Genomic DNA, 227,720 nt, shown 5'->3' on the forward strand with positions numbered 1-227,720 from the left:
TAGCCCTCGTACCCCGGCCAGTCGGCCGGCTGCTGGGCGCCCTGACCGTGGCCGCCGTTGCCGCCCGGCCCGCCGTTACCGCCATCGCCGCCGTAAGGATGCGCGCTCTGGTCGTAGCCGCCGTAAGGAGCCTCGTACGACCCGTACGGGGGATACGGCTGCTGGTACGGCTGCTGCTGGTTCTGCTGGTTCTGCTGGTGGAGGTCGTGAGGCTCGTGGGGCTCGTTGGGCTGGTGCGGCTGGTTGCTCATGAGCTCGGGGTTCACCCTCCTGCGAACGGCGGGAGCACCTCGACCGTGCCGCCCTCGGCGAGTTGGATCGTCTTGTGGTCGCGGGTGCCGACCGGGGTTCCGTCGACCAGGAACGAGCAGCGCAGCAGGACCCGCGCGAACTCCGGCCGAGCGGTGTGCCGCTCCCGGGCCACCTCGAGCGCTTCCGCCAGTGTCCGCGCGGTGTACGGCTCCTCCGCGGTACCGGCCGCGGCGCGGGCCGCGGCCCAGTACCGGATGGTCCCGGCGGGCGTGTTCTTCATCGCCATCGCGATCCCTTTCCCGTCATCTGCCGCCTCCATGATGACGGGTGCGGGCCCGCGCCATGGACCACGCGCGGTTCGTCGAAAATACGGCCGGTTCGGGGCGTGCGTCACTTAAGGTTTCGGTGTGCTGGTACGACTGATACGGGCGTATCTGAGGCCCTATACCCGAACGATCACGCTGATCGTTTTATTGCAGCTGGTGCAGACCCTGGCCACCCTCTACCTCCCCGCGCTGAACGCGGACATCATCGACGGCGGAGTGGTGAAGGGCGACACCGGCTACATCGTCCGTGTCGGCGGGCTGATGATCGCCGTCACGTTTGTTCAGATCGTGTGCGCCGCGGGAGCCGTCTACTTCAGCGCCCGTACGTCCATGGCGCTCGGCCGCGATGTGCGCGCCGCCGTCTTCGACCGGGTGCAGTCCTTCTCCGCCCGTGAGATGGGCCACTTCGGGGCGCCGTCCCTGATCACCCGCACCACCAACGACGTCCAGCAGGTGCAGATGCTGTGCCTGATGGCGTTCACGCTGATGGTCTCCGCGCCGATCATGTGCGTCGGCGGTGTGGTCATGGCGCTCAACCAGGACGTTCCGCTGTCGGGGCTGCTCCTGCTCATCGTTCCGACTCTGGGCGTGGTCGTCACCTTCATCGTCCGCCGGATGCGGCCGCTGTTCCGCCATGTCCAGGAGCGCATCGACACGGTCAACCGGGTGCTGCGCGAGCAGATCACCGGTATCCGGGTCATCCGTGCCTTCGTCCGTGACACCCATGAGCGCGACCGCTTCACCGCCGCCAACACCGGGCTGATGGACGTCTCGCTGCGGGCCGGGCGGCTGATGTCGCTGATGTTCCCCACCGTGATGCTGGTGGTGAACGTCTCCAGCGTGGCCGTCGTCTGGTTCGGCGGGCACCGGATCGACAGCGGCGGGATGCAGATCGGCGCGCTGACCGCGTTCCTCAGCTATCTGGCGCAGATTCTGTCGTCGGTGATGATGGCCACCTTCATGTTCATGATGGTGCCGAGGGCCGAGGTGTGCGCCGAGCGCGTACAGGAGGTGCTGGGCACCCAGACCAGTGTCGTACCGCCGCTCGTGCCCGTCGCGGCCGCGCCCGCCGACGCCGGAGGGGGGCTGCTGGAGCTGCGGAACGTGGAATTCCGCTTCCCCGGCGCCGACGAACCCGTGCTGCGCGACATCTCGCTGATCGCCCGGCCCGGCCGGACCACCGCCGTCATCGGCTCCACCGGCAGCGGCAAGTCCACCCTGCTCGGGCTGGTGCCGCGGCTGTTCGACGCGACCGACGGCAGCGTCCACATCGACGGGGTGGATGTGCGCGACCTCGACCCGGAGGTGATGACCCGGACCATCGGGCTCGTCCCGCAGAAGCCGTATCTCTTCGCCGGAACCGTCGCCTCAAACCTGCGGTACGGCAATCCCGATGCCACCGACGAGGAGCTGTGGCGGGCCCTGGAGACCGCCCAGGCACGGGAGTTCGTGGAGTCCATGGAGGCCGGGCTCGACGCCCCGATCGCCCAGGGCGGGGCCAATGTCTCCGGCGGGCAGCGGCAGCGGCTGGCGATTGCCCGGGCCCTGGTCCGCAAGCCGTCCGTCTATCTCTTCGACGACTCCTTCTCCGCGCTCGACTACGCGACCGACGCCCGGCTGAGGGCGGCGCTCGTGGACGAGACGGAGAACGCGACGGTCGTCATCGTCGCCCAGCGGGTGTCCACCATCCGGGGCGCCGATCTGATCGTGGTGCTCGACGCGGGGCGGATCGTCGGCGCCGGTACCCACGGCGAGCTGATGGCGGGCAACGAGACCTACCGCGAGATCGTGCTCTCCCAGCTCACCGAAAAGGAAGCCGCATGAGCGACGGACACGCGGCCGCTGAGCCGCGGAAGACGACGAAAGTCGCACCTCCGCGCCGCGTGGGCGACAGTCACATCGGCTGCTGGCGCAGCGGGGCGAATGTAAGGGACACGGTATGAGCGGCACCTCGGCACCCCGCAGGGGCCCGGCGCCCGCCGCCGGACCCGGCCGCTTCATGGGCGGGCAGCCGACCGAGCGGTCCCTGGACTTCCGCGGCTCCGGACGCCGGCTGCTGGCCCGGCTCCGCCCCGAGCGCGGTATCGCGCTGCTGGTGCTCGCGCTGGGCACGTGCAGCGTCGCGCTCGCGGTGGCGGGTCCGAAGATCCTCGGCGAGGCGACCGACCTGATCTTCGCGGGTCTCATCGGACGGCAGCTGCCCGACGGGGCCGACAAGGAGCAGGCCGTCCAGTGGCTGCGCGACAGGGACCAGGGCACGGTCGCCGACATGGTGGCCTCGATGGACGTCACCCCCGGCCAGGGCATCGACTTCCACGCGGTCGGCGTCGTGCTGCTGTGGGCCACGGCGCTGTATGTCGTCGCCGCGCTCCTGGGTCTGGTACAGGCGCGGGTGGCCACGGCCATCGTCCAGCGCGCCGTCTTCCGGCTGCGCGAGGACGTGGAGCAGAAGCTGGCGCGGCTGCCGCTGTCGTACTTCGACAAGCAGTCGCGCGGTGAGGCGCTCTCACGCGCCACCAACGACATCGACAACATCCAGCAGACGCTGCAGCAGACCCTCAGCCAGATCCTGGCCTCGCTGCTGACGATCGTGGGCGTGCTGGCGATGATGTTCTGGATCTCGCCGCTGCTGGCGCTGGTGGCGCTGATCACCGTCCCGGTCTCGGTGTGGGTGACGACACGTATCGGCAAGCGCGCCCAGCCGCAGTTCGTCGCCCAGTGGAAGACCACGGGCAAGCTCAACGCCCATATCGAGGAGATGTACACCGGCCACTCGCTGGTGAAGGTCTTCGGGCGGGAGAAGGAGTCCGCGGAGCTGTTCCGGGAGCAGAACGACAAGCTCTACGCGGCGGGCTTCCGGGCCCAGTCCATCTCCGGGCTGATCCAGCCCTCGATGATGTTCATCGGGAACCTCAACTATGTGCTGGTGGCCGTGGTCGGCGGGCTCCGGGTGGCCTCCGGCGCACTGTCGATCGGCGATGTCCAGGCGTTCGTCCAGTACTCCCGGCAGTTCAGCCAGCCGCTCACCCAGGTGGCCTCGATGGCCAACATGGTGCAGTCGGGCGTGGCCTCCGCCGAGCGGGTCTTCGAGCTGCTGGACGCGCCGGAGCAGAGCGCGGAGCCGGTGGACGCGCGGCGGCCGGAGGCGGTGCGGGGGCAGGTCGCGTTCGAGGACGTCTCCTTCCGCTACCAGCCGGACACGCCGCTCATCGACGGTCTGTCGCTGTCGGTGCGGCCCGGGCAGACCGTGGCCATCGTCGGCCCGACCGGCGCCGGAAAGACCACGCTGGTCAATCTGCTGATGCGGTTCTACGAGGTCAGCGGCGGGCGGATCACGCTGGACGGGGTGGACATCGCCGAGATGTCGCGGGAGGAGCTGCGCTCCCATATCGGGATGGTGCTGCAGGACACCTGGCTGTTCGGCGGGACGATCGCCGAGAACATCGCGTACGGCGCGCAGGGGGCGAGCTTCGAGAAGATCGTCGAGGCGGCGAAGGCCACCTATGTGGACCGCTTCGTACGGACCCTGCCGGACGGCTACGACTCGGTGATCGACGAGGAGGGTTCCAATGTCAGCGCGGGGGAGAAGCAGCTGATCACGATCGCCCGGGCGTTCCTCTCCGAGCCGTCGATCCTGGTGCTGGACGAGGCCACCAGCTCGGTCGACACCCGTACCGAGGTCCTGATCCAGCGGGCGATGGCCTCGCTGCGCAGCGGCCGCACCAGCTTCGTGATCGCGCACCGGCTGTCGACCATCCGGGACGCGGACGTGATCCTGGTGATGGAGTCGGGGCGGATCGTGGAGCAGGGCTCGCATGACGCGCTGCTCGCGGCGGGCGGTGCGTACGCCCGGCTGTACGCGTCCCAGTTCGCCGAGCCGGTGGCGGAGGCCGAATAGCTGGGGCCGCCCCTCAGGCGTGGGCCGCCGCCCAGTCGGCGATGCGCGTCAGCAGAGCGGGGGAGGCGGCGGTCTCGGCGTGGCCGAAGCCCGGTTCGATCCACAGCTCCGAGACGGACGGGTCCGCCGCCGACGCCAGCATCCGCGGATGGTCCAGCGGGAAGTACGGATCCCGGTCACCGTGCACGATCAGCAGCGGCGTCGGCGCGATCAGCGGCGCCGCGGCCACCGGGGACAGCGGGTCGACGTCCCAGCCGCGCGGGTCGATCCGGGTGCGCAGCCCGTAGCGGGAGACCAGGCGGCCCGCGGGCCGGGTGACCGCCCAGTGGACCCGCCGCATGGGCGCGGTGCCCCGGTAGTACCAGCGGGCGGGTGCGCTTACCGCGATCACCGCATCGGGCGCGGCACCGTCGGCCGCCTCGCCGGGCGCGCCCGGCGCCCGCCCGTCCGGCGCCCCGGCCGCTGGGGCCGTGCGCCCCGGCGAGCGCCCTGTGCGCTCCCCATCGTGTGCGACATGCACCGGTTGGATTCCATGGTTTTTCCCGTACAGCGCGGCCTGCCGGATCACCACCGACCCGCCCATCGAGAAGCCGACCGTGGCGACCCGCCGATGCCCGAGGCGACGTGCCCAGCGCACCGCGGCGGCCAGATCCAGCACCTCGCGGTCGCCGACCGTGGACCGTCCGCCGGACCGGCCATGCCCCCGGAACGAGAACGTGATCACGGCCGTACGCTGGCGAAACACCGATGCCACCCGCCGCAGCGCGGGGCGCTCCAGGGCGCCGGTGAACCCGTGCCCGACCACCAGCACGAGATGGTCGGAGGGTTCGGCGCCGGATGCCGGGGAAAGCTCGTACAGCGCCTCGATGGAGACGGCGTCATCGGTCAGCAGCGTGGCCCGCAGCTCCCTCGTGATGACCTTGGAAGGACAACGGGGAGCAGATTGAGCCTCTCGGGCACATGTCATGTGGGTTATTCTGCTGTGAAGAGGATCCGGGCAACGTAGCCCCCGGGTCCTTTTGTGCTTTCGGGGCGTGATGCGCGTTTGAGCGCACCGTCGCTCCAAGGGTGCGGAGCGTGACCGTACGAAGTAGTAGCCGCAGACTCCCCCGGGCGCTGCCCGGGAGGTGCCCCTCTCGCAAGGGACCGAGGAGGAACCGACGTAATGGGCGAGCGAAGCGTGCACAACCTCGAGAACATGGCCGGGGCAGGTGGTGGACGATGAGTTCCCTCCTGCTGCTGACCAACGCACTTCAGCCCTCGACGGAGGTGCTCCCCGCCCTCGGCCTCCTGCTGCACAGCGTGCGGGTGGCTCCCGCCGAAGGTCCGGCCCTGGTGGACACACCGGGCGCCGATGCCATTCTGATCGACGGCCGCCGCGATCTGCCGCAGGTGCGCAGCCTGTGCCAGCTGCTGCGGTCCACCGGCCCCGGCTGCCCGCTGATCCTGGTGGTGACCGAGGGCGGGCTGGCCGCCGTCACCGCCGACTGGGGCATCGACGACGTCCTGCTGGACACCGCGGGCCCGGCGGAGGTCGAGGCCCGGCTGCGGCTGGCCATGGGCCGCCAGCAGATCACCACCGACGACAGCCCGATGGAGATCCGCAACGGCGATCTGTCGGTCGACGAGGCCACCTACAGCGCCAAGCTCAAGGGCCGTGTGCTCGATCTCACATTCAAGGAGTTCGAGCTGCTGAAGTATCTCGCCCAGCACCCCGGCCGGGTCTTCACCCGGGCGCAGCTGCTGCAGGAGGTCTGGGGCTACGACTACTTCGGCGGCACCCGCACCGTGGACGTCCATGTCCGGCGGCTGCGCGCCAAACTGGGCCCGGAGCACGAGTCCTTGATCGGCACCGTGCGGAACGTGGGCTACCGCTTCGTCGCGCCGGAGAAGGTCGAGCGCGCCGCCGAGGAGGCCCGCGCGAAGGCCGCGGGGCGGGGCTCCGCGGCGGGCGACACGGCGCGCGGCGAGCGCCCCGGCGGGGCGTCCGGCTCCGCGGCGAAGGCCGCTGCCGCACGACCGGCCAACAGCTAGCTGGACCCGCGTAGACTTCGCGCGTGGCCAAGGTGACGCGGGATGATGTGGCAAGGCTTGCGGGGACGTCGACCGCGGTCGTCAGTTACGTCATCAATAACGGACCCCGGCCGGTCGCCCCGGCCACGCGCGAGCGGGTGCTTGCCGCGATCAAGGAGCTCGGCTACCGGCCGGACCGGGTCGCGCAGGCGATGGCGAGCCGCCGGACCGATCTCATAGGGCTGATCGTTCCGGATGCCCGGCAGCCGTTCTTCGCGGAGATGGCACACGCCGTCGAGCAGGCGGCCGCCGAGCGCGGAAAGATGGTGCTGGTCGGCAACTCCGACTACCTCGACGAGCGCGAAGTGCACTATCTGCGCGCCTTTTTGGGGATGCGGGTGTCCGGGCTGATCCTCATCAGCCAGGGCCCGAGCGAGAACGCGGCGGCCGAGATCGAGGCGTGGGACGCCCGGGTGGTGCTGCTGCACGAGCGGCCCGAGGCGATCGACGACGTGGCGGTGGTGCTGGACGACGTCGGCGGCGCGCAGCTCGCGGTGCGGCATCTGCTGGAGCACGGCCATGACTACGTGGCGTGCCTCGGCGGCACCGAGATAACCCCGACCGTCGGCGACCCCGTCACCGACCACGTCGAGGGCTGGCGCCGCGCGATGCACGAGGCGGGCCGCTCCACGGAGGGGCGGCTCTTCCAGGCCCCGTACAACCGGTACGACGCCTACAAGGTCGCCCTCGACCTGCTGGCCGGCCCCGACCGGCCCCCGGCCATCTTCTGCGCCACCGACGACCAGGCGTTCGGGGTCCTGCGGGCCGCGCGTGAGCTGCGGATCGAGGTCCCCGGAGAGCTGGCGGTGGCCGGCTTCGACGATGTGAAGGAAGCCCACCTCACCGACCCCCCGCTGACCACGGTCGGCTCCGACCGCCCCGCGATGGCGCGCGCCGCGGTCGATCTGGTGCTGGACGACGGCGTCCGCCTGGCCAGCTCGCGCCGCGAGCGGGTCAAGCAGTTCCCGTCGGCACTGGTGGTCCGCCACTCCTGCGGCTGCGCGTAGCGCGGAGCGCTTCTGCCCGGGTCGGGGCCCTGGGGCCCCGACAGCTCCCTGTCGTTCTCGCGGTCCGGCGGGATGGGCCCTGCGGGCCGGTTGTGGTGTGCGGGAGGTGCCTGCCTGGTCTGGGGCCGCCCGGCGGGAGGCGTCCGCGCGTTGCGGGGCCCTGCGGCCCCGCGAACGGATGCCATGCGCGGCGCGTGCCCGCCCGGTGGCCTCCCGGGCGGGGAGATTCCGCGCCTGGCGAGGCTTGTGATCCGGGCGTTCCGTGGCTGGGCCCCGATGCTCGCGGAGGCGTCGTGTCCTGCGGGTGGTGTGCTGCCCTCCGGGGTGCAGCGTCCGCCTTACGGCGGTGTGCCGGCGGGGCGCGACGCCCACGTTCCGCGGTGGGACTTCGCTGACCTGCGGGGCGACCGAGGGGGTTCGGGGGCGGCGGGGGCCGAGGCTACGGCGGCTCTCGGCGTCCGGCGGACGCGCCCCGGCTCGCCGCCTTATGTCGGGCATACCGACTTCTGGTGGGGTTCTCAGCGGGCACTCAGGGGACTCTCATACTTCGGCCGCACAGTCATAGACATGACGGACAGCACACGCCGTAGCGGCGCAGACGAGCCCTATCCCTTCTCGTACGGCGGTGGTGCGGGGTATCCCGATCCGCCCGCGTATGAGCCTCAGCAGGCGGTCACCACGCCGTCCGGGGTCACCGTGTGGCCGAGCGGTGGCAGCGGTGGTGGGGGCGGGGTCGGGGAGGAGGGCGGCGCGGGTGAGGGGGCGCATGGTGGTGGAGGGCGGCGCAGGGCGCGGGCGCCGCGTCCGGTCGCGCTGATCGCGGCCGTGGCGGCGGTCGCGGCGCTCGTGGGCGGCGGGGCGGCCGCGCTGGTCACCAACGCCACCCAGAAGTCCGACACCACGGTCTCCACCCCCGTGGTCAACGCCAAGTCCACCAGCAACAGCGGGGTTTCGGCCGTCGCGGCGGCCGTCAGCCCCAGCATCGTGGAGGTCAGCGCGAGTGGCACCAGCGGTCAGTCCACCGGCTCCGGCGTGGTCATCACCAGCGGCGGCGAGGTCATCACCAACAACCATGTGGTTTCCGGCGCCGACTCGATCAAGGTGACCTTCAGCGACGGCAGTAAGAAGACCGCGACCGTCGTCGGCACCGACAGCAAGAAGGACCTCGCGCTGATCAAGGTGGAGGGCGCGAGCGGGCTCAAGGCCGCGGCCCTCGGCGACTCCAGCAAGGTCACGGTGGGCGATCAGGTCGTGGCCATCGGCTCGCCGGAGGGCCTTACCGGCACCGTCACCAGTGGCATCGTCTCCGCGCTCGACCGTGAGGTCACCGTCTCCACGGACCAGAGCCAGGGCCAGGGCGGTCAGGGGCAGGGCGGCGGCGGTCAGTGGCCCTTCGAGTTCGGCGGCGGCCGGTACAACGGCGACGTCGGCGAGTCGACCACCACCTACAAGGCCCTCCAGACCGACGCCTCGCTCAACCCCGGTAACTCCGGCGGCGCGCTGATCAACATGAGCGGCCAGGTCATCGGCATCAACTCCGCGATGTACTCCGCGGCCTCGGGCCAGAGCGCCGGCAGCGCGGGCAGCGTCGGCCTCGGCTTCTCGATCCCGATCAACACGGTCACGTCCGATCTCGCCTCCCTGCGCTCGGGCGGCAGCGACGGCAACGTCTGACCGACCCACGTGCGAGGCTGGCAGCAGCGCGGCGGAGCAGCGACGGAGCCATTCCCGCGGAGCGGCTCGCTCGGCAGCGCGGCCACCTCCCCGCCCACCGTCATCGTGATCGTGAAGGAAACCGACCCATGAGCCCCGCCGACCACGGCGATCAGCCCGCCCGCATCCTGATCGTCGACGACGAGCCGGCCGTCCGGGAAGCCCTGCAGCGCAGCCTCGCCTTCGAGGGCTACGCGACCGAGACCGCCGTGGACGGACTGGACGCGCTGGACAAGGTCGGCTCCTGCGACCCCGAGCTGATCGTGCTCGATGTGCTGATGCCCCGGATGGACGGGCTGACCGCGGCGCGGCGGCTGCGCGCCACCGGGGTGACGCTGCCCATCCTCATGCTCACCGCGCGGGACACGGTCGGCGACCGGGTCACCGGGCTCGACGCGGGCGCCGACGACTACCTCGTCAAACCCTTCGAACTGGACGAACTGCTGGCCCGCATCCGCGCCCTGCTGCGCCGCAGCTCCTACGCGGGGCAGCAGGGCGCGGCGCTCCCCGAAGGCGACGTGATGGCCTTCGGCGATCTGCGGATGGACCTGGTCACCCGCGATGTCACCCGGGGCGGGCGCCGCGTCGAGCTGACGCGTACCGAGTTCACCCTGCTGGAGATGTTCCTGGCGCATCCCCGTCAGGTGCTCACCCGTGAGCAGATCCTCAAGGCGGTGTGGGGCTTCGACTTCGAGCCGTCGTCCAACTCGCTGGATGTGTACGTGATGTATCTGCGCCGTAAGACCGAGGCGGGCGGCGAACCGCGGCTCGTGCACACCGTGCGCGGGGTGGGCTATGTGCTGCGGCCCGCGGAGGGCGATCCCTCATGAGGTTCCACCGACTGCCGCTGCGCTCGCGGCTGGCCCTGCTGACCGCGGTGGCCGTCGCGGTCGCGGTGGCGGTGTCCGCGTTCGCGTGCTGGCTGATCGTCCGGGAGCAGCTCAGCGCCCAACTCGACTCGTCCCTGCGGAACGTCAAGGTGGACGAGCGCAATGTGCTGAGCATCCTGGAGGCGTGCCAGAGCCCGGGGGGCGCCGACGGCCACACCCCGCGCGCCCTCGGCTCGTACTCCGTACAGATCGTGCTCGCCGACGGAAGCCGTTGCACCCAACCAGGGGCCACCCAGCTGCCGGTGACCACCGCCGATGTGGAGGTGGCCGTCGGGCAGCGGCCGAACGCGCTGCATGACGCGACGGGCGCGGGCGGCGGGGACATGCGGGTGTACACCTACCGGCCGACCGAGGGCCCCGGCAGCCCGCTGCCGCGGGGGATCGCCGTCTCCATGGCCCGCCCGCTGAGCGAGGTCGAGCATCCGCTGGGCACGCTCACCCTCGTCCTCGCCGTCGTCGCCGGGGTCGGCGTCGTCGGCGCGGGCGCCGCGGGCCTGTGGATCGCCAGGACCGGGCTCAAGCCCGTGGACCGGCTGACCGAGGCGGTCGAGCATGTGGCCCGCACCGAGGATCTGGCCGTGCGCATCCCGGCGGACGGCGATGACGAGATCGCCCGGCTGTCCCGGTCGTTCAACTCCATGACGGCGGCCCTCGCCTCCTCCCGTGACCGTCAGCAGCAGCTCATCGCGGACGCCGGACATGAGCTGCGCACCCCGCTCACCTCGCTCCGGACCAATATCGAACTGCTCGCCCGCAGCGAGGAGACCGGCCGCGCGCTGCCGCCCGCCGACCGTAAGGCGCTCATGGGGAGCGTCAAGGCGCAGATGACCGAGCTGGCCGCGCTGATCGGCGATCTGCAGGAGCTGTCCCGGCCCGACGCCCTGCCCGGCAGCGGCCCCCCGCAGGTGATCGCCCTGCACGAGGTGGCGCGGACGGCCCTGGAGCGGGCCCGGCTGCGTGGTGCGCATCTCACGATCAACGCCTCGATCGAGCCCTGGTACGTCCGCGGCGAGGCGGCCACGCTGGAACGGTCGCTGGTCAACCTCCTCGACAACGCCGTGAAGTTCAGCCCTTCGGGTGGTGTGATCGACGTCGTCCTCAGAAGCGGAGAGGTAAGGGTGCGGGACCACGGCCCCGGCATCCCCGCCGAGGAACTCCCGCATGTCTTCGAGCGCTTCTGGCGCTCCCCGTCCGCTCGCAGCATGCCCGGTTCGGGCCTCGGCCTGTCGATCGTGGCCCGTACGGTCCAGCAGGCGGGCGGCCAGGTGGGGCTGGAGGCGGCCCCGGGCGGCGGCACCGTCGCCTGGATCAAGCTCCCGGGCGCGCCGACGGCTCCGCCGGGGATCGACGTCGACTGAGCGCGGCACCAGCCCGCCCCCCGTCAGAGCGGCCGAGCCGGAGCGTCGGCTGAGGCCAGGTGACGACGCGGTGACGCGACGACGCGACGACGCGACGACGCGGTGGCGCCGGGACCGGCCGCGGTCCCGCGTCCGCGACCAGGTGCCAGCGGGTCTTCTCTAGCGGGTCTTCCCGAATGACAGCCCAGCGCCGGTCAGATCGGCCCGAATCCCCTCCGGGGAGACGCCGATGTTCGCCAGCTTGATCCCCTTGGCCTTTTGGGGGAGCTGGAAGGAGAGCTCCAGCTTGTCCGTCAGCTCCGGCACCTTCATCCGTGTCAGCGCCGCGGCCACCGTCGGATCGATACCGAGCTTCCTGGCGAGCTGGGGATGGTCGTTGGCCGCCTGGACGAGGTTGACCGCGAGCAGCGCCGGGACGAAGCGCGGCGAACCCGTGATCCGGTCCAGCGTCTGGTCGTCGTTCCGCGCCTGCCCCGCCTCCGCCGGCGGCACCCCGAGTTTCTCCGCCACCGAGGGGATCGACAGCAGCGCCCGCGCCTTCTCGGAGTCCTCGCTGATCTGCCGCGCCGCCTTCTTGTGCAGATACAGCCCGGCGCGCGGCTCGGGGCCGGGCCGGTAGGTGGCGATCCCGGGGATGTCCAGCCGCATATCGGTGACGCTGGTGGAGATCCCACGGTCTCCCTGGCGCTGGATATGTGCCTGGGCGTGCAGCGACACCTGCTGGCCGGCGACCGGAAGCTTCCCGTCCGCGCGCACCGAGCTGGGCCCCAGCGCCTTGAACCGCACCTGGGAGGCGCCCAGTTCACGGCTGAGGTCCTCGAAGGACAGCAGCACATCGCCCTTCATCCGGCCCACCGTCGCGCCCCTGAAGGAGCTGGGCAGATCCCCCACGATCCGGATGTCCTGGGCCTGGGCGCGCACCTCGGCGAGCGAGACCCGGTCGGCCGCCACATCGGGGACGGCGATGTCGACCTGCTGCAGCTCCTTGCCGAGCACCTGGGTGAGGAACGGGAAGCCGTGGATCGTCACATTCGGCGCGGTGGCCAGATCCAGCTTCTTCTGCAGCTCCTGCTCGGCCTTGCGCTCGCTGTACATCACCGCACAGCGGTCGCCCAGCACCAGCAGCAGGCCCAGCACGAGCAGCCCGATCAGCGCCTTCGCGGTGAGCGGTATCCCCCGGAAGCGCCCGCGCCGACGCCGGGACGAACGGCGGTGGTTGGGCGGTGACCATGTCGCGCCGTCGCCGTCGCCTTCGGATCCGGAGCCCGAACCCGAGCCGACCGGCTCACCCCTGTGCCCGCCGCCATCGGCGTCGTCGTCATCCGACGCCAGGCCGAGGCCCAGGGGGTCGTCCGGATCGTACGGATCGGCGAGCTCGGCGAGTTCCTCATAGGGGTTGCTGTAATGAACAGGAGGTGAACCGCTGTGAGGATGCGAGGGCTGGGGTGAAGATATGCGTGCGGGGGATCGCATTGATCCATATCACCACGCCGCACTGCTCCACCCGCAAGTCCTAGCGGTGATACGTGGCGAACCGCACGTTCCGATTTCGCCCTCCGTACACGTGCCGTTTCTCAGCGCGTGCCGCGTGAGACCGCCCTCGCCTCGGTGACGGTGACCGCCCTGCCGTCCATCTCCGTGCCGTCGAGCTGGGTCATCGCCTTCTCCGCGGCCATCTCGTCCATCTCCACGAACCCGAATCCCCGCGAGCGGCCGCTCTCCCGGTCGGTGATCACGGTGGCGTCCAGCACCTCGCCGAACTGCCCGAACAGGGTCGCCAGGTCCCTTGTCGTCGTCTGGTAGCTCAAGTTGCCCACATGCAGTCGTTTGGACATGACCGGCTCTCCTTGTTCTCCGTGGTCCCCAGTGCAGCGAACCGTGTCAATCCTCTCAGCGAGGTACGAAACGGGCCATCCGCATGGGCTGAACCGGTCATCCCGGACGGCTCAGCGCAGCGTGCCGAGCTGCTCCACGGAGTACGGCACGAGCGCGTCCGCGCGTCCGGTCAGCACCTTCTCGGCCCACTCGGGGTCGGCGAGCAGGGCCCGCGGGCCGGCCCGCTGCCGGTCCCCGGCACGAACGTCGGCAGGAAGTCCTGGTTCAGACCGACCGAGCCGACCGTGATCGTCGCCTTCCCGGTGAGCTTCTTCGTCCAGCCCGCGAGGTTCAGGTCCGAGCCCTCGAACTCCGGCGTCCAGTAACGCCGGGTGGACGAGTGGAAGACATCCACCCCCGCCTCCGCGAGCGGGGTGAGCAGCGCCTCCAGCTCCTGCGGGGTCTCGGCCATCCGCACGTCGTAGTGGTCCTGCTTCCACTGGGAGGTACGGAAGATGATCGGGAACTCGGCCGAGACGGCCTTACGGCAGGCGGCCACCAGCTCGGCCGCGAAGCGGACCCGCGAGGCCGGGTCCCCGCCATAGGCATCGACGCGCCGGTTGGTCGCGCTCCACAGGAACTGGTCGATCAAATACCCATGCGCGCCATGCAGTTCGACCCCGTCGAAGCCGATCCGCTCCGCGTTGGCCGCCGCGTCCGCGAAGGCCGCGATCACCGCGTCCACGTCGTCCTGCGTCATCGCCCGCCCGGTCGGCTCACCGTTCAGTCCGATCCCCGATGGGCTCAGCACGGGCGCCTCCGGGCGCGGCGGCGCGCCCTCCTCCCGCGACACCCCCACATGCCAGATCTGCGGCGCGATCCGCCCACCCGCGCGATGCACCTGCCGCACGACCTCGGCCCACCCCGCGAGGGCGTCCTCCCCGTAGAAGCGCGGCACGCTGTCGCTCAGCCCCGCCGAGGGGTGATCGACATAGGTCCCCTCGGTAATGACCAGCCCCACCCCGGCGGCGGCGCGACGCGCGTAGTACGCCACCACATCGGCATTGGGCACCCCGCCCGGCGAGAACATGCGGGTCATCGGCGCCATGGCGATCCGGTTGGGCACGGTCAGCCCGCCCACGGTGAACGGCCGGGACAGAACCTGGGCCGCGCGCTCGGCACTACTGCTTATGGACACGTGAATACTCCTTGACCGGACGTCACCACCGCGCGGAATCGCGCGACCCGGCCAAGCTAAAACCTGACGTCAACGTGAGGGTCAAATACCGGAGGCCGCCTCCGGCCAGCCCTTGCCGAGGAGCAGGCGCACTGCGGCGCCGTCTGCGCCCGGAGGGGTGCCTGCGCGCCCTACCGTCAGCCGGGCGGGCAGGCCCACACTGGCCGCCTGACCAATGATGCGAAGGGGCCCGGAATGGGAACGCACGGCAAGCCGCCCACACCGAATCCGCAGCCGAAGCAGCCGAACCCACGGGACTCGGACGGACAGCATCCGGATGTCTCCAGGCCGGGCGGCGGAACGCACCGCAAGTGACCGACCTGGCAGAGCTGCACACGGGGGCGGCCGAGGCGCTCGACATCGCCGAGCCGTGGGTACGGCGGGCGTTCGAGGCCGTCCCGCGGCATGAGTTCGTCCCCGGCACCGTATGGGTGGTGGACGACGGCGTATACCGGCCGCTCCGCCGAGAGGACGACCCGGACCGGTGGGCCCGCATGGTGTACGACCCCGCGCAGGCCATGACCACCCAGGTGGACGACGGGGCCCCGGCCCCTGTCGGCGGCGATGTGCCCACCAGCTCCATCTCCGCGCCGACCGCCGTCGTGACCATGCTCGCCGAGCTGGACCTGCGGCCCGGGCATCGGGTGCTGGAGATCGGGGCGGGTACCGGGTACAACGCGGCGCTGTTGGCCGAGCGGGCAGGCGCCGAGCGGGTGACCACGCTGGACATCGACCCGGACGTGGCCGACGGCGCCCGGGCCGCGCTGCACCGGGCCGGGTACGGCGGAGTGACGGTACTCGAAGCGGACGGCGAGCAGGGCTGGCGTAGGGGCGCGCCCTACGACCGTCTGGTGGCCACGGCCTCGGTGACGTCGATCCCGTGGGCGTGGGTGGAGCAGGTGCGGCCCGACGGGCTGATCCTGGCCCCGTTCCGCACCGCGTTCTGCTCGCACGGGCTCGCCCGGTTGACCGTCTCGGACGGCCGCGCCGAGGGCCGGTTCGCGGGCGCTGTGACGTTCATGGCGGTGCGGGGCCAGCGGGCGCGCCCGCGCATCGATAAGCTCTTCTCCACGGAGGCGTGGGAGGAGAGCCGCGAGAGCAAGGCCCACCTGGACGTCGCGGTTCTCGCCGACCCGCACGCCGAGTTCGCGGTGGGGCTGAAGCTCGCGGACGTGGCGCACTGGCCGCAGGACGGCGGGCACTGGTGGTGCAGCCGGGACTCGTGGGCGTACGCGGCGGATGGCGCGGTGCACCAGTGGGGCCCGCGTGACCTGGCCGACGAGACCGCCGAAGCCCTCGCCTGGTGGGAGGGCACAGGGCGGCCTGCGCTCTTCGACTTCGGCCTGACGGCCACGGCCGACGGCCACCACCGGGTATGGCTCGGCGATCCCTCGGCGGCCTGGCCCCTGCTCGCCGCGTAGCCGGAGCGCCGTCCTGCCGGCCGGGGGGCCGTCCCGCTCACCCGGACAGGCCGCCTCCCCCGGGGGTGCCGCATCGCTCGGGTGCGGCGCCGTCTCGCGCGCTTCGCGCGATTGAGCAGCGGGGCAGGGGGTGGGGGCGCGGGGCGCGTTGCCGACCGCCGGACGGTGGGAGTGACCGCCGGTGGCGGCATCCGTGTACAGGGGGCGAGGCCCGTCGCCGGACAGCCGGACTCCGCATCCACTGCGACGCTGGACCACCCATCAGTGCGTGCCCGGACGGTCCACCGTCGCACTCGACGCCGCAGGGGGTACCCCCTCCGAAAACTCTTGACAAGGTAGTTGCTTCAGATCAAGCGCTTTTTTGGGGGGTACCCGGAGGGGCCGCCCCACCGGGCCGCGCTCCGGATCGGCATCGGCCCCCAGGCACGATGGCCGCCACGGCACGGGCCCCCACCGGCCCGCCGGCCGGCAACGCGCCCTGCGCCCCCCACCCCCTGCCCCGCTGCTCAATCGCGCGAAGCGCGCGAGACGATGCCCGTACCTGACATCCGGCCTGCGCTCAGAGGGTGTGATCGAGGCGGCCGACCTTCACGGCACGTATGAGGGCGCCGAGCGCGGCTGGGCTGGTCCGGAGCACCGCATTGGGCTCGTCGCTCTCACGTATGCGGATGCCGCTGGGGGCGGCGGCGAGTTCCACGCAGTTGGCCGCAGCAGCTTCACTGAAGGATGACTTCTGCCAGGTGAGGTCGGACATGATGCCTTCCCTAGAGGGTGTACAGGATGTGTTGGAGGAGGCCCCACGAGTCGCGCTGTTCATGGAGCTCCGGAGCCGCATCCGCGACTACCGGTGGCAGTGCGCTCTGGCTCAGATCGCTGAATGCGGATTCGTAGCGTGCGATGGACTCGGCATCGCCGAGCCGCAGGTTCGCGGACGGGTGATCCGCGACCACGGTCTCGAGGCCCGGAACTCCGACTCCCAGGATGAGGAACGGTGTGCTGTGCCAAAAGCGCGCGCCGACTTTGAAGGGCAAGACCTGGATGGTCGCGCGCGGGTTCATCGACACCCGGATGAGCTGTATCAACTGCTCCCTCATGACCTGCGGACCGCCCACCTCCATGCGGAGCGCAGCCTCGTGAATGACCGCTTGGAACGTGACGGGCTGGTCAGGTCCCAGGATCGCCTGGCGGCTTCTTCGGAAGTGGACGAGTTGCTCGATCTCCTCGGGCGAGGCGTCAGGAAGCCCGCTGTGCAACAGGGCTCGCATGTACGACTCGGTCTGCAACAGGCCGGGGATCAGGAGGGTTTCGTACGTCAGGACCCTTGTGGCCCGGGATTCCAACTCGGCGAGGTCGAGCGTGGACTGCGGGAAGGACTTCCGAGATGCGGACCACCAACCCTTGCCGTCGCTCTCGGCCATGCTGATCAGCTCGTCAACATAGGGCTCATTCTTGCACCCATATGCGTCAACGAGTTCGCGCAGGCGGTCGGTTGGGATGGCTGTTCGCCCCGCCTCGATGTGGCTCAGGTGCGGGGCGCCCATGCCGATCTGCTTGCCGCCCTCGGCGATCGACAACCCTGCCTGAAGTCTTAACTTCTTGAGCTCTGCGCCGAGTCGGCGTTGCCGTTCGGTGATGAGCGTTCGCAGCGCCACGGCCGGTCCTCCAGGGGATTCGGTGACAGTGTGCCCCGCACGGGTGGGGCAGTCCAATCATCTTCGCGGATCGGTTGCAATATTGCTGAGTCCTGCCATACCTTGGGTGTTGCCTTGCTCACACAGGGTATTGAGCTACGAGCGCCACGGAGGCGTCGCATGGGAGCACACGCACACCCGGAACACCCGCACCGCTACACCCTCTCCGCCCCCGCTCTCCCCACCTCACCCCGCTTGTGCCGCGACTTCGTGCGCGGCGTCTTCGCGACCTGCGGCCTGAACGAACTCGCCGAGGCGGCAGCTCTCTGCACATCGGAGTTAGTCACCAATGTGCACCGGCACGGCAAGGGCGACGTACGGATGGCCGCCACCGTCCAACACGACCGCGTCCGGGTGACCGTCCACGACGACAGCCCCGAACTGCCCTCGCCCCGCCGCGCCGCGAACGATGAGACCAACGGGCGCGGCCTCTTCCTGGTCACGGCCCTCTCTGACATCTGCGGCATGACCCTCGACGAATCCACCGAAGGCACCGGCAAAGCGGTCTGGTTCGAGTTCAACGTCCCGCCCACGCACACGAAAAGCCACGCATGAGCCCCACCCCCGCCGAGCGGGTCGCCGCGATCCTCCGCGACGAGTTCGCCGCCCACGGCGTACGGCTCCCCGACGTACGGGCCAACCTCACCGACCCCCGCCAACCGCAACTGGAACTCGGCACCGTCCCCCTCGGCACCGGCTTCGCGCTGCTGCGCGTGCTCACGGACTACCAGCGCCTGCTGAAGGCAGAGCGGCGGAGGGGAAAGCCGTTACCGTGACGCCGTGCAGCGATGCGGCACCGCTGATCTCCGCGCCGACGACGGTGGCCGTCTCCAGGCCGCGGAGGGCTGCGAGCGGGGATAGGTCGATGGGGTGCTTGGCGCCGCGGGCAAACGTGATTTTCAGATGACGAAGTCGGGGGAATGCCGAGGGCATCCAGGGGGTTCTCAGGTACTCCCCCGCGACATGCAGATCCAGCCAGGTGATGCCGGGTGGGAAGTAGCGGGGGTGGATCCCTGACTCCCCGCTGGTGATCTTCAGCCGCTCCAGCGCCACAAGCCTCTCCAGGCCCCAGGGGAGGGCGGGCCTGTTCCACCCGCCTGGCGGCTCGAAGAACAAGGTGCGGAGGGGGAGGTCGGGCAGGGTAGTGAGGTCGAGGGCCTGGTGACAGCCGGTCAGGTAGAGCGTCTCAAGGTTCGCCAGGTGGCCGAACGCGGCGCCGAGATCGCTGACCAAGTCGTTTCTGGACAGCCGCAGTCGGGTCACGTCCTCCCCATCTAGGCTGTCCCTGATCTGGAACTCCGTGAAATTTCCGCGCAGGATCAGCCAAGGACGCGGACCCGTGTCCAGGAGCAGCCGCAGATGCTGCATGGACTCGGCCACGAAGTACAGGTCGTCCCGGTCCAGGCGCAGGATCACCTCATGGAAGTACCGCTCGGTGTCGAACCGCCCCCAGCTCGAAGCCAGTTGCGCACGTACCCCGACCGCCGGGTGGCCGGCGAACCTCGCCAGATACGGGATCGCCGCGTCCACCGGTATGCGTGAGGCCGTCACCACGCAGCACTCCGCCACCTCGTTCGTCAGCCCCTCCGGCCCCGGAAGCAGCTCCAGCACCAGGGGGCCCACCGTGGCCAGCTCCCGGGCTCGCGGGATGGTCATGGGCGGGACGAACTCCATCGCGTTCCGCGTGACCTCGTCCCGTATCGCCGGGTCGAGGTCGGGCGCGTGCTCCAGGCAGGCCATGGCCAGCAGGAAGAGACGAAGCGCCGACTCGGCGCCGTTCTCGTGGCGTGCCACGTCCAGCAGCTTGCGCAGCAACTCCGCCCGCTCGCGCGGCCGCCCATGCGCGACCGCCATGCGGATGACGTCCTCCCACTGCGCGTCATGCGCGTTGCGGATCAGCAGGCCCACATCCCACGCCTCCACCGCCGCCTTCGCGCCCAGATAGTCCTGGAAGGTGCGGTGGACGAAGTCCACCGTGCTCACGGAGGGCTCGCGCAAGAGCCCACTCCTCAGGAGCAGATGGCGCAGGATGGCCGGGGCGTCGCCCAGCGCCTGGGCGGCGGGGACCGAGGGGAGGGCCTCCTCGATGAGGTGCTCCGCGCGGTCGCGGTCCAGCTCGGCCTCGCCGTTGCGGATCAGGTAGTAGGCGAGCCGCTGGAGGAGCTGGAGCTGGGGCTCCTCGTCGAGCTGGACGTCGCCCGGCGCGTAGACGTGGCGCTCGGTGTCGCGCCGGGTCAGCAGCATCGACAGCGCCGCGTCGTACAGCGCCTTGCGGCCCGGTGGCAGATAGCCGCGCCGGGCGCGGTGCAGGGCGCAGATCAGCCCGCACATCAGCGGGTTCGTGGCGAGGCGGCTGAGATCTTGCTTGGTGCGGACGGCGGTGTGCAGGGCCGACTGGTACGCGCCCAGCGTCGCCCGCTCCTCCTCCGTACGGCAGGTCTGGCGGGCCGCCTCGTGCCAGCGGTCGATGAACGCGGCCATGTCCTCGCGGCTCATCGGGGACAGCGTGAACTCGGCGAAGCCCTGAGCCCCCAGCCAGTCGTCGGCCACGGCCGAGGGGCGGGAGGTGACCACCCACAGGTTGTCCGGATAGGCGATGAGGAGGTCGGACAGCCAGGCCCGGGTGCGCTCGCGGTCGCGCTCGGGGATCTCGTCGATGCCGTCGATCAGCAGCAGCCCGCGCCCGGCGGTCAGGACGCGGTCGGCCCAGCCGGGCGGCTGGGCGCCGTCCAGCGGGTTGTGGACAGAGGTCAGGAACGAGGCCGGGGAGGGCAGCGACTCCCGGCGGGCGATCGTGCGCAGAGGGAGCACGAAGGGGACGCGGCCGATCAGCTGCTCCAGGCCGCGCAGCGACTCCTGCCGGGCGGTGGACACGGCGAGCCACTGCACGAGCGTGGTCTTGCCGGAGCCCGCGACGCCGCGCAGCAGCACCCGCTGATGGCCGGAGAGCGCCCGGTCGGCGGGCAGGGCGGTGTGCTGCGGGGCGGCGGGGGGCTCTTCCCCGCCCAGCCCGAACGCGCTCAGCGGACGCTCCTCGCCGGAGGACACCGCCTCCAGGCTGAGATACGCCGCGTCCAGCGGCCAGGTGGCCTCCGCGTGGCTGAGGTCGATCCCCACGATGGTCAGCGTGGAGTGCTTGCCGGTCATGTACTCCGCGTACCGGCGCTCAAAGCCCGCGTCCTGCGCGGTCTGGGACGGAATCCGCTCGATCAGGATGTCGATCTTGGTGATCAGCTCGCTGAGCCGGCCGCTCTGCTCGACGAGCGTGCGAGGGACGAACGCCGAGCGCTGGGTGAAGAAGTGCAGGATGTGCAGGCAGGCGGTGTCCAGCAGGCGCTCGTAGAGCAGCGTGCCGCCCTGGCTGAGGCGCAGCGTGGTCCTGCCCCGCGTGCGGGTGGCGTGGGCCAGCTCGTAGGCCAGTCCCTGGTGGCCGAGCCGCACCGCCTGGACGTCGTTCATATCGAGGTCGCCGAGCGCGTACAGCGTGGTGGCCAGTTGCTCGGCGACCAGCTCGTCCTCGTCGGCGGGGCACGGCCGCTCGCCGGGTCCGGCGTTGCGGATGGCCCGCGCGACCAGCTCGGCGGCGAGCTTGCTGAGGTCCTTCTCGGTGAGCGTGCGCTTCTCGCCCCGGAACGAGAGGAGGGAGGAAATACGGACCGGCTCGTCGACCAGCCCGGCGCCCGGCCCCTCCTTGACGAACAGCTTCTTGATGAGCGGTGTGACGACGCTCGACGCCAGGCGCGCGCCGATGACTGCGGGATCCACGTCCATTCCCCCCGGTAGTTGTGTGTCCCTGACCGGACAGCGTACAGCGGGGTAAGGACGTTGGTCCCGAATCGGACATCCGAAAGTCCCGGCGAAGGTGACTTCTCGCACAGGCCCTTCGGCGCCTACTACGGTAAATAGGGGATCTCGCAGGTCAGAGGTGTGACGGGGGTTTCCGGGAATTTCGCGCGGGAAACGCATCACATCATCAATTCGCTACGTAGCCACTTAGTAGAAGAACACCTTGGCCTATTCACCGGAACGGGATAACAAGAGGCGTCCAAAGACGCTTCTGGAGGTACTTCCCATGGCCCCGCGCGCCACAAACCGCCGTTTCTCGCTTACGTCCGTATCCAAGGGGCGCGCCGCTGTGGTCGCCGTCGGCCTGGGCGCCTCGCTCGCGCTGGGCGCCGGAACGGCGTTCGCCGTGGGGGCGGGCGAGGCCCCCGCCGCCCCGTCCGTCAAGGTCGCCGCGAAGGCCCCTGCCAAGAAGGCTCCGGCCAAGAAGGCCCCCAAGGACTGGCAGACCCCGGTCGACAAGTTCTCGATAGGCGCCGCCTTCGGCCTGGCGGGCAACCTGTGGTCGCACAACCACAGCGGTCAGGACTTCGTCGTGCCGACCGGCACCCCGGTGCACGCGGCCCACGAAGGTGTCGTCGTCAAGGCGGGCCCGAACGGCGGCGGTGACGGCCCCGCGTACGGCAACGCGATCGTGATCAAGCACGACAACGCGACGTACTCGCAGTACGCCCACCTCTCCCGCATCGATGTGCGGATCGGCCAGACCGTGACCGAGGGCCAGCAGATCGGCCTGTCCGGCAGCACCGGCAACTCGACCGGCCCGCATCTGCACTTCGAGATCCGTACGACGCCGAACTACGGCACCGCGGTCGAGCCGCTCAAGTTCCTCCGCGACCACGGCGTCAAGGTCTGACGCGACCACGGCGTCAAGGTCTGACGCCATTCATGCGCTTGATGCGCATGTCAGCCATGCGTCGATGACGCATGCGCCTGCTTCACCAGATCGAGGGCGACCTCGAGGACGGCCTTGCGCTTGTCCTCGGCGTCGCCCTCGATCGCCTGCAGCGCGAACATCCGCGCATGCATGCTGAACAGGGCGGTGACGCTCCGGACCTGGTCGACCATCGGCGCCTCGGGGTCCCGGATCAGCGCGGACATGGCGAGCATCCGGTTCTTGAAGATCTGGCCGATGCTCAGCTCGCGCACCGTCGCCTGGTTCTCCTGCATGAAGCGCATCAGCGGCTCGCCGAGGTCCAGGGCCGCGCTGTAGCGGCGCAGCAGCTCCTGCTTGGTCTCCAGCGTGCGCGGCTGCTGCTCGCCCCAGGTGATCAGCTCGTCGAGCGGCCGGCCCAGGTCCTGGAAGAGGCTGAGGACGATGTCTTCCTTGGTCTTGAAGTGGTAGTAGAGCGCTGCCTTGGTGACCTCAAGATGCTCGGCGATCTCGCGCAGTGACGTTTTCTCGTAACCCCGCTCCGCGAAGAGTTCCAGGGCCACGTCCTGGATGCGCTGACGGGTGTCTCCCCGCCGCGGTGTGCTGCCCATGGTGCTCTCCTGTGCTGGTGGTCTGGCTGCCCTCGGCAGGCCGAACGTAACTTACTTGACGCCCGGCTAGTTGGCGCCTTACCGTCTCCACTGTACTGAACTAGCCGGGCGGCAAGTAAGTGGGCGTCAGTGGCTCTCATCACCCAGGGGGAGACGGAGAACATGTTCCGAAAACCATCACAAGACGAAGCGTCATCCGCTTCGACATCGGCTCAGGCCGCCCAGGAGGCCCAGATGCCCAAGGAGCCCAAGGGCAAGGCCGAGCCGAAGCAGCGCAGCACCAGCGTGGTGATCTTCGCGCTGATGATCGCGATGCTGCTCGCGATGCTCGACAACATGATCGTGGGCACCGCGATGCCGACCATCGTCGGCGAGCTGGGGGGACTCGACCACCTCTCCTGGGTGGTGACCGCGTACACCTTGGCCACCGCCGCCTCGACCCCCATCTGGGGCAAGCTCGGCGACATGTACGGCCGTAAGGGCATCTTCCTCACCTCCATCGCGGTCTTCCTCGGTGGCTCGGCGCTGTCCGGTATGGCACAGAGCATGGGGGAGCTGATCGGCTTCCGGGCCATCCAGGGCCTGGGCGCGGGCGGCCTGATGGTCGGCGTGATGGCGATCATCGGTGACCTGGTGCCGCCCCGGGAGCGTGGCCGCTACCAGGGCATCATGGCCGGTGTGATGGCCGTGGCCATGATCGGTGGCCCGCTGGTCGGCGGTACCCTCACCGACCACCTCGGCTGGCGCTGGATCTTCTACATCAACCTTCCGCTCGGCGCCGTCGCCCTCGCGGCGATCACCGCCGTGCTGCACCTGCCGAAGAAGCGGTCCCAGGGGCGGATCGACTACACCGGTGCGGCCCTGCTGACCGTGGGCATCACCGCGCTCGTGCTGATCACCACCTGGGGCGGCAACGAGTACGCCTGGGGCTCGGCCCGGATCGTCGGGCTCGGGGTGCTCGGTGTCCTCGCGCTCGTCGCGTTCGTCTTCGTCGAGCAGCGGGTCGCCGAGCCCGTGCTGCCGCTGCACATCTTCCGTAACGCCAACTTCACGCTGGTCACCGCCATCGGCTTCCTCGTCGGCTTCGTGATGTTCGGCTCGACCACCTTCCTGCCGCTCTACCAGCAGACCGTCCAGGGCGCCACGGCCACCAACTCCGGGCTGCTGCTGCTCCCGATGCTGCTGGGCATGCTGGTCGTCTCGCTGGTCGCGGGCCGGGTCACCACTCAGACCGGCAAGTACAAGATCTTCCCGATCATCGGCGGTCTCCTGATCACCGTCGGGATGTTCCTGCTGTCCACCATGGACACCGAGACCACCCGCTTCAGCTCCGGTCTCTACATGGCGGTGCTGGGCATGGGCATGGGCTGCCTCATGCAGACGACCATGCTCGTGGCGCAGAACAGCGTCGAGATGAAGGACATGGGCGTCGGCAGCTCCTCCGCCACCCTCTTCCGCACCCTGGGCGGTTCCTTCGGTGTCGCCATCCTCGGCGCCCTGTTCACCAGCCAGGTGCGGGACACCATGGCCGAGCGGGCCGGTGGGAAGGCGGCGGCCGTCACCTCCGGAAGCGCCCAGCTCGACCCGGCCAGCCTCAAGAAGCTGCCCCCGGGAATCCGGGACGCGTACACCCACGCGGTGGCCAGCGGTGCCCACCAGGTGTTCCTGTGGGGCGCGCTGATCAGCATCGTCGGCTTCCTCGCGGCCTGGTTCGTCAAGGAGGTCCCGCTGCGCGGGGGGCCCGGCAAGGCCGCCGACGGCGGCGACGAGGCCCCGGCCGACGCGGCGCCGGTCGCCGAGACCGTCTGACCAACGGCCTCTGGGGGACCCTGAGGAACCACCTGCCTGTCAGTGGGGCATGACAGCATCGGCCCCATGGTGACCTCGCCGGACGAGGCGCGGCTGGCGCATCTGCGCCGGCTGCGCCTCGCGAAGGACGTGATGGACCGCGACTGGGCCGAGCCGCTCGACCTGGACGCGGTCGCCGCGCATGCCGGCTATTCGCGCTATCACTTCATCCGCGCCTTCAAGGGCGCCTACGGATCCACGCCCGGTCAGTATCTGACCCGGCGCCGCATCGAGCGGGCCGAGGAGCTGCTCCGCTCGGCCAATCTCTCGGTCACCGAGATCTGCTCGCTCGTCGGCTTCAGCAGCCTCGGCACGTTCTCGACGAGCTTTAAGAAGCAGACCGGGCTCACCCCCAGCGCCTACCGGGACCAGTACGTCGGCCGGGCCGCGGGGGTCATACCGGGGTGTTACGCCATGTTGTGGTACGGCGGGCGCGACGCACCTGCCCACATCGGCGGCGCCGAGGACAGCAATTCTTGAGAAGCGGGCCGGACCTGCTGCTGCCTACGGTGGCGATGTCGCGACGACGCGCGATCCATCCCGATACCTCCGGAGGCAGCAATGATCAAGGGGATGTCCATCGTCACCGTCTGGGTCCTCGACCAGGACCGGGCCAAGGCGTTCTACACCGAGAAGCTGGGCCTCGAGGTCCGCACCGACATGAGCATCGGCGGGGACGGCGAGGGCGGCGGTATGCGCTGGCTGACGGTCGGCGCCAAGGACCAGCCGGATGTGCAGCTCACCCTGATGGTGCCCAGCTCGCCGGGGCTCGACCCGGAGTCCGCCGAGGCCCTGAGGACGCTGGTCGCCAAGGGGGTGCTCGGCGCCGGGGTGTTCACCACCGATGACATCCACCGGGACTACGAGGCGCTCAAGGCCAAGGGCGTGGAGTTCGTCCAGGAGCCCCAGGAGCGTCCGTACGGCACCGAGGCCCTCTTCCGCGACGACTCCGGCAACTGGTTCTCGTTCACCCAGCTCCGCGAGGAGATGGACTTCAGCAAGCCCTGGGAGGGCTGCGTCTCGGACTGAGCGCTCAGTCCGGCACCTCGATGATCGGGAAGCTGCCGGTGTTGGTGGGCGCGGACTCCGGCAGCCAGAGCACGGCGACCGCGCCCCGGCACTCGCCGTCCGTGCCATCCGATCTGTCGGTCCCGTCGAGCACCGGATCGGCGTTGCGGAACGTCAGCCGGGCGCCCAGCACCCGCGCCTGGCCCGCGGCTATCGTCAGCCCCAGGCCGTGCCCGGTGCCCGCGCGGTCCTTGCTGCCGGTGCGGAACCGGCTCGGCCCGTCCTTCAGCAGCTCCTCCGGGAAGCCGGGGCCGTGGTCGCGCACGCGCAGCACCCGTCCCTCGACCGTGACCTCGAAGGGCGGCTTGCCGTGCCGGGCGGCGTTGGCGAGCAGATTGCCCATGATCCGCTCCAGCCGCCGGGGGTCGGTGGAGACATGGGCGTCACGCGCCACGTTGATCACTGCGTCGGGGGCCACCGCCCGGACCCGGCGGGCGATGAACTCGGCCACGGCTATCTCCTGGAGCTCCGCGCGCTCCGCGAAGCCGTCCAGCCGCGCGACCTCCAGCACGTCCTCGACCAGGGTGCGCATCGCCTGCGCCCGGTCCCGTACCAGCTCGGTGGGGCGGCCCGGCGGCAGCAGTTCGGCCGCCGTGAGCAGCCCGGTGACCGGGGTGCGCAGCTCATGCGCGATATCGGCGGTGACCCGGCGCTCCGCCTCCAGCCGCTGCTGCAGCGCCTCGGCCATGCCGTCCACCGCGCGCGCCAGATCGTCGGTCTCATCGCGCACCCGGCCGCCGATCGCCTCGCGCACCCGGACCTCGGAGTCGCCCTCGGCCAGCTTGCGGGCGGCGGTGGCCGCCTTGCGCAGCCGCCGGGAGAGCTGATCGCCGATGAGCACGCCGAGTGCGATACCGCCCATCACCACCGCCACCGAGCCGATGAGCAGCACCCGGTCGAGGTCGTTGAGGACGGCGAAGCGGTCCTGGAACTTGGTGTGGACGGACAGCACCTTGCCGTTCCGCAGCGGCACCGAGGCCCACACCTCGGGGGTGCCGGTGCCGGAGTCCTCCAGATAGGTGGCGCGCTGGCCGCGCCACGCCTCCTTCTTGAGCTGCTCGGGAAGCCTGGGGTCGTCCAGCTTGGCGCCGAAGCCCAGCACCCGGGACTGCTCGTACCACCGCTGGGCGACCTTCACCCGCTCGTCCATCACGGTGCGGCTGTTGTCGAGCATCGAGACCCGGGCCGCGTTGTGGACGACCAGGCTCAGCACGACCGCGACGAGCGTGCTCACCGCCGCGATGGCGAGACTGACCTTCCACCGCAGGCCGGTGCGCAGCGCGAATCGCCCCAACGCCGGTCAGCCCTTGAGCTTGTAGCCGAAGCCGCGGACCGTCTCGATCCGGTCCTGGCCTATCTTGCCGCGCAGCCGCTGCACATGGACGTCCACGACCCGGGTGTCCCCGCCCCAGCCGTACTCCCAGACCCGCTCCAGCAGCCGGTCACGGGAGAGCACGGTGCCGGGCGCGGCCGAGAACTCCAGCAGCAGCCGCATCTCGGTCGGGGTGAGCGCGACCCGCCGGCCGCCCTTGCGGACCTCCATGCCCTCGGGGTCGACCTCCAGATCGCCGAAGCACAGCACCCCGCCGTCGGGCTCCTCGGGGACGGGCTCCGCGCCCCGCCCGCCGGGGCCGCTGGCATGGCCGAAGCGGCGCAGCACGGCCCGGATGCGGGCGACCAGCACGGCGCCGTCGAAGGGCTTGGTCACATAGTCGTCGGCGCCGGCTTCGAGGCCGAGCACCACATCGATGGAGTCGGCGCGTGCGGAGAGCATGATCACGGGCACGGTGGACTCATCGCGGATCCGGCGGCACAGGCTGACCCCGTCCAGGCCCGGAACCATCACATCGAGCAGCGCGATATCGGGGCGGTCGGCGCGGAAGCGCTCGAGACCGGTCAACCCGTCGGGTGCGGCCGTCACGAGAAAGCCATCGCGCTCCAGGGCGAGCTGCGTGGCTTCACGGATCACATCGTCGTCCTCGACGAAGAGCACATGGGTCTCGGCCACAGCCTCGGTTCAGCCTTCCGTTCCGTCGTCGGCGCTCACGGACGGCGCCGGGGTCGCCTCTTCCGTGGGCACATTCTTGCTGTAGTCGGTGCGCTTGCGGGACAGCACGTCGAACGTCTTGTCCGCCTCGGCCCAGCGGTAGGTGATCACGGCCTCGCTCGAAGGGCAGCAGACGGAGTCACCGGAGGTGTAGGCGAGCTTGGTCACCCGCAGCTCGTCCTTGGCGATGTCGGCGTAGACGGGCGGCTGCTCGTCGCTGAACACGTTCTCGTACCGGTCGCCCGCCTTGCGGTACACATACGAGCCGATGCCGAAGCCATCGCCGCAGCTCATCACGTTGATCACCAGGTCGGAGGCGCTGGAGCCGGTCAGCTTGCCGTACGCCACGTCCACCGGGTAGCCCTCGATCTGCTGCTTGCCCTCGGGCGCCTTGCCCTTGGGGCAGGGCTTGAGGCTCGCCTTCAGATCGCCGCTGACGTTCGGATCCGTCTTGACCAGCTTGATCGCGTCGACCTTCTGCCCGGCCGGTGACGGCCGGCCCGAGGCGTGGCCACTCGCGTACGCGCCGGAGTCCGCGGCGGCCGAGGCCCACTCGGTGCGCGCCGGTCCCTCCTTGCGGACACCCTCGCTCGCGGCGCCGCATCCGGCCAGCATCAAGCCGCCGGCGGCCGCGAGGCCCACGACCGCACCGCCGGTGATCATGGCTGTCCTGCTGGGGGAGGCCCTGGTCAGGCCGCGCACCGGCCCTGCCCCCGCTCCTGGCGGCCGCGCCGGACCCGACCCGTGTGCTGCCGGACGTTCCCGGCCCGCTTGCCTTCCTCGTCCCGACGGCCGAGCGCGCGGGCGTCCAGATCGCGGCTCTCCAGCTCCTGCCGCAGCCGGGCCAGCGCCCGGTGCAGCGTGCTCTTGACCGTTCCGGTCGACATTCCGAGCGCCTCCGCGGTCTCTTCCGTCGTCATCTGCTCCCAGTGTCGCAGCACCACGACACTGCGCTGCTTGGGAGCCAGCACCGAGAGGATGTCCATCAGCAGGGCGCGGTCCGCGTGCTGCTCGGTGCTGTCCTCGACACTCGCCTCGGGAAGCTGCTCGGTGGGCACCTCGTCCAGCTTGCGGGCGCGCCACCACTCGGTACGGGTGTTGATCATCACGCGCCGGAGATAGGCATCGGCGAGTGATTTGTCGGCTATGCCGTCCCAGCGACCGTAGGTGCGCACCAAGGCGGTCTGGAGCAGATCCTGTGCCTCGACCGGGTCCGGAATCAGCCGACGGGCGCTGCGCAGCAGCGCGTCCTGCCGATTCCGCACGTACTCCTCAAAGTCCAGAACATTGCTGCCCATGATGCAGCCTCCATCCCGCTGGTTCCCCGCCGTTGATGTGCCGCCCTGTCGGTCGGCGCGAGAAGGACGCTACGGAGGCGCTGTTGCGGCGCGATGCGCATCCGGGCCTCGGCGAACGCACAGCTATCCATAGGTTGTGTAACAACGGAACCCGGTTCGACCGAGTGTCAGAACCGGGTCCTGGGCGTGTCACAGGTCTGTCACAGACAGGGCCGTGACGAGGGATTTCCTCAGGTCGGCGGCAGGCGCTTCTCAGGTCAGCGGAAGTCGGTAGAGGCCGCCCGAGAGCGGTTCCACCAGCCCGTCGGAGACCAGTCCGTCGAGCGCGCGGGCCCGCTGCACCGGCTCGTCCCACACCTGGTCCAGCGTCGCCTGCGGTACGGGTGTCACCGTCCCCCGCAACACCGCGAGCAGCTTGCCGCGCACCTGACGGTCCGTACCGGCGTAGGTCTGGCCGCGCCGCGGCGGTCCGTCGTGCTCCGGGTGACCGGCCTGGCGCCAGGCGCAGAGCGCGGCGATCGGGCAGCGGGCGCAGTCGGGGGTGCGGGCGGTGCAGACCAGCGCGCCCAGCTCCATCGTGGCGGCCGCCCAGCGCGCCGCGGTCGGCTCGTCGTCGGGGAGCAGGGTGCGGGCCAGCTTGCGCTCGGCGGCGGTGGTGGCGTTCGGCGGGTACTGCGCACCGCCGACCGCGCGCGCGAACACCCGGCGGACGTTGGTGTCCAGGACCGGATGGCGCTGGCCGTACGCGAACGAGGCCACGGCCGCCGCCGTGTACTCACCCACCCCCGGCAGCGCCAGCAACTGGGCGTGGTCGCGCGGTACGTCACCGCCGTGCCGCTCCCTTATGGCGGCCGCGGCACCGTGCAACCGTAGCGCCCGGCGCGGATAGCCGAGCCGGCCCCAGGCGCGGACCGCCTCACCGGGCGGTTCCGCGGCCAGGTCGGCCGGGCGCGGCCAGCGGGCGAGCCACTGCTCGTACACCGGCAGCACCCGGTTCACCGGGGTCTGCTGGAGCATGAACTCGCTCACCATCACGCCCCAGGCACCGGCCTCGGGGCGACGCCAGGGGAGGTCGCGCGCGTGCGCGTCGAACCAGTCGATGACGGGCCGGTGCAGAACGGCTCCGTCGGGGTCGGGGGATGCGGCGGCCGGGGCGGCGGAAGCGGAAATGGCAGTCATCGTTCTCGATCCTGGCACGACGGGACGGTTCGCGGGCGCGCTGGGCGCGGGCGTTCGGGTCGAGCCGCGCCAGTCGTTGCCAAATCGTGCGATACGGGCGTCCGTGCGGGAACGGATGGCCGCTTACCGCGCCCGGGTGCGGTATCCCTGCCCCCTCAGGGTGGCCGCAGGGCGACTCGGGTGCCTCCGGGGTGCGTCTTGGGTGCGTCTTGGGGCGACTCGTGGCGGCCTGGTGGCGGACTTATGGCGGTCTCATGTGCGGGATCCGGTCGGATCATGAGAAAAGAAGGGAACGGGGCGGGGGGTATTGGCCGGTAGAGCTCCCGATCTCTCGTAGAGTTTCCGCGTGGGATCTCTGCGCAATCCGATCGGGCCGCTTCCCTCCTCCATTTACTGGCGGCGGAGGATCGTTGCGCTGGCCCTGCTCGTCGTCATCGTGCTCCTGGTCATCTGGGCCTTCGGCTGGGGTGGTTCGGGCGGTGGCGGAAGTGACGAGGGCAAGGGAGGGGGTGGCGGGGGACCCGCGAGCACGATCACTCCAGGGCCCTCCTCATCCGGGCCGGTGAACAGCGAACGGCCGGGCGGGCGCGACGAGTCGGACAACGGCGGCTCGGGCTCAGGCGACTCCGGCGGCAGCGGTGGCGGTTCGGACGACGGCGGGACCGGCGCGAGCGGCGGTGGCGCGGGCGGCGGCAGCGGCTCCGGCGGCTCCTCGGGTGGTGGCGCGGGTGGCGGTGGCATCGGCACCGGGACCGGACCGGGTCTGCCCGCCGGGTCGAGCCTGCGGGACTGCCGCCCCGGCGACGCGGAGTTGACGGTGCGCAGCGTCAAGGACTCCAAGGTCAAGAACACCTGGGCGCCGGGAGAGAAGCCCACCTTCGAGATCGTCGTGAAGAACACCAAGTCGAGCTCCTGCAAGGTCGACTTCGGTCGCGCGGCGGCCTCGCTGACCATCACGGACGCCAAGAACGCCCACGTCTGGGCCTCCGGCGACTGCCCGGAGGGCAGCGCCAGCGCGCTGGTCGAGGTGAAGGGCTCCGGCGAGATCAAGCGCACCGTGGAGTGGGACCGCAAGCGCAGCGCCGAGCACTGCGCCACCCCGTCGGGCAGCGCGTCGGCCAAGCCCGGCACGTATCTGGTCGAGGTGAAGGTGGACGGCCTCGGCACGGCCAAGGTGTCGTTCGTCCTCGAGAAGGACTGACCAGGGCAAGGGCGGGCCGGCGGCTTTCGGTGGCGCCGTTACGCGGACGGCGCCCCGCCCACATCCAGCCCACTCCGGCGTTTGAGGAGCGGGGTCCGGGGCGGGGGCCCGGGGCCGGACCCGGTTTCGGGAAGGAGCGGGGAGCGGCCCGCCGCAGGCGCCAACGCCGAAACGACAGACCCTAGACGTACCGCTCCAGGATGGACGACTCGGCCAGCCGTGACAGGCCCTCGCGGACCGAGCGCGCCCGGGCCTCGCCCACGCCGTCGACCATCTGCAGATCGTCCACGCTCGCCGCCAACAGCTTCTGCAGGCCCCCGAAATGCTCCACCAGCCGCTCGATGACGGCGCCCGGAAGCCGCGGCACCTTCGCCAGCAGCCGGAAACCGCGCGGCGAGACCGCCGAGTCGAGGGTCTCAGGCGAGCCGGTGTACCCCAGCGCCCGGGCCACGATGGGCAGTTCGAGCAGCTCGGTGTGGGTCAGCCGGTCCAGCTCGGCGAGCGCGTCGGCCACCGTACGGGTGCGCTTGGCGGTCGGCTCGGGGACGTAGTCACGCACCACCAGCTCACGCTCGGGCTCCACGCCCGCGATCAGCTCGTCCAGCTGGAGGGAGAGCAGCCGGCCGTCGGTGCCCAGCTCGACCACGTACTCCGCGATCTCGGTGGCGATGCGCCGGACCATCTCCAGCCGCTGTGCGACCGCGCTCACATCCCGGACGGTGACCAGGTCCTCGATCTCCAGGGCCGAGAGCGTGCCCGCGACCTCGTCGAGGCGGAGCTTGTACCGCTCCAGGGTGGCCAGCGCCTGGTTGGCGCGGGAGAGGATCGCCGCCGAGTCCTCCAGGACCCGCCGCTGGCCGTCCACATACAGCGCGATCAGCCGCATCGACTGGCTGACGGAGACCACCGGGAACCCGGTCTGGATGGAGACCCGCTGCGCGGTGCGGTGCCGGGTGCCGGTCTCCTCGGTGGCAATCGCCGCGTCCGGAACCAGCTGCACCCCCGCCCGCACGATCTTGGTGATGTCCTTGTCGAGGACCAGCGCGCCGTCCAGCTTGCACAGCTCGCGCAGCCGGGTCGCGGTGAACTCGACGTCGATCACGAAGCCGCCGGTACACAGCGACTCGACGGTCTTGTCGGTGCCGAGCACGATCAGCCCGCCGGTGTTTCCCCGGAGGACGCGCTCGAGGCCGTCGCGCAACGCCGTGCCGGGCGCGACCGCGCTCAGGGAGGCACGCATCAGACCATCGGCCTTGCCGGGTGCCGTTGCCCGGTCGCCTGCTGCCACTGCACTCCTCCGTCGCAAGGTCTGTCGGTGCCGCCAGTCGCCCTGCCATGCCGGTGTGCGAGGCCACGTATGGGCGAGACCAGGGCAAAGTCTACCGGCGGCCACCGGCCTCCCGTGGGGTCTCCCGGCGTACGCCCGCAGGTGCGAAGCAGAGTGCCGCTCCCCCTGTGCCGCGCACCACCCGGCTCACGGCCCCCTTGCGTACGCCCTCACCAGCACACACCGCGCCCACGGCCTGTCACCTCAGCCGCGGTCCTCCGCGTCTCAGCCGCGGTCCTCCGCGTCTCAGCCGCGGTCCTCCGCGTCCGCCCGCGCCGTTTCGCCCCGCTCCCGGCGCCGCGGCAGCACCCGCAGCGCGTCCCCGATGTCCGCCACCTCCAGCACCCGCATGCCGTCCGGGATCCGGCCCGGGTCGGTCGGCACCAGGGCGTGGGTGAAGCCGAGCCGGGCCGCCTCGGCCAGCCGCCGCTGCACTCCGGTGACCCGCCGGACCTCGCCCGCGAGACCCACCTCGCCGATCGCCACCAGGTTCTTGGGCAGCGGGGTGTCACTGGCGGCGCTGGCCAGCGCGAGCGCCACGGCGAGGTCGGCGGCCGGCTCGGACAGCTTCACCCCGCCCACCGTGGCGCTGTAGATATCCCGCTTGCCCAGCGCGCTGATCCGGCCGCGCTGCTCCAGAACGGCCAGCATCATCGAGACCCGGGAGGTCTCCAGACCGGAGGTGGTGCGGCGCGGGGAGGGGATCTGGGAGTCGACGGTGAGCGCCTGCACCTCGGCCACCAGCGGCCGGCGGCCCTCCAGGGTGACCGTCAGACACGTGCCCGGCACCGGCTCGGCGCGGCGGGTGAGGAACAGCCCGGAGGGGTCGGCGAGCCCGGTGATGCCCTCGTCGTGCAGCTCGAAGCAGCCGACCTCGTCCGTCGCCCCGTAGCGGTTCTTCACCCCGCGGACCAGCCGCAGCCGGGCGTGCCGGTCGCCCTCGAACTGCAGGACGACATCGACCAGATGCTCCAGCAGCCGGGGGCCCGCGATGGCGCCGTCCTTGGTGACATGGCCCACCAGCAGCGTGGACATACCGCGCTCCTTGGACGCGCGGATGAGCGCCCCGGCCACCTCGCGCACCTGCGCCATCCCGCCCGGCGCGCCGTCGATCTCGGGCGAGGCGACGGTCTGCACCGAGTCCAGGACGAGCAGCGAGGGCTTGACCGAGTCGAGATGGCCGAGGACCGCGGAGAGGTCGGTCTCGGCGGCGAGATAGAGATGCTCGCTCAGCGCGCCGATGCGGTCGGCGCGCAGCCGCACCTGACTCGCCGACTCCTCACCGGTGATGTAGAGCGTGCGGTGCTCCTCGGAGGCGGCCTTGGCCGCCACGTCCAGCAGCAGCGTGGACTTGCCGACCCCGGGCTCCCCGGCGAGCAGCACGACCGCGCCCGGGACCAGCCCGCCGCCGAGCACCCGGTCCAGCTCGTCCACGCCCGTGCCCCGCGCGGTGGCCTGACGGCCGTCGACCTGGCCGATGGGCAGGGCGGCCGAGGTGACCCGGCCGGGCGCGGTGGTGCGCACCGCGGGCGTGCCGTACTCCTCGACCGTGCCCCATGCCTGGCACTCGGGGCAGCGGCCGAGCCACTTGGCGGTGGTCCAGCCGCACTCCGTACAGCGGTAGGAGGGGCGGTCCTTGGCGGATGAGCGGGAGGAGCTACGGGCAGCCATGCCGTAACGCTAGCGTCGGCCACCGACAGAGCCGAACGGCGGCCGTGAAGGGCCCTTCACGGGCCCCCTTATCGGCCCTTCCCGGGCCCTCGCACCGGCCCTTTTCCGGCCTCGCACCGGCCCCTTGTCGGCCTTGCCGGAGGGCGCCGGGCGCATAGCAGGTTACGGCCACCGGAGGGGGACACCTGTCCCCTTATGAGGGAGATGGTCACCCGTAAGGGTTAAAACAGTGCAAGTGGCGCGAGGAAGTCTGCATCATCCGCCTACCGTCGCCGGGTGATGAGCAGCAGGTCCGAGCACTCGACACAGACCACCGGCGCACAGCGGGTGCGGCGCCGTGCGCCCCGCTCCACGACCACCCGCCCCCAGCGCCCGCCCGAACGCTATGAGCCGTATCTCGACGGACTGTTCACCTACTGCCTGTCGGCGCTGTGCGAGCACGACGCGGCCGCCGTCGCGGTGGGCGATGTGCTGGCGGTGGCCGAGCGCCGCCCCGGCCGGGGGCGGGGCCGGGTCACCGTGGAGGGCGAGCTGTCCCGCCCCTGGCTCTACGCGGTCGCCCGCTGGGCCTGTCTGCGCAAGCTGGCCGAGCGCCGCGGCCGTACGGGGACGGACACCCCGGGCGACGGCGCCGGGGCCGAGCTGCCCGAGCCCATCGCCGCCCAGCGCCGTCGCGAACTGGCCGCGCTGGCCTGGCCGGAGGCCGCCGGGACCACCGCCGAGCAGCGCGAGGCGCTCGAGCTCGCGGTGCGCCATCGGCTGGGCCCCTCCGAGGTGGCGGCCGTGCTCGGCAAGGACCAGGAGGAGACCCGCGTCCTGCTCTCCAGCGCCGCCTGCGAGGTGGAGCGCACGCGTGCCGCCCTCGCCGTCGTCGAGCTGGGCCACTGCCCGGTCGTCGCGCGGCTCGCGGGCGACACCCAAGTGCTGCTCTCCGCGGCCCTCCGCCGCGAGCTGGTGCGCCATGTGGACGACTGCCGCGAGTGCCGCCGGATGGCCGAGCGCGCCACGGCCGACGGACCCTGGCCCGGTACGGCGGCCGCGCCCGCCGCGCTGCCGGTGGTGGAGGCCCCCCGTGCCGCCGTGCACGCCGCGCTGCTGAGCGCGCTCAGCGGACGCCCTTCCCGCGCGGGCGCCGGGCCGCGGTTCGACCGGCGCGGCTTCCCGCTGGAGCCCCAGGACCGGGCCGCCCGCCGCAGCCGGATGCGCAGCCGCGCGCTGACGACGACGGTGGTAGCGGCGGTCGTCGCGGCCCCGGTGCTGGCGCTGTGGGCCGCCTACCGGGGTGCCCCGCTCGCCGGTGACGAGCGCGATACGGAGTCGGTGGCCGCCGCCGAGGCGGACGGCACGGACCAGGCCCCGGCCGGTCAGGACCGGCCCGCCCGTCGCTCGTACGAGCGCGGCGGCAGCGCGCAGGACCGTTCCGGCACCCAGATCGGCTCCGGACCGCGGAGCGCCAAGGCGGGCCGCGGGGCGTCGGATGTGTCGGTCGAGGTCATCGGCGTGGACGGCGCGGTGGAGCGGCCGGGGCACAAGGGCGGCGAGGCGTCCCGCCCGGACGGCTCTCCGACCGGCGGCGGCCGCCCCGGCGACGGCTCAGGACCGTCCCGACCGGTCCCCGGCCCGGGGCGGCTCACGGTCACGGCACACCCCGAGGGCGAGGTGACGGTCATCACCCTCACCGCCTCCGGCGGCTCACCGGTGCACTGGTCGGCCTCCGCCGGGGCGTCCTGGCTCCAGCTGAACCACACGGGCGGGGTGCTGCGGCCCGACGACTCCACGACCATCACGGTCTCGGTGGACCACGGCCGGGAGCCGGCCGGTCACTGGAGCGCACGGGTCTCGGTGGACCCGGCGGGCGCGGTGGTGCTGATCGAGGGCCGCGGCGCCTCCCCCGAGCCCACGCCCGCCCCCGCGGACTCCTCCGGCAACCCGACCCCCACCGACCCGCCGCCCACCCCGTCCGGCCCGGCCGCCGCGAGGCGCTGACGCGAGGCCCGCACACCTCGGCTGACGGCGGTCCCGGAGGCGTCGACCGGCGGGGGCCCAATCCAGCCCCTCCGGCGTTTGAGGAGCGGGGTCTGGGGCGGACTCCGGCGGGGTCCTGGGGCCTGGCCCCGGATTCGGGAAGGGGCGGGGAGGGGTAAAGATCCGCCGGGCACCCGGTAAATCGCCCGTGTCAGTCCGCCGGGGTTGCCGGATCCGCCGGATGCGGAGCCACCAGCGGCAGCGACGACGCCAGGCGCTGCTCGCACAGCTCGGCCAGCCGGTCGTATCCGGACTTGCCCATCAGCTCCGTGAGCTCCGGTCGGTACGACCGGAACACCGGCTCCCCGGCCCCGTGCGCCGACGTGGCCGACGTGCACCACCAGTGCAGATCGTGGCCGCCCGGACCCCAGCCGCGCCGGTCGTACTCGGCGATGGTGACCCGCAGCACCCGGGTGTCGTCCGGCCGGTCGATCCAGTCGTAGGACCGGCGCACCGGCAGCTGCCAGCACACGTCCGGCTTGGTCTCCAGCGGTTCGCGCCCCTCCCGCAGCGCCAGGATGTGCAGGGCGCAGCCCGCGCCGCCCGCGAAGCCCGGCCGGTTCTGGAAGATGCACGAGCCCTTGTGGCGCCGGGTCTGCCGCTCGCCGTCGTCGTCCTCCTGCACCCACCCCGAGGCGTGCCCCACATCGTGGAACTGCCAGATCTCGGGGGTCAGCCGGGCCATATGGCGGCCGACCCGCTCCTCGTCCTCCTCGTCGGAGAAGTGCGCGCCCAGCGTGCAGCAGCCATCGCTGGCCCGCCCCGCCTGGATGCCCTGGCAGCCCTGGCCGAAGATGCAGGTCCACCGGGAGGTCAGCCAGGTCAGATCGCATCGGAAGAACTGCTCGTCGTCGGCCGGATCGGGGAATTCGACCCATGCGCGGGCGAAGTCCAGACCGACTTCGTCCTCGGCGGCCCCGGCGGCCCCGGCATCCTCGGCCCCGGACGGCATCGGCTCCTCGGCCGCCCACTTCGGGTCGGTCTTCCGGCCTTTGTCCTGCTTCGCCTTTTTCGTCTTTGCCACGGTGCAAGGGTAGGCCCCTCGGCCAAAAGCCGGAGGTGGGGACCGCACACGGCCCGGCGGCCCGGCGCGGGCCCGGGATCGGCCGCCGATCTGCCGCCCGGCCGCGCGATCGCATGCGATCGGTGGGGGACCTGTGCATGACACCGAGGGGGGAGCAGTAGCGTTCACGCTATGAGACTCGGTGTCCTCGACGTGGGTTCGAATACGGTTCATCTGCTGGTGATGGACGCCCATCCCGGCGCGCGCCCGCTGCCCGCGCATTCGCACAAGGCCGAGCTGCGGCTGACCGAACTCCTCGACGGCGCCGGGGCCATCGGCCCCGAAGGCGTCGACCGCCTGATCGCGGTGGTCAAGGAGGCGCTGGAGGCTGCCGAGGACAAGGGCGTCGAGGACGTCCTGCCGTTCGCGACCTCCGCCGTCCGCGAGGCGTCCAACGCCGATGAGGTCCTGGCCCGGGTCACCGAGGCGACCGGCGTGCGGCTCCAGGTGCTCAGCGGCGCGGACGAGGCGCGGCTCACCTTTCTGGCCGCCCGCCGCTGGTTCGGCTGGTCCGCGGGGAAGCTGCTGGTCCTGGACATCGGCGGCGGTTCGCTGGAGATCGCGTACGGCATGGACGAGGAGCCCGACGCGGCGGTCTCGCTGCCGCTGGGGGCCGGCCGGCTGACCGGTTCCTGGCTGCTCGGCGACCCGCCCGACCCGGCGGAGATACGGGCCCTGCGGCGCCATGTGCGGGCCGAGATCGCCCGGAGCGTCGGCGATTTCAGCCGTCATGGGGCGCCGGACCATGTGGTGGCCACCTCCAAGACCTTCAAGCAGCTGGCCAGGATCACCGGCGCCGCGCGCTCCGCCGAGGGGCCGTACGTGGAGCGCCGTCTCACCCGCCGGGCGCTGGTGGAGTGGGTGCCGAAACTGGCCGCCATGACCACCGAGGAACGGGCCGATCTGCCCGGCGTCTCCGAGGGCCGGGCCGGACAGCTTCCGGCCGGGGCGCTGGTGGCGGAGGCCGCGCTGGATCTGTTCGGCGTGGAACAGCTGGAGATCTGCCCGTGGGCGCTGCGCGAGGGCGTCATCCTGCGCCGCCTGGACCACCTGCCCACGTGACCACGCAGCGTCACCGGGGCGGGGAGTGACGGTGGCCCGGTCGGAAAGCGGCGGCGGCCGGGTTGGAAAGCCCCCCGGCGGTCGGGCTGGTAGGCCCCGGCGGCCGGGCCGGAAAGCGGCGGCGGCCGGGCCGGAAAGCTCCGGTGACCGAGCCGGGAAGCGGCGGCGGCCGAGCCGGAAAGTCCTGGTGGCCGGGCCGGGGAGCGGAGGTGGCCGGGCCGGAAAGCGGCGGTGGTTCAGTCGCAAGCGCCGCCGCGGTTCGGCTGCGGAGAGCAGCCGCCGTACGCTGTCCTTCGTGACAGAGCCAGTGGTGCGCATCCCGGATGCGAAGGTCGCGCTGTCCACAGCCTCGGTCTATCCGGAGTCGACGGCGACGGCCTTCGAGATCGCGGCACGCCTGGGCTACGACGGCGTCGAGGTCATGGTGTGGACCGATCCGGTCAGCCAGGACATCGAGGCGCTGCGTCGGCTCTCGGACTACCACCAGGTGCCGATCCTCGCCGTGCATGCTCCCTGTCTGCTGATCACCCAGCGGGTCTGGTCGACCGACCCCTGGGTCAAGCTGCAGCGGGCGAGAGCGGCCGCCGAGAAGCTCGACGCGTCCACCGTCGTGGTCCACCCGCCGTTTCGATGGCAGCGGTCCTACGCCCGCGAGTTCGTCAGCGGAATCTGGCGGATGGCCGATGAGACCGATGTGCGGTTCGCGGTCGAGAACATGTACCCGTGGCGCTATCGCGATCGCGAGATGCTCGCGTACGCCCCGGACTGGGACGTCACCCAGCACGACTACCGCCACTTCACGATCGATCTGTCGCACACCGCCACCGCCCGTACGGACGCGATGGAGATGGCGGACCGCATGGGCGACCGGCTGGCCCATCTCCATCTCGCCGACGGCCAGGGCTCCAACAAGGACGAGCACCTGGTGCCGGGGCGCGGCACCCAGCCCTGTGCCGAACTGCTGGAACGGCTCGCGACCACCGGTTTCGACGGCAATGTGGTCGTCGAGGTCAACACCCGGCGGGCCATGTCCACCGCCGAGCGCGAGGCCGACCTGGCGGAGGCCCTGGCCTTCACCAGGCTGCATCTCGCCTCGCCGACCTCGGCCAATCCGCCTAGCAGGGTGGTGCCCGGGTCGTGACCCCCGCCTCATCCGGGCCCGCCACGGGCCCGCGCAAGCGTGGCCGCCCGGCCCGTACGAGCGCCTCCGACGGCCCCGGCGCCCGCGACCGGATCCTGGCCGCGGCGCGCAACGAGTTCGCCGAGCGCGGCTACGACAAGACCTCGATCCGCGGCATCGCCAAGGCCGCGGAGGTGGACCCGGCGCTGGTCCACCACTACTTCGGCACCAAGGAGCAGGTCTTCGAGGCGGCCATCGAGCTGATCTTCGCGCCCGCCATGGCCGCCCCGGACGCGGTGCACGGCAGCCGGGAGGGCGCGGGCGAGCGGATGGCCCGCTTTATGTTCGGCATCTGGGAGAACCCGGTCAGCCGGCTGCCGCTGCTCGCCGTGATGCGCTCGGCGCTGACCAACGAGGCCGCCGCCGCGGTGCTGCGCGGCATGATCGAGCGCCGGGTGCTGCTGCGGATGGCGGGTGAGCTGGACGTCCCGAACCCCGAGTTCCGGGCCCAGCTCGCGGCCGGGCACCTGATCGGGATCGCGATGCTGCGCTATGTGATCCGGATGGAGCCGATGGCCTCGGCGGAGGTCGATGACATCGTGGCCATGGTGGGGCCCACCCTGCGGCGCTATCTGACCGAGAGCTGATCGCGGACGGGCCGGCCCTGACCGTCCGGCGCTGACCGACAGTTGACCGGGTCCTTCCACACAGTGACCCCACCGTCTCTGGATCCGGACGGACCATCCGGATCCATGGACACAGGCGTAGGCTCAGAAGACTCCGATCCGCATTGCCGGGCGTCCCATTCGCCGGACGCCCGTATCACGAGGGAGCCGAGCACCGTGCCTGAGCTGAGGTCTCGCACCGTCACCCATGGCCGCAACATGGCGGGCGCCCGCGCCCTTATGCAGGCGTCCGGCGTAGCGCGCGAGGACTTCGGCAAGCCGATCATCGCCGTGGCCAACAGCTTCACCGAGTTCGTGCCCGGTCACACCCACCTCCAGCCGGTCGGCCGGATCGTCAGTGAGGCGGTCCATGCGGCGGGTGGCATTCCGCGCGAGTTCAACACGATCGCGGTGGACGACGGCATCGCCATGGGCCATGGCGGGATGCTCTACAGCCTCCCCTCCCGCGACCTGATCGCCGACTCCGTGGAGTACATGGTCGAGGCGCACTGCGCCGACGCGCTGATCTGCATCTCCAACTGCGACAAGATCACGCCCGGGATGCTGATGGCCGCGATGCGGCTCAACATCCCGACCGTCTTCGTCTCCGGCGGCCCCATGGAGGCGGGCCGGGCCACGCTCGTCGACGGCACCGTCCGCAAGCTGGACCTGATCAACGCGATCTCGGACGCGGTCAACGAGAACGTCTCGGACGAGGACATCCTCCGTATCGAGAACAACGCCTGCCCGACCTGCGGCTCCTGTTCCGGCATGTTCACCGCCAACTCGATGAACTGCCTGACCGAGGCGATCGGCCTCTCCCTGCCGGGCAACGGCTCGGTGCTGGCCACCCACACCGCCCGCCGGGCGCTCTACGAGACCGCCGGCCGTACGGTCGTGGACATCACCAAGCGCCACTACGAGCAGGACGACGAGACCGTTCTGCCGCGCTCCATCGGCACCCGCGCCGCCTTCGACAACGCCATGGCGCTCGACATCGCCATGGGCGGCTCGACCAACACGATCCTGCATCTGCTGGCCGCCGCCCAGGAGGCCGGTCTCGACTACGACCTCAACGACATCAACGAGGTCTCGCGCCGAGTGCCCTGCCTGGCCAAGGTCGCCCCGAACGTGGCCCCCGGCGGCACGTACTACATGGAGGACGTGCACCGCGCGGGCGGAATCCCGGCGATCCTCGGCGAGCTGTTCCGCGCCGGGCTGCTGAACGAGGACGTCCACTCCGTGCACAGCTCCTCGCTCGCCGACTGGCTCAAGACCTGGGACGTGCGCGGCGGTTCACCGTCCGCCGAGGCCGTCGAGCTGTGGCACGCGGCCCCCGGCTGCAAGCGCTCCGCCACCGCCTTCTCGCAGTCCGAGCGCTGGGACACGCTGGACACGGACGCCGCCGGCGGCTGCATCCGCGACCTGGAGCACGCCTACTCCAAGGACGGCGGACTGGCCGTCCTCAAGGGCAATCTGGCCGTCGACGGCTGCGTGGTGAAGACCGCGGGCGTGGACGAGTCGATCTGGACCTTCGAGGGCCCCGCCGTGGTCTGCGAATCCCAGGAGGAGGCCGTCGAGCGGATCCTGGGCAAGCAGGTCAAGGAGGGCGACGTGGTCGTCATCCGCTACGAGGGCCCCAAGGGCGGCCCCGGTATGCAGGAGATGCTCTACCCCACCTCCTTCCTCAAGGGCCGGGGCCTGGGCAAGTCCTGCGCGCTGGTCACCGACGGCCGCTTCTCCGGCGGCACCTCGGGCCTGTCCATCGGCCACGCCTCGCCCGAGGCGGCGTCCGGCGGCACCATCGCCCTGGTCCAGGACGGCGACCGGATCCGCATCGACATCCCCGGCCGCACCATTGAACTCCTGGTGAGCGAGGAGGAGTTGGCGGCCCGGCGCGAGGCGCTCGGCGGCGTCTACGCCCCGAAGAACCGCGAGCGCAAGGTGTCCACCGCCCTGCGCGCCTACGCGGCGATGGCCACCAGCGCCGACAAGGGCGCGGTCCGCGACATCAGCCGGCTCGGCTGACGCGGCTGATGTCGGTCCCGGCCGCCTCCACGGTGTCGTATCCATAGACCGTGGTGAGGGCGTCACCGCTGAGCGTCAGCTCGGCGGGGACGCCACCGGGGTCCGTACGCGCCTTGCCCCGCCACGGCACCCGGCCGTCCTCGCGGTCCAGCGCGACCACCCGGCCCGCGGCGGTGGCCAGATACAGGGCGTTCCGGCGCCCGGACACGACCGGTGAGCCCAGCCACTCCACCCCCGTCGCCTCGCTCCACAGCCGCTTTCCGGCCGTGGTGACGGCGGTGACCTCGCCGTTCTGCCGGACGAAGTAGAGCGTGTCGCCCACCAGAGTGGGCCTGGTCTGCTGGGCGGACAGCCCCTCGGGCAGCTTCACCCGGCGCGCCGGTCGGCCGTCCGGGGAGAGGAAGAGCAGATCGGTGTAGTCGAAGCTGTCGTGGTCGCCCTGCTCCAGATGGAGAAGGTCGCCCGAGCGCTCGGCCAGGGACACGCCCGCATCCGGCGTGCATCTGCCGGGGCGCCCCCGTGGTGGGGGACAGGGCGTAGAGCCGGCTCGGAGTGTCCGGATCGGCGCGATCCTCCATCGGGCTGCAGTCGGCGAGGGGGCGTCCGGCCACCACATCGGGGGAGCAGGTCAGCCCGCGGCCGGCCGCGATCTCCTGCCGGAACCGCACCCGGAACTCGTCGTCATCGGCGAACTGCTGATGCACCACCTTCAGCGCCAGCTGCCGCCCCGACTGGGACTGGGCCAGGCAGACGGTGCCCATCCCGCCGCGGCCGAGTCGCCGTTCGAGTGCGTAGCCTCCGATGGACTCCGGGTCCCCGGCGCGCAGTGCCATTCCTGTTCTTCCCCCCCAACGAGCCACGATCCGGCGGTCAACGCGATCCAGCCCCTCCGGCGCTCGAGGAGCGGGGCCCAGGGGCGGAGCCCTTGGCAACGTATCCAGCCCCTCCGGCGTTTGAGGAGCGGGGCCCAGGGTCGGAGCCCTTGGCAACGTATCCAGCCCCTCCGGCGCTCGAGGAGCGGGGCCCAGGGGCGGGGCCCAGGGGCGGAGCCCTTGGCAACGTATCCAGCCCCTCCGGCGTTTGAGGAGCCGGGTCCAGGGTCGGAGCCCTTGGCACGGGAAGGGGCGGGTAGGGGAAAGCATCGATATGCGGCCCCGCCGCTGGTCAGCCGGACGCCCGTAGCCCCGGATCGCGCCGGTGCCCCTGTCGTGGCTCACCAGCCGGCCGGATCCCGCCCGTCCACCGCGAACACCGTGCCGTCCGAGGCAGTCGCGAACACCTTGCCCCCCGCCACCACCGGCGCAGGCATCAGATCCAGAAAGCCACGCCCGGCCGCGCCCCCGCGCGAGCGCCGCGTCTCGCCGATCACCTCGCCCCGCTCGGCGTCCACGGCCAGCAACCGTCCGTCCGCCGCCGAGAAGTACAGCCGTCCGTCCGCCGCCACCAGCGGCGACGCGTTGGCCACCGAGGTCTCCAGACGCCAGAGCCGCGCCTGTGCCGAGCCCTCGCGCCCGGTGTCGACGGCCACCAACCCGCCGTCCGCACCGAGCACATACACCCGGTCGCCGCTGCTGACGGCACTGGTCGCGGACACCGGCGCGGACAGCGCGACCCGCCGCGCCGTACGCCGCTTTGGGTCGTAGCGGACGACGGCGGTGGTCCGGGTCCGGGCGTCCGTCTCGGTCAGCAGCAGCACTCCGCCGGGGCCACTCCCGGCCGGGGCCAGGTTGCCGCTGAGCGAGGCGCGCCAGCGCGTATCGCCACGCACCGTGTCCACCGCCGTGACCAGCGTGTGCGCGCCATCGTCCGCGGTGGTCACGGCGTACGCCGTGCGGCCGTCGCCGTACGAGAAGAAGGCGGGCCGGGCGTGGCCGGGCAGCCGGTGGCTCCAACGCTCCTTGTTCGTCGTGCCGTTCACCGCCGTGATCGTGCCGTCCGGTGCGGCCAGCAGCACGGTGTCGCCCGAGGCGTAGACCCCGCCGTCGTAACGGGACACCTCGCGGCTCCAGCGGACGTCATGGGTCGTGGGGTCGAGCGCCCGCAGCCGCTTACCGTCCGGGGAGACCGTCTGCACCAGACCGCCGGAGAACACGGGAGGGGAGATCGCCTCGCCGTCGCCCGGGCTCCCCGCCGCGGACGGCCGGGACCAGACCACCCGGCCGTCGTCCGGATCGACCCGGGCGGCCTCGATACCGCGCCGAGCGCAGTACAGCGCGCCCGCTCCGTACGAGCAGAACGCGGGCCGCGCCCCCGAGCCCGCGGGCTTTCCGACGTCCAGCCCCGTGGTCCAGGGGCGCCACGCCTCCGCGGTCGCCGCGCTGTTCCGCGGCTGCCGCCCGCCGGACGCGTCCGCCTCGCCGAACGGGCGCAGCGCGGCGACCGTGCCCGCGCCCAGCAGCACGAGGGCCGCGAGCCCGGACAGGGCCCACCGCCGAATCCCCCGGCGCCGCACCACCGGCCGGTCGGCCATGGACTCGCCCGCCACGGGTCTGTCCGCCACCGGTCCATCGGTCACCGGTCCATTCGCCACGGACCCATCCGCCACGAGCCCGCTCGTCACCGACTCGGGCTCGTCCGCCACCGGTTCCGGCTCGGCCTTCGTGTCCTTCATGAGCCGGGGCGCGGGCTCGGAGCCCGCCTTCACCTGCGTATTCGTGGCGCCGCCGACCTGCTCCCCGCGACCGCCCGGCAGGGAGTGCGGCTCCGGCGTCCGCTGCTGCGGCACCAGCGGGACGGGGCCGCGCGGCGCCGGCGGATGGGGGCCGCGGACGGCGCGCAGGACCGTCATCAGGGCGTCGGGCGTGGGGCGGTCCTCGGGGTTCTTGGCCAGACACCGCTGGATCAGCGGCAGCAGCTCATCCGGCACCCCCGCCAGATCCGCCTCGTCGTGCACCACCTGGTACGCCAGGATGTACGGGCTCTCGGACTCGAACGGCCCCCGCCCGGTGGACGCGTGCACCAGCAGCGAGCCCAGCGCGAACACATCCGCCGCCGGCCCCACCGTACGCGGCCGCTGGAACTGCTCCGGCGCCATGAACGGCGGAGTGCCGATCAACTGCCCTGTCTCGGTGCGCAGTTCGCTGTCGGACGGCCGCGAGATGCCGAAGTCGATGACCTTCGGGCCGTCCGCCGCGAGCAGCACATTGCTCGGCTTGAGATCGCGGTGCACCACGCCCACCCGATGGATGTCCCGCAGCGCCTCCGCGAGCCCCGCGGCCAGCCGCACCGTCTCGTCCGGCGGCAACGGCCCGCTCCGCTTGACGTGTTCGGCGATGGTCGGGCCGGGGATGTAGAGGGTGGCCATCCAGGGCCTCGGCCCCTCCGGGTCGGCGTCCACCACGGGCGCCGTGAACGCGCCGCTGACCCGCCGGGCGGCCGCCACCTCCTGCCGGAACCGCGCCCGGAACTCGGGGTCTTCGGCGTACTCGGCATGGACGACCTTCACCGCGAGGCGCCGTCCCGAGGGCGAGCGGGCCAGATGGACCACGCCCATGCCACCCGCTCCGAGGCGTGCCTCGAGCCGGTACTGCCCGGCGTATTCCGGATCCTCCGCTTCCGCGCCCCTCCCGGCTCTGTGCACCGGCGGCATGCCCCACCCCCGTGAATTCGGCCGCATTCGCGACTCGGCGAGCCTAGTCGATGGCACGTGCGAGCCTTGTTAGCCTCCGCATGTCGTGTCACTTCACACGACATGTGCACAACTTCGGAAAGAAGTTCAACGGGGGAGGGGCCGTCATGGCCATGGAAGAGACCGCCGAAACCGTCGCCACCACCGACGCCGCAAGCGCCACCGAAGCCGCCGACGTCGAGACCACCGCCGGAGCGATCACCTATCCGACCGCGCCCGGCTACCAGGTGAACGTCCGCAGCGGGCCCGGCACCAACCACAGAGTCGTCAAGGTGCTGCCGTACAACACCCGGGTCCCCATCCGCTGCCAGCGGCACGGCGAGAAGGTGTCCGGACCGTATGGCACCACGGACATCTGGGACAGCATCGCGCCGGGCCAGTATGTGTCCGACGCGTATGTACGGACCGGCAGCGACGGCTTCGTCACCGTGCCCTGCGGCTGACCCACGGGGCCGGAGCGCGACTGACCCCCGGAGCCGCGAGGGCGGCGCCGGGGGCCAGTTGACGGAAGGGGGCGTGTCCCCCGAGCGGGCCGTTACGCCGGGACCCGCTCCTCGACGGCGGTGTCCCGCTTGACCACCGCGTTGTGCCGCTCGGTCCAGGTGGCCAGCGCCATCTCGCAGGCGTGGTCCACATGGCGCAGCCCGGTCAGGTCGAGCTCGACCTCCCGCTCACGGGGCAGCCCCTCCAGCTCGTCCAGCAGCTTGGGCAGCCGCAGGAAGGTCGCGTGACCGCGCACCCGGACGTGCAGGGGCTGGTCGCCGTCGTCGCCGTCCTCGAGCCCGCTGACCTCGACATGCACATGCGAGGTCTCCCAGGCCGTCTTGGCCACGGCCATCAGCAGACCGATGATCACGCCCTCGAACATATTGGTGATCACGATCGCGCCGGCGGTGACGATCAGGATGATCGCCTCACCGCGGTGGGTCCGCCACAGCGGCACCAGGTCCTTGGTCGGGATCAGCTTCCAGCCGGAGTACACCAGCACACCGGCGAGCGTCGCGACCGGGATGATGCCCAGGGCCGACGGGAAGAGCACCGCGAAGATCAGCAGCCACACACCGTGCAGCACCCGTGACGCCTTCGTCTTGGCGCCGGCGTGCACATTGGCCGCGCTCCGCACGATCACCGCGGTCATCGGCAGGGCCCCGAGGACACCGCACACCGCGTTGCCCGCGCCCTGCGCCATGAGCTCCTTGTCGTAGTTGGTGCGCGGACCGTCGTGCAGCCGGTCCACGGCCGCGGCGCTGAACAGGCTCTCGGCCGAGGCGATCAGCGTGAAGGCGAGCACGGTGCCGATGACCCCCACCTCGGCGAGCGCCTGGAACTCACCGCCGCCGGGCGGCTGGATGGCGTCCAGCAGACCCTTGACCTCGACCCGCGCGATCGGCAGGTCGAAGATCACGGTCGAGGCCGTGGCGAGCGCGACGGCCGCCAGCGGCGCGGGCAGCACCTTGGCGCCCTTGCGGAAACGCGGCCACAGCACCAGGACGGCGATGGTGCCGACGCCCACGGCGACCGCCTTCAGGGCGTCGCCGGAACCGGCCACGTCCCCGATGAGCTCCGGAATGCCGAAGATCTTGTCGAGCCCGCTGGTCGGCGCCTTGGCATCGGCGAGCGCATAGAGCTGCCCGGCGATCAACACCAGGCCGATGCCCGCGAGCATGCCCTGCACCACGGCGACGGAGATCGCCCGGAACCAGCGGCCGAGGCCGAACGCGCCCATGGCCAGCTGCAGCAGCCCGGAGACCAGGACGAGAACGCCGAGTGCGGCGACGCCGTATTGCTCCACGGCCTCGTACACCAACACGGTCAGACCGGCGGCCGGGCCGGAGACCTGCAGGCTGCTGCCCGGCAGGAAACCGGTGACCAGCCCGCCGACAATGCCGGTGATCAGGCCGAGTTCGGCCGGAACACCCGAGGCCACCGCCACCCCCACGCACAGGGGCACGGCGACGAGGAAGACGACGAGAGAAGCGGTGAAGTCGGCGCGGAATGTTCCGGCGCCGGATGAGCCTGGGGTGCCTCCGGCACCACGGAAACGGTCAAGGAGAGAGTTTCGCATGAGGGCTGCCTCCAGTGCGCCCCGTCACCGGCTCATGGGCAGGCGGGGGCACGGCATAGCGCTACGTCAGTGGGATCGATGGAATCGGTCGCTGGCGGTTGAGATCGCTTGCGTGAGAAGCGTGAAAAGCGCGGAAATGGTGCGAGACGAACCGCCGGGCAACGGCGGTGTGGCTCTCAGCAGCGGAAGATCTGGAGGATGACGGGCAGCTCGCCCGATCTCGACACCGGAACGGCTTGCCGTTCGGTGACCGATGTGGAGATGGCGGTACGCGGCACCGGAACACCAGTGTCGCAACCGCACACACATCCGTATTTGCCGCTCGGTGTGGGAGCGGTCAGCGGGGCTCGTCCGCGAAGCCCCTTGCAGTCTTCTGTTCCGTTGTCGCCGTGCGCGGAGACCCATGATTTGGTGGCCTGCCGCAGATCGGCCGAAGCGGTGACGCTGCTCGTTTCGGGATGGATGACCTGCGCGGACGCGCAATCAGCCGCGATGAAGAGGGCAAGCAACACGGCTACCGCCGTTACCAGTGCGTGAGCGGTATGCCGAATGCTCCTCACCATCGCCCCCCTCCCGTACGTATAGACACCGGCCCCCATTGTGTCCATGAGACTGTGACCATTTGCAAGTCGATATGTAACCAACTTGTGAACTCGGAGTCATCGAACAGGACTGCTTGGTTCCGGGCGCCCCTATAGGCGCGGGCGCAAAGCGGCCTCCCGGGCACGCCGGATGGCGCGAAAGTTTTAATTCATCGAACGACGAATAAGTAATTCATAAAAGCCGTAGGAAATAGGCCACCCGTGGGAAGATGGCGGAGAACACACATGCAGCACAGCACGACCCGCTCAGGTATGAGGAGAGCCGCACTATGACGGAGAAGGTCGCCGTGCTCGGCACGGGAAAGATTGGTGAGGCACTTCTCAGCGGAATGATCCGAGGTGGCTGGTCGCCGTCCGACCTCCTGGTGACGGCCCGCCGCCCCGAGCGCGCCGAGGAGCTCCGCTCGCGCCACGGCGTCGAGGCCGTCTCCAACGCCGAGGCCGCCAAGTCCGCCGACACCCTCATCCTCACCGTCAAACCGCAGGACATGGGCGCCCTGCTCGATCAGCTCGCCCCGCACGTCCCCGCCGACCGGCTGGTGATCTCCGGCGCCGCCGGCATCCCCACCTCCTTCTTCGAGGCGCGCCTGGCCGCCGGCACCCCGGTCGTCCGTGTGATGACCAACACCCCCGCACTGGTCGACGAGGCCATGTCCGTCATCTCGGCGGGCAGCCACGCCACCGAGGAGCACCTCGCCCACACCGAGGCGATCTTCGGCGGCGTCGGCAAGACCCTGCGCGTCCCCGAGTCCCAGCAGGACGCCGCGACCGCCCTCTCCGGCTCCGGCCCGGCCTACTTCTACTTCCTCGTCGAGGCCATGACCGACGCGGGCATCCTGCTGGGCCTGCCCCGCGACAAGGCCCATGACCTGATCGTCCAGGCGGCCATCGGCGCCGCGGTGATGCTGCGCGACAGCGATCAGCACCCGGTCAAGCTCCGGGAGGCGGTGACCTCCCCGGCGGGCACCACGATCAACGCCATCCGCGAGCTCGAGAGCCACGGTGTGCGCGCCGCGCTGATCGCCGCGCTGGAGGCGGCCCGCGACCGCAGCCGCGAACTCGCCTCCGGTAACGGCTGAGACCGGCCGGCCGGGCGCCCATCGCTCTGGTCAGGCGCCCGGCGCCAGGTCGCTTCGGTCAGGTGTCCGGCGCCCGGCCGCTCTGGTCAGGCAGGCGGCAGCAGCCCGACCGCCGCATACGCCTCGTCCACCCGGGGCCGGGCCAGCCCGCGCGCCCGCTCGGCCCCGGCCCGCAGCACCCCGTCCATATAAGAGGGGTCGGCGCACAGCTCCGCGTGCCGGGCCTGAAGCGGCCGCAGCACCTCCAGCACCGCCTCCGCCGTGGCACCCTTCAGCGCCCCGTACGAGCTGAACTCCTCGGCCAGCACCTCCGGCTTTCCATCGGTGCACGACGCGAGCACATCCAGCAGATTGGCCACCCCCGGCTGCTCCGTCCGGTCGTACCGCACCTCGGTTCCGCTGTCCGTGACGGCCCGCATGATCTTCTTCCGCACCACATCCGGCTCATCGAGCAGATAGACGATGCCCGCCGTCTCCGCATGCGACTTCCCCATCTTCGAGGTGGGGTCCTGCAGATCCATCACCCGCGCCGAGACCCGTGGCTGAGTGGCCCGGGGCACGGTGAAGACCGGTCCGTACCGCTGGTTGAACCGCTGCGCCAGATCCCGGGCGAGCTCGACATGTTGCGTCTGGTCCTCGCCGACGGGCACCTCATGCGTGCCATAGGCGAGGATGTCGGCCGCCATCAGCGCCGGATAGGTGAGCAGCGACAGTCGTACGCTCCGCCCTCTCGCCTGCTCCCGCACGGCCTTCTCCTTGTACTGGATCATCCGCCGCATCTCGCCGTCGGTGGCCGTGCACTCCATGAGATAGGACAGCCGCGCGTGCTCATCCACCTGGCTCTGGACGAACAGCGTGCACTGCTCGGGGTCGAGCCCCGAGGCCAGCAGCAGCGTGGCGGCCTGGCGGGTGAGCCGCCGCACCCGCGCCGGGTCGTGTTCGACCGTGAGCGCGTGCAGATCGACGACGCAGAACAGCGCGTCGGCACGGTGCTGGTCCTCCTGAACCCACCGGCGTACGGCCCCGAGGTAGTTGCCGAGGGTCAGATGCCCACTCGGTTTGATCCCACTGAAGATCCGGCGCCGTGCCGTCTTCGTCTCCGTCATCTCTCTGCCATCTCCCGCTGTGTCGGGACCGCCGACCCGGCCGGCCGGGCTTCGCGGGGAGGAGATACGCGAACGGCCGCCGGAGCGGCGGCCGTGGTTGCGCATGTGTTGATAGAGGCGGCCGCCGTCAGGCGGCCCACCACCGTGGGTGTACACATGCGCTCGTCATGCCCTAGACGGTACGCCCTGACGGGGCGTCCGGCCATGAGTTTGATGGTCCTCGGGGCGTCGTGTACTGTTCACCGAGTTGCCACGGAGCCCTGCGGGGAAACGCGGCAGCCACTCGAGCCGCACCGGCGGCAAACCACTTCTGCACGGCCCCTCATTGGGATGGATTTCGGCATGCCGGAATTCGGATCGGGAAGCTCGATTATGAGCATCCGGGGGAATCCGCTAAAGTAGTGATCACGCCGGAAGGTGCGAAAGACCCCGCTCCAGCAGGGGGCCGGAAACGGAATTCGGACCGGAAACGGAACGGAAAACGGATCTGGTAAGGTTGGAAACACCGAAGGGAAGCGCCCGGAGAAACCGGTGAAACGGTTACGAAGGAAGCGTCCGTTCCTTGAGAACTCAACAGCGTGCCAAAAGTCAACGCCAGATATGTTGATACCCCGTCCATCTCGGACGAGGTTCCTTTGGAAAAATACACAGCGAGGACGCTGTGAGCGGACTGGATTATTCCTCCGGTCTGCTCCGCTCTCGTGATGTGTTGCCGGGATATCCCGGAAGCATTCACGGAGAGTTTGATCCTGGCTCAGGACGAACGCTGGCGGCGTGCTTAACACATGCAAGTCGAACGATGAACCGGTTTCGGCCGGGGATTAGTGGCGAACGGGTGAGTAACACGTGGGCAATCTGCCCTGCACTCTGGGACAAGCCCTGGAAACGGGGTCTAATACCGGATATGACACGCTCCCGCATGGGATGCGTGTGGAAAGCTCCGGCGGTGCAGGATGAGCCCGCGGCCTATCAGCTTGTTGGTGGGGTGATGGCCTACCAAGGCGACGACGGGTAGCCGGCCTGAGAGGGCGACCGGCCACACTGGGACTGAGACACGGCCCAGACTCCTACGGGAGGCAGCAGTGGGGAATATTGCACAATGGGCGAAAGCCTGATGCAGCGACGCCGCGTGAGGGATGACGGCCTTCGGGTTGTAAACCTCTTTCAGCAGGGAAGAAGCGAGAGTGACGGTACCTGCAGAAGAAGCGCCGGCTAACTACGTGCCAGCAGCCGCGGTAATACGTAGGGCGCAAGCGTTGTCCGGAATTATTGGGCGTAAAGAGCTCGTAGGCGGCTTGTCGCGTCGGATGTGAAAGCCCGGGGCTTAACCCCGGGTCTGCATTCGATACGGGCAGGCTAGAGTTCGGTAGGGGAGATCGGAATTCCTGGTGTAGCGGTGAAATGCGCAGATATCAGGAGGAACACCGGTGGCGAAGGCGGATCTCTGGGCCGATACTGACGCTGAGGAGCGAAAGCGTGGGGAGCGAACAGGATTAGATACCCTGGTAGTCCACGCCGTAAACGTTGGGAACTAGGTGTGGGCGACATTCCACGTCGTCCGCGCCGCAGCTAACGCATTAAGTTCCCCGCCTGGGGAGTACGGCCGCAAGGCTAAAACTCAAAGGAATTGACGGGGGCCCGCACAAGCGGCGGAGCATGTGGCTTAATTCGACGCAACGCGAAGAACCTTACCAAGGCTTGACATACACCGGAAACCTCTGGAGACAGGGGCCCCCTTGTGGTCGGTGTACAGGTGGTGCATGGCTGTCGTCAGCTCGTGTCGTGAGATGTTGGGTTAAGTCCCGCAACGAGCGCAACCCTTGTTCTGTGTTGCCAGCATGCCTTTCGGGGTGATGGGGACTCACAGGAGACTGCCGGGGTCAACTCGGAGGAAGGTGGGGACGACGTCAAGTCATCATGCCCCTTATGTCTTGGGCTGCACACGTGCTACAATGGCCGGTACAATGAGCTGCGAAGCCGTGAGGTGGAGCGAATCTCAAAAAGCCGGTCTCAGTTCGGATTGGGGTCTGCAACTCGACCCCATGAAGTCGGAGTCGCTAGTAATCGCAGATCAGCATTGCTGCGGTGAATACGTTCCCGGGCCTTGTACACACCGCCCGTCACGTCACGAAAGTCGGTAACACCCGAAGCCGGTGGCCCAACCCTTGTGGGGGGAGCCGTCGAAGGTGGGACTGGCGATTGGGACGAAGTCGTAACAAGGTAGCCGTACCGGAAGGTGCGGCTGGATCACCTCCTTTCTAAGGAGCGCATAGCCGACTGCGAGCGCATGTCTCGCACGGTTTGCTCATGGGTGGAACGTTGACTATTCGGCATCGTCTGGATGCTCTTCTCTGTCAGTACTGCTTCGGCGTGGAACACAGAGCGAGTGGAGAGATGACGTCGGGCACGCTGTTGGGTGTCTGAGGGTACGGGCTGGAAAGTTGCCTGTTCCTTCGGCCGGTCCCGGTGAACCATGCGGAAGTGTGGGTGACGGGGTACGGGTCGTTGTTTGAGAACTGCACAGTGGACGCGAGCATCTGTGGCCAAGTTTTTAAGGGCGCACGGTGGATGCCTTGGCACCAGGAACCGATGAAGGACGTGGGAGGCCGCGATAGGCCCCGGGGAGCTGTCAACCGAGCTTTGATCCGGGGGTGTCCGAATGGGGAAACCCGGCAGTCGTCATGGGCTGTCACCCATACCTGAACACATAGGGTATGTGGAGGGAACGCGGGGAAGTGAAACATCTCAGTACCCGCAGGAAGAGAAAACAACCGTGATTCCGGGAGTAGTGGCGAGCGAAACTGGATGAGGCTAAACCGTATGTGTGTGATACCCGGCAGGGGTTGCGCGTACGGGGTTGTGGGAGTGCTCTTGATCGGTCTGCCGGCCGGTCGGTGAGTCAGAAATTGTTGATGTAGGCGAAGGGCATGCGAAAGGCCCGGCGTAGAGGGTAAGACCCCCGTAGCTGAAATGTCGGCAACTTGCTTGAGTATTTCCCAAGTAGCACGGGGCCCGAGAAATCCCGTGTGAATCTGGCGGGACCACCCGCTAAGCCTAAATATTCCCTGGTGACCGATAGCGGATAGTACCGTGAGGGAATGGTGAAAAGTACCGCGGGAGCGGAGTGAAATAGTACCTGAAACCGTGTGCCTACAAGCCGTGGGAGCGTCGGACATCAGCTTGCTGGTGTCTCGTGACTGCGTGCCTTTTGAAGAATGAGCCTGCGAGTTTGCGGTGTGTTGCGAGGTTAACCCGTGTGGGGAAGCCGTAGCGAAAGCGAGTCCGAATAGGGCGGTTTAGTAGCGCGCTCAAGACCCGAAGCGGAGTGATCTAGCCATGGGCAGGTTGAAGCGGAGGTAAGACTTCGTGGAGGACCGAACCCACCAGGGTTGAAAACCTGGGGGATGACCTGTGGTTAGGGGTGAAAGGCCAATCAAACTCCGTGATAGCTGGTTCTCCCCGAAATGCATTTAGGTGCAGCGTCGTGTGTTTCTTGCCGGAGGTAGAGCACTGGATAGGCGATGGGCCCTACCGGGTTACTGACCTTAGCCAAACTCCGAATGCCGGTAAGTGAGAGCGCGGCAGTGAGACTGTGGGGGATAAGCTCCATGGTCGAGAGGGAAACAGCCCAGAGCATCGACTAAGGCCCCTAAGCGTACGCTAAGTGGGAAAGGATGTGGAGTCGCAGAGACAACCAGGAGGTTGGCTTAGAAGCAGCCATCCTTGAAAGAGTGCGTAATAGCTCACTGGTCAAGTGATTCCGCGCCGACAATGTAGCGGGGCTCAAGCGTACCGCCGAAGTCGTGTCATTGCAGCATGTGGTCTAACGATCGCTGTGATGGGTAGGGGAGCGTCGTGTGCCGGGTGAAGCAGCCGTGTAAGCGAGTTGTGGATGGTTCACGAGTGAGAATGCAGGCATGAGTAGCGATACACACGTGGGAAACGTGTGCGCCGATTGACTAAGGGTTCCTGGGTCAAGCTGATCTGCCCAGGGTAAGTCGGGACCTAAGGCGAGGCCGACAGGCGTAGTCGATGGACAACCGGTTGATATTCCGGTACCCGCTTTGAAGCGCCAACGTCGAACCAGGCGATGCTAAGTCCGTGAAGCCGCCCTGATCTCTTCGGAGTTGAGGGGAGTGGTGGAGCCGACGGTCCAGACCTGTAGTAGGTGAGTGATGGGGTGACGCAGGAAGGTAGTCCAGCCCGGGCGGTGGTTGTCCCGGGGTAAGGGTGTAGCCCGAGGAGTAGGTAAATCCGTTCCTTGTTGTGGGTGAGACCTGATGCCGAGCCGATTGTGGTGAAGTGGATGATCCTATGCTGTCGAGAAAAGCCTCTAGCGAGTTTCATGGCGGCCCGTACCCTAAACCGACTCAGGTGGTCAGGTAGAGAATACCGAGGCGTTCGGGTGAACTATGGTTAAGGAACTCGGCAAAATGCCCCCGTAACTTCGGGAGAAGGGGGGCCATTGTTGGTGATCCGATTTACTCGGTGAGCTGGTGGTGGCCGCAGAGACCAGCGAGAAGCGACTGTTTACTAAAAACACAGGTCCGTGCGAAGCCGTAAGGCGATGTATACGGACTGACGCCTGCCCGGTGCTGGAACGTTAAGGGGACCGGTTAGTCACATTTCGGTGTGGCGAAGCTGAGAACTTAAGCGCCAGTAAACGGCGGTGGTAACTATAACCATCCTAAGGTAGCGAAATTCCTTGTCGGGTAAGTTCCGACCTGCACGAATGGCGTAACGACTTCTCGACTGTCTCAACCATAGGCCCGGTGAAATTGCACTACGAGTAAAGATGCTCGTTTCGCGCAGCAGGACGGAAAGACCCCGGGACCTTTACTATAGCTTGATATTGGTGTTCGGTTCGGCTTGTGTAGGATAGGTGGGAGACTGTGAAGCATTAACGCCAGTTAGTGTGGAGTCATTGTTGAAATACCACTCTGGTCGTGCTGGATGTCTAACCTGGGTCCGTGATCCGGATCAGGGACAGTGTCTGGTGGGTAGTTTAACTGGGGCGGTTGCCTCCTAAAGGGTAACGGAGGCGCCCAAAGGTTCCCTCAGCCTGGTTGGCAATCAGGTGTTGAGTGTAAGTGCACAAGGGAGCTTGACTGTGAGACCGACGGGTCGAGCAGGGACGAAAGTCGGGACTAGTGATCCGGCGGTGGCTTGTGGAAGCGCCGTCGCTCAACGGATAAAAGGTACCCCGGGGATAACAGGCTGATCTTCCCCAAGAGTCCATATCGACGGGATGGTTTGGCACCTCGATGTCGGCTCGTCGCATCCTGGGGCTGGAGTCGGTCCCAAGGGTTGGGCTGTTCGCCCATTAAAGCGGTACGCGAGCTGGGTTTAGAACGTCGTGAGACAGTTCGGTCCCTATCCGCTGTGCGCGTAGGAGTCTTGAGAAGGGCTGTCCCTAGTACGAGAGGACCGGGACGGACGAACCTCTGGTGTGCCAGTTGTTCTGCCAAGGGCATGGCTGGTTGGCTACGTTCGGGAGGGATAACCGCTGAAAGCATCTAAGCGGGAAGCCTGCTTCGAGATGAGGACTCCCACCCACTTGATGGGTTAAGGCTCCCAGTAGACGACTGGGTTGATAGGCCAGATATGGAAGCCGGGTAACTGGTGGAGTTGACTGGTACTAATAGGCCGAGGGCTTGTCCTCAGGTGCTCGCGTCCACTGTGTTGGTTCTGAAGCAATGAACCGTATTGAACCCCCCTCTTGTTTGGGGTGTGGTTCCGGTGTCTGTTTCATAGTGTTTCGGTGGTCATAGCGTTAGGGAAACGCCCGGTTACATTTCGAACCCGGAAGCTAAGCCTTTCAGCGCCGATGGTACTGCAGGGGGGACCCTGTGGGAGAGTAGGACACCGCCGAACAATTTTTAAGAAAAGCCCGGTCGGGAGCTTCGGCTCCCGACCGGGCTTTTCTCATTTCAGTTTGTAGGCTGGCCGCATGCGCTATGACCTGGTGATCTTCGACAACGATGGAGTGCTCGTCGACAGCGAGCCCATCTCCAATCGGCATCTCGCCGCTTACCTGACCGAGTTGGGGCACCCCACCAGCTACGAGGACTCCATACGCGACTACATGGGCTCCGCCATGCATCGCATCCACGAACTGGTCCTCGAGCGCTCGGGCCGGCGGCTGCCGCCGGACTTCGACACCACCTTCCACGACCGGGTCTTCGACGCCTTCCGCCAGGAGCTGCAGCCGGTGGCCGGGGTGTCCGAGGTGCTGGAGAAGCTGCGGGCCGACGGCGTTCCGTACTGCGTCGCCTCCTCCGGAAGCCATGAGCGCATCCGCGTCGCCCTCCGTACGACCGGGCTGTACGACCTCTTCGGTGAGGACCACATCTTCAGCTCCGAGGATGTGGGCCGGGGCAAGCCCGCCCCGGATCTGTTTCTGCACGCGGCCGAGCGGATGGGGGTGGCGCCCGAGCGCTGTGCCGTCGTCGAGGACAGCCCGCTCGGGGTCCAGGCCGCCGTGGCCGCCGGGATGGATGTGTACGGCTACACGGCCATGACACCCGCCGCCAAGCTCGCCGCGGCCCGTGACCGTTTCGTCCACATGGCCGAACTGCGAGGGTTGCTCACCTCTACCCACAAGTAGTCCGGGGCCGTACGCTCCACGGCCATGACGGATTCGCGTCCGAGCCGCCGGCTTCGGCAGGGCCGGGCCTCATTGGCCATCAGTTTCTTCGTCCAGGGCGCGATCTTCGCTCTGCTGGTGACGCGCATACCCGCGCTGCAGGATCGGTACGGGATATCCGATGGGCTGCTGCCCCTCTTCCTGGCCGCCGTGCCGATCCTCGCCGGCGTGGGCAGCGTCGGCACCGAGCATCTCGTCAAGCGGATGCGCCCGGGGCTGGTCCTCCGCGCGGTCCAGCCCGTCGTCTCCGTCGCCCTGCTGGCCGCCGGATCGGGTACGACGGTGTGGCAGCTCGCGGCGGCCCTCGCGGTGTTCGGGCTGACCGTCGGAGCGCTCGACGCGTCGATGAACATGCTCGGGGTGAGCCTGCAGCGCGCGTACGGCCGCAGCATCATGCTCGGCTTCCACGGCGCGTACAGCCTGGGCGGGATCGCCGGGGCCTCCCTCGCCTGGGTGGGCGCGCACTGGGACCTGCCGCTGCCCACGCTCTACGCGCCGCTGGTGGCCACCCTGGTGCCCGTCGCGCTCATCGCCGGCCGCTGGTACGTGGACCGCCAAGGCGATCACCCAGCCGATAACCAAGCCGATCACCAAGCCGACGACCACGGCGCCGCCGTGAGCATGCGGGCGCTGCTGCCGCTCTGTCTCGTCATGGCCTTCGCCTATATCGGGGACTCCACCGTCTCCAACTGGAGCGCCAAGTATCTGGAGGACGTGCTGCACAGCTCCGAGCAGCTGGCCACGGTCCCGTACAACGTCTATATGGTCACCACGCTCCTCGGCCGCTCTTTCGGCGACTTCGGGGTGCGGCGCTTCGGCGCGGTCGCCGTGGTCCGGGCCGGGGCGCTGCTCGCCGGCGCCGGTTTCGCGGTGGTCGCGGCGGCGCCCGGCCCATGGGTGGGGATGGGCGGGTTCACGCTGCTGGGGCTGGGGTTGTGCGTGCTGGTGCCGCAGACCTTCGCGGCCGCGGGGCGGCTCTTCCCCGGGGCGTCCGATGCCGCGGTCGCACGCCTCAATATCTTCAACTACGTGGGCTTCCTCATCGGCTCACCGCTCGTCGGCGCACTGGGCGGTGCGTGGAACTATCGGGCGGCGATGCTGGTGCCGATGGCGCTCGTGCTGGTGACGATCCGGTACGCGAGGTCGTTCACCCCTGTACCAGCCGGATACGGTGACGGGCATGAGCGGCCGCGCACAGTTGATGTGGGATGAGGAAGTAACCGGATACGACTTCGGCGCCGGGCACCCGATGGACCCGGTGCGGCTGGCACTGACCATGCGGTTGGTGCAGGCGTACGGGCTGGATCGGGCGGTCCACGTGGTGGCCGCCAAGCCGGCCGGGGAGTCGACGCTGCGCCTGGTCCACGGGCAGGAGTACATCGAGGCGGTACGGCGCGCCTCGGCCGCCCCGGAATCGGCGGATGGTTCGTACGGCCTGGGGACGATCGACGATCCGGCCTTCGCGGGGATGCACGAGGCGTCCGCGCTGATCGCCGGGCAGTCGGTCGGCGCGGCCGAGGACGTCTGGCGCGGAGAGGCGCTGCACGCGGTGAACTTCGCGGGCGGGCTGCACCATGCGATGCCCCGGGGCGCCTCCGGGTTCTGCATCTACAACGACGCGGCGCTGGCGGTCGCGCGGCTCTTGGAGCTGGGCGCGGAGCGGGTCGCGTATGTGGATGTGGATGTCCATCACGGGGACGGGGTCCAGGCGGCGTTCTGGGACGATCCGCGGGTGCTGACGATCTCGCTGCACGAGCACCCCCGGACCCTGTTCCCGCAGACCGGCTGGCCGGAGGAGGTGGGCGGGGAGGGCGCCGAGGGCTCGGCGGTCAATGTGGCGCTGCCGGCCGGGACCTCGGACGAGGGATGGCTGCGGGCCTTTCACGCGGTGGTGCCGGAGCTGCTGGCGGCGTTCCGTCCGCAGGTGCTGGTGACCCAGCATGGCGCGGACACTCATGTCGAGGACCCGCTGGCCCACTTGGCGGTGACGGTCGACGCACAGCGGGCGGTCGCCGAGAGCTGTCACCGGCTGGCGCATGAGCACGCGGACGGGCGCTGGGTCGCGCTCGGGGGCGGCGGCTATGCGGTGGTGGACGTGGTGCCGCGGTCCTGGACGCATCTGGTCGCGATCGCGGCGGGACGGCCGGTCGAGGCCACCACGCCGGTGCCGGAGGAGTGGCGGCAGGAGGTGTACCGGCGGACCCGGATGGACGCGCCGCGGCGGATGACGGACGGGCGGGTGCCGAGCTGGCGGGAGTTCGCCGAGTCCGGCTACGACCCGGCGGACCGGCTGGACCAGGCGATCCTGGCGACGCGCCGGGCGGTCTTCCCGCACCACGGGCTGCTTCCGTGAATCGCCCCGCGAAAAGCCTCTCCGCGCTGATCGGGAACGCCCGGACGGGGGGCTGACCAAACGGGCGTTACGCCAACCGTGGGGTCTGGCGGCATAACCGGGCGGCCGGCCGGGTGCGTCCGTCAGCATCGGTGACGTGCTGAGTACTGCCGCGCTGCGCGCGCATCTGCTGGCGGCGCGGCTCGCCGGACCCGTGGCGACGAGCCGGGAGGAGAGCCTGCGCCGCTATCGGCTCTTCGCCGCCCGGGACCCCCGGGTGCTGCTCGGTCTGGAGCCCGAATACGACTGGTCCTTTACGGAATTGCTCAGCCTGATGGGCGCCAAATGTGGGGTTTCGGTCGACCCGGCCAATGTTTCGGGGCCGGATGTGATCGATCCAGAGCTGACGATCGCCGCGCTGCATGCCTTCGCGGACCGGCTGCGCGCCGCCGCCCAGGCCCGGCTCCCCGTGCTCCTCGGCACCGGCCACCCCCACCGTCTCCTCGGTTTCTACGCCGCGTTGGCGTCGGCACTCTCGGCGGCGGGCTGCCGTGTCCTCACTCCCGCGCACGGTAGATGTATCGACATAACGACGCGGTTCGGCGTACGTACCCACCGGCTCGCCTACGTACGAGGTATTGCGATGGTGCAGGCGCCCGGCGCTCGCCCGACCTTGAGTGAGCCGGGCGCCCACAGCCATTCGCCGCTCCCGGTTCGAGTCGCGCTGGGCTCTGCCGCGGAGTCCGGCGGTCCGCTGCCGGGACTGGTCATCGGGGACCACGGATGGGTCTGCGGTGCAGGTCAGCTCGGCTTTGAGGCCATCGGGCTAGGGGATACGGACGACCCCGCGCTGTTCGTCGGGGAGGCCGAGGGGCGGGTGTCCGTCGCCGTTCCGCTTGATGACGCTGTGCGGTCTGGTTACTACCGGCCGCTTACTCGCTATGTACTCAATCGAGCGTGTCTGTCACAGTAGGCGTCCGATCGCTACTCCTCTTCCCCACTTGCATCACCCGCCCCTAACCTGGGGTGGAGCGCGCATGCGACAAGGAGTCACCGGAGGGGAAGCCGGTGCCCGACATGTGCGGAAGGTTCAGGTGTTGTGTCATGGCTGCTGGCGAACGGCCTCTGAACGAGGTTCAGTTTCTGACCGTGGCGGAAGTCGCCTCGGTGATGCGAGTGTCCAAGATGACCGTGTACCGCCTGGTGCACAGCGGTCATCTGCCGGCGATCCGGGTGGGCAGGTCTTTCCGGGTCCCAGAGCAAGCGGTTCATGAATACCTCCGCGAATCGTATGTGGGGGTGGAGTCCGCCTAGGCGCTTTCCGGGCCCGGGGAGGACCCTCGGATTACGTGGTTCGCTCGGCGGCGGGTAGGCTGGCCCGATGTAGGTCGTGTGGGCTCGGACGCCCCGCACCGAGTGAATCGAAGTGAGCGAGGGTAGTCGTGGGCTCTGTTATCAAGAAGCGGCGCAAGCGGATGGCGAAGAAGAAGCACCGCAAGCTGCTCAAGCGCACGCGCGTCCAGCGTCGCAACAAGAAGTAAGCAAGCGACGCTGTGTTCGTCCCGCAGCCCTTCCACCACCGGTGGAAGGGCTGCGGTGCGTGTGTGGCACGGGTCTGCGCCACGGCGGCCCCTGCGGCCCCGGCGTAAAACGCGCATCGCGCGGCGAGTGGTCATCACAGCGCAACACCGAGCGGTTACGGTGTTCGGCACAGCCCAGCTCGGACGAGGGTGGGAAGGAAGGCGCTGATCTTGGGAAAGGTCGTGCTCGTCACCGGGGTCGCTCGCCGGCTGGGAGGCCGTTTCGTCCGGCGCATACAGCGCGAACCCGATGTGGAGCGGGTGATCGGCGTGGACGCCGTACCGCCCGAACACCACCTCGGCGGCGCCGACTTCGTCCGGGCCGATATCCGTCATCCCACGATCGGGAAACTGCTCGCCGAATACGGCGTCCACACGGTCGTCCACATGGATATCAACGGGACTCCGCTGGGGGCGCGCGGCAATCGCGCCTCGATCAAGGAGACCAATGTCATCGGCACCATGCAGCTCCTCGGCGCCTGCCAGAAGGCCCCGTCGGTGCAGCGGCTGGTGGTGAAGTCCAGCACCAACGTGTACGGCTCCGCGCCCCGCGACCCCGCCGTCTTCAGCGAGACCACCCCGCCCAAATCCCTGCCGAGCGGCGGCTTCGCCAAGGACACCGTCGAGGTCGAGGGATATGTCCGCGGTTTCGCCCGGCGCCGCCCCGATGTCGCGGTGTGCGTGCTGCGCTTCGCCAACATCCTGGGGCCCTGCGCGGACTCACCGCTCGCCGAGTACTTCGCGCTGCCCGTGCTGCCCACCGTCATCGGCTATGACCCGCGGCTGCAGTTCGTCCATGAGAAGGACGCCATCGAGGTGCTGCGGATCGGGGCCTCCGAGCCGCGCCGGTCCACGCTCAACAGCGGCACGTTCAATATCGCCGGAGACGGGGTGCTGCTGCTCTCCCAGGCCGCCCGGCGACTCGGCCGCCCGACCCTGCCGCTGCTGCTGCCCACCTTGCGATGGGCCCGTACCGCGCTGCGGTCCCTCGGCATCACCGACTTCTCGCCCGAGCAGATCCGGCTGCTCACCCACGGCCGGGTCGTGGCCACCAACCAGATGCGCGAGACCCTGGGATTCGAACCCGAGCACACCACCGCCGGTGCCCTCGCGGACTATGCGCACAGCCGTGGTCCCGGGCTGCTCCCGCCCGAGACCCTCGCCCGTACCATCGATCGGCTCGCCGCGCTGCTGCCCGCCGGCGCCCAGACGTGAGGAGCGCAACCACCATGGCGGACGCCAAGGTCATTCCGTTCGGTGAGGAGCCCCGGTCTTCTCGGAGGAAGGTCCCTCGGCTGGGGCGCGGCGGTCGCTCCCAGGGCTCGCTCAAGCCCGTACCGCAGCAGCGCGACGAGGCGCTCGAACAGCGCCCCCAGACGGCGGCCGCGGCCGTGCCGCCCCTGCCGCCCGGCCCGCCCAAGCAGGCCCCGGGCAGCGGCGACTGGGAGCGCAAGCTGGCCCATGGGCTGAGTTTTCTGCGCCGTCGGATCACCGGGGACTACGAGGTCGACGACTTCGGCTACGACCACGATCTGACCGAGCAGGTCCTGATGTCCCTGCTCCGTCCGCTGTACGAGAAGTACTTCCGGGTCGAGGTGAAGGGGATCGAGAACATCCCCGACAGCGGCGGTGCGCTCGTCGTCGCCAACCACTCCGGGGTGCTGCCGCTCGACGGGCTGATGCTCCAGGTCGCGGTGCACGACAACCACCCGGCCAAGCGCCATCTGCGGCTGCTCGCGGCCGACCTCGTCTTCGTGCTGCCGGTCGTCAACGAGCTGGCGCGCAAGGCGGGTCACACCCTCGCCTGCTCCGAGGACGCCCAGCTGCTGCTGGAGCGCGGCGAGGTGGTGGGAGTGATGCCGGAGGGCTTCAAGGGGATCGGCAAGCCGTTCTCGGAGCGGTACAAGCTGCAGCGCTTCGGGCGGGGCGGCTTCGTCTCGACCGCGCTGCGCGCGGGGGCGCCGATCGTGCCGTGCTCGATCGTGGGCGCGGAGGAGATCTACCCGATGGTGGGGAACGCGAAGACCCTGGCCCGGCTGCTCGGCCTGCCGTACTTCCCGGTCACACCGACCTTCCCGCTGCTGGGGCCGCTGGGCGCGGTGCCGCTGCCGACGAAGTGGACGATCCAGTTCGGCGAGCCCATCCCCACCGACGGGCATCCGCCGGAGGCGGCGGACGACCCGATGCTGATGTTCAACCTGACCGATCAGGTACGAGAAACGATCCAGCACACGCTCTACAAGCTGCTGGTGCAGCGGCGGTCGGTGTTCTTCTGAGCCCGGTCTTCTGACCGGAGGCCCCGGGGGTGGGTGGTGTGCGCCGCACACCACCCACCCCCGGCCTATTTCACCGTGTGTCGTCGCCGTCGATGCTCAGGCCCGGCAGCAGGTCCGGCAGCAGCGGGGGGATGGTGATGTCCGGCTGGGACGACGTCTTGCCGCCCGGGTCGCCCTTGCCCGTGGACGGGCTGGGGGTCGCGCCGCCGAGCGGCGGGTCCAGCAGGTCCCCGGCGCCGCCCACCAGCCCGCCGCTCTGGTCGTGAGCGCTTGACGAGGACGACGGGTGCGGGTGGGTGGTGGTCTCGCCGGTGCGGCTGCCGCTCGGGGTGGCCGAGGTGGACGCCGGACGGTCGCCCGGGGTCACCCCATCGGCGCGCTGGGGCGCGTGGCCGGTCTGGCCCTGCTGCTCCTTCTTCGTGGGCAGCAACGCCCGCAGCGGGCCGACCTCTTGGTCTATGGCGTCGAAGACCGAGTTCACCTCGTCGCCGACATCCATGAGCTGGACCGGGAGCTGCTCGCGCAGGCGGCTCCAGCCGCCGCGATGGGCCTGGGAGAAGGACGACAGTTGTTGGATCGGGCCGAGCGAGCCGTCCCGCTCGTAGACCTGGTGCAGCAGCCGGTGGCCCTCGGAGGCGTCATGGCGCATCCCGGCCAGGGCCCGGCGGATCTCGCCCAGCGAGTCATGGTCCAGATCACCGGTGCGGGTGCGCTCCATCAGCCGGCGCGCCTCGCTCATCCGCGTCGACGCCTGGTCCAGATAGATCCGGCCCCGGTCGGTGTCGCCGTCCGCCATCTCCAGCTTGAGGTCCTCCATGCCGCGCTTGAACCCGTAGAGGGTGTCGCCCGGCAGCGCGTCCGAGCTGGCCGCGGCGACGCCGCCGAAGGCACCCGCCGCGACTCCGACGGTGAGCCCCCCGGCCGCAAGCCCCTTGGACCAGCGGGAACGGGGGCGCAGTCTTGCCACCGGGGGTTTGGCGCGGTGGGCGCCGCCGGTGCGGCGGCGCTGCTCGGGCACGCGTGGCGCGCCCTCGGCGAAGGCCGCCTCCATGGCGGCGAGCAACTGCGCCCGCTGGGTTACGCGGACCTCCGGGTCCAGTGTCGGTGCCGGCAGCTCGCCCAGCCCGCTCGCCAGGGCCAGCAGCCGTCTCCGCTCGGCGCTCTCCGCCGATGGGGAACCTGGCTGTTGCTGCGGCGTCTTGTCCTGGGCGGCCTGGTGGTTGCTCTCCAGGGCCTCCAGGGCCTCCAGGGCCTTGGCGAAGGCGTTCGCCCGCCGGTGTGCCGATACGTTCGCGATCACAGGCGGCACCTCCTCTCGTCGTGACGGTCGACTCCCCAGGACACCCGAGGGTTCCGTGCCATGCGCGCGTCCACCCGATCGAGTGAGTGGACTACGGGCAGGGTACGACCACGAGGCGCCTGCATCCCCCACAACGAGCGGCGCAGCACCCGGGTTACGCCCTGCCCAGAGGCGGACGGTCCGTGGCCGGACGGCTACGGGTGGTCAACGGGCGTCGTCCGGAAGCAGCCGGGCCAGGGTGCGCACGGCCCGGTACTGAAGGGTTTTGATCGCGCCCTCGTTCTTCCCCATGACCCGGGCGGTCTCGGCGACCGAGAGGCCCTGGAGGAAGCGGAGCGTCACGCACTCCTGCTGCTGCGGGTTGAGTTTTCGCACCGCCTGCAGCAGGGCCGCGTTGGACAGCGATTCGAGGACGGAGTCCTCGGGGCTGCGCTCGACCTCGTTGGCGTCGAGCATCTCGCCGGTGGTGACCTCCAGCCGGAAGCGGCTGGACTTGAAGTGGTCGGCGACGAGGTTGCGCGCGATGGTCACCAGCCAGGCGCCGAAGTCGCGGCCCTGCCAGGTGAAGGTGCCGATGCGGCGCAGGGCGCGCAGGAACGTCTCGCTGGTGAGGTCCTCGGCCGTGGCCTTGCCGCCCACGCGGTAATAGATATAGCGGTAGACCGTGTCGGCGTACTGGTCGTAGAGCCTGCCGAACGCCTCGGCCTCTCCGGACTGGGCGCGCTCGACGAGGTCCATCATGCGACGGCTGTCACTGTCGGCGCCGGGGCGCCGGGCGGTGGGGGTGGTGGAGCCGCGGGAGCGTCTGCTGACCGCGGCGCCGCCGTCCGCCAGTGCGTAGCACGGACCGGCCTGGCCGGGGCGATTGACCGTGCCGACGGCTGGGCTGACGGGCAGGGGGGTGGCGAGTGCGGGGACGGCATACGCGGTGGGGACGTAGCCGCGCAGACAGTCAAGGACCGTTGCGCGCAGCGTAGCCAGGCCCGAGGCGTCAACCCCGACGTGTGGGTACACGAGACTCCCAGAGGCAGAGCTTCCATCACGAGCAGTACGGGACCGTCACCCGCCGTAGGGACGTGTGGGTACCGGTTTGCGTCTAAGGAGAATAACGCTTCGTACAGGCGGCACTACACCCAGTTGTTCAAATCATCGTTTCCGTTCGCTCTGTTATGCATTGACGACTCATCAAGTATCGAACGTGCACCGCTAATTGATCGGAATCGTTCGTGGGTTGTGCGATTGCGTGGCGTGTTGTGACAAAGCGGCGGTAAGGGGACTGGCGGGAGCGCTGTGGGGTAAGACGCGCGGAATGACCGAAACTGGGCGGGCGCGTTCGGTTGGTGACGCTGCGTATCGATGGGCGCATGGTCACGGAGCGCGATCGGCGGTCAGTCTTGACCGTCCTCGGTCACGGTCGTGCGCGAGCGGTCAGCGGGGCCCGAGGGAAGCGCGCCGGAAAGGGTTCAGCGGGAGGTCAGAGGGGTGGAGGGGGCGGTCGGCCGCTTGAGGTCGGCGGCACCGGTGGCCCCGGTCGTGCCCGCGGTCAGCGGCGCCGGCGGTGCAGGGCCACGGCGGCCGCCGTGCCGCCCGCCACCGCGCCCACCCCGGCCGCCGCCGGAATGCCGATCTTGGCCGCCTTGCGGCCGGTGCGGTAGTCGCGCAGCCGCCAGCTGTGCTCACGGGCGTGCTTGCGCAGCCGGGTGTCCGGGTTCACCGCGTACGGATGGCCCACGATCGACAGCATCGGGATGTCGTTCGCGGAGTCGCTGTAGGCCGCGCAGCGGGAGAGATCCAGGCCCTCGGCCGTCGCCAGCGCCCGCACGGCCTCGGCCTTGGCCGGGCCGTGCAGCGGCTCGCCGACCAGCCGGCCGGTGTAGACGCCGCCCACCGACTCGGCCACCGTGCCCAGTGCCCCGGTCAGGCCGAGCCGCCGGGCGATGATCGTCGCGGTCTCGACCGGCGCGGCGGTCACCAGCCAGACCCGCTGTCCGGCGTCCAGATGGGCCTGGGCGAGAGCGCGGGTGCCGGGCCAGATGCGGTCGGCCATGTACTCGTCGTAGATCTCCTCGCCGATCGACATCAGCTCGGAGACCCGGTGGCCCTTGACGATGGACAGGGCGCTGCTGCGCACGTCCTCCATATGCGCCGGATCCTCGACGCCGGCCACCCGGAACCAGGTCTGCTGCCACGCGAAGCGGGCGAGTTCGCGCTTGCGGAAGAAGTGCCGCTTGTAGAGGCCGCGGCCGAAGTGGAAGATCGCGGCGCCCTGCATGACCGTGTTGTCCAGGTCGAAGAAGGCGGCGGCCCGCTCGTCGCCGACGACGGGGAACTCCGGCTCGGCGGGGGGCTGCGGTGCGGGGGTCTCGGCCGACGACTTGCGCGCCGCCTCGGCCGATGCCTCTCCGGCGAGGACACTCCGCTCGGTGGCGGGTCGTCGACGTCGGGTGAACCATCCCAGTGCGGCCATGGAGCGAGCATAGCCAGCGCTCCGGCGCATCCCGTTACGCCCGGGTGTCGGGCCGATTCAGGTTACGCGAAAGGGAGGCCGCGGAGGGGCTGAAATCAGCCGCCTCGCGGGGGCTGGATCAGCCGCCGAGCGCGGTGCGCAGCCGCTGGGGATTCACCCGCCAGAAGTCATGCTGTTCGCCGTCGATGAGTACCACCGGGATCTGCTCCCAGTAGGCGCGGTACAGCTCCTCGTCCTGGGTGATGTCCTTCTTCTCCCAGGGGGTGCCCAGCGCGCCGCAGACGTCTTCGATCACGGCCTCGGCGTCCTCGCACAGATGGCAGTCGGGCTTGCCGATCAGCGTGACCGTGCGCTCGGAGGGCTTCTTCCGCGGAGTGCGGCGCAGCAACGGACTCATGCCCTTCATTCTGCCCGCCCTTTTTGGGGGCTCGGTGCGCCTCCGGGGCGCTCCAGCCTCCCCCGGCTACCGCTGGGAGGTGCCCCCGGCCGGAAGAACCCAGCGCCCCGACCCGCGATGGTGCCCCTTCCGCGAGTTCGGAAGTGGGCTCTCGGTCGATTACGATCGTGGGCGTTTTGTTGCTGTCCGGGGGTAAAAAGGTGAGGAGTGAGGGCCTGTGCTCCGGTCGGCGGCCCGGCGGTGCGAGTGTGCCTGCCGGGAACGGTGTGACGCAGGTGGTGGTTCCGCGGCTGGCGGGAAAAGGCGCGTGACACCGGTCACTTTGCTCGGACAAAGCGGACATCATCTTTGTGCACGCGTTCACAAAGACATAGCCTGCTGTCGATGGGGCGGTCATGAAACACCCGGCCGCCCACAGCCTCGCTCTACCCGCAGGAGCACCGTGGCAACTGGCCGAACTCACCGACCGGCGACCCGCAGCCGAGGGATCCCCGAGGCCACCGTCGCCCGGCTACCGCTGTATCTGCGTGCGCTGACCGCTCTTTCGGAGCGCTCGGTGCCCACAGTGTCCTCGGAGGAGCTGGCCACCGCGGCCGGCGTCAATTCGGCCAAGCTGCGCAAGGACTTCTCCTATCTCGGTTCGTACGGCACCCGCGGTGTCGGCTATGACGTCGAGTACCTCGTCTACCAGATCTCGCGGGAGCTCGGGCTCACCCAGGACTGGCCGGTTGTGATCGTCGGTATCGGTAATCTCGGCGCCGCGCTCGCCAACTACGGCGGCTTCGCCTCCCGTGGATTCCGGGTCGCCGCGCTGATCGACGCCGACCCCACCATGGCCGGGAAGCCGGTCGCGGGCATCCCGGTGCAGCACACCGACGAGCTCGAGAAGATCATCACGGACAACGGCGTCTCGATCGGCGTCATCGCCACCCCGGCGGGCGCGGCCCAGCAGGTCTGCGACCGGCTCGTCGCCGCCGGGATCACCTCGATCCTCAACTTCGCGCCCACCGTGCTGACCGTTCCGGACGGGGTGGATGTGCGCAAGGTCGATCTCTCCATCGAGCTGCAGATCCTCGCCTTCCACGAGCAGCGCAAGGCGGGTGAGGAGGTCGCCGCGCCCGAGGAGGCGGCGGGAGCCGTTCCACCGCCGCCCGTGGCGCATCGCGCGCCCTCCGGCGGCCCCGCAGCGGACAGCGGCCGGCAAGGACCTGACGGGGACGTGCCCGCCGTGATGCCGGCATGAGTCTCCTCGTCGTCGGACTGAGCCACCGCAGCGCGCCCGTGAGCGTGCTGGAGCGCGCCGCCCTGGTGGGGGACGAGCAGGCGAAGCTGGTGCAGGACACCCTCGCCGCCGAGCCCGCCACCGAGGCCGCGGTGCTGGCCACCTGCAACCGCATCGAGCTCTACGCCGACGTGGACAAGTTCCACGCCGGGGTCGCCGAGCTGTCCACGCTGCTCGCCCAGCACACCGGCGTCGGACTGGACGAGCTCACCCCGTATCTCTACGTCCACTACGAGGACCGGGCCGTCCACCACCTCTTCTCGGTGGCCTGCGGGCTGGACTCGATGGTCGTCGGCGAGGGCCAGATCCTCGGCCAGATCAAGGACGCGCTCGCGCTGGGGCAGGAGCTGCACACCGCCGGGCGGCTGCTGAACGATCTCTTCCAGCAGGCGCTGCGGGTCGGCAAGCGGGCCCACAGCGAGACCGGTATCGACCGGGCGGGCCAGTCGCTGGTCACCTTCGGCCTGGAGCAGCTCGCCCAGGGCGCGCCGGTGGCGGAGTGGGCCCGGGGCAAGCGGGCCCTGGTGATCGGCGCCGGCTCGATGTCCTCGCTGGCCGCGGCGACGCTCGCGCGCGCCGGTGTGGCAGAACTGGTGATCGCCAACAGGACGTTGGAGCGGGCGCTGCGCCTCGCCGAGTCCCTGGTCCAGCAGCACGCGGCCACCCCGGCCGCGATCCCCGCCGAGGGTGATGAAACGTTGCGCGAGCCGCTGGTGGCCCGCGCCGTGCCGCGGGACCGGGTGTCCGCCGAGCTGCCGCACGCCGACATCGTCGTCTCCTGTACGGGCGCGACCGGGCTGGTCCTGGCCGCCGCGGAGCTGCGCACCGCGCTCGCCCAGCGCGCGGCCTGCCCACCCGAGGCCCACCGCGTGGGGTCGGACGTCTCGCTGCTCGATCTGGCGATGCCGCGCGACATCGACGCGGCGGCGCACCGGATCGAGGGGCTGCACCTGGTCGACATCGAGTCCCTCGCCGAGGCGGCCGCCGAGCCGTCCGGGGCGCCGGGCTCGTCCGCCGGGGCGATGGCCGCCGATGTGGACAAGGTACGGACCATCGTCTCCGCCGAGGTGGCCGCCTTCGGGGCGGCCCAGCGCGCCGCGCACATCACCCCGACGGTGGTCGCGCTGCGTACCATGGCGGCGGACGTCGTCGCGAGTGAGATCGCCCGGCTCGACGGGCGCCTTCCGGATCTGGACGACAAGCAGCGGTCCGAGATCACACAGACCGTGCGCAGGGTCGTCGACAAGCTGCTGCACGCGCCGACCGTGCGGGTCAAGCAGCTCGCGAGCACTCCGGGAGGCGCCGGTTACGCGGACGCGCTGCGCGAGCTCTTCGACCTCGATCCGCAGGCGGTCGCCGCCGTCAGCCGTGCCGACGGCTCGGCCCGCGCGGCCGAACAGAACGACCCGAAGGGAGGCCGGCCATGAACGCCACCCCCTCACCCGCCGCCTCCGGCGCCGCCGCGCCGCTGCGTCTGGGCACCCGCCGCAGCGCGCTCGCCATGGCCCAGTCCGGCCTGGTCGCGGACCTGGTGCGGGAGGCCACCGGGCGCCCCGTCGAACTGGTCGAGATCACCACGTACGGCGACACCTCGCGGGAGCACCTCGCGCAGATCGGTGGCACCGGCGTCTTCGTCTCGGCGCTGCGCGAGGCGCTGCTGAGCGGTGAGATCGACCTGGCCGTGCACTCGCTGAAGGACCTTCCCACGGCGGAGCCGGAGGGGCTGCGGCTGGCCGCGATACCGCGCCGCGAGGACCCGCGCGACGCGCTGATCGCCCGGGACGGGCTCACCTTCGCCGAGCTTCCCGCGGGGTCCCGGATAGGCACCGGATCCCCGCGCCGCGCGGCCCAGCTCAACGCGTGGGCCCGCTCCTTCGGCCTCGACATCGAGACCGTGCCGATACGCGGCAACGTCGACACCCGCATCGGCTACGTCCGGTCGGGACGGCTGGACGCCGTGGTGCTCGCCGCCGCCGGCCTGATCCGTCTGGGGCGGATCGGCGAGGCGTCCGAGCTGCTCGATGTCGGCCATGTTTTGCCCGCCCCCGGCCAGGGGGCCCTGGCAGTGGAGTGTGCCGCGTCCAACGTGGCGCTCACTGCCCGGCTCGCCGAGATCGACGACCCGTATACGCGGGTCGCCGTGACCGCCGAGCGATCCCTGCTCGCCGCCCTGGAGGCCGGCTGCAGCGCACCCGTGGGGGCGCTGGCCGACCTGCTGGCCGACGGTCAGGTTGTCACCGAAATGCGCCTGCGCGGCGTCGTCGGCTCCCTCGACGGCACGACGCTGGTGCAGCTGTCCACCACCGGTCCCGTACCCGCGTCGCCCAGTGAGGCCGGGGACCTCGGTCGCGAACTCGCGGCCGAGATGCTCGCCAAGGGTGCGGCCGGTCTTATGGGGGAGCGAGCACTTTGAACCCCACCGTCCCGAATCACCCCGGCTGCGGACACGTCACCTTCCTCGGTGCGGGCCCCGGAGATCCGGGCCTGCTGACCTTGCGCGCCGTGGAGGCTCTGGCCACCGCGGACGTACTGATCGCCGACCCGCAAGTGCTCGACGTGGTGCGGGGGCACGTCAGGCCGGGCGTGGCCGCGGACGCTCAGGGCGTGCCGCGACAGGCGGACGCTGATGGGTCGTCGGCCACCGCCACCGTCCCGGTACTCCGGGACACCGCCAATCTTGTCATGACGGCCGCGCGCGGCGGCAAGCGGGTCGTCCGCGCGGTCGCGGGCGACCCCGGCCTCGACGGATACGCCGCCGACGAGATGCTCGCCTGCGCCGCCGAGGGCATCCTCTTCGAGGTGGTGCCGGGTGTGGCCGCCGCGGTGGGCGTGCCCGCCTATGCGGGGGTGCCGCTGCGGGACGCCCACAGCGCGGATGTGCGCTTCGTGGACGCCCTGGCCGCCGATGAGCGCTGCTGGAACGAGGTCGGCTCGTCCGACGCGACCGCCGTGGTCTCCGCGACCCTGGAGACGGTGGCCGTCGCCGCGGGTGAGCTGGTGGCCGCGGGCCGCAAGCCGGACACCCCGCTCACCGTCACCGTGGGCGGCACCACCACCCGCCAGCGGACCTGGACCGCGACGCTGGGGACCATCGCCCAGGTGCTGAAGGCGGCGAAGGTGCTGCCGTCGCCGCAGGGGGCACAGCCGGTGATAGCCGTGGTCGGCGAGCAGAGCGCGGCCGGCCGGCGTGATCAGCTCTCCTGGTTCGAGTCCAAGCCGCTGTTCGGCTGGCAGGTCCTGGTGCCGCGCACCAAGGAGCAGGCCGCCTCGCTCTCGGACCAGCTGCGCAGCTACGGCGCGGTGCCCAGCGAGGTGCCGACGATCGCCGTGGAGCCGCCGCGCACCCCGCAGCAGATGGAGCGCGCGGTCAAGGGCCTGGTCACCGGGCGCTATGAGTGGATCGCCTTCACCTCGGTCAACGCGGTCAAGGCGGTGCGGGAGAAGTTCGAGGAGTACGGGCTCGACGCCCGCGCGTTCGCCGGGATCAAGGTCGCGGCGGTGGGCGAGCAGACCGCGAAGTCGCTGATCGACTTCGGGGTGAAGCCGGATCTGGTGCCCAGCGGCGAGCAGTCCGCGGCCGGGCTGCTGGAGGACTGGCCGCCGTATGACCCGGTCTTCGACCCGATCGACCGCGTCTTCCTGCCGCGGGCCGACATCGCCACCGAGACCCTGGTCGCCGGGCTGATCGAGCTGGGCTGGGAGGTCGACGACGTGACCGCGTACCGCACCGTGCGCGCCTCGCCGCCGCCGGCCGAGACCCGGGAGGCCATCAAGGGCGGCGGGTTCGACGCGGTGCTCTTCACCTCGTCGTCCACCGTGCGGAACCTCGTCGGCATCGCGGGCAAGCCGCACAATGTCACCGTCATCGCCTGTATCGGCCCGGCCACCGCGAAGACCGCGGAGGAGCACGGGCTGCGGGTGGACGTGCTGTCGCCCGAGCCCTCGGTGCTCAAGCTCGCCGAGGCGCTCGCGGACTTCGGGGCGGCGCGGCGGCAGGCCGCGATCGAGGCCGGGGAGCCGGTCACCCGCCCGAGCGAGCGACGGCCGGGATCACGGAGGAGGGCACGCTCTTGAGTACCAGGTACGGCAGCTTCCCCGGCGCGCGACCGCGCCGGCTCCGGGTGAACCCGGCCATGCGCCGCATGGTCGCGGAGACCCGGCTGCATCCGGCCGAGCTGATCCTGCCCGCGTTCGTCCGCGAGGACCTGACCGAGCCGCTGCCGCTTCAGGCGATGCCGGGCGTCCTCCAGCACACCCGGGACTCCCTGCGGAAGGCGGCGGCCGACGCGGTCGCCGCGGGCATCGGCGGGATCATGCTCTTCGGGGTGCCGGAGGAGTCCAAGAAGGACGCCGTCGGCACGCCCGGCACCGACCCGGACGGGATCCTCCAGGTGGCCATCCGCGATGTGCGCGCCGAGGTCGGCGACGACCTGGTGATCATGTCCGATCTCTGCCTGGACGAGCACACCGATCACGGCCACTGCGGGGTCCTGGACGCCGAGGGCCGGATCGACAACGACGCCACGCTGGAGCGGTACGCGGAGATGGCCCGCGCCCAGGCCGACGCGGGCGTCCACACGGTGGGCCCCAGCGGCATGATGGACGGGCAGGTCGGGGTGGTCCGCGAGGCGCTGGACGGCGCCGGGCACCAGGACGTCTCGATCCTCGCCTACACCGCGAAGTACGCCTCCGCCTTCTACGGTCCGTTCCGCGAGGCGGTGGGCTCCTCGCTGAAGGGCGACCGCAAGACGTATCAGCAGGACCCGGCCAACGCCCGGGAGGCGATGCGCGAGCTGGAGCTGGACCTGGCCGAGGGCGCGGACATGGTCATGGTGAAGCCGGCCCTGCCGTATCTGGACATCCTGCGGCAGATCGCCGACGCCGTGGATGTGCCGGTGGCCGCGTACCAGATCTCCGGTGAGTACGCGATGGTCGAGGCGGCGGCGGCCAACGGCTGGATCGACCGCGACCGCGCGATCATGGAGACGCTGACGTCGGTACGGCGCGCGGGCGCGGGGATGATCCTCACGTACTGGGCGGTCGAGGTCGCCCAGCGGCTGAACCGCGGGGAGTAGTCCCCCTGGGCTCTGTACGGGCCGGATGCGCACCGGGCGTGTCCGGCCCGGCTGCGTGTCGTGGAGCCGCTATGGCTTCTCGCCCAGCGCCGCACGAAGCCAGTCGAGAGACCCCTGGTTCAGGAGTTCGTCAGCGAGGCGCTTGCCGGTTTCCGTCACCAACCGGCCGCGGCTGTTGTCCACCCACCGCTGAGCGTTCGCGTACCCCTGAGCCAGGTACTCGATCCCCTGAAGCAGACATTCGAGCTTGTCCGCCTCCCGGGCACATACCGCCTCGGGCGATTCCTTCGCTTCGTACTCGCCCACCCAAGCCCGCACGACGGAAGCGAGACCTTCCGGCATACCAGCGGTCTGATCTGCCGTCACCGCCTGTGGGTCGGCGCTGGGCGCGTACTTCTTGCCGAGGTGGTTCACGTCCCCGGTGCGCGTCTCCTGAGAGTCGTGCCAGACGGCCAGGAGAGCGGCTCGCGCAGGGTCGGCACCTTCCAACTGGGCGATGACCGAGGCGATCAGCGACGTGCGCCACGCATGCTCCGCGACGCTTTCCGGATCCCGCACGCCTGCCATCCACCAGCCGGTCCTGCGGTTCTGCTTCAGCGTCCCGGCCTCGAAAAGGAAGCGTGCCACCGCATGCAGATCATCAGCCACCGTCCAACTCCTCTCACGCCTCAGCGAGACGGATCGCGTACCGGATGCCCTCGAGCTCGCGACGAGCCGTTGCGGAAATCTCCCGGCTATCCAACATCACCTGCAGCCGTGCCCGGAGGGTGATGGCGGCATTTCCCGCACGGAGCAGCTGGGGTCTGGCGACGAGCAATGCCCACAGGGTGTGAATGTTCAGGTCGACGTATCCGTGATGTGGTGCAAGCCCCCGGGCCAAGTGCTCCAGCAGCCGCACGCCCGACCAGCGGTCAAGCTGACGCGAGGCGATGAACTGATCGGATAGCTCGATGCGCTGGGTCTCGCCGATCCAATACGCCCAGTAGTTGAGGTTTGCCGTCTCGCTGGCGTCGTCATCGTTCAGCGTGTTGCTGACGAAGTGCTGCATGTGTTCCCGATCGCCCTGGCGAGCCGCTACGGCTGCGACAGATCGCTCATTGAGCCAACTGGTCAGCCAGTCCGAAGGGCGCTCGCTGCGTTGTTGTTGCGCAAGCCAGTCACCGTTGTTGGCTCGGTCGTCGTATCCGGACAGGTAGAGGGCTTGGCGCCGGAGCAGGAAGTTTCCTCCGCTGCGGGCTTCTTCGGCCATACGCCGTAAGTGAGCGAAGAAGCGCTTGCAGTCTTCGGCGGGCAATTCCGGGGCTGGGGGTACGGGGCCTCTCCGCTGTCGCGGAGGGTAGGACAGTCCTCGGACCGGGGTCGGTGGCTCTCCGGTAATTGGCCAGGTCAGCACTTCGACAAGGTCGCGTTGCATCACCCAGGCACCGAGCGGGCTGTCCTGAGTAGACGCCTCGTCGTCGAGGGCGCTGGCCAGCAGGACATCCGCTTCCATGGCGCGTTCGAGGGCCAGCAGCAGCGTCGGTGAGGCGCCCAGGTGCATCAGCCGGTGACGATGGACGAGCATCTGCCCGGCGGGTACGGCGGTAAGTGGTCGGCGCCCCGACTCCCAGCCCGCGATGGTGTCGAGCGAGACTCGGAAGCGTTCGGCAAGGGTCTCTTGGGTGAGGCCCAACTGTTCCCTTATGAGCCGCAAGACGTACCCCGACACGATGCCCCTGCGGGTGCGATTGGCCTTTCCCTGACCACGGGTCAGGGATGAAGGCTGGCTCTGCGTCATTGGCCCCCTACCTGGTCGTAGCAGTCGCCATCATCCCGTACCTGCGGTCCCTTCATACCCAATGCGCCGATTCATGACGTCATGAGCAGGGAGAACCCTCTCCGACCAGGCCGAGTGAATGAGGGGCGCAACGATGGACAACGCCATCCGTTCCATGCCGGAGGCGATCCGATGACGACCAGAGACCTGCCATGGACACCGCCGAACACCGAGGACGTCGAACCGTTACCGGTTGGCCGCTGGTGGGACGCCGTGTCCGCGCCCGCCGCTGTCGGAGACCGCGCACTGGAACTGCTCGGCCGGGAGTCGGGTGCCGTCATCCAGGACGACCTCTACGGCAAGCTGTACTGGCTGATCGGAGTCGACACCGCACGGAGCTGGTGCCTGCGCCGGGTACGCGTCCTCGCCGCGCTGGCCGACGAGACCACGCTCCTCGGTGTGCCCCCCGCTGCCTGGACGGCTGACCACCACAGCTACTGGCGGGTGCCCCTCGGCCCCGGCCGGTACCTGACCGACATCCGGCCGCTGCACGAGGCCCTGGCTCAGGCGGTCTCCGAAGTCCTGGGCCCCGCGCCCGAGATCCGCCAGCTCTGCTATCGCTGCCAGTTGCCCACCGACGAACCGACCCCGGTCGCGATGGAACACAGCGGCAGTGTCGGTGGCGTGACGATCTACGCCTGCCCCAAGCACGCCGCCCATTACCCGGGACCCCTCCGCCCGCACACCCTCACGTCAGCGAGTCGGACCAGGCAGGAGGGACGGCCCGGATGACCGCTTCTGCCCGCCATCTGGAGCCAGAATGCCGCCTTGCCGTCGCGCGCCCCAAGTACGCGGTCCTGCACGGGGAATGCCGTGGCCCCCATGAAGTACGACTGCCGCCCCGGCCGGGCCAGGAGCGCGGCGACCTCATCATGACGGTCCGCTGCGACTGCGACTGTCACCAGGAGGCCCGCCGACGCGTAGGACCGCTCTCTACGCCTTCCGAGTCGCCCGCGTCGGCCCAAGCCGCGCCGGAGCGCACGGGCTAGCGGCCCACCCCAGGACCCCCGTTCGGCTGGCTGCGTAACGGGCGGCAGCCGGACGGGTTGGCACATGCGGGAACACCAATGGAGAGGAATGCGATGCGGCATATTCTGAGCGAGTGTGATCACGATTGGGTCGGTTGGAGCGGCAAGGTCCGCTGCCGTAAGTGCGGCGCCACGCAGTAGACCGCCGAAGCCGGAAGGGGTGCCGGGAGACCGGCACCCCGACCGCGTATCCAAGGGAGAAATGACGTGATCGAGCGCGTCACATGGGATGACCTCCCGGTCGAACTGCGCAGTGCCGTGGAGACGCGCACGGGAGAGGTGAGCGCGACAGCGGAAGTCCAGGACGGTCTCAATTGTTCTGTCGCGCTGATCCTGGACACGGCGTACGACGGTCGCCTGTTCTTCAAGGGCGTTCGTGAGACGGACGAGCCCGGGACGGCGGCTCTGCGATGCGAGGAGCGGATCAACCGGGCGGTCGGAGGCATCAGCCCCACCGTCCGCTACCGATTCGACGCGGGCGGCTGGTCGGCTCTGGCGTTCGTCTACGTCGACGGTCGGCACGCGGACCTTGGGCCGGGCTCGAATGACCTGGATGCCGTGGCGTTCATCATGAAGCGTATGCAGGACCTGAAGATCCCGGATTTTCCGATTCCGCAATTCGCCGACAGGTTGCGGAAGTTCTTGGAGCCTGACGAGGCGGAAGCTCTCGCGGGGAATCATCTGCTGCACACGGACACCAATCCCCACAACCTGCTGATCGGCAACACCGGCGGTGAGGCTTACGTTGTGGACTGGGCCATGCCCGCGATCGGCCCAGCCTGGGTGGATCCGGCCAACACCGCCGTACGGCTTATGGAATGCGGGCAGCCGCCCGGGGACGCACTGGCGTGGCTGCGAGGATTCGCGAGCTGGCGGCGGGCAAGTGAGCACGCTGTTGGAGCGTTCGTGTCCGCCACGTGTCGGCACTGGGCCGCGACGGTTGGGGCGCGGAGTGCGGAACCGAGCAACGAGCGATTCCGGCACCTGCTCGGTTGAGATCGTCGCCGCCCCATGAACGGGGGCGGCGACGCGTATGACGAGTCGGGATGTGGCCGGGGCCACCGGGGACTTCCACCACGGCTGGCGCACCCTCGCCTCATGAACGTCCGGCGAGTCGGGGCCAAGGCCGAGGGCGCCGGTCGTCACCGGCCCCTGACCACGAAGTCGGCGGCCGCCCGCCCGGGGGCGACCAGCCGGGCGTTGGCCTCGTCGGAGGTGAGGACGAAGCGCTCGGCCACCGCGCGCGGCTTGCCGAACCGCTCATGGCGGTCGATCAGCCGGCGCACCCGCTCCTCGGTGTCCAGGTCGACCCACCAGGTCTCGTCCAGCAGCTCGCGGACCGGGAGCCAGGGGGCCTCGTCCAGCAGCAGATAGTTCCCCTCGGTGATCACCAGCGGGATCTCCGGCGGCACCGGGATGGTGCCCGCGACGGGTTGTTCCAGCTCGCGGTCGAACCCCGGCGCGTAGACGACCTCCTCGGCGCGCGGCGCCCGCAGCCGTCGCAGCAGCGCGGTGTAGCCGTACGGGTCGAAGGTCTCCGGTGCGCCCTTGCGGCCGATCAGGCCGAGCCGGCGCAGCTCGGCGTCGGCGAGGTGGAAGCCGTCCATCGGCACCAGGACGGCCCGGTCGGCGCCGAGGGCGTTGACCAGGTACTCGGCGAGGGTGGTCTTGCCGGCCCCGGGCGGCCCGGCGATGCCGAGCAGGCGGCGGCCGCCCGCGTCGGCCAGGCGCTGGACGCGGTCGAGGAGTTGCTGGGAGGTCATGGCGGGCGCTTTCGGTGGCTTTCGGGAATCGGCACGATCCACTGTCAGCTTTCGGGAATCGGCACGATCCACTATCCGGCCTGCGGCCCGGCCCCGCGGCTGCCGGTGACGGGGCGGCAGGCGGGCAGCCGGGGGAATTTCCAGAAATCTCGGCTGAGGGGCACATCCCTTGACCCGTTTCACGCGTCACATGAGAGAGCGGCCCTGCGATGCGGCCGCACGCATGGGGCATTGGGAGATATTCACGTTGAAAACCGGCATGAAGGGTCTACGTCGCGTATCCGCGGTCGCGATCACCGCTGGAGCCGTGCTGACGGCGGGGGCGTTCACCGCCTCCGCGCAGGCCGCGACGACCGCTACTCCCACGATCGCCGCCAAGGGCGGGTTCGTGATGAACAACGGCACGGGAAAGAGCCTGTTCACCAAGGCCGCGGACACCCGTCGGTCCACCGGCTCCACCACCAAGATCATGACTGCCCGGGTGGTGCTCGCACAGCCGAATCTCAACCTGGACGCCAAGGTCACGGTCCAGAAGGCGTACAGCGACTACATCGTCGACAACAACTGGGCCTCCTCGGCCAAGCTGATCGTCGGCGACAAGGTCACCGTCCGCCAGCTGCTGTACGGGCTGATGCTGCCGTCCGGCTGTGACGCGGCGTACGCGCTGGCGGACAAGTTCGGCACCGGTTCCACCCGGGCCGCGCGGGTGAAGTCGTTCATCGGCAAGATGAACACCACGGCCAAGTCCCTCGGGCTGACGAACACCCACTTCGACTCGTTCGACGGCATCGGGCACGGCGCCAACTACTCGACGCCGCGCGATCTGACCAAGCTGGCCAGCAGCGCGATGAAGTACTCCACGTTCCGCACGGTCGTGAAGACGAAGTCGACCAAGCAGAAGGTGACCACGAAGAGCGGCGGCTACCGCTACATGTCGTGGACCAACACCAACAATCTGCTGGGCAGCTATTCGGGCACCATCGGCGTCAAGACCGGCTCGGGTCCGGAGGCCAAGTACTGCCTGGTCTTCGCCGCCACCCGGAACGGGAAGACGATGATCGGCACCGTCCTCGCCTCCTCCTCGGTGGACAACCGCACGGCGGACGCGAAGAAGATCATGGACTACGGCTTCAAGCAGTAGGCCGAGTCCGAGGCGGACAAGGGCCTGCCCCACGACCGTCCGGCCGTGGGGCAGGCCCTTCGCCGTCTCCCTCAGCGCACCGCGTTCCAGGAGTGCGCCACATCCACCACGACCCGCCCGTCCGTCTGGAAGACGCGGAACGGCAGCCGTGCGCGCACGCCCAGGCCGACCTGGGTCTCGCCCTCGAAGCTGGCGCCGAAGCGGGTGTCCCGGAAGGTCTGGTACCCGGCGACGTTCACCCCCGGCAGCGGCTTGCGCGCCCGCCCCGGATACGACTCCCCGCCGGTCCCCGGGTCGTAGCTCGGCGCGGCCACATGGATGTCCAGGATCGCCCCGCCGCCGACCGGGATCTCCTCGCCCGAGCCGTCCTGGTACAGGGTGTCCACGTAGGCCACGCGGTAGCCGATGCGATCGGCGGCCGTGGCGCCCTTCACGTCGAACACCATGCGGTCGTAGCAGGCGTGCCGGCCGGTCCTGATGCTCCCCAGCGGTGTGTGGCCCGCGGGCTGGGCCGTCTTCTCGCCGCTGCCCCAGCCGGTCTCACAGGCCGCCGCCTCGGCCGCGGCCGGAGTGACGGCCCCCGCCGCTCCCGCCGTCGCCGCCAGCGCGCCGCCCGCGAGTACCATCGCCGCGAGTGCGGTCCCCCACCGTCGCATGGTCAAGCCCCCAATGGTCTGTTGATGACAGGTGATTCACGGGGTTGGACGGGCCGGGGTGGCGAGAGGTTGTCCGGGTCCGGGAAATGTGTCGCGAATGCTACGTGCGCGACGGTACGCCTGACGTTCCGTCGGGGGTTATCCCCCGGACAGGTCGGCCGGTTGCCCGGATGGGAGGCAGAAGCCGGTTCGACAAGGCTTGTGCACATGAGACCGACGACCGGCAGAACCGCCGCGCTGGCCCTCGCCACCGCCGCCACCGCATCCCTCCTCGGCAGCGCGTCCGCGGACGCGACCCCGGGACCGCTGGCCGATCCGACCGCCACCGCGCTCAGCTGGGGGGCCTGCGAGGGCACCGGGCTCGACCCCCGGCAGGAATGCGCCACGCTCACGGTGCCGCTGGACCACCGCGACCCCGGCGGCAAGCGGATCTCCCTCGCCGTATCCCGTATCCCCAGTGAGCGGCCACAGGCCCGCCGGGGCACCCTGCTGCTGATCCCGGGCGGCCCCGGATCCACGGGGCTGGAGCGGCCCACCACGCTCGGCAAGCGGCTGCCGCGGTCGGTGCGGGACGCCTATGACATCGTCAGCTTCGACCCGCGCGGCATGGGGCGGTCCACGCACACCGGATGCGGCCTGGACACCGGCGATCTGTCGCTGCTCGCCTCCCGCCCCTGGCCTGCCCCCGGCGGGGACATCACGCAGAACGTCACCACCGGCCGCCGCATCGCCGACACCTGCGCCCGCAATGGCGGTGAGCTGCTGCGCACCATCAGCACCGTCAACGAGGCCCGGGACATCGACAGCATCCGCCGGGCGCTCGGCGAGCGGAAGCTGTCCGCATGGGGCGTCTCCTACGGGACGTATGTGGGCTCCGTCTACGCGCAGATGTTCCCCGAGCACACCGACCGCTGGGTGCTGGACAGCAATGACGACCCCGACCCGGAGCGGGTGGAGCGCCGCTGGCTGGCGAACTACGCCGTCGGCGTCGAGGACACCTTCCCGGACTTCGCCGCCTGGGCCTCCGCCCCGGACAGCCCCGTCCGGCTCGCCCGGACCCCCGACGGGGTGCGCAGCCGGGTGCTGGACCTCGCCGCCCGGCTGGACGCGAAGCCGCTGCCGTGGCCCGGCGCCAACCCGCCCGAGCTGAACGGCAACGCACTGCGCCAGAGCATGCTGAACGCCCTCTACTCCCGGGACCACTTCGAGGACCTGGCCAAGCTGATCGTGGACGCGGACGCCGGTAAGGCGCCCGGCGCGGCACCGGCCGACCCGCCCCAGGACGCCGCGGCCGTGTCCCTCGCGACCATCTGCAACGACGTGGAGTGGCCCACATCCCTGCCGGACTACGCGCGGGATGTGGCCGCCAGCCGTAAGAGCCACCCGCTCACCGCGGGCATGCCGGTGAACGTCACGCCCTGCTCGTTCTGGCATGACGCGCCGCGCGACAAGCCGGTGCGGATCACCGACCAGGGGCCGTCGAACGTGCTGCTGGTGCAGAACAAGCGCGATGTGGCCACCCCGTACAGCGGGGCGCTGAACCTGCGGCGCGCCTACGGCGACCGGGCCCGGATGGTCAGCGTGGACGCGATGGGGCATGGCGCGGCCTATCTGGTGAACAACGGCAGCGCCTGCGCGGACCGGAGGGTCACGGACTTCCTGCTGAAGGGGGAGCGGCCGAAGCACGATGTGCTCTGCCGGTGAGGAACGCGCGGTTGAGAAACGCGCGGTTGAGAAACGCGCGGTTGAGGAGCGCGCGGTTGAGGAGCGCGCGGTTGAGGAGCGCGCGGTTGAGGAACTGCGATACGCCCCTGATGAATGTGCGGCGCCCCGCTCCCTGTCGCAGGGGCGGGGCGCTTCACGGTCAGCCGGCTCAGAGGCGCTCGGGGGTGCGGATGCCCAGCAGGGTCATGCCCTGCCGCAGCGTCCGCGCCGTGATGTCGCACAGGAAGAGGCGGTTCTCCACCTGGGACGGGCCGCCCTCGGCCTTCAGAACCGGGCACTGGTCGTAGAAGGTCGTGTAGAGCGAGGCCAGCTGGTAGAGATACCCGGCCAGCTTGTGCGGCTCGAACCCGGCGGCCACCTCGCCCAGCGTCTCCCCGAACTGGTCGAGGTGCAGGCCCAGCGCCCGCTCGGCCTTGGTCAGCGGCAGCTCGGGGTGGGCCAGCGGCCGCTGGCCCTCCTGGGCGAGGCGCAGGATCGACTGGATCCGGGCGTACGCGTACTGCAGATAGACCGAGGTGTCGCCGTTGAGCGAGACCATCTGGTCGAGGTCGAACTTGTAGTCACGCGACGCGGAGGTGGACAGATCCGCGTACTTCACCGCGCCGACGCCGACCTGGGCGCCGCGCTCGAGGATCTCCTCCTCCGTGAGGCTGAGCTTCTTCTCGCTCTTCTCCCGGACCACGGCGGCGGCCCGCTCGGTCGCCTCGTTCAGCAGGTCCTCCAGCCGCACCGTCTCGCCCGCGCGGGTCTTGAAGGGCTTCCCGTCCTTGCCCAGGACGGTGCCGAAGGCGAGCTGGACGGCGTGCACCTGGTCATTGAGCCAGCCGATCCGGCGGGCGGTCTCGAAGACCATCTTGAAGTGCAGCGACTGGCGGGCGTCCACCACATACAGCAGGGTGTCGGCCTTCAGATGCTGCACCCGGTCGCGGATCGCGGAGAGGTCGGTGGCCGCATAGCCGAAGCCGCCGTCGGACTTCTGGACGATCAGCGGCACCGGATTGCCCTCGGGGCCCTTGATGTCGTCGAAGAAGACGCACAGCGCACCCTCGGAGCGAACGGCGACGCCGGACTCCTCCAGCAGTCGGCAGGTCTCGGCCAGCATGTCGTTGTAACCCGACTCGCCGACCACATCGGGGTCGTGGATCTCGATGTCCAGCTTGTCGAAGACCGAGTAGAAGTAGATCTTCGACTCGTCCACGAACTTCCGCCACAGGGCGATGGTCTCCTCGTCGCCCGCCTGGAGATCCACCACCCGCCGCCGGGACCGCTCCTTGAACTCCGGGTCGGCGTCGAAGAGCGCTCGCGCGGCCTTGTACAGCCGGTTCAGATTGGACATGGCCTCCTCGCCGGAGGAGGCGTCCTTGTGGTCCAGCTCATGCGGGTGCTCGATCAGATACTGGATGAGCATGCCGAACTGGGTGCCCCAGTCGCCGATGTGGTGGCGGCGGACCACCTTCTCGCCCGCGAACTCCAGGATCCGCACCACCGCGTCGCCGATCACCGCCGAGCGCAGATGGCCGACGTGCATCTCCTTGGCCACATTGGGCTGGGCGTAGTCGATCACGGTGGTGCCGGGCGTCTGCGCGAACGGCACGCCGAGGCGGTCGTCGGCGGCGCGGGCGGCCAGGGTCGCGGTGATCGCGGAGTCGGCGATCGTGATGTTGAGGAAGCCGGGGCCGGAGACCTCGATGTCGGCGATCACCGGATCGGGGTCGGCCGAGGTGGCGGCGACCGGAAGGTGCGCCACAACCTTGGAGGCCAGCTCACGAGGGTTTCCCTGGAGCTTCTTGGCCAGCGCCAGCATCCCGTTGGCCTGGAAATCGGCCCGGTCGCTTCGTCGCAGCAGCGGGTCCGCGGAGCCGGCCTCCGGCAGGGCGGCCGAGAGGGCGTCCGCGACGCGCTGATGGACGGTGGCGGCGAGGGAAGGGACCGATGCCATAGATGAGGTGCCATTCCGATAGTGGTGGTATGGGCAACCCAGTATTTCACGGCGGGTCCAACGATTTCCCCGGCCTGTGGATAACCCGGGCCCGCCCGGCAGGCCCTGTGGGCAACGCCAGAGGGGTCCGTTCCGTCTGGGACAATGGGCGGTGCCATGACCGCTAGGAAGGAAGTGCCGACCGTGGCTCAGAGCACCGAGACCGACTGGGTCTCCCGATTCGCCGACGAGGTCATTGCCGAGGCGGAGCGCCGCGCCCCGGGCAAACCTGTCGTCTGCGCCTCGGGCCTCAGCCCGTCCGGCCCGATCCACCTCGGCAATCTGCGCGAGGTCATGACCCCGCACCTGGTCGCCGACGAGATCCGGCGCCGGGGCTATGAATGCGTTCACATCCTGTCCTGGGACGACTACGACCGGTACCGCAAGGTCCCGGCCGGGATCGACCCGTCCTGGTCCGAGCACATCGGCAAGCCGCTCACCTCGGTCCCGGCTCCGCCCGGATCGCCGTATGCGAACTGGGCGGAGCACTTCAAGGTGCCGATGGCCGAGGCGCTGCGGGAGATGGGCATCGAGTTCCACCCGATCAGCCAGACCGAGATGTACACCTCGGGGGCGTACCGCGAGCAGATCCTGCACGCGATGCGCCATCGCCGGGAGATCGACGCCGTCCTGGACCGGTACCGCACCAAGGACAAGGCGGCCGCGAAGAAGCCGGCCAAGCAGCAGCAGAAGCCGGTCGACGAGGCCGAGCTGGCCGCCGCCGAGGGGTCGGGCGCGGCCGCCGAGGACGACGGCAGCGCCGGCGGCGCGGGCTACTTCCCGTACAAGCCTTACTGCTCGGTCTGCGACCGCGATCTGACCACGGTGACCTCGTACGACGACGAGACCACCGAGCTGGCCTACACCTGCGCGTGCGGCCACGGCGAGACCGTCCTGCTCACCGAGCACAACCAGGGCAAGCTGGTCTGGAAGGTCGACTGGCCGATGCGCTGGGCGTATGAGGGCGTGGTCTTCGAGCCCTCCGGTGTCGACCACTCCTCGCCCGGCTCGTCCTATGTGGTCGGCGGCCAGATCGTCCGCGAGGTCTTCGGCGGGGAGCAGCCCATCGGCCCGATGTACGCCTTCGTGGGCATCAGCGGCATGGCCAAGATGTCCTCCTCCAAGGGCGGTGTGCCCACTCCGGCCGACGCCCTGGAGATCATGGAGGCGCCGCTGCTGCGCTGGCTGTACGCCCGCCGCCGGCCCAACCAGTCCTTCAAGATCGCCTTCGACCAGGAGATCCAGCGGACCTACGACGAGTGGGACGCGCTGGAGCGCAAGATCAGCGAGGGCACGGCCCAGCCCGCCGACGTGGCCGCCTACGGCCGCGCGACCCGCACCTCCACGGGCGAGCTGCCGAGCACCCCGCGCCCGCTGCCGTACCGCACGCTGGCCTCGGTGGTGGACGTCACCACCGGCCATGACGAGCAGACGCTGCGCATCCTCAGCGACCTCGACCCGGGCAACCCGGTCACGTCCCTGGAGGAGACCCGGCCCCGGCTCGACAAGGCCGAGCGCTGGATCACCACCCAGGTCCCGGCCGACCAGCGCACCCGGGTCCGGGACGAGCCGGACACCGAGCGGCTGGCCGCGCTGGGCGACACCGAGCGGGAGTCGCTGCGACTGCTGCTCGACGGCCTGGACGACCACTGGTCGCTGGACGGTCTCACCACGCTGGTCTACGGAGTGCCCAAGATCCAGGCGGGGCTGTCGCCGGACGCCAAGCCGACGCCGGAGCTGAAGGTCGCCCAGCGGTCGTTCTTCGCGCTGCTCTACACCCTGCTGGTCGGGCGGGACACCGGCCCGAGGCTGCCCACGCTGCTGCTGGCGGTGGGGGCGGACCGGGTGCGCAAGCTGCTCGCGGCCTGACCTCCGCGCTCCCGGGCGCCGGGCGGGCGGCCTTACGGCTGCCGCCCGGCGCCTTCGGCTTTACGGGATGGCTTCCCGCTCCAGGCGGACGCGCTCCTTGAAGTCCTCGACATACGCGGACAGCTCGCCGTTGCTGAGGTCGCTCACGCCGTACGTCTCGCGCAGCCGCTGCCCGAACTGGTACGCGGAGGGGTACCGGCTGTGGTCGGCGAGGAACTGGCGGAAGGTCGCGTAGTAGACCTCCTCGCGCGGGACGTCGTCCGGGAGCTGGTTCACCGGCTGCCCCGGCTGCTCCTCGTACGCGTACCGCTCGGGCTCGCGCTGCTCCGGTACGTACACGCCCTGGTGGCTGCCCACGCCCTCACCGCCGAGCGGGCGCACCCGGCCGCCGGGCCCGACCGGCACGGTCAGCTGGGGCTGCTGCGGCTGTTGCTGCTCGGGCTGCTGCCCGAACTGCGCCGCCTGGCCCAGGACCTGCTGGTACTGCGGCTGGGGGGCCTGCTCGTACTGCGGCTGCTGGGGCTGCTGCGGCTGTTGCTCGACCGGCGTGGGGTGGGCGGCGGCGGCCGGGTCGAACGGCACGGCGTTGCGGCCGTCGTGGCCCTGCCCGGCGGGCTGCTGGTAGACCGGCAGGGGCAGCGAGAGCGGCAGCTCCTGCGCCTGGGGCGTCTGGGGGTGCTGCTGCGGGGCGTCGGCGGCGCCGGTGCCGCCCGCACCCTCCAGGGCCCCGGGCGGGCCGTACAGGCCCGGCTGGGCCCCCGGGGAGGCGGTCCTGGCCCCCGCCCCGTCCACCGCGTCGGTCCGGCCCCGCGGAAGCGCCGTCGGCGACACCGCGGACGGCTCCAGCCCGGCCGCCGCGAGCCCCGCGGGGGCGGTGTCCGACAGCGGCACCCCGTACCGCGCCAGCCGCAGCGGCATCAGCGACTCCACGGGCGCCTTACGGCGCCAGGCGCGCCCATAACGGGCCCGCAGCCGGGCCTGGTAGACCAGCCGGTCCTGCTCCAGCCTGATGACCTCGTCGTAACTGCGCAGCTCCCACAGCTTCATCCGGCGCCAGAGCCGGAAGGTGGGCACCGGCGCGAGCAGCCAGCGGGTGATGCGGACCGACTCCATGTGCCGGTCGGCGGTGATGTCGGCGATCCGGCCGACCGCGTGCCGGGCGGCCTCCACGGAGACGACGAAGAGGATCGGGATCACGGCGTGCATGCCGACGCCGACCGGGTCCGGCCAGGCGGCCGCGCCGTTGAAGGCGATGGTGGCCGCGGTCAGCAGCCAGGCCGTCTGGCGCAGCAGCGGGAAGGGGATGCGGATCCAGGTGAGCAGCAGATCCAGTGCGAGCAGGACCACGATCCCCGCGTCGATGCCGATCGGAAAGACGTTGGAGAACGTGCCGAAGCCCTTGTCGAGGGCGAGATCGCGCACCGCGGAGTAGGAACCGGCGAAGCCGATCCCCGCGATCACCACCGCCCCGGTGACGACCACCCCGGCCAGTATTCGGTGCATCCGTGTCAGTTGCATCGCGGCCACCCGCGACCCCTCCCCGTCTTCAACAACAGCGGCCTCAGCGTCGCATACACGTCAAGGTCCGTGGGCGGGAAGGGGCCGTGTCGGGGGATCAGGTGCCGCTCTGGGAGTCCTTCGCGATGGCGCCGACGGCCTCCTTGGCGGCGGACTTGGCGTCCTTGAGCAGCGCGGCCGCGTCCGGGGTCTTCTCCTTCTCGTAGCCCGCGCCGTCGTACTGGACGGTGATGACGACATTGGCGGTGCGGGTCACCACCGTCTGGTTGCGGAACTCGTCGCCGTCCTTCTTCTCCTTGGAGCTGACCGAGGTCGCCTCGTCGCCGATGCCCGCGACCTTCTCGGTCTTGGGGTCGGTCACCTTGCCGGTGGCGGCACGGCTCGCCTGCTGGGTGGCGTACTCCCCGGCGCGCCGGTCGCCGGAGCCGAGCCCCGGGTCGGAGTGGAACAGCTTGAGGGAGACGGTCAGCGAGCGGTACTTGAAGCCGTCGAGTCCGCTCCACAGGCAGCTGGCGGACGTGTTGGTGTCGGCCGAGGGAAGGGCCTTGCCCTTCTTGTTCTGCGCCTTGGGGACGAGCTTGTCGACGGTCTTCCCGGAAAGGGCGGTGCACACGTCGGGCAGCTTGCTGAACTTCGCGGCCGCGACGGTGGGGGAAGCGCTGGGCGAGCCGGGTCTCGCCGAGCCACCGGCGTTCTTTTCGTCCTTGTCGTCCGAGCCGGAGGAGCAGCCGGCGACGAGCACCATCGGTACGGTCGCGCAGGCGAGTATTCGGGCGAGTCGCGGGGCTGAACGGTGCATGGGTCCTTCGCTCATTCTCTGTCGATGGGCGGACGTACCGCCCGCGTCATTAGTCGGCACGGTACGCGGCCGACGTGCGGGCGTCCCAATTTCCGAGGTTTGAGCGGGGGCTCGCGGAGGGTGGCCGGAACCCGCTATTCGTTGAGGCGACCGGTCAGCTCATCGGCCAAGTCCTGGGCGTTTTCCTGCAGTCCCTGGCTGTTGGGAATGTGCTTCTTGTCGGTCGTCCACTGGTCGTACTCAATGGTGGCAATCACATTCGAGGACCGGAACACCAGCGTGATATCGCGGTGTAGACCCGAGTCCTTGGTGATCAGCTCGTCGTTGAGGAAGGCGTCGTCACCGAGGTCGTCCAGCCGGCGCGGGGCGGTGTCGTCCGAGGCGGTGTCACTTTCGTCACTTTCGCCGCTCGCCTCGCCCCCCGCGGAGGGGGTATCGGTGCCTTTGCCTGTCTTGTCGGAGTTGTTGGCCTCATCGCCCATGGCGCCCTTACCGCTCTTGCCGGGCTCGTCGGAGCTTGTGCCGGGGGAGGCGGAGGAGCTGCTGCCGCCGCTCGCGCCGCCCTCGCTCCGCGAGCTGGAGGAGGGGGTCGAGGGGGCGCTCGGGGCGTCCGGGATGTGGGCGGCGACGGCCTTCTTCTCGTAGGTCTCCTGCGCCCGGTCGTCATCGCTGACCGAGGGGTCGTACGAGACGACGCGCTGGAAGTCGATCGTGAGATAGCGCGTGCCGCTCGCGGTCTCCACCTTCCAGCGGCAGCCGTCCCGCCGGTCGATGTCATACGTCACGGCGGCCTGGCCGTCGTACACCTTGTCGTCCTGCTCGGCGCCCGGCAGCAGGGTCTGCAGGGTCTTGCGGCTGACCGCGCCGCATGCCTCGGGCAGGGTGCGGTAACGGCCGGGCTCGGCGGAGACATTCGTCCCGGAGTCGCCGGAGGCGCCGTCGTCCGGGCCGGACGATGAATCGGAGCCGGTGCATCCGCCGAGCCCCGCGGCGGCGAGCACGGTGATGAGCACGGCGACGGCCGGGGTGGCCCGCCGTCCGTACGCCCTTCGCTGCGCTGGCTGCACTGTCGGTGTCCCTTCGAGCGACGGAAAACTCCTTGCCGCCCGCGGGCGGTGGCTGGAGACAATGTCTACCGCACGCACTGCGGTGCCTGCCGGTCACCTGCCCCCTATGGGGTCTTGGTCCGGCTTTTGCGTTTTCTGTCTTTTACGGGGGAATGAGTACATCATGTCGTATGTCGAGGTGCCCGGCGCCCAGGTGCCGATCCGGATGTGGACCGACCCTTCGACGGTCGAGGGCGTGGCCATGCAGCAGCTCCGGAATGTCGCCACGCTGCCCTGGATCAAGGGCCTCGCCGTGATGCCGGACGTGCATTACGGGAAGGGTGCCACGGTCGGCTCGGTGATCGCGATGGCGGGCGCGGTGTGCCCGGCGGCCGTCGGCGTGGACATCGGCTGCGGGATGTCGGCGGTCAGGACATCGCTGACTGCCGACGACCTTCCGGGGGATCTCTCGCGGCTGCGGTCCCGGATCGAGCAGACGATCCCGGTGGGGCGCGGAATGCACGACGACCCGGTGGACCCGGGGCGGCTGCACGCGTTTCCGACGGCGGGCTGGGACGACTTCTGGAGCCGGTTCGGGGGAGTGGCCGACGCGGTCAAGTTCCGTGAGGAGCGGGCCGTCAAGCAGATGGGTTCGCTCGGGTCCGGTAACCACTTCATCGAGTTCTGCCTCGATGACGAGGGCTCGGTCTGGCTGATGCTGCACTCCGGCTCCCGCAACATCGGTAAGGAGCTCGCCGAGTACCACATCGGCGAGGCCCGGAAGCTGCCGCACAACCAGGATCTGGTCGACCGCGACCTGGCCGTCTTCATCGCGGACACCCCGCAGATGGCGGCGTACCGGCACGATCTCTTCTGGGCGCAGGAGTACGCGAAGTACAACCGCGCGATCATGATGGCGCTCTTCCAGGACGTGGTGCGCAAGGAGTTCAGGAAGGCCCGCCCGGTCTTCGAGCCGCTGATCAGCTGCCACCACAACTACGTCGCCGAGGAGCGCTACGAGCACATGGACCTTCTCGTGACCCGTAAGGGCGCCATCCGCGCCGGGAGCGGGGACTACGGGATCATCCCGGGCTCGATGGGCACCGGTTCGTACATCGTGCGCGGTCTGGGGAACGAGGCGTCGTTCAACTCGGCCTCGCACGGAGCGGGCCGGAAGATGAGCCGTAACGCGGCGAAGAAGCGCTTCTCGACCCGGGACCTGGAGGAGCAGACGCGGGGCGTGGAGTGCCGTAAGGACTCCGGCGTCGTGGACGAGATCCCGGGGGCGTACAAGCCGATCGAGAAGGTCATCGACCAGCAGCGGGATCTGGTCGAGGTGGTGGCGAGGCTCAAGCAGGTCGTGTGCGTGAAGGGCTGAGGCCCGGAACCTCGCGACCGCGCATCATCAATGGCCCCCGGACCGGTGGAGGTTCGGGGGCCCCGCCTTGTCCATGGGCGATGCCCGGCGCTATCGGCTGAGGCCGTCGAAGGCGATGGGCAGATGCCGGGGGCCTCTCAGGACGGCGTTGTGGCGGTAAGGGGGCGGGTCCTCGACCAGACGGGGGTTGTCGAGCCGGCGGACGAGTTCGGCCAGGGCGGTCTGCGCCTCGAGGCGCGCCAGGGGCGAGCCGATGCAGTTGTGGATGCCGGTGCCGAAGCCGAAGTGCTGGTTGTCCGGGCGGTCGGGGAGGAAGCGGTCCGGCTCGGGGAAGCGCTGGGGGTCCCGGTTCCCGGAAGCCGGGACGAGCCACAGGGAGGCGCCCTGGGGAATGGTGGTACCGGCGATCTCGATGTCGTCGAGCGTGGTGCGCTCGGGCAGTAGCTGCACGGGCGGTTCGAACCGCAGCAGCTCTTCCACCAGCGGGATGACCAGGTCGGGGTCCGCGCGAAGCTGCTTGAGGGTGTCGGGGTGGCGCAGCAGGGTGAGCATCCCGTTGGTGATGAGGTTGACGGTGGTCTCATGCCCGGCGATCAGCAGCAGCGTCAGGTTGCTGAGCATCTCGGGCAGGGACATCGGGCTCTCGTCGGCTCCGCGGTCGGTGGCCAGGGCGGAGATCATGTCCTCCCGGGGCGCGCGGCGGCGCTGCTCGATGAGGCCCGAGAGGTAGTCGGCGAGCTGGTGATGGGCCTCGCGGATGGCCTGCCAGTGGGCCTCCTGTTCCTCGGGCGTGCCGACGGGCGGCTCGATGGCGGTGGCGACGGTGTCGGCCCAGCCGTGGAAGCGCTGCTCGTCCTCCTGCGGGACGCCGAGCAGACGGCAGATCACGGTGACGGGGAAGGGGTAGGAGAAGTCGTCGACGAGGTCGATCCGCTCCCGCCCCCGGAACCGGTCGATGAGGCCGGAGACGATTCCGGAGATCTCTCCGTGCAGACCGTAGACGCGCCGAGGGGAGTGCGGCGGGCCGTACGTCCGCATGATCAGCCGGCGCAGGCGGTCGTGGTCGGGAGGGTCGAGTCTGATGAAGCTCGGCGGCAGGTCGGGGTCATCGGTCCTGGGGCCGGTCTTCGCCTCGGGGGCGAGATTGCGGATGTCGGAGCTGACCCTGGGGTCGTGCAGCAGGCTGCGGATCTCCCAGTAGGTGCTGACCAGGTAGGGGCCGGATTCGTCCCGCACCACGGGGGTCCTGCGGAGTTCGGCATACAGCGGGTACGGGTCGGCGCGGTTGGCGAAGTCGAGGATCTGGCCCAGGAGTGCGACCGACGTCATGGTGATTTTCCTTCCGGGTGCCGATGGTGTCCGCGTGGGGTGGTGGTGCCCAACTCGGGCGGTGGGGCCCGCGTCGGGCGTTGCGGCGTCGGGCGGTGGGGCCCGCGTCAGGCGTCGGGGTCCGCTCGGGCGTCGGGGTCCGCGTCAGGCGGGGGTGAACGTGACGCGCTGGTCGGTCGGGGAGTGGCCGCTCACGGTGACCTGCGGGCCGTGGGTGGGCACCGAGGGGTCGGGGAATCCGGCCGGCACCGGACGCATGCCTTCGGCCCGCCGGTCGACGGTGGTGAACGGCGGGGGGAAGGGCGCGGCCTGTTCGATCTGCCGCTGGTAGAACTCCAGCCATTTCGCCTGGTCGAAGGTGACGGCGGCGATGACGCGGCCTTGGTAGCCATAGGCCGCGGTGAAGCGGTGTTCGCCCAGCGACCCCTGGCTGACGATGATCTGGTCGGCCATGTTCGGGACCCCGACGGACTTGATGTTGACGCCGAACTGGGCCGACCAGAAATACGGCGTCCACAGGTGCGGGCGGCGCTCCTCACCAGGGCAGATCATGTTGTGGGCGGCGACCTCGGCCTGCGCGACCGCGTTGCCCCAGTGCTCCAGGGACAGGAACTGGTAGCCGAACAGCGGATGCGGGGAGCGGGCGACGTCTCCCGCGACGAAGACATCGTCGGCGACGATGCCCCGTACGTCGAAGGCCCGGCAGCCCGCGTCGCAGGCGATCCCGCGCGGCCCCGCGGCCAGCCCGGATCCCGCGAGCCATTCGGTGTTGCGCGTCGCGCCCAGGGCGACGACGGCCACCTCCGCGTCCACCGTGCCGCCGTCGGAGAAGTGGGCTCGCCGCAGCCGTCCCGCCCCGTCGCCTTCGAGCCCGGTGACCATCACACCGCAGCGCAGGTCGACGCCGTGCTGGTGGTGCAACTGGGCGGCCACATCGCCGATCACGTTGCCCAGGGCGCCCGACAGGGGGGTCGGTCCGCGTTCGGCAACGGTGACGGGCAGGTCCCGCTCGCGGCAGACGGAGGCGATCTCCGAGCCGGTGAATCCGGCACCGATCACCAGCACCCGGCTGGGCCCGGCCTTCAGCCGGTGCCTCAACCGGGTGGCGTCGTCCATGGTCCGCAGCACGAAGACGCCGTCCAGGCCGGCCTCCAGCTCGTTCGGCCAGGGGCGGGAGCGGACCCCGGTGGCGATCAGCAGCCGGTCGTACTCCACCGAGGTGCCATCGGCGAGGGCCACCCGCTTGGCCGTCGGATCCAGGCCGGTCGCGGCGACACCCAGCCGCCATTGCGCCTCGATCGCGCGGCGCCGGGGAAGGGCCGTATGGTCGGCCGGCACCCTGCCGAGCAAGACCTGCTTGGACAGCGGCGGGCGGTCGTACGGCTCGTACGGCTCGTCACCGATCATGGTGAGGGTGCCGGTGAAGCCCTCCTCCCGGAGCGTCTCGGCGGCCCGCAGCCCCGCCAGGGAGGCACCCACGACGGCGATGCGGCCCTCGCGCCTGAGCCGCTCCACGGAACCGTCAACCGCCATCGGAGACACCCGCCCCCTCCGCGGCCCAGGTGGCGCCCGCGCCCTCCACGGCGATGGCCTTGACCGGACAGGCCGCCTCCGCCCGCAGGACGTCCAGGCGTCGCGTGTCGTCGGGCTGCCCGTCGTACAGCAGCGCCTCCTCACCGTGCATCGCGAACACATCCGGCGCGAGGAAGGCGCACTGTGCGTAGCCCTGGCACCGGTTGAGATCTACGACAATTCTCATGACGCCTCCGCTTCACCGCGAGGTGACGGTCTCTCCCAGCATCGGAGAGACCTCGGGACGCCGCACATGCACCGGGTCGGATGGGCGGACGGCCAGGGCGGACGGCTACAGGGCGCCCATTCACGGGCTCAGCGCCCGCGAACGGGCTCAGCAGCCGTCAGTGGCGGCGAAAGCGCTCAGCGGCGAAAGCGCTCAGCAGCGAATGCCCTCAGCAGCGAATGCGCTCAGCAGCTGCGAAACGCGCTCAGCGCTCGCGGTGGACCTTGTGCTGGGCGGCCTGGGCGCGTGGGCGGATGACCATCATGTCGATGTTCACATGCGAGGGGCGGGTGACCGCCCACTCGACCGTGTCGGCCACGTCGTCGGCGGTCAGCGGTTCGGCCACGCCGTCGTAGACGGCCGCGGCCTTGGCCTCGTCGCCGCGGTAGCGGTTCACCGCGAACTCGTCCGTCCTGACCATGCCCGGGGCGATCTCGATCACCCGCACCGGCTCACCGCACAGCTCCAGGCGCAGGGTGGCCGCGATGGCGTGGGCGCCGTGCTTGGCCGCCACGTACCCGCCGCCGCCCTCGTACGCCACATGGCCCGCCGTGGAGGACAGCACCACGATCGTGCCGTCGCCGGAGGCGGTGAGGGCGGGCAGCAGCGCCTGGGTCACCTGAAGCACGCCCACCACATTGACCTCGTACATCGCCCGCCAGTCGGCCGGGTCGGCCGTGGCGACGGGCTCGGCGCCGATCGCGCCGCCCGCGTTGTTCACCAGGACGTCGCAGCGGTCCACAGCGGCGGCGAAGGACTCCACGGCGGCACGGTCGGTGACATCCAGGACATACGCCTCGGCCTCGTGCCCCGCCTCGGTCAGTTCGGCGGCGAGCGCGTCGACGCGCTCCTTACGGCGGGCGGCGAGGATGACGCGGAATCCGGCGGCGGCCAGGCGGCGCGCGGTCGCGGCGCCGATCCCGCTGCTCGCGCCGGTGATGACTGCGGTACGGGTGGTCATCGGCCCTCCTGTGGCGACGTGGCGCAAACGGTGGTGCCTGCGCATGATCCATACGCAGGATATGACGGACTGATCTACCTCCAACCGGGGGACTGAAGATCGGAATCCGCTAGCGGGACCTGGGCTCGGGGAAGGGTGCAATGCGTCCGGCGCGGCGCCGGTAATGGAGCACCCATGCCCAAGGAGTGAATTCAGGTAATGACGCAGCAGAGCAGATTCCTTCAGCGGTCTCGTCGTTCTTTCCGGCGCTGGGGCGTGGCCTCAGCGGGTGCCATCGCGGCGGCGGCCCTGGTCACAGGTGCTCCGGGAACCGCATGGGCCACGGGCAGCACCCCCGAGCCGCACTCGTCGCCGAGCAACAAGTGCCACCAGGACAGGGCGCACGGCGACAGCAAGGGGCACCACGAGAACGGGCACCAGGACCCGAACGGCCGCCACGACGAGAATGGTCATCAGGACCCGAACGGCCGTCACGATCACGTCCGGGACAACGAGGACAGCCGCCACGACGAGGACAGCCGCCACGACGAGGACAGCCGTCACGACGAGGACAGCCGCCACGACGAGGACAGCCGCCACGACGAGGACAGCCGTCACGACGAGGACAGCCGTCACGACGAGGACAGCCGTCACGACGACGGTGGGCGGTACGAGGAGAGCGGCCAGCGTGAGGACAGCGGCCGTGACGACCACGGGCGCCAGGAGAACAACGGCGGCCAGGAGAACAAGGAGAACAAGGAGAACAACGGCAGCCGGGAGAACAGCGGCGGCCAGGAGAACAAGGAGAACAACGGCGGCCAGGAGGACAACGTCCAGCGCGAGGACCAGGGGCGTCCGAACCTGAGCCAGTACTTCCCCGGGAAGTATTGGCACGGCCCCCAGGGCCGCAGCATGGCGCGCCCCGAGCAGGCCGCGCAGCCGCAGCAGGCCGCGCAGCCCGAGCAGGTGGTGGCCCAGCCCGAGCAGGCCGCCCAGCCCGCTGAGGAGGCCCAGGACCGCGGCGCCGTGCGCCCCGTCACCGTTCCCGCCCACGAGGACGACCAGGCGCGCCACGGCGAGGAGAACAAGCAGAACAAGCAGAACAACGACAACAAGGAGCACCAGGACGCGAAGAAGAGCGACCCGGTGACGATCGCCGAGGCGATCGAGATCGCCGAGTGCGAGGTCGGCGGCCGGGCCGTCACCGCCGAGCTGGTGGACTGCCCCGAGGACGACCCGCACCACAAGGGCAACCACCAGGACGAGCGCAAGGACGAGCGCAAGGACCCGCAGCACCACGACGGTCAGCGCAAGGACAAGCAGCGCAAGGACGAGCACAAGGACCCCCACCAGAAGGAGGGCAAGAAGGTGTGGGTCGTGGAGGTCGAGTGCGACCACACCCTCACGACCGTCTTCATCGACCCGGAGACCGGCTGCGTCCTCGGTACGGAGCAGGAGCAGGACGACCACCACGGTGACCACGGCAAGCAGGGTGACCACGGTGACCACGAGGGCAAGGGCGGCCACGGCCGGCCGATGGTTACCGCCTAGGCACGTACATGATCACAGCGACTCCGGCCAGGCAGATCAGCGCTCCGATGACATCGAAGCGGTCGGGCCGGTAGCCGTCGGCGACCATGCCCCAGGCGAGCGATCCGGCGACGAAAACGCCGCCGTACGCCGCGAGGATGCGGCCGAACTCCGCGTCCGGCTGGAGCGTGGCCACGAACCCGTAGGCGCCCAGGGAGATGATCCCTGCGCCGATCCACGCCCACCCCCTGTGCTCACGTACGCCCTGCCAGACGAGCCAGGCGCCCCCGATCTCCAGGAGCGCGGCCACGGCGAACAGAGCGATGGAACGTGAGGTGAGCATGGGGGGAAGGGTACGGCCCGATCATGAAGCCGGAACGAACCGCCCATGGGCCCGCCTGAGCCCCGGGCGTCGGCCGAAATTCCCTTTGCGCGCAACCGCCCGTGTGCCAGGGTCGGGCCGATGACGACGTCGACGACATCCCGATGTGCCTTGCTGTGCTGGCAGTTCGACCTGACCTGGTCGCTCTTCGAGTACCACCTGGAGCGGTTGGATGCCGGGGACTTCCTGTGGGAGCCCGCGGCCCACTGCTGGACGGTGCGGCGGGGCGCCGACGGGGCGTGGGTGCCGGACTGGGCGGAGACCGAGCCCGATCCCGTGCCCGTCCCCACCATCGGATGGCTGAGCTGGCATATCGGCTGGTGGTGGAGTGTGACCATCGATCACGCGGAGGGACGGAGGCCACGGGAGCGGACCGAGGTCAGCCCGCCCGGCGACGGTAAGGCGGCCATCGAGTGGCTGCGGGGTCTGCGGACGGCGTGGACGGCCGTGCTGGAAAGGCTCACCGAGGAGGACCTGGACGCCATCGCGCCGTTCCCCTGGGGCCGGGACCCGGAGCACACCGTGGCCCACATGGCGGCCTGGGTGAACGCCGAGCTGATGAAGAACGCCACCGAGATCGGCCAACTCCGCCTGCTGCGCGCCGCGTCCGCGACGTAGGGGCCAGGCATCAGGGCCCCGGCCTCAGAGCACGGCCCGGATTCAAGGCCCGGGTCTCAGAACCCCGTCCTCAGGGCCACACCAGGCAGTACGCCTGGTGCCCCGCCTCGTGCAGCCGGTGGCTGAAGTCCTGCCATTCGTGGAGCAGCTGATAGACCGTGAAGGCGTCCCGAGGGCCGCCGCGGTCGGGGACCGTGGACCAGATGAAGGCCGCGGCGCCCACGGACTCCTCGCCCACGCCGCGCAGCGGGTCGACGACGGTCATCGGGAGCTTGACGACGGCGTAATCCGGGTGGAGGACGACCAGTTCGAGCGGGGGGACCCTGTGCAGCGGGACGCCCTCGATGCCGGTGAGGACCATCGCCGCGACCGTCTCCGGCTTGATCTTCGTGAACATGCCTTGGCCGAGCTCATCGCCGCCGAGCTCCTCGGGGCGCATGGAGATGGGGACCCTGGCCGCGGTGGCGCCATCGGGCGCACCGAAGTACTTGTAGGTCACCCCCATGCGGCCCCCGCTTCTGCCTGCCCTGCCCGCCTCGTCCCGCCGATGGCGTCCGGGCCGGGCACGCTCGGGGCCGCCTCGGTCGTCGGTCCCTTCACCCAGTTCGCCACCGCGATGCATATCTCCACCCGACCACTCGCGGCCACTACCGCGCAACCCGATCTCTGTCACAGCAACCTCCCCCACGCTCGGGCCGTGAAACGCCCGGCCGCGGGACTCTGTCCGGCTCTGACAACATGGCTTGCGTGAGCTATCCGTACGCAGCCCACCTTCATGCAGTTAGGGTACTTTGGTGATGTGAACCCAGCTACACAGGTGGGGGCCCCGGAGCGCGTCGCTACCGTGCTCCGGGTGGCAGCAGGTTATACCCGCCAGTCCAAAGCCAAAGCAGACAAATCGGAAGCCAGCCCGCAGGCGCAGGACGACGCGACGGAGCGGAAAGCGCGAGAGCGCGGATGCTCATTCAAAGGCCATTACAGGGACATTGGCGTCTTCGGGTACGACCCGAACGCCAAACGCAAGGCATTCGAGCGTCTACTGGACGACTGCCGTGCGGGGTTGGTGCACGAAATCATCGTCTTCAACGTAACTCGGTTTTCCCGACGAGAACCAAGGGATGCAATCCCTGTCGTCCTAGAGCTGTTCGACCTCGGCGTTACCATCACATCGGTATCAGAGGGCTCTTTCGCTCCTGGTCATGACAACACGATGGAACTCATCATGTTGATCATGCGCCTTGACGCGGCTTATCAGGACAGCCGGAACAAGAGTCAGGCAATCGCCGGGACGAAGCAGAAGGCGAAGGAATTCGGGGGCTGGACCGGAGGGGCGCTGCCCTACGGTATGGAGTCTTACGCCGAGTCGGTCACGCGTGAGATAAATGGCAAACCCGTTACGGTCACCATTCGTCGACTGCGTCCCGCGTCTGTGCGCGAGGACGGCACGGATCAGGCGGGCGAAGTCGTGAAGATGTTTGACCGAATCTTCGAGTTCAAAGACAAGCCTTGGACGGGAAAGAAGAACGCCCATCCGGCATCGGTGGGTGCCATCGTGGCATGGCTCAACTCCAGGAAGGTTCTCACGCAGAAAGGCGGGCCGTGGAGAGAGCGCACGGTTAAGCGGCTCCTCACGGATCCTCGGCTGGCTGGGATGGCTGCCGAGCCTGTGTACTCCCGTGACAAGGGCGGCAACCAGACCCGCAACGTCACTGGGTACCGCATCCTTCGTGATGAGAACGAAGAGCCCCTCGTGATCGGTGAAGCCTTGATCCCGCAGCGCCGATTCTTCGAGGCTCAGGAATGGCTGGCTGGCAGGGGTCGGGGCAACCGAGGCGGTACCCCCAGTAAGTACCTTCTGACGGCCATGGAACGGTTCTACTGCGAATGTGGACGCCCCAAGACTGGCTCGGGTGACGTCTACAAGTGCAGTCGGCCGGCGGGCGTTTCCGAGGAAGGTACGCACGAAGGCGGGAGCACGATCCAACGAGCGGACGTCGACTATTACGTTGCTTCCCGCATCATGGCCGTCATCACGAACGCCGACGCGGACGACCCGGAGACCTTGGATATCCTCGCTGAAGCGACTGTCCGTCTGGCACGTCGCAATGAGAGCCCGGAGATTCGGAGCGAACGCGCCGCGCTACTCGGGGAGCGGTCGGATATCGTCCGGTCGATTGAGCAGCTTTACAGCGACCTTCGGATGGGGATCTACGACGGCCAAATCGGACGTCAGCAATTCCTGGCCGACAAGTCGTCGCTTGAAACGCGCCTGAGAGCGGTCGACGCCAGGATTGTTGTCGTCGGGGATTCCGATCTGCCTCCCCTTCCCATCGAAGAGTGGACAGACTCCGAAGATGGCAACCCCCTCGGCCCTAACTCGTGGTGGGCGCGTGCCGACATCGAAGACCGCCGCATGTTGGTTGAGCTGTTCGTCGACCGCATCACTGTCGCGAAGGCCAAGGAGCGTGGCGGCACTGACCGCACATGCCGTGTGGAGGACCGCGTGACGGTGGTCATGGCCTCGTCTTCAGCGGACGCAGACGAGGGGCACGAAGCCGCCTGAGGCGTCACGTAGAAGAGCCCCCGTCGCGCTCGACGGGGGCTCTTCCTATGTCTGTGGAGGCTTGCTCCACGGTCCCGCTGGCGGGCGCTCAGGCATCTCCGAATCCGGGCGCCTGACGAACCACTCCATCCGACGAAAGGAACTCACGCCCCTCACCGCTCCCCTGCCAGAGGGCTGGAAGTACTTCCGCTCTCAGGCGAAGCCTGTGGCGGGGGCTCAACTGCCCATGTGGTACGCCACGGCGCCGTACCACATTCCGCGGCTCCCGGATGTGGAGGGCAGGAGGAAGCTCGACCAGACCGTCAGTGCACCCACATGGCGTGAGCTTCACCGCCTCGTCGATGAGCAGGTGCAGCGATACCGCGCGCTGACGCTATGACCGCCGACCCGTTCGCAGAGACCGCGTACGAGAGGTCGCGGGTGAGCTGGTGGACGAGGTACGGCGGGGCTGAAGATCCCGTCTCTGGCGTCGTCTACATCCCGGCGGGGGCCGACCTCCCGCCGTGCCCGTACCCGTGCGCTCACTGCCGTCGGAGGGGGCTCCAGCCACAGACAGGGGAGGTCATGGGGAAGCCACAGGTAGAACGACCGACTGACGACCCGGGCGACCGCGAGTGGTTCCCCGGGGACGATCCGGGACGACGTGCTGACCGTCCATTGGATGCGCGTCCGCCCGGATGAGACCCGATGCGGGATAGACATCCAGCAGGACGCCGGGAAGCGAGAGGTGTACCGGTGGCAACGGCTGGTGAACTGCATCGCCTGCCTGGCTGCCGCTGACTGACCACCGCGCGGCCACCAGGCCGAAGCGGAACACGCCCCGTCCGCGCGCTCCCCCGTGGCGCCGGGCGGGGCTTCCGCGTGCCTAGGGGCGCTGTCCTACGCTGAGGACGTTCACTGTCCGCCCCGACGTAGAGACAGCAGGTCATGACCGAACTGCCCTATAGCCATGAAGCCCCAGTTTCGCAGACGCTTTTCGATCGCGCGGCCGCCGTGACCCCCGGCGGCGTGAACTCTCCGGTGCGGGCGTTCCGCGCCGTGGGAGGAACGCCCCGGTTCATGGTGTCCGGTGACGGTCCGTACCTCACCGATGCCGACGGACGCGAGTATGTGGATCTCGTGTGCTCGTGGGGACCGATGATCCTCGGCCATTCCCACCCCGAGGTCATCGCGGCCGTGCAGGCCGCCGTGGCTCGCGGCACGTCGTTCGGCACACCCGGTGAGGGTGAGGTCCAGCTCGCCGAGGAGATCGTGGCGCGGGTCGCCCCCGTCGAGCAGGTGCGCCTGGTGTCGTCCGGCACCGAGGCGACGATGTCGGCGATCCGCCTGGCCCGCGGGTTCACCGGGCGGTCGAAGGTGATCAAGTTCGCCGGTTGCTACCACGGGCATGTGGACGCCCTGCTGGCCGCGGCCGGGTCCGGGGTGGCGACCTTCGGGCTGCCGGACACTCCGGGGGTGACGGGAGCGCAGGCGGGGGAGACCGTGGTGCTGCCGTACAACGATCTGGAGGGGGTCCGGGCGGCCTTTGCCGCGCACCCCGGGGAGATCGCCTGTGTGATCACCGAGGCGTCGCCGGGCAATATGGGCGTGGTCCCGCCGCTGCCCGGGTTCAACGCGGGCCTCAAGCAGCTCTGCGCCGACCATGGCGCGCTCTACATCTCCGACGAGGTCATGACCGGCTTCCGGGTCTCCCGGGCCGGGTGGTTCGGGCTGGACGGCGTGGAGCCGGACCTGATGACCTTCGGCAAGGTCATGGGCGGCGGCTTCCCGGCCGCGGCCTTCGGCGGGCGCGCCGATGTCATGGAGCGCCTCGCCCCGGCCGGCCCGGTCTACCAGGCGGGCACGCTGTCCGGGAACCCGATCGCCACGGCCGCGGGCGTCGCGCAGCTGCGGCTGCTGGACGACGCGGCGTACGGACAGGTCGACGCGGCCTCCGAGCGGCTGCGGTCGATGGTGACCGAGGCGCTCTCCAAGGCGGGCGTGGCCCACCGGGTGCAGGTCGCGGGCAACATGTTCTCGGTCTTCTTCACCGACGACGAGGTCACCGACTACGAGCAGGCCAAGGCGCAGGAGTCGTTCCGCTTCACCGCCTTCTTCCACTCGATGCTGTCCCAGGGCGTCTATCTCCCGCCGTCCGCCTTCGAGTCCTGGTTCGTCTCCACGGCGCATGACGAGCGGGCGCTGGAGCGGGTGGCAGCGGCTCTGCCGGGGGCGGCGCGGGCCGCCGCCGAGGCCACTGAATGATGGGTGACATGACACAGAGCGAGAACGACATCACCGTCGTCCATGTGATGCGCCACGGCGAGGTCCACAACCCGGAGGGCGTGCTCTACGGCAGGCTGCCCGGCTACCACCTCTCGGACCTGGGGCGGCAGATGGCCGACCGGGTCGCCGAGCACCTCGCCGACCGTGACATCACCCATGTCGTCGCCTCCCCGCTGGAGCGGGCGCAGGAGACGGCGGGGCCGATCGCCAAGGCGCACGGCCTGGACGTGGCCTCGGACGAGCGGCTGATCGAGGCGGCGAACGTCTTCCAGGGCAAGACCTTCGGCGTCGGCGACGGCGCACTGCGCAAACCGGCCAACTGGCGCCATCTCACCAACCCCTTCCGCCCGTCCTGGGGCGAGCCCTATGTCGACCAGGTGGTGCGGATGATGGCGGCGCTGGGCCGGGCGCGGGACGCCGCGCGCGGGCACGAGGCGGTGTGCGTCAGCCATCAGCTGCCCATCTGGATCGTGCGCAGCTTCGTGGAGCGGCGGCGGCTGTGGCACGACCCGCGCAAGCGGCAGTGCACCCTGGCCAGCCTCACCAGCTTCACCTACCGCGGCGACAGGATCGTCGCGGTGGGCTACAGCGAACCGGCCCGTGATCTCGTCCCGGCCCATCTGCGTGCGGGCGCCAAGCCGGTGAAGGGGGCCTCCAAGGGCTTCGGCGCCTGAGCGACAGGGCCTGCGGCGCCTGCGGCGCGGGCTGCGGTGCGCGGTGACCGGCACATGGCCGCTCGGTGGCCGGCGCGCCACGGGGTGCGTTCCCGAATGGAGACATTGTGTCCACCGTGTAATTGACCGCGTTCCCTCGGAACCTCGCTATTCGCTTCGCCATCTCCAGGGTTGTCCGGACACCCCGGGCAATCGGAACGGCGAGTGCGAATAGAGGACGTTATGCGTGAGGTCAGCCGGAGGGGGATCTTCGGTCTGGGTATGGGAGCGGCGGCATCGCTGGCCGTCGCCGGCTGTTCCTCGGGATCGGGGACGCCGAAGCCCGCGAAGAAGACCACTCAGGCGAAGCCGATCGGTGACGGCTCCACTTCGAAGGGTGAGCAGCGGCCGGCGGACCCGAAGCCCGAGCGGCTGGCACCGGGGCAGAAGCCGCCGCAGTTCGTGGTCTTCTCATGGGACGGCGCGGGAGAGGTCGGCAACGGTCTCTTCCCGCGGTTCCGCAAGCTCGCCAAGGACCACGGCGCGACCATGACCTTCTTCCTCTCCGGTATCTACTGCCTTCCGGAGTCGAAGAAGTCTCTGTACCGGCCGCCGAACAACCCGGTGGGCGCCTCCGACATCGGCTATCTCACCGATGAGCACATCAAGGAGACGTTGCGTAACGTGCGTGCGGCGTGGCTCGAGGGCCATGAGATCGGCACCCACTTCAACGGCCACTTCTGCTCCGGAAGCGGGTCGGTGGAGAACTGGACGTCCGCGCAGTGGAAGTCCGAGATCGACCAGGCCATGTCCTTCGTCACTGAGTGGCGGACGAATACGCGCTTCACCGATGTGGAACCGCTGCCGTTCGACTACGCCAAGGAACTCATCGGCGGTCGCACGCCCTGTCTGAAGGGTCAGACCAATTTGCTGCCGACCGCCCGGGAACTCGGCTGGCGCTATGACGCCAGTTCGCCCGGCGGACTCCAGGTATGGCCGTCGAAGAAGCAGGGCGTGTGGGACTTCCCGCTGCAGCAGATTCCCTTTCCGGGGCACACCTTCGAGGTGCTCTCGATGGACTACAACATCCTGGCGAACCAGTCGAAGAATTCCACCAATGCCCCGCCCGCGAACTACCCGGGCTGGCGCAAGCAGGCCACCGAGGCATACATAGCCGGCTTCAAGCGGGCCTATGAGACCAACCGTGCCCCGCTTTTCATCGGCAACCACTTCGAGCAGTGGAACGGCGGTATCTACATGGACGCCGTCGAAGAGGCGCTGAAGCATATGGCCGACGAGAAGCGGAAGGACGTCCGGCTGGTCTCCTTCAAGCAGTTCACCGACTGGATGGACGCACAGGACCCCGCGGTCCTGGCCGATCTGCGCGGGCTCGGCGTGGGCCAGGCGTGGAGCGCGAGCGGTCACTGACCGCGTCGGCGGGCCTTAAAGGCCCGCGGAGGCCCTCCGGACTCTCTGGCGGGGGTGCCCGGAGGGGGGTGGCGAAGATCCGCAAAAGGGCCATGCGAAACTTTTCACATGAGCGCCTGCCGTGCCCCTCGGGGCCTCGCGAACCGTCGTCGCGCAACCGTGCTGGCCGTCGGGGCCACGGTTGCCGCGCTGTCCCTGACCGCCTGCGGCGGGGGCGGCACCTCGGGCGGCTCCGCCGACACCAAGTTCGTCCAGGGCAAGGGCGGCGTGGACACCGTCGCCAAGGAGAACCGTAAGGACGCACCCCAGCTCTCGGGGAAGACCCTGGAGGACAAGCCGCTGGACGTGGCGGACTACAAGGGCAAGGTCGTGGTCCTGAACGTCTGGGGATCGTGGTGCACCCCCTGCCGGGCCGAGGCGCCGAACCTCGTCAAGGTCGCCAAGGACACCAAGGCCAAGGGGGTGCAGTTCATCGGGATCAACACCCGTGACTCCAACCGTGCCCCCGCGCTCAGTTTCGAGAAGGAATACGGAGTCGGCTACCCGAGTCTGTACGACCCGATGGGGAAGCTCATGCTGCGCTTCCCCAAGGGCAGCCTCAACCCGCAGACCATCCCCTCGACGATCGTGCTGGATCGGGAGGGCAGGATCGCGGCCCGCGCTCTGACGCCGCTCAGCGAGGAGCGCCTGCGCTCGATGATCACTCCGCTGATCGCGGAGAAGTGACCTTTCGTGAACATGCTGGCCGCCGCCACTGATCCCAACGAGACCGTCCTGAGCGGGGCGCTGCTGCTGGCGCTTCCGGTCGCCCTGCTCGGCGGGCTGGTCTCCTTCTTCTCCCCCTGTGTACTGCCGCTGGTGCCCGGCTATATGTCGTATGTCACCGGGGTCACGGGGACGGATCTGGCCGAGGCCAAGCGCGGCCGGATGGTCGCGGGCGCCTCGCTCTTCGTGCTCGGCTTCACCGCGGTCTTCGTCTCCGGGGGCGCGCTCTTCGGAAACTTCGGCTGGACGCTCCAGGAGCACAAGGAGACCATCTCCAAGATCCTCGGGGTCGTCACGATCCTGATGGGCCTCGCCTTCATGGGGGTGCTGGGGGGCTTCGGACAGCGGGAGTTCCGCTTTCACATCAAGCCCACGCTGGGGCTCGCGGGGGCGCCGGTGCTGGGCGCCCTGTTCGGCGTCGGCTGGACGCCGTGCCTGGGGCCGACGCTCACCGCCGTCAACGCCCTGGCCATCAATGAGGCGAGCGCGGGGCGCGGGGCCCTGCTCACCGCCGCGTACTGCGTGGGGCTCGGGCTGCCGTTCGTGGTGGTCGCCGTGGCCTACCGCCGGGCCCTGGGTGCCTTCGGCTGGGTCAAGCGGCACTACGTCTGGGTGATGCGGGCCGGGGGCGGCATGCTCGTCGTCCTGGGGGTGCTGCTGCTCACAGGTATCTGGGACACCATGATGGGCTCCATGCAGACCTGGGCTCAGGGCTTCAACGTTGGGATCTGACTGATGTCCACCACCGATACCGACACCGCGGCCGGCCGGGAGGCGCCGCCCGAGGGCGGCGCGACCGCCGAGGAGCGCGAGCTCGGCGCCGCGGAGTCGCAGCTCTCCACCGCCCCGGCCGAGGAGATCAACGTCCCCTCGCTGGGGCCGCTCGGCTGGGCCCGGTGGTTCTGGCGGCAACTGACCTCGATGCGGGTCGCGCTGCTGCTGCTCCTGCTGCTCTCCCTCGGCACGATCCCCGGCTCGCTGGTCCCGCAGACCAGCATCGACCAGCTCAAGGTGCAGGACTTCCAGGAGCGGCACCCGACGCTCACGCCGATCTACGAGAAGCTCCAGCTCTTCCACGTCTACAGCTCGGTGTGGTTCTCGGCGATCTACCTCCTGCTGTTCATCTCCCTCATCGGCTGCATCGTGCCGCGCACCTGGCAGTTCATCGGCCAGTTGCGCGGCCGCCCGCCGGCCGCGCCCCGCCGGCTGACCCGGCTTCCCGCGTACACCACCTGGCGCAGTGAGGCCGAGCCGGAGCAGGTGCTCGATGCCGCTCGGAAGATCATGAAGCGGCGCCGCTTCCGCATCCACGGCTCGGGTGACGCGGTGGCCGCGGAGAAGGGCTATCTGCGCGAGGTGGGCAATCTGCTCTTCCATATCGCGCTGATCGTGCTGCTGGTCTCCTTCGCCGCCGGGCAGTTGTGGAAGACCGAGGGCAGCAGCCTGATCACCGAGGGCGGCGGCTTCTCCAACAGCATCACCCAGTACGACGACATCAAGACGGGGCAGTTGTTCAACAGCGACGATCTCCCCCCCTTCGGCTTCCAGCTCGATCGCTTCACCGCGACCTATGAACGCAGCGGTCCGCAGATGCGCACCCCGCGCACCTTCCGCGCCGATGTGTCCTACTGGGACGGCGCGGACGGCGCCACCCGCAAGACCTCCATCAAGGTGAACGAGCCGCTGGAGATCTCGGGCTACAAGGTCTTCCTGCTGAACCACGGCTACTCGCCGGTCGTCACCATCCGGGACGGCAAGGGCAATGTGGTGCACCAGGGCCCGGTGGTCGGGCTGCCGATCGACGGGGCCAACCTCACCGAGAGCATGGTCATCAAGGTCCCGGACTACCGGGACAAGAACGGCAAGAAGGACCAGATCGGCTTCCAGGGGCAGTTCCTGCCGACCTGGGTGCGCAGCCAGGGCATGTTCTCCGTCTTCCCGGCGCTGGACAACCCGACGCTGGTCCTGACCGCCTACCACGGCAGCCTCGGCGTGGACGGCGGCACTCCGCAGAGCGTGTACCAGTTGGACAAGTCGCGGATGAAGCAGTTCATGGAGCCCGACGGCAAGACCAAGTTCGCCCGGGCGCTCAAGGTCGGCGACACCATGAAGCTGCCGGGCGGCGGCGGAACGCTGTCGTTCGACGGCGTCAAGGAATGGGCCAGCTTCCAGATCTCGCACAAGCCGGGTGACCAGGGTGCCCTCATCGGCGCCGTAGCCGCCCTGGTGGGCCTGGCCGGCTCCCTGTTTATCCAGCGCCGCCGGGTGTGGGTGCGCGCGGTGCGGGGCGACGACGGCACCACCGTGGTCGAGATGGCGGGGCTCGGCCGCAGTGAGTACGCCAAGCTCCCCGAAGAACTCGCCGATCTGGCCGTCCGTCTCCAGACGGACGCACCTCCGGCCCCGGAAGCGGAACCCGATCCGGAGCCCGGCCGGGACTCCGCCAAGGAGCCCGGTAAGGACTCCACCAAGGACGCCGGTAAGGACTCCGCCAAGGAGCCCACCAAGGACTCCGGCAAGGAATCCACCAAGGACTCCGCCTCGGAATCCGCATCCGACACCGCAGATCCCGCAGATCCTGCCGAAGGAGCGCGCGCGTGAACCTCGCCGCCGAAGTCAACGAGAACCTGGCTCATTACAGCAACGTGCTGATCTACTCGGCGATGGCGGTCTACACGCTCGCCTTCCTCGCGCATATCGCCGAGTGGGTGTTCGGCAGCCGCAGCGCCGTCGGCCGCACCGCCGCCGCGATCACCTCCGACACCGCGGCCACCCAGCGCGCCAAGGTGACCGTGCGGGTCGGCGGGCAGAGCGGCGGCACCGCCGTGCTGGAGCGCCCGAAGATCGTCACCCGTTCCGCGGCGGGCAGCCGCGACGTGCCGGACGGGCCGGGCGCCGCGGGCGGCACCGAACAGGGCGATGTGTACGGCCGGATCGCGGTGGGCCTGACCGTACTGGCCTTGCTCTTTCATGCCGTGGGCGTCCTCTTCCGCGCGCTGTCGGTGCGGCGGGCGCCGTGGGGCAACATGTACGAGTTCTCCACGACCTTCGCCATGGTCGCGGTCGGCACATACCTCGTGCTGCTCGCGCTGAAGAAGAATGTGCGCTGGATCGGGCTGCCCCTCGTCACCACGGTCCTCCTCGACCTCGGTCTCGCCGTCTCTGTCTTGTACACCGACAGCGACCAGTTGGTTCCGGCCCTGCACTCGTACTGGCTGTGGATCCACGTCAGCTGCGCGATCATCTCCGGCGCCTCGCTCTACATCGGGGCCGTCGCCACGCTGCTCTACCTCTTCCGCGACCGCTACGAGGCCCAGCTGGAGAACCCGGAGGGCAAGCAGTACGGCCGGTTCGCCACGTCCGTTCTGGAGCGGGTGCCCTCGGCGGCGTCGCTGGACAAGTTCGCGTACCGCATCAACGCCACGATCTTCCCGCTGTGGACCTTCACGATCATCGCGGGCGCGATCTGGGCCGAGGCCGCCTGGGGCCGCTACTGGGGCTGGGACCCCAAGGAGGTCTGGTCCTTCATCACCTGGGTCGCCTACGCCGGGTATCTGCACGCCCGCGCCACCGCCGGCTGGAAGGGCCGCAAGGCCGCCTACCTCGCGCTGATCGCCTTCGGCTGCTACCTGTTCAACTACTACGGCGTCAACATCTTCATCACCGGCAAGCACTCCTACGCCGGGGTCTGACACCGGAACACGCCAACGGCCGGTGCCCGTGACCTGGGTCACGGGCACCGGCCGTGGTGCGTGCGGACAGCTCCGGCCGCCGCGTCAGGCCCTCCGACCCCTCCTCAGGACGCGGCCGGCGGCGGTGAGTCGTCGGAACCGGAGCCGGAGCCGGAACCGGGCCCCTCGCCCTTGCGGCGCAACTCCTCCTCGCGGCGGCGGAGGTCGGCCTCCCAGTCCTTCAGCCGCTCCTCGTCGCTCTCCTGGTCGCCGGGCGGGTCGGCCTGCGCCTCCCCGTCGTCCTTACGGCTCTTGTCGTTCAGGGACTTGAGGAACTCGGGATTGTCGTCCGGCGCGACCCACCCGCCCTGGCCGCCCGCGCTGCGGGCAGCGCCCCGGCCGCCGCCTCCGGCGACGGCGCGCTTACGGCCCGCGATCAGCCAGGAGATGGAGCCCACGACGGGGAACAGCAGAACGAGGATCGCCCAGATGGGCTTGGGGATATAGCGGATGTCCTGTTCGTCGGTGGTGATGCAGTCGATGAACGCGTAGATGCTCAGTGCCAGCGGCACCAGGATCATCAGCACCCGTAGCATGAGGCGATTCCCCCTGCGTGTGGTGTTCGGGGCGGTGGCTCGGGCCCCCAGTTACGGGACCAGGGTAGTGCGTACCGGATACTGGGACGCATGGCTTATGACGATCTTCGTTCCTTTCTGCGGGTGCTCGACAAGGAAGGCGACCTCAAGAGGGTCAAGGCCGAAGTCGATCCGTATCTGGAGGTCGGGGAGATCGTCGACCGGGTCAACAAGGCGGGCGGTCCCGCGCTGCTCTTCGAGAACGTCAAGGGCTCGGCGATGCCGCTGGCCATGAATGTCTTCGGCACCGACCGCCGCCTCCTCAAGGCCCTCGGGCTCCGCTCGTACGACGAGATCAGCGAGAAGATCGGCGGGCTGGTCAAACCCGAGCTGCCGCAGGGATTCGGCGGTATGCGCGAGGCGTTCGGGAAGCTGGGCTCGATGGCCCATGTGCCGCCGAAGAAGGTGAAGGAGGCGCCCGTCCAGGAGGTGGTCCTCACCGGCGAGGACGTCGATCTGGACCAGCTTCCGGCGCTGTTCACCTGGCCCGAGGACGGCGGGTCGTTCTTCAACCTCGGCCTCACCCACACCAAGCACCCCGAGACCGGGGTGCGCAACCTCGGCCTCTACCGCCTCCAGCGTCATGACCGCCGCACCATCGGCATGCACTGGCAGATCCACAAGGACAGCCGCAACCACTACCAAGTGGCCGCCCGGCGCGGGGAGAAGCTCCCGGTGGCGATCGCCTTCGGCGCGCCGCCCGCCGTGACCTACGCCTCGACCGCGCCGCTGCCCGGCGACATCGACGAGTACCTCTTCGCGGGGTTCGTCCAGGGCCGGCGGGTCGAGATGGTCGACTGCAAGACGGTGCCGCTCCAGGTCCCGGCGGCCGCCGAGGTCGTCATCGAGGGCTGGCTGGAGCCCGGAAAGATGCTGCCGGAGGGCCCGTTCGGCGACCACACGGGCTTCTACACGCCCCAGGAGCCGTTCCCGGCCCTGACCATCGACTGTGTGACGATGCGGCGGCGGCCGCTGCTCCAGTCGATCGTGGTGGGCCGTCCGCCGACCGAGGACGGACCGCTGGGGCGGGCGACCGAGCGGTTCTTCCTCCCGCTGCTCAAGATCATCGTCCCGGACATCGTGGACTACCACCTCCCCGAGTCCGGCGGATTCCACAACTGCGCGATCGTCTCGATCGACAAGAAGTACCCCAAGCACGCGCAGAAGGTGATGCACGCCATCTGGGGCGCCCACATGATGTCGCTCACCAAGCTGATCGTCGTAGTCGACGCCGACTGCGATGTACACGATGTGCACGAGGTCTCCTGGCGCGCCCTCGGGAACACCGACTACGGCCGCGATCTGACCGTGGTCGATGGCCCCGTCGACCACCTCGACCACGCCTCGTACCAGCAGTTCTGGGGCGGCAAGGCGGGCATCGACGCCACCGCGAAATGGCCCGAGGAGGGCTATACGCGCGACGGCGGATGGCCCCGCATGGTCATGTCCGACCCGGAGATCGCCGATCGGGTGACAAAGCGATGGAAGGAGTACGGGCTGTGAGCGCCGATTCCGCAACCTCCGATCTCTTCGGCCCCGAACCGGCGCCGCCCGGGAGGATCCGCGCCTTTCTGCGGCTGGTGATGATCGAGCACTCGGTCTTCGCGCTGCCCTTCGCCTACACGGCCGCGCTGACCGCGATGCATCTGTGGGACGGCACCGTCCACTGGACGCGGCTGCTGCTGATCACGGTCGCCATGGTGGGCATGCGCACCTTCGCGATGGCCTGCAACCGGATCATCGACCGCGAGATCGACGCCCGTAATCCGCGCACCGCAGGGCGTGAGCTGGTCACCGGCGCCGTGTCGGTGCGCACCGCCTGGACCGGCGCGCTCATCGCGCTCGCCGTCTTCCTGGGCTCGGCGGCGCTCCTGGGCCCGCTCTGCCTGGCGCTGGCGCCGTTCGCGGTGGTGCCGATGGTGGTCTATCCGTACGGCAAGCGGTTCACCGACTTTCCGCACGCCATCCTGGGGCTGGCCCAGGCCATCGGCCCGGTGGGCGCCTGGATCGGGGTCACCGGCGAGTGGTCGTGGGACGCGGTGATCCTCGGGCTCGCGATCGGCATCTGGATCGGCGGCTTCGACCTGATCTACGCCTGCCAGGACGTGGCGGCCGACCGGGCGCACGGGGTGCGGTCGGTGCCGGCCCGTTTCGGCATCGCGGGCGCCCTGTACGGGGCGCGCGTCTGCCATGTGGTCACCACGGCCCTGCTGGTCTGGTACGCGCTGGCCACGGACGCCGGGGCGTTCTTCTGGGTGGGGCTGGTGATCGTCGCGGTAGCGTTCGGGTACGAGCACACGATCGTGCGGCCCGGTGATCTGTCCCGGCTGAACCGCGCCTTCTTCACGGTCAACGGCTTCATCGGGATCGCCCTCTTCGCCTGCGCGCTCCTGGACCTCATGGTGCGGGGCCTCGGCCTGTGAGACCCGCCGGATAGGCTCGGTGACGTGGAGACGCCGCACGAGCCGTACGGACCGCACGAGCCGTACGGGCCGCACGAAGAAGTGAGCCGGCGCCGTCCCTGGGTGGTCGGCGTGTCCGGCGCGTCCGGGACGCCGTACGCCGCCTCGGTGCTGCGCGCGCTGCTGGCGGCGGGGGAGGCCGTCGACCTCGTGGTCAGCAGGGCGTCACGGCTGACGCTGCTGGACGAGACGGGGATCGGATTCCGGGACGCCCACTGGCGTGAGGATCTGCGCCGCTGGCTTTCGCGGGGCGCGGACGGCAGGCCCGACGCCTTCGAGGTGCCCGCCGAGGTCGCGGACGTGGCCCACTGGGCGGCCGGGGACCTGGCGGCCGGGCCGTCCTCCGGCTCGTACCCGACCAAGGGGATGCTGATCGTCCCGGCGAGCACCGCGTGTGTGGCCGGGGTGGCGCTCGGGCTGTCCAAGGATCTGCTCCAGCGGGCCGCGAGCGTGACGCTCAAGGAACGGCGCAAGCTCGTGGTGGCGGTGCGCGAGACGCCGCTGAACGGGCAGACCCTCAAGGCTCTGGTGTCGCTGGACGAGGCGGGCGCGGTGGTGCTGCCCGCCTCGCCGGCGTTCTACGCGGGGGCGACGCATATCCAGGATCTGGTGGACTTCGTCGCGGGGCGGGTGCTGGACGCGGCGGGGGTGCCGCACAAGCTGTACCGCCGGTGGGAGGGGGAACTCGGTGGGGACCGGGACCGGGGAACGGCCTAGGGGCACTCGCCCTAGCGGGTCCAGCGCCTCCTGGTGCGCGCGGACCGGGCCGCGACGACGGCCGCGCGGCGGGCCGCACGGGAGACGGGCCGGTCGGTGGCATGGGCTGCACGCGAGCGGTTGGCCAGGTCCCGCAGCTCGAGCATGCGGGCCTCAAGACCTTCGATCGTGTACACGGTGAGTCTCATCTCCTGAGGACAGGTTGATCGCCTGAAAGATTTACAGGGCTTGTGGCTCTGATGCCTTAGATTCTACATGTAATCTCGCTCAATCTCTGAATAATGGAAGGCGTACGTGCTTATGGACGCGGTGGACAGGCAGCTCATCCAGGCCCTGCGGGAGAACGGCCGGGCCTCGTACGCGGAGCTGGGCAGGCTGGTCGGCCTCTCCGGGCCCAGCGTCACGGACCGGATCAATCGCCTGGAGGCCGCCGGGGTGATCACCGGTTATCGCGCGACCGTCGACGCCGCCTCCCTCGGACTGGGCGTCACCGCCCTGATCGGCATCCAGCTCTCGGACGCCACCGACCACGAGGAGGTGGCCCACCGGATGCGCGATCTCGCCGAGATCGAGGACTGCTGGTTCATCGCGGGCGACGACTCCTACATGCTCAAGGTGCGCGCCTCCGACGTGGACGGCCTGGAGCGGACCATCCGCCGGCTCTCCGGCACCAAGGGCGTCTCCCGTACCCGCACCACGATCGTGCTCTCCACCAAGTGGGAGAACCGGGTCGGCGAGCTTCCCGAGGACATCGAGGCGTAGTCTCGGCGAAGGCTGACATCAGCAGACGTACTGGGAGGCGACCGGGGTGACGGGGACCACACACGACGCGGGTTTCAAGCGGGAGTTGGAAGACAAGGTCCGCGCGGGCGAGCGGCTCTCGCGGGAGGACGGCATCGCCCTCTACGCGTCCGACGACCTGGCGTGGCTGGGCGGTCTCGCCCATGAGGTGCGCACCCGTAAGAACGGCGACGTCGTGCACTTCAACGTCAATCGCCACCTCAACATGACGAACGTGTGCACCGCGTCCTGCGCGTACTGCTCCTTCCAGCGCAAGCCCGGCGAGAAGGACGCCTACACGATGCGCATCGAGGAGGCCGTCCGCCTCGCCAAGGCGATGGAGAACGAGAACCTCACCGAGCTCCACATCGTCAACGGCCTGCACCCGACCCTTCCCTGGCGCTACTACCCGCGCTCGCTCAAGGCGCTCAAGGAAGCCCTGCCGCAGGTCTCGCTGAAGGCGTTCACCGCGACCGAGATCCACCACTTCGAGAAGATCTCCGGCATGCCGGCCTCGGAGATCCTCGACGAGCTGATCGACGCCGGACTGGAGTCGCTGACCGGCGGCGGCGCCGAGATCTTCGACTGGGAGATCCGGCAGCACATCGTCGACCACGAAACCCACTGGGAGGACTGGTCGCGCATCCACCGGCTCGCCCACGAGAAGGGGCTCAAGACCCCCTGCACCATGCTCTACGGGCATGTCGAGGAGCCCCGCCACCGGGTGGACCACGTGCTGCGCCTGCGTGAGCTCCAGGACGAGACCGGCGGCTTCCAGGTCTTCATCCCGCTGCGCTACCAGCACGACTTCGTGGACATGAAGGACGGCAAGATCCGCAACCGCCTTCAGGCCCGCACCACCATGGCGACCGGCGCCGAGGCGCTGAAGACCTTCGCGGTCTCCCGGCTGCTGTTCGACAACGTGCCGCACGTCAAGGTCTTCTGGGTGATGCACGGCGTGCGGACCGCACAGCTCGCGCTCAACCACGGCGCGGACGACATGGACGGCTCGGTCGTCGAGTACAAGATCACGCACGACGCCGACTCCTACGGGACGCCCAACAAGCTCACCCGTGACGACCTGCTCGAGCTGATCCGGGACGCCGGCTTCCGGCCGGTGGAGCGGAACACCCGCTACGAGATCATCCGCGAGTTCGAGGGCCCGGACGCGGCCCGCCGCGAGTCCCCGCAGCCGATGCGGGTGTGACCCGTCCTGCCCACCGCCCGGCGGCCACTGTCTGACGGCCGCCGAGCGGGGCACACGGGGGCCATGGCCGGTACGAACAGCCCCGAGGACGCGTACACCGCCGCCCCCTTCGTCCCGGACGGCGCCGACCTGGGCGCGCTCCGGGAGGCGGCGGCCGGATGCCGCGGCTGCCCGCTGCACCGTGAGACCACGCAGACGGTCTTCGGCGTCGGCGACCCGGCCGCCCGGGCCATGCTCGTGGGCGAGCAGCCGGGCGACCAGGAGGACCGGCAGGGCAAGCCCTTCGTGGGCCCGGCCGGCAAGGTCCTCGACCGGGCCCTGGCCGAGGCCGGGATCGACCCGGACGAGACGTACATCACCAACGCCGTCAAGCACTTCAAGTTCACCCATGTCCCCGAGCGCGGCAAGCGGCGCATCCACAAGCCGCCGAGTCTGCGCGAGCTCTCGGCCTGCGGGCCCTGGCTGGAGGCCGAGGTGGAGCTGATCGGGCCCGAGGTGATCGTGGCGCTCGGCGCCACGGCCGGGAAGGCGCTGCTCGGCTCGTCGTTCCGGGTGACCAAGGAGCGCGGGACGCGGCTGGAGGGCGACGCGTCGGGACCGGCGCGCGGCGCCCTGATCGTCCCCACGATCCACCCCTCCGCGGTGCTGCGGGCCGATGACCGGGAGGCGGTGTACGAGGGGCTGGTGGCGGATCTGAGGGTCGCGGCGGAGGTGCTCGGCTGAGCGAGCGGCCGGGGCCGGGGCGTGCGGAAGCCCTGGGAGGTCCGCCGTCGTGTAAGGGGCCCGAGGCGCGGGTGGCACTGACAGTCCCGGTGGGTATCGTCGGCCGCATGCCCCTGCGTTTTGAACTCGATCCCGAGGCCACCCCCGAGCTGCTCGACTCCGTCTGCGCCCTATGGGCCGACGTATCGAACGCGGGCGGCGCCGTCGGCTTCGTACCGCCCGTGGCCAAGGACGACATACGCCCCGAGCTGCTCAAGCACCTCGCCGCGATGACGGAGGGCCGGACCCGCCTGCTCATCGGCCGCGACGAGGACGGCGCCGTGGCCGCCACCGCGTTCTTCACCTTCAACGTCCACCGGCTGATGCGCCACTGGTGCTGGCTCTACACCGTGATGGTGCACCCCTCCCACCAGGGCAAGGGATATGGCCGCGCCCTTATGGCCGCCGCCGGGGACGCCGCGCGCGATATGGACGGCATCCGGGGGATACGGCTCACCTGCCGCGGCGGCACCGGGGCGGACCGCTTCTACGAGGCGTGCGGCTACAAGGAGGTCGGGCGGGTGCCCGGCGCGATCAAGGTCGCGGACGACGACTTCCGGGACGACGTCACCATGTGGCTGCCGCTGAATTGAGGAGAGCCCGGCCGTGGTTCACTGGGAGGACAGTTTCTCCCGGTACAAGCTCCGGCAGAACGCCCAGCAGAACTCCCAGGAGAGAGGACGAGTCGTGTCCTTCACGCCGAGTGCCATGTTCCGCTACACCCTCATGCGCTTGGGAATCTTCGTCGGCTCGTTCCTGGCCATCTGGGGCCTGGTCTACGTGCGGGTGCTGCCCTCCGGCCTCGGCAGCTCCAACCTCTTCTGGGTGGCGCTGCTCGCGCTGGTCGTCTCCGCGCCGCTGAGCTGGGTGCTGCTGCGCAGGCAGCGGGACGCCGTGGCCGTCCAGGTCGCCGAGAAGGTGGACCGCGCCAAGGAGCGGCTGGCGGCGAACCAGAGCCAGGAGGACGGCGTCTGACCCGCGCCGGGCTGTAACCCTCCTCACACCACCCCACACACTCCACCGACGCCCCCTGCGCCAGCTTCCGCTGGCACAGGGGGCGTTGATGTCTTTCGGCCCCTCAGGAGCCGTCAGGAGCCCTCAGAAGCCGCCGGAAGTCAAAGATTTCCTTTGGGTGCCCCAAAGCGACGGTGTTAATGTACTTGTCATGAAGACAGCAGCCGCGCCCCTCATCTCCGCGAGCGTTCCGCTCGTGGCGCGCCTGCACATCGATCTTTGCCGCTGCCTGTCCGCGGCCTGTCGTCGCCGCTGATCGACCTCACGCACAGCGGCCGGAGATCCCGTACGGACTCCTGGCTTTCTCCCGCCCTCTTACCTCCACCGGAGTGTGTCCGTTGTCGTCCGCCCTCAAGGCGTCCCCCCAGGGGTCGCCGTCCTTCCGCCTGCCCAAGGTGCCCTTCTGGGCACAGATCCTGCTGGGCCTCGTCCTCGGTGTGGTGCTGGGCTGGATCGCCCGCAGCGGTGATGTCGGCTGGCTGGTCACCACGCTCGACAAGATCGGCTCGATCTTCGTCCAGCTGCTGAAGCTGGCCGTCGCCCCGCTGGTGTTCTTCGCGATCCTGATCTCGATCACCAATCTGCGGAACGTCAACAACGCCGCCCGGCTGGCGACCCGCACCCTGCTGTGGTTCATGGCCACCTCGCTCATAGCCGTCGCCATCGGCCTCGCGATCGGCCTGATCACCAACCCGGGCGCCGGCACCGATCTGACTCCCAAGGACGGCGCCAAGCCCGACCACGCGGGCTCCTGGCTGGACTTCCTCACCGGGATCGTGCCGACCGACGTCATCACCCCGTTCACCGAGCTGAACGTCCTGCAGATCGTCTTCATCGCCGCCGTCGCGGGCGTCGCGGCCCTCCAGCTCGGCGAGAAGGCCCAGCCGATCCTCACCCTGAGCCAGTCGGTGCTGGGACTGCTCCAGAAGGCCCTGTGGTGGGTCATCCGCCTCGCCCCGCTGGGCACCCTCGGCCTCATCGGCACCGCCATCGCCGACTACGGCTGGAACCTGATCGGCAAGTACGCGACCTTCACCGCCGACATCTACATCGGCTGCGCGCTGGTGATGTTCGGCGTCTACCCGCTGCTGCTCGCTACGGTCGCCAAGGTCAACCCCCTGAGCTTCTTCAAGGGCGCCTGGCCCGCCATCCAGCTCGCCTTCGTCTCCCGCTCCTCGGTCGGCACCATGCCGCTGACCCAGAAGGTCACCGAGCGGCTGGGCGTCCCCAAGGAGTACGCCTCCTTCGCGGTGCCCTTCGGCTCGACGACGAAGATGGACGGCTGCGCCTCGATCTACCCGTCGATCGCCGCGATCTTCATCGCCCAGATCTTCGACGTCCACCTCGGCATCGGCGACTACCTCCTGATCGCCTTCGTCTCGGTCATCGGCTCCGCCGCCACCGCCGGCCTTACCGGCGCCACGGTCATGCTGACCCTGACCCTCTCCACCCTGGGCCTGCCCCTGGAGGGCGTCGGCCTGCTGATGGCCATCGACCCGGTGCTGGACATGATGCGGACCGCCACGAACGTGGCCGGCCAGTCGCTGATCCCGGTGATCGTCTCGGCCCGCGAGAAGATCCTCGACCACGAGGCGTACGCCCACGCCAGCGCGTCCCCGCTGGACGACTACGACGAGCCGGAGCGGCAGCTCGCCGCCGCGTAACCGCTGACCGGTGAACCCCTGACCGGCGACAAAAGGGTGCCCCCGGACCTCCGCGAGGTCCGGGGGCACCGCACTGTTCACTCGCCCGCCGTGGCCTCCAGTCCGACGATGGCCACCACCAGCAGGAGCAGGAAGAAGATCCGGGCCGGGGTGACCGGTTCATGGAAGAGGATCATGCCCAGCAGCGCGGTGCCGACCGCGCCGATGCCGACCCAGACGCCGTAGGCCGTGCCGATGGGCAGGCTCTTCACCGCCACGCTCAGCAGCCCCATGCTCACGATCAGACCGGCGACGGTGAACACGCTGGGCCACAGCCGGGTGAAGCCGTCGCTCAGCTTCATGCCGATCGACCAGCAGATTTCGAACAGTCCGGCGATGAGCAGCAGGACCCATGCCATGACGGCACCTCCGTGAAGTCTCTCGTTACGGGGTGCGTCGTCTTTGCGGGGCCCGGTACGGCGCGTCTCGTCGGGTTGTTTCCGACCGTAGCAAACCCCGGCGTCAGGCGATCGGGGCGGTGAGGAGGGGCAGGGCGCGGGTGAGTTCGCGCTCCCAGTAGGGCCAGGTGTGGGTGCCGGGGCCGTAGAGATGGGCGGTGACGGCCAGACCGTGGGCGCGGGCGCGGCGCACATAGCGCTGGGCCATCTCCCCGAGGCCGCGCTCCAGGGTGTCCTCGGGGCGGTCCGGAGGGTCGAGGGGGCCGGGGGTGCCGTTGCCGCAGGCCAGGTAGAGCGGATAGCCGCGGGGGAGCCGGGGGATGAGGGCGTAGGGATTGTGGGCGTCCCAGAGCGCGGACTGGGCGGCGGGGTCTCCCCACAGGGCCGTCGGGTCGGCGCCCTGGCCCGTAAGGATGCCTTGGACGCCGGCGGGGTCCAGGGTGGTGTGGATGACACCGCTGAAGGACGCCGCCGCGCGGAACAGGCGGGGGTGGCGGGCGGCGTAGGACAGGGCGCCGAAGCCGCCCATGGACAGCCCGGCGACCGCCCGGCGGCCGTTGGCCCGAAGGGCGCGCTCCAGGAGGGGGCGCAGCTCGGCCAGATGGAAGGTCTCCCAGGCGGGCGGGCCGTAGTGGCCGCCGTTCCACCAGTTGGAGTAGAAGCCGACCGGGCCGCCCTCGGGTGAGACGATCAGGGCCGGGGTGCCGGCGGTAATGGCCTCGACATCGGTGTTGAGGGTCCACGCCTCCCAGCCGGGGCCGGGGTCGCAGCACCCGTGGAGCAGATAGAGCACCGGCCAGCGGTGGTGGGGGCGGCGGTCGTAGCCGGTGGGGAGGAGGACGCGGGCATGGCCCTGGCGGCCCAGTGCGGGGGAGTCGATCGTCAGGTCGAGGACGCGCTCGCTGACGCGGTCCGCGGCGATGAGGCGTGCGCGGGCGGGCGTCCGGCGTCCGGCAAGGGCTTCCGCGGGACGGGCCTTCGAGGGGCCGGGCTCCGGGGAGCGGGCTTCGGCCGTGGTCGTCAGGAGCGGTGTGGCGGCCAGCGCGGTGAGTGCGGCGACGGCTCTGCGGCGGTTCGGCATCGTTCGTTCTCCTTCGCGGCGCTGCGTACGGAGCTGAACGGGGCACGGTGCGTGGTCAGTTGAAACTTTGATGTCGACGGGCGGCTGTGGCAAGAGCGCCGACAGCGGTCCCCCGTAGGCTTACTCGCGATATGTGTGCGGGGGCACGATCGAAGGGGGCGGCCTGCGTGGGCGGGGAGACGGGGAGCAAGCGCGTACCACGGGCGGTGCGGGAGCAGCAGATGCTGGACGCGGGGGTGCGGGCCTTCGCGCGCAGCGGCTATCAGAACGCCTCGATGGACGACATCGCCGAGCTGGCCGGGGTTTCCAAGCCGCTGGTCTATCTCTATCTCAACTCCAAGGAAGAGCTGTTCACGGCGTGCATACGACGGGAGGCCGCGGCGCTGGTGACCGCGGTGCGCGCCGCCGTGGAGCGGGACGCGCCCGCCGACCGGCAGTTGTGGAGCGGGCTGAGCGGCTTCTTCGCCCATGCGGCCGAACATCCCGAGGGCTGGACGCTGTTGCATGTGCAGGCCCGTACGCATGGCCAGCCCTACGCGCGCGAAGTGGCCGCGATGCGGGCGGAGATCGTGGAGTTCGTGACGCAGCTGATCGGGGCGGCGGCGCGGGAGCACGCCCGCGGCACGGCGCGCGCCCGGACCCTCGCGGGCACCGAGGTGTCCGGGCTCGCGCACGCGCTGGTGGGTGCGGCCGAGTCGCTCGCGGACTGGGCGGGCGACGGAAGAGCGGGCGGGCACTCGGCCAAGGAGGCCGCGGCCACCCTGATGAACTTCGCCTGGGCCGGGTTGGGGAATCTGCTCCAGGGGACGGGATGGTCGCCCGATCGGGTCGGGTGAGGCGTGGATTCAGCTGAGGCGTGGGTCGGCGTGGTGTCGGGCGGGCGTCAGGCGGTGCAGTTGCCCCGTGCCGGCGCGTCCGCCAGCCGTCCGGCCATCCAGTCCAGGGCCGCCGGGATCCCGGTCAGCGCCGTGGTGACATGGTCGAGCGGATAGTCCCGCCACTCCACCGGCACGCCCTGGGCGCACCAGCGGGTGCGCAGCGCCTCGCCGACCCGGTACGGGATCAGCTCGTCCACCAGGCCCTGGTAGAGGTAGACGGGGCGGTCCGGGGAGCGGGTGCCCAAGTACGAGGACCGCAAGGCGAGTTGCCAGGCCGGGGCGGCCAGCGGGTCCCTTACGGTCACCTCGGACATGTGCTGGAAGAGCCCCGCGATGGTGCTGAGGGCCACGCAGTTCCGCTTCATGAAGTCCACATAGCCGCGGCCCCGGTCGTTGAGGTACGCGTCGAGCCGCAGTGCGGGGAAGGCCGAGTCCTGTCCGGTGAGCGCCATAAGGGCGAGCCCGGCACCGGCTCCGCCGTCGTTGTAGTCGAGCGTCGTGGGGAGATCGGCGGGCACGCCTCCGGCGGCCGTGCCCTTCAGCCGCAGCTCGGGGGCGTACGAGGCGTGCAGTTCGGCGGCCCAGCCGGCCGCCTGGCCGCCCTGGGAGTAGCCCATGATGCCGACGGGAGCGTCCGGTGAGAGTCCGGCCGCCGGAAGGCGCTGGGCGGCGCGCGCCGCGTCCAGGACGGCATGGCCCTCGGACCGGCCGGCCGTATAGGTGTGGTCGCCCGGGGCCCCCAGCCCCTCGTAGTCGGTGACGGCGACGACCCAGCCACGGCGGAGCGCCAAGTCGATCAGCTGGGCCTCGATCGAGGTGCCCTGCGGGAACCGGCCGGAGACCGCGCAGTCGTCGGAGAGGCCGACGGCGCCGATGCCCCAGGTGAGGAGCGGCCGGGGGCCCTGTTTGCCGTCGTCGGGGACGACGACCGTGCCGGAGACGACGTCGGGGCGGCCGGTGGCGGTGGTCGAGCGGTAGGTGATGTGCCATGCCCTGGTCGCCGTCGGCACCCCGGGCAGCGTCCGGAAGGCGGTGGGGGCGGAGGTGACGATGTCGCCGGGTCTGCCGGTGCCGGCGGCCGGGGCGCCCGATACGGCCGCGGCGGCGGGCGGCGCCGAGGCCAGGGCCAGTGCGGCGAGGGCGGCGAGCACGGTGGTGCGGATGCGCATACGGCTCTCCCAACGGTGCGGGCGGTGCGCTCTGGTGGTGCCGAGTCGCTGTGGGAGGACCGTAAGGACGGGCGGAATGTCTGTGGCTGACCGCGGCGCTCAGATTTGCTGACTCCATGTCTCATGTCGGTATGCGCCCGGAGTTGACCCGGTCCAGCGCCGGAACGCCCGGTGGAACGCCGTGTCCTCGGAGAAGCCGAGCCGTGCGGCCAGGTCGGCGATGGGTTCGGCCCCCTCGGCCAGGCTGCTGACCGCCTCGTCGCGCCGGACGGTGTCCTTGAGCTCCTGGAAGGACGTGCCCTCCTCGCGCAGCCGCCGCCGCAGCGTCGCCGGGCTGACCGCCAGCCGGGCGGCCACCTCGGGAAGCTCCGGGAGCCGCGCGGTGCGCCGGCCGCGTGGGCTCATCGCCGGGCCGCCGCGTGCCCGCAGTGCCCCGGTGAGCGCGTGCCGCACCTGCTCGGCCACGGTCGTCGCGTAGCCGCGGCGGCTGAGCAGTCCGGCGGGCGCGTGCCGCAGCAGCGTCCGGAGCGTGGACTCGTCCTGGACGACGGGGGCGGTCAGCCAGCGGCGGTCGAAACCGGCCGCGGTGCGCGGTGCGCCGAAGCGGGGCGGGCAGCCGAAGAGCGGCTCGTAGTCGTCGGCGTACGGGGGCGGGGGGTAGGCGAACTGGGCCCACAGCAGCGGGATTCGGCGGCCGATCAGCCAGCCGGCGAGCCGGTGCCAGATGAGCATGAGCCATTCGGCCACGATGTGGTGCTCGGCCGCCGTAAGGCCGTCCGCATGCGGGCCCAGCCCGCCGCGCAGGGCGAACACCGCCTCCCCGCCGCGGTCCGCGCCGCGCTCCAGGGCCAGATTGGGCCCGCCGGGGAAGAGCCGGTAGAAGCGGGCCCCGCGCTCCACCGCCGTGCCGAGGTCGGGGCAGCCCAGCGAGGCGTAGCACATCATCGCGAAGGTGCCGGGGCGGCTGCGGATGGTCCCCAGCCCCAGGAACTCGTCCCCGGTGGCCCGGTGCAGGGCGCGCACCAGCCGGGCGAACTGCTCGGGGGAGACGCGGGCGCGGTCGTCGGTGAGCAGCAGCGGGGGTATCCGGGCCCGTTGCAGCAGGGGGACGGTGTCGAGGCCGAGCCGCTGCGCACCGCGCAGCGCGGCCCGCACATGGTGCACCGTCACCGTCCGCCGCCCGCGCCCCATGGTCAAAACCGTAGCCCGATCGGGGCGTTGCGTCAGCGGTGCGTCGCTGGACCTCTACACGGCGTGAGCACCTTAAGGGCGGCACGAACCCCCCATTCCGGGTGAGTGCCTTGAGCCGAGGAGGGCGTGAGCGCCTTACGGGCTATTCTCGACGGCCCGTGACGAACCTGTGAGAGCGGTGAGGGACATGACCACGACCCGGCGGCCCGCGACAGCCGAATGGCTCGGTCTCGAGCCCCATCCGGAGGGCGGCTGGTACCGGGAGACCTGGCGCAGCGATGTCACGGTGCGGCCGCCGGGGTACGAGGGCGAGCGCGCGTCGGCCACGGCGATCTATTTCCTGCTGACTGCCGGTGAGGAGTCCCGCTGGCATGTGGTGCGCTCGGCCGAGCTGTGGCTGTGGCACAGCGGCGGCCCGTTGCGGCTCCGGCTGGGCGGTACGGGCGACGGCCCGGACGCGGCCCCCACCGAGCTGGTCCTGGGCCCCGATATCGCCGCCGGCCAGCGGCCCCAGGTCGTCGTCCCGCCGGGCACCTGGCAGTCGGCCCGTCCGGGGTCGGACGAGGAGGTCCTGGTGAGCTGTGTGGTCTCCCCGGGCTTCGACTTCGCCGACTTCCGGTTGCTGGAGGACTGACCGCCTCCGCGAGGCTCCGGGAAAGGCAGAAAGCCGGAAAGGGCGGAGAAGAGGCGGAAAAGGCAGGAGCCCCGCTTCCCGCCAGGCGGGGAGCAGGGCTCCTTAGGTGGTGCTGAAGGATCAGACGGGGCTGACGTTCTCCGCCTGGGGGCCCTTCGGGCCCTGAGTGACGTCGAAGGTCACGGCCTGGTTCTCCTCAAGAGAACGGAAGCCGGTCGCGTTGATCGCGGAGTAGTGAACGAAGACATCGGGGCCGCCGCCGTCCTGGGCGATGAAGCCGAAGCCCTTCTCGGCGTTGAACCACTTGACGGTTCCGGTAGCCATAAGCCCTCCTTGGGCCAAAGGGTTGCCCTGCTCCAGAACCTGCAAGAAGTCTGAAAACTACAAAAGCCTGCGGTTACATGCTCCGCAGGCTCTGTACTGCAAGGAAACCAAACTGCAACTTGCGGCGAGCCTAGCACGCTCCGTGTGCACGAGGAAAGAGCCGAAGATCACGAAAACGAGGGGTTTCCCTGGCTTCCAGGATGGATAAGATCGCAGGTCGAGCGCTTACCGGTCAGTCAGCGCGCGGCCGGCCGAGCACCCCGCCGCCATTCCCGAGGGCGAGCGGGGCTAGCCTCCGAGACGTGGACTATTCACCGAGTTCCCCCTCGCGGAGTACCCAGGACGCCTCCGAAAGCATCGGATCCCCTGTCGGTCATCGGCTCAGCCGGCCAAAAGTGGGGCACATCCAGTACCTCAATTGCATGCCGTTGTACTGGGGCCTCGCCAGGACCGGATCCCTCCTGGATTTCGAGCTCACCAAGGCATCTCCCGACGCACTCAACGACCTGCTGGTCCGTGGTGATCTCGACATCGGCCCGATCAGCCTGGTGGAGTATCTGCGCAATGCGGACGATCTCGTCGCGCTCCCCGACATCGCGGTGGGCTGCGACGGACCCGTGATGTCCTGCGTGATCGTCTCGCAGGTGCCGCTGGAGCAGCTGAACGGGGCGCGCATCGCACTCGGTTCCGCCTCGCGCACCTCCGTACGCCTGGCTCAGCTGCTGCTCGCCGAGCGGTACGGGCTCACACCCGACTACTACACCTGCCCGCCCGACCTCAGCCTGATGATGCAGGAGGCCGACGCGGCGGTGCTGATCGGCGACGCCGCGCTGCGGGCCAATCTCCACGACGCGCCCCGGCTGGGCCTCCAGGTCCACGACCTGGGGCAGATGTGGAAGGAGTGGACCGGGCTCCCCTTTGTCTTCGCGGTGTGGGCGGCCCGCCGCGAGTACCTGGAGCGGGAGCCGGAGATCGTCCGGGGCGTGCACCAGGCGTTCCTGGAGTCGCGGAACGTCTCCCTGGAGGAGGTCGGCAAGGTCGCCGAGCAGGCGGCGCGCTGGGAGCACCTCGAGGCGTCGGTGCTGGAGCGCTACTTCACCACCCTCGACTTCAGCCTCGGTGCGGAGCAGCTCCGGGGCATCACGGAGTTCGCCCGCCTTACGGGTCCGACGACGGGATACCCGGCGGACGTCCGGGTCGATCTGCTGACCTGACCTGACCTGACCGACCCGACCTGACCTGACCTTCCGGACCGCACCGACCTGCGTGGATGGCGGGAACACCCCCTAAGCTGGATCGGCGCACGGAGGGGGAGGCAACGCGATGGATCCGCTGGGAGCGGACGATCCGCAGGTCATCGGCGCGTACCGGCTGCTCGGACGGCTCGGTTCGGGCGGGATGGGCCGGGTCTTTGTGGGACGCAGCGCGGGCGGGCGCACGGTAGCGGTGAAGGTTGTGCACGCCCATTTCGCGATGGACGAGGAGTTCCGCGCCCGCTTCCGGCGCGAGGTCGACGCCGCGCGCCGGGTCGGCGGCGCCTTCACCGCGCCGGTCCTGGACGCCGACCCGGAGGCACGCATTCCGTGGGTGGCCACCGGCTATGTGGCGGGCCCTCCGCTCAACCAGGCCGTGTCCGACGAGGGGCCGTTGCCCGCATCGGCGGTGCGGGCCCTGGGCGCGGGACTCGCCGAGGCCCTGGCCGCGGTGCACGCCCTCGGCCTGGTCCACCGCGACGTCAAGCCGTCCAATGTGCTGCTCGCGCTCGACGGTCCGCGGCTGATCGACTTCGGCATCGCGCGGGCCACCGAGGGCACGGTGTCGCTGACCTCGACCGGCGCCTCCATCGGCTCGCCCGGCTATATGGCGCCCGAGCAGATCCTGGGCGAGGGCGTCGAGGGCGCGGCCGATGTCTTCTCGCTGGGCGCGGTGCTGGCGTACGCGGCGACCGGCAAGCCGCCGTTCCCGGGCGACACTTCGGCCGCGCTGCTCTACAAGGTGGTGCACGACGAGCCCAAGCTCGGCCCCGAACTGACCGGGGAGCTGCGCGATCTGGTCGCCGCGTGCCTCGCCAAGAACCCGGCCGACCGCCCCACCCCCGAGCGGATCGTGCGGCGCCTCGCCCCCGAGGACGGCGCCTCGGGGCTCGCGCGGCCGGGCTGGCTGCCGGGGGCGCTGGTCGAGCGGGTGAGCCGGCAGGTGGTGGAGCTGCTCGACCTGGAGGCGGAGGCCGTGGCCCTGCCGCCGGCGGCCGAGCGGCCCGCCATAGGGTCGTCCACCAGAGTGCCCGCCATAGGGCCGTCCCCGGCCGGGCCGTCGGCCGTGGAGCCACCCGCCGCCGGGCCCTCGACCACCCAGCCGCCCGCCGAGGACTCCCCGACCCCGCCGCCCACCCCGGCCCCGGGCTCACCCCTGCTGGGTGCCTTCGGCCCGCCCGACCCGTCGTACGCCAACGGGCTGCCCCCGGGGCCCGGCCGGCCGGGCCCCCGCTTCCCTCCCCGCCGTCCCCACCGTCCCCGCCGTCGGCGAAACCGGGCGGCCGCAGTGTCGCGCTCTCCGCCGCCGTCGGCGGTAAGAAGCGACCCAAGGCGCTGAGCTGCACGCTGGTGCTGTCCGTCGCGGGCGCGCTGGCCGTGGCGACGACCGCCGCCGTGCTCTTCAGGGTGCTGCCCGGCGGCTCCGCCGACAACAACGACCAGGGCGCCGCGGACCCCCACGCCTCCGCCACCGAGCGGAACCCGGGAGGTCCTGATGGCTCCGGGAAGGGCGCCGTGCCCAAGGCGTTCCTCGGCACCTGGAAGGGCGATCTGACCTCCGACTCGGGTATCCCGGTGGGCACCTTGACCATCACCTTCCGGCAGGGGCGGACCGGACAGGACGTCGCCAGCGGCCGGGTCAAGCTGTCGGTGCTGCGCTGCGACAGCACCTGGAAGCTGGTCTCGGCGGCCCCGAAACAACTCCACCTCGACGCGCGCCTGAAGGGCTCCGAGCCCCAGCAGGGGTGCAGCGACGCCTCGACGGACGAGCAGTTCACCCTCACCTCCGACGGCGCGCTCAGCTACAGGGCGAAGGACGAGCAGGCGGGTGACCCCACGGGCACGCTGCGCAAGCTCGAATGAGCGGGGCGGGCCGCACTGATGTGCCCGCCCCGTACTCGTACAGGCGTACAGGCGCTGGCGTACGCTGGGTCGGTCCACCCATAAACCTCCGAAAGGTACGCCCCGGTGACCGCAAACGCAGAGGTGCAGGTAGTCCTCGACCGCGCCGCCGACGGGGGGCGGATCACCCCACAAGAGGCGCTCGACCTTTACCGCTCGGCTCCGCTGCACGCGCTGGGGGCTGCCGCCGACGCGGTCCGGCGGCGGCGCTACGCCGGCACCGAGCACATCGCGACGTACATCATCGAACGGAACATCAACTACACCAACGTCTGCGTGACGGCGTGCAAGTTCTGCGCCTTCTACGCCGCGCCGAAGGACACCGCGAAGGGCTGGAGCCGCGATCTCGACGACATCCTGCGGCGCTGCGCGGAGACCGTCGAGCTGGGCGGCACGCAGATCATGTTCCAGGGCGGCCACCACCCGGACTACGGCGTGGAGTACTACGAGAAGCACTTCTCGGCCATCAAGAAGGCGTTCCCGCAACTGGTGATCCATTCGCTGGGGGCGTCCGAGGTCGAGCACATGGCGCGGATCTCGGGCGTCTCGGCCGAGGAGGCCATCCGCCGTATCCACGCGGCCGGCCTCGACTCCTTCGCGGGCGCGGGCGCCGAGCTGCTGCCCGAGCGGCCGCGCAAGGCCATCGCACCGCTGAAGGAGTCCGGCGAGCGCTGGCTGGAGATCATGGAGATCGCCCATAACCTGGGCGTGGAGTCCACCTCCACCATGCTGATGGGCACCGGCGAGACCAACGCCGAGCGGATCGAGCACATCCGCATGATCCGCGATGTGCAGGACCGTACGGGCGGCTTCCGCGCCTTCATCCCGTACACCTACCAGCCCGAGAACAACCACCTGAAGGGCCAGACGCAGGCGACCGTCTTCGAGTACCTGCGGATGATCGCCATCGCCCGGCTCTTCCTCGACAACGTGGCCCATATCCAGGGTTCCTGGCTGACCGTCGGCAAGGAGGCCGGCCAGCTGGCCCTGCACTACGGGGCGGACGACCTCGGCTCGGTGATGCTGGAGGAGAACGTGGTCTCCTCGGCCGGCGCCCGCCACCGCTCCAACCGGATGGAGCTGCTCCACCTCATCCGCGCGGCCGGCCGGGTCCCCGCGCAGCGCGCGACGACGTACGAGCACCTGGTGGTGCACGACGACCCGGCGAACGACCCGGTCGACGACCACGTCGTCTCGCATCTGTCCTCGACGGCGATCGAGGGTGGCACGGCCCACCCCGAGCTGACGGTGATCCAGGCGTCCTGATGCTGACGCTCCACGCGGCGCCCGTCGTCCGGCACACCCCTGACGACGCGGCGCCGCTGCACGACGCCGCCGTCGCGGTCGACGGCGACCGCATCGCGGCCATCGGCCCCCTGGAGGAGCTGCGGCGGAGCTATCCGCGGGCCCGGGTGCGGGAGTGGCCCGGGGAGCTCGGCCCGGCCCTCGTCCACGAGGGCCCCGTGCCGGACGCGCCCAGCCCGCGGGAGCGGATCCACGCCCTGCTGCGGCGGGGCGCGACCGCCGTTCTCGCACACCACCTCGGGGACGCCGAGCTGCGCGCGGCCGCCCACCGGGGCGGTATCACCGTCCTGGACCGGCCCCGGCCGCCCGTCCTGGCCCCGGCGGGCCGCGCGGACCTGGCCGTCTTCGACGCGGACGGCGCGTGCCTGGCCACGGTGGTGGCGGGGCGGCTGGTGCACCGGCGCCGCTGAGGCACGCCGGGCCCCGGGCGGGGGCGCGGGGCGCGGGAGGTGAACAATGGGGGCGTGAGCCGAGCATCCCTGGACAAGCAGCCGCACGAAGTCGCCGCCATGTTCGACGGCGTGGCGGCCAAATACGACCTCACCAACGATGTGCTGTCGCTCGGGCAGGCCCGGCTGTGGCGCAAGGCGGTCGCCCGGGCCGTGGACGCGCGCGCCGGTGAGCGGGTGCTCGACCTCGCCGCCGGTACGGGGACGTCCTCGCTGCCCTTCCAGGCGGCGGGCGCGTACGTGGTGCCGTGCGACTTCTCGCTCGGGATGCTCCGGGAGGGCAAGAAGCGCCATCCGCGGCTGCCGCTGACGGCGGGCGACGCGACCCGGCTGCCCTTCGCGGACGGGGTCTTCGACGCCGTCACGATCTCCTTCGGGCTGCGCAACATCCAGGACACGCAGGGGGCGCTGCGCGAGATGCTGCGGGTGACCCGGCCCGGCGGACGGGTCGTCATCTGCGAGTTCAGCCACCCCACATGGGAGCCGTTCCGCACGGTCTACAGCGAGTATCTGATGCGCGCGCTGCCGCCGATCGCGACGTCGGTCAGCAGTAACCCGGACGCGTATGTCTACCTCGCCGAGTCCATCCGCGCCTGGCCGGACCAGCCCCGTCTCGCCGCCCGGCTGCGGTCGGCGGGCTGGGGGCGGCCGGCCTGGCGCAACCTGACCGGCGGCGTGGTGGCTCTCCACCGGGCGTACAAGCCGTAAGGCGGCTAAGGCGGCCACGGACGCGGCAACGTGCCGTAAGGCGGCCGTACGTGCCGTAAGGCGGCCACGGGCGGTCCCCGGCCGGACCGTGGGACGGCACCTTGCTGCCCTTCGCGCCCCTTCGCGAGTGCCGGAGTTTCGCCCCACATAGACTGCAGCTGTCCAGTGCCCGGCGTGACCGGCACGCCGTTACCGAGGCTTGGGGAGACCCCGCGTGAGCGAGACCGCACCCACCGAGAGCGCGTCCGTTGGGATCTCGGAGCGCAGCGCCGATGTGATCGTCGTCGGCGCCGGACCGGCCGGCTCCACCACTGCGTACCACCTCGCCAAGGCGGGGCTGGATGTGCTGCTACTGGAGAAGACGGCCTTTCCGCGCGAGAAGGTGTGCGGTGACGGGCTGACCCCGCGCGCCACCAAGCAGCTCGTGGCCATGGGCATCGACATCTCCGAGGAGGCGGGCTGGCTGCGCAACCGGGGCCTGCGGATCATCGCGGGCGGGGTGCGGCTGCAGCTCGACTGGCCGGAGCTGGCCGCGTACCCCAACTACGGCCTGGTCCGTAAGCGCGACGACTTCGACGAGCAGCTGGCGCGGCAGGCGCAGAAGGCCGGGGCCCGGCTGTACGAGCGCTGCAATGTGGGCGCCCCGATCACCGACGACCGTACCGGCCGGATCACCGGGGTCCACGCGAAGCTGGGCGAGGAGAAGACGCCCGTCACCTTCCACGCGCCCCTGGTGGTCGCCGCCGACGGCAACTCCACCCGGCTCTCGCTCGCCATGGGGCTGCACCGGCGCGAGGACCGTCCGATGGGCGTGGCCGTGCGGACGTACTTCACCTCGCCCCGCCATGACGACGACTACCTGGAGTCCTGGCTGGAGTTGTGGGACCGGCGCGGTGCGCAGGACCGGCTGCTGCCCGGCTACGGCTGGATCTTCGGCATGGGCGACGGCACGAGCAATGTGGGCCTGGGCGTCCTCAACACCTCGTCCTCCTTCAAGGAGCTCGACTGGCGCGAGGTCCTCAAGGCGTGGTGCGCCTCGATGCCGGAGGACTGGGGCTACACCCCGGAGAACATGACCGGCCCGATCCGCGGCGCCGCGCTCCCGATGGCCTTCAACCGGCAGCCGCACTACACCCGCGGGCTGCTGCTCGTCGGTGACGCGGGCGGCATGGTCAACCCGTTCAACGGCGAGGGCATCGCCTATGCGATGGAATCCGGGCAGATCGCCGCGGACGTGATCGTCCAGGCCCAGGCCCGCGCCACCGCCCCCCAGCGCGAACTGGCCCTCCAGCGCTACCCGAAGGTCCTGAAGGACACCTACGGCGGCTATTACACGCTGGGCCGGGCGTTCGTGAAGCTGATCGGCAATCCGAAGGTCATGAAGCTGGCGGCGCAGCGCGGGCTGACGCATCCGATGCTGATGCGGTTCACCCTGAAGCTGCTGGCGAATCTGACGGATCCGACGGGCGGCGACGCGATGGACCGCATCATCAACGGCCTCACCAAGGTGACCCCGCGAGCCTGACGGCCCGTCCGGACGCCGCCGCGTGCCCGTGTCCGGACGCCCCTGCCGCGGGTACGTCCGGCGGTCCGGCCGCTAGGCCCCCGGGCCGCCGCTCGCGATGACGCCGAACGGCGCCCGGACCACATCCGCCAGCCAGGCCATCCGGCCGATCCCCTCGGCCGACATGGCCGGCATCAGCACCGAACCGCCCAGGTCCTGTCCCTTGGCCACCACCGCGTCGCAGTCCGCCACCTCGAAGTACGGCAGCCACTGCGGCGGTGTCGAATGCCCCTCCTGGAGCTGGGCGACGCCGCCGAAGGAGCCCTCCCGGCCGGCGCCGGTGGTCATCAGCACCGTGTACGACCCGCCGGGGAAGGACATCTCCTCGGCGTCCCAGCCGAAGACCTTGCGGTAGAAGGCCAGGTCCCTGGGGGGATCGGGGGAGTGGAGCTCGGTCCAGCACAGGGTGCCGGGGTCGTTGACCGCGTCCAGCCCCGCCGTCCCGCCAGGCTGCCAGATGGCGAAACGGGCCCCGCCGGGGTCGGTGAACTGGGCCATCCGCCCCTCCTCGAAGACGTCGAACGGAGCGAGCCGCACCGTGCCGCCCGACTGCTCGACGGTCCGCGCGGTCGCCTCGGCGTCACGGGTGTGGAAATACGGCGTCCAGGCGGACCGTTGGCCCTCCTCGGTGAGCGGACCGACGGCGGCGACGGTCTCGCGGCCCAGGGTGAAGAAGCCGTACCCGCCCGCTTCGGGGCCGGCCGACTCGAAGCGCCAGCCCATCAGGGAGCCGTAGAAGGCCACGGCCGCTTCGGTGTCGGGGGCGCCCAGATCGAGCCAGTTAGGGGCGCCGGGGACGTAATCGGTGGTGAGCATGGGCGCTCCTTCGACGGTCGAGCGCGAAGAGGCGGGAAGTTCTGCCGGCCATTGCCTCGTTCTGTCCGGGATTGCCTCGTTACTCAGTCTGGCACCGGGCACCGACGGCCGCCGCCGGGCTCGACATGACGTCGCCGTGGAGCGGTGGTGACAATGAAGGCAGGGGGCGCCGTGCGCGCGAGCCGCGGTGACACCGGATCGATGGGGCTCACAGGGCCGGATCCACCGCCGGTGGGCCTGGCAGGAGGTACACCATGACGAAGGCAGCGGACATCATGCACCCGGGCGCGCAGTGGCTTCCGGAGAACGAGACGGTGCTGCGCGCCGCCCAGCTCATGCGGGAGCTCGGCGTGGGGGCCCTGCCGGTCAGCGACAGCAATGAGCGGCTGTGCGGCATCGTGACCGACCGCGACATCGTCGTCGACTGCATCGCGGAGAACGCCGACCCGTCCGGGACTCCCGTCGGGGCGCTCACCAAGGGCACTCCGCGCTGGATTTCCGCGGACGCCGATGTCACCGACGTCCTGCGGGAGATGGAGGAGCACAAGATCCGCAGGCTGCCGGTGATCGACCAGAACAAGCGGCTGGTCGGAATGATCTCCGAGGCGGACCTGGCGCACCACCTCAGTGACGACCTCCTCGGCGAGTTCCTGGAGAAGGTCTACGCGCAGTAGGCGCGCGATGGGGGCGTGAGGCCGCCGTCCGAGGTCGGAACGGCGGCCCCAGGCCCCTGGATCGGGAGGTGCGCCTTACAGGACGCGCACGGCCCCGGTGGGCATGTCGTAGTCCAGCGGGCGCTCGACGATTCCGGTGCTCGGGTTCTGGGCGCCGATGAAGTTGCCGTCGCCGACGTAGACGCCGACGTGGTACGCGCTGCCGGCGCTGCCCCAGTAGAGCAGGTCGCCCGGCTGGAGGGAGTCCAGCGAGACCGGGGTGCCGGTGGTGGACTGGTCCTGGGAGACGCGCGGCAGGCTCACGCCGACCTGCTTGAAGGCGGCCTGGGTCAGCCCGGAGCAGTCGTAGGAGGACGGACCGCTGGAGCCGAGCACATACGCCTTGCCCAGCTGCGCCTTCAGGAAGCTGATCAGCGTGGCGGCGTTGCCGGTGGCGTTGCTGACGCTGGTGGTGGACAGCGTGGTGCGCTCGGCGGAGCGCGACGCCTTCGCCGCCTGGGCCTTGGCCTCGGCCGCGCGCTTGGCGGCCGCCTTACGGGCCGCCTCCCGGGCTTCCTTCGCCTTACGGTCGGCCTCCGCCTTGGCCTTCTTGGCGGCGATCTTCGCGTGGGCGGCCGCCTGCTCCTGCTGTGCCTGGAGCTCGTAGTCGGATGCGGCCTGCTGCGTGGCGTCCGCGGTCTGGGCGGCCGTGCTCGCCAGCGTGGCGCTGACGGTCGGCATTTCCAGGGTGGACTCGGCCGGGGCGGCGTTGGACTCCGCGGCGGAGGCGGGCACGGCGGCACCGGCCACCGCGAGGGTGAGGAAGCCACCGGTCATCCCTGCGCGGAGTGCACGCGTGGACGCGGCACGGCGGGGCTTCCGGTGGCTGGGTATGTGTGCGACTGGGGACATAGGTCCTTGGCTACCAGGGCCCTAAGGCCCAGATCAACAAAAGTGGGGTGCGCCACATTTGACGTGCACACGCTTAGAAATCGGACCAAATGATCTTCGTGGCCTCGTCGGCGGCCATGCCCGAATTTCTCGATCATGTCTCTACGCACGGCATTTGGCGGCCATGCGGTGTCTGCGGACGATCTACCACTGATGTGGCCCGCAGACAAAGGGTTCCCGGGAAATCTAGATCCACAACCGGTCCGGGCGTGGGATACCTCACTCGCTCCGAGCCGCTCGTGAACGCGTGCGCGAACCGGTGATCAATCGGTGATCGACCCATGATCGATCGACGCCCGGGGTGAGCGTCTCTGGTGGGGATGGCGGACGCTTACCAGCTGACAAAGTCCACTGCAAATTTGCATGTATGTACCATGTCTTGGTAGGAGCGCAACGCGCTCACCTGTGGTGACGTCTCCGAATGTCACTTCTCGTGGTCGTTCGGATGCTTCACGTACAAGATCACCGCTCATCCGACTTCATGATCCTTCGTCAGGTGGTGGAGATCACAAAGGCGTTGTCGTACCCCGTGTCGCAGATCACAGACCGACGGGCATAGGATGCAGGCGAAACGGGCTTGTGAACTGCCTCACATGTGCGCGATCTTCGTGGGGTGACCGGCATGTCCGTGCGGTCCGCCAAGCAGTCATCGTCGACTGAAGGGAGCGAGGACGGTGAACGCATACGCGCCCATCCTCGTACTGGGAGCCCTCGGGGCAGGTTTTGCGATCTTCTCGGTGCTCATGGCCGCGATCATCGGCCCCAAGCGCTACAACCGGGCCAAGCTCGAGGCCTATGAGTGCGGCATCGAACCGACTCCGCATCCGTCCGGCGGTGGGCGCTTCCCCATCAAGTACTACCTGACGGCGATGCTCTTCATCGTCTTCGACATCGAGATCGTCTTCCTCTACCCCTGGGCCGTCACCTTCGACGCCCTCGGCCTGTTCGGGCTCGTGGAGATGCTCCTCTTCGTGCTCACCGTCTTCGTGGCCTACGCCTACGTATGGCGGCGCGGCGGCCTGGAGTGGGACTAAAGGGGCTCTAGAGGAGATAGGGGAAACATCGCATGGGTATCGAAGAGAAGCTCCCGAGTGGGTTCCTGCTCACCACCGTGGAGCAGGCCGCCGGGCTGGCCCGTAAGTCCTCCGTCTTCCCGGCCACCTTCGGGCTGGCCTGTTGTGCCATCGAAATGATGACCACGGGTGCCGGGCGCTACGACCTCGCGCGCTTCGGCATGGAGGTCTTCCGCGGCTCACCCCGCCAGGCCGACCTGATGATCGTCGCCGGGCGGGTCAGCCAGAAGATGGCCCCGGTATTGCGCCAGGTTTACGACCAGATGCCGAACCCGAAGTGGGTCATCTCCATGGGCGTCTGCGCCTCCTCCGGAGGGATGTTCAACAACTACGCGATCGTGCAGGGCGTCGATCACATCGTTCCGGTCGACATCTATCTGCCCGGCTGTCCGCCGCGCCCCGAGATGCTCATGGACTCGATCCTCAAGCTGCACCAGAAGATCCGCGAGGAGAAGCTCGGCGTCAATCGCGAGCGTGCGGCCCGTGAGGCGGAGGAGGCGGCGCTCAAGGCGTTGCCGTTGATCGAGATGAAGGGGCTTCTTCGGTGAGCGACGCACACGAGGCCACCGGGCCGCAGACGGCGACGAAGGCCGCACTTCTGCGCCTCGTGGGCGGAGAAGCGAACGGAAGGGAAAGGCGTTGACCGAGGCCAACGGGTCCAACGGGGTCAACCCGGACAAGGACCTCAACGCTGAGAACCTCCCCGGCCGCCGTGGCGACCAGGGCGAGCCCATCCGCGTCCAGCGCGGGATGTTCGGCGCCAACAACGGCGGCGACACCACCGGCTACGGCGGGCTGGTGCGCCCCGTACGGCTGCCCGGCCAGGCCACCCGGCCGTACGGGGGCTGGTTCGACGAGGTCGCCGACGAACTCGAGGGCGCGCTCGAGGAGCAGTCGCTGCTCCCGGAGAACGCGATCGAGAAGACCGTCGTGGACCGCGGTGAGCTGACCTTCCACATCGCCCGCGAGCACCTGCCGCAGGTCGCCCGGACCCTGCGCGACGACCCGGCACTCCGCTTCGAGTTGTGCACCGGCGTCAGCGGGGTGCACTTCCCCGGCGACAAGGGCCGTGAGCTGCACGCCGTCTACCATCTGCGGTCGCTCACTCATGGGCGGGTGGTCCGGCTGGAGGTGAGCGCCCCCGACAGCGATCCGCACATCCCGTCGATCGTCGATGTCTATCCGACCAACGACTGGCATGAGCGCGAGACCTACGACTTCTTCGGCCTGATCTTCGACGGTCATCCCGCGCTGACGCGGATCATGATGCCCGACGACTGGCAGGGCTTCCCGCAACGCAAGGACTACCCGCTCGGCGGCATCCCCGTCGAGTACAAGGGCGCCCAGATCCCTGCTCCGGACCAGCGGAGGTCGTACAGCTGATGACTGCCCCCCATGCAACGCCCTCGGCCTCCGCGCGCGAGACCACCGAAGGCACCGTCTACACCGTCACCGGCGGCGACTGGGACGAGGTCGTGGCCGCCGCGGCGAAGGCCGACGACGAGCGGATCATCGTCAACATGGGTCCGCAGCACCCCTCCACCCATGGGGTGCTCCGGCTGATCCTGGAGATCGACGGCGAGACGGTCACCGAGGCCCGCTGCGGAATCGGTTATCTGCACACCGGGATCGAGAAGAACCTCGAGTTCCGGAACTGGACGCAGGGCACCACCTTCGTGACGCGCATGGACTATCTGACGCCCTTCTACAACGAGGCGGCGTACTGCCTGGGCGTCGAGAAGCTGCTCGGCATCGAGGACCAGATCCCGGACCGTGCCTCGGTGATCCGGGTGCTCCTGATGGAGCTCAACCGGCTCTCCTCGCATCTGGTGGCCATCGCCACCGGCGGCATGGAACTCGGCGCGACCACCATCATGATCTACGGTTTCCGCGACCGCGAGCTGATCCTGGACATCTTCGAGCTGGTCACCGGCCTGCGGATGAACCACGCGTACATCCGGCCCGGCGGGCTCGCCCAGGACCTGCCGCCGGGTGCGGTCGACCAGATCCGGGTCCTGCTGAAGACGATGCGCAAGAACCTGCCCGAGTACGACAAGCTCGCCACCGGGAACCCGATCTTCAAGGCCCGGCTGCAGGACGTGGGCTACCTCGATCTCGCCGGCTGCATGGCGCTCGGCGTGACCGGCCCGATACTGCGTGCCACCGGGCTGCCGCACGATCTGCGCAAGTCCGATCCGTACTGCGGCTATGAGACCTATGACTTCGAGGTGCCGACCGCCGACACCTGCGATGCCTACGGCCGCTTTCTGATCCGGCTGGAGGAGATGCGCCAGTCGCTGCGGATCGTCGAGCAGTGCCTGGAGCGGCTGGAGCCGGGTCCGGTGATGGTCGAGGACAAGAAGATCGCCTGGCCCGCGCAGCTCGCGCTCGGCCCGGACGGCCTCGGCAACTCCCTGGACCACATCAAGAACATCATGGGCACCTCGATGGAGGCCCTGATCCACCACTTCAAGCTGGTGACCGAGGGATTCCGGGTGCCGCCCGGACAGACCTACGCGGCGATCGAGTCGCCCAAGGGGGAACTGGGCGCCCATATGGTCAGCGACGGCGGCACCCGCCCGTTCCGCGTCCACTTCCGCGACCCGTCCTTCACCAATCTGCAGGCAGTGGCGGCGATGTGCGAGGGCGGCCAGGTCGCCGATGTGATCGTGGCCGTCGCGTCCATCGACCCCGTGATGGGAGGAGTGGACCGGTGACCGACGCACGCGTGAATGGTGCCTGCGCGCAGCGCAGCCGCTTGAGGGCGGTGGCGGGAGACGGGCGGGACGCCGGGCCGCAGATGACGACGATGGCCGCACCCCTGCGCCGCGCGGGCGGAGAAGGGAACGATGAGGCACAGTGAGTGATGTTCAGCTGGGGATGCCGGAGCTGCCGGCGCCCGACTACCCCGCCGAGGTACGTGCCCGGCTCGAGGCGGACGCCCGGGAGGTGATCGCCCGCTACCCGGACAGCCGCAGCGCGCTGCTGCCGCTGCTGCATCTGGTGCAGTCCGAGGAGGGCCATGTCACCCGCACCGGCATGCGGTTCTGCGCCGAGGTGCTGGGGCTGACCACCGCAGAGGTCACCGCCGTCGCCACCTTCTACACGATGTACCGGCGCAAGCCCTCCGGCGACTACCAGGTGGGGGTGTGCACCAACACCCTGTGCGCGGTGATGGGCGGCGACGCGATCTTCGAGGAGTTGCAGAGTCACCTCGGCGTGGGCAACGGGGAGACCACCGAGGACGGCAAGGTCACCCTGGAGCACATCGAGTGCAACGCGGCCTGCGACTACGCCCCCGTGGTGATGGTCAACTGGGAGTTCTTCGACAACCAGACCGTCGAGTCGGCCAAGGGGCTGGTCGACGATCTGCGGGCGGGCCGGACCGTCGAGCCGACCCGGGGCGCGCCGCTGTGCACTTACAAGGAGACCGCCCGCATCCTGGCCGGCTTCCCCGACGCCCGTCCGGGCGCCGTCGAGGCCGGCGGCTCCGCGGGGCCCGCCTCGCTGGTCGGGCTGCGGTTGGCCAAGGGGGAGGCCGCGCCCGGCCGGGTCGTCTCGCCGAGGTCCGCGGACGCCCCGCAGGACGAGGCGCCGCCGACGCATCCCAGCTCGCATGACGCGCCGCAGCGGACCTCCGCCTCCGATCCGCACCACCCCGCAGGTCCGGTCGCCGAGGAGGGGGAGTGATGACCGTGACAACCGAGATCAATGGGCACAGCCCCGAGAAGCTGCTGGCACCCGTGCTCTCCGCCTTCTGGGACCAGCCGAACTCCTGGGCCCTGCGCACCTATCTGCGGCACGAGGGTTATGAGGGCATGCGCAAAGCCCTCGCCATGGACCCCGACGCGGTGATCGCGCTGGTGAAGGACGCGGGTCTGCGCGGACGCGGCGGCGCCGGCTTCCCCACCGGAATGAAGTGGCAGTTCATTCCGCAGGGCGACGGCAAGCCCCACTATCTCGTCGTCAACGCCGATGAGTCGGAACCGGGCACCTGCAAGGACATCCCCCTTCTCTACGCCAATCCGCACTCGCTCATCGAGGGCATGGTCATCGCCTGTCATGCCATCCGCTCCGAGCACGCCTTCATCTATCTGCGCGGCGAGACCGTCCCCGTGCTGCGACGGCTGCACGAGGCCGTCCGCGAGGCGTACGAGGCGGGCTACCTCGGCACGGCGGAACGGCGGCGGGACAAGCTCGGGGTGGACGGACTTCCCGGTCTCGACATCACCGTGCACGCGGGCGCCGGCGCGTACATCTGTGGTGAGGAGACCGCGCTGCTGGACTCGTTGGAGGGACGCCGTGGCCAGCCCCGGCTGCGGCCCCCCTTCCCCGCGGTCGCCGGTCTGTACGCGTGCCCCACTGTGGTGAACAACGTCGAATCCATCGCCTCTGTTCCCGCGATCCTCAACAAGGGCAAGGAATGGTTCCGTTCGATGGGCAGCGAGAAGTCCCCGGGCTTCACGCTCTACTCGCTGTCCGGCCATGTGGCCAACCCCGGACAGTTCGAGGGCCCGCTCGGGATCACCCTGCGCCAGCTGCTCGACATGAGCGGCGGGATGCGCCCCGGCCACCGGCTGAAGTTCTGGACCCCGGGCGGCTCGTCCACCCCGCTGCTCACCGAGGAGCACCTGGACGTCCCGCTGGACTACGAGGGCGTGGGCGCGGCCGGGTCGATGCTGGGCACCAAGGCGCTCCAGTGCTTCGACGAGACCACCTGCGTGGTGCGGGCCGTGACCCGCTGGACCGAGTTCTACGCACATGAGTCCTGCGGCAAGTGCACACCCTGCCGCGAGGGCACGTACTGGCTGGTGCAGCTGTTGCGCGATCTGGAGGCCGGCAAGGGGCGGATGGACGACCTCGACAAGCTGGCCGACATCGCCGACAACATCAACGGCAAGTCCTTCTGCGCCCTCGGCGACGGCGCGGCCAGCCCCATCTTCTCCTCGCTGAAGTACTTCCGCGAGGAGTACGAGCAGCACATCACCGGCGGGGGCTGTCCGTTCGACCCGGCCAAGTCGACCGTCTGGGCCGACGAGCCGCGCTCCACTCACCTGGGGGTGAACGCATGACCGTGACCACCAACGCACCCTCGTCGGGCGGGGAGGCGGCGGTGCCGCGAGAGGATCTGGTCTCCGTCACCATCGACGGGATCGAGATCTCCGTTCCCAAGGGGACGCTGGTCATCCGTGCCGCCGAACTGCTCGGCATCGAGATCCCGCGGTTCTGCGACCATCCGCTCCTCGATCCGGCCGGCGCCTGCCGCCAGTGCATCGTCGAGGTGGAGGGCCAGCGCAAGCCGATGGCCTCCTGCACCATCACCTGCACCGACGGGATGGTCGTCAAGACGCAGCTCACCTCGCCGGTGGCCGAGAAGGCACAGCGCGGGGTGATGGAGCTGCTGCTGATCAACCACCCGCTGGACTGCCCGGTCTGCGACAAGGGCGGTGAATGCCCGCTGCAGAACCAGGCGATGAGCGCCGGACAGGCCGACAGCCGCTTCGAGGGCCGGAAGCGCACCTTCGCCAAGCCGGTCCCGATCTCGGCCCAGGTGCTGCTGGACCGCGAGCGCTGTGTGCTGTGCGCGCGCTGCACCCGCTTCTCCAACCAGGTCGCGGGCGACCCGATGATCGAGCTGCTGGAGCGGGGTGCGCTGCAGCAGGTGGGCACCGGCGAGGGCGACCCGTTCGAGTCGTACTTCTCCGGCAACACCATTCAGATCTGCCCGGTGGGCGCCCTGACCTCGGCGGCGTACCGCTTCCGCTCCCGCCCCTTCGACCTGGTCTCCTCGCCCAGCGTGTGCGAGCACTGCGCGGGCGGCTGCGCGACCCGCACCGACCACCGGCGCGGCAAGGTCATGCGGCGGCTGGCGGCGGACGACCCCGAGGTCAACGAGGAGTGGATCTGCGACAAGGGCCGCTTCGGCTTCCGCTACGCGCAGTTGCCCGAGCGGCTCACCACCCCGCTGGTGCGCGACCGCGAGACGGGGAAGCTGGAGCCGGCGAGCTGGCCCGAGGCGCTGGACGCGGCGGCCGAGGGGCTGGGGATGGCGCGCGGCCGCACCGGCGTGCTCACCGGCGGCCGGCTGACCGTCGAGGACGCGTACGCCTACGCGAAGTTCGCGCGGCTCGCCCTGGACACCAACGACATCGACTTCCGGGCCCGTACGCACAGCGATGAGGAGGCCGACTTCCTGGCCACCCATATCGCGGGCCGGGGGCGTGACCTGGACGGCGGCGGGCTCACCTACACCACGCTGGAGAAGGCCCCGGCCGTGCTGCTGGTGGGCTTCGAGTCCGAGGAGGAGTCGCCCGGCGTCTTCCTGCGGCTGCGCAAGGCGCACCGCAAGCACGGACAGCGCACCTTCTCGCTGGCCACCCACGCGACCCGGGGCCTGGAGAAGGCGGGCGGCGTGCTGCTGCCGGCCGCCCCCGGCACCGAGCCGGAGTGGCTGGACGCCATCGCGGGCCGCACCGGTCTGGACGAGAGCGGGGAGCGGGCCGCCGAGGCGCTGCGCGAAGAGGGCGCGGTGATCATCGTGGGCGAGCGGCTGGCGTCCGTGGCCGGCGGGCTGACCGCCGCCGTACGGGCCGCCGCCGCCACCGGGGCCACACTCGCCTGGATTCCGCGGCGCGCGGGGGAGCGGGGCGCGATCGAGGCGGGCGCCCTTCCCGGGCTGCTGCCCGGCGGCCGCCCGGCCCACGACCCGCGGGCGCGTGAGGAGGTCTGCGCCGTCTGGGGCACCCATGACCTTCCGCACCAGGTGGGCCGGGACACCGGCCAGATCATCGAGGCCGCGGCGGTCGGCGGGCTCGGCGCGCTGCTGGTCGCGGGCGTCGAGGTCGCCGATCTGCCCGATCCGGCCCGGGCGCTGGAGGCCCTGGACGCGGTGGACTTCGTGGTCAGCCTGGAGCAGCGGCCCTCGGAGGTCACCGAGCTGGCCGATGTGGTGCTGCCGGTCGCGGCGGTCGTCGAGAAGTCCGGCACCTTCCTCAACTGGGAGGGGCGGGCCCGGCCGTTCGAGGCGGCGGTCAAGCCCGACCAGATGACCCGCCGTCATACGCTGCCGGACGCCCGGGTGCTGCACATGCTGGCCGACGCGCTGGACGCGCCCCTCGGCCTGCCCGACGTCGAGGCCGTACGCACCGAGATGACCCGGCTCGGCACCTGGCAGGGCCCGCGCCCCGCCGCCTCGCTGGAGACGGGCGGCCCGCTGCCCCGGCCGGCCGAGGGCGAGGCGGTGCTCGCCGGCCATCGGCTGCTGCTCGACCAGGGCCGGCTGCAGGACGGCGATCCGGCGCTGGCCGGGACCCGCCACGCGGCCGTGGCCCGGCTGTCGGCCGCCACGGCGGGCGAGGCGGGGGTCGAGGACGGCCAGATCCTGCGCGTCAGCGGACCGGCCGGCTCGGTCCAACTGCCGTTGAGCATCACCCCGATGCCCGACCGGGTGGTCTGGCTGCCGCTGGCCTCCGTCGGCGGCGGTGTCCACCGCGATCTAGGAGCCCGCCCCGGTGACGTCGTCACGATCACTGCCCCCGCGACGGAGGTGACCCAGTGAGGTATCTCGCCGCAGAGGACCTGTCGATGTTCGGCACCGACCCGTGGTGGCTGGTCCTGATCAAGGCCGTCTTCTGCTTCGCGTTCCTGATGGTGACGGTGCTGATCTCCATCGTCATGGAGCGCAAGGTGGTCGGCTGGATGCAGCTGCGCATCGGGCCCAACCGCCACGGCCCCTGGGGCATGCTGCAGTCCCTCGCGGACGGCGTGAAGCTGATGCTCAAGGAGGACGTGGTCGTCAAGGGCGCGGACAAGGTGGTCTACGTCCTGGCGCCGATCGTCGCGGCCATCCCCGCCTTCATGGCGGTCGCGGTGATGCCGTTCGGCCCCTCGGGCGGCGAGGTCTCGATCTTCGGCCATCGCACCACGATGCAGCTGACGGATCTGCCGATCGCCGTCCTCTACATCCTCGCCACCGCCTCGGTCGGCATCTACGGCATCGTGCTCGCGGGCTGGTCCTCCGGATCGACGTATCCGCTCCTGGGCGGCCTGCGCTCCTGCGCCCAGATGATCAGCTACGAGATCGCGATGGGGCTCTCCTTCGCCGCGGTCTTCCTCTACTCCGGGTCGATGTCGACCTCGCAGATCGTCGAAGGGCAGCACGACCGCTGGTACGCGGTGCTGCTGCCGGTCTCGTTCCTCATCTACATCGTCTCGATGATCGGTGAGACCAACCGGGCGCCGTTCGACATGCCGGAGTCCGAGGGCGACCTGGTCGGCGGCTTCAACACCGAGTACTCGTCGATCAAGTTCGCGATGTTCATGCTCGCCGAGTACATCAACATGGTCACCGTCTCGATGGTCGCCGTCACGCTCTTCCTCGGCGGCTGGCGGGCGCCCTGGCCGATCAGCACCTTCTGGGAAGGCGCCAACCACGGCTGGTGGCCGATGCTGTGGTTCGTCGGCAAGGTCGTCACCTCGCTGTTCGTCTTCATCTGGGTGCGCGGCACGCTCCCGCGCGTGCGCTACGACCAGTTCATGAAGCTGGGCTGGAAGGTGCTCATCCCGATCTCGATGGTCTGGCTGATGCTGGTCGCCACCGTCCGGGCGCTGCGCAACGAGAACTACGACTACCAGGACATCGTGCTGTACGTGGGCAGCGCGGTGATCGCGCTGCTGCTGCTGTCCTTCGTGGTCGACTTCTTCCGCGACCGTTCGGCCACCCAGGCCGAGGCCGGCGCGGAACAGGGACCGGAGCCCGCCTTCGATCCGATGGCGGGAGGTTTCCCGGTGCCGCCGCTGCCCGGCCAGACCTTGCCGCCCGTCCCCCGCCGACGTCCGCGCACCGAGCGCGAGTTGATTGTCAGTGGTGGCCCCGACACTGCCAGTGACGGAAAGGAGGCCGACGGTGTCTGATTTCCAGAATCCGGTGGCCGGCTTCGGCGTGACCTTCAAGGCCATGTTCAAGAAGCGGCTCACCGAGCAGTACCCAGAGGAGAAGAAGCCCACCGCGCCCCGCTTCCACGGACGCCACCAGCTCAACCGGCATCCGGATGGGCTGGAGAAGTGCATCGGCTGCGAGCTGTGCGCCTGGGCCTGTCCCGCCGACGCGATCTATGTGGAGGGCGCGGACAACACCGACGAGGAGCGCTACTCCCCGGGTGAGCGCTACGGCCGCGTCTACCAGATCAACTATCTGCGCTGCATCCTGTGCGGCCTGTGCGTCGAGGCGTGCCCCACCCGGGCGCTGACCATGACCAATGAGTACGAGCTCGCCGACCGCAGCCGCGCCTCCCTCATCTACACCAAGGAAGAGCTGCTCGCGGGCCTCGAGGACGGGATGGTCGACTCCCCGCACGCCATCTACCCCGGCACCGACGAGCAGGACTACTACCGGGGTCTGGTGACCGAGGCGGCGCCCGGCACCTCCCGGCAGGTCGCGGTCAGCAAGGGCGAGACCCTGTCCGACCAGGCCGCGGGGAACGAGGAGTCGCAGGACCCGGGGCAGGGGGTGCAGGCATGAGCGGCGCTCTGGCCGCTGCGGCCTCCACCACCTCCACGGGTGAGGCCCTCCAGTTCTGGGTGCTCGGCACCGTCGCCGTGATCGGCGCGCTGTGCACGATCCTGATGCGCAAGGCCGTGCACAGCGCCCTGTGCCTGGCGGGCACCATGATCGTCCTGGCGGTCTTCTACCTCGCCAACGGTGCGTACTTCCTGGGCGTCGTCCAGATCGTCGTCTACACCGGCGCGATCATGATGCTCTTCCTCTTCGTGGTGATGCTGGTCGGTGTCACCGCGGCCGACTCCCTCAAGGAGACCCTGAAGGGGCAGCGCTGGCTCGCCGCCCTGTGCGGGATCGGCTTCGGCATCCTGCTGTGCGCCGGGATCGGCAATGCCTCGCTGAAGACGTGGAACGGCCTGGGCCAGGCCAACTCCGGCGGCAATGTGGAGGGCCTGGCGGCGCTGATCTTCACCAAGTACGTCTTCGCCTTCGAGATCACCGGCGCGCTGCTGATCACCGCGGCGGTCGGCGCGATGGTGCTGACCCACCGCGAGCGCACCGAGCGGGCCCGCACCCAGCGTGAGCAGGCCGAGGCGCGCGTGCGCACCGGGCGGAACGTGCCGCCGCTGCCCGCCCCCGGCGTGTACGCGCGGCACAACGCGGTGGACATCCCCGGTCTGCTGCCCGACGGCACCCCGTCCGAGCTCACGGTCAACGCGACGCTGCGCGGCCGCGGTCAGATCCGGGACGTCTCCAGCGAGGCGCTGGCCGAGTTGGCGGCGCTGGAGCGGCGCTCGCAGCGCTGGCTGGGCCGTAACGCCAAGGACACCGGCAAGAAGGCCGAGGACGCCGCCGAGCCGGAGCGCGGCGAGAACGGCGCAAACGGCGAGAACGGCGAGAACGCGGCCGGCGCGAACTCGAGGGGAGTCGCCAAGTGAATCCGGTCAACTACCTCTACCTGGCCGCCCTGTTGTTCACCATTGGTGCGGCCGGCGTCGTGATCAGGCGGAACGCGATCGTCCTCTTCATGTGCGTCGAGCTGATGCTGAACGCGTGCAACCTGGCGTTCGTCACCTTCTCCCGGCTGCACGGCAATCTCGACGGCCAGATCATCGCCTTCTTCACGATGGTCGTGGCCGCGGCGGAAGTCGTGGTCGGTCTCGCGATCATCGTGTCCGTCTTCCGCTCCCGCCACTCGGCCTCGGTCGACGACGCCAGCCTGATGAAGCTCTAGAAGGGGTCGCGTTCAAGTGGAGAACCTCATCGGATTGCTTGTCGCGGCGCCGCTTCTCGGCGCTGCCCTGCTGCTGTGCGGGGGGCGGCGGCTGGACGGCAAGGGCCACTACATCGGCACGGTGCTCGCCGCCGCCTCCTTTGTGATCGGCGCCGTGCTCTTCGCCGAGATGCTCGGCCGCGGCGAGCACGACCGGGCCCTGCACAGCAAGGTCTTCAGCTGGATCCCGGTGGGCGGCTTCCGGGCGGACGTCGCCTTCCAGCTCGACCAGCTGTCCATGACCTTCGTCCTGCTGATCACCGGTGTGGGCACGCTGATCCACATCTATTCGATCGGCTATATGGAGCACGACGAGCGCCGCCGCCGCTTCTTCGGCTATCTCAACCTCTTCCTCGCGGCCATGCTGCTGCTCGTCCTCGCCGACAACTACCTGCTGCTGTACGTCGGCTGGGAGGGCGTCGGTCTCGCCTCGTACCTGCTCATCGGCTTCTGGCAGCACAAGCCCAGCGCGGCGACGGCGGCGAAGAAGGCGTTCATCGTCAACCGCGTCGGCGATGTGGGCCTGTCGATCGCGATCATGCTGATGTTCACGACCTTCGGGACCTTCACCTTCGCCCCGGTGCTGACCAACGCGGACCACGCGAGCGAGGGCAAGCTCACCGCGATCGGGCTGATGCTGCTGCTCGCCGCCTGCGGTAAGTCGGCCCAGGTGCCGCTCCAGTCCTGGCTCGGGGACGCGATGGAGGGCCCGACCCCGGTCTCGGCCCTGATCCACGCGGCCACCATGGTGACCGCGGGCGTGTATCTGATCACCCGCTCCGGCGCGATCTTCGATAACGCCCCGGACGCCCAGACCGCGGTGGTCACCGTCGGCGCGGTCACGCTCCTCTTCGGTGCGATCGTCGGTTGCGCCAAGGACGACATCAAGAAGGCCCTGGCCGGGTCCACCATGTCGCAGATCGGCTACATGATCCTGGCCGCCGGGCTCGGCCCGATCGGCTATGTCTTCGCGATCATGCACCTGGTGACCCACGGCTTCTTCAAGGCGGGGCTCTTCCTCGGGGCCGGATCGGTCATGCACGCCATGAACGACGAGGTCGACATGCGCAAGTACGGCGGCCTGCGCACATACATGCCGATCACCTTCGTCACCTTCGGGCTCGGCTATCTCGCGATCATCGGCTTCCCGGGGCTGTCCGGCTTCTGGTCCAAGGACAAGATCATCGAGGCGGCCTTCGCCAAGGGCGGCACCGAGGGCTGGATCCTCGGCGGCGCGGCCCTGCTGGGCGCGGCCATCACCGCGTACTACATGACGCGGGTGATGCTGCTGACCTTCTTCGGCGAGAAGCGGTGGGTGCCCGATGAGGCCGGCCATGAGCCGCATCCACACGAGTCGCCCTCGTCCATGACCATCCCCATGATGGTCCTGGCCGTGGGATCGGTCTTCGCGGGTGGGCTGTTCAGCCTCAACGACTCGTTCCTGAAGTGGCTGGAGCCGGTCACCGGCCACAGCCACGGCGACTCCCCGCTCAGCGCCGCGGCGGTCACCGGCGGGACGATGGTGGTGCTGCTGATCGGGGTCGCGCTCGCCTGGGCGCAGTACGGACGCCGGCCGGTGCCGCGCACCGCCCCCCGCGGCTCCCTGCTCACCCGCGCCGCCCGGCGCGATCTGCTGCAGGACGACTTCAACCATGTCGCGCTCGTCAAACCCGGCCAGTACCTGACCCGCGGGCTGGTCTATGTCGACCACAAGCTGGTCGACGGGGTGGTCAACGGCACCGCGGCCGGAGTCGGCGGACTTTCCGGCCGGCTGCGGAAGCTGCAGAACGGCTACGCCCGTACGTACGCGGTCTCGATGTTCGGCGGTACGGCGGTGCTCATCGCCGCGACCCTGCTGATGAGGGCGGTCTGAGTCATGTCATTTCCCCTGCTGACGGCCACGGCCGTGGCGCCCGCGCTCGGCGCGGTCGTCACCGCCGCCGTGCCCGCCGCCCAGCGCGCCGCCGCCAAGTGGGTGGCGCTGGGCTTCTCCCTGCTCACGCTCGCCCTCGCCGCGGTCGTGCTGGTCCGCTTCGACCCCGGCGGCGCCCGCTTCCAGCTCACCGAATCCCACGCCTGGATCAAGGACTTCGGCGTCCGCTACGAACTGGGCGTGGACGGGATCGCGGTCGCGCTGATCGCGCTCACCGCGGTGCTCATCCCCTTCATCATCCTGGCGGGCTGGCATGACGCCGATCCGCTGGAAGGCGCCCGGCCCAACAGCCGCTGGCGGCCGACCCAGGGCTTCTTCGCGCTGATCCTGATGGTCGAGGCGATGGTGGTGATCTCCTTCGAGGCCACCGACGTCTTCCTCTTCTACATCTTCTTCGAGGCCATGCTGATCCCGATGTACTTCCTCATCGGGGGCTTCGGGGACCGGGCCGGGGGCCGCTCCGAGGAGGAGACGGCCACTCAGCGCTCCTACGCCGCGGTGAAGTTCCTGCTCTACAACCTGGCGGGCGGGCTGATCATGCTGGCCGCGGTGGTCGGTCTGTACGCGGTCACCGCCGATCAGCTCGGCACCGGCACCTTCTCGCTGCAGGAGATCGTCCAGGCGCGGGCGGGCGGCCATCTGGACATGGCGTCCAGCACCGAGCGGCTGCTGTTCCTCGGCTTCTTCTTCGCCTTCGCGGTGAAGGCGCCGCTGTGGCCGCTGCACACCTGGCTGCCCAACGCGATGGGGGAGTCCACCGCCCCGGTCGCCGTGCTGATCACCGCGGTCGTCGACAAGGTCGGCACCTTCGCGATGCTCCGCTTCTGCCTCCAGCTCTTCCCGGAGGCCAGCAAGTGGGCCACCCCTGCGATCATGATTCTGGCGCTCATCAGCATCCTCTACGGGGCGCTGCTGGCGATCGGCCAGCGGGACATCAAGCGGCTGATCGCCTATGCCTCGATCTCCCACTTCGGCTTCATCATCCTGGGCATCTTCGCGATGACCACCCAGGGCCAGGGCGGCGCCACGCTCTACATGGTCAACCACGGAGTCTCCACGGCCGCGCTGATGCTGGTGGCCGGGTTCCTGATCACCCGGCGCGGTTCGCGGCTCATCGAGGACTACGGCGGTGTGCAGAAGGTCGCCCCGGTGCTCGCCGGCACCTTCCTGATCGGCGGGCTCGCCACCCTCTCGCTGCCCGGACTCGCGCCGTTCATCAGCGAATTCCTGGTCCTGGTGGGCACGTTCAGCCGCTACCCGGTGTTCGGCGTGATCGCGACCGTCGGAATAGTGCTGGCGGCGCTGTACGTCCTGATCCTCTACCAACGCACCATGACCGGTCCGGTGAAGGCCGAGGTGCGCTCCATGCCCGATCTGCGGGTGCGTGAGCTGGTCGTCGTGGCCCCGCTCATCGCGCTGCTGATCTTCCTCGGCGTCTACCCGAAGCCGCTGGCCGACATCGTCAACCCGGCGGTCGACCACACGATGTCCGTGGTGGACAAGAAGGATCCCAGGCCCGAGCACCCCGTCACCGACGCGGGCTGGTTCCACTACAGCCCGAAGTCCGAGGGTGCTTCCCACGACGGTGCTTCCGGAGGTGCCAAGTGACCCACGCGGCCACTGTCCACAGCCTGTGGACAACAGCGGCGGCGGCGCCCGACAAGATCCCGTCGCCCGATATCGAGTACGGCCAGCTGTCGCCCACGCTGATCGTGCTCGGCGCCGCGATCGTCGGCGTCCTGATCGAGGCGCTCCTGCCGCGCCGCCAGCGGTACGTCGCGCAGGTGTTCGTCTCCGTGGTCGCCCTGGCCGCGGCCTTCGCCGCCGTCATCGGCCTCGCCGCCGGGGACTACGGCACCAGTAAGGCCCACGTCGCGGCCATGGGCGCGATCGCGGTCGACGGACCTGCGCTCTTCCTCCAGGGGACCATTCTCCTGGTGGCGCTCGTGGCGGTGTTCACCTTCGCCGAGCGGCGGCTGGACCCGCTGGTGCACGGCAACCGCGTCGACTCCTTCGCGGCGCAGGCCGCCGCCGTGCCCGGCGGCGACGCGGAGAAGGCCGCCGTCAAGGCGGGCTTCACCACCACCGAGGTCTTTCCGCTGGTCCTCTTCGCGGTCGGCGGCATGCTGGTCTTCCCGTCCGCCAACGATCTGCTGACGCTCTTCGTGGCGCTGGAGGTCTTCTCCCTGCCGCTGTACGTGCTGTGCGCGCTCGCCCGGCGCCATCGCGCGCTGTCGCAGGAGGCCGCCGTCAAGTACTTCCTGCTGGGCGCCTTCTCCTCGGCGTTCCTGCTCTTCGGCATCGCCCTGCTGTACGGCTACGCGGGCACGGTCACCTACTCCGGGATCGCCGACGTCGTCGACGGCCAGGTCAGGAACGTCTCCCCGGCGCTCGCCGGGACCATGGGCAATGACGCGCTGCTGCTGATCGGCGGGGCGATGGTGCTGATGGGGCTGCTGTTCAAGATCGGCGCCGTGCCGTTCCACATGTGGACGCCCGACGTCTACCAGGGTGCCCCCACCCCCGTCACCGGCTTCATGGCTGCGGCCACCAAGGTCGCGGCCTTCGGCGCGCTGCTGCGGCTGCTGTATGTCGTACTGCCGGGGCTGCGCTGGGACTGGCGGCCGGTGATGTGGGGCGTCGCCATCGTCACCATGCTGGGCGGCGCGATCGTGGCCGTCACCCAGACCGATGTGAAGCGGCTGCTCGCGTACTCGTCGATCGCCCACGCCGGGTTCATCCTGGCCGGTGTCATCGCCACCACGCCCGACGGCGTCTCCTCCGTCCTCTTCTACCTCGCCGCGTACTCCTTCGTGACCCTCGGCGCCTTCGCGGTGGTCACCCTGGTGCGGGACGCGGGCGGCGAGGCCACTCACCTGTCCAAGTGGGCCGGGCTCGGCCGCCGTTCGCCCCTGGTGGCGGCCGTCTTCGCGGTCTTCCTGCTGGCCTTCGCCGGTATCCCGCTGACCAGCGGCTTCGCCGGGAAGTTCGCGGTCTTCAAGGCGGCGGCCGACGGCGGGGCGGGCGCGCTGGTCGTGATCGGTGTGATCTCCTCGGCGATCGCCGCGTTCTTCTACATCCGGGTGATCGTGCTGATGTTCTTCAGCGAGCCGCGCACGGACGGCCCGTCCGTGGCCGTGCCGTCCCCACTGACCTCGTCGGCCATCGCGATCGGCGTGGCGGTCACGCTGGTCCTGGGCGTCGCCCCGCAGTACTTCCTGGACCTGGCGAGCCAGGCGGGAGTCTTCGTCCGCTAGCCCACCCCTACCCCGACCCCCGGCCGGGCACGGACACCGCGACGGTGCCCGCGCCCGGCCGGAGCGTTTCCAGCGCCTCCGGTGTTTGCGGAGCGGGGTCCGGGACGGGGCAATTCCAGCCCCTCCGGCGATTGCGGAGCGGAGTCCGGGACGGAGCCCCGGCGGGGGCTGGGGGCGCAGCCCCCTGATGCCGGAAGGGGCGGCGGGCATGCGCCTTTTCGAGGAGGAGGACGGAGGAGCCGTGCTCGGCGGCGGTGAGCGCCCCCATGGTGCCCGGCCGTGCCGCCGCCGATGACGAGGACCTCGCAGGACAGCTCCTCGGCCGCGTCGAGGGCGGGGAACTCCATGGGTGCGGCGGTCTCCCTGTGCTCCCTGTGCTCCCTTGTGCGCACGGAGCTGGGCCTTTCGCATCCCGAGGAATTCGGGTCACATGCCGAGGGATTCGAGGACCTGACGGCGCGACGCGACGGTCGCCGCCGTGTCATGGGCGGCGCGCTGGCGCGGATGCGGTATGTCCAGCACCCGGCCGCCGCCCTCCGTGCCGCCCAGCAGCGCCACCCGGTCGCCGAGGAACAGCGCCTCGTCCACGTCGTGGGCGACGAGGACGACGGTGGCGCGGGTGCCCTCCAGAACCTCGACCAGCAGCCGCCGCATCCCGGCGCGGGTCTGTGCGGCGCCGATGTCCATCGGGAGGTAGGTGAGGTCGAGGGAGAGCGGGAGTCCACCGAGCCGGTGCAGCCGCTCGACGTAGAGGACATCGGTACGGGCGGGGACGCACGGCCGGTCGGCGACGCAGACGGGCGCGGGGACGGGGCCGACGGTCTCGCACCTCATGGGTCACCCGGCCGTGTTCGTGAAGGGTCTCGGCCGGGCCCATCAGCGGGTCGAGGCCGTGCGGGTACTTCTCCGCGACGACGACCGTGCCCACCCCGGGTTGCCGCTCCACCGGGCGCTCGGCGCGCAGGAGGTCGAGCGCCCGGCGCACGGTGTTGCGGGAGGCGCCGCAGTCCTGGCCGAGCGCGTCCTCCAGGGGGAGTACGCCGCCGGGGAAGCCGCCGGTGAGGAAATGGCGGCGGAGCGGATCGGCGAGTTGCCGCGCCCGGTCGGCGCGCAGCCGGCGGCGGCGACCGGCGCGGCGTGCTCGCGGGGGCGTTCGGCCGGCTCCGGGGTTTGCTGGTCGGCGGGGTCGTACGGGGGCCATACCGACGGGGCCGGGCCGATGGTGTTGCCGAAGTGGTGCGCCACCTGGCGGCGGCCTTCGTACCGCCGCTGCCTGCGGTTTCGCCGTCGCGGAGGCAATATCTGCCACTGCGCGCGGCGGGCCCCGGCGCGGTGGTGCGCCGGGGGCCCGGGGCGCCGGACGGGGCCGGCGCGGTGGTTCAGCCGGTCGGGAGGCCGCTCGGGATGCCGCTCGGCAGATCGGTCGGGAGGCCGGAGGGGAGCGACGTCGGCAGGCCCGAGGGAAGGTCGCTGGGCGAGGTCGCCTTGACGAAGGTGTCGTTCTTGGCGAGCGCGTCCCAGTCGACCGTGAGGGTCTTGCCGTCCGCGCCCAGGGTGACCTTGCCCGCGCTGCGCTCGGTGTTGCCGTCGGAGCACTTGAGCATGAGCATCTTCCCGCCCATGTCGGCGTACTCGCCGTTGCAGATGTGCTTGCCGGCCATCAGGACGGCCTGCTTGCCGCTGATGGACAGGATGACGGCCTCGTCGCCGGACTTCGCCACATAGGTGCCGGAGACCTTCGCGTCCGCGCCCCCCTCCGCCGGGGCGCTCGACGCGGAGGAGGGGCCGTTGGAGGTGTCCTTCTTGTCGTCGTCTCCGTCACTGCCACATGCGGTCAGTAGCAGGGCGGCCGCCGCCACCGTGCCGGCGATGCCCACTGCCTTGTTCACGTGTCTCTCCTCGATCGTCAGGGCGGGAGCACGACAAATTAGCAGTCGGGTCAGGGCGTGGCCGGGACGACCTGGCCGGTCACCTCGCCCAGCCCGATGCGGACCCCCTGCGGGCCCGGCGCCCAGGCCGTGATGGTCACTTCGTCACCGTCCTCCAGGAACGTCCGGGTGGAGTCGGGGAGCCGCAGGGGTTGGCGGCCTCCCCAGGTGAGTTCGAGGAGACAGCCGAGCTCGTCCGGGCGTGCACCGCTGACCGTGCCGGAGGCGAAGACGTCGCCGGTGCGCAGCGAGGCACCGTTGACCGTCAGATGCGCGAGCTGCTGGGCCGCGGTCCAGTACATGGCGGAGAAGGGCGGGCGGGAGACCGTGTGGCCGTTGAGGGCGACCTCGAGACGCAGATCGAGGCCGCCGGGCTCCGCCGCGCTGTCGTCCAGGTAGGGGAGGAGCGGGACGTCGCGTGCGGGCGGGCTGGTACGGGCCGCGGTGAGGGCCTCCAGCGGGGTGACCCATGCGGCGAGGGAGGTGGCGAAGGACTTGCCGAGGAACGGGCCGAGCGGGCGGTACTCCCATGCCTGGACGTCGCGTGCGGACCAGTCGTTGAGCAGACAGACACCGAAGACGTGGTCGTGGAACCCGGAGAGGCCCACCGGTGTATTCACAGTAGAAGGGGCGCCGACGACGAAGGCCACCTCCGCCTCGAAGTCGAGGCGCAGGGAGGGGCCGAAGACCGGAGTGGGGGAGGAAGCGTGTGGTGGTGCGGAGGTATCGGCCGGGGGCAGGTGCTGGCCCTGTGGGCGGACGATGGGCGTGCCCGAGACGAGGAGGGTGCCGGCCCGGCCGTGGTAGCCGATCGGCATGTGCTTCCAGTTGGGGCTGAGCGCTTCGCCGTCGGGGCGGAAGATCCTGCCCGCGTTGGTGGCGTGGTGCTCGCTCGCATAGAAGTCGGCGTAGTCGGCCACCTCGAAGGGGAGATGGAGCGCGACGGTGGGGAGGGGATGCATCAGCGGCTCGATGGTCGACCGGTGCGCGGGATCGGTGAGCCAGCCGAGCACCTCGGCGCGGACGGCCTGCCAGACCGGGCGGCCCGCGGCCATCAGCGGGTTGAGGGTGTCGGCGCCCAGCTGTTCGGCGTGCGGAGAGGCGGCGGCGGCCGCGGCGGCGCCGGCGTCCAGCACATGGTTTCCGTAGCGCACCCCGATTTTCCGCAGATGCGGAGCGTGCGGCGTGGTGAAGACGCCATAGGGGAGGTTGTGCGGGCCGAAGGGGTCGCCTTCGGGCAGGTCCAGCGGGGATCGCTGCGGCATCGGGGCTGCCTCGCCTTCTCCTGGTCACTGCTGGGGGTGCAGCACACCCTAAGGCGAGGGGAGAGCGGGGAGGAAAGGAAGGTGGCACCGTGTCGACTACCCCCTGAAAAGATGGCAATGTCCGGAAAATCCTTGCTGGAGGCGGCGATTCCGAAGTGGCGTCCTTGCTCGGGGTCACGCACAGTGGAGGGCCACTGCGCTGCGGTGACCAAGGGGGCTCGTGGCGAGCAGTGCCGTGCCATTCGCGGTGGACCGTTCCGTACCCACTCCGGTCGTGAAGATCGGCCACTATCCGCCGCATCATGGTGGCGTCGGGGCCATCCGGTCCCTGGGGCCTCTCGGCATCCCCATGTACGCGGTCACGAGGACCGTTGGACCCCGGCGGCGCTCTCACGCTCTCCGGCGAGGGCCTTCGTCTGGGCGACCACCGGCAGCGAGCGGCCGGAGCGGCTGGTGGAGGGGCTGCTGCGGATAGGGCGGGCGGATCGGCCGGCAGACGGTTCTGCTGCCGACGGACGAAGAGGCGGCGGTGCTGATCGCCGAGCACGCGGATCGGCTCGCCGGGGAGGGCGGCTTCCTCTTCCCGCGCGCCGAGCCGGAGTTGCCCAGGCGGCTGGCGAGCAAGCAGGGGCTGCACGAGCTGTGCGCCAAACACGGGGTGCCCACGCCCGAGGGCGCCTTCCCGGATACCTACGCCGACGTCAAGGCGTTCGCGGCGAGCACGCGGTTCCCGGTGGTCGCCAAGAACCGGGAGGCGTTCGAGCGGCGGAAGAAGCCCGCGGTGGGCGGCACCTCCCGGACCGAGGGCCCCAGGGAGCTGAAGGAGCTGGGTCCGTGTCTTCGGGGATCCGATGGTGAGCTGGCGCGAGCGGATGCCCGCGGGCATGCTGCTCAAGTCCACACCGGTCGCCTCGAACATCGACGCACCGCAGCCCGGGCACACCCTGCTGGACTTCTGCCATGCGATGGGCGGCCCGCGCCATGAGTCGGACTGGGACCTGATCCCCGTCGAGACCTTCTCGGCCTACGGACTGTGGTTCCAGGAGCGGCTGGTGCCGGCACGGAGTACGCGTCGCCACGGCTGGCGGAGGCGGTGGCCGCCGCGCACGGATGAGCGGCCGCCGAGCCCGCGGCCATCGGCCCGCCCTGGCCGATGGCCCGCCCCGGCCCCTGGCCTTCCCTGGTCTCTGGCCTTCCCTGGTCTCGGGCCTTCCCCGGCCGACGGCCGTCCTCGGTGCGGCCCGTGCCCGGGCCCGTTGACCGGTCAACAGGCCGGGCCCGTTGACCGGTCAACAGGGCCGGGCCGGTTGACCCGTCAGCGGGCCAGGTTGGCCGACTTGTCGGGGGCCGGGTTGGCCGACTTGTCGGGGGCCGGAGGATGAATGATCTGCTGCGATCGCGGTACTGCGATGGGAAGTAACCGGTTCGGGAGAGAACGGTGAGAGGCGCACAAGGCGGGAAGGCGCCCACAGTGATCGATACCCGACCGGATACGCTGCCTGTTGGTGGAGGCAGCGACACGTCGACATTCGCGTCATTCGTAGGCAGACAGGAGTACCCCGTGAGCTTCGTCGGGCCCTTGGGGCTGAGCGTGCGGGACCGGACTCTGGAAGCCGACACCCAGGCCGGGCTGACGGCGGTCGAAGAGGGCCTGCTGGAGGCCACCAAGAGCGATGTGCCCTTCATCACCGAGGCCGCCCAGCATCTGGTGCGGGCCGGTGGGAAGCGGTTCCGGCCCCTGCTGGCGCTGCTGGCCGCACAGTTCGGCGATCCTCACGCACCCGGAGTGGTGCCCTCGGCCGTGGTCGTCGAGCTCACCCATCTGGCGACGCTCTACCACGACGATGTGATGGACGAGGCAGAGGTGCGGCGCGGCGTCTCCAGTGCCAACGTCCGCTGGGGCAACTCGGTGGCGGTCCTCACCGGCGACTTCCTCTTCGCCCGGGCCTCGCACATCCTGGCCGACCTGGGCCCCGAGGCGGTGCGGATCCAGGCCGAGGCGTTCGAGCGGCTGGTCACCGGCCAGATCCTGGAGACGGCGGGCCCCCGCGACGGCCGTGACCCGGTCGAGCACTATCTGGATGTGCTGGCCGGCAAGACGGGCTCGCTGATCGCCGTCTCCGGCCGGTTCGGCGCGATGATGTCGGGCGCCGACGAGTCCATCGTCAGCATCCTCACCCAGTACGGCGAGCGGCTCGGCATGGCCTTCCAGCTCGCCGACGATGTGCTGGACATCGCCAGCGACAGCCATGAGTCCGGCAAGACCCCCGGCACCGATCTGCGCGAGGGCGTGGCCACCCTGCCCGTGCTCTATGTGCGGGAGCGGGCCGAGGCGACCGGTTCGGCCGAGGACCGCGAGCTGTGCGAGCTGCTCGCGGGCGATCTCAGCGATGACACGCGCCTCGCCGAGGTGCTGCGGCGGCTGCGCGCCCATCCGGCGTTGGAGCAGGCCCGCCGGGTCACGGTCCGTTACGCGGCGGAGGCCCGTTCGATGCTGGCGCCGCTGCCCGAGGGCCCGGCGAAGGCGGCCCTCGAGGGGCTGTGCGACGCGGTGGTCCACCGGGCCGGCTGACGCCCGGCCTCCCGCCCATCGGGCCGGTTGACGCTTCCGCCCGGCCTCCCGCCCACCGGTCGGCTGACGCCCGGCTTCCCGTCCATCGGTCCGGTTGACGCCTCCGCCCGGCCTCCCGCACTGGTCGGTTGACGCTTCCGCCCGGCCCCCCGCCCACCGGTCGGCTGACGCCCCCGCCCAGCCCCCGCCCATCGGGCCGGCTGACGCCCCGCCCAGCCCCCGCTCCGCCCCGACCGGCACCGGCTCCGGGGAGCCGACCCTGACTCCCGGGGGAGCGGTGTCATCCCCGAGCAGTACACCTAGGTGATCCTGCGGGCTGACGCGCCACGTCACACGATTTGGTGGGATGAAAAGACCACCACATGGCGGGATCGGGTGACAATGGCCCGAGAGGGTGGACGAGTGCAAGCTGACGAACCGCCGCCGACGACGGAGGTAGAGCACACATGGCACGGATCCGACCGACACAGGTCGCCGACGACGGCTTCTGGGATGACGAGCGGCCATCCCGGGGGAAGAAGGTCGCCCGGTACGCCGCCCCGGTCGCGGTCGCGGGCATCGCGGCGGCGACCATAGGGCTGGTCCCGGCGCTGGCCAGCACCGGTGACCCCGACCTGCCGAAGATCTCGGCACAAGAGCTGATCAGCAAGATGGCGGCATCGGACGCCCAGCAGATGTCCGGTTCGGTGAAGATCACCACCGATCTGGGCATCCCCTCGCTCCCCGGCGGCGGCTCCCTCGCCGACCTCGGCGGGGCGCAGGGCGGCGAGGAGTCCGCCTCGCCCGAATCCCGGCTGATGGAGCTGGTCTCCGGCTCCCACACCCTGCGGGTGGCCACCGACGGCCCCGGCAAGCAGCGGGTGTCGATCGTCGAGAACGCCGCCGAATACAGCATGATCCACAACGGCGACGAGATCTGGGCGTACGACAGCGGGAGCAACTCCGCCTACCACGCCACCGCCCCCGAGGAGGCGAAGGCCAAGGGCGACCACCGGCAGGAGCTGCCCAAGGACCTGCGGGGCGCCACGCCCCAGGAGATCGCCAAGACCGTGCTCGCCTCCGTGGACGACACCACGGATGTGACGGTCGACGGCACCTCCCGGGTCGCCGGACGGGACGCGTACGACCTGCTGATCAAGCCCAAGGCGGACAGCGACTCCACGATCGGATCCGTCCGTATCGCGGTGGACGCGGACAACGGCGTCCCGCTGAAGTTCACGCTCTCCCCGAAGAGCGGCGGCAAGGCGGCCATCGACGTGGGCTACACCAAGGTCGACTTCGGCAAGCCCAAGGCCGGCACCTTCGACTTCACCCCGCCCAAGGGCGCCAAGGTCACCGAGGAGCGCAAGGCCGACCGGCCCGAGGCCAAGGACTTCGGCACCAAGGACTTCAAGGACGCCCAGGGCGCCCTGTCCGGGCTGAAGGTCGTCGGTGAGGGCTGGGACTCGGTCGCCCGGCTCGACACCCCCGGCGGCGCGGCATCCACGACCCCCGGCGGCGACAGCGGCCCGGGTGCGGCGTCCGGACTCCTCGGCGGCTTCGGCAAGGAGGTCAAGGGCGACTTCGGCTCCGGCACCGTGGTCAGCACCCGTCTGGTCAACGCGCTGCTCACCGACGACGGCAAGGTGTTCGTCGGTGCGGTCGACAAGGCCGCCCTGGTCAAGGCCGCCAACGCGGCCAAGTGAGGCGCTGGGCGCGCAGCACGGCGTAGCACACGACGCATAACGAAGGGGAGCCCGTGGAGCAGCGGTCCACCGAGGGGAACGACACCGCGGTGGAGACCCGCGGGCTCACCAAGCGCTACCGGGGCGGACAGCTCGCGGTCGACGCACTCGACCTGTCCGTGCCGCGTGGCAGCGTCTTCGGCTTCCTCGGGCCCAACGGCTCGGGGAAGACGACGACGATTCGCATGCTCATGGGCCTGATCGAGCCCACCTCGGGCAGAGCAAGGCTGCTCGGCGAGCCGATGCCGCGCGCCGCCCGGAGCGTGTTGCCCAGGGTGGGCGCCCTCATCGAGGGCCCCGCCCTCTACCCCTTTCTGACCGGCCGCGACAATCTGCTGCGCTACGACGCCGCCGACCCCACGGCCGACCCCCGCACCCGCGTCCCCCGCGTCGAGGCCGCCCTGGACCGGGTCGGGCTGGCCGCCGCGGCGGGGAAGAAGGCCCGTGCCTACTCGCTCGGCATGAAGCAGCGCCTGGGCCTGGCCGCCGCGCTGCTCCAGCCGCGTGAGCTGCTGGTCCTGGACGAGCCGACCAACGGCCTCGATCCGCAGGGCATGCGCGAGATCCGTTCCCTGGTGCGCGAACTGGCCGAGGAGGGCACCACCGTCTTCCTCTCCTCGCATCTCCTCGACGAGATCGAACAGGTGTGCACTCACGCCGCCGTGATGGCCCAGGGCCGTCTGATCGCCCAGGGCACGGTGGCCGAGCTGGCGGCGGGCAGCCGCGGCAGGCTGGTCGTCACCACCCCGGACCCGGCGGACGCGGTCCGGATCCTGAAGGAGTACGGCGTGACGGATCTGGTGATCCTGGATGAGCGCGTCTCCGGCGAACTGCCGGTGCCCGGCCCCGGCGCGGACGACGCACCGCTGGAGCTGGCCGATCTCAACGCCGCCCTCGTCCGCGCCGGGGTGCGGGTCCGGGCCTTCGGGGCCGAACGGGCCTCGCTCGAGGACGCCTTTGTGGCACTGACCGGGGAGGGCTTCGATGTCGCGGGCTGAGGAACTGGGGCCGCGGGCCGAGAGCGCAGGAACGGTTGACCTCGGCGCACCGGCCACCCGTACGGGGGAGAGAGCCCCGAACGCGCCCCGCCCGAACCCCCTGTGGGCCCTGGCGCTCTTCCGCTCCGAGCTGACCACCACCCTCCGCCGCTGGCGGACCCTGGCCCTGCTCGGGGTGCTCGCGCTGATCCCGATCCTCATCGGCGTCGCCGTGAAGATCGAGACGAGCGACGGCGACGGCCTCGGCGGCGGCCGTGGCGGAGACGGGCAGGGCCCCGCCTTCTTCTCCCAGATCACCAACAACGGGATCTTCCTGGTCTTCGCGTCACTGGCGGCGACGCTGCCCGTCTTCCTGCCGATGGTGATCGGCGTGATCACCGGTGACGCCATCGCCGGTGAGGCGGGCGCCGGAACGCTGCGCTATCTGCTGGTCGCCCCCGCCGGGCGGACTCGTCTCCTGCTGGCCAAATTCACCACGTCCATGGCCTTCTGCCTGATCGCGACCCTGATCGTGGCGCTCTCGGGCCTGGTGACGGGGGCGCTGCTGTTCCCGCTCGGCGATGTCACGCTGATCTCGGGCATCACCGTCTCGTTCGAGGAAGCCCTGCTCCGGGCGCTCGGTGTGGCGGCCCTGGTGGCCCTGTCGCTGGTGGGGATCGCGACGGTGGGGCTGTTCATCTCCACCCTCACCAACAGCGGGATCGCGGCCATGGCCACGACCGTGGGGCTGGTCGTCACCGCGCAGATCCTCGACAGCATCCCGCAGCTCCACGCGATCCACCCGTATCTCTTCCCGCACTACTGGCTCAGCTTCGCCGATCTCCTGCGCGAGCCGGTCTACTGGGACGAGCTGGTCAAGAATCTGGGGCTGCAGGGGCTGTACGTCGCCGTGTTCGGCTCGGCGGCCTGGGCCCGGTTCACCGCGAAGGACATCACGGCCTGAGCCGGTTGGGGCCGAGCACCGAGCCGAGCACCGAGCCGAACACGGCACGTCAGCCGGGATCAGGCGCCGCCGAGCGTCCAGACCGCGTACGCGATGGCGTCGCTGTTGCGGTCCAGGGCGGTGTCGTTGATGTTGCTGGTGGTGTCGCAGGAGCGGTGGTAGCAGCTGTCGAACGCCCGGCCGGAGGTGCCGCCCCACTTCTGGGCCTGGGCGGCAGTCTTGATGTAGTCGGCGCCGCTGAAGAGACCGCCCACCGGGATGCCCACGTTCTTGAACGGCGCGTGGTCGGAGCGGCCGTCGCCCTCGGTCTCGATCTCGGTGGGAACGCCCTTGGCGGAGAAGAACGCCTTGAACACCGACTCGATCCCGGGGTCGTCGTCATAGACGAAGTAGCCGGGGTTGGGCGAGCCGATCATGTCGAAGTTGAGATAGCCGTCGATCTTCGCCCGCTCGGCTGACGGCAGGTTGTTGACGTAGGAGCGGGAGCCGACCATCCCCAGCTCCTCGGCGCCCCACCAGGCGAACCGCAGATGCTTGGTGGGCTTCGCCCCCTGGCGGGCGACAGTGAGCGCGGTCTCCAGGATTCCGGCGGAGCCCGAGCCGTTGTCGTTGATCCCGGGGCCCGCGGTGACCGAGTCCAGATGGGCGCCGGAGAACACCACGTTGTTGGTGTCGCCGCCGGGCCAGTCGGCGATGAGGTTGTAGCCGGTGGAACCGCTGGAGGTGAACTGCTGCACGGTGGTGGTGTATCCGGCGGCATCCAGCTTGCCCTTGATGTAGTCGAGCGACGCCTTGTAGCCGGGGCGGCCATGGGCGCGGTTGCCGCCGTTGGCGGTGGCGATCGACTGCAGTTGGGTCAGATGGGCCTTCACATTGGCCACGGAGATGTCCGGCGCCGCGAGGGCGGTACGGGAGTCCGCCGCGGGCCGGGCCGATGCGGCGGCGGAGGTGGCGGGGGCGGCCGACACCAGGGCGGCGACGGCCGTACCGGCGGCGGCCATGGCGGCCGTCCGGCGGATCAGGGATCTTCGGGGGCGGCGCTCAGCGCATGACGACATGGGGGGCTCCAGTTCCGAACGAGGACAGGACGGAATGACGTGACGCTGTGTGGTGCACGTGCCCGTGGGGGCGATGGAGCGGCGAACCCGAGGTTCGCTGAAGAGCGGTGATGACGCGAGGCTGATGCTCCGGGTGTGGCTGACTCCGCGTCAAGGGCGGGAACCGGACATCACCCGCCGGATATCGATCCCGGCCGGGCATCGGGCGCGGCGGCATCCGATACGGCGACATCCGATACGGCGACATCCGCTATGACAGTCTCCGGAACGAGACCGGCTTCGGGAACGAGACCGGCCTCCGGAACGACACCGGCCTCCACTGTCGCCGACAGCGCGGCCGCCCGCGCGGCGGCGTCGGCCAGCTCCCGCCGTGCCCGCCGGGCGGTGCGCAGCGCGTCCCAGGTGAGCAGCGCGAGGGCGAGCCAGACGAGGGCGAAGCCTGCCCACCGTTCGGGTGGCATCGTCTCGTGGAAGACGGTGATGCCGAGGGCGAACTGGAAGGTCGGCGCCACGTACTGCAGCATCCCGATCGTCGACAGCGGCAGCCGCACCGCCGAGGCCCCGAAGCAGATGAGCGGCAGCGCCGTGACGAAGCCACAGCTCGCCAGCAGCGCCGCATGTCCGGCGCCCGCACTCGCGAACGTGCTGTCGCCGCGTGCCCCGAGCCAGATCAGGAAGCCCAGCGCGGGCAGGAACTGTACGGCGGTCTCGGCGGCCAGCGACTCCAGCCCGTCCAGCCCGACCCGCTTCTTGGCCAGGCTGTACGTCGCGAAGCTGAAGGCGAGGGTGAGCGCGATCCACGGCAGCTTGCCGTAACCCACCGCCAGCACGGCCACGGCCACCGCCCCGACGCCGACCGCCGCCCACTGCGCGGGCCGCAGCCGCTCCCGCAGCAGCAGCACCCCGAAGGCGATGCTGACCAGCGGGTTGATGAAGTATCCGAGTGCGGCCTCCACCACGTGGCCGCTGTTGACGCCCCAGATGTACAGGCCCCAGTTGATCGAGATCACGGTCGCGGCGAGCGCGATCATGCCCAGCCGCCGGGGCTCCCGCAGCAGCGGCCGTATCCAGCTCCAGCGGCGCAGCGCCAGCAGTACCAGACCGACGGCCGCCAGCGACCACACCATCCGGTGGGCGAGGATCTCCACCGCGCCGGCGGGCTCCAGCAGCGGCCAGAAGAGCGGCACCAGCCCCCAGAAGGCGTATGCCGCGAAGCCGTAGAGGAGACCGGAGCGATCGGCGCGGTCCTGCTGGTTCTGCGGCGTCACGGCACCCTCCCCGACGGCATGGCGAGCCCAGGGCGGGCCCGTTCCGAGGGTCCGAAGGTAGCGCTGGTGAGACCCGCCTGTCATTCGCGTATCGGGATACGGTCATGACAGGCGGGCCGTGGTGGGTACGGGGCCGGTCAGCCCTTCAGCGCGACCGCGACCGAGTCCGCGATGGGCGTGGTCGGGCGGCCGATGAGCCGGGACAGATCGCCCGGGGTGGCGGCCAGCCGGCCGCGCTCGATGGCCCCCTCGACGTCGGAGAGGACCACGGCGAGCGGCTCGGGGACGCCCGCGCCGGTGAGGATGGTCTGGTACTCCGCCGGGGAGACGGCGCCGTAGACGATCTCCTTGCCGGTCTGCTCCGCGATCACGGCGGCGTACTCGGCGAAGCTCCAGGCGGTGTCGCCGGACAGCTCGTACGCCTTGCCCTCGTGGCCCTCACCGGTCAGGACGGCGACGGCGGCCGCGGCGTAGTCGGCGCGCGAGGCGGAGGCGACCCGGCCCTCGCCCGCGGCGCCCACGACGGCGCCGTGCTCCAGGACCGGGGCGAGGTTCTCGGTGTAGTTCTCGTGGTACCAGCCGTTGCGCAGCAGGACGTACGGCAGGCCGGACTCGGTGACCGCCTTCTCGGTGACATGGTGCTCGTCGGCCAGGGTGAAGTCGGCGGCCGGGCCGCCCAGAATGCTGGTGTAGGCGAGCAGCGCGACACCGGCCTCCTTGGCGGCGTCAATGACCGCCTGGTGCTGCGGACCGCGCTGCCCGACCTCGCTGCCGGAGATCAGCAGCACCTTGTCGCCCGCGGCGAAGGCGCCGGCGAGGGTCTCGGGCCGGTTGTAGTCGGCCTCATGCAGCCGTACACCGCGGTCGGCGAAGTCGGCGGCCTTCGCGGTGTCGCGCACGACCGCCGTGATCTGGTCGGCGGGAACCTTCTCCAGCAGCCCCTCGACGACGAGTCGGCCGAGGTGGCCGGTGGCTCCGGTGACGACAATGCTCATGGGTGTGACTCTCCTGTTCAGGATCGGTACACCCACCTTAAGGGAAGCGCTAACCGAAAGAAAGGTACTTCCGGTTAAGTAAGTATGTTCATCGGGGGCCGGTCCGGGCCGAGTCCGGGCCGGGGGCCGGGTCCGCGGCGGAATCGGCGGGGGTTCGCGTCACTCCGGGACCTCGCTCTCCCGTGCCGCGAGGCTGACCGCGAACGGCAGGATCGTCACCGCGACACCCGGCAGGTGGTCCAGCGCCTTCGCCAGCGACTCCGCCGTGCCCCGGTGCAGCAGCTTGCCCAGCGGGGAGGCATAGGTGCGGCGCGGCACCAGCAGGGTCAGCGCGGTCTGCCCGTCCTCGGTGGTACGGGCCGCCAGCTCCATCACCGCATGGCGCAGCCGCCGGTCCGGGCACGCCACGACCTCCAGCGCCACCGTCACCCCCGCCGTGGCCTCCCACCGCGCCATCAGCCGGCGGGCATGGCTCTCGTCCACCATGAAGTGCACCGCGCGGACCTCGTCGGGCCGCAGCTCATGGGCGTAGCGCAGCGCCTTGACCGTCGCGAGGTCGATGCTGTCCGCCAGGACGAAGACGACATGGCGCCGCCAGCGCGGGACGTCGTCCCCCGGATGCGGCACCGCCTCCAGGGCGGCCGCCTCCGCGCGGTACTCGCGGTTGATCCGGATCAGCGCCCAGACTCCCAGCGGGAAGACCACCACGACCAGCCAGGCGCCCTCGGTGAACTTGGTGATCCCGAAGATCAGCACCACGGCGGCGGAGACGGCCGCGGTGGTGAGGTTGACCGCGATCTTCCAGCCCCGGCCCGGCTCCCGCCGCCGCAGGTGATAGGCGGTCAGCCCGGCCCCGGCCATGGTGAAGGCGGTGAAGACCCCGATCGCGTACAGCGCCACCAGCCGGTCCACACTGGCCCCGGTGACCACCAGCAGCGCCAGCGCCACCACGGCCAGCGCGATGATCCCGTTGGAGAAGGCCAGCCGGTGGCCGCGCCGGGTGAGCTGCCGGGGCAGAAAGCGGTCCTCGGCCACGAAGCTGGCCAGGAAGGGGAAGCCGGTGAACGGCGTGTTGGCGCCCGTGTAGAGGATGAGCGCGGTCGCCAGCTGGACGAACGCCAGCCCCAGGGCGCCCACCGCCCCGTCGCCGAAGACCAGATGGGCCTCCTGCGCGAGGACGGTCGGGGTGCCGTCCCGGTACGGGATGGCGTGGGTGAAGTGGGCGAGGGCGGAGACCCCGAGGACCAGCGTGCCCAGGATGCAGCTCATCGTGATCAGCGTGCGGCGGGCGTTGGGGCCCTTGGGATCGCGGAAGACCGAGACGCTGTTGGAGATCGCCTCCAGACCGGTCAGCGAGGAGCCGCCGTTGGCGAACGAGCGCAGCACGATGAAGAGCGAGGCGCCGTAGAGCCAGCCGCTGCCCGAGGTGCCGAGGGGCACGGCGCCCGCGGCGTGCACATCGGCGTGCGGAAGCCGTCCGGTGAGCCCGCGTACCACGCCCACCACCAGCATCAGGCCGACGGCGACGATGAACAGATAGGCGGGCACCATGAAGACCCGCCCGGCCTCGCGCAGTCCGCGCAGATTGCCATAGGCGAGGATCAGGATCACCAGGGCGCTGAGGGGCAGTTGGAGATGGTCGATACCGGTCCAGCTGCCGCCGACGAGATGGGCGAACGAGATGATCGCGTTGGTGCCCGCCGAGACCTGGACCGCGACGGTGACGATGTAGTCCACCAGCAGCGCCACGGAGGCGATCTGGGCGATGTCCGGGCCGAAGTTCTCCCGCGCCACCACATACGAGCCGCCCGCCCGGGTGTAGATCATCACCACATCGCTGTAGCAGAGCGTGACCAGCAGCAGCACCAGCAGAATCGCCCCGGTCACCGGGAGGATCAGGGAGAACGCCGCGAGCCCGATGACCGGCACCAGCACCCGCAGCATCTCCTCGCTGCCGTACGCCGTCGAGGAGATGCAGTCGGAGGCCAGCACGCCCAGCGCGGCCGGGTTGCTCAGCTTCTCGCGCCGGATCCGCTCGGTGACCAGGGGCGGGCCGAGCAGCAGCCGCTTGAGGCGGTAGGCGGGGCGGTCGGGCGGCTGGATCGGGGCGGCGGGGTCGGCCATGCGGATAGCAGAGCGGGTGCCCGGCCGCAGCGTGGTCAGACGCTCCGGCCGGGCACCCGCCTGTGCCCATATGTACGAACGTGCCCGCCGACGGTACGAAGGTGCCTGTCGGCGAGGCGGGCCCGCTGAGGTCAGCCCACGACGGTCCAGGTGTCGCCGCCGGCGAGCAGCGCACCGAGGTCGCCCTTGCCCTTCAGCTCCACGGCGTTGTCGAGCTGGTGGGACATCTGGGTGTCGTAGACCGGGCGGTCCACATCGCGCAGCACCCCGATGGGGGTGTGGTGGAGCGTGTCGGCGTCGGCGAGCCGGGTCAGCGCGAACGCCGTGGTGGGCGAGGCGGCGTGGGCGTCGTGCACCAGCACCTGGTGCTCGTTCCCGGCAGTGACGGTGACCACCTCGAGGTCGCCGGTGCGCTGGTCGCGGATGACGCCCTTGGACCGGTCGGCGCCGAAGCGGATCGGCTGCCCGTGCTCCAGCCGGATCACGGCCTCCTGGGCCTGGTCCTTGTCCTTCAGGGCCTCGAAGGCGCCGTCGTTGAAGATGTTGCAGTTCTGGTAGATCTCCACCAGCGCGGTGCCCGGATGGGCCGCCGCCTGCCGCAGCACCTCGGTGAGGTGCTTGCGGTCGGAGTCGACGGTGCGGGCCACGAAGCCCGCCTCGGCGCCGAGCGCCAGCGACAGCGGGTTGAACGGCGCATCCAGGGAACCCATCGGGGTCGACTTGGTGATCTTGCCGACCTCGGAGGTGGGGCTGTACTGACCCTTGGTCAGGCCGTAGATGCGGTTGTTGAAGAGCAGGATCTTCAGGTTCACATTGCGGCGCAGCGCGTGGATCAGGTGGTTGCCGCCGATCGACAGCGCGTCGCCGTCACCGGTGACCACCCACACCGACAGATCCTGCCGCGAGGCGGCCAGACCGGTGGCGATGGCCGGGGCGCGGCCGTGGATGGAGTGCATCCCGTAGGTGTTCATGTAGTACGGGAAGCGCGAGGAGCAGCCGATGCCGGAGACGAAGACGATGTTCTCCTTCGCCAGGCCCAGTTCGGGCATGAAGCCCTGGACGGCGGCGAGGATCGCGTAGTCACCGCAGCCGGGGCACCAGCGGACCTCCTGGTCGGACTTGAAGTCCTTCATCGTCTGCTTGGTGTCGCTCTTGGGCACCAGGGAGAGCGCGCTTCGAGCCGATGCCGCGCCCTCGGCGAGGGTGTCAGTCATCGATGGCCTCCTTGAGGGCGGTGGCGAGCTGTTCGGCCTTGAAGGGCAGCCCGCGGACCTGGGTGAAGGAGCGGGCGTCGACCAGATAGCGGGCGCGCAGCAGTGTCGCCAGCTGACCCAGGTTCATCTCCGGCACCACCACCTTCTCGTAACCCTCCAGCACCGTGCCGAGGTTGGCGGGGAAGGGGTTGAGATGGCGCAGATGGGCCTGGGCGATCCGGTCGCCCGCGGTGCGGACGCGGCGCACCGCGGCGGTGATCGGGCCGTACGTCGATCCCCACCCCAGGACCAGGGTGCGGGCGTCGCCGGTCGGGTCGTCCACCTCGATGTCCGGCACGGTGATGCCGTCCACCTTGGCCTGGCGGATGCGGACCATGTGCTCGTGGTTGGCCGGGTCGTAGGAGATGTTCCCCGAGCCGTCCTGCTTCTCGATGCCGCCGATCCGGTGCTCCAGACCGGGCGTTCCCGGCACGGCCCAGGGGCGGGCCAGGGTCTTGGGGTCGCGCTTGTACGGCCAGAAGACCTCGGTGCCGTCGGCCAGCACATGGTTGGTCCCGGTCGCGAACTGGACGCGGAGGTCGGGCAGCTCGTCGACGTCCGGCACCCGCCAGGGCTCCGAGCCGTTGGCCAGATAGCCGTCCGACAGCAGGAAGACCGGGGTGCGGTAGGTCAGGGCGATCCGGGCGGCGTCGAGCGCGGCGTCGAAGCAGTCGGCCGGGGTCTTCGGGGCCACGATCGGCACCGGGGCCTCGCCGTTGCGCCCGTACATGGCCTGCAGCAGATCGGCCTGCTCGGTCTTGGTGGGCAGCCCGGTGGAGGGGCCGCCGCGCTGGATGTCGATCACCAGCAGCGGCAGCTCCAGCGACACCGCGAGCCCGATGGTCTCCGACTTGAGCGCCACGCCCGGGCCGGAGGTGGTGGTCACGGCGAGAGAGCCGCCGAAGGCCGCGCCCAGTGCCGCGCCGATCCCGGCGATCTCGTCCTCGGCCTGGAAGCTGCGCACACCGAAGTTCTTGTGCTTGGACAGCTCATGCAGGATGTCCGAGGCCGGGGTGATCGGATACGACCCCAGGAACAGCGGCAGATCCGCCTGGCGGGAGGCCGCGATCAGCCCGTACGACAGCGCCAGGTTTCCGGAGATGTTCCGGTAGGTGCCGGTGGGGAAGGCCCTGGTGGCCGGGGCGACCTCGTAGGAGACCGCGAAGTCCTCGGTGGTCTCGCCGAAGTTCCAGCCCGCCCGGAAGGCCGCCACGTTCGCCTCGGCGATCTGTGGCTTCTTCGCGAACTTCTGCCGCAGGAACTTCTCGGTGCCCTCGGTCGGCCGGTGGTACATCCACGACAGCAGCCCGAGCGCGAACATGTTCTTGCTGCGCTCGGCCTCCTTGCGGGACAGGCCGAATTCCTTCAGCGCCTCGATGGTCAGCGTGGTGAGCGGCACCGGGTGGACGTGATAGCCGTCCAGCGAGCCGTCCTCCAAGGGGCTTTGGTCATAGCCGACCTTGGCCATCGGGCGCTTGGTGAACTCGTCGGTGTTGACGATGATTTCCGCCCCGCGCGGCACATCGGGGAGGTTGGCCTTCAGCGCGGCCGGGTTCATCGCCACCAGTACGTTCGGCGCGTCACCTGGTGTGAGGATGTCGTGATCGGCGAAGTGGAGCTGGAAGCTCGACACTCCGGGCAGGGTGCCTGCGGGGGCACGGATCTCCGCCGGGAAATTCGGCAGGGTCGACAGGTCGTTTCCGAATGACGCCGTCTCCGAGGTGAACCGGTCACCCGTGAGCTGCATACCGTCACCCGAGTCACCCGCGAACCGGATGATCACCCGGTCCAGACGGCGGACTTCTTTACCGCCCTCTGCCGCTGGCTGCCCCCCGGCGGGCATCTGCCCGCCCTGCTGATCGGCTGGTTCGGCCTGTTCGGCCGGGCTGCTGACCTGGCTGGTCACTGCTTCGGACCTCCCTTGAGGCGGCGCTCCTGGACAGTCGGTGCCGACCGGTTGTTGTCCCATGACCATCGTACGTCGGTAAGGGTGGCCTTCCTTGGCGGGATCACATGGTGGACGCCCAAAGAAGAACCATATATGTCATGGTTTGGCATAGCCTGTCCCATCCCCCGTGCTGCCATTTCTGGTGATCCCCCGTTCAGCCTTTGGCCCCGCTTTGGCCCGTGGAAGTCTGCTTTCAGGAATTGAGATACGTGAGGACGGCGAGCACCCGACGGTGATCCCCGTCACTCGGCGACAGGCCCAGCTTCAAGAAGATGTTGCTCACGTGCTTCTCGACCGCGCCATCGCTCACCACGAGCTGCCGGGCGACGGCCGAATTGGTCCGCCCCTCGGCCATCAGCCCCAGGACCTCCCGCTCCCTCGGGGTGAGCCCGGCCAGCACATCCTGCTTGCGGCTGCGGCCCAGCAGCTGGGCGACCACCTCCGGGTCGAGCGCCGTACCGCCCTCGGCGACCCGCACCACCGCGTCCACGAACTCGCGCACCTCGGCCACCCGGTCCTTGAGCAGATAGCCGATGCCCCGGCTGTTCCCGGCCAGCAGCTCCGTGGCGTACTGCTCCTCCACGTACTGCGACAGGACCAGCACCCCCAGGCCCGGATGGTCGCGGCGGAGCCGGATGGCCGCCCGCACCCCCTCGTCGGTGTGCGTGGGCGGCATCCGTACGTCGGCCACCACCACATCCGGCGGCACGCCCTCGTCGGCCAGCTCCCGCACCGATTTGATCAGCGCTTCCGCGTCCCCGACGCCCGCGACCACCTCATGGCCCCGGTCGGTCAGCAGCCGGGTCAGCCCCTCCCGGAGCAGCACCGAATCCTCGGCGATGACCACCCGTACTCTGTCCGGCACGATGCTCGGCCCCCGTTTCACTCGGCCCCCGTTTCACTTGTTCCGTGGGGACCAGCATCCCAGGGTTGGGCCGCCCGCGTCGCGCGGAACCGGACGGGTACGACAGGTGGGGTCGTGTCGCGCCCTCAGCGTCGGCCGTTCGGGCCGTGCGCCCTCAGCGCCAGGGGAGCTCGGCGGTCACGGTGGTCGGCCCACCGGGCGGGGAGTTGACGACGAGGATCCCGTCCACCGCGTCGATCCGCTCGGCCAGCCCGGCCAGCCCCGAACCGGCGGAGGTGCCGGCCCCGCCCCGCCCGTCGTCCGTGATCTGCAGCAGCAGCCGGTCCTCGGTGCGCCAGACATCGACTTCGGCGGTGCGGGCGCCGCTGTGCTTGCTGATGTTCTGGAGCAGTTCGGAGACGGTGAAGTAGGCGATTCCCTCGATCGCGGGTGCGGGCCGTTGGGGAAGGTCGACGCTTACCGTGACGGGGACGGTGCAGCGGGCTGAGAGGGCGGAGAGGGCGGGGCCGAGGCCGCGGTCGGTGAGGATCGCGGGATGGATGCCGCGGGCGAGGTCGCGTAGTTCCTGGAGGGCGAGTTTCACCTCGCCGTGGGCCTCGTCGACCATCTTGGCGGCGGCTTCCGGGTCCTCCTCCAGCTTCTCCTTCGCCAGACCGAGCCCCATGGCGAGGGCGACCAGCCGGGCCTGGGCGCCGTCGTGAAGGTCCCGCTCGATCCGGCGCAGGTCCGCGGCGGCGGTGTCGACCACCGTGCCCCGGTCCGACTCCAGCTCCCAGACCCGGCTCGCCAGCCGGGACGGACCGAGCAGCCCGGCCACCATGATCCGGTCGACCGAGGTCAGCGCCCGCATCACCCACGGGGTCAGCAGCAGGACCAGCACACCCGCGACACAGGTCGCGGCGACCTCGAACGGGGTGTCCAGATAGAACGCACGCCCGTGGTCGTCCCCGAAGATCTGCAGGCCCGGCTCGTCCATGTACCGGGGGAAGACCCAGCGCCACAGCGGATAGGTCGCGAAGCCCCAGCCGTAGCTGGTGAAGACGATCGCGAAGGTGAAGGAGAAGAGCGCCCACGGCAGATGGATCAGTGCGTAGATCACATGACGCCAGGAGGTGCCGCTCCTGAGCAGCGCGCCCACCCAGGCGACCGGCCCGCGCTTGCCCCCGCGGCCGCCCTTCCGGCCGAGGACGGGCTCGGGCTCGGCCACCTCCAGCCGCAGCAGGGCACGGGCGCGGGCCCGCTCGACGACGCCGAGCGCCCGGCAGCCCGCGAGGGCGGCGCCGAGCACCGGGACGCCGAGGAAGGTGATCAGCAGTCCGGCGCCGAGCGCGAGCATCGTGATCGTGTAGACGAAGGTGAGGACGGCCATCGGCAGGCTGATCACGAGATAGAGGAACTCACGCCAGACCCGGGCCTGGAACGGCGCCTTCAGCGCCGCGGGCACCAGATGGCCACGGGGCTCGGTCCCCGGCTCGTAGGGTCGATATGCGGTGGCCATCGTCTCGTCCATCCTCCGGGGGCCTGGTGGGTCACGCGATCCGGGTCAGCAGGGTGGGTCGCGTTCTGTGCGTACACCCAGAATCCCGGAGCGAGGTCGGCCCGACCATCGGGCGGATCGGCCTCTTCACCGGGGGGTTAGCCCTACCTTCCGGGGGTGTGCGGGGGCTGTGCGGGGGCTGGCTCTTCGCCCCCGGGGGTCGGCTGCCCTCCGGGGGCTGGTTCTGCACTCCGGAGGGGCTGGCTCTGCACTCCGGCGTCAGGCGCCTGACCGGGAATGCGCCACCGCCGTGCCCGCCGCCGACCCCGTCCGGTGGCGCCAGGGCAGCTCGGCGGTCACGGAGGTCGGCCCACCGGGCGGGGAGTCCACCGCGAAGAGCCCGTCGACCGAGCTCAGCCGCTCCGTCAGCCCCGCGAGCCCCGTGCCCCCGTCGGTGGTCGCCCCGCCGTGTCCGTCGTCCCGTACCTGGATCAGCAGCCGGTCCTCGGTGCGCCAGACATCGACTTCGGCGGTGCGGGCGCCGCTGTGCTTGCTGATGTTCTGGAGCAGTTCGGAGACGGTGAAGTAGGCGATTCCCTCGATCGCGGGTGCGGGCCGTTGGGGAAGGTCGACGCTTACCGTGACGGGGACGGTGCAGCGGGCTGAGAGGGCGGAGAGGGCGGGGCCGAGGCCGCGGTCGGTGAGGATCGCGGGATGGATGCCGCGGGCGAGGTCGCGTAGTTCCTGGAGGGCGAGTTTCACCTCGCCGTGGGCCTCGTCGACCATCTTGGCGGCGGCTTCCGGGTCCTCCTCCAGCTTCTCCTTCGCCAGACCGAGCCCCATGGCGAGCGCGACCAGCCGGGCCTGGGCGCCGTCGTGAAGGTCCCGCTCGATCCGGCGCAGGTCCGCGGCGGCGGTGTCGACCACCGTGCCCCGGTCCGACTCCAGCTCGGCGATCCGCCGCTCCAGCTCATCGGAGGGGAACAGCAGCCCGCGCACCATCGCCCGATCCGCATGCGTCAGCCCCCGAGCGATCCACGGCAGCACCGGCCAGGCGACGAACAGCGAGGTCAGGGTGAGCGCGAAGGTGACCACCGCCCACGGCAGCCGGATCAGGGCGTACAGCGTGGCGCGCCAGCCCACCGGGTCCCGCAGACTCGTCCACAGTCGGCTGAGGAAGCCACTGCCCGGCCGGTACGGCAGCGGGCTGGGCTCATCGATGCGCACCGAGAGCAGCGCCCTGGCGCGGTTCCGCTCGAACCGGCCGAGGAGTCGGCTGAAGCGCAGCCCCAGGGCCAGCAGCGGCAGCCCCACCACCGTGACGGACAGCCCCAGCCCCACAGCCAGCCAGACCAGGGTGAGGATGAAGCAGACGATGCCCACCGGCAGGTTGCCCAGGAGATAGGCGATCTCCTTCCAGGTCTGCGCGGGAAAGGCGAACGCGGGCGGCCGCGGCAGCCGCTCGTCGCCGCGGCCACGGCCGCCGCCGTCGGGGCCGTGGACGGGGGAACTGGAGGTCATGGCAGCAAGACTGCCCGGCCCGGCGGGGGGACCGCCATGGGGCTAGCCCTACCGCATGGCGGACGGGCCGCCCGGGCGGGCGGCGGCAGGGCCTAGACTTCCCGTCCGTACGGATCGTCGAACACGCGGGGTCGACGAGGAGCAGGCAGGGACCGGAGACCAGGGAGCGAGGGGCGGACGTGCCGGAGGCGACGACCGTACACACCACGAGTGGCGCCGGCGTCCAGCTCGCGGACGGCTACTTCCAGGGCTATGCGGTGGTCGGACTGCTGGCGGCGATCGGCGTGATCTTCGTCGCCGTGGCCTTCGGGGCCGGGCGACTGCTGCGGCCGGTCGTGCCGACGCCCGAGAAGCTGCTGACCTACGAGTGCGGAGTGGACCCGGTGGGCGAGGGCTGGGCCCACACCCAGGTCCGTTACTACGTCTACGCTTTTCTGTATGTGATTTTCGCGGTGGACTCGATCTTCTTGTTCCCGTGGGCGACGGTCTTCGCGGCACCCGGCTTCGGGGCCGCCACGCTGGTGGAGATGTTCATCTTCCTCGGGTTCCTCGCCGTAGGTCTGCTGTACGCATGGAAGAAGGGCGTCCTGGAGTGGACGTGACACCGAACCCCACGCCGACACCGGCACCGTCCGCCGCGCCGGTCCCCGCCGCCGCTCCGGTGGACCTGCCGGAGCCGCGCCGTCTCGGCACGCTGGCCCGGCTGGCTCCCGAGCCGATGAAGGTCGTCCTGAACTGGGGCCGCCGCTACAGCCTGTGGGTCTTCAACTTCGGGCTCGCCTGCTGCGCGATCGAATTCATCGCCGCGTCGATGGCCCGCCACGACTTCATCCGGCTCGGCGTGATCCCCTTCGCGCCGGGGCCGCGCCAGGCCGACCTGATGGTCGTCTCCGGCACGGTCACGGACAAGATGGCGCCCGCGGTCAAGCGGCTGTACGAGCAGATGCCGGAGCCGAAGTACGTGATCTCCTTCGGGGCCTGCTCGAACTGCGGCGGCCCCTACTGGGACTCGTACGCCGTGACGAAGGGCGTCGACCAGATCATCCCCGTCGACGTCTATGTCCCCGGCTGCCCGCCCCGGCCTGAGGCGCTGCTGCAGGGCATCCTCAAGCTCCAGGAGAAGATCGCGCGCGAGTCGCTGAGCGAGCGCTATGCCGATTCCGGGCAGGGGCGCGGAGGCGCCGCGGCCACGGCGGCGGGCCGCCCGTCGGCGGCCGCGCTGCGCAGCGGGCTGGTCACGCCGCCGGGGCGGGAAGACACGACATGACCGAGCCGAACGAGCCGAACGAGACGCCGGAGCGGACCGGGGCGGCAGAGGCCGCAGAGGCCGAGCCCGCGGAGCTGGCGGAGCCCGCAGAGGTGGAGCCCGCTGCGGTGGCCGCGCCGCCTGTGGGCTGGCTGCCGCGTTCCGCCACCGAGCTGTTCGGCGAGGGCGCCACGGCGGAGGAGGCGTACGACCTGCTCACCGTCGACGTCCCCGCCGACTCCTGGATCGCGTCGCTGGACACGGCCCGCGACACCCTCGGCTGCACCTACTTCGACTGGCTGAGCGCGGTCGACGAGCCGGGCACCGGCTTCCGGGTAGCCGCGTACGTCGTCGCCCTCGGTGGGAGCGAGGGTGCGGGTGCGGCGGGGCGCGCGGTGCGCTGTCTGCTGGTGCGCACCACCGTGCCGCACGAGGCTGCCGCGCTGCCGACCGCGACCGGCGTCTACGCCGGGGCGGCCTGGCATGAGCGCGAGACCCACGAGATGTTCGGCATCGGCTTCACCGGCCACCCCGGTCTCGCGCCGCTGCTGCTCCCCGATGGCTTCGAGGGGCATCCGCTGCGCAAGGACTTCGTGCTGGCGGCCCGGGTCGTCAAGGCGTGGCCGGGCGCGAAGGAACCGGGGGAGTCGGGCACCGGCCACGGCCCCAAGCGCCGGCAGATGCTGCCGCCGGGCGTCCCCGACCCCAACGAATGGGGTCCTCTCAAGGGGCAGCTGCCCCCTGCCCCGGCCCGCCCGGCCCGCGGCGCCCGCGCGGCAGGCGCCGCCGCGGGCGACCGCCCCGCCCGCCGCACCCGCACCGCGACGGCCGGCTCCGCGAGCCAGCGCCCGGCGGGTGCGGAGCCGACGGCGGACGCCCCGAGTCCGGCGGCCGAGCGCCCGGCACGGCGCTCGCGCAGCGTGAGCGAGGGTTCGGCGAGCCAGCGCCCGGCGGGTGCGGAGCCGACGGCGGAGGCTCGGCCTCCGGCGGCCGAACGCCCTGCAGGCGCGGAGGCGGTGGGGGAGACTCCCGCTCCTGCGGCCGAGCGTCCGGTGGGTGCGGAGGCTCCGCGTCCGGTGGCGGAACGTCCGGCGCGGCGGTCCCGTAGCGTCGGCGAGGGTTCGGCGAGCCAGCGCCCGGCGGGTGCGGAGCCGACGGCGGAAGCCTCGGCCCCGGACGCCGCCGGTCGGCGGGCCGCGGCCGATGAGCCCTCGGCCGCCGCCGAGCCACCGGCGCCCGAAGCCCCCGCGGCCGATGACGCCCCCGCGACCGATGACGCCCCCGCGGCCGATGACGCCCCCGCGGCCGATGACGCCCCCGCGGCCGATGACGCCCCCGCGGCCGATGACGCCCCCGCGGCCGATGACGCCGCCGGGGCCGAGTCGCCCGCAGCCGTGTCCCCGGCGCACCCGCGCCGCCCCGCGCCGCGGACCCGCTCGTCCGATGCCCCCTGGCATCATGCGCGCCCCGCGCGGGACGAGGATGCCGAGTCTCCGCGCGAGCCGGAGGCGCCGAAAGCAGCGGAGGCCGAGGCGGACGGAGACGGACGCGGGGGCGAGACACCCGGTCCCGCCTCCGAGGCGCCCGACACCCCTGACGCCCCCGACTCCAACTCCGACGACCAGCCAGGAGGCACCGCGTGAACGACGTCCTCGACGTCGCGCTGCGACTGCTCGCCCTCCTGCTCGCCTTTCTCGTGCTGCCCCTGCTCGTGGGGCAGACCGAGCACAAGGTCATGGCCCATATGCAGGGCCGCCTCGGGCCGATGTACGCGGGCGGGTTCCACGGGTGGGCCCAGCTGGTCGCGGACGGGGTGAAGTTCGCGCAGAAGGAAGACGTCGTACCCACCGGCGCCGACCGGCGGATCTTCCAGCTCGCGCCCGCCGTCGCCCTGCTGCCGTATCTCCTCGTCCTCGTCGCGATCCCGGTCGGCCCCGCCGAGGGCGCCGTCGGCCAGGTCGTGGACGCGGGCATCTTCTTCGTGCTCGCCGTGATGGGCGTCGGGGTGCTGGGTTCGCTGATGGCGGGCTGGGCCTCGGCGAACAAGTTCTCCCTCCTCGGGGGCCTGCGTACGGCCGCCCAGCTCATGGCGTACGAGCTGCCGATGCTGCTCACCGCCGCCTCCGTGGCGATGGCGGCGGGCACGGTCTCGCTGCCCGGCATCCTCGAGGCGTTCGAGTGGTGGTGGGTGCCGTGGCAGGTCGTCGGCGGGGTGGTGTTCTTCACCGCCGGTCTCGCCGAGCTGCAGCGCCCGCCGTTCGACGCGCCGGTCGCCGACTCCGAGATCATCTTCGGTGCCTACACCGAGTACACCGGGCTGCGGTTCGCGCTCTTCCTGCTCGCCGAGTACGCGGGCATCGTCATCCTGTGCGGGCTGACCACCGTCCTGTTCCTCGGTGGCTGGCACGGTCCGTTCTCCGATGGCCTCGGCTGGCTGTGGACGCTGCTGAAGACGGCCGTCCTCGCCTTCGTCGTGATCTGGCTGCGGGTCAGCTATCCGCGGTTGCGCGAGGACCAGTTGCAGCGGTTCGCCTGGACCTGCCTCATTCCGCTCTCACTGGCCCAGATCGCCCTCACCGGCGTTGTCAAGGTGGTGATCTCCTGATGGGCATCCCCGGATCCGGCCTGGCCAAGGGCCTGGCCGTCACCCTCCGCACGATGACGCGGAAGTCGCACACCGCGCAGTATCCGGACGCGCAGCCCGAGCTGCCGCCCCGCACCCGCGGGGTGATCGGGCTGTTCGAGGAGAACTGCACGGTCTGCATGCTGTGCGCCCGCGAATGCCCGGACTGGTGCATCTATATCGACTCGCACAAGGAGACCGTCCCCCCGGCCGCCCCGGGCGGGCGCGAGCGCAGCCGCAATGTGCTGGACCGGTTCGCGATCGACTTCGCCCTGTGCATGTACTGCGGTATCTGCATCGAGGTGTGTCCTTTCGACGCGCTCTTCTGGTCGCCGGAGTTCGAGTACGCGGAGGAGGACATCCGCGATCTCACTCATGAGCGGGACAAGCTCCGCGAGTGGATGTGGACGGTGCCCGCGCCGCCCGCGCTGGACCCGCGTGCGGAGGAGCCCAAGGAGATCGGCGCCGCCCGTAAGGCCGCCGATAAGCTCGCCGCCGCGGAAGCCGCGGCCGCCGCCGAGGCGGAACGCGCCTCCGGCACGAGGGACGGGACCGACGGACCTCACGCGACCAACGGGCCCAACGGGAACAACGCGACCGACGAGCCCAACGCGAGCGGCGGCACCCACACCACCGACGGATCCGACGGAAACGGAGCCGCCACGTGAGTCCCGCGGTCCATCTGGCCGCCACCGGCCACGGGTTCCTGTCGCCGACCGGCGTCGAGATCGCCTTCCTGCTGGTGGGCATCGCGACCCTCGGCGCGGCCGTCCTCACCGTCACCACCAAGCAACTGGTGCACGCCGCCCTGTGGCTGGTGGTGGCGCTCGGCGGCATCGCCGTGGAGTACCTCCTGCTCACGGCGGAGTTCATCGCCTGGGTGCAGGTGCTGATCTATGTCGGCTCCGTCGTCGTCCTCCTCCTCTTCGGGCTGATGCTCACCAAGGCGCCCATCGGCCCCTCCCCGGACGCCGATTCGGGCAACCGACCGGCCGCGCTCGCGGTGGCCCTGGCCGCCGCGAGCGTCCTGGTGTGGGTGGTCGTGGACGCCTTCCGGACCACCTGGATCGAGCTCGACAAGGGCGTCCAGGGCTCCACCGCCGTCTCCGGTGAGAGCCTCTTCCGCCACTGGGTGCTGCCGTTCGAGGCGCTGTCCGTGCTTCTCCTCGCCGCGCTCGTGGGCGCGATCGTCCTGTCCCGTAAGACCGCCGAACCGCGGGACGCCCTGAGCGGCAAGGAGAAGCGCTGATGCATCTCGCCTACCCCGCCGTGCTCGCCGTCCTCCTCTTCTGCACCGGCCTGTACGGCGTCCTCGCCCGCCGCAACGCGATCCTGGTGCTGATGTCGGTCGAGCTGATGCTCAACGCCGTCAACCTCAACCTCGTCGCCTTCGACGTCTGGCTCCGCGACACCCTGCACGCGGGCCAGGCACTGACCCTCTTCACCATCGCCATCGCCGCCGCCGAGATCGGCATCGGCCTCGCCATCGTCCTCCTCGTCCACCGCAACCGCGGCACCGCCGACGTCGACAAGCTCCGGGACCTGGCCGACCCCCCGTCGGACGGCCAGGACCCGATGGACGACAGCATGGCAGCCCCCACTGACAACGACGCCGACCAGGCACGACGCGCCCGGAGGCAGACCGCGTGACGACCACGACCGCCGCCGTTCTCGTCCCCCTCCTGCCCTTCCTCGGCGCCGCCGCCGGGCTTCTGCTGGGCCGCCGCGCCCCCGGTTTCGTCCGCCCCCTCGCGGTGCTGCCGACCCTCGCCGCGGCCGGTCTCGCCGTGCTTGTCGCCGTACGGCAGGGCGGGGGAGCGGGTGGCGGTACGGCCCCGCTCACCGCCGCGACCCGGCTCGCCGACACCGGCTCGGTCCCCATTGACCTCGCCCTGCAGGTCGACGGGTTCGCCGCCCTGGTCGCGGTCCTCGTCGCCGTCGTCGCCTGCTGTGTGCAGATCTACTCGACCGGCTATCTGCGGGACGATCCCCGCTACCCCTCCTACGCCGCGCTCGTCTCCCTTTTCACCGCCGCGATGCTCCTGGTCGTCTACGCCGACGACCTGATCGTGTTGCTCATCGGCTGGGAGATCATGGGCATCTGCTCGTACTTCCTGGTGGGCCACTACTGGGAGACCGCGGCCGCGCGCTCGGCGTCCCTGAAGGCGTTCCTGGTCACCAAGCTCGGCGACGTCCCGTTCCTGATCGGCATCTTCGCGCTCGCGGGCGACACCGGCACGTTCCGCATCAGCGAGATCCACACCCGGCTGACCTCCGAGACCGCCGGGGTGCCACTGGACCACCCCACCCTGATCGCGCTGCTGCTGCTGGCCGGGGTCGCGGGCAAGTCCGCGCAGTTCCCGCTGCACACCTGGCTGCCGGACGCGATGGCCGGCCCCACACCGGTCTCCGCGCTGATCCACGCGGCCACCATGGTCGCCGCCGGTGTCTTTGTGGTGGCCCGGCTGCTGCCCGTCTTCGCCTCCTCCGCCGCCGCGCTCGCCGTACTGGCCGCCATGGCGGCCGTGACGATGGTCGGCTCGGCGCTCGCCGCGCTCGCCCAGGACGACATCAAGCGCGTCCTCGCCTACTCGACCGTCGGTCAACTCGGCTATATGACGGGCGCGCTGGCCGTCGACGACCGCGGCGCAGCCGTCTTCCACCTCATCACCCACGGCGCGTTCAAGGCGCTGCTCTTCCTCGGCGCGGGCGTGGTGATCCACGCCGCGGGCAGCAACTCCCTCGCCGCCATGTCCCGGATGAGCGGCCTCTCCCAGCGCATCCCCGACGCCTTCTGGACGATGACGGTCGCGCTGCTCGCGCTCGCCGCCATCCCGCCCTTCGCGGGCTTCTTCTCCAAGGAGGCCGTCCTCGGCACGGCCGAGCACGCCGCGACCGGGCATACCCCCGGCGTCCCGACGGGCGTCGGCTGGACCGTCCTCCTCGCCGGTCTCCTTACCGCGCTCCTCACCGCGGGATACGCGGCCCGGCTGTGGCTGCTCGCCTTCCGCGGCCGGGGCGAGCCCGTCCCCGACCACGGCAAGCAGCCGGTGGCCATGAACGTCGTCCTGTGGGTGCTGTTCATCCCCACGGCCGCACTCGGCCTCGCCTACGGCACGCTGCCCGACTGGTTCGACGGCGAGACGCTCACCCCGACCCTCGCCACCTCCGTCCTCGGCACCGGGTCGGCCCTGGTCGGCGTCCTCGTCATGTACGGCGCCTGGCGGCACCGCTCGGCCCGGGCCGCCCGCGTCCCGCTCGGCGCGGTGGCCGCCCACCCCGAGGCCGCCGACGCCGTCTCCGAGGCCGAGGCCATCGCCACCCACGAGGCGGCCTACGGCTCCATCGCGGGCGCCAGCGACCCCGCCGACCCCGGGCGGCTGCTCCTGGGCCCGCTGCACCGCCACGCGGCCGTCGGCTTCCACCTCGACGCCGTCTACAGCGCCCTGTTCGTCCGGCCCGTGCGGGCCGCCGCCCGACTCGTCCGCTTCCTCGACCGCGAGGTCGTCGAGACGTACGTACGCGGCGCGGGCGGTGCGCCCCGCCTGCTCGGCGCGGCCGTCCGCCGCGCCCAGACCGGCAATGTGCAGACCTACCTCGGCGCGCTGCTCGCGGGCTCCCTCGTCCTGGCCGTGGCCGCCGTCCTCGTCGCAGCGGGAGCCTGACCCGTGAACCACACCGTCCAGCAACTCCTCCTCGCCGCCCTGGTCGTGCTCCCCCTGCTCGGCAGCGCCGCCGCCCTGCTCCCGGCCCCGCCCGGGCTGCGCGGCCGCGGGCCGGACCAGGCCGTGCTGCGCCACGGCGTGACCGTCACCGGAGTGGTGCTCGCCGCCGCCATCGCCCTGGCCGCCGGTTTCGACCACGACCACCCGGCCAGGATGCAGGCCCAGACGGACATCGGCTGGATCCCGGCGCTGGACATCCGCATCCACCTGGGCGTGGACGGCGTCTCGCTGCCGCTGCTCGTGCTGACCGCGCTGCTGACCTTCCTCAGCGCCCTCTACGCCTACTTCAACCGGCCCTCCGGGCCGTCCCCCAAGGCCTTCGTCGCGCTGCTGCTGCTCCTCGAATCCGGCACCCTGGCCAGCTTCGCGGTGCTGGACCTGATGCTGTTCTTCCTGGCGTTCGAGATGGTCCTCATCCCGATGTACTTCCTCATCAACCGGTGGGGCAGCGGCGAACGCGAGCGCGCCGCCTGGCGGTTCATCCTCTACACGCTGCTCGGCTCCGTCGTCATGCTGCTCGGCCTCCTTCTCGTCGGACTGGGGGGCGGCACCTTCGACATGGTGGCACTCGCCACCACTGCATCCGACAGCGCCTCCGGCGCGGGGGGCTCCGAGCTCAGCCACACCACCCAGCTGATCGCGGCCCTCGCCATCATCGTCGGACTCGCCGTCAAGGCCCCCATGTGGCCGCTGCACAGCTGGCTGCCCGACGCCCATACCGCCGCCCCCACCGTCGGCTCGGTGCTGCTGGCGGGCGTGCTGCTCAAGATGGGCACGTACGGGCTGGTCCGCATCGTGCTGCCGATGACCCCCGGGGCGGCCCACACCTACGCGCCCTACCTCGCCGCGTTCGCCGTGGTCGGCATCATCTACGGATCGCTCGCCTGCCTCGCCCTGGCCCGCACCGGCGCCAAGGGCGACCTCAAGCGCCTGATCGCCTACTCCTCCGTCGGCCATATGGGCTTCGTGCTGCTGGGTATCGCGACCCTCACCCCCACCGGGGTGAACGGCGCGCTCTTCGCCAACATCGCCCACGGCCTGATCACCGGCCTGCTCTTCTTCCTCGTCGGCGCCCTCAAGGACCGCTCCGGCACCACCGACCTCGACCAGCTCGCGGGCACCAGCGGCGCCGCCCTGTACGGCAGGGCGCCGCGCCTGGGCGGACTGCTCGCCTTCGGCGCCGTGGCCTCCCTGGGCCTGCCCGGACTCGCCGGGTTCTGGGGCGAGATGCTCGCCATGTTCGGCGCCTTCGACCCCGCGGACGGGCTCAGCCGCCCGGCGTATCTCACCTATATGGCGCTCGCCGGCCTCGGCACCCTGCTCACCGCCGCCTACATGCTCATCGTCGTACGGCGCGTCTGCATGGGCGACCATCCGATCGAGCCCCGCATCGGCACCGAGCCCGAGCGGCCCGCCCTCGCCGACGTCCACGGCCATGAACTCGCCGCCTGGAGCCCCTTGGTGGCCCTCACCGTCCTCGCCGGACTGTGGCCCGCGGCCCTCCTCGGCCTCACCGACCCGGCCGTGCAGCAGCTCCTCGCGGGAGGCAACCGATGACTGCGAACGCCACGAGCCTGGCCACCAGCCTCGTCCAGTCCGTCGACTGGCTCGCCGTCGCACCGCCCACCATCGCGGCCCTGGCCGGCCTCGCCGTCCTCGTCGCGGACCTCTTCCTGCCCGAGCGCAGGAAGCATCTGCTGGGCTGGGGAGCGATAGCGGGACTGGCCCTGGCCGTACTCGCCCTGCTGCCGCTGCTGGACGGCGACCGCTCCACCTTCTGCCTGACCAGCGGCGCCCACGCCTGCAGCTACACGGCCGACACCTTCGCCCTCGTCATCCAGTTCCTCGTGCTCGGCGGGGCGCTGCTCACCGGGCTGCTGTCCTTCAGCTCTCTCGACGACCTCAAACTTCCCGCGGGCGAATTCTGGTTCCTGCTGCTGTCCTCGGCCGCCGGGGCGGCCCTGCTGCCCGCCTCCCGCGATCTGGCGACCCTGGTCATCGCCCTCGAAGTGGCCTCGCTCCCGGCCTTCGCCCTGGTGGGCCTGCGCCGCGGCGACCGCCTGTCCTCCGAGGCCGCGCTGAAGTTCTTCCTCTCCTCGGTCACCGCGACCGCCGTGATGCTGCTCGGCGTCAGCTTCGTCTACGCCGCCACCGGCAGCCTCCATCTGTCCCGGATCGCGGATGCCCTCACCCATGTCGACCCACGGCTCGACACGCTCGCCCAGGCGGGGGTCGTGCTCACCCTGGTGGGCTTCGCGTTCAAGACCGCCGCCGTGCCCTTCCACTTCTGGGTGCCCGACACCTACGTCGGCGCCCCCGTGCCCGTCGCGGCGTATCTGTCCGTCGTCGGTAAGGCGGTCGGCTTCTCCGGCCTCATCCTGGTGACCGTCCTCGCCTTCCCCTCCTACGCCGATGTGTGGGGCCCGGCCGTCGCCGTCCTGGCCGCCCTCACCATGACCGCGGGGAACGCCGCGGCGCTGCGCCAGCGCCCGGAGCGCGCCTTCAGCGCCGTACGCCTGCTCGCCTGGTCCTCCGTCGCCCAAGCGGGCTATCTGCTGGTCCCGATCGCCGCGGCCGGCTACGCCGACTCCGGCAAGGACGCCTCCCGCGCCATCGGCTCCACCGTCGCGTACGCCCTGATGTACGCGGCCGTGAACCTCGGCGCGTTCGCCGTGGCCGCCCTGGTGGCCCGTACGAGCCCGGCCAACCGCCTCACCGACTACCGCGGGCTGTACGCGGCCCGCCCGGCCGCCGCCCTGGCCCTGGCCTTCTTCCTGCTGTGCCTGGCCGGGCTGCCCCCGGGCGTCATCGGGCTCTTCGCGAAGGTGACCGTCTTCTCGGCGGCCGTGGACGCGGGGCTGGGCTGGCTCGCGGTGGTGATGGCGCTCAACGTGGTCGTAGCGCTCTACTACTACCTCCAGTGGACGGCGGTGCTCTTCCGCGCCCCCGAGCCCGCCGCCGGGGCGGAGCCCGCACCCGCGGCCGGGGCGGCCGTCGCCCGCCCGCGCGCCGTTCCCCTTACGGCCGCCATCGGCCTCACCGCGGTCATCGGCATCGCCCTCTCCGGCGCCCCGCAGCTCGTCCTGCGGTTCGCCTCGGAGAGCCTGCTGTAACCGCTCCCGCGATGCTGTAACCGCTCCCGTCCCCGCGTCCGCTCCCGCCTCACGGCTGCCATGGGCCTCAACGCGGGCCGCGCGGCCGCACCCGTGTGCACAAGGGAACTGGTGCCCTTCGCCTGGCGTTGACTTTTTCAGGAGGGTCCACTGGAAGGTGGAGACACCAGGCAAAGCGTTCCCCTGCGGCACAACGGGAGGGCACACAGTGCACCGCCGGCACAACGGGCTGAAGACCGCCGTACTCCTCGGTGGTCTGTCCGCGATCATCATCCTCATCGGCAGTCTCTTCGGCCGTACCGGGCTGATCATCGCGGTCGTCGTCGCACTCGGGACCAACGCGTACGCCTACTGGAACAGTGACAAGCTGGCCCTGCGCGCGATGCGCGCCCGCCCCGTCAGCGAGTTCGAGGCACCGGGGCTGTACCGGATGGTGCGCGAGCTCTCCACGGCCGCGCGCCAGCCGATGCCCCGGCTCTACATCTCGCCGACCGAGGCCCCCAACGCCTTCGCGACCGGCCGCAACCCCCGTAACGCGGCGGTCTGCTGCACGGACGGCATTCTGCGGCTGCTGGACGAGCGCGAGCTGCGCGGGGTCCTCGGCCATGAGCTCAGCCATGTCTACAACCGCGACATCCTGATCTCCTCGATCGCGGGCGCGCTCGCCAGCGTCGTCATGTTCCTGGTGAACTTCGCCTGGCTGATCCCGATGGGCCGGTCCGACGACGACGAGGGCCCCGGCTTCGTCGGCTTGCTGCTGATCATGCTTCTCGGCCCGCTCGCGGCCTCCATCATCCAGCTCGCCGTGAGCCGCTCCCGCGAATACGAGGCCGACGCCTCCGGCGCCCAGCTCACCGGCGACCCCCTGGCCCTCGCCAGCGCCCTGCGCAAGCTCGAAGCCGGTACGAAGCAGCTTCCGCTGCCGCCCGAGCCCCGTCTGGAGACCGCCAGTCACCTGATGATCGCCAACCCGTTCCGGGCCGGTGAGGGCATGGCCAAGCTCTTCTCGACCCACCCGCCCATGCGGGAGCGCATCGCCCGACTCGAGCAGATGGCAGGACACCAGCCGTGAAAACTCTCCTGAACCTCATCTGGCTGCTCTTCGCCGGCCTCTGGATGACGATCCTCTACGTCTTCGCCGGGGTGCTCCTCTTCCTGACGATCATCGGCATCCCCCTCGCGTTCGCCTCCTGGCGCATCGCCGGCTTCGCCCTGTGGCCCTTCGGCCGCACCGCCGTCCCCCGCCCCGGCGCCGGAGCCCCCTCCTGCGTCGGCAACGTCCTGTGGCTCATCCTCGCGGGCTGGTGGCTGGCGCTCGGCCACCTGCTCACCGGCGTCGCCCTCTGCATCACGATCATCGGCATCCCGCTGGGCCTGGCCAACTTCAAGCTCATCCCGATCTCCCTGGCCCCCCTCGGCGTCGACATCGTTTCCACCGATCAGCCCTTCGGCCACCGCTGACCTGCGCCCGCCGACAACGCCAGGGGCGGCACGGCCACGCCGCACCGCCCCTGCCGCACCGGTCCGAGTGCTGCCTACCGGTAGTTCACGAACTGCACCGCGAAGTCCAGGTCCTTGCCCTTGAGCAGGGCGATCACGGCCTGCAGGTCATCCCGGCTCTTGGAGGTCACCCGCAGCTCCTCGCCCTGCACCTGCGCCTTGACGCCCTTGGGCCCCTCATCGCGGATGATCTTGGCGACCTTCTTCGCGTTCTCCTGGGAGATCCCCTCCTGCAGCGAGGCGAAGATCTTGTACTCCTTGCCCGACGCCTGCGGCTCGCCCGCGTCCAGGGCCTTCAGCGAGATCCCGCGCTTGACCAGCTTGGACTGGAAGACGTCGAGGATCGCCTTGACCCGCTCCTCGGAGTTGGCTCGCATCTCGATCCGCTCGCCCGACCACTCGATCGAGGCGCCGACGTTTTTGAAGTCGTAGCGCTGGGAGATCTCGCGGCTCGCCTGGTTCAGAGCGTTGTCGACCTCCTGCCGCTCGACCTTCGAGACGATGTCGAAACTGGAGTCGGCCATCTTGAGTTGGCTCCTCGTACGTAGATCCGTCAGTGGCACGGCCCAGCGGACCGCTCCAGCCAGCCTAGCGATCTCGGCCATGATCCAGAGGCGATCAACCGGGTGGCGAAGCACCCCCGCGCATCAGGTATTGTTTACGTCGTTGCCAGGGAGCAGCACCGCGAGAGCGGGGCACCTGGCCACATCCCAGGCGGTGTGCCCGAGTGGCCAATGGGAGCGGACTGTAAATCCGTCGGCTTAGCCTACCCAGGTTCGAATCCTGGCGCCGCCACACGAGGGAAACGGCCCCCGAGCTGCGACAACGCAGCCGGGGGCCGTTCTCGTCGGCGATTGGGGGATCACGCCCGGAATGGGCGGTCCATCCCACTGTGTCTCACTCAAGCTCGCGTGCTGACCACTGCGTGTGGGACATGTGCGGGGCAGGCCCAGGCCTCGTCCCCATCGCGATCCGGCGCATGCGTGGACCGTGGCCGAACTGGCATGTGCCGCCGCGGTGTCCCGGCCCACCCTGGCCGCCCGCTTCAAGGCCACGGTCGGCCGGGGGCCGCTGGAGTACCTCACGCGCTGGCGCATCGAGCTAGCGGCCCGGCAGCTGCGGGAGGGCGGCGGAAAACTCGCCGCCACCGCCCATACGGTGGGATACGGATCAGAAAGTGCCCTCAGCATCGCCTTCAAGAGGGTCGTGGGCGTGTCTCCCGGTGACTACCGCAAGCGTCCGATCTCCGGTGAGGACGGAACCCCGGACGGTCACGGGGACGGTTGACCGCCGCCCATCGCGCTCGTCCCGCTGGGGAGATGGCGCCTGTGCCCGCGCCGCTGGGCGGTGCGGTGCGGGCGGCCCGCTGTCACGCAGGTGCGCCAGTGCCGCTTCCAGGACCTGGCGGATGTCCTCGGGGAGCCGGCCGGAGTGCGGCCACCGGACGATCTGTTCGGCGATCAGGCGCACCTTGATGTTCGTGGTCTGGGACACGGTCCTGAGTACGCCCCAGCCCTGGTCCGGAAGCAGGCTCCCGTGCGTGATGGCCACACCGATGGCCTGGTCGATGACGGCGCGGGAGACCATCGCCTAGCGCAGCTGCGCGACTTCCTCCTCCAGGCCGACGATCCTCTTGAGCAGGTCATCCCTCTCGATCGCCACGTACTGCCTTTCGATCGGGAAGCGGGGGCGGCATCGGGGGACGGTGCCGCAGCCATCCACTCTCCAGAAGCGGGCCGGTCCGGGCCATCCCGCAAGCGCACACTCGGGCGGCGAGCGGGACAGAAAGCGAAGGCGCGGCGGCCGGGGGGTCAGCCGCGCAGTGTGGCGCTCGGGGACCTGCCGTAGGTCTCGCGGTACTGCTGACGTGCGCGGCGGCCGCGATGTCGGCCACGGTGAGGGGCTGGTCGGCGTGGTCGTCGATGTGGCTGAGCGCGCGCTGGAGCGTGCCGGGGTGGGCGTCGTTGCGGTCGGGGGCGGTGGGGTCGATGAGCGCGGTATTGGGGAAGGCCGCCAGTACGCTGCCGGCCAGGAGCTGGCTGACGGTGGCCCGGACCAGCGGCTGTTCGGCGATGGCGGGATCGGACAGGGCGTGGGTGCGCACAAAGCCGATGGTGTGCCGCAGATGCCCGGCGGCGGCCGCGGAGTGCGGTCGGTGCCCGGTCAGCCGGACCGGCTGTGGGGTGGCGCGCTGGTCGGTGGTGGCGGCGACCTCGTCCTCCGGTGCCCAAGCGATATCGTCACGAAGCACAAGATTACGGTCTGCCGACGGCCGGTCTCCTCCCTGCCGCCGTACGGGCGGCCGTCCGTCGTGGCACACCGCGGGCTCCGTACGGCCGCTCCTAGGGTGGTGACTCCCCCGTATCGGGACAGAGAGGGCGGATCGTGTTCAGGGGCTTCAAGAACTTCCTCATGCGTGGCGATGTCATCGTTGTCGCCGTCGGCCTGGTCACAGCACTGGCGTTCTCGACGCTGATCAAGGCGTTCACCGACTCCGTGATCAACCCGATCATCGCCCGGCTCCAGGGCGGCAAGGCGGTCGGGCTCGGCTGGCAGCTCGGCCAGGAGGGGAACAACGCGACCTACATCAACATCGGGTCGTTCATCGGCGCCCTGATCTACTTCATCATCTTCATGGCCGTCATCTACTTCCTGATCGTCATGCCGTACAAGTACACCCAGGCCCGCCGGGGTGCCGAGGTCTTCGGGGAGCCGGGCCCGGTCAAGACCTGCCCGGAGTGCCTCGCCGAGGACCTCCCGGAGGCGGCGCGCAAGTGCCGTTACTGCGGCTCGGACCAGCCACGCGTGGAGTAGCCGCCGGGCCGATCAGCCGCCGGGCCGCCCGCCCCGCCTACCGCGCCCCGTCGAGGTCCAGCTCCAGCATGCGGATCGCGTTGCCGCGGAGGATCTTGTACGTGGTCTCGGGGGAGAGCCCGGCCACGTGCTCGGCGGCGATGCGGCGGGTGTGCGGCCAGGTGGAGTCGACGTGGGGGTAGTCGGTCTCGAAGGTGGCGTTGTCCACGCCGATCGTGTCCAGCGAGGCGACCCCGTGCTTGTCGCGGAAGAAGCAGCAGTAGATCTGCCGGTAGTAGTACGTGGACGGCGGCTCGGGGATGAGGTCGCGGACGCCGCCCCAGGCGCGGTGCTCCTCCCAGACGTCGTCGGCGCGCTCCAGGGCGTAGGGGATCCAGCCCATCTGACCCTCGGCGTAGGCCAGCTTGAGGCGCGGGAAGGAGACCAGGACGCCGCTGAAGAGGAAGTCCATCATCGAGGCCATGGCGTTGTTGAAGCTCAGGGCCGCCTGGACGGCCGGCGGGGCGTCGGGGGAGGCGGCGGGCATCTGGGAGGAGGAGCCGATGTGCATGCACACGACCGTCCCCGTGGCCTCGCACTCGGCGAAGAAGGGGTCCCAGTAGCCGCTGTGGATGCTGGGGAGCCCGAGGTAGGTGGGGATCTCGCTGAAGGTCACCGCGCGGACGCCGCGGGCCGCGTTACGGCGGATCTCCTGGACGGCGAGGCCGACGTCCCACAGGGGGATCAGGCAGAGCGGGATGAGGCGGCCGCCGCTGTCGCCGCACCACTCCTCGACCATCCAGTCGTTGTACGCCCGGACGCAGGCCAGCCCGACCTCCTTGTCGTTCGCTTCGGCGAAGGTCTGGCCGCAGAAGCGGGGGAAGGTCGGGAAGCACAGTGACGCCTCGACATGGTTGAGGTCCATGTCGGCGAGGCGGTCCTTGGGGTCCCAGCAGCCGCGGCGCATCTGCTCGCGGGTGATGCCGTCGAGGGTCATCTCGTCGCGGGAGAAGCCGACGGCGGCGATGATCCGCTTGTAGGGGAAGAGATCGCCCTCGTAACTCCACCAGTCGGTGAGCTGGCCGTCCGGGTCGGTGGTGAACTTGTACTTGCCGCCGACGTAGGCGAGTTCGCCGATCCCGGCCGTCAGCGGCTTGGGGCCGCGGTCCCGGTACTTGGCGGGGAGCCAGGTCTCGAAGAGGTGCGCGGGCTCGATCACATGGTCATCGACGCTGATGACCCGAGGCAGCTCGGTCGTGCCGTTCGTCTCGTCGGTCATCTCGCCATCTCCCCGGTCTTCTCGTGGTGATCCTGTGACTCCATGAGATCTGACGGTTCGTCAGATTCTGGCGGCAGAGTAGGACGGATCGCTTCAACCAACAAGAGAAAGTCCCGTTTCCGCACCTACGTCCAGGGCACACGATGTGCGACAACCGGGAGGAAACGGTGAACGCATCGTCGATCGCACGCGGACTGGGTTCGGCAACGGGCACACGTACCCCACGCGAGGCGGGTAGCCGGGCCATCGAGGCGGCGGCCCGCTGGGGGCTGGCCACCCGGGGGGTGCTCTATCTGCTCATCGGCCTCCTGGCGCTGCGCATCGCCCTGGGCGACCACGGCGAGCAGGCCGACCGGGGCGGGGCCCTCCAGGTCCTCGCCCAGCAGCCGTTCGGCGCGGCGCTGGTCTGGGCGGTCGGCATCGGGCTGGTCTGCATGGCGCTGTGGCGGCTGTCCGAGGCGGTCTTCGGGGCCGCGGGGCCGGACGGGGGCGCGGCACGCAAGCGGCTGGCGGGGGCGGCCCGCGCGGTCTTCTACGGCGTCGTCGCGTACTCCGTGCTCTCCTTCGCCACCGGCGAGCGGGGCAGCGGCTCCAGCGACCGGCAGTCCCAGGACGTGACCGCCCGCGCGCTCGACCTGACGTACGGCCGGTGGCTGGTCGCCGCCGCCGGGGCCGCGGTGGCCGCGGCCGGGGTGTGGATCGCCGTACGGGCGCTGCGGCGCGGCTTCCGCAAGTACCTCAAGCTGGGCGCGATGTCCCGGCGGACGCGGCGGGCCGTGGAGGCGCTGGGGGTCTGCGGCGGGGTGGCCCGCGGGGCCGTCTTCGCGGTGGCGGGCGGCTTCGCGCTCTCGGCCGCCGTGCGCTACGACCCGGACAAGGCGAAGGGCATCGACGACACGCTGCGGACCTTCGCCGGGACGGCGGCGGGGCCCTGGCTGCTGATGGCGGTGGCGCTGGGGCTGGCGCTCTTCGGGGTGTTCTCGTTCGCGATGGCCCGGTGGCGCAGGGTCTGAGCGCGATTCTTGGTCATGTGTCCCTTGGTCTGGGCCCGGCCCCCGCGTCTCGCACGCCTCGCACGGATGTGCCCCGTAAGGCGGTCTTCCCCGGGGTTCCGGGCGCCGGGACCATCGGACGATGCCGACCGTGAAGCCCAACGTGCCGACCATGAAACCGCGCGCCCGTATAGCCGCCTTCGGGGCGGCCTTCGCCCTCGCCGCCACCCCCGTCGCCGCGTACGCCGCGCTGGACGACCCGCCCGCCGCCGCGGCCTCCGCCGCCGTGGACCGCGGTAAGCCCTACGTCGAGACCCGGCTCTTCTTCGGCACCGAGCGCCCCGACGGCGGGCCGCCCGTCACCGAGAAGCAGTTTCTGGCCTTCGTGGACCGGCAGATCACTCCGCGCTTCCCCGCCGGGCTGACGGTCCAGGACGGCCGGGGGCAGTGGCGGGACCAGAACGGGACGATCGAGCGGGAGCGCTCGTACGAGGTGATCCTGCTCTACCCGACGTCCGAGGCCCCGACGCAGGACCCGCGGATCGAACGGATCCGGGCGGCGTACGAGCGGCAGTACGCCCAGGAGTCCGTGGCCCGGGCCGATGCCCCGGCCCGGGTGGACTTCTGAGCCATCGGGCCGGAACCGGCTGACCGGCTGACCGGCCGCCCCCGGCCGTTCCCGCGCCTCAGCCCCGCTCGGCGGCGACCGCCGCCACCGCGTCCGCCACCGGCGTGCCGCCGTTGATCAGCTCCAGCGTGCGGCCCGCCGTACGGGGCTCGTCCAGCAGGGCGGTCAGGACCGCCGCCACATCGTCGCGGGTGATCTCGGCCCGGCCCGTGCGTTCGGCCAGCTTCACCCGGCCCGTGCCCGGGTCGTTCGTCAGCCGGCCCGGGCGCAGCACGGTCCAGTCGAGGCCGTCCCGGGCGCGGATGTCGTCGTCGGCCGCGGCCTTGGCGCGCAGATAGGCGGCGAAGACCGGGTCGGTTTCCGGCGGCGGCTGGTGGGACGCGCCCATCGAGGAGATGATCAGGAACCGCCGGGCCCCGGCCCGCTCGGCCGCGTCCGCGAAGAGCACCGCGGACCGGTGGTCGACGGTCTCCTTACGGGCGGCACCGCTGCCGGGGCCCGCGCCGGCCGCGAAGACGGCCGCGTCCGCGTTCTCCAGATGCTTGACCACGTCCTCCAGCGAGGCCGACTCGAGGTCGCAGACGACGGGCTCGGTGCCCGACGTCAGCAGGTCGCCCGCCTGTTCCGGCTTGCGGATGATGCCCGCCACTTCGTCTCCGCGCGCGGTGAGCAACTGCTCCAGCCGCAGTGCGATCTGTCCATGTCCACCAGCGATGACAATGCGCATGATCCCGACCGTACGCCGTGCGGCCTACTGTTGCTCGCCGCCGCTCTGCGACCGCGCCTGCCGGGGCAGATCCAGCGCCACCGCGGCCGCCGAGTCGCAGTACTCCCGCACCGCGCTGGTACGGGCCACCACCCGGCCCCGGTGCACCACGACCCTGCTGTACGCGAGCGAGAGCACCCCCGCGAGCCCGTCCCCGCGCACCGCGAGCAGCTCCGCCGGGAAACCGGCCTCCACCCGCACCTCGGCGAGCCCCATCGCGGCCCGCGCCCGCCCGCACACCGACTCGTACGCCTCCTCCGGCCGCAGCCCGCCCCGGGACGCCAGCAGAAAGGCGGCCTCCAGGGGATCGCCCCGGCCCACCGGATTGACCGCGTCCCGCAGCGCCCCGCTGCCCGCGGCCACCCGGACGCCCGCGGCGCGCAGCAGCCGCACCGGCGCGCAGGCGCAGGTGCCCGCTCCCCGCCTGCCCTGGTGCTCCAGCCCGGCGCAGTCGCCCTGGGGGAGGCAGACGACGGTCACCCCGGCCGCCGCCAGCCGCTCGGCGATCCTCCCCGCGCTCTCCAGGGGCAGCCGGGACAGCCCGCCGCAGGGGCCGATGGTGACGCCCGGCCGCAGGCCCCCGGCCATCGCCGCGAGCCGGGCGAGGCGGGCCGGGTCGTCACCGTCCGTGTGCAGATCGACCGCGCAGCCATGGCGGGCGGCGAGGTCGAGGACGGCCTCGGCGTGGCCGGTCGGATCCGGGTCGAGGTCGGGGCAGCCGCCGATGACCGACGCGCCCATCCCCACCGCATCCCGCAGCATCGCCAGACCGTCCGCCCCGGCGGCGCCGGTCAGCACCCGGGGCACCGCCACCGCGCTCAGCTCCGTGAGCCCGCGCAGGGTCCGGCCGGCCTCCAGGACGGCCTCCAGGGAGCGCAGCCCGTGCACCCCGCCGACGCGGACATGGGTGCGCAGCGCGGTCGCCCCGTGGCCCAGCTGGAGCAGCGCGGCCTCGACGGTGCGGCGCTGGATGTCCCCGGGGGCGTACGGGACCGGGCCCGCCATGTCGGCCGTAAGGGCGGTGTCGCAGTGGGCGTGCGGTTCGGCGGGGGCGGGCAGCAGCAGATAGCCGCCGAGGTCCAGCCGGGTGCCGGGGACGAGGCTGCCCGCCGTGCCCACGGCCTCGATCCGCCCGCCGCTGAGCCGGACGTCCACGGTGCGCCCGTCGGCGAGCCGGACGCCGCCGAGCACCAGAGCGGTGGGCTCGGGGGCCGCGCCGCCGTTCCTGGGCGGCTGCTGCGGCTGCTGCTGGCTCTCGGGCATCGCACTCCTGGGATTCGCAGGGCGTACGCGGGGCGCACAGGGGCGCGCGACGGTTGCGTGACGAGGTGCGGTGGCGGTGACGCCAGGGCGCCACGGGTACGCGCCGGGCACGCGAGGGGTAAGGCGACGAGCAACGCGCCGGGCATGCGTCGGATGCGTGCGCAGCCAAGATCACGCGGGTGCGATCCGAAGCCTAGGACGCGGTGGGGGCGGCTTCGCGGAGGAGCCGAATAGTCGTACCGGTGTGGTGCCTGAGCCCAGGGTGACGGGGGGCGATACGGATTTCACCTTCGGCGGCCGACCGTGTAATGTCTTCATCGCTCGCCCCAATAGCTCAGTCGGCAGAGCGTCTCCATGGTAAGGAGAAGGTCTACGGTTCGATTCCGTATTGGGGCTCTGATGTGTGAGGTTTCCCGTTCGGCTACGCTGAGTCGAGCGGGGAGTCACTCGCATCACAGCGGTGTAGCTCAGTCGGTAGAGCAAGCGGCTCATAATCGCTGTGTCACCGGTTCAAGTCCGGTCACCGCTACTGACAGTAGCCGATTGTGGGGTCGGTCCTTCGATCGGCTACTCTTTCTGCGTTAATCCTTTATCCGTTCGTCAAGGAGCACTCACGTGGCTGCCACCGACGTCCGCCCGAAGATCACGCTGGCCTGCGTGGAGTGCAAGGAGCGGAACTACATCACCAAGAAGAACCGGCGCAACGACCCGGATCGCCTTGAGATCAAGAAGCACTGCCCGCGTTGCAACGCGCACACCGCGCACCGTGAGACGCGATAGCAATAAGCTCTCATTCGAGGCCGCCCCCACTCGCGGGGGCGGCCTCGTTTCGTTGGTAATTCAATCGCAGGAGGTGTGCGCCGATGGCGCTCGACCAGTCCTTCGTGGGGCGGACCTACCCGCCCACCGCGGCGTACGAGGTCGGCCGGGAGAAGATCCGGGAATTCGCCGAGTCCCTGGGTGACACCAATCCGGCCTACACCGACCCCGAGGCGGCCAGGGCCCTCGGCTACCCCGACGTGATCGCCCCGCCGACGTTCATTTTCACGATCACCTTCAAGGCGGCCGGGAAGCAGGTTGTCGAGGACCCGCAACTGGGGCTGGACTACAGCCGGGTGGTCCACGGCGACCAGCAGTTCGAGTACACCCGCCCGGTCCGCGCGGGGGACCACCTCTCGGTCACCTCGATCATCGACTCGATCAAGTCGCTGGCCGGCAACGACATCCTGTCCGTCCGCGGCGAGGTCCACGACAAGGCGGGTGATCATGTAGCGACGTCGTTCACGACGCTGGTGGCCCGCGCCGCCGACGCAGAGGTGGAGGAGAGCAGATGACGACGGCCAAGATCTCGTACGACACCGTGGAGGTCGGCACCGAGGTGCCGATGCGCGAGTTCCGGGTGAACCGCGCCGACCTCGTGCGGTACGCGGGCGCGTCGGGCGACTTCAATCCGATCCACTGGAACGAGAAGTTCGCCAGGGAGGTCGGCCTCCCCGACGTCATCGCGCACGGCGCCTACACCATGGCCCAGGCGGCCCGGGTGGTGACCGAGTGGGCCGGCGACCCCGGCGCCCTCGTCGAGTACGGCGTCCGCTTCACCAGGCCGGTCGTGGTCCCCAACGACGACAAGGGCGCGCTCATCGAGATCGGCGCCAAGGTCGCCGCCAAGCTGGACGACGAGGCCCGCACGGTGCGCCTCGACATCATGGCGACCAGCGCCGGCCAGAAGGTGCTGGGCCGGGCCCGCGCCGTGGTACGGCTCGCCTGAGCCCTCGACCGCGCCCGAGCGGCCCCCAGGCGGATGAGAGCACGCCACCGCGTGTGAAGCCCGTCTGAGCGCTTTACGGGCCACACGCCCGTCGGCCCCCGGACTCCCCACACCGGGGGCGGCCACCCCAGGGCCCCCAGGGGGCGCCCCCGTACTCTTGAGCGCGTGCAGGAACTCCACGACGCCCCTCTCGCGCCCCTCACCACCTTCCGCCTCGGCGGACCGGCCAACCGGCTGATCACGGCCACGACCGACGATGAGGTCATCGCCGCGGTGCGGGCGGCCGACGCGGCCGGGATCCCGCTGCTGGTGATCGGCGGCGGCAGCAATCTGGTCATCGCCGACAAGGGCTTCGACGGCACCGCCCTGCAGATCGCGACCAGCGGCTTCACGCTCGACGGCACCCGCCTGGAGCTCGCCGCGGGCGAGAACTGGTCCGACGCCGTGGCCCGTACGGTCCGGGCGGGGCTCGCGGGCGTCGAATGCCTCGCCGGAATCCCCGGCTCCGCGGGGGCCACGCCGATACAGAACGTCGGCGCCTACGGCCAGGAGGTCTCCGCCACGATCACCGAGGTGATCGCCTACGACCGCCGCGCCGACGAGGTCGTCACGATCCCGAACGCCGACTGCGCCTTCTCCTACCGCCACAGCCGCTTCAAGGCCGACCCCGACCGCCATGTGGTGCTCCGGGTCCGCTTCGAGCTGGAGGACGCGGGCGGCCTCTCCGCGCCCGTGCGGTACGCCGAGACCGCGCGGGTGCTCGGCGTCGAGGTGGGGGACCGGGTGCCGGCCGCCGTGGCCCGCGAGACCGTCCTGGGACTGCGCGCGGGCAAGGGCATGGTGCTCGACCCCGAGGACCACGACACCTGGTCCGCTGGGTCGTTCTTCACCAACCCGGTGCTCACCGAGGACGCCTACGCCGCCTTCCTGGCCCGCGTCGCCGACCGCCTGGGCCCGGACACCGCGGTGCCCGCCTTCCCGGCGGGCGACGGCCTGATCAAGACCTCCGCGGCCTGGCTGATCGACAAGGCGGGCTTCACCAAGGGCTACGGCACCGGCCCGGCCCGGATCTCCACCAAGCACACGCTCGCCCTCACCAACCGGGGCGAGGCCACGACCGAGGATCTGCTGGCGCTGGCCCGCGAGGTGGTGGCCGGGGTCGAGGAGGCGTTCGGGATCCGGCTGGTCAACGAGCCGGTGACGGTGGGCGTGAGTCTCTGAGCCCGACTACTCACGTGAGTGGTCGGGGCCCGCCAGCCAGTCGTCGATCCCCGCCAGCATCCGCCGCCGGACCTCCTCCGGCGCGGCCGACCCGCGCACCGACTGACGCGCCAGCTCGGCCAGTTCGGCGTCCGTGAAGCCGTGGTGCTCGCGCACCAGCTCGTACTGCGCCGCCAGCCGTGAGCCGAAGAGCAGCGGGTCGTCCGCCCCGAGCGCCATCGGCACCCCCGCGTCGTACAGCGTCCGCAGCGGGACGTCCTCCGGCTTCTCGTAGACGCCGAGCGCCACGTTCGACGACGGGCACACCTCGCAGGTCACCTGGCGCTCGGCGAGCTTGGCGAGCAGCCGTGGGTCCTCCGCCGCGCGCACCCCGTGGCCGACCCGGGCCGCGCCGAGGTCGTCCAGGCAGTCCCGCACGCTGCCGGCGCCCGACAGCTCGCCGCCGTGCGGCGCCGCCAGCAGCCCGCCCTCCCGGGCGATGGCGAAGGCCCGGTCGAAGTCGCGGGCGAAGCCGCGCCGCTCGTCGTTGGAGAGGCCGAAGCCGACCACGCCGCGGTCCGCGTAGCGCACCGCGAGCCGGGCCAGGGTGCGCGCCTCCAGCGGATGCTTCATGCGGTTGGCGGCGACCAGCACCCTGATCCCAAGACCGGTGTCCGCGGAGGCGCTCTCGACCGCGTCCAGGATGACCTCCATCGCCGGGATCAGCCCGCCCAGGCGCGGGGCGTACGAGGTGGGGTCGACCTGGATCTCCAGCCACTGGGCCCCGTCCCGCACGTCCTCCTGGGCCGCCTCGCGGACCAGCCGCCGGATGTCGTCGGCGTCCCGCAGGCAGGATCGTGCGATGTCGTACAGCCGCTGGAAGCGGAACCAGCCGCGTTCATCGGTGGCCCGCAACTTCGGCGGCTCACCGCCGCTCAGTGCCTCGGGCAGGTGGACGCCGTACTTGTCGGCGAGTTCCAGGAGGGTCGCGCTGCGCATGGAGCCGGTGAAGTGAAGATGCAGATGCGCTTTGGGGAGCAGGTGTACATCGCGTGCCATCTGCAGATACTGCCGTACGACCGGACCCGCCGGTACCGCTTTCCCCGAACGGGGAGGTGCACACATGAGGAAGGGCCGGATCCGCTCCCGCGGATTCCGGCCCGTTCCCTACGTGCGTGCGACCCGTGCGCCTTACGCGCTCGCCTCGCCCAGCAGCTTCTGCAGCCGGGAGACGCCCTCGACGAGGTCCTCGTCGCCCAGCGCGTACGACAGCCGCAGATAGCCCGGGGTGCCGAACGCCTCACCCGGCACCACCGCGACCTCGGCCTCCTCCAGGATCAGCTCCGCCAGCTCGACGCTGGTCCGCGGCCGCTTGCCGCGGATCTCCTTGCCGAGCAGCCCCTTGACCGAGGGATAGGCGTAGAAGGCGCCCTCCGGCTCCGGGCACTCGACGCCGTCGATCTCGTTCAGCATCCGCACGATGGTGCGGCGGCGGCGGTCGAACGCCTCGCGCATCGTGGCCACGGCGTCCAGGTCGCCCGAGACGGCGGTCAGCGCGGCGACCTGAGCGACATTGCTCACATTCGAGGTGGCGTGCGACTGCAGGTTGGTCGCGGCCTTGATGACGTCCTTGGGGCCGATGACCCAGCCCACCCGCCAGCCGGTCATCGCGTACGTCTTCGCGACACCGTTGACCACGATGCACTTGTCGCGCAGCTCGGGCACCACGACCGGCAGCGAGTGGAACTCGGCGTCGCCGTAGACCAGGTGCTCGTAGATCTCGTCGGTCAGCACCCACAGCCCGTGCTCGGCGGCCCAGCGGCCGACCTCCTCGATCTGCTCACGGCTGTAGACCGCGCCGGTGGGGTTCGAGGGGGAGACGAAGAGCAGCACCTTGGTGTGCTCGGTGCGGGCCGCCTCCAGCTGCTCGACGGAGACGCGGTAGCCGGTCGTCTCGTCGGCGACGACCTCCACCGGGACACCGCCGGCCAGCCGGATCGACTCCGGGTAGGTGGTCCAGTAGGGCGCGGGGACGATGACCTCGTCGCCCGGGTCCAGGATCGCGGCGAACGCCTCGTAGATCGCCTGCTTGCCGCCGTTGGTCACCAGGACCTGGGCCGCCTCGACCTCGTAACCGCTGTCGCGCAGCGTCTTCGCGGCGATCGCGGTCTTGAGCTCGGGGAGCCCGCCGGCCGGCGTGTAGCGGTGGTACTTCGGGTCGCGGCAGGCCGCCGCCGCGGCGTCGACGACATAGTCGGGCGTGGGAAAGTCGGGCTCACCGGCGCCGAAGCCGATCACCGGACGGCCGGCGGCCTTGAGGGCCTTGGCCTTGGCGTCGACGGCGAGGGTCGCGGACTCGGAGATCGAGCCGATCCGGGCCGATACCCGCCGGTCGGTCGGGGACTGTACGGGGGGAGTAGCAGCGGTCATAGATGCATCGTCGCAGACGGGCGAAATGGGTGGCACAGGGGTTTGCGGAGACTTCGCGCGCTTCTCGTTCGACGCCTGGCCGTCAAGCACGTACACTCAACCGTCGTTGGCCGATCAACAGCCGCATCCGACCGCACACTCCGTGCAGCCGGATGTATGCGGTAGGTTGGTGGTGCCGCGAAGGGTCGTAGCTCAATTGGTAGAGCACTGGTCTCCAAAACCAGCGGTTGGGGGTTCAAGTCCCTCCGGCCCTGCTACACGCACTTTGATCAGGGTGCGTGCACGCGTACGCAAGGACAAGCACCGCTGTGCGGCCGGGCCGGACGCGGCACGGCCACGACCCGGATTCAGGTGAGGACGAGTGACGGAAGCCCTTGGCTCCACCGCGACGCCTGAGAGCGGTCGTCCCGACGAGGACGAGGTGGCGACCAAGCGGGGTCGCCGTGGCGGCAAGCGCGCGAAGAAGGGGCCCTTTGGCCGCCTCGCGCTCTTCTACCGCCAGATCATCGCTGAGCTGCGGAAGGTCGTCTGGCCCACCCGCGGTCAGCTGTCGACGTACACCAGTGTGGTGATCGTTTTCGTCCTCATCATGATTGGCATCGTGACCGTGATTGACTATGGGTTCAATAACGCCATCAAGTACGTCTTTGGCTGAGACCCACGCGAAAGGCGGCCGCCGTCCCGGCGTCGCCTCTTTCGCACGTTCCACCCCTTTGAAGCCAGGAAGAAGCAGCCACAGTGTCTGACCCGAACCTGAACGACGCCGCCGAGCCCGTCGAGTCCCGTGAGGACGAGCTCGACATCGTTGAGGCGGCGGACTCCGACCAGGCTGAAGCAGCCGACGCCGCGGCGGGCGTGCCCGCCGAGGAGGACGCGCTGCATGTCGAGGGCGAGGACGCCCTCGAGGCCGATGCGGCCCCCGCGGCCGAGCCGGACGGGCTGGACGAGGCAGAAGACGCGGCCGAGGCGGAGGCCGAGACCGAGGTCGTCGACCCGGTCGAGGCGCTCCGCCAGGAGCTGCGCGGACTGCCCGGTGAGTGGTACGTGATCCACACCTACGCGGGCTACGAGAAGCGCGTGAAGGCCAACCTGGAGCAGCGTGCCGTCTCGCTGAACGTCGAGGACTTCATCTATCAGGCCGAGGTCCCCGAGGAAGAGATCGTCCAGATCAAGAACGGCGAGCGCAAGAACGTCCGGCAGAACAAGCTGCCCGGCTATGTGCTCGTCCGCATGGACCTGACCAACGAGTCGTGGGGTGTCGTCCGCAACACCCCGGGCGTCACCGGCTTCGTGGGCAACGCCTACGACCCGTACCCGCTGACCTTGGACGAGATCGTCAAGATGCTCGCTCCCGAGGCCGAGGAGAAGGCCGCCAAGGCCGCCGCCGAGGAGAGCGGCATGCCGGCGCCGAGCCGCAAGGTCGAGGTCCAGGTGCTGGACTTCGAGGTCGGCGACTCGGTCACGGTCACCGACGGCCCGTTCGCGACCCTGCAGGCGACGATCAACGAGATCAACGCCGACTCGAAGAAGGTCAAGGGCCTGGTGGAGATCTTCGGCCGGGAGACCCCGGTCGAGCTGAGCTTCGACCAGATCCAGAAGAACTGAGTCTCCGCAACGGAACTTCCGAACAGGTCAGACGGGCTTTCGCGGCCGGTCTGACCTGCTCGGTTTTAAGGCGCACACCTATACCCGTTATCGTTGTGCGGTATGCCTCCATCCGGATGATCCGGTTCGGAGGCGAACCACCTCTCACTAGGACCCGGAGAGAGCATGCCTCCCAAGAAGAAGAAGGTCACGGGGCTGATCAAGCTCCAGATCCAGGCCGGCGCCGCGAACCCGGCCCCGCCGGTCGGCCCCGCGCTGGGCCAGCACGGCGTCAACATCATGGAGTTCTGCAAGGCCTACAACGCCGCGACCGAGTCGCAGCGTGGCATGGTCGTGCCGGTGGAGATCACGGTCTACGAGGACCGCTCCTTCACCTTCGTGACCAAGACCCCGCCGGCCGCCAAGCTGATCCTCAAGGCCGCGGGCGTGGAGAAGGGCTCCGGCGAGCCTCACAAGACCAAGGTCGCCAAGATCAGCCGCGACCAGGTGCGTGAGATCGCCACCACCAAGATGCCCGACCTGAACGCCAATGACCTGGACGCCGCCGAGAAGATCATCGCCGGCACCGCCCGTTCCATGGGCATCACGGTCGAGGGCTGACACCTCCACGGCGAGGGCACACAGCCCCCGCAGTCACGTGTGGCAGGGCCAAGCGCTGGCCCGGACCACGAACTCCACACCATCAGGAGCAACAGTGAGCAAGCGCAGCAAGACTCTCCGCGCTGCGGACGCCAAGATCGACCGGGAGCGCAACTACGCCCCGCTCGAGGCCGTCCGTCTCGCGAAGGACACCTCCGCGACCAAGTTCGACGCGACCGTCGAGGTCGCCATGCGCCTGGGCGTCGACCCGCGCAAGGCCGACCAGATGGTCCGCGGCACCGTGAATCTGCCGCACGGCACCGGTAAGACCGCCCGGGTCCTGGTCTTCGCGACCGGTGACCGTGCTGCGGCCGCGGAGGCCGCCGGCGCCGACATCGTCGGCTCCGACGAGCTCATCGACGAGGTGTCCAAGGGGCGTCTGGACTTCGACGCCGTCGTCGCCACCCCGGACCTCATGGGCAAGGTCGGCCGCCTCGGCCGGGTGCTCGGTCCGCGTGGTCTGATGCCGAACCCGAAGACCGGAACCGTCACCCCGGACGTGGCCAAGGCCGTCACGGACATCAAGGGCGGCAAGATCGAGTTCCGCGTCGACAAGCACTCCAACCTGCACTTCATCATCGGCAAGCTCTCGTTCGACGAGACCAAGCTGGTGGAGAACTACGCCGCGGCGCTCGAGGAGATCAACCGTCTCAAGCCGTCCGCCGCGAAGGGCCGCTACATCAAGAAGGCGACCCTGACCACCACGATGGGCCCCGGCATCCCGCTGGACGCCAACCGCACCCGCAACCTGCTGGTCGAGGAAGAGGCCGTCTGAGGCCGCCTCTGACCCAGCGCACCACGGTGTGCAACCGCCGGGCCCCCGCACCGCGTCGAAGGTGCGGGGGCCCGGCGTCTTCTGTTGTCGGTTCCCTCCGCTAAAGTCACTCTGCAGCAGACGTAAAAGAGAAATAAAAACTAGGGGGAGCCGTGCGCGGTACTCATGTCGGTGCGCGATGGGCGATAGCCGCTGGAAGCCTCGTTCTGATGGTCGGCCTCACCGCGTGCGGGAGCGAGAAGTCCGACGATGACAAGGCCGGCGACAAGACCGGCGGCGACAAGTCCGGGCAGTCCGCGATGAGCCCGCTGGCGGCGCTCAAGCTCGCCTCGCAGCAGACGGACAAGAAGAACTCGGCCAAGGTCGAGGGCACCACCAAGATGGGCGAGCAGAACTCGCGGATGTCCGGCGACATGGACTGGGCCAACGGCATCCGGGCCAACATGTCCATCACCCAGACCGGTGGCGCCATCGCCTCCTCCCCGATCGCGGGCAAGCCGATGGACGCCAAGTACACCCCCGACGCCATGTTCCTGAACATGGGCGACGAGTTCGCCGCCCAGGCGGGCCGCGGCAAGCACTGGGTGAAGTACGACTACGACGTGCTGGCCCAGAAGGCGGGCCCCTCGGGCGCCTTCCTGAAGGACCAGATGCAGAACAACAACCCGTCGCGCTCGGTGGAGCTGCTGCTCGCCACGGGCAAGGTCAAGAGCGTGGGCAGCGAGGACGTGAAGGGCGTCAAGGCCACCCACTACACGGGCACGGTCAAGGTCTCCGAGATCGCCAAGATGCAGTCCAAGGAGCTCAGCCAGTCCGACCTGGACGCGCTGCAGAAGCAGCTGGAGACCTCCGGTATGGACACCGAGACCATCGACCTGTGGGTGGATGGGGAGAACCTGCTGGTCAAGAAGCGTGAGCAGGCGCAGAGCAACAACGGCGCCTACGACTCCACGGTCTACTACTCGGACTACGGCACCAGCGTGACCGTCACCGAGCCGTCCTCATCGGACACCGTGGACTTCCAGGACATGCTCCAGCAGTAGAGCCGATTTGCCTGGCCGCGGCCCGTTCGCGTAATCTCCTACAGAAGCCAAAGACCGCTGGTTGTCGCTGTGCCCCCGTAAGGGGCCGGTGGCTGAAGGATCCGCTAGCTGCGGGCGACCTGCGTAGGTGTACGTGGTTGAACTCCCGAACGGGTCGCGAGCCCTGCCGGTCGAGTTACGCCCCGAGCGCCTGCGCCGGGGCGTTTTCGCGTTGTCCAGTCTCCTTCCTTCAGGCCGAAGCGGTCCTCATCACCCGGAAGGAGGCCGAGGCTCATGGCGAGTCCTGACAAGGTCGCAGCTGTCGACGAGATGCGGGAGAAGTTCCGCAGCTCCAACGCGGCTCTCGTCACCGCGTACACCGGTCTCACCGTTGCGCAGCTCAAGGAGCTGCGCCGTTCGCTCGGTGAGAACGTTCAGTACCGTGTGGTGAAGAACACGCTGACCAAGATCGCGGCCAATGAGGCCGGGATCAACCAGCTCGACGACCTGTTCGCGGGTTCGTCGGCCGTCGCCTTCGTGACCGGTGACCCGGTCGAGGCGGCGAAGGGTCTCCGTGACTTCGCCAAGGAGAACCCCGCTCTCGTCATCAAGGGCGGTGTCCTTGATGGCAAGGCGCTGTCCGCCGACGAGATCAAGAAGCTCGCGGACCTCGAGTCCCGTGAGGTGCTGCTCGCCAAGCTGGCGGGTGCGATGAAGGCCAAGCAGTCCCAGGCTGCCGCGCTCTTCCAGGCCCCGCTGTCCAAGTTCATCCGGACCGCCGAGGCGCTCCGGCAGAAGCAGGCCGAGCAGGGCGGTGCCGAATCCCCGGCTCCCGCCGAGGCCGAGTCCGAGTAATCAGGCTCCGGTCGCAGCGGGCCGGGAAGCCCGCCGACATGTACATCCGGCACCACCTGCCGAATTAGTGGAAGGACCGCCATCATGGCGAAGCTCAGCCAGGACGACCTGCTCGCGCAGTTCGAGGAGATGACCCTCATCGAGCTCTCCGAGTTCGTGAAGGCCTTCGAGGAGAAGTTCGACGTCACCGCCGCCGCCCCGGCCGCCGTCGTGGCCGCCGCCCCGGGCGCCCCGGGTGCCGCTGCCCCGGCCGAGGAGGAGAAGGACGAGTTCGACGTCATCCTCACCGGCGCCGGCGACAAGAAGATCCAGGTCATCAAGGTCGTGCGTGAGCTGACCTCCCTGGGTCTGAAGGAGGCCAAGGACCTCGTCGACGGCACCCCGAAGCCGGTCCTCGAGAAGGTCAACAAGGAGCAGGCCGACAAGGCCGCCGAGTCCCTCAAGGGCGCCGGCGCCTCCGTCGAGGTCAAGTGACCTCTCGGCCCGCCGCCACACGCCCGTAGGACGTCCGGCGGCGCGGCCCGGTTGCAGCCAGGGGCGATCACCCGTTCGGGTGGTCGCCCTTCGGCGTTCCCGTCAGGGCTACATTGTCTTACGGAGTTGTGGAGGTAGGGTGATCTTCGTTGCCTGTCGCCACGCCCTGTGACGATCTCGCCGGAGTGGGGGGCCTTGACGAACGGCACGCAGCGCGCAATTCTCAGGACGCGACGCCGCATCGATCCAAAAGTCCGAGGCATGGATCGTCGGCGAAGCGGGCAGTATCGATATGCGCATCGAGCGCGCGGGCTGCCGCCAGGGCGGATGAAGACAACGAGGGGCGCGCCCCTCACCGGAGGGAGAGATTGGCACTGCCGGTCTCAGGAACTCGGCGCTGGACATCAGTGTGCCAAGTGGCTACACTGACCCTTTGCGCTGCCTGTTAGCTGCTCCCTGCCCGTCACCAGGGGCATACCTACCTTCGAGCACTATTGATGGAGACACCCTGACCAGGGATTTCATCCATGGGCTCTCGGTAGGACCGGTACGCGCGTAGTGAGTCCGAGCCCTCGGAAGGACCCCCTCTTGGCCGCCTCGCGCAACGCCTCGACTGCCAATACGAACAATGGCGCCAGCACCGCCCCGCTGCGCATCTCCTTTGCGAAGATCAGGGAGCCTCTCGAGGTTCCGAACCTCCTCGCGCTGCAGACCGAGAGCTTCGATTGGCTGCTCGGCAATGCCGCCTGGAAGGCTCGCGTCGAGGCTGCGCTGGACAGCGGTCAGGACGTCCCCACCAAGTCCGGTCTGGAAGAGATCTTCGAGGAGATCTCCCCGATCGAGGACTTCTCCGGGTCGATGTCCCTGACTTTCCGTGATCACCGTTTCGAGCCGCCGAAGAACTCGATCGACGAGTGCAAGGAGCGTGACTTCACCTACGCCGCTCCGCTCTTCGTCACGGCCGAGTTCACCAACAACGAGACCGGCGAGATCAAGTCCCAGACGGTCTTCATGGGCGACTTCCCGCTCATGACCGACAAGGGCACCTTCTGCATCAACGGCACCGAGCGTGTCGTCGTCTCGCAGCTGGTCCGCTCGCCGGGTGTCTACTTCGACTCCTCCATCGACAAGACGTCCGACAAGGACATCTTCTCCGTCAAGGTCATCCCGTCCCGGGGTGCCTGGCTGGAGATGGAGATCGACAAGCGTGACATGGTCGGTGTGCGTATCGACCGCAAGCGCAAGCAGTCCGTCACCGTTCTCCTGAAGGCTCTCGGCTGGACGACCGAGCAGATCCTGGAGGAGTTCGGCGAGTACGAGTCGATGCGCGCCACCCTGGAGAAGGACCACACCCAGGGCCAGGACGACGCGCTGCTCGACATCTACCGCAAGCTGCGTCCGGGCGAGCCCCCCACACGGGAGGCCGCGCAGACGCTGCTCGAGAACCTCTACTTCAACCCGAAGCGCTACGACCTCGCGAAGGTCGGCCGCTACAAGGTCAACAAGAAGCTGGGTTCGGCCGCTCCGCTGGACGCGGGCGTCCTGACGGTCGAGGACGTCATCGCCTCGATCAAGTACCTGGTGAAGCTGCACGCCGGTGAGACCGAGACCGTCGGGGACAACGGCCAGTCCGTGGTCGTCGAGACCGACGACATCGACCACTTCGGCAACCGCCGTATCCGTAACGTCGGCGAGCTGATCCAGAACCAGGTCCGCACGGGTCTGGCCCGTATGGAGCGCGTCGTGCGTGAGCGCATGACGACTCAGGACGTCGAGGCGATCACGCCGCAGACCCTGATCAACATCCGGCCGGTCGTCGCCTCCATCAAGGAGTTCTTCGGCACCAGCCAGCTGTCGCAGTTCATGGACCAGACGAACCCGCTGTCGGGTCTGACCCACAAGCGCCGTCTGAACGCGCTCGGCCCCGGTGGTCTCTCCCGTGAGCGGGCGGGCTTCGAGGTCCGTGACGTGCACCCGTCGCACTACGGCCGCATGTGCCCGATCGAGACGCCCGAAGGCCCGAACATCGGTCTGATCGGCTCGCTCGCCTCGTACGGCCGGGTCAACGCGTTCGGTTTCATCGAGACCCCGTACCGCAAGGTCGTCGACGGTGTCGTCACCGACGACGTCGACTACCTGACGGCCGATGAAGAGGACCGCTTCGTCATCGCGCAGGCCAACGCCCCGCTCGCGGACGACCTGCGCTTCGCCGAGAACCGCGTCCTGGTCCGCCGCCGTGGCGGCGAGGTCGACTACATCCCCGGCGACGACGTCGACTACATGGACGTCTCACCGCGCCAGATGGTGTCGGTCGCGACCGCGATGATCCCCTTCCTCGAGCACGACGACGCCAACCGCGCGCTCATGGGCTCGAACATGATGCGCCAGGCCGTGCCGCTGATCAAGGCGGAGTCCCCGCTGGTCGGCACCGGCATGGAGTACCGCTGTGCGGTCGACGCCGGCGACGTCATCAAGGCCGAGAAGGACGGTGTCGTCCAGGAGGTCTCCGCCGACTACGTGACGGTGGCCAACGACGACGGCACCTACACCACCTACCGGGTGGCCAAGTTCTCCCGCTCCAACCAGGGCACCTCCTTCAACCAGAAGGTCGTCGTGGACGAGGGTGCGCGGGTGATCGCCGGCCAGGTGCTGGCCGACGGCCCGTCCACCGAGGACGGCGAGATGGCGCTCGGCAAGAACCTCCTGGTGGCGTTCATGCCGTGGGAGGGCCACAACTACGAGGACGCGATCATCCTCAGCCAGCGTCTGGTGCAGGACGACGTCCTCTCCTCGATCCACATCGAGGAGCACGAGGTCGATGCCCGTGACACCAAGCTCGGCCCCGAGGAGATCACCCGGGACATCCCGAACGTCTCCGAGGAGGTCCTCGCCGACCTCGACGAGCGCGGCATCATCCGGATCGGTGCCGAGGTCGTCGCCGGCGACATCCTGGTCGGCAAGGTCACCCCGAAGGGCGAGACCGAGCTGACCCCGGAGGAGCGGCTGCTGCGCGCGATCTTCGGTGAGAAGGCCCGTGAGGTCCGTGACACCTCGCTGAAGGTGCCGCACGGTGAGATCGGCAAGGTCATCGGCGTCCGCGTCTTCGACCGCGAAGAGGGCGACGAACTGCCGCCGGGCGTGAACCAGCTGGTCCGCGTCTACGTGGCGCAGAAGCGCAAGATCACCGATGGTGACAAGCTCGCCGGCCGTCACGGCAACAAGGGCGTCATCTCCAAGATCCTGCCGGTCGAGGACATGCCGTTCCTGGAGGACGGCACCCCGGTCGACATCATCCTCAACCCGCTGGGTGTCCCGTCCCGAATGAACCCGGGACAGGTCCTGGAGATCCACCTGGGCTGGCTGGCCTCCCGCGGCTGGAAGGTCGAGGGCTCCGAGGACTGGATGCAGCGGCTCCAGGCCATCGGCGCCGACGAGGTCGAGCCCGGCACCAACGTCGCGACCCCGGTCTTCGACGGCGCCCGCGAGGACGAGATCGCCGGTCTCTTCGACTCGACGATCCCGAACCGCGACGGCGACCGCCTGGTCCAGTCGTCCGGCAAGGCCCGGCTCTTCGACGGCCGCTCCGGCGAGCCGTTCCCGGAGCCGATCTCGGTCGGCTACATGTACATCCTCAAGCTGCACCACCTGGTGGACGACAAGCTGCACGCCCGGTCCACCGGTCCGTACTCGATGATCACCCAGCAGCCGCTGGGTGGTAAGGCTCAGTTCGGTGGCCAGCGCTTCGGTGAGATGGAGGTGTGGGCGCTGGAGGCTTATGGCGCCGCGTACGCCCTCCAGGAGCTGCTGACCATCAAGTCCGACGACGTGACCGGCCGCGTGAAGGTCTACGAGGCCATCGTCAAGGGCGAGAACATTCCCGAGCCCGGCATCCCCGAGTCCTTCAAGGTGCTCATCAAGGAGATGCAGTCCCTGTGCCTCAACGTGGAGGTGCTGTCGTCCGACGGCATGTCCATCGAGATGCGCGACACCGACGAGGACGTCTTCCGCGCTGCGGAGGAGCTCGGTATCGACCTGTCCCGGCGCGAGCCGAGCAGCGTCGAAGAGGTCTGACGGGTCTGGCCGGGGCGCTCCCACCAAGGCGCCCCGGCCTCTCCCCGGACCCCCAGTCAGACCCGAAGACACGACCCTGAAAGAGGGATTGACGACAAGTGCTCGACGTCAACTTCTTCGACGAGCTGCGGATCGGCCTCGCCACCGCTGATGACATCCGTCAGTGGTCCCACGGTGAGGTCAAGAAGCCGGAAACCATCAACTACCGCACCCTCAAGCCCGAAAAGGACGGACTCTTCTGCGAGAAGATCTTCGGTCCGACCCGGGACTGGGAGTGCTACTGCGGTAAGTACAAGCGCGTCCGCTTCAAGGGCATCATCTGTGAGCGCTGCGGTGTCGAGGTCACCCGCGCCAAGGTGCGCCGTGAGCGGATGGGCCACATTGAGCTGGCCGCTCCCGTTACCCACATCTGGTACTTCAAGGGCGTGCCCAGCCGTCTGGGCTACCTGCTCGACCTCGCCCCGAAGGACCTCGAGAAGGTCATCTACTTCGCCGCCTACATGATCACGTGGGTGGACGAGGAGCGCCGCACGCGCGATCTGCCCTCGCTGGAGGCCCATGTCTCCGTCGAGCGTCAGCAGATCGAGCAGCGCCGCGACGCCGACCTGGAGGCCCGCGCCAAGAAGCTCGAGGCGGACCTCGCCGAGCTCGAGGCCGAGGGTGCCAAGGCCGATGTGCGCCGTAAGGTGCGCGAGGGCGCCGAGCGTGAGATGAAGCAGCTGCGCGACCGCGCCCAGCGCGAGATCGACCGTCTCGACGAGGTGTGGAACCGCTTCAAGAACCTCAAGGTCCAGGACCTGGAGGGCGACGAGCTGCTCTACCGTGAGCTGCGTGACCGCTTCGGCACGTACTTCATGGGCGGCATGGGCGCCGCGGCGCTGCAGAAGCGCCTGGAGTCCTTCGACCTCGACGAAGAGGCCGAGAAGCTCCGCGAGATCATCCGGACCGGCAAGGGCCAGAAGAAGACCCGTGCGCTCAAGCGCCTCAAGGTCGTCTCCGCCTTCCTGCAGACCCGCAACAGCCCCAACGGCATGGTGCTGGACTGCATCCCGGTGATCCCGCCGGACCTGCGTCCGATGGTGCAGCTGGACGGTGGCCGCTTCGCGACCTCCGACCTGAACGACCTGTACCGCCGTGTGATCAACCGGAACAACCGCCTCAAGCGTCTCCTTGACCTCGGTGCCCCCGAGATCATCGTGAACAACGAGAAGCGGATGCTGCAGGAGGCCGTCGACGCGCTGTTCGACAACGGCCGCCGCGGTCGCCCGGTGACCGGTCCCGGTAACCGTCCGCTGAAGTCCCTCAGCGACATGCTGAAGGGTAAGCAGGGCCGGTTCCGTCAGAACCTGCTCGGTAAGCGTGTCGACTACTCGGCCCGTTCGGTCATCGTCGTCGGCCCGCAGCTCAAGCTGCACCAGTGCGGTCTGCCCAAGGCCATGGCGCTGGAGCTCTTCAAGCCGTTCGTGATGAAGCGCCTGGTGGACCTGAACCACGCGCAGAACATCAAGTCGGCCAAGCGCATGGTCGAGCGTGGCCGCACGGTCGTGTACGACGTGCTCGAAGAGGTCATCGCCGAGCACCCGGTGCTGCTGAACCGTGCGCCGACCCTGCACCGCCTCGGCATCCAGGCCTTCGAGCCGCAGCTGGTCGAGGGCAAGGCCATTCAGATTCACCCGCTCGTCTGCACCGCGTTCAACGCGGACTTCGACGGTGACCAGATGGCCGTGCACCTGCCGCTGTCCGCGGAGGCGCAGGCCGAGGCCCGCATCCTGATGCTGTCCTCGAACAACATCCTCAAGCCGGCCGACGGCCGGCCGGTGACCATGCCGACCCAGGACATGGTGCTGGGCCTGTTCTTCCTCACCACCGACGAGGAGGAGCGCGAGGTCAAGGGCGAGGGCCGGGCCTTCGGGTCGGCCGCCGAGGCGACCATGGCGTTCGACGCCCGGGAGCTCTCGCTCCAGGCGAAGATCGACATCCGCTTCCCGATCGGCACCGTCCCGCCCCGCGGCTGGACCCCGCCGGCTCCGGAGGCAGGGGACGACGGCGTCGGGGGAGGGGTCTGGCAGCCCGGTGACAGCTTCCGGCTGCGCACCACGCTGGGCCGCGCGCTCTTCAACGAGCTGCTGCCGGAGGACTACCCGTTCGTCGACTACTCGGTGGGCAAGAAGCAGCTCTCCGAGATCGTCAACGACCTCGCCGAGCGTTACCCCAAGGTCATCGTCGCGGCGACGCTGGACAACCTGAAGGCGGCCGGTTTCCACTGGGCCACCCGCTCCGGTGTCACCGTCGCCATCTCCGACGTGGTCGTGCCCGAGGCCAAGAAGGGCATCATCGAGGGGTACGAGGCGCAGGACGAGAAGGTCCAGAAGCAGTACGAGCGTGGTCTGATCACCAAGGACGAGCGCACCCAGGAACTGATCGCGATCTGGACCAAGGCGACCAACGAGGTCGCCGAGGCGATGAACGCGAACTTCCCGAAGACCAACCCGATCTTCATGATGGTCGACTCGGGCGCGCGCGGAAACATGATGCAGATGCGTCAGATCGCCGGTATGCGTGGTCTGGTGTCCAACGCGAAGAACGAGACCATCCCGCGGCCCATCAAGGCGTCGTTCCGTGAGGGTCTCTCCGTGCTGGAGTACTTCATCTCCACCCACGGTGCCCGTAAGGGTCTCGCCGACACCGCCCTGCGTACCGCCGACTCGGGTTACCTGACCCGACGTCTGGTGGACGTCTCCCAGGACGTGATCATCCGCGAGGAGGACTGCGGCACCGACCGTGGCCTCAAGCTCGGGATCGCGTCCAAGGGTGCGGACGGCGTGCTGCGCAAGGCGGAGGACGTCGAGACCAGCGTGTACGCGCGCTGCCTCGCCGAGGACATCGTCGTCGAGGGGAAGGTCCTGGCCCCGGCCGGTACCGACCTGGGCGATGTGCTCATCGACGAGCTGGTCCGCCACGGCGTGGAGACGGTCAAGACCCGTTCGGTGCTCACCTGCGAGTCCGCCGTCGGCACCTGCGCCATGTGCTACGGCCGCTCGCTGGCGACCGGCAAGCTGGTGGACATCGGTGAGGCGGTCGGCATCATCGCCGCCCAGTCCATCGGTGAGCCCGGCACCCAGCTGACGATGCGTACCTTCCACACCGGTGGTGTGGCCGGTGACGACATCACCCAGGGTCTGCCGCGTGTCGTCGAGCTCTTCGAGGCCCGTACGCCCAAGGGTGTCGCCCCGATCTCGGAGGCGGCCGGCCGCGTCCGGATCGAGGAGACCGAGAAGACCAAGAAGCTCGTCGTCACCCCGGACGACGGCTCCGACGAGACCGCCTTCGGCGTCTCCAAGCGAGCCCGTCTCCTGGTGGGCGAGGGCGACCGCGTCGACGTCGGCCAGCCGCTGACCGTGGGTGCCGTCAACCCGCACGACGTGCTGCGCATCCTCGGCCAGCGCGCCGTCCAGGTGCACCTGGTGGGCGAGGTCCAGAAGGTCTACAACTCGCAGGGTGTGTCGATCCACGACAAGCACATCGAGATCATCATCCGGCAGATGCTGCGCCGTGTGACGATCATCGAGTCCGGCGACGCGGAGCTGCTGCCGGGCGAGCTCGTGGAGCGCTCGCGCTTCGAGTCGGAGAACCGTCGTGTGGTCCAGGAAGGCGGCCACCCGGCCTCCGGCCGTCCGCAGCTGATGGGTATCACCAAGGCCTCGCTGGCGACCGAGTCCTGGCTGTCGGCGGCGTCCTTCCAGGAGACGACCCGGGTGCTCACCGACGCGGCGATCAACGCCAAGTCGGACTCCCTGATCGGCCTCAAGGAGAACGTGATCATCGGTAAGCTCATCCCGGCCGGTACGGGCCTGTCCCGCTACCGCAACATCCGGGTCGAGCCGACCGAGGAGGCGAAGGCCGCGATGTACTCGGCCGTCGGTTACGACGACATCGACTACTCGCCCTTCGGCACGGGCTCCGGCCAGGCGGTTCCGCTGGAGGACTACGACTACGGTCCGTACAACCAGTAGGACCCGATCCGTTCGCAGGGCGGTCACCCCCATGGTGGGTGGCCGCCCCGCGGCGTTTTCCGGGCCCCGGGGCGGACCCAGACGGCCCCGGTGGGCGGTCCCGGATACGGCCCCAGACGGCCCCAGACGGCTCCAGGCGGCCGGGGTGAGCGGGGTGGGAGTCGAGGAGCCGGGCCAGCGCTCCTTGCCGTTTCACCCGCTTCCCGCCGGCCGCGGCGACCGCCGCCGCGTCCTGCTCGCGAGCCTGCTGCCTGCTCAGGACCTCGGCGAGCATCGGCGCGAAGCCGAGCGCGGCCGCCTGCTGGTCGGAGTGGTCGTCACGGTCGCTGTAGCGTGATCACGACCTGGCGTTCACGCAGATCCTTGAGGAGGCGCTGCACCATTTCGCGGGAGGCGCCGATGGCCCCGGCGAGCTCCTGCTTGCTGAGCGGTACGGCCAGCTCGATGCCGTTCTCCGTACGTCGCCCATGGGACCTGGCGAGGTCGAGGAGCAGCACCGCGAAGCGCTCGCGCACGGTCAGCGAGGCGAAGTCGAGGCGGCGGCGGTCGGCGGCGCGCATCCGGTCGCTGGTCAGGGCCAAGGGCACCCGGTCGTCGGGTCCACTGTCCTCGGGAATTCCGGCCTGCGTCATGATTCCGCTCCCCCCCAGTGTCATGAATCGATCAACGCACCGAAGGCGCTCCCTATACAGGGAGTGACGTGCCTCGGTTCACTCGCTCCGAGAGCGGTCGGACAGCGGCTATTTCCGGCGTGTCGGGGCCCTCTGCATTTGTTTTGACCGAAGTCGATGAGGTAGGTACGCTCAGACCTTGTGCCTGGGGTGTGCCCGGGTCCTTGCGTGTGCGCCCCCAGCCTTCGGCGGGGAGGTGCCTCAGCATGCGAGGGGCCGAGGTGTCGACACCAACAATCTGCACTCTCCGAACTTTCGCAGAGGGCTGCGGTGCGCGACACACCCGACCGCGTGGGTCGGACGAACTCCAGGTTAGCTTTACCGAGACTGGCACACAGAAACCGGAGAAACGGTGCCTACGATCCAGCAGCTGGTCCGCAAGGGCCGCCAGGACAAGGTCGAGAAGAACAAGACCCCCGCCCTCGCGGGGTCGCCGCAGCGCCGTGGGACATGCACTCGCGTGTTCACCACGACGCCGAAGAAGCCGAACTCGGCGCTCCGCAAGGTCGCGCGTGTCCGGCTGAGCAGTGGGATCGAGGTCACCGCCTACGTCCCGGGTGAGGGGCACAACCTGCAGGAGCACTCCATCGTGCTCGTGCGTGGCGGTCGTGTGAAGGACCTGCCGGGTGTTCGTTACAAGATCATCCGCGGCTCCCTCGACACGCAGGGCGTCAAGAACCGCAAGCAGGCTCGCAGCCGCTACGGCGCCAAGAAGGAGAAGTAAGAATGCCTCGTAAGGGTCCCGCCCCGAAGCGCCCGGTCATCATCGACCCGGTTTACAACTCTCCTCTGGTGACGTCCCTCATCAACAAGGTGCTGCTGAACGGCAAGCGCTCCACCGCCGAGCGCATCGTGTACGGCGCCATGGAGGGCCTGCGCGAGAAGTCCGGCAACGACCCGGTCATCACGCTCAAGCGCGCGCTGGAGAACGTGAAGCCGACCCTCGAGGTCCGCTCCCGCCGTGTCGGTGGCGCCACCTACCAGGTGCCGGTCGAGGTCCGTCCCGGCCGTTCCTCCACCCTCGCCCTGCGCTGGCTCGTGGGCTACTCCCGCGCGCGTCGTGAGAAGACCATGACCGAGCGGCTCATGAACGAGCTGCTGGACGCCAGCAATGGTCTGGGCGCCTCCGTCAAGCGGCGCGAGGACACCCACAAGATGGCCGAGTCCAACAAGGCCTTCGCGCACTACCGCTGGTAGTCGCTACCCCATCGAGAACCGAGAGAAGACTGAGCCAGATGGCCACCACTTCACTTGACCTGGCCAAGGTCCGCAACATCGGGATCATGGCCCACATCGACGCGGGCAAGACGACCACCACCGAGCGGATTCTGTTCTACACCGGCGTGAGCTACAAGATCGGTGAAGTCCACGATGGCGCCGCCACCATGGACTGGATGGAGCAGGAGCAGGAGCGCGGCATCACCATCACGTCGGCCGCGACGACTTGTCACTGGCCGCTTGAGAACGTCGATCACACCATCAACATCATCGACACCCCGGGCCACGTCGACTTCACCGTCGAGGTGGAGCGTTCGCTGCGCGTGCTCGACGGTGCCGTGACCGTGTTCGATGGCGTCGCCGGTGTGGAGCCGCAGTCCGAGACGGTGTGGCGTCAGGCGGACCGCTACGGCGTTCCGCGTATCTGCTTCGTCAACAAGCTCGACCGCACCGGTGCCGAGTTCCACCGCTGCGTCGACATGATCACGGACCGCCTGGGCGCGGTGCCGCTGGTCATGCAGCTGCCGATCGGCACCGAGGCCGACTTCAAGGGTGTCGTCGACCTCGTCACCATGAAGGCGCTGGTCTGGTCCGCCGAGGCGACCAAGGGCGAGATGTACGACACCGTCGACATCCCGGACACCCACACCGAGGCCGCCGACGAGTGGCGCGGCAAGCTGCTCGAGGGCGTCGCCGAGAACGACGAAGAGATGATGGAGCTGTACCTGGAGGGCGAGGAGCCCACCGTGGAGCAGCTGTACGCGGCGATCCGCCGCATCACCATCGCCTCCGGCAAGGGCGGCGGCACCACCGTCACCCCCGTGTTCTGTGGCACCGCGTTCAAGAACAAGGGCGTTCAGCCCCTGCTCGACGCCGTGGTCCGGTACCTCCCGTCGCCGATCGACATCGAGGCGATCGAGGGGCACTCGGTCAAGGACCCGGACGAGGTCATCAAGCGTCGTCCGTCCGAGGAGGAGCCTCTCTCGGCTCTGGCGTTCAAGATCGCGAGCGACCCGCACCTCGGCAAGCTCACCTTCATCCGTGTGTACTCCGGCCGCATGGACGCCGGCACCCAGGTGCTGAACTCCGTGAAGGGCAAGAAGGAGCGCATCGGCAAGATCTACCGGATGCACGCGAACAAGCGTGAGGAGATCGACTCGGTGGGTGCCGGCGACATCGTCGCCGTCATGGGTCTGAAGCAGACCACCACCGGTGAGACCCTCTCCGACTCGTCGAACCCGGTGATCCTGGAGTCCATGGACTTCCCGGCCCCGGTCATCGAGGTGGCCATCGAGCCGAAGTCCAAGGGCGACCAGGAGAAGCTCGCCGTCGCGATCCAGCGGCTTGCCGAGGAGGACCCGTCCTTCCGCGTCAAGACCGACGAGGAGACCGGCCAGACGATCATCTCCGGCATGGGCGAGCTGCACCTGGACGTGCTGGTCGACCGTATGCGCCGCGAGTTCAAGGTCGAGGCCAACGTCGGTAAGCCGCAGGTGGCCTACCGCGAGACGCTGCGCAAGGCGGTCGAGCGGTACGACTACACGCACAAGAAGCAGACTGGTGGTTCCGGCCAGTTCGCGAAGGTGCAGATCGCGCTGGAGCCGCTCGAGGGCGACGGCTACGAGTTCGAGAACAAGGTCACCGGTGGCCGCATCCCGCGGGAGTACATCCCGTCCGTGGACGCGGGCTGCCAGGAGGCCATGGAGTTCGGCGTGCTCGCGGGCTACCCGCTGACCGGTGTGAAGGTCACCCTGCTCGACGGTGGCTACCACGAGGTCGACTCGTCCGAGATGGCGTTCAAGATCGCCGGTTCGATGGCCTTCAAGGAGGCCGCCCGCAAGGCCAGCCCGGCCCTGCTCGAGCCGATGATGAAGGTCGAGGTCACCACACCCGAGGACTACATGGGTGACGTGATCGGCGACATCAACTCCCGTCGCGGGCAGATCCAGTCCATGGAGGACCGGAGCGGCGCCAAGCTGGTCACCGGCCTGGTTCCGCTGTCGGAGATGTTCGGCTACGTGGGCGACCTGCGCAGCAAGACGTCCGGCCGCGCCAGCTACTCCATGCAGTTCGACTCCTACGCCGAGGTTCCGCGGAACGTCGCCGAGGAGATCATCGCGAAGGCCAAGGGCGAGTAAGGCGGGTTCATCCGCTTTCCTCACCCTTTAGGCTGGAAGCACAAGGCATCGGGGCATTCGTTGTGGAGCGCGTCCACCGCGTTCCACGGCGGGGCCCCTGGCGCCGGCCCCCCAGACGAATACGGCGAAGGGCATCCCCCTCGGGGTCCTGGCCGGTTCGGTAAGAAAACCTGAACTCATCCGCAAAGCGTGGATGCGTTACAGAACCACTCCACAGGAGGACCCCAGTGGCGAAGGCGAAGTTCGAGCGGACTAAGCCGCACGTCAACATCGGCACCATCGGTCACATCGACCACGGTAAGACCACGCTTACCGCTGCGATCACCAAGGTGCTGCACGACGCGTACCCGGACCTGAACGAGGCCTCGGCCTTCGACCAGATCGACAAGGCTCCTGAGGAGCGCCAGCGCGGTATCACCATCTCCATCGCGCACGTCGAGTACCAGACCGAGTCGCGTCACTACGCGCACGTTGACTGCCCCGGTCACGCGGACTACATCAAGAACATGATCACCGGTGCCGCGCAGATGGACGGCGCCATCCTCGTGGTCGCCGCCACCGACGGCCCGATGCCGCAGACCAAGGAGCACGTGCTCCTGGCCCGCCAGGTCGGCGTGCCGTACATCGTTGTCGCCCTGAACAAGGCCGACATGGTGGACGACGAGGAGATCCTGGAGCTCGTCGAGCTCGAGGTCCGCGAGCTGCTCTCCGAGTACGAGTTCCCGGGCGACGACGTTCCGGTCGTCAAGGTCTCGGCGCTCAAGGCGCTCGAGGGTGACGCCGAGTGGGGCAAGTCCGTCCTCGACCTGATGAAGGCCGTCGACGAGTCGATCCCGCAGCCCGAGCGTGACGTCGACAAGCCGTTCCTGATGCCGATCGAGGACGTCTTCACCATCACCGGTCGCGGTACGGTCGTCACCGGCCGTATCGAGCGCGGTGTGCTGAAGGTCAACGAGAACGTCGACATCATCGGCATCAAGCAGGAGAAGACCTCGACCACCGTCACCGGTATCGAGATGTTCCGCAAGCTGCTCGACGAGGGCCAGGCCGGTGAGAACGTCGGTCTGCTGCTCCGCGGCATCAAGCGCGAGGACGTCGAGCGCGGCCAGGTCATCATCAAGCCGGGTTCGGTCACTCCGCACACCGAGTTCGAGGCCCAGGCGTACATCCTGTCCAAGGACGAGGGTGGCCGCCACACGCCGTTCTTCAACAACTACCGTCCGCAGTTCTACTTCCGTACCACGGACGTGACGGGCGTTGTGACCCTCCCCGAGGGCACCGAGATGGTCATGCCGGGCGACAACACCGAGATGTCCGTCCAGCTGATCCAGCCGGTCGCCATGGAGGAGGGCCTGAAGTTCGCCATCCGTGAGGGTGGCCGGACCGTCGGCGCCGGCCAGGTCACCAAGATCAACAAGTGACCTGACGCTCCCCGGAGCAAAGAGCCCCATTCGCCACTGGCGGGTGGGGCTCTTTCGTATGTGGGTACCCGGCCGTCCACATCGAAGCCGCGTTCGACTTCGGGAGCGAACAGATGATGACAAATGGCAAGATCGCGGTCGCGGTCGTGGGAGGCTACTTCCTCGGGCGCACCAAGAAGGCGAAACTCGCCTTCGGGCTGGGCATGTTGCTGGCCGGTAAGAAGATCACGCTGGATCCGCAGCAGCTGAAGAAGTCCCTCGCCGAGATGCCGCTGCTGAGCGGCCTCAACGGACAGGTGCGTCAGGAACTCGTCGACGCCACCCGGCAGGCCGCTACCAAGGCCGTGTCCGACCGGGTGGGCGGCCTCGCCGATTCGCTGCATGAGCGCACCGCGTTGCTGCGCGGTGCGAGCGAGGACGCCCGGGACGAGGACGAGGACGCCCGGGACGAGGGCCGCGCCGAGGACGAGGAGCCCGCCGAGCGGGAGGAGGCCGGGGCGGACTCCGAGCCGAAGCGGAAACCGAAGCCGTCGAAGCCTCCCCGCAAGGCGGCGGCCAAGGCCCCGGCCCGTCCGGCGAAGAAGACCGCCGCCTCCGTCTCCGGGAAGGCGAAGAAGGCCGCCGCCTCGGGCGCCGCCCGGGCCAAGAAGACCGCCAGGACCGCGGGGGGCCGCAATGGCTGACACGCTGGGCAAGCTCAAGGACGACATCGTCGGCAACCCCGCTACCGACCGGCTCAAGGACGAGCTGCGCAACTACGTCCAGGCGCGGGCGACACATGCGATCTCCGGCCTCGGCACCGGCCTCGCCAAGGGCGCGCAGTCCCTCGCCGAGGGCAAGTCGCCGGGGCAGGCGCTGATGAAGGCCGGCTCGTCCCAGCTGAAGGATTCACTCAAGCAATCGCTGAAGGAGAAGGTCAAGGGCGCCTTCGGCAAGGGCCGGGGGAAGAGCGGAGGCGGCAAGTCGAAGAGTGTGACGGTCGTCGAGGACATCGACGTCGGGGTGCCGGTCCGCGAGGCGTACGACCAGTGGACCCAGTTCCAGGAGTTCAGCACCTTCGCCAAGGGGGTCGTCAGCGTCGAGAAGGCCGACGACACCAGCAGCAACTGGAAGGTGAAGGTCGCCAAGTCCACCCGCAGCTGGCGGGCGAACGTCACCGAGCAGGTGCCCGATGAGCGGATCACCTGGACCACCGAGGGTGCGAAGGGCACCGTCAAGGGTGTCGTCACCTTCCATCCGCTCGGCGACAACCTCACCCGGGTGCTGCTGGTCCTGGAGTACTTCCCCAAGGGCCTCTTCGAGAAGACCGGCAACATCTGGCGGGCCCAGGGCCGACGGGCGCGCCTCGACCTGAAGCTCTACCGCAAGTTCATCATGATGCGCGGCGAGGCCACGGACGGCTGGCGCGGCGAGATCCGGGACGGCGAGGTCGTGCGCGACCACGAGACCGCCGTGGAGGAGGAAGAGCGCGACAACGCAGGGGACGAGGCCGGGGGAGAAGCCGATGAGCCGCGGTCCGGGTCCGGCGACGAGAGCGAAGCCGAAGGCGACGCCGGGGAAGAGCGTGCGGACGAGGCGGAGGACGCGTACGAGGACGCGTACGAGGACGAGGGCGGTGCGGCCGCGGATGCGGATGAGGCGCCGGAGGAGGAGTACGAGGAGGAGCCCGAAGACGCCGAGTCCGAGCCGGAATCCGGTCTCGCGGAGGACGAGGAAGACGCGGAGGACGAGGAAGAGCCGGAGGACACCGAGGACGCCGAGGCGTACGAGGAGTCCGAAGAGCCTGAGGAGGCCGAGGAGGCCGAGGAACCCGAGGAACCCAAGGCCGCCCGCCCCCGACGGCGTGCCGCCGCGGCCCGGCGCTGAGCGCGCGCACCAACGCGCCCCCGGCCCGGGGCCGGACATGACGGGGCCCCACCCGGACCGGAGACGGCGGGTGGGGCCCGGTCATGCCGTACGGCGGGAGCCGCTGCCGCACACGGATCGGGAAGGCCGCACCGGGGGACGTGGGTCGGGGCCGCACCGGGGGACGTGGGTCGGGGTGACTCGGGGACGCGGCTCGGGGTGGCCCGGGGATGTGGGTCGGGGCGGCTCGGGGATGTGGGTCGGGGTGGCTCGGGGATGTGGGTCGGGGTGGCCCGGGGAGGCGGGTCGGGGCGGCTCGGGGACGCGGGTCGGGGTGGCCCGGGAGCGCTATGCCCGCGAGGTGGGGCGTGGGCGCCAGATCCACGGGGTGGCGTCCGGCGCCATGCCCACCACGCAGACGCCCTGGTGGCCGTCGTCCGCCAGCAGTGCCGGGGCGCCGACCGGGATCAGGTGGCCGGGGGAGCGCAGGGGCCTGGCGTCCGGGCCGGTGCCGTACTGGACCTGGACCTCCCCGCCCAGGTCGCGGCCGACCACCAGCAGCGTCTTCGCCTCGTGCCGGCCGGACGGTTCGGCCACGGTGTGCGCGGCGAGCGCCCCGTAGCCCTCGAAGTGCCGCACGGTGAGGGAGGTGTCGTCGCCGTGGACGGCGGGCACGGTGGCCGCGGGGGTGCGGTAGACCAGCGCGAGCGAGCCGTCGGGGGCCACCGCGGCGCCCAGCGGATCCCCGCCGGGCCGCGGCAGACCGGCCGACGGGCGCAGCGCGACCGGGCCACCGGCCCACTCCTGCGCCCAGTGGTGGACGGTGTCGCGGCCGGCGGCGAGGACATGGACCCGCCCCTCCGCGTCCAGCAGCGCGGTCAGCCCGTCCTGGACCTCGGCGCCGCCGAGCCGCTGCCAGGGACTCCAGCGGCCGCTCGCGTCCCGTACGCGGGTGGCCAGGCCCTTGTCCGCGGTCCGTACGAAGAGATGGACCCGGCCGTCGGGGGTGGCGACCGCCGCTGGGCAGCCGACCCGGCGGCCGTGTTCGGTGCTGGTCTCGGGCGTGCCGAGTCTGGTCCAGGCGCGGAACGGGCCGTCCGGGCGGCGCTGTTCCAGTACCACGATCTCGCGCAGGTCGGCCGCGCCTTGGCCGCCCAGCGCCGCGAACCGCAGGCCGAACAGCACCTGACGGCCCGCGCTGTCCCGCACCGCGGCGAGCGCCGGGGCGAGCGGTCCGCCGCCGAGCCCCAGCGGCGCCCCGAACCGCCCGCTGCCGGGCGCCGTCTCGCGCCACCGCACGGCCTGGGCGCCGAGCACGCCGTACGCCACGAGCCGGCCCTGGGCGTCGGTGGTGGGGGCGGGCAGGGCGGTGGGGTAGCGGTAGTGGGTGGAGCGGATCCAGCCCTTACGGTTCCGCAGCGGGCGCACCCCGCCCTGGCTGTAGTCGCCGCAACCGGCCGCGTTGCCGCAGTCCCAGTCCGGCGCGCCGCCGTAGGACTCGATCACCCGTGCCTTCCGGGCGAGCACCGCGGGCGGCAGATTGTGCGGCCAGCGCTGGTTGTAGTAGCCGCGGAACGCGGTGGTGGTGACGCGCGGAGCGTGCTTGTCCCGCTGGGCGGACGCGGCCACCCACTGGGCGATCGCCTTCCAGGTGAACAGCGCGACCGGGGTGTGGTCGCGGTGGTCCGAGCACCCCGGCTGATCGTTGTCCTTGGGGTGCAGCACGTCGTGCACCTGGAAGTCGGGGTCCGGGTCCAGCGTGTGGATCAGCGTGGGCCGATAGCGGTCCATGATCTCGGCGAGCACGTCGACCAGCGTCCGATGACCGTACGAACTCGGGTGCGGCACCGGGGACCCGGCGGCTCGGAGGGTGCTCATCACGGTGCCCGGGGTGCTCCACAGCGCGGGGATCCGTACGCCGCCGTCCGACAGCATCGCGATGTTGAGGAAGATCAGCCGGACCCTGCGGGCCCCGCTCGCGAGGGTGTTGGTCTCCGCGGTGACCCCGCCGGGCAGCCGCAGCACCGACCGCTGCCAGGGCGCGAACTGGTTCAGCCCGATCATCCGCGCGTATGCCTGCCGCAGCCCCTGATGGCGGGAGGCGGAGTAGGCGGCCTTGTCGGCGGGCGGGATCGGCGTCCCCGCCTGGTGGTTGATCCCCTGGGCCTCACCGGCCGTGACGTACACGCACACCACCGGGACGCCGGAGCGCAGCACCTGCTCGGCGTCCGGGTTCATGAAGTACAGATCGTCGTCGGGGTGCGCCATGACCTGCAGCAGCAGCGCCTGCTTGTCGCCCACCGTCGAGGTGAAGGGCTCCGCCGCCCCGGGGGCACCCGCCTGCGCGGGGCCGGCGGGCACGGGTGCCGCGCCGCGCGGGCCCCCACCGCCGCAACCGGCGACTCCGGCGACCCCGGCCGCTCCGGCCGCGGTGAGTGCCGCCAGCGCGGCCAGCGTCTGCCTGCGGGTGGTGCCCGTCCCCCGCACTGTCCATCGACTGTTCAATTTGGTGACCCTGTCACTTCGGCAGCACGTAGTCTCCGGCTGCTCCGAGTGAAAGGACGGTCGGTGATCTTGACAGGTTGTCCGGTGTCCGGGAGGTATCGGTCACAGACCGGACACATCGTCTTTCGCCACGAGGGCGTGCGGGCACGCGGGCGCCCCCGACGATGGAGCCGGTTCGCTCAGTCGGCGATCAGCACCCCGAGCACCGCGAGCCAGCAGGCCGCCACCAGCACGGGCAGCAGCATCATGATCGCACCGGTCGGGGAGACCTTCAGATAGGCCGAGCCGGGGTCGTCGGTGCGGCGATTGACTATCCGCTCGCCGCCGTGCCAGGCCATGTACTCCTCGAGCTCGATCACCGCCTCCTTGCGTGCCAGAAGGTACTGACGGCCGAAGCGCAGCATCAGCGAGAAGCCCAGCGACACCCCGATACCGATGATCGCGATGATCATCGCGAGCCCCTTGCCCAGGCTGCCTCCCGCGCCCTCCTTGCCGAGGCAGAAGGCGGTGGCGGCCGCGAGGCCCGCCGTGATGTAGAAGAAGTTGTTCAGCTTCTGCCAGTTGAGGTTGTCCTCGTGCTTGTAGAGGTCCACCGCGGTCCCGTACTGCGCGTGCAGCATCGCCTCACGCGGTTTGCGCCACACCCACACCACCCGGGGCAGCCCGTCCGGCGGGGTCAGCCGGGTCAGCTCCTGGAAGCCCAGCTTGTGGTGGAAGTGCGCGGACGCGTCGTTGGGCGGATCGTTGACCACGGCGGCGATCACCGGGCTCTCGTGCCACTGGTCGAGGACGTGGTAGTAGAGCATCGAGGCGATCCCGGCCCGCGCCGCGTCCCGGGCCACACAGATCTGCTTGATCACCAGGAAGCTGCCGAGCGCCGTCTTGATCCGGCGGTTCAGCCATTCGTCCGGCTCGACCTGGTCGGAGCTGTAGGCCAGCAGGAACGCCAGCACCTGTCCGCCCTTGACCGCCACATAGAAGTGCTCGGAGCTCTCCAGCCGGGCGCGGTAGTCGGCCTCGGTGTACGCCGAGACCAGGAAGCCGCCCTCCACCGAGCCCTGGGCGCCATCCGGCCCGTTCAGGCTCCGTGACTCGGCGAGGCGCGCGATCCGCGCCACGTGCTCCTCGCCCGCCCGTAAGATCTCCACCCGCAGCGGCACACCGGTCATCCCGATCCCCCTCTTCTCGGCGCGCCGAAACTACCGTGGGCCGGGTGCGCCGCACCAGGACGCGTGGGGGCCGCGGGACGATGGCGGCGGGTTTGAGTGCTCACTCGTAGGGGGTATGCTTCCCCGCTCCCTGATTGGCGTCGGCGGTGCCCGCTATGGCACACTGACCAGGTTGCTCGGTTGAGTGCCGATGCTGCGCGCCTCTCGCCGGGAGGACTGGAAGCGAGTCCCACGGTACTCGTCGCCCCTGATCAGGGGCGGAAGTACGGGAATCTTCCGGGAAGCGTCAGCGGGGCCCCAGCCAGGCGCCCGGTGGGTGACTTTCTCCCCCAGCAACCCCCTTCACCAGGGATCTCCATACGGAGATTTATGAGAAGGACTGCGACACGCCCGACCGCGTGGGTCGGAAGTGGGGTGGAGGAGGACGCGAACGCCACCGGGTCCCAGAGCGTTACGAGAGACAGGACTACGAAGTAGCCATGGCGGGACAGAAGATCCGCATCCGGCTCAAGGCCTACGACCACGAGGTCATCGACTCCTCGGCGAAGAAGATCGTCGAGACGGTGACCCGCACTGGTGCGTCGGTCGCGGGCCCGGTGCCGCTGCCCACAGAGAAGAACGTGTACTGCGTCATCAAGTCGCCGCACAAGTACAAGGACTCGCGCGAGCACTTCGAGATGCGTACGCACAAGCGCCTCATCGACATCCTCGACCCCACGCCGAAGACCGTCGACTCGCTGATGCGTCTCGACCTGCCGGCGGGCGTCGACATCGAGATCAAGCTCTGAGGTGACGCGCGAGATGGCTAAGCAGATCAAGGGCGTCCTGGGCGAGAAGCTCGGCATGACACAGGTGTGGGACGAGAACAACCGTGTCGTCCCGGTCACCGTCGTCAAGGCCGGTCCCTGCGTCGTGACCCAGGTCCGCACCGATGACGCGGACGGCTACAGCGCCGTCCAGATCGCCTTCGGCGAGATCGACCCGCGCAAGGTGAACAGGCCCCTCAAGGGCCACTTCGCCAAGGCCGATGTGACCCCGCGCCGCCACCTGGTGGAGCTGCGTACCACCGACGCCGGTGAGTACACGCTCGGCCAGGAAGTCACGGCCGAGGTGTTCGAGTCCGGTGTCAAGGTCGACGTGACCGGCACCAGCAAGGGCAAGGGCACCGCCGGTGTCATGAAGCGCCACGGCTTCGGCGGCCTCGGCGCCGGCCACGGCACCCAGCGCAAGCACCGCTCGCCGGGCTCCATCGGTGGCTGCGCCACCCCGGGCCGCGTGTTCAAGGGCCTGCGCATGGCCGGCCGCATGGGCAATGAGCGGGTCACCACCCAGAACCTGACCGTCCACGCCGTTGACGCGGAGAAGGGTCTGCTCCTGATCAAGGGAGCGGTTCCTGGTCCGAACGGCGGCCTCGTCCTGGTCCGTACCGCGGCCAAGGGGGCCTGAGGTAACCGATGAGCACCATTGACATCCTTTCGCCGGCAGGCGACAAGGCCGGGACCGTCGAGCTCCCCGCGGAGATCTTCGACGCGCAGGTCAGCGTTCCGCTGATCCACCAGGTCGTCGTCGCCCAGCTGGCCGCTGCCCGCCAGGGCACGCACAAGACCAAGACCCGCGGTGAGGTCCGAGGCGGTGGCAAGAAGCCCTACCGCCAGAAGGGCACCGGCCGCGCGCGCCAGGGCTCGACCCGCGCGCCGCAGTTCGCCGGCGGTGGCGTCGTGCACGGCCCCGTGCCGCGCGACTACAGCCAGCGCACCCCGAAGAAGATGAAGGCCGCCGCGCTGCGCGGTGCCCTCTCCGACCGGGCGCGCCACGAGCGGATCCACGTCGTGACCGGCGTGGTCGACGGCGACATCTCCACCAAGGCCGCGAAGACCCTGCTGGGCAAGATCAGCGAGCGCAAGAACCTGCTCCTGGTCGCCGAGCGGAGCGACGAGGCCGCGTGGCTGTCCGCCCGCAACCTGCCCCAGGTGCACATCCTGGAGCCGGGCCAGCTGAACACGTACGACGTGCTCGTCTCCGACGACGTGGTCTTCACCAAGGCCGCCTTCGAGTCCTTCGTGGCTGGTCCCAAGGCCGCTGAGAAGACCGAAGGGAGCGCCGCCTGATGAGTGAGGCGACCGCTGTCACCAGCAAGACCTTCACCGACCCCCGCGACGTGCTCGTCAAGCCGGTGGTCTCGGAGAAGAGCTACGCGCTGCTGGACGAGAACAAGTACACGTTCATCGTCGACCCGCGCGCGAACAAGACCCAGATCAAGCAGGCCGTCGAGGCGGTCTTCTCGGTCAAGGTCACCGGGGTCAACACGATCAACCGGCAGGGGAAGCGCAAGCGGACCAAGACCGGCTACGGCAAGCGCAAGGACACCAAGCGCGCCATCGTGACCCTCGCCGAGGGCGACCGCATCGACATCTTCGGCGGCCCGGTCTCCTAACGGGGATCGGAACGTCCAGAAGTCCGGAATCTTCCGAGGACTGAGAAATGGGTATCCGCAAGTACAAGCCGACGACCCCGGGCCGTCGTGGCTCCAGCGTCGCCGACTTCGTCGAGATCACGCGGTCCACGCCGGAGAAGTCGCTGGTCCGCCCGCTGCACAGCAAGGGTGGTCGTAACAACGCCGGCCGCATCACGGTCCGCCACCAGGGTGGCGGTCACAAGCGTGCGTACCGCGTGATCGACTTCCGCCGTCACGACAAGGACGGCGTCCCGGCGAAGGTCGCGCACATCGAATACGACCCCAACCGCACCGCGCGCATCGCGCTGCTGCACTACGCCGACGGCGAGAAGCGCTACATCCTCGCGCCGCGCGGCCTGACGCAGGGCGACCGGATCGAGAACGGCCCCGGCGCCGACATCAAGCCCGGTAACAACCTCTCGCTGCGCAACATCCCGGTTGGTACCACGCTCCACGCCATCGAGCTGCGGCCCGGCGGCGGCGCGAAGTTCGCCCGCTCCGCGGGTGCCTCCGTGCAGCTGCTGGCGAAGGAGGGCTCCATGGCCCACCTCCGCATGCCGTCCGGTGAGATCCGCCTGGTCGACGTCCGCTGCCGCGCCACCGTCGGCGAGGTCGGCAACGCCGAGCAGTCGAACATCAACTGGGGCAAGGCCGGCCGCATGCGCTGGAAGGGCGTCCGCCCGACCGTTCGTGGTGTGGTCATGAACCCCGTCGACCACCCGCACGGTGGTGGTGAGGGCAAGACCTCCGGTGGTCGCCACCCGGTCTCGCCGTGGGGTCAGAAGGAGGGCCGTACGCGCTCGCCGAAGAAGGCCAGCAACAAGTACATCGTCCGCCGCCGCAAGACGAACAAGAAGCGCTAGGAGCGGGTTTAGATGCCGCGCAGTCTCAAGAAGGGGCCCTTCGTCGACGACCACCTGATCAAGAAGGTGGATGTCCAGAACGAAGCCGGCACCAAGAACGTCATCAAGACCTGGTCCCGCCGCTCGATGATCGTCCCGGCCATGCTCGGCCACACGATCGCGGTGCACGACGGCCGCAAGCACGTCCCGGTGTTCGTCACCGAGTCGATGGTCGGCCACAAGCTCGGCGAGTTCGCGCCGACCCGCACCTTCCGCGGCCACGAGAAGGACGACCGTAAGTCGCGTCGTCGCTGATCGGCGGAAGAGACTCATGACAGACACCGAAGGGACAACCATGGAAGCCAGGGCCCAGGCGCGGTACATCCGCGTCACGCCCATGAAGGCCCGCCGCGTGGTGGACCTCATCCGTGGCATGAGTGCCACGGAGGCTCAGGCGGTCCTGCGTTTCGCCCCGCAGGCCGCGAGCGTGCCGGTCGGCAAGGTGCTGGACAGCGCCATCGCCAACGCCGCGCACAACTACGACCACACCGACGCCGACAGCCTCTTCATCTCCGAGGCGTACGTCGACGAGGGCCCGACCCTGAAGCGGTTCCGTCCGCGTGCCCAGGGCCGCGCCTACCGGATCCGCAAGCGGACCAGCCACATCACCGTGGTCGTCAGCAGCAAGGAAGGAACCCGGTAATGGGCCAGAAGGTTAACCCGCACGGGTTCCGGCTCGGCATCACCACCGACTTCAAGTCGCGTTGGTACGCCGACAAGCTGTACAAGGACTACGTCAAGGAAGACGTCGCCATCCGCCGGATGATGACGAAGGGCATGGAGCGCGCGGGCATCTCCAAGGTGGAGATCGAGCGCACCCGTGACCGCGTCCGCGTCGACATCCACACCGCCCGGCCGGGCATCGTCATCGGCCGCCGCGGCGCGGAGGCCGACCGTATCCGCGGCGAGCTGGAGAAGCTGACCGGCAAGCAGGTGCAGCTGAACATCCTCGAGGTGAAGAACCCCGAGGTCGACGCTCAGCTGGTGGCCCAGGCCGTCGCCGAGCAGCTCTCCTCCCGCGTCTCCTTCCGTCGTGCGATGCGCAAGTCGATGCAGAGCTCGATGAAGGCCGGTGCCAAGGGCATCAAGATCCAGTGTGGTGGCCGTCTCGGCGGCGCCGAGATGTCCCGCTCGGAGTTCTACCGCGAGGGCCGTGTGCCCCTGCACACGCTCCGCGCGAACGTCGACTACGGCTTCTTCGAGGCCAAGACCACCTTCGGCCGCATCGGCGTCAAGGTGTGGATCTACAAGGGCGACGTCAAGAACATCGCCGAGGTCCGTGCCGAGAACGCCGCCGCCCGCGCCGGCAACCGCCCGTCGCGCGGTGGCAGCGACCGCCCGCAGCGCCGTGGTGGCGAGCGCGGTGGCCGTGGCCGTAAGCCGCAGCAGCAGCAGAGCGCCCCCGCCGAGGCCCCCAAGGCCGAGGCCACCGCCGCTCCGGCTGCTGAGAGCACTGGAACGGAGGCCTGACCGACATGCTGATCCCTCGCAGGGTCAAGCACCGCAAGCAGCACCACCCCAAGCGGTCCGGTATGGCCAAGGGCGGCACGGAGCTGGCGTTCGGCGAGTACGGCATCCAGGCCGTCACCCCGGCGTACGTCACCAACCGTCAGATCGAGGCCGCTCGTATCGCGATGACCCGCCACATCAAGCGTGGCGGCAAGGTCTGGATCAACATCTATCCGGACCGTCCGCTGACGAAGAAGCCTGCCGAGACCCGCATGGGTTCCGGTAAGGGTTCGCCGGAGTGGTGGGTCGCGAACGTCAAGCCCGGCCGGGTGATGTTCGAGCTGTCCTTCCCGAACGAGAAGACTGCGCGTGAGGCGCTCACCCGCGCTGCTCACAAGCTCCCGATGAAGTGCCGGATCGTGCGGCGCGAGGCAGGTGAGTCGTGATGGCGGCCGGTACCAAGGCGTCCGAGCTGCGTGAGCTGAACAACGAGGACCTCGTTGGCAAGCTCCGTGAGGCCAAGGAAGAGCTG

Annotated in this window: 203 protein-coding genes, 4 tRNA genes, 3 rRNA genes, 8 pseudogenes and 1 riboswitch (2 of these 219 only partly in view); of the genes and pseudogenes, 143 read left to right on the forward strand and 75 right to left on the reverse strand. The window is 70.0% G+C overall.

The genetic code is table 11. The features are described 5' to 3' along the window. Window positions 1-251, reverse strand: the beginning of a protein-coding gene (locus AS97_RS25540; RefSeq protein WP_210565736.1) for a hypothetical protein. It extends 1,192 nt beyond the left edge of the window; 251 of the gene's 1,443 nt are visible here — the first part of the coding sequence; the start codon lies at window positions 249-251; its stop codon lies off the left edge, out of view. An 11-nt stretch (window positions 252-262) separates the two neighbouring features. Further along, the gene (locus AS97_RS25545; protein ID WP_059145932.1) at window positions 263-538 is read right to left on the reverse strand and encodes a MoaD/ThiS family protein; all 276 of its coding nucleotides are present in this window, start codon (window positions 536-538) and stop codon (window positions 263-265) included. A gap of 121 nt (window positions 539-659) precedes the next feature. Between AS97_RS25545 and AS97_RS25550 the strand changes: the two genes are divergently transcribed. After that, window positions 660-2,402 carry an ABC transporter ATP-binding protein gene (locus AS97_RS25550; RefSeq protein ID WP_210565737.1) on the forward strand — a complete coding sequence of 581 codons (1,743 nt, stop codon included), beginning with the start codon at window positions 660-662 and terminating at the stop codon, window positions 2,400-2,402. Between the two features lie 115 nt (window positions 2,403-2,517). Continuing rightward, window positions 2,518-4,476 (forward strand): ABC transporter ATP-binding protein, encoded by a 1,959-nt coding sequence (locus AS97_RS25555; RefSeq protein ID WP_282615690.1) that lies wholly within the window; start codon window positions 2,518-2,520, stop codon window positions 4,474-4,476. 13 nt (window positions 4,477-4,489) lie between these two features. On the opposite strand, the gene AS97_RS25560 is transcribed toward AS97_RS25555, so the two are convergent. Then, entirely contained in the window at window positions 4,490-5,443 is a 954-nt protein-coding gene (locus tag AS97_RS25560) for an alpha/beta fold hydrolase (protein ID WP_247204487.1), read from the reverse strand. A gap of 254 nt (window positions 5,444-5,697) precedes the next feature. On the opposite strand from AS97_RS25560, the gene AS97_RS25565 reads away from it, so the two are divergent. The 5 genes from AS97_RS25565 (at window position 5,698) to AS97_RS25585 (ending at window position 11,517) form a co-directional block, all read left to right on the forward strand. Beyond that, window positions 5,698-6,510 (forward strand): response regulator transcription factor, encoded by an 813-nt coding sequence (locus AS97_RS25565; protein ID WP_059145935.1) that lies wholly within the window; start codon window positions 5,698-5,700, stop codon window positions 6,508-6,510. Between the two features lie 23 nt (window positions 6,511-6,533). Further along, window positions 6,534-7,556 (forward strand): LacI family DNA-binding transcriptional regulator, encoded by a 1,023-nt coding sequence (locus AS97_RS25570; RefSeq protein ID WP_059145936.1) that lies wholly within the window; start codon window positions 6,534-6,536, stop codon window positions 7,554-7,556. 567 nt (window positions 7,557-8,123) lie between these two features. Then, entirely contained in the window at window positions 8,124-9,230 is a 1,107-nt protein-coding gene (locus AS97_RS25575) for a trypsin-like peptidase domain-containing protein (RefSeq protein ID WP_210565738.1), read from the forward strand. Window positions 9,231-9,358: 128 nt separating this feature from the next. Beyond that, window positions 9,359-10,099, forward strand: coding sequence for a response regulator transcription factor (locus tag AS97_RS25580; RefSeq protein ID WP_059145938.1), 741 nt, complete (start codon window positions 9,359-9,361; stop codon window positions 10,097-10,099). Then, window positions 10,096-11,517 (forward strand): HAMP domain-containing sensor histidine kinase, encoded by a 1,422-nt coding sequence (locus AS97_RS25585; RefSeq protein WP_059145939.1) that lies wholly within the window; start codon window positions 10,096-10,098, stop codon window positions 11,515-11,517. Before AS97_RS25580 ends, AS97_RS25585 begins: the two co-directional genes overlap by 4 nt. A gap of 159 nt (window positions 11,518-11,676) precedes the next feature. Here the strand turns inward: AS97_RS25585 and AS97_RS25590 are convergent, their stop codons facing one another. The 3 genes and pseudogenes from AS97_RS25590 to AS97_RS25600 form a co-directional block, all read right to left on the reverse strand. After that, window positions 11,677-12,990: a DUF2993 domain-containing protein gene (locus AS97_RS25590; protein ID WP_210565739.1), complete on the reverse strand. Its 1,314-nt coding sequence runs from the start codon at window positions 12,988-12,990 to the stop codon at window positions 11,677-11,679. Between the two features lie 101 nt (window positions 12,991-13,091). After that, window positions 13,092-13,352 carry an RNA-binding protein gene (locus AS97_RS25595; RefSeq protein WP_059145941.1) on the reverse strand — a complete coding sequence of 87 codons (261 nt, stop codon included), beginning with the start codon at window positions 13,350-13,352 and terminating at the stop codon, window positions 13,092-13,094. 111 nt (window positions 13,353-13,463) lie between these two features. Continuing rightward, a pseudogene (locus tag AS97_RS25600) lies at window positions 13,464-14,530 on the reverse strand (NADH:flavin oxidoreductase). A 350-nt stretch (window positions 14,531-14,880) separates the two neighbouring features. Between AS97_RS25600 and AS97_RS25605 the strand changes: the two are divergent. Further along, the gene (locus AS97_RS25605) at window positions 14,881-15,990 is read left to right on the forward strand and encodes a methyltransferase domain-containing protein (protein WP_210565740.1); all 1,110 of its coding nucleotides are present in this window, start codon (window positions 14,881-14,883) and stop codon (window positions 15,988-15,990) included. 559 nt (window positions 15,991-16,549) lie between these two features. Here the strand turns inward: AS97_RS25605 and AS97_RS25610 are convergent. Both AS97_RS25610 and AS97_RS25615 read right to left on the reverse strand, forming a co-directional pair. Further along, entirely contained in the window at window positions 16,550-16,744 is a 195-nt protein-coding gene (locus tag AS97_RS25610; RefSeq protein WP_059145943.1) for a DUF397 domain-containing protein, read from the reverse strand. Between the two features lie 10 nt (window positions 16,745-16,754). After that, on the reverse strand, window positions 16,755-17,642 hold the full coding sequence (locus AS97_RS25615) for a helix-turn-helix transcriptional regulator (RefSeq protein ID WP_210565741.1): 888 nt from the start codon (window positions 17,640-17,642) through the stop codon (window positions 16,755-16,757). A 159-nt stretch (window positions 17,643-17,801) separates the two neighbouring features. Here AS97_RS25615 and AS97_RS25620 point away from each other — a divergent pair, with 159 nt between their 5' ends. Further along, on the forward strand, window positions 17,802-18,236 hold the full coding sequence (locus AS97_RS25620; RefSeq protein ID WP_059145945.1) for an ATP-binding protein: 435 nt from the start codon (window positions 17,802-17,804) through the stop codon (window positions 18,234-18,236). Further along, entirely contained in the window at window positions 18,233-18,457 is a 225-nt protein-coding gene (locus tag AS97_RS25625) for a hypothetical protein (RefSeq protein ID WP_059145946.1), read from the forward strand. Before AS97_RS25620 ends, AS97_RS25625 begins: the two co-directional genes overlap by 4 nt. Here the strand turns inward: AS97_RS25625 and AS97_RS25630 are convergent. Further along, the gene (locus AS97_RS25630; protein WP_210565742.1) at window positions 18,399-21,446 is read right to left on the reverse strand and encodes an NACHT domain-containing protein; all 3,048 of its coding nucleotides are present in this window, start codon (window positions 21,444-21,446) and stop codon (window positions 18,399-18,401) included. The two genes, AS97_RS25625 and AS97_RS25630, sit on opposite strands and share 59 nt — an antisense overlap. A 307-nt stretch (window positions 21,447-21,753) precedes the next feature. Here AS97_RS25630 and AS97_RS25635 point away from each other — a divergent pair, with 307 nt between their 5' ends. Next, a complete protein-coding gene (locus AS97_RS25635) occupies window positions 21,754-22,380 on the forward strand; it encodes a M23 family metallopeptidase (protein ID WP_059145947.1) in 627 nt (208 codons plus the stop codon). A 50-nt stretch (window positions 22,381-22,430) separates the two neighbouring features. On the opposite strand, the gene AS97_RS25640 is transcribed toward AS97_RS25635, so the two are convergent. Beyond that, window positions 22,431-23,009 carry a TetR/AcrR family transcriptional regulator gene (locus AS97_RS25640; protein WP_125760218.1) on the reverse strand — a complete coding sequence of 193 codons (579 nt, stop codon included), beginning with the start codon at window positions 23,007-23,009 and terminating at the stop codon, window positions 22,431-22,433. Between the two features lie 234 nt (window positions 23,010-23,243). Here AS97_RS25640 and AS97_RS25645 point away from each other — a divergent pair, with 234 nt between their 5' ends. The 3 genes from AS97_RS25645 (at window position 23,244) to AS97_RS25655 (ending at window position 25,886) form a co-directional block, all read left to right on the forward strand. Next, window positions 23,244-24,818 carry an MDR family MFS transporter gene (locus tag AS97_RS25645; RefSeq protein WP_059145949.1) on the forward strand — a complete coding sequence of 525 codons (1,575 nt, stop codon included), beginning with the start codon at window positions 23,244-23,246 and terminating at the stop codon, window positions 24,816-24,818. Window positions 24,819-24,884: 66 nt separating this feature from the next. Beyond that, on the forward strand, window positions 24,885-25,337 hold the full coding sequence (locus AS97_RS25650) for a helix-turn-helix transcriptional regulator (RefSeq protein WP_059145976.1): 453 nt from the start codon (window positions 24,885-24,887) through the stop codon (window positions 25,335-25,337). 81 nt (window positions 25,338-25,418) lie between these two features. Next, on the forward strand, window positions 25,419-25,886 hold the full coding sequence (locus tag AS97_RS25655) for a VOC family protein (RefSeq protein ID WP_059145950.1): 468 nt from the start codon (window positions 25,419-25,421) through the stop codon (window positions 25,884-25,886). Window positions 25,887-25,890: 4 nt separating this feature from the next. Here AS97_RS25655 and cseC read toward each other — a convergent pair whose 3' ends face one another. From cseC to AS97_RS25680, 5 genes are all read right to left on the reverse strand, one after another. After that, window positions 25,891-27,219, reverse strand: coding sequence for a two-component system sensor histidine kinase CseC (gene cseC / locus AS97_RS25660; protein ID WP_210565743.1), 1,329 nt, complete (start codon window positions 27,217-27,219; stop codon window positions 25,891-25,893). Window positions 27,220-27,225: 6 nt separating this feature from the next. Beyond that, window positions 27,226-27,933, reverse strand: a complete 708-nt coding sequence (gene cseB, locus AS97_RS25665; protein ID WP_059145952.1) for a two-component system response regulator CseB — start codon at window positions 27,931-27,933, stop codon at window positions 27,226-27,228. Window positions 27,934-27,942: 9 nt separating this feature from the next. After that, window positions 27,943-28,635 (reverse strand): hypothetical protein, encoded by a 693-nt coding sequence (locus tag AS97_RS25670; protein WP_059145953.1) that lies wholly within the window; start codon window positions 28,633-28,635, stop codon window positions 27,943-27,945. A gap of 26 nt (window positions 28,636-28,661) precedes the next feature. Further along, window positions 28,662-29,270, reverse strand: a complete 609-nt coding sequence (locus AS97_RS25675) for a SigE family RNA polymerase sigma factor (protein ID WP_059145954.1) — start codon at window positions 29,268-29,270, stop codon at window positions 28,662-28,664. 252 nt (window positions 29,271-29,522) lie between these two features. Beyond that, on the reverse strand, window positions 29,523-30,449 hold the full coding sequence (locus AS97_RS25680) for an A/G-specific adenine glycosylase (RefSeq protein WP_059145955.1): 927 nt from the start codon (window positions 30,447-30,449) through the stop codon (window positions 29,523-29,525). A gap of 346 nt (window positions 30,450-30,795) precedes the next feature. On the opposite strand from AS97_RS25680, the gene AS97_RS25685 reads away from it, so the two are divergent. Then, a complete protein-coding gene (locus AS97_RS25685; protein ID WP_059145956.1) occupies window positions 30,796-31,650 on the forward strand; it encodes a hypothetical protein in 855 nt (284 codons plus the stop codon). A gap of 181 nt (window positions 31,651-31,831) precedes the next feature. Here AS97_RS25685 and disA read toward each other — a convergent pair whose 3' ends face one another. Beyond that, complete coding sequence (disA, locus tag AS97_RS25690; protein WP_059145977.1) at window positions 31,832-32,890, reverse strand: DNA integrity scanning diadenylate cyclase DisA; 1,059 nt, start codon at window positions 32,888-32,890, stop codon at window positions 31,832-31,834. A gap of 333 nt (window positions 32,891-33,223) precedes the next feature. Then, window positions 33,224-34,648 (reverse strand): DNA repair protein RadA, encoded by a 1,425-nt coding sequence (gene radA / locus AS97_RS25695; protein WP_059145957.1) that lies wholly within the window; start codon window positions 34,646-34,648, stop codon window positions 33,224-33,226. A gap of 279 nt (window positions 34,649-34,927) precedes the next feature. Between radA and AS97_RS25700 the strand changes: the two genes are divergently transcribed. Then, window positions 34,928-36,634: a sigma-70 family RNA polymerase sigma factor gene (locus AS97_RS25700; RefSeq protein WP_210565744.1), complete on the forward strand. Its 1,707-nt coding sequence runs from the start codon at window positions 34,928-34,930 to the stop codon at window positions 36,632-36,634. 190 nt (window positions 36,635-36,824) lie between these two features. Here the strand turns inward: AS97_RS25700 and AS97_RS25705 are convergent, their stop codons facing one another. Continuing rightward, window positions 36,825-37,697: a hypothetical protein gene (locus AS97_RS25705; RefSeq protein ID WP_125760166.1), complete on the reverse strand. Its 873-nt coding sequence runs from the start codon at window positions 37,695-37,697 to the stop codon at window positions 36,825-36,827. 171 nt (window positions 37,698-37,868) lie between these two features. On the opposite strand from AS97_RS25705, the gene AS97_RS25710 reads away from it, so the two are divergent. The 4 genes from AS97_RS25710 (at window position 37,869) to ilvD (ending at window position 42,611) form a co-directional block, all read left to right on the forward strand. Beyond that, complete coding sequence (locus AS97_RS25710; protein ID WP_125760167.1) at window positions 37,869-38,798, forward strand: Ppx/GppA phosphatase family protein; 930 nt, start codon at window positions 37,869-37,871, stop codon at window positions 38,796-38,798. Window positions 38,799-39,093: 295 nt separating this feature from the next. Further along, window positions 39,094-39,939 carry a sugar phosphate isomerase/epimerase gene (locus AS97_RS25715; protein WP_125760168.1) on the forward strand — a complete coding sequence of 282 codons (846 nt, stop codon included), beginning with the start codon at window positions 39,094-39,096 and terminating at the stop codon, window positions 39,937-39,939. After that, window positions 39,936-40,565, forward strand: a complete 630-nt coding sequence (locus tag AS97_RS25720) for a TetR family transcriptional regulator (RefSeq protein ID WP_059145962.1) — start codon at window positions 39,936-39,938, stop codon at window positions 40,563-40,565. The genes AS97_RS25715 and AS97_RS25720 overlap by 4 nt, the downstream gene beginning before the upstream one ends. A gap of 195 nt (window positions 40,566-40,760) precedes the next feature. After that, window positions 40,761-42,611, forward strand: coding sequence for a dihydroxy-acid dehydratase (gene ilvD, locus AS97_RS25725; protein WP_059145963.1), 1,851 nt, complete (start codon window positions 40,761-40,763; stop codon window positions 42,609-42,611). Here ilvD and AS97_RS25730 read toward each other — a convergent pair. The 3 genes and pseudogenes from AS97_RS25730 to AS97_RS25735 form a co-directional block, all read right to left on the reverse strand. Next, window positions 42,595-43,095 carry a PQQ-binding-like beta-propeller repeat protein gene (locus AS97_RS25730; RefSeq protein ID WP_210565745.1) on the reverse strand — a complete coding sequence of 167 codons (501 nt, stop codon included), beginning with the start codon at window positions 43,093-43,095 and terminating at the stop codon, window positions 42,595-42,597. The genes ilvD and AS97_RS25730 overlap by 17 nt on opposite strands. Before the next feature lie 142 nt (window positions 43,096-43,237). Then, window positions 43,238-43,444: pseudogene (locus AS97_RS47625) on the reverse strand (hypothetical protein); the annotation flags it as partial. A 380-nt stretch (window positions 43,445-43,824) separates the two neighbouring features. Next, window positions 43,825-46,200 (reverse strand): serine/threonine-protein kinase, encoded by a 2,376-nt coding sequence (locus AS97_RS25735; RefSeq protein ID WP_247204488.1) that lies wholly within the window; start codon window positions 46,198-46,200, stop codon window positions 43,825-43,827. Window positions 46,201-46,346: 146 nt separating this feature from the next. On the opposite strand from AS97_RS25735, the gene AS97_RS25740 reads away from it, so the two are divergent. Beyond that, window positions 46,347-46,682, forward strand: coding sequence for an SH3 domain-containing protein (locus tag AS97_RS25740; protein ID WP_059145978.1), 336 nt, complete (start codon window positions 46,347-46,349; stop codon window positions 46,680-46,682). Window positions 46,683-46,774: 92 nt separating this feature from the next. Here AS97_RS25740 and AS97_RS25745 read toward each other — a convergent pair whose 3' ends face one another. Next, window positions 46,775-48,304 (reverse strand): SulP family inorganic anion transporter, encoded by a 1,530-nt coding sequence (locus tag AS97_RS25745; protein WP_210565746.1) that lies wholly within the window; start codon window positions 48,302-48,304, stop codon window positions 46,775-46,777. A gap of 176 nt (window positions 48,305-48,480) precedes the next feature. Further along, entirely contained in the window at window positions 48,481-48,816 is a 336-nt protein-coding gene (locus tag AS97_RS25750; RefSeq protein WP_236670378.1) for a hypothetical protein, read from the reverse strand. 359 nt (window positions 48,817-49,175) lie between these two features. Here AS97_RS25750 and proC point away from each other — a divergent pair, with 359 nt between their 5' ends. Next, window positions 49,176-49,985 (forward strand): pyrroline-5-carboxylate reductase, encoded by an 810-nt coding sequence (gene proC, locus AS97_RS25755; protein ID WP_059145967.1) that lies wholly within the window; start codon window positions 49,176-49,178, stop codon window positions 49,983-49,985. A gap of 86 nt (window positions 49,986-50,071) precedes the next feature. Here the strand turns inward: proC and trpS are convergent, their stop codons facing one another. Continuing rightward, window positions 50,072-51,091 carry a tryptophan--tRNA ligase gene (trpS, locus tag AS97_RS25760; protein WP_059145968.1) on the reverse strand — a complete coding sequence of 340 codons (1,020 nt, stop codon included), beginning with the start codon at window positions 51,089-51,091 and terminating at the stop codon, window positions 50,072-50,074. A gap of 731 nt (window positions 51,092-51,822) precedes the next feature. Between trpS and AS97_RS25765 the strand changes: the two genes are divergently transcribed. The 11 genes from AS97_RS25765 (at window position 51,823) to AS97_RS25815 (ending at window position 63,925) form a co-directional block, all read left to right on the forward strand. Further along, window positions 51,823-53,349: ribosomal RNA gene (locus AS97_RS25765) — 16S ribosomal RNA — on the forward strand. Window positions 53,350-53,632: 283 nt separating this feature from the next. Next, window positions 53,633-56,753 (forward strand): 23S ribosomal RNA (locus AS97_RS25770). A gap of 95 nt (window positions 56,754-56,848) precedes the next feature. Beyond that, a 5S ribosomal RNA gene (rrf, locus tag AS97_RS25775) occupies window positions 56,849-56,965 on the forward strand. Together the 16S, 23S and 5S rRNA genes form the textbook arrangement of a ribosomal RNA operon. 76 nt (window positions 56,966-57,041) lie before the next feature. After that, a complete protein-coding gene (locus AS97_RS25780; protein WP_059145111.1) occupies window positions 57,042-57,698 on the forward strand; it encodes an HAD family hydrolase in 657 nt (218 codons plus the stop codon). Window positions 57,699-57,722: 24 nt separating this feature from the next. After that, window positions 57,723-58,949, forward strand: a complete 1,227-nt coding sequence (locus AS97_RS25785; protein WP_210565747.1) for an MFS transporter — start codon at window positions 57,723-57,725, stop codon at window positions 58,947-58,949. Continuing rightward, window positions 58,918-60,090, forward strand: a complete 1,173-nt coding sequence (locus tag AS97_RS25790) for an acetoin utilization protein AcuC (protein ID WP_059145109.1) — start codon at window positions 58,918-58,920, stop codon at window positions 60,088-60,090. Before AS97_RS25785 ends, AS97_RS25790 begins: the two co-directional genes overlap by 32 nt. A 136-nt stretch (window positions 60,091-60,226) precedes the next feature. Then, window positions 60,227-61,042 carry a phosphatase gene (locus AS97_RS25795; RefSeq protein ID WP_125755902.1) on the forward strand — a complete coding sequence of 272 codons (816 nt, stop codon included), beginning with the start codon at window positions 60,227-60,229 and terminating at the stop codon, window positions 61,040-61,042. 131 nt (window positions 61,043-61,173) lie between these two features. Next, window positions 61,174-61,383 (forward strand): helix-turn-helix domain-containing protein, encoded by a 210-nt coding sequence (locus AS97_RS25800; protein WP_014053989.1) that lies wholly within the window; start codon window positions 61,174-61,176, stop codon window positions 61,381-61,383. Window positions 61,384-61,511: 128 nt separating this feature from the next. Next, complete coding sequence (locus AS97_RS25805) at window positions 61,512-61,610, forward strand: AURKAIP1/COX24 domain-containing protein (RefSeq protein ID WP_003948845.1); 99 nt, start codon at window positions 61,512-61,514, stop codon at window positions 61,608-61,610. A gap of 210 nt (window positions 61,611-61,820) precedes the next feature. Next, on the forward strand, window positions 61,821-62,864 hold the full coding sequence (locus AS97_RS25810; RefSeq protein ID WP_059145107.1) for an NAD-dependent epimerase/dehydratase family protein: 1,044 nt from the start codon (window positions 61,821-61,823) through the stop codon (window positions 62,862-62,864). A 14-nt stretch (window positions 62,865-62,878) separates the two neighbouring features. After that, on the forward strand, window positions 62,879-63,925 hold the full coding sequence (locus AS97_RS25815) for a lysophospholipid acyltransferase family protein (RefSeq protein WP_059145106.1): 1,047 nt from the start codon (window positions 62,879-62,881) through the stop codon (window positions 63,923-63,925). Window positions 63,926-63,995: 70 nt separating this feature from the next. Here AS97_RS25815 and AS97_RS25820 read toward each other — a convergent pair whose 3' ends face one another. The 4 genes from AS97_RS25820 to AS97_RS25835 form a co-directional block, all read right to left on the reverse strand. Further along, window positions 63,996-65,225 carry a DUF5667 domain-containing protein gene (locus AS97_RS25820; protein WP_059145105.1) on the reverse strand — a complete coding sequence of 410 codons (1,230 nt, stop codon included), beginning with the start codon at window positions 65,223-65,225 and terminating at the stop codon, window positions 63,996-63,998. Window positions 65,226-65,429: 204 nt separating this feature from the next. Further along, window positions 65,430-66,239 carry an ECF subfamily RNA polymerase sigma factor, BldN family gene (locus AS97_RS25825; protein ID WP_059145104.1) on the reverse strand — a complete coding sequence of 270 codons (810 nt, stop codon included), beginning with the start codon at window positions 66,237-66,239 and terminating at the stop codon, window positions 65,430-65,432. A gap of 529 nt (window positions 66,240-66,768) precedes the next feature. Continuing rightward, window positions 66,769-67,692 carry an HAD-IB family hydrolase gene (locus AS97_RS25830; RefSeq protein ID WP_059145103.1) on the reverse strand — a complete coding sequence of 308 codons (924 nt, stop codon included), beginning with the start codon at window positions 67,690-67,692 and terminating at the stop codon, window positions 66,769-66,771. 118 nt (window positions 67,693-67,810) lie between these two features. Continuing rightward, the gene (locus AS97_RS25835) at window positions 67,811-68,089 is read right to left on the reverse strand and encodes a glutaredoxin family protein (protein ID WP_059145102.1); all 279 of its coding nucleotides are present in this window, start codon (window positions 68,087-68,089) and stop codon (window positions 67,811-67,813) included. A gap of 442 nt (window positions 68,090-68,531) precedes the next feature. On the opposite strand from AS97_RS25835, the gene AS97_RS25840 reads away from it, so the two are divergent. Genes AS97_RS25840 through hemB form a run of 5 tightly spaced genes read left to right on the forward strand, consistent with a single transcriptional unit; the run spans window position 68,532 to window position 74,446 of the window. After that, a complete protein-coding gene (locus tag AS97_RS25840) occupies window positions 68,532-69,332 on the forward strand; it encodes a redox-sensing transcriptional repressor Rex (protein WP_059145101.1) in 801 nt (266 codons plus the stop codon). Beyond that, on the forward strand, window positions 69,329-70,798 hold the full coding sequence (locus AS97_RS25845; protein WP_210565748.1) for a glutamyl-tRNA reductase: 1,470 nt from the start codon (window positions 69,329-69,331) through the stop codon (window positions 70,796-70,798). Before AS97_RS25840 ends, AS97_RS25845 begins: the two co-directional genes overlap by 4 nt. Then, window positions 70,795-71,784 (forward strand): hydroxymethylbilane synthase, encoded by a 990-nt coding sequence (hemC, locus tag AS97_RS25850; protein ID WP_210565749.1) that lies wholly within the window; start codon window positions 70,795-70,797, stop codon window positions 71,782-71,784. The genes AS97_RS25845 and hemC overlap by 4 nt, the downstream gene beginning before the upstream one ends. Beyond that, entirely contained in the window at window positions 71,781-73,445 is a 1,665-nt protein-coding gene (locus tag AS97_RS25855; RefSeq protein ID WP_059145098.1) for a bifunctional uroporphyrinogen-III C-methyltransferase/uroporphyrinogen-III synthase, read from the forward strand. Before hemC ends, AS97_RS25855 begins: the two co-directional genes overlap by 4 nt. Continuing rightward, window positions 73,442-74,446, forward strand: a complete 1,005-nt coding sequence (hemB, locus tag AS97_RS25860; RefSeq protein WP_059145097.1) for a porphobilinogen synthase — start codon at window positions 73,442-73,444, stop codon at window positions 74,444-74,446. Before AS97_RS25855 ends, hemB begins: the two co-directional genes overlap by 4 nt. A gap of 69 nt (window positions 74,447-74,515) precedes the next feature. Here hemB and AS97_RS25865 read toward each other — a convergent pair whose 3' ends face one another. Next, window positions 74,516-75,094 carry an HD domain-containing protein gene (locus AS97_RS25865; RefSeq protein WP_059145096.1) on the reverse strand — a complete coding sequence of 193 codons (579 nt, stop codon included), beginning with the start codon at window positions 75,092-75,094 and terminating at the stop codon, window positions 74,516-74,518. Between the two features lie 13 nt (window positions 75,095-75,107). After that, complete coding sequence (locus AS97_RS25870) at window positions 75,108-76,223, reverse strand: helix-turn-helix transcriptional regulator (protein WP_210565750.1); 1,116 nt, start codon at window positions 76,221-76,223, stop codon at window positions 75,108-75,110. A gap of 171 nt (window positions 76,224-76,394) precedes the next feature. Between AS97_RS25870 and AS97_RS25875 the strand changes: the two genes are divergently transcribed. Beyond that, window positions 76,395-76,994 carry a hypothetical protein gene (locus tag AS97_RS25875; RefSeq protein ID WP_210565751.1) on the forward strand — a complete coding sequence of 200 codons (600 nt, stop codon included), beginning with the start codon at window positions 76,395-76,397 and terminating at the stop codon, window positions 76,992-76,994. A gap of 503 nt (window positions 76,995-77,497) precedes the next feature. Then, window positions 77,498-78,286, forward strand: coding sequence for a phosphotransferase (locus AS97_RS25880; RefSeq protein WP_059145093.1), 789 nt, complete (start codon window positions 77,498-77,500; stop codon window positions 78,284-78,286). A 146-nt stretch (window positions 78,287-78,432) separates the two neighbouring features. Here AS97_RS25880 and AS97_RS25885 read toward each other — a convergent pair whose 3' ends face one another. Next, on the reverse strand, window positions 78,433-79,053 hold the full coding sequence (locus tag AS97_RS25885) for a nucleoside/nucleotide kinase family protein (RefSeq protein ID WP_210565752.1): 621 nt from the start codon (window positions 79,051-79,053) through the stop codon (window positions 78,433-78,435). A gap of 259 nt (window positions 79,054-79,312) precedes the next feature. Between AS97_RS25885 and AS97_RS25890 the strand changes: the two genes are divergently transcribed. After that, complete coding sequence (locus AS97_RS25890) at window positions 79,313-80,194, forward strand: D-alanyl-D-alanine carboxypeptidase (RefSeq protein ID WP_059145091.1); 882 nt, start codon at window positions 79,313-79,315, stop codon at window positions 80,192-80,194. Between the two features lie 71 nt (window positions 80,195-80,265). On the opposite strand, the gene AS97_RS25895 is transcribed toward AS97_RS25890, so the two are convergent. Then, window positions 80,266-80,850 carry a hypothetical protein gene (locus tag AS97_RS25895; protein WP_210567283.1) on the reverse strand — a complete coding sequence of 195 codons (585 nt, stop codon included), beginning with the start codon at window positions 80,848-80,850 and terminating at the stop codon, window positions 80,266-80,268. Window positions 80,851-81,057: 207 nt separating this feature from the next. On the opposite strand from AS97_RS25895, the gene AS97_RS25900 reads away from it, so the two are divergent. Further along, on the forward strand, window positions 81,058-82,554 hold the full coding sequence (locus AS97_RS25900; protein WP_210565753.1) for an alpha/beta hydrolase: 1,497 nt from the start codon (window positions 81,058-81,060) through the stop codon (window positions 82,552-82,554). A gap of 169 nt (window positions 82,555-82,723) precedes the next feature. Here the strand turns inward: AS97_RS25900 and argS are convergent, their stop codons facing one another. Further along, window positions 82,724-84,514, reverse strand: coding sequence for an arginine--tRNA ligase (gene argS, locus AS97_RS25905; RefSeq protein ID WP_059145089.1), 1,791 nt, complete (start codon window positions 84,512-84,514; stop codon window positions 82,724-82,726). Between the two features lie 156 nt (window positions 84,515-84,670). Here argS and lysS point away from each other — a divergent pair, with 156 nt between their 5' ends. Continuing rightward, entirely contained in the window at window positions 84,671-86,422 is a 1,752-nt protein-coding gene (gene lysS, locus AS97_RS25910) for a lysine--tRNA ligase (protein WP_086706804.1), read from the forward strand. 60 nt (window positions 86,423-86,482) lie between these two features. Here the strand turns inward: lysS and AS97_RS25915 are convergent, their stop codons facing one another. The 3 genes from AS97_RS25915 to AS97_RS25925 form a co-directional block, all read right to left on the reverse strand. Continuing rightward, window positions 86,483-87,940, reverse strand: a complete 1,458-nt coding sequence (locus AS97_RS25915) for a DUF2637 domain-containing protein (RefSeq protein ID WP_236669656.1) — start codon at window positions 87,938-87,940, stop codon at window positions 86,483-86,485. A gap of 97 nt (window positions 87,941-88,037) precedes the next feature. Then, complete coding sequence (locus AS97_RS25920) at window positions 88,038-88,739, reverse strand: hypothetical protein (protein WP_210565754.1); 702 nt, start codon at window positions 88,737-88,739, stop codon at window positions 88,038-88,040. A gap of 134 nt (window positions 88,740-88,873) precedes the next feature. Continuing rightward, the gene (locus AS97_RS25925) at window positions 88,874-89,806 is read right to left on the reverse strand and encodes a DUF3558 domain-containing protein (protein WP_247204489.1); all 933 of its coding nucleotides are present in this window, start codon (window positions 89,804-89,806) and stop codon (window positions 88,874-88,876) included. Between the two features lie 163 nt (window positions 89,807-89,969). On the opposite strand from AS97_RS25925, the gene AS97_RS25930 reads away from it, so the two are divergent. After that, the gene (locus AS97_RS25930; protein WP_210565755.1) at window positions 89,970-91,163 is read left to right on the forward strand and encodes an RtcB family protein; all 1,194 of its coding nucleotides are present in this window, start codon (window positions 89,970-89,972) and stop codon (window positions 91,161-91,163) included. Window positions 91,164-91,253: 90 nt separating this feature from the next. Here the strand turns inward: AS97_RS25930 and AS97_RS25935 are convergent, their stop codons facing one another. From AS97_RS25935 to AS97_RS25950, 4 genes are all read right to left on the reverse strand, one after another. Next, window positions 91,254-92,492 (reverse strand): cytochrome P450, encoded by a 1,239-nt coding sequence (locus AS97_RS25935; RefSeq protein ID WP_086709362.1) that lies wholly within the window; start codon window positions 92,490-92,492, stop codon window positions 91,254-91,256. 144 nt (window positions 92,493-92,636) lie between these two features. Next, entirely contained in the window at window positions 92,637-94,025 is a 1,389-nt protein-coding gene (locus AS97_RS25940; protein ID WP_059145083.1) for an FAD-dependent oxidoreductase, read from the reverse strand. Next, a complete protein-coding gene (locus AS97_RS25945) occupies window positions 94,015-94,251 on the reverse strand; it encodes a ferredoxin (RefSeq protein ID WP_059145082.1) in 237 nt (78 codons plus the stop codon). The genes AS97_RS25940 and AS97_RS25945 overlap by 11 nt, the downstream gene beginning before the upstream one ends. 244 nt (window positions 94,252-94,495) lie before the next feature. Beyond that, window positions 94,496-95,251 (reverse strand): SDR family NAD(P)-dependent oxidoreductase, encoded by a 756-nt coding sequence (locus AS97_RS25950; protein ID WP_059145081.1) that lies wholly within the window; start codon window positions 95,249-95,251, stop codon window positions 94,496-94,498. 255 nt (window positions 95,252-95,506) lie between these two features. On the opposite strand from AS97_RS25950, the gene AS97_RS25955 reads away from it, so the two are divergent. Continuing rightward, window positions 95,507-96,781, forward strand: a complete 1,275-nt coding sequence (locus tag AS97_RS25955; RefSeq protein WP_210565756.1) for a hypothetical protein — start codon at window positions 95,507-95,509, stop codon at window positions 96,779-96,781. On the opposite strand, the gene AS97_RS25960 is transcribed toward AS97_RS25955, so the two are convergent. Next, window positions 96,771-97,103: a YnfA family protein gene (locus tag AS97_RS25960; protein WP_059145079.1), complete on the reverse strand. Its 333-nt coding sequence runs from the start codon at window positions 97,101-97,103 to the stop codon at window positions 96,771-96,773. The two genes, AS97_RS25955 and AS97_RS25960, sit on opposite strands and share 11 nt — an antisense overlap. Before the next feature lie 120 nt (window positions 97,104-97,223). Here AS97_RS25960 and AS97_RS25965 point away from each other — a divergent pair, with 120 nt between their 5' ends. After that, the gene (locus tag AS97_RS25965; RefSeq protein ID WP_210565757.1) at window positions 97,224-97,760 is read left to right on the forward strand and encodes a DinB family protein; all 537 of its coding nucleotides are present in this window, start codon (window positions 97,224-97,226) and stop codon (window positions 97,758-97,760) included. A 70-nt stretch (window positions 97,761-97,830) separates the two neighbouring features. On the opposite strand, the gene AS97_RS25970 is transcribed toward AS97_RS25965, so the two are convergent. After that, a complete protein-coding gene (locus AS97_RS25970) occupies window positions 97,831-98,382 on the reverse strand; it encodes a hypothetical protein (RefSeq protein ID WP_232546254.1) in 552 nt (183 codons plus the stop codon). Between the two features lie 231 nt (window positions 98,383-98,613). Between AS97_RS25970 and AS97_RS25975 the strand changes: the two genes are divergently transcribed. From AS97_RS25975 to ccsB, 8 genes are all read left to right on the forward strand, one after another. Next, entirely contained in the window at window positions 98,614-100,323 is a 1,710-nt protein-coding gene (locus AS97_RS25975) for a recombinase family protein (RefSeq protein WP_247204490.1), read from the forward strand. 927 nt (window positions 100,324-101,250) lie between these two features. Next, window positions 101,251-102,567, forward strand: a complete 1,317-nt coding sequence (gene hemL, locus AS97_RS25980; RefSeq protein ID WP_125755883.1) for a glutamate-1-semialdehyde 2,1-aminomutase — start codon at window positions 101,251-101,253, stop codon at window positions 102,565-102,567. A gap of 8 nt (window positions 102,568-102,575) precedes the next feature. Then, complete coding sequence (locus tag AS97_RS25985) at window positions 102,576-103,262, forward strand: histidine phosphatase family protein (protein ID WP_174893822.1); 687 nt, start codon at window positions 102,576-102,578, stop codon at window positions 103,260-103,262. Between the two features lie 222 nt (window positions 103,263-103,484). Next, window positions 103,485-104,669 (forward strand): hypothetical protein, encoded by a 1,185-nt coding sequence (locus AS97_RS25990; protein ID WP_059145075.1) that lies wholly within the window; start codon window positions 103,485-103,487, stop codon window positions 104,667-104,669. Window positions 104,670-104,777: 108 nt separating this feature from the next. Further along, window positions 104,778-105,395, forward strand: coding sequence for a TlpA disulfide reductase family protein (locus AS97_RS25995; RefSeq protein WP_125755879.1), 618 nt, complete (start codon window positions 104,778-104,780; stop codon window positions 105,393-105,395). 12 nt (window positions 105,396-105,407) lie between these two features. Further along, window positions 105,408-106,166: a cytochrome c biogenesis protein CcdA gene (locus AS97_RS26000; RefSeq protein ID WP_059145116.1), complete on the forward strand. Its 759-nt coding sequence runs from the start codon at window positions 105,408-105,410 to the stop codon at window positions 106,164-106,166. A 3-nt stretch (window positions 106,167-106,169) separates the two neighbouring features. Beyond that, on the forward strand, window positions 106,170-108,035 hold the full coding sequence (locus AS97_RS26005; protein WP_210565759.1) for a cytochrome c biogenesis protein ResB: 1,866 nt from the start codon (window positions 106,170-106,172) through the stop codon (window positions 108,033-108,035). Then, a complete protein-coding gene (gene ccsB, locus AS97_RS26010) occupies window positions 108,032-109,126 on the forward strand; it encodes a c-type cytochrome biogenesis protein CcsB (protein ID WP_059145072.1) in 1,095 nt (364 codons plus the stop codon). The genes AS97_RS26005 and ccsB overlap by 4 nt, the downstream gene beginning before the upstream one ends. Before the next feature lie 104 nt (window positions 109,127-109,230). Here the strand turns inward: ccsB and AS97_RS26015 are convergent, their stop codons facing one another. Then, entirely contained in the window at window positions 109,231-109,701 is a 471-nt protein-coding gene (locus AS97_RS26015) for a PLD nuclease N-terminal domain-containing protein (RefSeq protein WP_210565760.1), read from the reverse strand. Window positions 109,702-109,791: 90 nt separating this feature from the next. Between AS97_RS26015 and AS97_RS26020 the strand changes: the two genes are divergently transcribed. The 3 genes from AS97_RS26020 to AS97_RS26030 all read left to right on the forward strand — a co-directional run bounded on the left by AS97_RS26020 (window position 109,792) and on the right by AS97_RS26030 (window position 112,919). Further along, window positions 109,792-111,243 carry a menaquinone biosynthesis decarboxylase gene (locus AS97_RS26020; RefSeq protein WP_210565761.1) on the forward strand — a complete coding sequence of 484 codons (1,452 nt, stop codon included), beginning with the start codon at window positions 109,792-109,794 and terminating at the stop codon, window positions 111,241-111,243. After that, a complete protein-coding gene (gene mqnP, locus AS97_RS26025; protein ID WP_059145069.1) occupies window positions 111,240-112,163 on the forward strand; it encodes a menaquinone biosynthesis prenyltransferase MqnP in 924 nt (307 codons plus the stop codon). The genes AS97_RS26020 and mqnP overlap by 4 nt, the downstream gene beginning before the upstream one ends. An 81-nt stretch (window positions 112,164-112,244) precedes the next feature. Further along, window positions 112,245-112,919: a UbiX family flavin prenyltransferase gene (locus AS97_RS26030; RefSeq protein ID WP_059145068.1), complete on the forward strand. Its 675-nt coding sequence runs from the start codon at window positions 112,245-112,247 to the stop codon at window positions 112,917-112,919. A gap of 11 nt (window positions 112,920-112,930) precedes the next feature. Here the strand turns inward: AS97_RS26030 and AS97_RS26035 are convergent, their stop codons facing one another. Beyond that, window positions 112,931-113,107: a hypothetical protein gene (locus tag AS97_RS26035; protein ID WP_185929690.1), complete on the reverse strand. Its 177-nt coding sequence runs from the start codon at window positions 113,105-113,107 to the stop codon at window positions 112,931-112,933. 112 nt (window positions 113,108-113,219) lie between these two features. Between AS97_RS26035 and AS97_RS26040 the strand changes: the two genes are divergently transcribed. The 6 genes from AS97_RS26040 (at window position 113,220) to AS97_RS26065 (ending at window position 118,346) form a co-directional block, all read left to right on the forward strand. Next, complete coding sequence (locus tag AS97_RS26040; protein ID WP_059145067.1) at window positions 113,220-113,681, forward strand: Lrp/AsnC family transcriptional regulator; 462 nt, start codon at window positions 113,220-113,222, stop codon at window positions 113,679-113,681. Between the two features lie 46 nt (window positions 113,682-113,727). Continuing rightward, the gene (gene mqnE / locus AS97_RS26045) at window positions 113,728-114,906 is read left to right on the forward strand and encodes an aminofutalosine synthase MqnE (RefSeq protein WP_086709380.1); all 1,179 of its coding nucleotides are present in this window, start codon (window positions 113,728-113,730) and stop codon (window positions 114,904-114,906) included. A 63-nt stretch (window positions 114,907-114,969) separates the two neighbouring features. Beyond that, on the forward strand, window positions 114,970-115,629 hold the full coding sequence (locus AS97_RS26050) for a UdgX family uracil-DNA binding protein (RefSeq protein ID WP_059145065.1): 660 nt from the start codon (window positions 114,970-114,972) through the stop codon (window positions 115,627-115,629). Between the two features lie 107 nt (window positions 115,630-115,736). Next, a complete protein-coding gene (locus AS97_RS26055; RefSeq protein ID WP_059145115.1) occupies window positions 115,737-116,261 on the forward strand; it encodes a GNAT family N-acetyltransferase in 525 nt (174 codons plus the stop codon). A 115-nt stretch (window positions 116,262-116,376) separates the two neighbouring features. Then, window positions 116,377-116,643 carry a DUF4229 domain-containing protein gene (locus AS97_RS26060; RefSeq protein WP_059145114.1) on the forward strand — a complete coding sequence of 89 codons (267 nt, stop codon included), beginning with the start codon at window positions 116,377-116,379 and terminating at the stop codon, window positions 116,641-116,643. A 377-nt stretch (window positions 116,644-117,020) separates the two neighbouring features. Continuing rightward, on the forward strand, window positions 117,021-118,346 hold the full coding sequence (locus AS97_RS26065; protein ID WP_210565762.1) for a dicarboxylate/amino acid:cation symporter: 1,326 nt from the start codon (window positions 117,021-117,023) through the stop codon (window positions 118,344-118,346). A gap of 77 nt (window positions 118,347-118,423) precedes the next feature. On the opposite strand, the gene AS97_RS26070 is transcribed toward AS97_RS26065, so the two are convergent. Beyond that, window positions 118,424-118,744 carry a multidrug efflux SMR transporter gene (locus AS97_RS26070; RefSeq protein WP_059145063.1) on the reverse strand — a complete coding sequence of 107 codons (321 nt, stop codon included), beginning with the start codon at window positions 118,742-118,744 and terminating at the stop codon, window positions 118,424-118,426. A gap of 31 nt (window positions 118,745-118,775) precedes the next feature. Beyond that, window positions 118,776-118,841: riboswitch (guanidine-III (ykkC-III) riboswitch) on the reverse strand. Window positions 118,842-118,847: 6 nt separating this feature from the next. After that, window positions 118,848-119,864, reverse strand: coding sequence for an alpha/beta hydrolase family protein (locus AS97_RS26075; protein WP_210565763.1), 1,017 nt, complete (start codon window positions 119,862-119,864; stop codon window positions 118,848-118,850). 221 nt (window positions 119,865-120,085) lie between these two features. Here AS97_RS26075 and AS97_RS26080 point away from each other — a divergent pair, with 221 nt between their 5' ends. Then, a complete protein-coding gene (locus AS97_RS26080) occupies window positions 120,086-120,700 on the forward strand; it encodes a TetR/AcrR family transcriptional regulator (RefSeq protein WP_093463750.1) in 615 nt (204 codons plus the stop codon). Between the two features lie 47 nt (window positions 120,701-120,747). Here the strand turns inward: AS97_RS26080 and AS97_RS26085 are convergent, their stop codons facing one another. After that, complete coding sequence (locus AS97_RS26085) at window positions 120,748-121,911, reverse strand: lipase family protein (RefSeq protein ID WP_210565764.1); 1,164 nt, start codon at window positions 121,909-121,911, stop codon at window positions 120,748-120,750. A 99-nt stretch (window positions 121,912-122,010) separates the two neighbouring features. Next, a complete protein-coding gene (locus tag AS97_RS26090; RefSeq protein WP_210565765.1) occupies window positions 122,011-123,102 on the reverse strand; it encodes an AraC family transcriptional regulator in 1,092 nt (363 codons plus the stop codon). A 187-nt stretch (window positions 123,103-123,289) separates the two neighbouring features. Here AS97_RS26090 and AS97_RS26095 point away from each other — a divergent pair, with 187 nt between their 5' ends. Next, entirely contained in the window at window positions 123,290-123,736 is a 447-nt protein-coding gene (locus AS97_RS26095) for a cupin domain-containing protein (protein WP_059145058.1), read from the forward strand. A 120-nt stretch (window positions 123,737-123,856) separates the two neighbouring features. Here the strand turns inward: AS97_RS26095 and AS97_RS26100 are convergent, their stop codons facing one another. Beyond that, the gene (locus AS97_RS26100; RefSeq protein ID WP_014054052.1) at window positions 123,857-124,060 is read right to left on the reverse strand and encodes a cold-shock protein; all 204 of its coding nucleotides are present in this window, start codon (window positions 124,058-124,060) and stop codon (window positions 123,857-123,859) included. A 356-nt stretch (window positions 124,061-124,416) separates the two neighbouring features. Here AS97_RS26100 and AS97_RS26105 point away from each other — a divergent pair, with 356 nt between their 5' ends. From AS97_RS26105 to AS97_RS26130, 6 genes and pseudogenes are all read left to right on the forward strand, one after another. Beyond that, on the forward strand, window positions 124,417-125,274 hold the full coding sequence (locus AS97_RS26105; RefSeq protein WP_282615727.1) for a menaquinone biosynthesis protein: 858 nt from the start codon (window positions 124,417-124,419) through the stop codon (window positions 125,272-125,274). 109 nt (window positions 125,275-125,383) lie between these two features. Next, a pseudogene (locus AS97_RS48655) lies at window positions 125,384-127,176 on the forward strand (serine/threonine-protein kinase). A gap of 105 nt (window positions 127,177-127,281) precedes the next feature. After that, window positions 127,282-128,481 (forward strand): cyclic dehypoxanthinyl futalosine synthase, encoded by a 1,200-nt coding sequence (mqnC, locus tag AS97_RS26115; RefSeq protein WP_059145055.1) that lies wholly within the window; start codon window positions 127,282-127,284, stop codon window positions 128,479-128,481. Continuing rightward, entirely contained in the window at window positions 128,481-128,930 is a 450-nt protein-coding gene (locus AS97_RS26120; RefSeq protein WP_059145054.1) for a hypothetical protein, read from the forward strand. Before mqnC ends, AS97_RS26120 begins: the two co-directional genes overlap by 1 nt. A 54-nt stretch (window positions 128,931-128,984) precedes the next feature. Continuing rightward, entirely contained in the window at window positions 128,985-129,677 is a 693-nt protein-coding gene (locus tag AS97_RS26125) for a demethylmenaquinone methyltransferase (protein WP_059145053.1), read from the forward strand. Between the two features lie 214 nt (window positions 129,678-129,891). Next, complete coding sequence (locus AS97_RS26130; RefSeq protein WP_185929883.1) at window positions 129,892-131,202, forward strand: geranylgeranyl reductase family protein; 1,311 nt, start codon at window positions 129,892-129,894, stop codon at window positions 131,200-131,202. A 72-nt stretch (window positions 131,203-131,274) separates the two neighbouring features. Here AS97_RS26130 and AS97_RS26135 read toward each other — a convergent pair whose 3' ends face one another. After that, window positions 131,275-132,057 (reverse strand): VOC family protein, encoded by a 783-nt coding sequence (locus AS97_RS26135; protein WP_059145052.1) that lies wholly within the window; start codon window positions 132,055-132,057, stop codon window positions 131,275-131,277. 254 nt (window positions 132,058-132,311) lie between these two features. Here AS97_RS26135 and AS97_RS26140 point away from each other — a divergent pair, with 254 nt between their 5' ends. Further along, entirely contained in the window at window positions 132,312-132,731 is a 420-nt protein-coding gene (locus tag AS97_RS26140; protein WP_059145051.1) for a CBS domain-containing protein, read from the forward strand. Window positions 132,732-132,806: 75 nt separating this feature from the next. On the opposite strand, the gene AS97_RS26145 is transcribed toward AS97_RS26140, so the two are convergent. Further along, window positions 132,807-133,622: a C40 family peptidase gene (locus AS97_RS26145; protein ID WP_079059449.1), complete on the reverse strand. Its 816-nt coding sequence runs from the start codon at window positions 133,620-133,622 to the stop codon at window positions 132,807-132,809. A gap of 713 nt (window positions 133,623-134,335) precedes the next feature. Here AS97_RS26145 and AS97_RS26150 point away from each other — a divergent pair. The 15 genes from AS97_RS26150 (at window position 134,336) to nuoN (ending at window position 150,696) form a co-directional block, all read left to right on the forward strand. Continuing rightward, window positions 134,336-134,695, forward strand: a complete 360-nt coding sequence (locus tag AS97_RS26150; protein ID WP_014054062.1) for an NADH-quinone oxidoreductase subunit A — start codon at window positions 134,336-134,338, stop codon at window positions 134,693-134,695. A gap of 32 nt (window positions 134,696-134,727) precedes the next feature. Then, a complete protein-coding gene (locus AS97_RS26155; protein ID WP_059145049.1) occupies window positions 134,728-135,282 on the forward strand; it encodes an NADH-quinone oxidoreductase subunit B in 555 nt (184 codons plus the stop codon). 91 nt (window positions 135,283-135,373) lie between these two features. Beyond that, window positions 135,374-136,117, forward strand: a complete 744-nt coding sequence (locus AS97_RS26160; RefSeq protein ID WP_059145048.1) for an NADH-quinone oxidoreductase subunit C — start codon at window positions 135,374-135,376, stop codon at window positions 136,115-136,117. Continuing rightward, window positions 136,117-137,451 carry an NADH-quinone oxidoreductase subunit D gene (locus tag AS97_RS26165; protein ID WP_059145047.1) on the forward strand — a complete coding sequence of 445 codons (1,335 nt, stop codon included), beginning with the start codon at window positions 136,117-136,119 and terminating at the stop codon, window positions 137,449-137,451. The genes AS97_RS26160 and AS97_RS26165 overlap by 1 nt, the downstream gene beginning before the upstream one ends. Continuing rightward, the gene (locus AS97_RS26170; protein WP_167746382.1) at window positions 137,448-137,597 is read left to right on the forward strand and encodes a hypothetical protein; all 150 of its coding nucleotides are present in this window, start codon (window positions 137,448-137,450) and stop codon (window positions 137,595-137,597) included. The genes AS97_RS26165 and AS97_RS26170 overlap by 4 nt, the downstream gene beginning before the upstream one ends. A gap of 17 nt (window positions 137,598-137,614) precedes the next feature. Next, entirely contained in the window at window positions 137,615-138,424 is an 810-nt protein-coding gene (gene nuoE / locus AS97_RS26175) for an NADH-quinone oxidoreductase subunit NuoE (protein WP_059145046.1), read from the forward strand. Further along, window positions 138,424-139,806 carry an NADH-quinone oxidoreductase subunit NuoF gene (gene nuoF / locus AS97_RS26180; RefSeq protein ID WP_059145045.1) on the forward strand — a complete coding sequence of 461 codons (1,383 nt, stop codon included), beginning with the start codon at window positions 138,424-138,426 and terminating at the stop codon, window positions 139,804-139,806. Before nuoE ends, nuoF begins: the two co-directional genes overlap by 1 nt. Further along, the gene (locus AS97_RS26185; RefSeq protein ID WP_059145044.1) at window positions 139,803-142,292 is read left to right on the forward strand and encodes an NADH-quinone oxidoreductase subunit G; all 2,490 of its coding nucleotides are present in this window, start codon (window positions 139,803-139,805) and stop codon (window positions 142,290-142,292) included. The genes nuoF and AS97_RS26185 overlap by 4 nt, the downstream gene beginning before the upstream one ends. A gap of 26 nt (window positions 142,293-142,318) precedes the next feature. Beyond that, window positions 142,319-143,647, forward strand: coding sequence for an NADH-quinone oxidoreductase subunit NuoH (nuoH, locus tag AS97_RS26190; protein ID WP_059145112.1), 1,329 nt, complete (start codon window positions 142,319-142,321; stop codon window positions 143,645-143,647). Further along, a complete protein-coding gene (gene nuoI / locus AS97_RS26195) occupies window positions 143,640-144,254 on the forward strand; it encodes an NADH-quinone oxidoreductase subunit NuoI (RefSeq protein ID WP_059145043.1) in 615 nt (204 codons plus the stop codon). Before nuoH ends, nuoI begins: the two co-directional genes overlap by 8 nt. After that, a complete protein-coding gene (locus AS97_RS26200) occupies window positions 144,251-145,171 on the forward strand; it encodes an NADH-quinone oxidoreductase subunit J (protein WP_125758400.1) in 921 nt (306 codons plus the stop codon). Before nuoI ends, AS97_RS26200 begins: the two co-directional genes overlap by 4 nt. Further along, window positions 145,168-145,467: an NADH-quinone oxidoreductase subunit NuoK gene (nuoK, locus tag AS97_RS26205; RefSeq protein WP_014054072.1), complete on the forward strand. Its 300-nt coding sequence runs from the start codon at window positions 145,168-145,170 to the stop codon at window positions 145,465-145,467. The genes AS97_RS26200 and nuoK (AS97_RS26205) overlap by 4 nt, the downstream gene beginning before the upstream one ends. A 16-nt stretch (window positions 145,468-145,483) precedes the next feature. Beyond that, window positions 145,484-147,379: an NADH-quinone oxidoreductase subunit L gene (gene nuoL, locus AS97_RS26210; protein ID WP_059145041.1), complete on the forward strand. Its 1,896-nt coding sequence runs from the start codon at window positions 145,484-145,486 to the stop codon at window positions 147,377-147,379. A gap of 3 nt (window positions 147,380-147,382) precedes the next feature. After that, window positions 147,383-149,047 carry an NADH-quinone oxidoreductase subunit M gene (locus tag AS97_RS26215; RefSeq protein WP_086709584.1) on the forward strand — a complete coding sequence of 555 codons (1,665 nt, stop codon included), beginning with the start codon at window positions 147,383-147,385 and terminating at the stop codon, window positions 149,045-149,047. Next, window positions 149,044-150,696 carry an NADH-quinone oxidoreductase subunit NuoN gene (nuoN, locus tag AS97_RS26220; protein ID WP_086709583.1) on the forward strand — a complete coding sequence of 551 codons (1,653 nt, stop codon included), beginning with the start codon at window positions 149,044-149,046 and terminating at the stop codon, window positions 150,694-150,696. Before AS97_RS26215 ends, nuoN begins: the two co-directional genes overlap by 4 nt. A gap of 426 nt (window positions 150,697-151,122) precedes the next feature. Here the strand turns inward: nuoN and AS97_RS47640 are convergent, their stop codons facing one another. The 4 genes and pseudogenes from AS97_RS47640 to fahA form a co-directional block, all read right to left on the reverse strand. After that, window positions 151,123-151,530 carry a UTRA domain-containing protein gene (locus AS97_RS47640; RefSeq protein ID WP_236669873.1) on the reverse strand — a complete coding sequence of 136 codons (408 nt, stop codon included), beginning with the start codon at window positions 151,528-151,530 and terminating at the stop codon, window positions 151,123-151,125. A 139-nt stretch (window positions 151,531-151,669) separates the two neighbouring features. Next, window positions 151,670-151,897 (reverse strand): annotated as a pseudogene (locus AS97_RS47645) (GntR family transcriptional regulator); the annotation flags it as partial. 178 nt (window positions 151,898-152,075) lie between these two features. Then, entirely contained in the window at window positions 152,076-152,585 is a 510-nt protein-coding gene (locus AS97_RS26235; RefSeq protein ID WP_059145038.1) for a hypothetical protein, read from the reverse strand. A 50-nt stretch (window positions 152,586-152,635) separates the two neighbouring features. Continuing rightward, complete coding sequence (fahA, locus tag AS97_RS26240; RefSeq protein ID WP_210565767.1) at window positions 152,636-153,889, reverse strand: fumarylacetoacetase; 1,254 nt, start codon at window positions 153,887-153,889, stop codon at window positions 152,636-152,638. 235 nt (window positions 153,890-154,124) lie between these two features. Between fahA and AS97_RS26245 the strand changes: the two are divergent. The 6 genes and pseudogenes from AS97_RS26245 to AS97_RS26265 all read left to right on the forward strand — a co-directional run. Continuing rightward, window positions 154,125-154,688: pseudogene (locus AS97_RS26245) on the forward strand (ATP-grasp domain-containing protein); the annotation flags it as partial. Window positions 154,689-154,719: 31 nt separating this feature from the next. Beyond that, window positions 154,720-154,947, forward strand: a pseudogene (locus AS97_RS47650) (NAD(P)/FAD-dependent oxidoreductase); the annotation flags it as partial. Between the two features lie 503 nt (window positions 154,948-155,450). Then, window positions 155,451-156,461: a polyprenyl synthetase family protein gene (locus AS97_RS26250; RefSeq protein ID WP_059145036.1), complete on the forward strand. Its 1,011-nt coding sequence runs from the start codon at window positions 155,451-155,453 to the stop codon at window positions 156,459-156,461. A gap of 446 nt (window positions 156,462-156,907) precedes the next feature. After that, the gene (locus AS97_RS26255) at window positions 156,908-158,146 is read left to right on the forward strand and encodes a DUF2092 domain-containing protein (protein WP_210565768.1); all 1,239 of its coding nucleotides are present in this window, start codon (window positions 156,908-156,910) and stop codon (window positions 158,144-158,146) included. Window positions 158,147-158,199: 53 nt separating this feature from the next. Continuing rightward, a complete protein-coding gene (locus AS97_RS26260; RefSeq protein ID WP_059149043.1) occupies window positions 158,200-159,183 on the forward strand; it encodes an ABC transporter ATP-binding protein in 984 nt (327 codons plus the stop codon). Continuing rightward, complete coding sequence (locus AS97_RS26265; protein ID WP_079059901.1) at window positions 159,170-160,126, forward strand: ABC transporter permease; 957 nt, start codon at window positions 159,170-159,172, stop codon at window positions 160,124-160,126. Before AS97_RS26260 ends, AS97_RS26265 begins: the two co-directional genes overlap by 14 nt. 59 nt (window positions 160,127-160,185) lie before the next feature. On the opposite strand, the gene AS97_RS26270 is transcribed toward AS97_RS26265, so the two are convergent. The 9 genes from AS97_RS26270 to AS97_RS26310 form a co-directional block, all read right to left on the reverse strand. After that, on the reverse strand, window positions 160,186-161,184 hold the full coding sequence (locus AS97_RS26270) for a M28 family metallopeptidase (protein WP_236670049.1): 999 nt from the start codon (window positions 161,182-161,184) through the stop codon (window positions 160,186-160,188). Window positions 161,185-161,354: 170 nt separating this feature from the next. Further along, complete coding sequence (gene rarD / locus AS97_RS26275; protein WP_059149041.1) at window positions 161,355-162,452, reverse strand: EamA family transporter RarD; 1,098 nt, start codon at window positions 162,450-162,452, stop codon at window positions 161,355-161,357. 137 nt (window positions 162,453-162,589) lie between these two features. Then, window positions 162,590-163,447 carry an SDR family oxidoreductase gene (locus AS97_RS26280; protein WP_210565769.1) on the reverse strand — a complete coding sequence of 286 codons (858 nt, stop codon included), beginning with the start codon at window positions 163,445-163,447 and terminating at the stop codon, window positions 162,590-162,592. 159 nt (window positions 163,448-163,606) lie between these two features. Beyond that, complete coding sequence (locus AS97_RS26285) at window positions 163,607-165,571, reverse strand: APC family permease (RefSeq protein WP_086709814.1); 1,965 nt, start codon at window positions 165,569-165,571, stop codon at window positions 163,607-163,609. Between the two features lie 131 nt (window positions 165,572-165,702). Then, window positions 165,703-166,785 carry a 2-oxoacid:ferredoxin oxidoreductase subunit beta gene (locus AS97_RS26290; RefSeq protein WP_059149038.1) on the reverse strand — a complete coding sequence of 361 codons (1,083 nt, stop codon included), beginning with the start codon at window positions 166,783-166,785 and terminating at the stop codon, window positions 165,703-165,705. Further along, a complete protein-coding gene (locus AS97_RS26295; protein WP_059149037.1) occupies window positions 166,778-168,730 on the reverse strand; it encodes a 2-oxoacid:acceptor oxidoreductase subunit alpha in 1,953 nt (650 codons plus the stop codon). The genes AS97_RS26290 and AS97_RS26295 overlap by 8 nt, the downstream gene beginning before the upstream one ends. Window positions 168,731-168,965: 235 nt before the next feature. After that, window positions 168,966-169,637, reverse strand: coding sequence for a response regulator transcription factor (locus AS97_RS26300; RefSeq protein ID WP_086709818.1), 672 nt, complete (start codon window positions 169,635-169,637; stop codon window positions 168,966-168,968). A gap of 154 nt (window positions 169,638-169,791) precedes the next feature. Next, a complete protein-coding gene (locus AS97_RS26305) occupies window positions 169,792-171,135 on the reverse strand; it encodes a sensor histidine kinase (RefSeq protein WP_210565770.1) in 1,344 nt (447 codons plus the stop codon). A 258-nt stretch (window positions 171,136-171,393) separates the two neighbouring features. Next, the gene (locus tag AS97_RS26310; RefSeq protein WP_210565771.1) at window positions 171,394-172,635 is read right to left on the reverse strand and encodes a sensor domain-containing protein; all 1,242 of its coding nucleotides are present in this window, start codon (window positions 172,633-172,635) and stop codon (window positions 171,394-171,396) included. 179 nt (window positions 172,636-172,814) lie between these two features. Here AS97_RS26310 and AS97_RS26315 point away from each other — a divergent pair, with 179 nt between their 5' ends. The 12 genes from AS97_RS26315 to AS97_RS26370 all read left to right on the forward strand — a co-directional run bounded on the left by AS97_RS26315 (window position 172,815) and on the right by AS97_RS26370 (window position 184,803). Then, the gene (locus AS97_RS26315; protein WP_059149010.1) at window positions 172,815-173,237 is read left to right on the forward strand and encodes an NADH-quinone oxidoreductase subunit A; all 423 of its coding nucleotides are present in this window, start codon (window positions 172,815-172,817) and stop codon (window positions 173,235-173,237) included. Further along, on the forward strand, window positions 173,228-173,902 hold the full coding sequence (locus AS97_RS26320) for an NADH-quinone oxidoreductase subunit B (protein WP_210565772.1): 675 nt from the start codon (window positions 173,228-173,230) through the stop codon (window positions 173,900-173,902). The genes AS97_RS26315 and AS97_RS26320 overlap by 10 nt, the downstream gene beginning before the upstream one ends. Further along, complete coding sequence (locus tag AS97_RS26325) at window positions 173,899-175,524, forward strand: NADH-quinone oxidoreductase subunit C (RefSeq protein WP_210565773.1); 1,626 nt, start codon at window positions 173,899-173,901, stop codon at window positions 175,522-175,524. Before AS97_RS26320 ends, AS97_RS26325 begins: the two co-directional genes overlap by 4 nt. Continuing rightward, window positions 175,521-176,486, forward strand: a complete 966-nt coding sequence (locus AS97_RS26330; protein ID WP_059149007.1) for a complex I subunit 1 family protein — start codon at window positions 175,521-175,523, stop codon at window positions 176,484-176,486. Before AS97_RS26325 ends, AS97_RS26330 begins: the two co-directional genes overlap by 4 nt. Next, complete coding sequence (locus AS97_RS26335) at window positions 176,483-177,172, forward strand: NADH-quinone oxidoreductase subunit I (RefSeq protein WP_247204829.1); 690 nt, start codon at window positions 176,483-176,485, stop codon at window positions 177,170-177,172. The genes AS97_RS26330 and AS97_RS26335 overlap by 4 nt, the downstream gene beginning before the upstream one ends. Further along, window positions 177,169-177,753 carry an NADH-quinone oxidoreductase subunit J gene (locus AS97_RS26340; RefSeq protein ID WP_059149005.1) on the forward strand — a complete coding sequence of 195 codons (585 nt, stop codon included), beginning with the start codon at window positions 177,169-177,171 and terminating at the stop codon, window positions 177,751-177,753. The genes AS97_RS26335 and AS97_RS26340 overlap by 4 nt, the downstream gene beginning before the upstream one ends. Beyond that, on the forward strand, window positions 177,753-178,154 hold the full coding sequence (gene nuoK, locus AS97_RS26345) for an NADH-quinone oxidoreductase subunit NuoK (protein ID WP_059149004.1): 402 nt from the start codon (window positions 177,753-177,755) through the stop codon (window positions 178,152-178,154). Before AS97_RS26340 ends, nuoK (AS97_RS26345) begins: the two co-directional genes overlap by 1 nt. After that, window positions 178,151-180,169, forward strand: a complete 2,019-nt coding sequence (locus AS97_RS26350; RefSeq protein WP_059149003.1) for an NADH-quinone oxidoreductase subunit L — start codon at window positions 178,151-178,153, stop codon at window positions 180,167-180,169. Before nuoK (AS97_RS26345) ends, AS97_RS26350 begins: the two co-directional genes overlap by 4 nt. 3 nt (window positions 180,170-180,172) lie before the next feature. Further along, entirely contained in the window at window positions 180,173-181,786 is a 1,614-nt protein-coding gene (locus AS97_RS26355; protein WP_059149002.1) for an NADH-quinone oxidoreductase subunit M, read from the forward strand. After that, a complete protein-coding gene (locus AS97_RS26360; protein ID WP_125760185.1) occupies window positions 181,783-183,342 on the forward strand; it encodes an NADH-quinone oxidoreductase subunit N in 1,560 nt (519 codons plus the stop codon). The genes AS97_RS26355 and AS97_RS26360 overlap by 4 nt, the downstream gene beginning before the upstream one ends. 208 nt (window positions 183,343-183,550) lie before the next feature. Then, window positions 183,551-184,414: a zinc metalloprotease HtpX gene (gene htpX / locus AS97_RS26365; RefSeq protein WP_059149000.1), complete on the forward strand. Its 864-nt coding sequence runs from the start codon at window positions 183,551-183,553 to the stop codon at window positions 184,412-184,414. After that, window positions 184,411-184,803 carry a YccF domain-containing protein gene (locus AS97_RS26370; protein WP_059148999.1) on the forward strand — a complete coding sequence of 131 codons (393 nt, stop codon included), beginning with the start codon at window positions 184,411-184,413 and terminating at the stop codon, window positions 184,801-184,803. Before htpX ends, AS97_RS26370 begins: the two co-directional genes overlap by 4 nt. 74 nt (window positions 184,804-184,877) lie before the next feature. On the opposite strand, the gene AS97_RS26375 is transcribed toward AS97_RS26370, so the two are convergent. Beyond that, window positions 184,878-185,366, reverse strand: coding sequence for a YajQ family cyclic di-GMP-binding protein (locus AS97_RS26375; protein WP_059148998.1), 489 nt, complete (start codon window positions 185,364-185,366; stop codon window positions 184,878-184,880). A gap of 189 nt (window positions 185,367-185,555) precedes the next feature. Here AS97_RS26375 and AS97_RS26380 point away from each other — a divergent pair. Together AS97_RS26380 and AS97_RS26385 are read left to right on the forward strand one after the other, a co-directional pair. Further along, a tRNA-Tyr gene (locus AS97_RS26380) sits at window positions 185,556-185,637 on the forward strand. Window positions 185,638-185,805: 168 nt separating this feature from the next. After that, a pseudogene (locus AS97_RS26385) lies at window positions 185,806-186,129 on the forward strand (AraC family transcriptional regulator); the annotation flags it as partial. Here AS97_RS26385 and AS97_RS47655 read toward each other — a convergent pair. Continuing rightward, complete coding sequence (locus tag AS97_RS47655) at window positions 186,013-186,429, reverse strand: ANTAR domain-containing protein (RefSeq protein WP_247204493.1); 417 nt, start codon at window positions 186,427-186,429, stop codon at window positions 186,013-186,015. The pseudogene AS97_RS26385 and the gene AS97_RS47655 sit on opposite strands and share 117 nt — an antisense overlap. Window positions 186,430-186,484: 55 nt before the next feature. Beyond that, window positions 186,485-187,093, reverse strand: coding sequence for a hypothetical protein (locus AS97_RS26395; RefSeq protein ID WP_210565775.1), 609 nt, complete (start codon window positions 187,091-187,093; stop codon window positions 186,485-186,487). A gap of 134 nt (window positions 187,094-187,227) precedes the next feature. Between AS97_RS26395 and AS97_RS26400 the strand changes: the two genes are divergently transcribed. Then, window positions 187,228-187,656 carry an MscL family protein gene (locus AS97_RS26400; protein ID WP_059148995.1) on the forward strand — a complete coding sequence of 143 codons (429 nt, stop codon included), beginning with the start codon at window positions 187,228-187,230 and terminating at the stop codon, window positions 187,654-187,656. A gap of 37 nt (window positions 187,657-187,693) precedes the next feature. Here AS97_RS26400 and AS97_RS26405 read toward each other — a convergent pair whose 3' ends face one another. Next, window positions 187,694-188,914 carry an amidohydrolase family protein gene (locus AS97_RS26405; RefSeq protein ID WP_059148994.1) on the reverse strand — a complete coding sequence of 407 codons (1,221 nt, stop codon included), beginning with the start codon at window positions 188,912-188,914 and terminating at the stop codon, window positions 187,694-187,696. A 143-nt stretch (window positions 188,915-189,057) separates the two neighbouring features. Here AS97_RS26405 and AS97_RS26410 point away from each other — a divergent pair, with 143 nt between their 5' ends. Both AS97_RS26410 and AS97_RS26415 read left to right on the forward strand, forming a co-directional pair. Then, window positions 189,058-189,927 carry a DUF1206 domain-containing protein gene (locus AS97_RS26410; protein ID WP_247204494.1) on the forward strand — a complete coding sequence of 290 codons (870 nt, stop codon included), beginning with the start codon at window positions 189,058-189,060 and terminating at the stop codon, window positions 189,925-189,927. 121 nt (window positions 189,928-190,048) lie between these two features. After that, window positions 190,049-190,534: a DUF3574 domain-containing protein gene (locus tag AS97_RS26415; RefSeq protein ID WP_210565776.1), complete on the forward strand. Its 486-nt coding sequence runs from the start codon at window positions 190,049-190,051 to the stop codon at window positions 190,532-190,534. 58 nt (window positions 190,535-190,592) lie between these two features. Here AS97_RS26415 and AS97_RS26420 read toward each other — a convergent pair whose 3' ends face one another. Then, window positions 190,593-191,261, reverse strand: coding sequence for an NAD(P)H-binding protein (locus AS97_RS26420; RefSeq protein WP_210565777.1), 669 nt, complete (start codon window positions 191,259-191,261; stop codon window positions 190,593-190,595). Window positions 191,262-191,285: 24 nt separating this feature from the next. Further along, entirely contained in the window at window positions 191,286-192,563 is a 1,278-nt protein-coding gene (locus tag AS97_RS26425) for an amidohydrolase family protein (protein ID WP_210565778.1), read from the reverse strand. Between the two features lie 323 nt (window positions 192,564-192,886). Between AS97_RS26425 and AS97_RS26430 the strand changes: the two genes are divergently transcribed. From AS97_RS26430 to AS97_RS26455, 6 genes are all read left to right on the forward strand, one after another. Beyond that, window positions 192,887-192,959: transfer RNA gene (locus tag AS97_RS26430), tRNA-Thr, on the forward strand. Window positions 192,960-193,019: 60 nt separating this feature from the next. Next, window positions 193,020-193,092, forward strand: a tRNA-Met gene (locus AS97_RS26435). A gap of 86 nt (window positions 193,093-193,178) precedes the next feature. After that, the gene (gene rpmG / locus AS97_RS26440) at window positions 193,179-193,343 is read left to right on the forward strand and encodes a 50S ribosomal protein L33 (RefSeq protein WP_009715907.1); all 165 of its coding nucleotides are present in this window, start codon (window positions 193,179-193,181) and stop codon (window positions 193,341-193,343) included. Between the two features lie 83 nt (window positions 193,344-193,426). After that, window positions 193,427-193,897 carry a MaoC family dehydratase N-terminal domain-containing protein gene (locus tag AS97_RS26445; protein ID WP_210565779.1) on the forward strand — a complete coding sequence of 157 codons (471 nt, stop codon included), beginning with the start codon at window positions 193,427-193,429 and terminating at the stop codon, window positions 193,895-193,897. Continuing rightward, the gene (locus tag AS97_RS26450) at window positions 193,894-194,331 is read left to right on the forward strand and encodes a MaoC family dehydratase (protein ID WP_059148989.1); all 438 of its coding nucleotides are present in this window, start codon (window positions 193,894-193,896) and stop codon (window positions 194,329-194,331) included. Before AS97_RS26445 ends, AS97_RS26450 begins: the two co-directional genes overlap by 4 nt. 165 nt (window positions 194,332-194,496) lie before the next feature. Beyond that, window positions 194,497-195,552, forward strand: coding sequence for a UDP-N-acetylmuramate dehydrogenase (locus AS97_RS26455; protein WP_059148988.1), 1,056 nt, complete (start codon window positions 194,497-194,499; stop codon window positions 195,550-195,552). Between the two features lie 6 nt (window positions 195,553-195,558). Here AS97_RS26455 and AS97_RS26460 read toward each other — a convergent pair whose 3' ends face one another. After that, entirely contained in the window at window positions 195,559-196,590 is a 1,032-nt protein-coding gene (locus AS97_RS26460; RefSeq protein ID WP_059148987.1) for an adenosine deaminase, read from the reverse strand. 132 nt (window positions 196,591-196,722) lie between these two features. After that, complete coding sequence (locus tag AS97_RS26465) at window positions 196,723-197,961, reverse strand: pyridoxal phosphate-dependent aminotransferase (protein WP_059148986.1); 1,239 nt, start codon at window positions 197,959-197,961, stop codon at window positions 196,723-196,725. A gap of 181 nt (window positions 197,962-198,142) precedes the next feature. Here AS97_RS26465 and AS97_RS26470 point away from each other — a divergent pair. The 11 genes from AS97_RS26470 to AS97_RS26520 all read left to right on the forward strand — a co-directional run bounded on the left by AS97_RS26470 (window position 198,143) and on the right by AS97_RS26520 (window position 211,752). Continuing rightward, window positions 198,143-198,215, forward strand: a tRNA-Trp gene (locus tag AS97_RS26470). Window positions 198,216-198,322: 107 nt separating this feature from the next. Further along, on the forward strand, window positions 198,323-198,616 hold the full coding sequence (gene secE, locus AS97_RS26475; RefSeq protein WP_043235335.1) for a preprotein translocase subunit SecE: 294 nt from the start codon (window positions 198,323-198,325) through the stop codon (window positions 198,614-198,616). An 83-nt stretch (window positions 198,617-198,699) separates the two neighbouring features. Further along, window positions 198,700-199,566, forward strand: a complete 867-nt coding sequence (nusG, locus tag AS97_RS26480) for a transcription termination/antitermination protein NusG (RefSeq protein ID WP_059148985.1) — start codon at window positions 198,700-198,702, stop codon at window positions 199,564-199,566. A 165-nt stretch (window positions 199,567-199,731) separates the two neighbouring features. Continuing rightward, window positions 199,732-200,166: a 50S ribosomal protein L11 gene (gene rplK, locus AS97_RS26485; RefSeq protein WP_044571693.1), complete on the forward strand. Its 435-nt coding sequence runs from the start codon at window positions 199,732-199,734 to the stop codon at window positions 200,164-200,166. Window positions 200,167-200,260: 94 nt separating this feature from the next. After that, the gene (rplA, locus tag AS97_RS26490) at window positions 200,261-200,980 is read left to right on the forward strand and encodes a 50S ribosomal protein L1 (protein WP_059148984.1); all 720 of its coding nucleotides are present in this window, start codon (window positions 200,261-200,263) and stop codon (window positions 200,978-200,980) included. A gap of 209 nt (window positions 200,981-201,189) precedes the next feature. Continuing rightward, window positions 201,190-202,023 carry a hypothetical protein gene (locus AS97_RS26495; protein ID WP_059148983.1) on the forward strand — a complete coding sequence of 278 codons (834 nt, stop codon included), beginning with the start codon at window positions 201,190-201,192 and terminating at the stop codon, window positions 202,021-202,023. A 273-nt stretch (window positions 202,024-202,296) separates the two neighbouring features. Next, complete coding sequence (rplJ, locus tag AS97_RS26500) at window positions 202,297-202,857, forward strand: 50S ribosomal protein L10 (RefSeq protein WP_210565780.1); 561 nt, start codon at window positions 202,297-202,299, stop codon at window positions 202,855-202,857. Window positions 202,858-202,941: 84 nt separating this feature from the next. Next, window positions 202,942-203,331 carry a 50S ribosomal protein L7/L12 gene (gene rplL, locus AS97_RS26505; protein ID WP_037952872.1) on the forward strand — a complete coding sequence of 130 codons (390 nt, stop codon included), beginning with the start codon at window positions 202,942-202,944 and terminating at the stop codon, window positions 203,329-203,331. 588 nt (window positions 203,332-203,919) lie between these two features. Next, window positions 203,920-207,402 carry a DNA-directed RNA polymerase subunit beta gene (rpoB, locus tag AS97_RS26510; RefSeq protein ID WP_059148981.1) on the forward strand — a complete coding sequence of 1,161 codons (3,483 nt, stop codon included), beginning with the start codon at window positions 203,920-203,922 and terminating at the stop codon, window positions 207,400-207,402. A 98-nt stretch (window positions 207,403-207,500) separates the two neighbouring features. Continuing rightward, window positions 207,501-211,415 (forward strand): DNA-directed RNA polymerase subunit beta', encoded by a 3,915-nt coding sequence (locus AS97_RS26515; RefSeq protein WP_086709499.1) that lies wholly within the window; start codon window positions 207,501-207,503, stop codon window positions 211,413-211,415. Between the two features lie 145 nt (window positions 211,416-211,560). Then, a complete protein-coding gene (locus AS97_RS26520; RefSeq protein WP_210565781.1) occupies window positions 211,561-211,752 on the forward strand; it encodes a hypothetical protein in 192 nt (63 codons plus the stop codon). Here the strand turns inward: AS97_RS26520 and AS97_RS26525 are convergent. After that, window positions 211,733-211,996, reverse strand: a pseudogene (locus AS97_RS26525) (helix-turn-helix domain-containing protein); the annotation flags it as partial. The gene AS97_RS26520 and the pseudogene AS97_RS26525 sit on opposite strands and share 20 nt — an antisense overlap. A gap of 442 nt (window positions 211,997-212,438) precedes the next feature. Here AS97_RS26525 and rpsL point away from each other — a divergent pair. The 6 genes from rpsL to AS97_RS26555 all read left to right on the forward strand — a co-directional run bounded on the left by rpsL (window position 212,439) and on the right by AS97_RS26555 (window position 218,729). Beyond that, window positions 212,439-212,810, forward strand: coding sequence for a 30S ribosomal protein S12 (gene rpsL, locus AS97_RS26530; protein ID WP_014054153.1), 372 nt, complete (start codon window positions 212,439-212,441; stop codon window positions 212,808-212,810). Between the two features lie 2 nt (window positions 212,811-212,812). Continuing rightward, window positions 212,813-213,283: a 30S ribosomal protein S7 gene (gene rpsG, locus AS97_RS26535; RefSeq protein ID WP_014178748.1), complete on the forward strand. Its 471-nt coding sequence runs from the start codon at window positions 212,813-212,815 to the stop codon at window positions 213,281-213,283. A gap of 38 nt (window positions 213,284-213,321) precedes the next feature. After that, entirely contained in the window at window positions 213,322-215,442 is a 2,121-nt protein-coding gene (gene fusA / locus AS97_RS26540; protein WP_059148978.1) for an elongation factor G, read from the forward strand. A 227-nt stretch (window positions 215,443-215,669) separates the two neighbouring features. Continuing rightward, the gene (gene tuf, locus AS97_RS26545) at window positions 215,670-216,863 is read left to right on the forward strand and encodes an elongation factor Tu (protein WP_037952879.1); all 1,194 of its coding nucleotides are present in this window, start codon (window positions 215,670-215,672) and stop codon (window positions 216,861-216,863) included. Window positions 216,864-216,976: 113 nt separating this feature from the next. Beyond that, entirely contained in the window at window positions 216,977-217,546 is a 570-nt protein-coding gene (locus AS97_RS26550; RefSeq protein WP_210565782.1) for a hypothetical protein, read from the forward strand. Continuing rightward, complete coding sequence (locus AS97_RS26555; RefSeq protein WP_210565783.1) at window positions 217,539-218,729, forward strand: SRPBCC family protein; 1,191 nt, start codon at window positions 217,539-217,541, stop codon at window positions 218,727-218,729. The genes AS97_RS26550 and AS97_RS26555 overlap by 8 nt, the downstream gene beginning before the upstream one ends. Before the next feature lie 327 nt (window positions 218,730-219,056). Here the strand turns inward: AS97_RS26555 and AS97_RS26560 are convergent, their stop codons facing one another. Both AS97_RS26560 and AS97_RS26565 read right to left on the reverse strand, forming a co-directional pair. Then, a complete protein-coding gene (locus AS97_RS26560) occupies window positions 219,057-221,195 on the reverse strand; it encodes a PIG-L family deacetylase (protein ID WP_210567286.1) in 2,139 nt (712 codons plus the stop codon). A 197-nt stretch (window positions 221,196-221,392) separates the two neighbouring features. Further along, on the reverse strand, window positions 221,393-222,382 hold the full coding sequence (locus AS97_RS26565) for a GNAT family N-acetyltransferase (protein WP_086707247.1): 990 nt from the start codon (window positions 222,380-222,382) through the stop codon (window positions 221,393-221,395). Between the two features lie 479 nt (window positions 222,383-222,861). On the opposite strand from AS97_RS26565, the gene rpsJ reads away from it, so the two are divergent. The 10 genes in view from rpsJ to rpmC are tightly spaced (at most 47 nt apart) and all read left to right on the forward strand, a layout consistent with a single transcriptional unit that may run on beyond the window. Next, window positions 222,862-223,170 carry a 30S ribosomal protein S10 gene (gene rpsJ, locus AS97_RS26570; protein WP_003948644.1) on the forward strand — a complete coding sequence of 103 codons (309 nt, stop codon included), beginning with the start codon at window positions 222,862-222,864 and terminating at the stop codon, window positions 223,168-223,170. Window positions 223,171-223,183: 13 nt separating this feature from the next. Next, window positions 223,184-223,828, forward strand: coding sequence for a 50S ribosomal protein L3 (rplC, locus tag AS97_RS26575; RefSeq protein WP_059149033.1), 645 nt, complete (start codon window positions 223,184-223,186; stop codon window positions 223,826-223,828). 8 nt (window positions 223,829-223,836) lie between these two features. Beyond that, window positions 223,837-224,490, forward strand: coding sequence for a 50S ribosomal protein L4 (rplD, locus tag AS97_RS26580; protein WP_137966935.1), 654 nt, complete (start codon window positions 223,837-223,839; stop codon window positions 224,488-224,490). Then, window positions 224,490-224,816 (forward strand): 50S ribosomal protein L23, encoded by a 327-nt coding sequence (rplW, locus tag AS97_RS26585; RefSeq protein WP_059148972.1) that lies wholly within the window; start codon window positions 224,490-224,492, stop codon window positions 224,814-224,816. The genes rplD and rplW overlap by 1 nt, the downstream gene beginning before the upstream one ends. Before the next feature lie 47 nt (window positions 224,817-224,863). Continuing rightward, window positions 224,864-225,700, forward strand: coding sequence for a 50S ribosomal protein L2 (rplB, locus tag AS97_RS26590; RefSeq protein WP_059148971.1), 837 nt, complete (start codon window positions 224,864-224,866; stop codon window positions 225,698-225,700). Between the two features lie 12 nt (window positions 225,701-225,712). Then, window positions 225,713-225,994, forward strand: a complete 282-nt coding sequence (rpsS, locus tag AS97_RS26595; RefSeq protein WP_014178772.1) for a 30S ribosomal protein S19 — start codon at window positions 225,713-225,715, stop codon at window positions 225,992-225,994. A 40-nt stretch (window positions 225,995-226,034) separates the two neighbouring features. Continuing rightward, the gene (gene rplV, locus AS97_RS26600; RefSeq protein ID WP_059148970.1) at window positions 226,035-226,382 is read left to right on the forward strand and encodes a 50S ribosomal protein L22; all 348 of its coding nucleotides are present in this window, start codon (window positions 226,035-226,037) and stop codon (window positions 226,380-226,382) included. Then, window positions 226,382-227,209, forward strand: a complete 828-nt coding sequence (gene rpsC, locus AS97_RS26605; protein ID WP_014054169.1) for a 30S ribosomal protein S3 — start codon at window positions 226,382-226,384, stop codon at window positions 227,207-227,209. Before rplV ends, rpsC begins: the two co-directional genes overlap by 1 nt. A gap of 5 nt (window positions 227,210-227,214) precedes the next feature. Next, window positions 227,215-227,634 carry a 50S ribosomal protein L16 gene (gene rplP, locus AS97_RS26610; protein WP_014054170.1) on the forward strand — a complete coding sequence of 140 codons (420 nt, stop codon included), beginning with the start codon at window positions 227,215-227,217 and terminating at the stop codon, window positions 227,632-227,634. Beyond that, window positions 227,634-227,720, forward strand: the start of a protein-coding gene (rpmC, locus tag AS97_RS26615) for a 50S ribosomal protein L29 (RefSeq protein ID WP_009715874.1). It continues 138 nt past the right edge of the window; only the first 87 of its 225 coding nucleotides appear in the window; the start codon lies at window positions 227,634-227,636; the stop codon falls past the right edge of the window. The genes rplP and rpmC overlap by 1 nt, the downstream gene beginning before the upstream one ends.

Source organism: Streptomyces sp. AgN23 (genome assembly GCF_001598115.1).
Lineage (GTDB): Bacteria > Actinomycetota > Actinomycetes > Streptomycetales > Streptomycetaceae > Streptomyces > Streptomyces antimycoticus.

Excerpts from the sequence above, each read along its gene's own strand:
- AS97_RS25545 (WP_059145932.1), bottom strand. The coding sequence starts at position 538 with ATGGCGATGAAGAACACGCCCGCCGGGACCATCCGGTACTGGGCCGCG.
- AS97_RS25555 (WP_282615690.1), top strand. The coding sequence starts at position 2,518 with ATGAGCGGCACCTCGGCACCCCGCAGGGGCCCGGCGCCCGCCGCCGGA.
- AS97_RS25560 (WP_247204487.1), bottom strand. The coding sequence starts at position 5,443 with ATGACATGTGCCCGAGAGGCTCAATCTGCTCCCCGTTGTCCTTCCAAG.
- AS97_RS25565 (WP_059145935.1), top strand. The coding sequence starts at position 5,698 with ATGAGTTCCCTCCTGCTGCTGACCAACGCACTTCAGCCCTCGACGGAG.
- AS97_RS25575 (WP_210565738.1), top strand. The coding sequence starts at position 8,124 with ATGACGGACAGCACACGCCGTAGCGGCGCAGACGAGCCCTATCCCTTC.
- AS97_RS25580 (WP_059145938.1), top strand. The coding sequence starts at position 9,359 with ATGAGCCCCGCCGACCACGGCGATCAGCCCGCCCGCATCCTGATCGTC.
- AS97_RS25585 (WP_059145939.1), top strand. The coding sequence starts at position 10,096 with ATGAGGTTCCACCGACTGCCGCTGCGCTCGCGGCTGGCCCTGCTGACC.
- AS97_RS25590 (WP_210565739.1), bottom strand. The coding sequence starts at position 12,990 with ATGCGATCCCCCGCACGCATATCTTCACCCCAGCCCTCGCATCCTCAC.
- AS97_RS25595 (WP_059145941.1), bottom strand. The coding sequence starts at position 13,352 with ATGTCCAAACGACTGCATGTGGGCAACTTGAGCTACCAGACGACGACA.
- AS97_RS25610 (WP_059145943.1), bottom strand. The coding sequence starts at position 16,744 with ATGTCCGACCTCACCTGGCAGAAGTCATCCTTCAGTGAAGCTGCTGCG.
- AS97_RS25620 (WP_059145945.1), top strand. The coding sequence starts at position 17,802 with ATGGGAGCACACGCACACCCGGAACACCCGCACCGCTACACCCTCTCC.
- AS97_RS25625 (WP_059145946.1), top strand. The coding sequence starts at position 18,233 with ATGAGCCCCACCCCCGCCGAGCGGGTCGCCGCGATCCTCCGCGACGAG.
- AS97_RS25635 (WP_059145947.1), top strand. The coding sequence starts at position 21,754 with ATGGCCCCGCGCGCCACAAACCGCCGTTTCTCGCTTACGTCCGTATCC.
- AS97_RS25640 (WP_125760218.1), bottom strand. The coding sequence starts at position 23,009 with ATGGGCAGCACACCGCGGCGGGGAGACACCCGTCAGCGCATCCAGGAC.
- AS97_RS25645 (WP_059145949.1), top strand. The coding sequence starts at position 23,244 with ATGCCCAAGGAGCCCAAGGGCAAGGCCGAGCCGAAGCAGCGCAGCACC.
- AS97_RS25650 (WP_059145976.1), top strand. The coding sequence starts at position 24,885 with ATGGTGACCTCGCCGGACGAGGCGCGGCTGGCGCATCTGCGCCGGCTG.
- AS97_RS25655 (WP_059145950.1), top strand. The coding sequence starts at position 25,419 with ATGATCAAGGGGATGTCCATCGTCACCGTCTGGGTCCTCGACCAGGAC.
- AS97_RS25670 (WP_059145953.1), bottom strand. The coding sequence starts at position 28,635 with ATGATCACCGGCGGTGCGGTCGTGGGCCTCGCGGCCGCCGGCGGCTTG.
- AS97_RS25675 (WP_059145954.1), bottom strand. The coding sequence starts at position 29,270 with ATGGGCAGCAATGTTCTGGACTTTGAGGAGTACGTGCGGAATCGGCAG.
- AS97_RS25680 (WP_059145955.1), bottom strand. The coding sequence starts at position 30,449 with ATGACTGCCATTTCCGCTTCCGCCGCCCCGGCCGCCGCATCCCCCGAC.
- disA (WP_059145977.1), bottom strand. The coding sequence starts at position 32,890 with ATGCGTGCCTCCCTGAGCGCGGTCGCGCCCGGCACGGCGTTGCGCGAC.
- radA (WP_059145957.1), bottom strand. The coding sequence starts at position 34,648 with ATGGCTGCCCGTAGCTCCTCCCGCTCATCCGCCAAGGACCGCCCCTCC.
- AS97_RS25700 (WP_210565744.1), top strand. The coding sequence starts at position 34,928 with ATGAGCAGCAGGTCCGAGCACTCGACACAGACCACCGGCGCACAGCGG.
- AS97_RS25710 (WP_125760167.1), top strand. The coding sequence starts at position 37,869 with ATGAGACTCGGTGTCCTCGACGTGGGTTCGAATACGGTTCATCTGCTG.
- AS97_RS25735 (WP_247204488.1), bottom strand. The coding sequence starts at position 46,200 with ATGCCGCCGGTGCACAGAGCCGGGAGGGGCGCGGAAGCGGAGGATCCG.
- AS97_RS25740 (WP_059145978.1), top strand. The coding sequence starts at position 46,347 with ATGGCCATGGAAGAGACCGCCGAAACCGTCGCCACCACCGACGCCGCA.
- AS97_RS25745 (WP_210565746.1), bottom strand. The coding sequence starts at position 48,304 with ATGCGAAACTCTCTCCTTGACCGTTTCCGTGGTGCCGGAGGCACCCCA.
- proC (WP_059145967.1), top strand. The coding sequence starts at position 49,176 with ATGACGGAGAAGGTCGCCGTGCTCGGCACGGGAAAGATTGGTGAGGCA.
- trpS (WP_059145968.1), bottom strand. The coding sequence starts at position 51,091 with ATGACGGAGACGAAGACGGCACGGCGCCGGATCTTCAGTGGGATCAAA.
- AS97_RS25780 (WP_059145111.1), top strand. The coding sequence starts at position 57,042 with ATGCGCTATGACCTGGTGATCTTCGACAACGATGGAGTGCTCGTCGAC.
- AS97_RS25785 (WP_210565747.1), top strand. The coding sequence starts at position 57,723 with ATGACGGATTCGCGTCCGAGCCGCCGGCTTCGGCAGGGCCGGGCCTCA.
- AS97_RS25790 (WP_059145109.1), top strand. The coding sequence starts at position 58,918 with ATGAGCGGCCGCGCACAGTTGATGTGGGATGAGGAAGTAACCGGATAC.
- AS97_RS25800 (WP_014053989.1), top strand. The coding sequence starts at position 61,174 with ATGGCTGCTGGCGAACGGCCTCTGAACGAGGTTCAGTTTCTGACCGTG.
- AS97_RS25815 (WP_059145106.1), top strand. The coding sequence starts at position 62,879 with ATGGCGGACGCCAAGGTCATTCCGTTCGGTGAGGAGCCCCGGTCTTCT.
- AS97_RS25830 (WP_059145103.1), bottom strand. The coding sequence starts at position 67,692 with ATGGCCGCACTGGGATGGTTCACCCGACGTCGACGACCCGCCACCGAG.
- AS97_RS25835 (WP_059145102.1), bottom strand. The coding sequence starts at position 68,089 with ATGAGTCCGTTGCTGCGCCGCACTCCGCGGAAGAAGCCCTCCGAGCGC.
- AS97_RS25845 (WP_210565748.1), top strand. The coding sequence starts at position 69,329 with ATGAGTCTCCTCGTCGTCGGACTGAGCCACCGCAGCGCGCCCGTGAGC.
- hemC (WP_210565749.1), top strand. The coding sequence starts at position 70,795 with ATGAACGCCACCCCCTCACCCGCCGCCTCCGGCGCCGCCGCGCCGCTG.
- AS97_RS25870 (WP_210565750.1), bottom strand. The coding sequence starts at position 76,223 with ATGACGCAGAGCCAGCCTTCATCCCTGACCCGTGGTCAGGGAAAGGCC.
- AS97_RS25875 (WP_210565751.1), top strand. The coding sequence starts at position 76,395 with ATGACGACCAGAGACCTGCCATGGACACCGCCGAACACCGAGGACGTC.
- AS97_RS25885 (WP_210565752.1), bottom strand. The coding sequence starts at position 79,053 with ATGACCTCCCAGCAACTCCTCGACCGCGTCCAGCGCCTGGCCGACGCG.
- AS97_RS25890 (WP_059145091.1), top strand. The coding sequence starts at position 79,313 with ATGAAGGGTCTACGTCGCGTATCCGCGGTCGCGATCACCGCTGGAGCC.
- AS97_RS25895 (WP_210567283.1), bottom strand. The coding sequence starts at position 80,850 with ATGCGACGGTGGGGGACCGCACTCGCGGCGATGGTACTCGCGGGCGGC.
- AS97_RS25900 (WP_210565753.1), top strand. The coding sequence starts at position 81,058 with ATGAGACCGACGACCGGCAGAACCGCCGCGCTGGCCCTCGCCACCGCC.
- argS (WP_059145089.1), bottom strand. The coding sequence starts at position 84,514 with ATGGCATCGGTCCCTTCCCTCGCCGCCACCGTCCATCAGCGCGTCGCG.
- lysS (WP_086706804.1), top strand. The coding sequence starts at position 84,671 with ATGACCGCTAGGAAGGAAGTGCCGACCGTGGCTCAGAGCACCGAGACC.
- AS97_RS25915 (WP_236669656.1), bottom strand. The coding sequence starts at position 87,940 with ATGCAACTGACACGGATGCACCGAATACTGGCCGGGGTGGTCGTCACC.
- AS97_RS25920 (WP_210565754.1), bottom strand. The coding sequence starts at position 88,739 with ATGCACCGTTCAGCCCCGCGACTCGCCCGAATACTCGCCTGCGCGACC.
- AS97_RS25930 (WP_210565755.1), top strand. The coding sequence starts at position 89,970 with ATGTCGTATGTCGAGGTGCCCGGCGCCCAGGTGCCGATCCGGATGTGG.
- AS97_RS25935 (WP_086709362.1), bottom strand. The coding sequence starts at position 92,492 with ATGACGTCGGTCGCACTCCTGGGCCAGATCCTCGACTTCGCCAACCGC.
- AS97_RS25940 (WP_059145083.1), bottom strand. The coding sequence starts at position 94,025 with ATGGCGGTTGACGGTTCCGTGGAGCGGCTCAGGCGCGAGGGCCGCATC.
- AS97_RS25945 (WP_059145082.1), bottom strand. The coding sequence starts at position 94,251 with ATGAGAATTGTCGTAGATCTCAACCGGTGCCAGGGCTACGCACAGTGC.
- AS97_RS25950 (WP_059145081.1), bottom strand. The coding sequence starts at position 95,251 with ATGACCACCCGTACCGCAGTCATCACCGGCGCGAGCAGCGGGATCGGC.
- AS97_RS25960 (WP_059145079.1), bottom strand. The coding sequence starts at position 97,103 with ATGCTCACCTCACGTTCCATCGCTCTGTTCGCCGTGGCCGCGCTCCTG.
- AS97_RS25965 (WP_210565757.1), top strand. The coding sequence starts at position 97,224 with ATGACGACGTCGACGACATCCCGATGTGCCTTGCTGTGCTGGCAGTTC.
- AS97_RS25970 (WP_232546254.1), bottom strand. The coding sequence starts at position 98,382 with ATGCATCGCGGTGGCGAACTGGGTGAAGGGACCGACGACCGAGGCGGC.
- hemL (WP_125755883.1), top strand. The coding sequence starts at position 101,251 with ATGACCGAACTGCCCTATAGCCATGAAGCCCCAGTTTCGCAGACGCTT.
- AS97_RS25985 (WP_174893822.1), top strand. The coding sequence starts at position 102,576 with ATGACACAGAGCGAGAACGACATCACCGTCGTCCATGTGATGCGCCAC.
- AS97_RS25990 (WP_059145075.1), top strand. The coding sequence starts at position 103,485 with ATGCGTGAGGTCAGCCGGAGGGGGATCTTCGGTCTGGGTATGGGAGCG.
- AS97_RS25995 (WP_125755879.1), top strand. The coding sequence starts at position 104,778 with ATGAGCGCCTGCCGTGCCCCTCGGGGCCTCGCGAACCGTCGTCGCGCA.
- AS97_RS26000 (WP_059145116.1), top strand. The coding sequence starts at position 105,408 with ATGCTGGCCGCCGCCACTGATCCCAACGAGACCGTCCTGAGCGGGGCG.
- AS97_RS26005 (WP_210565759.1), top strand. The coding sequence starts at position 106,170 with ATGTCCACCACCGATACCGACACCGCGGCCGGCCGGGAGGCGCCGCCC.
- AS97_RS26015 (WP_210565760.1), bottom strand. The coding sequence starts at position 109,701 with ATGCTACGGGTGCTGATGATCCTGGTGCCGCTGGCACTGAGCATCTAC.
- AS97_RS26020 (WP_210565761.1), top strand. The coding sequence starts at position 109,792 with ATGGCTTATGACGATCTTCGTTCCTTTCTGCGGGTGCTCGACAAGGAA.
- AS97_RS26035 (WP_185929690.1), bottom strand. The coding sequence starts at position 113,107 with ATGAGACTCACCGTGTACACGATCGAAGGTCTTGAGGCCCGCATGCTC.
- AS97_RS26040 (WP_059145067.1), top strand. The coding sequence starts at position 113,220 with ATGGACGCGGTGGACAGGCAGCTCATCCAGGCCCTGCGGGAGAACGGC.
- AS97_RS26050 (WP_059145065.1), top strand. The coding sequence starts at position 114,970 with ATGGCCGGTACGAACAGCCCCGAGGACGCGTACACCGCCGCCCCCTTC.
- AS97_RS26055 (WP_059145115.1), top strand. The coding sequence starts at position 115,737 with ATGCCCCTGCGTTTTGAACTCGATCCCGAGGCCACCCCCGAGCTGCTC.
- AS97_RS26060 (WP_059145114.1), top strand. The coding sequence starts at position 116,377 with ATGTTCCGCTACACCCTCATGCGCTTGGGAATCTTCGTCGGCTCGTTC.
- AS97_RS26070 (WP_059145063.1), bottom strand. The coding sequence starts at position 118,744 with ATGGCATGGGTCCTGCTGCTCATCGCCGGACTGTTCGAAATCTGCTGG.
- AS97_RS26075 (WP_210565763.1), bottom strand. The coding sequence starts at position 119,864 with ATGCCGAACCGCCGCAGAGCCGTCGCCGCACTCACCGCGCTGGCCGCC.
- AS97_RS26080 (WP_093463750.1), top strand. The coding sequence starts at position 120,086 with ATGCTGGACGCGGGGGTGCGGGCCTTCGCGCGCAGCGGCTATCAGAAC.
- AS97_RS26085 (WP_210565764.1), bottom strand. The coding sequence starts at position 121,911 with ATGCGCATCCGCACCACCGTGCTCGCCGCCCTCGCCGCACTGGCCCTG.
- AS97_RS26090 (WP_210565765.1), bottom strand. The coding sequence starts at position 123,102 with ATGGGGCGCGGGCGGCGGACGGTGACGGTGCACCATGTGCGGGCCGCG.
- AS97_RS26095 (WP_059145058.1), top strand. The coding sequence starts at position 123,290 with ATGACCACGACCCGGCGGCCCGCGACAGCCGAATGGCTCGGTCTCGAG.
- AS97_RS26100 (WP_014054052.1), bottom strand. The coding sequence starts at position 124,060 with ATGGCTACCGGAACCGTCAAGTGGTTCAACGCCGAGAAGGGCTTCGGC.
- AS97_RS26120 (WP_059145054.1), top strand. The coding sequence starts at position 128,481 with ATGCTGACGCTCCACGCGGCGCCCGTCGTCCGGCACACCCCTGACGAC.
- AS97_RS26135 (WP_059145052.1), bottom strand. The coding sequence starts at position 132,057 with ATGCTCACCACCGATTACGTCCCCGGCGCCCCTAACTGGCTCGATCTG.
- AS97_RS26140 (WP_059145051.1), top strand. The coding sequence starts at position 132,312 with ATGACGAAGGCAGCGGACATCATGCACCCGGGCGCGCAGTGGCTTCCG.
- AS97_RS26145 (WP_079059449.1), bottom strand. The coding sequence starts at position 133,622 with ATGTCCCCAGTCGCACACATACCCAGCCACCGGAAGCCCCGCCGTGCC.
- AS97_RS26155 (WP_059145049.1), top strand. The coding sequence starts at position 134,728 with ATGGGTATCGAAGAGAAGCTCCCGAGTGGGTTCCTGCTCACCACCGTG.
- AS97_RS26165 (WP_059145047.1), top strand. The coding sequence starts at position 136,117 with ATGACTGCCCCCCATGCAACGCCCTCGGCCTCCGCGCGCGAGACCACC.
- nuoE (WP_059145046.1), top strand. The coding sequence starts at position 137,615 with ATGCCGGAGCTGCCGGCGCCCGACTACCCCGCCGAGGTACGTGCCCGG.
- nuoF (WP_059145045.1), top strand. The coding sequence starts at position 138,424 with ATGACCGTGACAACCGAGATCAATGGGCACAGCCCCGAGAAGCTGCTG.
- AS97_RS26185 (WP_059145044.1), top strand. The coding sequence starts at position 139,803 with ATGACCGTGACCACCAACGCACCCTCGTCGGGCGGGGAGGCGGCGGTG.
- nuoH (WP_059145112.1), top strand. The coding sequence starts at position 142,319 with ATGTTCGGCACCGACCCGTGGTGGCTGGTCCTGATCAAGGCCGTCTTC.
- AS97_RS26200 (WP_125758400.1), top strand. The coding sequence starts at position 144,251 with ATGAGCGGCGCTCTGGCCGCTGCGGCCTCCACCACCTCCACGGGTGAG.
- AS97_RS26215 (WP_086709584.1), top strand. The coding sequence starts at position 147,383 with ATGTCATTTCCCCTGCTGACGGCCACGGCCGTGGCGCCCGCGCTCGGC.
- AS97_RS47640 (WP_236669873.1), bottom strand. The coding sequence starts at position 151,530 with ATGAGGTGCGAGACCGTCGGCCCCGTCCCCGCGCCCGTCTGCGTCGCC.
- fahA (WP_210565767.1), bottom strand. The coding sequence starts at position 153,889 with ATGCCGCAGCGATCCCCGCTGGACCTGCCCGAAGGCGACCCCTTCGGC.
- AS97_RS26255 (WP_210565768.1), top strand. The coding sequence starts at position 156,908 with ATGGCACGGATCCGACCGACACAGGTCGCCGACGACGGCTTCTGGGAT.
- AS97_RS26265 (WP_079059901.1), top strand. The coding sequence starts at position 159,170 with ATGTCGCGGGCTGAGGAACTGGGGCCGCGGGCCGAGAGCGCAGGAACG.
- AS97_RS26270 (WP_236670049.1), bottom strand. The coding sequence starts at position 161,184 with ATGTCGTCATGCGCTGAGCGCCGCCCCCGAAGATCCCTGATCCGCCGG.
- AS97_RS26280 (WP_210565769.1), bottom strand. The coding sequence starts at position 163,447 with ATGAGCATTGTCGTCACCGGAGCCACCGGCCACCTCGGCCGACTCGTC.
- AS97_RS26285 (WP_086709814.1), bottom strand. The coding sequence starts at position 165,571 with ATGGCCGACCCCGCCGCCCCGATCCAGCCGCCCGACCGCCCCGCCTAC.
- AS97_RS26290 (WP_059149038.1), bottom strand. The coding sequence starts at position 166,785 with ATGACTGACACCCTCGCCGAGGGCGCGGCATCGGCTCGAAGCGCGCTC.
- AS97_RS26305 (WP_210565770.1), bottom strand. The coding sequence starts at position 171,135 with ATGGCCACCGCATATCGACCCTACGAGCCGGGGACCGAGCCCCGTGGC.
- AS97_RS26310 (WP_210565771.1), bottom strand. The coding sequence starts at position 172,635 with ATGACCTCCAGTTCCCCCGTCCACGGCCCCGACGGCGGCGGCCGTGGC.
- AS97_RS26325 (WP_210565773.1), top strand. The coding sequence starts at position 173,899 with ATGACCGAGCCGAACGAGCCGAACGAGACGCCGGAGCGGACCGGGGCG.
- nuoK (WP_059149004.1), top strand. The coding sequence starts at position 177,753 with ATGCATCTCGCCTACCCCGCCGTGCTCGCCGTCCTCCTCTTCTGCACC.
- AS97_RS26360 (WP_125760185.1), top strand. The coding sequence starts at position 181,783 with ATGACTGCGAACGCCACGAGCCTGGCCACCAGCCTCGTCCAGTCCGTC.
- AS97_RS26375 (WP_059148998.1), bottom strand. The coding sequence starts at position 185,366 with ATGGCCGACTCCAGTTTCGACATCGTCTCGAAGGTCGAGCGGCAGGAG.
- AS97_RS47655 (WP_247204493.1), bottom strand. The coding sequence starts at position 186,429 with ATGGTCTCCCGCGCCGTCATCGACCAGGCCATCGGTGTGGCCATCACG.
- AS97_RS26405 (WP_059148994.1), bottom strand. The coding sequence starts at position 188,914 with ATGACCGACGAGACGAACGGCACGACCGAGCTGCCTCGGGTCATCAGC.
- AS97_RS26410 (WP_247204494.1), top strand. The coding sequence starts at position 189,058 with ATGTGCGACAACCGGGAGGAAACGGTGAACGCATCGTCGATCGCACGC.
- AS97_RS26415 (WP_210565776.1), top strand. The coding sequence starts at position 190,049 with ATGCCGACCGTGAAGCCCAACGTGCCGACCATGAAACCGCGCGCCCGT.
- AS97_RS26420 (WP_210565777.1), bottom strand. The coding sequence starts at position 191,261 with ATGCGCATTGTCATCGCTGGTGGACATGGACAGATCGCACTGCGGCTG.
- AS97_RS26425 (WP_210565778.1), bottom strand. The coding sequence starts at position 192,563 with ATGCCCGAGAGCCAGCAGCAGCCGCAGCAGCCGCCCAGGAACGGCGGC.
- AS97_RS26445 (WP_210565779.1), top strand. The coding sequence starts at position 193,427 with ATGGCGCTCGACCAGTCCTTCGTGGGGCGGACCTACCCGCCCACCGCG.
- AS97_RS26450 (WP_059148989.1), top strand. The coding sequence starts at position 193,894 with ATGACGACGGCCAAGATCTCGTACGACACCGTGGAGGTCGGCACCGAG.
- AS97_RS26460 (WP_059148987.1), bottom strand. The coding sequence starts at position 196,590 with ATGGCACGCGATGTACACCTGCTCCCCAAAGCGCATCTGCATCTTCAC.
- AS97_RS26465 (WP_059148986.1), bottom strand. The coding sequence starts at position 197,961 with ATGACCGCTGCTACTCCCCCCGTACAGTCCCCGACCGACCGGCGGGTA.
- rplK (WP_044571693.1), top strand. The coding sequence starts at position 199,732 with ATGCCTCCCAAGAAGAAGAAGGTCACGGGGCTGATCAAGCTCCAGATC.
- AS97_RS26495 (WP_059148983.1), top strand. The coding sequence starts at position 201,190 with ATGGTCGGCCTCACCGCGTGCGGGAGCGAGAAGTCCGACGATGACAAG.
- rplJ (WP_210565780.1), top strand. The coding sequence starts at position 202,297 with ATGGCGAGTCCTGACAAGGTCGCAGCTGTCGACGAGATGCGGGAGAAG.
- rplL (WP_037952872.1), top strand. The coding sequence starts at position 202,942 with ATGGCGAAGCTCAGCCAGGACGACCTGCTCGCGCAGTTCGAGGAGATG.
- rpsG (WP_014178748.1), top strand. The coding sequence starts at position 212,813 with ATGCCTCGTAAGGGTCCCGCCCCGAAGCGCCCGGTCATCATCGACCCG.
- fusA (WP_059148978.1), top strand. The coding sequence starts at position 213,322 with ATGGCCACCACTTCACTTGACCTGGCCAAGGTCCGCAACATCGGGATC.
- AS97_RS26550 (WP_210565782.1), top strand. The coding sequence starts at position 216,977 with ATGATGACAAATGGCAAGATCGCGGTCGCGGTCGTGGGAGGCTACTTC.
- AS97_RS26555 (WP_210565783.1), top strand. The coding sequence starts at position 217,539 with ATGGCTGACACGCTGGGCAAGCTCAAGGACGACATCGTCGGCAACCCC.
- AS97_RS26565 (WP_086707247.1), bottom strand. The coding sequence starts at position 222,382 with ATGACCGGTGTGCCGCTGCGGGTGGAGATCTTACGGGCGGGCGAGGAG.
- rpsJ (WP_003948644.1), top strand. The coding sequence starts at position 222,862 with ATGGCGGGACAGAAGATCCGCATCCGGCTCAAGGCCTACGACCACGAG.
- rplC (WP_059149033.1), top strand. The coding sequence starts at position 223,184 with ATGGCTAAGCAGATCAAGGGCGTCCTGGGCGAGAAGCTCGGCATGACA.
- rplD (WP_137966935.1), top strand. The coding sequence starts at position 223,837 with ATGAGCACCATTGACATCCTTTCGCCGGCAGGCGACAAGGCCGGGACC.
- rplW (WP_059148972.1), top strand. The coding sequence starts at position 224,490 with ATGAGTGAGGCGACCGCTGTCACCAGCAAGACCTTCACCGACCCCCGC.
- rplB (WP_059148971.1), top strand. The coding sequence starts at position 224,864 with ATGGGTATCCGCAAGTACAAGCCGACGACCCCGGGCCGTCGTGGCTCC.
- rpsS (WP_014178772.1), top strand. The coding sequence starts at position 225,713 with ATGCCGCGCAGTCTCAAGAAGGGGCCCTTCGTCGACGACCACCTGATC.
- rplV (WP_059148970.1), top strand. The coding sequence starts at position 226,035 with ATGGAAGCCAGGGCCCAGGCGCGGTACATCCGCGTCACGCCCATGAAG.
- rpsC (WP_014054169.1), top strand. The coding sequence starts at position 226,382 with ATGGGCCAGAAGGTTAACCCGCACGGGTTCCGGCTCGGCATCACCACC.
- rplP (WP_014054170.1), top strand. The coding sequence starts at position 227,215 with ATGCTGATCCCTCGCAGGGTCAAGCACCGCAAGCAGCACCACCCCAAG.